Source organism: Azospirillum oryzae (assembly GCF_008364795.1).
Classification (GTDB): Bacteria; Pseudomonadota; Alphaproteobacteria; order Azospirillales; family Azospirillaceae; genus Azospirillum; species Azospirillum oryzae.
In genome coordinates, this window is the sequence record NZ_VTTM01000002.1 from 276,042 (window position 1) to 501,840 (window position 225,799).

Annotated in this window: 204 protein-coding genes, 4 tRNA genes and 1 pseudogene (1 of these 209 running past the window's edge); 116 read left to right on the forward strand and 93 right to left on the reverse strand. The window is 68.3% G+C overall.

Annotated elements, in window-relative coordinates:
- Window positions 1–137: 137 nt before the first annotated feature.
- From FZ938_RS07295 to FZ938_RS07305, 3 genes are all read left to right on the forward strand, one after another.
- Window positions 138–1,262, forward strand: a complete 1,125-nt coding sequence (locus FZ938_RS07295) for a homogentisate 1,2-dioxygenase (RefSeq protein WP_149197924.1) — start codon at window positions 138–140, stop codon at window positions 1,260–1,262.
- Window positions 1,263–1,326: 64 nt separating this feature from the next.
- Window positions 1,327–2,343 (forward strand): fumarylacetoacetate hydrolase family protein, encoded by a 1,017-nt coding sequence (locus FZ938_RS07300; protein ID WP_149197925.1) that lies wholly within the window; start codon window positions 1,327–1,329, stop codon window positions 2,341–2,343.
- A 282-nt stretch (window positions 2,344–2,625) separates the two neighbouring features.
- Complete coding sequence (locus tag FZ938_RS07305; RefSeq protein WP_149197926.1) at window positions 2,626–4,707, forward strand: methyl-accepting chemotaxis protein; 2,082 nt, start codon at window positions 2,626–2,628, stop codon at window positions 4,705–4,707.
- A gap of 16 nt (window positions 4,708–4,723) precedes the next feature.
- On the opposite strand, the gene FZ938_RS07310 is transcribed toward FZ938_RS07305, so the two are convergent.
- The 4 genes from FZ938_RS07310 to paaX form a co-directional block, all read right to left on the reverse strand.
- Window positions 4,724–5,776, reverse strand: a complete 1,053-nt coding sequence (locus tag FZ938_RS07310; protein WP_149197927.1) for a 2Fe-2S iron-sulfur cluster-binding protein — start codon at window positions 5,774–5,776, stop codon at window positions 4,724–4,726.
- A 163-nt stretch (window positions 5,777–5,939) separates the two neighbouring features.
- Complete coding sequence (locus FZ938_RS07315) at window positions 5,940–6,968, reverse strand: hypothetical protein (protein ID WP_149197928.1); 1,029 nt, start codon at window positions 6,966–6,968, stop codon at window positions 5,940–5,942.
- Between the two features lie 249 nt (window positions 6,969–7,217).
- A complete protein-coding gene (locus tag FZ938_RS07320) occupies window positions 7,218–7,703 on the reverse strand; it encodes a BLUF domain-containing protein (RefSeq protein WP_149197929.1) in 486 nt (161 codons plus the stop codon).
- Window positions 7,704–7,828: 125 nt separating this feature from the next.
- The gene (paaX, locus tag FZ938_RS07325) at window positions 7,829–8,773 is read right to left on the reverse strand and encodes a phenylacetic acid degradation operon negative regulatory protein PaaX (RefSeq protein WP_149197930.1); all 945 of its coding nucleotides are present in this window, start codon (window positions 8,771–8,773) and stop codon (window positions 7,829–7,831) included.
- A 447-nt stretch (window positions 8,774–9,220) separates the two neighbouring features.
- Here paaX and FZ938_RS07330 point away from each other — a divergent pair, with 447 nt between their 5' ends.
- From FZ938_RS07330 to FZ938_RS07365, 7 genes are all read left to right on the forward strand, one after another.
- Window positions 9,221–10,387: an ABC transporter substrate-binding protein gene (locus FZ938_RS07330; RefSeq protein WP_149197931.1), complete on the forward strand. Its 1,167-nt coding sequence runs from the start codon at window positions 9,221–9,223 to the stop codon at window positions 10,385–10,387.
- Window positions 10,388–10,640: 253 nt separating this feature from the next.
- Window positions 10,641–11,516, forward strand: coding sequence for a branched-chain amino acid ABC transporter permease (locus FZ938_RS07340; protein WP_109156963.1), 876 nt, complete (start codon window positions 10,641–10,643; stop codon window positions 11,514–11,516).
- Between the two features lie 13 nt (window positions 11,517–11,529).
- The gene (locus FZ938_RS07345; RefSeq protein ID WP_149197932.1) at window positions 11,530–12,477 is read left to right on the forward strand and encodes a branched-chain amino acid ABC transporter permease; all 948 of its coding nucleotides are present in this window, start codon (window positions 11,530–11,532) and stop codon (window positions 12,475–12,477) included.
- Window positions 12,474–13,298, forward strand: a complete 825-nt coding sequence (locus FZ938_RS07350) for an ABC transporter ATP-binding protein (protein WP_149197933.1) — start codon at window positions 12,474–12,476, stop codon at window positions 13,296–13,298. Before FZ938_RS07345 ends, FZ938_RS07350 begins: the two co-directional genes overlap by 4 nt.
- A gap of 14 nt (window positions 13,299–13,312) precedes the next feature.
- The gene (locus FZ938_RS07355) at window positions 13,313–14,017 is read left to right on the forward strand and encodes an ABC transporter ATP-binding protein (RefSeq protein ID WP_149197934.1); all 705 of its coding nucleotides are present in this window, start codon (window positions 13,313–13,315) and stop codon (window positions 14,015–14,017) included.
- Between the two features lie 50 nt (window positions 14,018–14,067).
- Window positions 14,068–14,718 carry a maleylacetoacetate isomerase gene (gene maiA / locus FZ938_RS07360; protein WP_149197935.1) on the forward strand — a complete coding sequence of 217 codons (651 nt, stop codon included), beginning with the start codon at window positions 14,068–14,070 and terminating at the stop codon, window positions 14,716–14,718.
- A 160-nt stretch (window positions 14,719–14,878) separates the two neighbouring features.
- Complete coding sequence (locus FZ938_RS07365; protein WP_149197936.1) at window positions 14,879–17,410, forward strand: hybrid sensor histidine kinase/response regulator; 2,532 nt, start codon at window positions 14,879–14,881, stop codon at window positions 17,408–17,410.
- 23 nt (window positions 17,411–17,433) lie between these two features.
- Here FZ938_RS07365 and FZ938_RS07370 read toward each other — a convergent pair whose 3' ends face one another.
- Complete coding sequence (locus tag FZ938_RS07370) at window positions 17,434–18,384, reverse strand: DMT family transporter (RefSeq protein ID WP_149197937.1); 951 nt, start codon at window positions 18,382–18,384, stop codon at window positions 17,434–17,436.
- A gap of 193 nt (window positions 18,385–18,577) precedes the next feature.
- On the opposite strand from FZ938_RS07370, the gene FZ938_RS07375 reads away from it, so the two are divergent.
- From FZ938_RS07375 to FZ938_RS07385, 3 genes are all read left to right on the forward strand, one after another.
- Complete coding sequence (locus FZ938_RS07375; protein WP_149197938.1) at window positions 18,578–19,159, forward strand: hypothetical protein; 582 nt, start codon at window positions 18,578–18,580, stop codon at window positions 19,157–19,159.
- A gap of 70 nt (window positions 19,160–19,229) precedes the next feature.
- Window positions 19,230–19,415 carry a hypothetical protein gene (locus FZ938_RS07380; RefSeq protein WP_149197939.1) on the forward strand — a complete coding sequence of 62 codons (186 nt, stop codon included), beginning with the start codon at window positions 19,230–19,232 and terminating at the stop codon, window positions 19,413–19,415.
- Window positions 19,416–19,588: 173 nt separating this feature from the next.
- The gene (locus FZ938_RS07385; protein WP_149197940.1) at window positions 19,589–20,425 is read left to right on the forward strand and encodes a cold-shock protein; all 837 of its coding nucleotides are present in this window, start codon (window positions 19,589–19,591) and stop codon (window positions 20,423–20,425) included.
- 27 nt (window positions 20,426–20,452) lie between these two features.
- Here the strand turns inward: FZ938_RS07385 and FZ938_RS07390 are convergent, their stop codons facing one another.
- The 3 genes from FZ938_RS07390 to FZ938_RS07400 all read right to left on the reverse strand — a co-directional run bounded on the left by FZ938_RS07390 (window position 20,453) and on the right by FZ938_RS07400 (window position 21,968).
- The gene (locus tag FZ938_RS07390; RefSeq protein ID WP_149197941.1) at window positions 20,453–20,719 is read right to left on the reverse strand and encodes a DUF2934 domain-containing protein; all 267 of its coding nucleotides are present in this window, start codon (window positions 20,717–20,719) and stop codon (window positions 20,453–20,455) included.
- A 31-nt stretch (window positions 20,720–20,750) separates the two neighbouring features.
- A complete protein-coding gene (locus FZ938_RS07395) occupies window positions 20,751–21,185 on the reverse strand; it encodes a CBS domain-containing protein (RefSeq protein WP_149197942.1) in 435 nt (144 codons plus the stop codon).
- Between the two features lie 111 nt (window positions 21,186–21,296).
- Window positions 21,297–21,968: an NnrU family protein gene (locus FZ938_RS07400; RefSeq protein WP_149197943.1), complete on the reverse strand. Its 672-nt coding sequence runs from the start codon at window positions 21,966–21,968 to the stop codon at window positions 21,297–21,299.
- A 151-nt stretch (window positions 21,969–22,119) separates the two neighbouring features.
- On the opposite strand from FZ938_RS07400, the gene FZ938_RS07405 reads away from it, so the two are divergent.
- The 3 genes from FZ938_RS07405 (at window position 22,120) to FZ938_RS07415 (ending at window position 24,277) form a co-directional block, all read left to right on the forward strand.
- Window positions 22,120–22,767: a DedA family protein gene (locus FZ938_RS07405; RefSeq protein ID WP_149197944.1), complete on the forward strand. Its 648-nt coding sequence runs from the start codon at window positions 22,120–22,122 to the stop codon at window positions 22,765–22,767.
- Between the two features lie 152 nt (window positions 22,768–22,919).
- On the forward strand, window positions 22,920–23,510 hold the full coding sequence (locus FZ938_RS07410) for a DUF4398 domain-containing protein (RefSeq protein ID WP_149197945.1): 591 nt from the start codon (window positions 22,920–22,922) through the stop codon (window positions 23,508–23,510).
- Window positions 23,507–24,277, forward strand: coding sequence for an OmpA family protein (locus FZ938_RS07415; RefSeq protein WP_149197946.1), 771 nt, complete (start codon window positions 23,507–23,509; stop codon window positions 24,275–24,277). Before FZ938_RS07410 ends, FZ938_RS07415 begins: the two co-directional genes overlap by 4 nt.
- Before the next feature lie 45 nt (window positions 24,278–24,322).
- Here FZ938_RS07415 and FZ938_RS07420 read toward each other — a convergent pair whose 3' ends face one another.
- Complete coding sequence (locus tag FZ938_RS07420) at window positions 24,323–25,954, reverse strand: phospholipase D-like domain-containing protein (RefSeq protein WP_149197947.1); 1,632 nt, start codon at window positions 25,952–25,954, stop codon at window positions 24,323–24,325.
- A gap of 379 nt (window positions 25,955–26,333) precedes the next feature.
- Here FZ938_RS07420 and FZ938_RS07425 point away from each other — a divergent pair, with 379 nt between their 5' ends.
- Window positions 26,334–26,753, forward strand: coding sequence for a hypothetical protein (locus FZ938_RS07425; protein ID WP_149197948.1), 420 nt, complete (start codon window positions 26,334–26,336; stop codon window positions 26,751–26,753).
- 141 nt (window positions 26,754–26,894) lie between these two features.
- On the opposite strand, the gene FZ938_RS07430 is transcribed toward FZ938_RS07425, so the two are convergent.
- Complete coding sequence (locus FZ938_RS07430) at window positions 26,895–27,638, reverse strand: gamma-glutamyl-gamma-aminobutyrate hydrolase family protein (RefSeq protein ID WP_149197949.1); 744 nt, start codon at window positions 27,636–27,638, stop codon at window positions 26,895–26,897.
- A 10-nt stretch (window positions 27,639–27,648) separates the two neighbouring features.
- Window positions 27,649–28,698, reverse strand: a complete 1,050-nt coding sequence (locus FZ938_RS07435; RefSeq protein ID WP_149197950.1) for an amidoligase family protein — start codon at window positions 28,696–28,698, stop codon at window positions 27,649–27,651.
- A 362-nt stretch (window positions 28,699–29,060) separates the two neighbouring features.
- Between FZ938_RS07435 and FZ938_RS07440 the strand changes: the two genes are divergently transcribed.
- Complete coding sequence (locus FZ938_RS07440; protein ID WP_149197951.1) at window positions 29,061–32,225, forward strand: PAS domain-containing protein; 3,165 nt, start codon at window positions 29,061–29,063, stop codon at window positions 32,223–32,225.
- Between the two features lie 24 nt (window positions 32,226–32,249).
- Here FZ938_RS07440 and FZ938_RS07445 read toward each other — a convergent pair whose 3' ends face one another.
- The 3 genes from FZ938_RS07445 to acnA all read right to left on the reverse strand — a co-directional run bounded on the left by FZ938_RS07445 (window position 32,250) and on the right by acnA (window position 35,869).
- Window positions 32,250–32,732, reverse strand: coding sequence for a hypothetical protein (locus FZ938_RS07445; RefSeq protein ID WP_149197952.1), 483 nt, complete (start codon window positions 32,730–32,732; stop codon window positions 32,250–32,252).
- Window positions 32,729–32,941, reverse strand: coding sequence for a hypothetical protein (locus tag FZ938_RS07450; protein WP_109156982.1), 213 nt, complete (start codon window positions 32,939–32,941; stop codon window positions 32,729–32,731). Before FZ938_RS07450 ends, FZ938_RS07445 begins: the two co-directional genes overlap by 4 nt.
- Window positions 32,942–33,181: 240 nt before the next feature.
- Window positions 33,182–35,869 carry an aconitate hydratase AcnA gene (gene acnA, locus FZ938_RS07455; protein WP_149197953.1) on the reverse strand — a complete coding sequence of 896 codons (2,688 nt, stop codon included), beginning with the start codon at window positions 35,867–35,869 and terminating at the stop codon, window positions 33,182–33,184.
- A 387-nt stretch (window positions 35,870–36,256) separates the two neighbouring features.
- Between acnA and lepB the strand changes: the two genes are divergently transcribed.
- The gene (lepB, locus tag FZ938_RS07460; RefSeq protein ID WP_149197954.1) at window positions 36,257–36,994 is read left to right on the forward strand and encodes a signal peptidase I; all 738 of its coding nucleotides are present in this window, start codon (window positions 36,257–36,259) and stop codon (window positions 36,992–36,994) included.
- Window positions 36,995–37,007: 13 nt separating this feature from the next.
- Here lepB and FZ938_RS07465 read toward each other — a convergent pair whose 3' ends face one another.
- Entirely contained in the window at window positions 37,008–38,048 is a 1,041-nt protein-coding gene (locus FZ938_RS07465) for an SAM-dependent methyltransferase (RefSeq protein ID WP_149197955.1), read from the reverse strand.
- 260 nt (window positions 38,049–38,308) lie between these two features.
- Between FZ938_RS07465 and FZ938_RS07470 the strand changes: the two genes are divergently transcribed.
- The 4 genes from FZ938_RS07470 to FZ938_RS07485 all read left to right on the forward strand — a co-directional run bounded on the left by FZ938_RS07470 (window position 38,309) and on the right by FZ938_RS07485 (window position 40,359).
- Window positions 38,309–38,911 carry an NUDIX domain-containing protein gene (locus FZ938_RS07470; protein ID WP_149197956.1) on the forward strand — a complete coding sequence of 201 codons (603 nt, stop codon included), beginning with the start codon at window positions 38,309–38,311 and terminating at the stop codon, window positions 38,909–38,911.
- 22 nt (window positions 38,912–38,933) lie between these two features.
- Window positions 38,934–39,563, forward strand: coding sequence for a 3'-5' exonuclease (locus tag FZ938_RS07475; protein ID WP_149197957.1), 630 nt, complete (start codon window positions 38,934–38,936; stop codon window positions 39,561–39,563).
- 74 nt (window positions 39,564–39,637) lie between these two features.
- Window positions 39,638–39,922, forward strand: a complete 285-nt coding sequence (locus FZ938_RS07480) for a YciI family protein (RefSeq protein WP_149197958.1) — start codon at window positions 39,638–39,640, stop codon at window positions 39,920–39,922.
- 17 nt (window positions 39,923–39,939) lie between these two features.
- Window positions 39,940–40,359, forward strand: a complete 420-nt coding sequence (locus tag FZ938_RS07485; RefSeq protein ID WP_149197959.1) for an EVE domain-containing protein — start codon at window positions 39,940–39,942, stop codon at window positions 40,357–40,359.
- 77 nt (window positions 40,360–40,436) lie between these two features.
- On the opposite strand, the gene FZ938_RS07490 is transcribed toward FZ938_RS07485, so the two are convergent.
- On the reverse strand, window positions 40,437–40,661 hold the full coding sequence (locus FZ938_RS07490; RefSeq protein WP_149197960.1) for a hypothetical protein: 225 nt from the start codon (window positions 40,659–40,661) through the stop codon (window positions 40,437–40,439).
- Window positions 40,662–41,049: 388 nt separating this feature from the next.
- Here FZ938_RS07490 and acs point away from each other — a divergent pair, with 388 nt between their 5' ends.
- Window positions 41,050–42,990 carry an acetate--CoA ligase gene (acs, locus tag FZ938_RS07495; RefSeq protein ID WP_149197961.1) on the forward strand — a complete coding sequence of 647 codons (1,941 nt, stop codon included), beginning with the start codon at window positions 41,050–41,052 and terminating at the stop codon, window positions 42,988–42,990.
- Between the two features lie 94 nt (window positions 42,991–43,084).
- Here the strand turns inward: acs and FZ938_RS07500 are convergent, their stop codons facing one another.
- From FZ938_RS07500 to FZ938_RS07510, 3 genes are all read right to left on the reverse strand, one after another.
- Complete coding sequence (locus tag FZ938_RS07500) at window positions 43,085–43,579, reverse strand: hypothetical protein (protein WP_149197962.1); 495 nt, start codon at window positions 43,577–43,579, stop codon at window positions 43,085–43,087.
- Window positions 43,576–44,115 (reverse strand): hypothetical protein, encoded by a 540-nt coding sequence (locus FZ938_RS07505; protein ID WP_149197963.1) that lies wholly within the window; start codon window positions 44,113–44,115, stop codon window positions 43,576–43,578. Before FZ938_RS07505 ends, FZ938_RS07500 begins: the two co-directional genes overlap by 4 nt.
- Before the next feature lie 145 nt (window positions 44,116–44,260).
- A complete protein-coding gene (locus FZ938_RS07510) occupies window positions 44,261–45,298 on the reverse strand; it encodes a DctP family TRAP transporter solute-binding subunit (protein WP_149197964.1) in 1,038 nt (345 codons plus the stop codon).
- Between the two features lie 53 nt (window positions 45,299–45,351).
- Here FZ938_RS07510 and FZ938_RS07515 point away from each other — a divergent pair, with 53 nt between their 5' ends.
- The 6 genes from FZ938_RS07515 (at window position 45,352) to cowN (ending at window position 49,983) form a co-directional block, all read left to right on the forward strand.
- Entirely contained in the window at window positions 45,352–46,035 is a 684-nt protein-coding gene (locus FZ938_RS07515) for an OmpA family protein (RefSeq protein WP_149197965.1), read from the forward strand.
- A gap of 123 nt (window positions 46,036–46,158) precedes the next feature.
- Window positions 46,159–46,623, forward strand: coding sequence for a cupin domain-containing protein (locus tag FZ938_RS07520; protein ID WP_149197966.1), 465 nt, complete (start codon window positions 46,159–46,161; stop codon window positions 46,621–46,623).
- 90 nt (window positions 46,624–46,713) lie between these two features.
- Complete coding sequence (gene lpxD / locus FZ938_RS07525; RefSeq protein WP_149197967.1) at window positions 46,714–47,844, forward strand: UDP-3-O-(3-hydroxymyristoyl)glucosamine N-acyltransferase; 1,131 nt, start codon at window positions 46,714–46,716, stop codon at window positions 47,842–47,844.
- A 176-nt stretch (window positions 47,845–48,020) separates the two neighbouring features.
- Complete coding sequence (locus FZ938_RS07530; RefSeq protein ID WP_149197968.1) at window positions 48,021–48,797, forward strand: RNA methyltransferase; 777 nt, start codon at window positions 48,021–48,023, stop codon at window positions 48,795–48,797.
- A gap of 28 nt (window positions 48,798–48,825) precedes the next feature.
- A complete protein-coding gene (locus FZ938_RS07535; protein ID WP_149197969.1) occupies window positions 48,826–49,542 on the forward strand; it encodes a LytTR family DNA-binding domain-containing protein in 717 nt (238 codons plus the stop codon).
- A 144-nt stretch (window positions 49,543–49,686) separates the two neighbouring features.
- Complete coding sequence (cowN, locus tag FZ938_RS07540) at window positions 49,687–49,983, forward strand: N(2)-fixation sustaining protein CowN (RefSeq protein ID WP_149197970.1); 297 nt, start codon at window positions 49,687–49,689, stop codon at window positions 49,981–49,983.
- 18 nt (window positions 49,984–50,001) lie between these two features.
- Here cowN and FZ938_RS07545 read toward each other — a convergent pair whose 3' ends face one another.
- Window positions 50,002–51,396: a PQQ-dependent sugar dehydrogenase gene (locus tag FZ938_RS07545; protein ID WP_149197971.1), complete on the reverse strand. Its 1,395-nt coding sequence runs from the start codon at window positions 51,394–51,396 to the stop codon at window positions 50,002–50,004.
- Between the two features lie 274 nt (window positions 51,397–51,670).
- Here FZ938_RS07545 and FZ938_RS07550 point away from each other — a divergent pair, with 274 nt between their 5' ends.
- The 6 genes from FZ938_RS07550 (at window position 51,671) to FZ938_RS07575 (ending at window position 61,213) form a co-directional block, all read left to right on the forward strand.
- The gene (locus tag FZ938_RS07550; protein WP_149197972.1) at window positions 51,671–55,600 is read left to right on the forward strand and encodes a response regulator; all 3,930 of its coding nucleotides are present in this window, start codon (window positions 51,671–51,673) and stop codon (window positions 55,598–55,600) included.
- Between the two features lie 35 nt (window positions 55,601–55,635).
- Window positions 55,636–56,526, forward strand: coding sequence for a diguanylate cyclase domain-containing protein (locus FZ938_RS07555; protein ID WP_246457697.1), 891 nt, complete (start codon window positions 55,636–55,638; stop codon window positions 56,524–56,526).
- Entirely contained in the window at window positions 56,523–57,707 is a 1,185-nt protein-coding gene (locus FZ938_RS07560; protein ID WP_149197974.1) for a molybdopterin-binding protein, read from the forward strand. The genes FZ938_RS07555 and FZ938_RS07560 overlap by 4 nt, the downstream gene beginning before the upstream one ends.
- Window positions 57,708–57,729: 22 nt before the next feature.
- On the forward strand, window positions 57,730–59,718 hold the full coding sequence (locus tag FZ938_RS07565; protein ID WP_149197975.1) for a molybdopterin biosynthesis protein: 1,989 nt from the start codon (window positions 57,730–57,732) through the stop codon (window positions 59,716–59,718).
- A gap of 237 nt (window positions 59,719–59,955) precedes the next feature.
- Window positions 59,956–60,531 carry a sigma-70 family RNA polymerase sigma factor gene (locus tag FZ938_RS07570; protein ID WP_149197976.1) on the forward strand — a complete coding sequence of 192 codons (576 nt, stop codon included), beginning with the start codon at window positions 59,956–59,958 and terminating at the stop codon, window positions 60,529–60,531.
- A 10-nt stretch (window positions 60,532–60,541) separates the two neighbouring features.
- A complete protein-coding gene (locus FZ938_RS07575) occupies window positions 60,542–61,213 on the forward strand; it encodes a ChrR family anti-sigma-E factor (protein WP_174757222.1) in 672 nt (223 codons plus the stop codon).
- Window positions 61,214–61,247: 34 nt separating this feature from the next.
- Here FZ938_RS07575 and FZ938_RS07580 read toward each other — a convergent pair whose 3' ends face one another.
- The 3 genes from FZ938_RS07580 to cobS are packed head-to-tail and all read right to left on the reverse strand — an operon-like array spanning window position 61,248 to window position 63,266.
- Window positions 61,248–61,772, reverse strand: a complete 525-nt coding sequence (locus tag FZ938_RS07580; RefSeq protein ID WP_149197978.1) for a pyridoxamine 5'-phosphate oxidase family protein — start codon at window positions 61,770–61,772, stop codon at window positions 61,248–61,250.
- Between the two features lie 52 nt (window positions 61,773–61,824).
- Window positions 61,825–62,469, reverse strand: a complete 645-nt coding sequence (locus tag FZ938_RS07585) for a histidine phosphatase family protein (protein ID WP_149197979.1) — start codon at window positions 62,467–62,469, stop codon at window positions 61,825–61,827.
- The gene (cobS, locus tag FZ938_RS07590; RefSeq protein ID WP_343075091.1) at window positions 62,466–63,266 is read right to left on the reverse strand and encodes an adenosylcobinamide-GDP ribazoletransferase; all 801 of its coding nucleotides are present in this window, start codon (window positions 63,264–63,266) and stop codon (window positions 62,466–62,468) included. Before cobS ends, FZ938_RS07585 begins: the two co-directional genes overlap by 4 nt.
- A gap of 149 nt (window positions 63,267–63,415) precedes the next feature.
- On the opposite strand from cobS, the gene def reads away from it, so the two are divergent.
- From def to FZ938_RS07610, 4 genes are all read left to right on the forward strand, one after another.
- Window positions 63,416–63,928 carry a peptide deformylase gene (gene def / locus FZ938_RS07595; protein WP_149197981.1) on the forward strand — a complete coding sequence of 171 codons (513 nt, stop codon included), beginning with the start codon at window positions 63,416–63,418 and terminating at the stop codon, window positions 63,926–63,928.
- Between the two features lie 20 nt (window positions 63,929–63,948).
- Window positions 63,949–64,893, forward strand: coding sequence for a methionyl-tRNA formyltransferase (gene fmt / locus FZ938_RS07600; protein WP_149197982.1), 945 nt, complete (start codon window positions 63,949–63,951; stop codon window positions 64,891–64,893).
- Between the two features lie 5 nt (window positions 64,894–64,898).
- Entirely contained in the window at window positions 64,899–65,636 is a 738-nt protein-coding gene (truA, locus tag FZ938_RS07605) for a tRNA pseudouridine(38-40) synthase TruA (RefSeq protein ID WP_149197983.1), read from the forward strand.
- Between the two features lie 451 nt (window positions 65,637–66,087).
- Window positions 66,088–68,700 (forward strand): PAS domain S-box protein, encoded by a 2,613-nt coding sequence (locus tag FZ938_RS07610; protein ID WP_246798998.1) that lies wholly within the window; start codon window positions 66,088–66,090, stop codon window positions 68,698–68,700.
- Here FZ938_RS07610 and FZ938_RS07615 read toward each other — a convergent pair.
- The gene (locus FZ938_RS07615) at window positions 68,673–69,578 is read right to left on the reverse strand and encodes a LysR family transcriptional regulator (protein WP_149197984.1); all 906 of its coding nucleotides are present in this window, start codon (window positions 69,576–69,578) and stop codon (window positions 68,673–68,675) included. The two genes, FZ938_RS07610 and FZ938_RS07615, sit on opposite strands and share 28 nt — an antisense overlap.
- Before the next feature lie 86 nt (window positions 69,579–69,664).
- Between FZ938_RS07615 and FZ938_RS07620 the strand changes: the two genes are divergently transcribed.
- Window positions 69,665–70,270: a cysteine hydrolase family protein gene (locus FZ938_RS07620; RefSeq protein ID WP_149197985.1), complete on the forward strand. Its 606-nt coding sequence runs from the start codon at window positions 69,665–69,667 to the stop codon at window positions 70,268–70,270.
- 37 nt (window positions 70,271–70,307) lie between these two features.
- Here FZ938_RS07620 and FZ938_RS07625 read toward each other — a convergent pair whose 3' ends face one another.
- Window positions 70,308–71,918 (reverse strand): ABC transporter substrate-binding protein, encoded by a 1,611-nt coding sequence (locus FZ938_RS07625; protein WP_149197986.1) that lies wholly within the window; start codon window positions 71,916–71,918, stop codon window positions 70,308–70,310.
- 227 nt (window positions 71,919–72,145) lie between these two features.
- Here FZ938_RS07625 and FZ938_RS07630 point away from each other — a divergent pair, with 227 nt between their 5' ends.
- Together FZ938_RS07630 and FZ938_RS07635 are read left to right on the forward strand one after the other, a co-directional pair.
- The gene (locus FZ938_RS07630; RefSeq protein ID WP_149197987.1) at window positions 72,146–73,165 is read left to right on the forward strand and encodes an aspartate-semialdehyde dehydrogenase; all 1,020 of its coding nucleotides are present in this window, start codon (window positions 72,146–72,148) and stop codon (window positions 73,163–73,165) included.
- An 86-nt stretch (window positions 73,166–73,251) separates the two neighbouring features.
- On the forward strand, window positions 73,252–74,562 hold the full coding sequence (locus FZ938_RS07635; protein ID WP_149197988.1) for a branched-chain amino acid ABC transporter permease: 1,311 nt from the start codon (window positions 73,252–73,254) through the stop codon (window positions 74,560–74,562).
- 44 nt (window positions 74,563–74,606) lie between these two features.
- Here the strand turns inward: FZ938_RS07635 and tyrS are convergent, their stop codons facing one another.
- On the reverse strand, window positions 74,607–75,875 hold the full coding sequence (gene tyrS, locus FZ938_RS07640) for a tyrosine--tRNA ligase (RefSeq protein ID WP_149197989.1): 1,269 nt from the start codon (window positions 75,873–75,875) through the stop codon (window positions 74,607–74,609).
- A gap of 410 nt (window positions 75,876–76,285) precedes the next feature.
- Between tyrS and bfr (FZ938_RS07645) the strand changes: the two genes are divergently transcribed.
- The gene (gene bfr, locus FZ938_RS07645; RefSeq protein WP_149197990.1) at window positions 76,286–76,768 is read left to right on the forward strand and encodes a bacterioferritin; all 483 of its coding nucleotides are present in this window, start codon (window positions 76,286–76,288) and stop codon (window positions 76,766–76,768) included.
- Window positions 76,769–76,782: 14 nt separating this feature from the next.
- Window positions 76,783–77,262 carry a bacterioferritin gene (gene bfr, locus FZ938_RS07650; protein ID WP_149197991.1) on the forward strand — a complete coding sequence of 160 codons (480 nt, stop codon included), beginning with the start codon at window positions 76,783–76,785 and terminating at the stop codon, window positions 77,260–77,262.
- A gap of 32 nt (window positions 77,263–77,294) precedes the next feature.
- Here the strand turns inward: bfr (FZ938_RS07650) and parA are convergent, their stop codons facing one another.
- A complete protein-coding gene (gene parA / locus FZ938_RS07655) occupies window positions 77,295–77,939 on the reverse strand; it encodes a ParA family partition ATPase (protein ID WP_149197992.1) in 645 nt (214 codons plus the stop codon).
- Window positions 77,940–78,053: 114 nt separating this feature from the next.
- On the opposite strand from parA, the gene FZ938_RS07660 reads away from it, so the two are divergent.
- Window positions 78,054–79,049 carry an L-threonylcarbamoyladenylate synthase gene (locus tag FZ938_RS07660; protein ID WP_149197993.1) on the forward strand — a complete coding sequence of 332 codons (996 nt, stop codon included), beginning with the start codon at window positions 78,054–78,056 and terminating at the stop codon, window positions 79,047–79,049.
- Here the strand turns inward: FZ938_RS07660 and gcvA are convergent.
- A complete protein-coding gene (gcvA, locus tag FZ938_RS07665) occupies window positions 79,009–79,959 on the reverse strand; it encodes a transcriptional regulator GcvA (RefSeq protein WP_149197994.1) in 951 nt (316 codons plus the stop codon). The genes FZ938_RS07660 and gcvA overlap by 41 nt on opposite strands.
- A 231-nt stretch (window positions 79,960–80,190) precedes the next feature.
- On the opposite strand from gcvA, the gene FZ938_RS07670 reads away from it, so the two are divergent.
- From FZ938_RS07670 to leuC, 3 genes are all read left to right on the forward strand, one after another.
- Entirely contained in the window at window positions 80,191–81,150 is a 960-nt protein-coding gene (locus FZ938_RS07670; RefSeq protein WP_174757224.1) for a DMT family transporter, read from the forward strand.
- A 68-nt stretch (window positions 81,151–81,218) separates the two neighbouring features.
- Window positions 81,219–82,634, forward strand: coding sequence for an FAD-binding oxidoreductase (locus FZ938_RS07675; protein ID WP_149197995.1), 1,416 nt, complete (start codon window positions 81,219–81,221; stop codon window positions 82,632–82,634).
- Window positions 82,635–82,787: 153 nt separating this feature from the next.
- Window positions 82,788–84,191 (forward strand): 3-isopropylmalate dehydratase large subunit, encoded by a 1,404-nt coding sequence (leuC, locus tag FZ938_RS07680; protein ID WP_109150871.1) that lies wholly within the window; start codon window positions 82,788–82,790, stop codon window positions 84,189–84,191.
- Between the two features lie 103 nt (window positions 84,192–84,294).
- On the opposite strand, the gene FZ938_RS07685 is transcribed toward leuC, so the two are convergent.
- On the reverse strand, window positions 84,295–88,023 hold the full coding sequence (locus FZ938_RS07685; RefSeq protein WP_149197996.1) for a YhdP family protein: 3,729 nt from the start codon (window positions 88,021–88,023) through the stop codon (window positions 84,295–84,297).
- 99 nt (window positions 88,024–88,122) lie between these two features.
- Here FZ938_RS07685 and FZ938_RS07690 point away from each other — a divergent pair, with 99 nt between their 5' ends.
- The 4 genes from FZ938_RS07690 to FZ938_RS07705 all read left to right on the forward strand — a co-directional run bounded on the left by FZ938_RS07690 (window position 88,123) and on the right by FZ938_RS07705 (window position 93,880).
- Window positions 88,123–91,140, forward strand: coding sequence for a bifunctional [glutamine synthetase] adenylyltransferase/[glutamine synthetase]-adenylyl-L-tyrosine phosphorylase (locus FZ938_RS07690; protein ID WP_149197997.1), 3,018 nt, complete (start codon window positions 88,123–88,125; stop codon window positions 91,138–91,140).
- Between the two features lie 45 nt (window positions 91,141–91,185).
- Window positions 91,186–91,650 carry a thioredoxin-dependent thiol peroxidase gene (bcp, locus tag FZ938_RS07695; RefSeq protein WP_149197998.1) on the forward strand — a complete coding sequence of 155 codons (465 nt, stop codon included), beginning with the start codon at window positions 91,186–91,188 and terminating at the stop codon, window positions 91,648–91,650.
- Window positions 91,651–91,866: 216 nt separating this feature from the next.
- Complete coding sequence (locus FZ938_RS07700; protein ID WP_149197999.1) at window positions 91,867–92,730, forward strand: phytanoyl-CoA dioxygenase family protein; 864 nt, start codon at window positions 91,867–91,869, stop codon at window positions 92,728–92,730.
- Window positions 92,731–92,770: 40 nt separating this feature from the next.
- Window positions 92,771–93,880 carry an anhydro-N-acetylmuramic acid kinase gene (locus tag FZ938_RS07705; RefSeq protein WP_149198000.1) on the forward strand — a complete coding sequence of 370 codons (1,110 nt, stop codon included), beginning with the start codon at window positions 92,771–92,773 and terminating at the stop codon, window positions 93,878–93,880.
- Here FZ938_RS07705 and aat read toward each other — a convergent pair.
- Complete coding sequence (gene aat / locus FZ938_RS07710; RefSeq protein ID WP_149198001.1) at window positions 93,877–94,521, reverse strand: leucyl/phenylalanyl-tRNA--protein transferase; 645 nt, start codon at window positions 94,519–94,521, stop codon at window positions 93,877–93,879. The two genes, FZ938_RS07705 and aat, sit on opposite strands and share 4 nt — an antisense overlap.
- 145 nt (window positions 94,522–94,666) lie before the next feature.
- Here aat and FZ938_RS07715 point away from each other — a divergent pair, with 145 nt between their 5' ends.
- A complete protein-coding gene (locus FZ938_RS07715) occupies window positions 94,667–95,413 on the forward strand; it encodes a ribonuclease T2 family protein (RefSeq protein WP_149198002.1) in 747 nt (248 codons plus the stop codon).
- Window positions 95,414–95,416: 3 nt separating this feature from the next.
- Here the strand turns inward: FZ938_RS07715 and FZ938_RS07720 are convergent, their stop codons facing one another.
- Together FZ938_RS07720 and FZ938_RS07725 are read right to left on the reverse strand one after the other, a co-directional pair.
- The gene (locus FZ938_RS07720; protein WP_246457701.1) at window positions 95,417–96,328 is read right to left on the reverse strand and encodes an NAD(P)H-hydrate dehydratase; all 912 of its coding nucleotides are present in this window, start codon (window positions 96,326–96,328) and stop codon (window positions 95,417–95,419) included.
- Window positions 96,329–96,367: 39 nt separating this feature from the next.
- On the reverse strand, window positions 96,368–97,132 hold the full coding sequence (locus tag FZ938_RS07725; protein WP_149198003.1) for a histidine phosphatase family protein: 765 nt from the start codon (window positions 97,130–97,132) through the stop codon (window positions 96,368–96,370).
- 214 nt (window positions 97,133–97,346) lie between these two features.
- On the opposite strand from FZ938_RS07725, the gene FZ938_RS07730 reads away from it, so the two are divergent.
- The 5 genes from FZ938_RS07730 (at window position 97,347) to FZ938_RS07750 (ending at window position 101,800) form a co-directional block, all read left to right on the forward strand.
- Window positions 97,347–98,453: an alkene reductase gene (locus tag FZ938_RS07730; RefSeq protein WP_149198004.1), complete on the forward strand. Its 1,107-nt coding sequence runs from the start codon at window positions 97,347–97,349 to the stop codon at window positions 98,451–98,453.
- 256 nt (window positions 98,454–98,709) lie between these two features.
- Window positions 98,710–99,270, forward strand: a complete 561-nt coding sequence (locus FZ938_RS31330; RefSeq protein ID WP_149198005.1) for a cold-shock protein — start codon at window positions 98,710–98,712, stop codon at window positions 99,268–99,270.
- Between the two features lie 394 nt (window positions 99,271–99,664).
- Window positions 99,665–100,297, forward strand: coding sequence for a YgjV family protein (locus tag FZ938_RS07740; protein WP_149198006.1), 633 nt, complete (start codon window positions 99,665–99,667; stop codon window positions 100,295–100,297).
- Window positions 100,294–101,001: a Crp/Fnr family transcriptional regulator gene (locus FZ938_RS07745; RefSeq protein ID WP_246457702.1), complete on the forward strand. Its 708-nt coding sequence runs from the start codon at window positions 100,294–100,296 to the stop codon at window positions 100,999–101,001. Before FZ938_RS07740 ends, FZ938_RS07745 begins: the two co-directional genes overlap by 4 nt.
- A 130-nt stretch (window positions 101,002–101,131) precedes the next feature.
- Window positions 101,132–101,800, forward strand: coding sequence for an MT-A70 family methyltransferase (locus FZ938_RS07750; protein WP_109150884.1), 669 nt, complete (start codon window positions 101,132–101,134; stop codon window positions 101,798–101,800).
- Between the two features lie 9 nt (window positions 101,801–101,809).
- On the opposite strand, the gene FZ938_RS07755 is transcribed toward FZ938_RS07750, so the two are convergent.
- From FZ938_RS07755 to FZ938_RS07770, 4 genes are all read right to left on the reverse strand, one after another.
- On the reverse strand, window positions 101,810–102,439 hold the full coding sequence (locus FZ938_RS07755) for an HAD family hydrolase (protein ID WP_246457704.1): 630 nt from the start codon (window positions 102,437–102,439) through the stop codon (window positions 101,810–101,812).
- A 13-nt stretch (window positions 102,440–102,452) separates the two neighbouring features.
- Complete coding sequence (locus FZ938_RS07760) at window positions 102,453–103,220, reverse strand: DsbA family protein (protein ID WP_149198007.1); 768 nt, start codon at window positions 103,218–103,220, stop codon at window positions 102,453–102,455.
- 127 nt (window positions 103,221–103,347) lie between these two features.
- Window positions 103,348–104,763, reverse strand: coding sequence for an esterase-like activity of phytase family protein (locus tag FZ938_RS07765; RefSeq protein WP_149198008.1), 1,416 nt, complete (start codon window positions 104,761–104,763; stop codon window positions 103,348–103,350).
- A 165-nt stretch (window positions 104,764–104,928) separates the two neighbouring features.
- A complete protein-coding gene (locus FZ938_RS07770) occupies window positions 104,929–106,293 on the reverse strand; it encodes a M48 family metalloprotease (RefSeq protein WP_149198009.1) in 1,365 nt (454 codons plus the stop codon).
- Between FZ938_RS07770 and FZ938_RS07775 the strand changes: the two genes are divergently transcribed.
- The gene (locus FZ938_RS07775) at window positions 106,256–107,686 is read left to right on the forward strand and encodes a gamma-glutamyltransferase (protein ID WP_246798999.1); all 1,431 of its coding nucleotides are present in this window, start codon (window positions 106,256–106,258) and stop codon (window positions 107,684–107,686) included. The genes FZ938_RS07770 and FZ938_RS07775 overlap by 38 nt on opposite strands.
- Window positions 107,687–107,953: 267 nt before the next feature.
- Here FZ938_RS07775 and FZ938_RS07780 read toward each other — a convergent pair whose 3' ends face one another.
- Window positions 107,954–110,476 (reverse strand): hybrid sensor histidine kinase/response regulator, encoded by a 2,523-nt coding sequence (locus FZ938_RS07780; RefSeq protein ID WP_246457708.1) that lies wholly within the window; start codon window positions 110,474–110,476, stop codon window positions 107,954–107,956.
- Between the two features lie 819 nt (window positions 110,477–111,295).
- On the opposite strand from FZ938_RS07780, the gene FZ938_RS07785 reads away from it, so the two are divergent.
- The gene (locus tag FZ938_RS07785) at window positions 111,296–112,396 is read left to right on the forward strand and encodes a pyridoxal phosphate-dependent aminotransferase (protein WP_246457710.1); all 1,101 of its coding nucleotides are present in this window, start codon (window positions 111,296–111,298) and stop codon (window positions 112,394–112,396) included.
- A gap of 41 nt (window positions 112,397–112,437) precedes the next feature.
- On the opposite strand, the gene FZ938_RS07790 is transcribed toward FZ938_RS07785, so the two are convergent.
- On the reverse strand, window positions 112,438–113,175 hold the full coding sequence (locus FZ938_RS07790; protein ID WP_149198012.1) for an SDR family NAD(P)-dependent oxidoreductase: 738 nt from the start codon (window positions 113,173–113,175) through the stop codon (window positions 112,438–112,440).
- 295 nt (window positions 113,176–113,470) lie between these two features.
- On the opposite strand from FZ938_RS07790, the gene FZ938_RS07795 reads away from it, so the two are divergent.
- Window positions 113,471–114,703 (forward strand): ChaN family lipoprotein, encoded by a 1,233-nt coding sequence (locus tag FZ938_RS07795; protein WP_246457712.1) that lies wholly within the window; start codon window positions 113,471–113,473, stop codon window positions 114,701–114,703.
- Between the two features lie 18 nt (window positions 114,704–114,721).
- On the opposite strand, the gene FZ938_RS07800 is transcribed toward FZ938_RS07795, so the two are convergent.
- Window positions 114,722–115,315 (reverse strand): NUDIX hydrolase, encoded by a 594-nt coding sequence (locus FZ938_RS07800; RefSeq protein ID WP_149198013.1) that lies wholly within the window; start codon window positions 115,313–115,315, stop codon window positions 114,722–114,724.
- 159 nt (window positions 115,316–115,474) lie between these two features.
- On the opposite strand from FZ938_RS07800, the gene FZ938_RS07805 reads away from it, so the two are divergent.
- From FZ938_RS07805 to FZ938_RS07820, 4 genes are all read left to right on the forward strand, one after another.
- A complete protein-coding gene (locus tag FZ938_RS07805; RefSeq protein ID WP_246457714.1) occupies window positions 115,475–116,932 on the forward strand; it encodes a DNA recombination protein RmuC in 1,458 nt (485 codons plus the stop codon).
- Between the two features lie 136 nt (window positions 116,933–117,068).
- Window positions 117,069–117,257, forward strand: a complete 189-nt coding sequence (locus FZ938_RS07810; RefSeq protein WP_149198014.1) for a hypothetical protein — start codon at window positions 117,069–117,071, stop codon at window positions 117,255–117,257.
- Between the two features lie 176 nt (window positions 117,258–117,433).
- The gene (locus FZ938_RS07815) at window positions 117,434–119,473 is read left to right on the forward strand and encodes a methyl-accepting chemotaxis protein (protein WP_149198015.1); all 2,040 of its coding nucleotides are present in this window, start codon (window positions 117,434–117,436) and stop codon (window positions 119,471–119,473) included.
- A gap of 128 nt (window positions 119,474–119,601) precedes the next feature.
- On the forward strand, window positions 119,602–119,802 hold the full coding sequence (locus FZ938_RS07820) for a hypothetical protein (RefSeq protein WP_244560865.1): 201 nt from the start codon (window positions 119,602–119,604) through the stop codon (window positions 119,800–119,802).
- Window positions 119,803–119,837: 35 nt separating this feature from the next.
- Here the strand turns inward: FZ938_RS07820 and FZ938_RS07825 are convergent, their stop codons facing one another.
- The 4 genes from FZ938_RS07825 to FZ938_RS07840 form a co-directional block, all read right to left on the reverse strand.
- A complete protein-coding gene (locus tag FZ938_RS07825) occupies window positions 119,838–120,914 on the reverse strand; it encodes a hypothetical protein (RefSeq protein ID WP_149198016.1) in 1,077 nt (358 codons plus the stop codon).
- Between the two features lie 173 nt (window positions 120,915–121,087).
- On the reverse strand, window positions 121,088–121,309 hold the full coding sequence (locus FZ938_RS07830; RefSeq protein ID WP_085090731.1) for a DUF1150 family protein: 222 nt from the start codon (window positions 121,307–121,309) through the stop codon (window positions 121,088–121,090).
- A 130-nt stretch (window positions 121,310–121,439) separates the two neighbouring features.
- Window positions 121,440–121,916: an Hsp20 family protein gene (locus tag FZ938_RS07835; protein ID WP_149198017.1), complete on the reverse strand. Its 477-nt coding sequence runs from the start codon at window positions 121,914–121,916 to the stop codon at window positions 121,440–121,442.
- A gap of 143 nt (window positions 121,917–122,059) precedes the next feature.
- Window positions 122,060–123,202, reverse strand: coding sequence for an NAD(P)/FAD-dependent oxidoreductase (locus FZ938_RS07840; RefSeq protein ID WP_149198018.1), 1,143 nt, complete (start codon window positions 123,200–123,202; stop codon window positions 122,060–122,062).
- 240 nt (window positions 123,203–123,442) lie between these two features.
- Here FZ938_RS07840 and rpsD point away from each other — a divergent pair, with 240 nt between their 5' ends.
- Window positions 123,443–124,057 carry a 30S ribosomal protein S4 gene (rpsD, locus tag FZ938_RS07845; RefSeq protein WP_014248629.1) on the forward strand — a complete coding sequence of 205 codons (615 nt, stop codon included), beginning with the start codon at window positions 123,443–123,445 and terminating at the stop codon, window positions 124,055–124,057.
- 100 nt (window positions 124,058–124,157) lie between these two features.
- Here the strand turns inward: rpsD and FZ938_RS07850 are convergent, their stop codons facing one another.
- The 15 genes and pseudogenes from FZ938_RS07850 to FZ938_RS07920 form a co-directional block, all read right to left on the reverse strand.
- Window positions 124,158–125,375 (reverse strand): PP2C family protein-serine/threonine phosphatase, encoded by a 1,218-nt coding sequence (locus FZ938_RS07850; RefSeq protein ID WP_149198019.1) that lies wholly within the window; start codon window positions 125,373–125,375, stop codon window positions 124,158–124,160.
- A complete protein-coding gene (locus FZ938_RS31335) occupies window positions 125,372–126,634 on the reverse strand; it encodes a fused response regulator/phosphatase (RefSeq protein WP_281399666.1) in 1,263 nt (420 codons plus the stop codon). Before FZ938_RS31335 ends, FZ938_RS07850 begins: the two co-directional genes overlap by 4 nt.
- Window positions 126,631–127,452 carry an ATP-binding protein gene (locus FZ938_RS07860; RefSeq protein ID WP_246457716.1) on the reverse strand — a complete coding sequence of 274 codons (822 nt, stop codon included), beginning with the start codon at window positions 127,450–127,452 and terminating at the stop codon, window positions 126,631–126,633. Before FZ938_RS07860 ends, FZ938_RS31335 begins: the two co-directional genes overlap by 4 nt.
- A gap of 5 nt (window positions 127,453–127,457) precedes the next feature.
- Window positions 127,458–127,763 (reverse strand): STAS domain-containing protein, encoded by a 306-nt coding sequence (locus FZ938_RS07865; protein ID WP_085090120.1) that lies wholly within the window; start codon window positions 127,761–127,763, stop codon window positions 127,458–127,460.
- Window positions 127,764–127,816: 53 nt separating this feature from the next.
- Window positions 127,817–128,497: pseudogene (locus FZ938_RS31505) on the reverse strand (methyl-accepting chemotaxis protein); the annotation flags it as partial.
- A 500-nt stretch (window positions 128,498–128,997) separates the two neighbouring features.
- Entirely contained in the window at window positions 128,998–130,059 is a 1,062-nt protein-coding gene (locus tag FZ938_RS07875) for a protein-glutamate methylesterase/protein-glutamine glutaminase (RefSeq protein ID WP_149198020.1), read from the reverse strand.
- Between the two features lie 3 nt (window positions 130,060–130,062).
- Window positions 130,063–130,725, reverse strand: a complete 663-nt coding sequence (locus FZ938_RS07880) for a chemotaxis protein (RefSeq protein WP_149198021.1) — start codon at window positions 130,723–130,725, stop codon at window positions 130,063–130,065.
- 3 nt (window positions 130,726–130,728) lie between these two features.
- The gene (locus FZ938_RS07885; RefSeq protein ID WP_149198022.1) at window positions 130,729–131,664 is read right to left on the reverse strand and encodes a CheR family methyltransferase; all 936 of its coding nucleotides are present in this window, start codon (window positions 131,662–131,664) and stop codon (window positions 130,729–130,731) included.
- A gap of 19 nt (window positions 131,665–131,683) precedes the next feature.
- Window positions 131,684–134,263, reverse strand: a complete 2,580-nt coding sequence (locus FZ938_RS07890) for a methyl-accepting chemotaxis protein (RefSeq protein WP_149198023.1) — start codon at window positions 134,261–134,263, stop codon at window positions 131,684–131,686.
- Window positions 134,264–134,333: 70 nt separating this feature from the next.
- Window positions 134,334–134,879: a chemotaxis protein CheW gene (locus FZ938_RS07895; RefSeq protein ID WP_149198024.1), complete on the reverse strand. Its 546-nt coding sequence runs from the start codon at window positions 134,877–134,879 to the stop codon at window positions 134,334–134,336.
- 9 nt (window positions 134,880–134,888) lie between these two features.
- Window positions 134,889–137,189: a chemotaxis protein CheA gene (locus FZ938_RS07900; RefSeq protein WP_149198025.1), complete on the reverse strand. Its 2,301-nt coding sequence runs from the start codon at window positions 137,187–137,189 to the stop codon at window positions 134,889–134,891.
- Between the two features lie 33 nt (window positions 137,190–137,222).
- Window positions 137,223–137,588: a response regulator gene (locus FZ938_RS07905; RefSeq protein ID WP_174757226.1), complete on the reverse strand. Its 366-nt coding sequence runs from the start codon at window positions 137,586–137,588 to the stop codon at window positions 137,223–137,225.
- On the reverse strand, window positions 137,585–137,899 hold the full coding sequence (locus FZ938_RS07910; RefSeq protein ID WP_149198027.1) for an STAS domain-containing protein: 315 nt from the start codon (window positions 137,897–137,899) through the stop codon (window positions 137,585–137,587). The genes FZ938_RS07905 and FZ938_RS07910 overlap by 4 nt, the downstream gene beginning before the upstream one ends.
- Window positions 137,900–138,083: 184 nt before the next feature.
- Window positions 138,084–138,575 carry an RNA pyrophosphohydrolase gene (locus FZ938_RS07915; RefSeq protein ID WP_149198028.1) on the reverse strand — a complete coding sequence of 164 codons (492 nt, stop codon included), beginning with the start codon at window positions 138,573–138,575 and terminating at the stop codon, window positions 138,084–138,086.
- Between the two features lie 21 nt (window positions 138,576–138,596).
- Window positions 138,597–139,340, reverse strand: a complete 744-nt coding sequence (locus tag FZ938_RS07920; protein ID WP_149198029.1) for a sulfite exporter TauE/SafE family protein — start codon at window positions 139,338–139,340, stop codon at window positions 138,597–138,599.
- A gap of 165 nt (window positions 139,341–139,505) precedes the next feature.
- Here FZ938_RS07920 and FZ938_RS07925 point away from each other — a divergent pair, with 165 nt between their 5' ends.
- The 9 genes from FZ938_RS07925 (at window position 139,506) to FZ938_RS07965 (ending at window position 148,924) form a co-directional block, all read left to right on the forward strand.
- The gene (locus FZ938_RS07925; RefSeq protein WP_149198030.1) at window positions 139,506–140,780 is read left to right on the forward strand and encodes a glutamate-5-semialdehyde dehydrogenase; all 1,275 of its coding nucleotides are present in this window, start codon (window positions 139,506–139,508) and stop codon (window positions 140,778–140,780) included.
- On the forward strand, window positions 140,761–141,396 hold the full coding sequence (locus FZ938_RS07930) for a nicotinate-nucleotide adenylyltransferase (protein ID WP_149198031.1): 636 nt from the start codon (window positions 140,761–140,763) through the stop codon (window positions 141,394–141,396). Before FZ938_RS07925 ends, FZ938_RS07930 begins: the two co-directional genes overlap by 20 nt.
- Window positions 141,393–141,839, forward strand: coding sequence for a ribosome silencing factor (rsfS, locus tag FZ938_RS07935; RefSeq protein ID WP_014248611.1), 447 nt, complete (start codon window positions 141,393–141,395; stop codon window positions 141,837–141,839). The genes FZ938_RS07930 and rsfS overlap by 4 nt, the downstream gene beginning before the upstream one ends.
- 48 nt (window positions 141,840–141,887) lie before the next feature.
- Window positions 141,888–142,346, forward strand: a complete 459-nt coding sequence (gene rlmH / locus FZ938_RS07940) for a 23S rRNA (pseudouridine(1915)-N(3))-methyltransferase RlmH (protein WP_149198032.1) — start codon at window positions 141,888–141,890, stop codon at window positions 142,344–142,346.
- A gap of 103 nt (window positions 142,347–142,449) precedes the next feature.
- Entirely contained in the window at window positions 142,450–144,012 is a 1,563-nt protein-coding gene (gene gpmI, locus FZ938_RS07945; protein WP_149198033.1) for a 2,3-bisphosphoglycerate-independent phosphoglycerate mutase, read from the forward strand.
- Between the two features lie 186 nt (window positions 144,013–144,198).
- On the forward strand, window positions 144,199–145,593 hold the full coding sequence (locus FZ938_RS07950; RefSeq protein WP_149198034.1) for a murein hydrolase activator EnvC family protein: 1,395 nt from the start codon (window positions 144,199–144,201) through the stop codon (window positions 145,591–145,593).
- Window positions 145,594–147,009 carry a S41 family peptidase gene (locus tag FZ938_RS07955; RefSeq protein WP_149198035.1) on the forward strand — a complete coding sequence of 472 codons (1,416 nt, stop codon included), beginning with the start codon at window positions 145,594–145,596 and terminating at the stop codon, window positions 147,007–147,009. It abuts the gene before it with no gap.
- A gap of 15 nt (window positions 147,010–147,024) precedes the next feature.
- Window positions 147,025–148,194: a divergent polysaccharide deacetylase family protein gene (locus FZ938_RS07960; RefSeq protein ID WP_149198036.1), complete on the forward strand. Its 1,170-nt coding sequence runs from the start codon at window positions 147,025–147,027 to the stop codon at window positions 148,192–148,194.
- A gap of 151 nt (window positions 148,195–148,345) precedes the next feature.
- Complete coding sequence (locus FZ938_RS07965) at window positions 148,346–148,924, forward strand: hypothetical protein (protein WP_149198037.1); 579 nt, start codon at window positions 148,346–148,348, stop codon at window positions 148,922–148,924.
- A 22-nt stretch (window positions 148,925–148,946) separates the two neighbouring features.
- On the opposite strand, the gene FZ938_RS07970 is transcribed toward FZ938_RS07965, so the two are convergent.
- The 5 genes from FZ938_RS07970 to rplU all read right to left on the reverse strand — a co-directional run bounded on the left by FZ938_RS07970 (window position 148,947) and on the right by rplU (window position 152,827).
- Window positions 148,947–149,591, reverse strand: coding sequence for an HAD family hydrolase (locus FZ938_RS07970; RefSeq protein WP_149198038.1), 645 nt, complete (start codon window positions 149,589–149,591; stop codon window positions 148,947–148,949).
- A gap of 5 nt (window positions 149,592–149,596) precedes the next feature.
- Window positions 149,597–150,736, reverse strand: a complete 1,140-nt coding sequence (gene proB, locus FZ938_RS07975) for a glutamate 5-kinase (RefSeq protein ID WP_149198039.1) — start codon at window positions 150,734–150,736, stop codon at window positions 149,597–149,599.
- Entirely contained in the window at window positions 150,726–152,018 is a 1,293-nt protein-coding gene (obgE, locus tag FZ938_RS07980) for a GTPase ObgE (RefSeq protein WP_149198040.1), read from the reverse strand. The genes proB and obgE overlap by 11 nt, the downstream gene beginning before the upstream one ends.
- A gap of 148 nt (window positions 152,019–152,166) precedes the next feature.
- The gene (gene rpmA / locus FZ938_RS07985; RefSeq protein ID WP_063635180.1) at window positions 152,167–152,454 is read right to left on the reverse strand and encodes a 50S ribosomal protein L27; all 288 of its coding nucleotides are present in this window, start codon (window positions 152,452–152,454) and stop codon (window positions 152,167–152,169) included.
- A 55-nt stretch (window positions 152,455–152,509) separates the two neighbouring features.
- Window positions 152,510–152,827 (reverse strand): 50S ribosomal protein L21, encoded by a 318-nt coding sequence (gene rplU / locus FZ938_RS07990; RefSeq protein ID WP_012974890.1) that lies wholly within the window; start codon window positions 152,825–152,827, stop codon window positions 152,510–152,512.
- Between the two features lie 208 nt (window positions 152,828–153,035).
- Here rplU and FZ938_RS07995 point away from each other — a divergent pair.
- From FZ938_RS07995 to FZ938_RS08005, 3 genes are all read left to right on the forward strand, one after another.
- A tRNA-Ser gene (locus FZ938_RS07995) sits at window positions 153,036–153,125 on the forward strand.
- 235 nt (window positions 153,126–153,360) lie between these two features.
- Complete coding sequence (locus FZ938_RS08000; RefSeq protein ID WP_149198041.1) at window positions 153,361–154,023, forward strand: hypothetical protein; 663 nt, start codon at window positions 153,361–153,363, stop codon at window positions 154,021–154,023.
- Between the two features lie 154 nt (window positions 154,024–154,177).
- Window positions 154,178–154,777: a PDC sensor domain-containing protein gene (locus tag FZ938_RS08005; protein ID WP_149198042.1), complete on the forward strand. Its 600-nt coding sequence runs from the start codon at window positions 154,178–154,180 to the stop codon at window positions 154,775–154,777.
- 103 nt (window positions 154,778–154,880) lie between these two features.
- Here FZ938_RS08005 and FZ938_RS08010 read toward each other — a convergent pair whose 3' ends face one another.
- Complete coding sequence (locus FZ938_RS08010) at window positions 154,881–155,357, reverse strand: Hsp20 family protein (protein WP_149198043.1); 477 nt, start codon at window positions 155,355–155,357, stop codon at window positions 154,881–154,883.
- Window positions 155,358–155,635: 278 nt separating this feature from the next.
- Here FZ938_RS08010 and FZ938_RS08015 point away from each other — a divergent pair, with 278 nt between their 5' ends.
- The gene (locus tag FZ938_RS08015; RefSeq protein ID WP_149198044.1) at window positions 155,636–156,061 is read left to right on the forward strand and encodes a DUF1465 family protein; all 426 of its coding nucleotides are present in this window, start codon (window positions 155,636–155,638) and stop codon (window positions 156,059–156,061) included.
- Window positions 156,062–156,151: 90 nt separating this feature from the next.
- Here the strand turns inward: FZ938_RS08015 and rpmE are convergent, their stop codons facing one another.
- Window positions 156,152–156,376, reverse strand: a complete 225-nt coding sequence (gene rpmE, locus FZ938_RS08020) for a 50S ribosomal protein L31 (protein WP_012974887.1) — start codon at window positions 156,374–156,376, stop codon at window positions 156,152–156,154.
- A gap of 233 nt (window positions 156,377–156,609) precedes the next feature.
- On the opposite strand from rpmE, the gene FZ938_RS08025 reads away from it, so the two are divergent.
- Both FZ938_RS08025 and FZ938_RS08030 read left to right on the forward strand, forming a co-directional pair.
- Window positions 156,610–158,403 carry an ABC transporter transmembrane domain-containing protein gene (locus tag FZ938_RS08025; protein WP_174757370.1) on the forward strand — a complete coding sequence of 598 codons (1,794 nt, stop codon included), beginning with the start codon at window positions 156,610–156,612 and terminating at the stop codon, window positions 158,401–158,403.
- Between the two features lie 79 nt (window positions 158,404–158,482).
- Window positions 158,483–159,616 carry an ABC transporter permease gene (locus tag FZ938_RS08030; protein ID WP_149198046.1) on the forward strand — a complete coding sequence of 378 codons (1,134 nt, stop codon included), beginning with the start codon at window positions 158,483–158,485 and terminating at the stop codon, window positions 159,614–159,616.
- Between the two features lie 33 nt (window positions 159,617–159,649).
- Here the strand turns inward: FZ938_RS08030 and FZ938_RS08035 are convergent, their stop codons facing one another.
- A complete protein-coding gene (locus FZ938_RS08035; RefSeq protein WP_149198047.1) occupies window positions 159,650–160,156 on the reverse strand; it encodes a hypothetical protein in 507 nt (168 codons plus the stop codon).
- A 391-nt stretch (window positions 160,157–160,547) separates the two neighbouring features.
- On the opposite strand from FZ938_RS08035, the gene mepA reads away from it, so the two are divergent.
- The 6 genes from mepA (at window position 160,548) to FZ938_RS08065 (ending at window position 165,128) form a co-directional block, all read left to right on the forward strand.
- Window positions 160,548–161,516, forward strand: a complete 969-nt coding sequence (mepA, locus tag FZ938_RS08040; protein WP_149198048.1) for a penicillin-insensitive murein endopeptidase — start codon at window positions 160,548–160,550, stop codon at window positions 161,514–161,516.
- Window positions 161,517–161,700: 184 nt separating this feature from the next.
- Window positions 161,701–162,642, forward strand: coding sequence for a methyltransferase domain-containing protein (locus FZ938_RS08045; RefSeq protein ID WP_149198049.1), 942 nt, complete (start codon window positions 161,701–161,703; stop codon window positions 162,640–162,642).
- A 113-nt stretch (window positions 162,643–162,755) separates the two neighbouring features.
- Window positions 162,756–162,842: transfer RNA gene (locus tag FZ938_RS08050), tRNA-Leu, on the forward strand.
- Window positions 162,843–162,880: 38 nt separating this feature from the next.
- Window positions 162,881–162,956: transfer RNA gene (locus FZ938_RS08055), tRNA-Ala, on the forward strand.
- Between the two features lie 238 nt (window positions 162,957–163,194).
- The gene (locus tag FZ938_RS08060; protein ID WP_149198050.1) at window positions 163,195–163,566 is read left to right on the forward strand and encodes a hypothetical protein; all 372 of its coding nucleotides are present in this window, start codon (window positions 163,195–163,197) and stop codon (window positions 163,564–163,566) included.
- A gap of 371 nt (window positions 163,567–163,937) precedes the next feature.
- Complete coding sequence (locus FZ938_RS08065) at window positions 163,938–165,128, forward strand: glutathionylspermidine synthase family protein (protein ID WP_149198051.1); 1,191 nt, start codon at window positions 163,938–163,940, stop codon at window positions 165,126–165,128.
- Between the two features lie 83 nt (window positions 165,129–165,211).
- Here FZ938_RS08065 and FZ938_RS08070 read toward each other — a convergent pair whose 3' ends face one another.
- Both FZ938_RS08070 and phaR read right to left on the reverse strand, forming a co-directional pair.
- Window positions 165,212–165,430, reverse strand: coding sequence for a hypothetical protein (locus FZ938_RS08070; RefSeq protein WP_109075592.1), 219 nt, complete (start codon window positions 165,428–165,430; stop codon window positions 165,212–165,214).
- A 208-nt stretch (window positions 165,431–165,638) separates the two neighbouring features.
- A complete protein-coding gene (gene phaR / locus FZ938_RS08075; protein WP_149198052.1) occupies window positions 165,639–166,286 on the reverse strand; it encodes a polyhydroxyalkanoate synthesis repressor PhaR in 648 nt (215 codons plus the stop codon).
- Between the two features lie 569 nt (window positions 166,287–166,855).
- On the opposite strand from phaR, the gene FZ938_RS08080 reads away from it, so the two are divergent.
- The 4 genes from FZ938_RS08080 (at window position 166,856) to FZ938_RS08095 (ending at window position 172,090) form a co-directional block, all read left to right on the forward strand.
- Window positions 166,856–168,196, forward strand: coding sequence for an alpha/beta fold hydrolase (locus tag FZ938_RS08080; protein ID WP_149198053.1), 1,341 nt, complete (start codon window positions 166,856–166,858; stop codon window positions 168,194–168,196).
- 113 nt (window positions 168,197–168,309) lie between these two features.
- Window positions 168,310–169,485: an acetyl-CoA C-acetyltransferase gene (locus tag FZ938_RS08085; protein WP_149198054.1), complete on the forward strand. Its 1,176-nt coding sequence runs from the start codon at window positions 168,310–168,312 to the stop codon at window positions 169,483–169,485.
- A gap of 148 nt (window positions 169,486–169,633) precedes the next feature.
- The gene (phbB, locus tag FZ938_RS08090) at window positions 169,634–170,356 is read left to right on the forward strand and encodes an acetoacetyl-CoA reductase (protein WP_063635164.1); all 723 of its coding nucleotides are present in this window, start codon (window positions 169,634–169,636) and stop codon (window positions 170,354–170,356) included.
- Window positions 170,357–170,563: 207 nt separating this feature from the next.
- Entirely contained in the window at window positions 170,564–172,090 is a 1,527-nt protein-coding gene (locus tag FZ938_RS08095) for a UbiD family decarboxylase (RefSeq protein WP_149198055.1), read from the forward strand.
- Window positions 172,091–172,132: 42 nt separating this feature from the next.
- Here the strand turns inward: FZ938_RS08095 and FZ938_RS08100 are convergent, their stop codons facing one another.
- From FZ938_RS08100 to FZ938_RS08120, 5 genes are all read right to left on the reverse strand, one after another.
- Window positions 172,133–172,531: a gamma-butyrobetaine hydroxylase family protein gene (locus tag FZ938_RS08100; protein WP_149198056.1), complete on the reverse strand. Its 399-nt coding sequence runs from the start codon at window positions 172,529–172,531 to the stop codon at window positions 172,133–172,135.
- Window positions 172,528–172,758, reverse strand: coding sequence for a Trm112 family protein (locus FZ938_RS08105; protein WP_085090082.1), 231 nt, complete (start codon window positions 172,756–172,758; stop codon window positions 172,528–172,530). Before FZ938_RS08105 ends, FZ938_RS08100 begins: the two co-directional genes overlap by 4 nt.
- Window positions 172,759–172,804: 46 nt before the next feature.
- Window positions 172,805–173,485: an LON peptidase substrate-binding domain-containing protein gene (locus FZ938_RS08110; RefSeq protein WP_149198057.1), complete on the reverse strand. Its 681-nt coding sequence runs from the start codon at window positions 173,483–173,485 to the stop codon at window positions 172,805–172,807.
- A gap of 57 nt (window positions 173,486–173,542) precedes the next feature.
- The gene (locus FZ938_RS08115; RefSeq protein WP_149198058.1) at window positions 173,543–174,499 is read right to left on the reverse strand and encodes a thioredoxin family protein; all 957 of its coding nucleotides are present in this window, start codon (window positions 174,497–174,499) and stop codon (window positions 173,543–173,545) included.
- 164 nt (window positions 174,500–174,663) lie between these two features.
- Window positions 174,664–175,236, reverse strand: a complete 573-nt coding sequence (locus FZ938_RS08120) for a prolyl-tRNA synthetase associated domain-containing protein (RefSeq protein ID WP_149198059.1) — start codon at window positions 175,234–175,236, stop codon at window positions 174,664–174,666.
- Between the two features lie 161 nt (window positions 175,237–175,397).
- Here FZ938_RS08120 and FZ938_RS08125 point away from each other — a divergent pair.
- Window positions 175,398–175,472 (forward strand) — tRNA-Gly (locus tag FZ938_RS08125).
- A 168-nt stretch (window positions 175,473–175,640) separates the two neighbouring features.
- Here the strand turns inward: FZ938_RS08125 and FZ938_RS08130 are convergent.
- Window positions 175,641–176,315, reverse strand: coding sequence for an elongation factor P hydroxylase (locus FZ938_RS08130; protein WP_149198060.1), 675 nt, complete (start codon window positions 176,313–176,315; stop codon window positions 175,641–175,643).
- Between the two features lie 160 nt (window positions 176,316–176,475).
- Window positions 176,476–178,485, reverse strand: coding sequence for a methyl-accepting chemotaxis protein (locus tag FZ938_RS08135; protein ID WP_149198061.1), 2,010 nt, complete (start codon window positions 178,483–178,485; stop codon window positions 176,476–176,478).
- Window positions 178,486–178,898: 413 nt separating this feature from the next.
- Between FZ938_RS08135 and FZ938_RS08140 the strand changes: the two genes are divergently transcribed.
- The 3 genes from FZ938_RS08140 to FZ938_RS08150 all read left to right on the forward strand — a co-directional run bounded on the left by FZ938_RS08140 (window position 178,899) and on the right by FZ938_RS08150 (window position 183,178).
- On the forward strand, window positions 178,899–180,023 hold the full coding sequence (locus FZ938_RS08140; RefSeq protein ID WP_149198062.1) for a glycosyltransferase family 2 protein: 1,125 nt from the start codon (window positions 178,899–178,901) through the stop codon (window positions 180,021–180,023).
- On the forward strand, window positions 180,020–181,771 hold the full coding sequence (locus FZ938_RS08145) for a glycosyltransferase family 39 protein (RefSeq protein ID WP_149198063.1): 1,752 nt from the start codon (window positions 180,020–180,022) through the stop codon (window positions 181,769–181,771). The genes FZ938_RS08140 and FZ938_RS08145 overlap by 4 nt, the downstream gene beginning before the upstream one ends.
- A gap of 183 nt (window positions 181,772–181,954) precedes the next feature.
- The gene (locus FZ938_RS08150) at window positions 181,955–183,178 is read left to right on the forward strand and encodes a serine hydrolase domain-containing protein (RefSeq protein WP_149198064.1); all 1,224 of its coding nucleotides are present in this window, start codon (window positions 181,955–181,957) and stop codon (window positions 183,176–183,178) included.
- A 9-nt stretch (window positions 183,179–183,187) separates the two neighbouring features.
- On the opposite strand, the gene FZ938_RS08155 is transcribed toward FZ938_RS08150, so the two are convergent.
- Both FZ938_RS08155 and FZ938_RS08160 read right to left on the reverse strand, forming a co-directional pair.
- Complete coding sequence (locus tag FZ938_RS08155; protein ID WP_246457718.1) at window positions 183,188–183,598, reverse strand: nuclear transport factor 2 family protein; 411 nt, start codon at window positions 183,596–183,598, stop codon at window positions 183,188–183,190.
- A 153-nt stretch (window positions 183,599–183,751) separates the two neighbouring features.
- Entirely contained in the window at window positions 183,752–184,735 is a 984-nt protein-coding gene (locus FZ938_RS08160) for a hypothetical protein (RefSeq protein ID WP_149198066.1), read from the reverse strand.
- Window positions 184,736–184,999: 264 nt separating this feature from the next.
- Between FZ938_RS08160 and nadE the strand changes: the two genes are divergently transcribed.
- Window positions 185,000–186,679, forward strand: coding sequence for an NAD(+) synthase (gene nadE / locus FZ938_RS08165; protein WP_149198067.1), 1,680 nt, complete (start codon window positions 185,000–185,002; stop codon window positions 186,677–186,679).
- Between the two features lie 53 nt (window positions 186,680–186,732).
- Here the strand turns inward: nadE and FZ938_RS08170 are convergent, their stop codons facing one another.
- From FZ938_RS08170 to elbB, 3 genes are all read right to left on the reverse strand, one after another.
- The gene (locus FZ938_RS08170; protein ID WP_149198068.1) at window positions 186,733–186,957 is read right to left on the reverse strand and encodes a hypothetical protein; all 225 of its coding nucleotides are present in this window, start codon (window positions 186,955–186,957) and stop codon (window positions 186,733–186,735) included.
- Window positions 186,958–187,115: 158 nt separating this feature from the next.
- On the reverse strand, window positions 187,116–187,685 hold the full coding sequence (locus FZ938_RS08175) for a hypothetical protein (protein ID WP_149198069.1): 570 nt from the start codon (window positions 187,683–187,685) through the stop codon (window positions 187,116–187,118).
- A 137-nt stretch (window positions 187,686–187,822) separates the two neighbouring features.
- Window positions 187,823–188,491 carry an isoprenoid biosynthesis glyoxalase ElbB gene (gene elbB, locus FZ938_RS08180; RefSeq protein WP_149198070.1) on the reverse strand — a complete coding sequence of 223 codons (669 nt, stop codon included), beginning with the start codon at window positions 188,489–188,491 and terminating at the stop codon, window positions 187,823–187,825.
- 179 nt (window positions 188,492–188,670) lie between these two features.
- On the opposite strand from elbB, the gene gltX reads away from it, so the two are divergent.
- The 10 genes from gltX to FZ938_RS08230 all read left to right on the forward strand — a co-directional run bounded on the left by gltX (window position 188,671) and on the right by FZ938_RS08230 (window position 201,606).
- Window positions 188,671–190,014: a glutamate--tRNA ligase gene (gene gltX, locus FZ938_RS08185; RefSeq protein WP_149198071.1), complete on the forward strand. Its 1,344-nt coding sequence runs from the start codon at window positions 188,671–188,673 to the stop codon at window positions 190,012–190,014.
- 28 nt (window positions 190,015–190,042) lie between these two features.
- The gene (cysS, locus tag FZ938_RS08190; RefSeq protein ID WP_149198072.1) at window positions 190,043–191,419 is read left to right on the forward strand and encodes a cysteine--tRNA ligase; all 1,377 of its coding nucleotides are present in this window, start codon (window positions 190,043–190,045) and stop codon (window positions 191,417–191,419) included.
- A gap of 191 nt (window positions 191,420–191,610) precedes the next feature.
- Window positions 191,611–192,042 (forward strand): DoxX family protein, encoded by a 432-nt coding sequence (locus tag FZ938_RS08195; RefSeq protein WP_149198073.1) that lies wholly within the window; start codon window positions 191,611–191,613, stop codon window positions 192,040–192,042.
- Window positions 192,043–192,162: 120 nt separating this feature from the next.
- Complete coding sequence (locus tag FZ938_RS08200) at window positions 192,163–193,533, forward strand: TldD/PmbA family protein (protein ID WP_149198074.1); 1,371 nt, start codon at window positions 192,163–192,165, stop codon at window positions 193,531–193,533.
- 211 nt (window positions 193,534–193,744) lie between these two features.
- Window positions 193,745–194,971 carry an ammonium transporter gene (locus FZ938_RS08205; protein WP_149198075.1) on the forward strand — a complete coding sequence of 409 codons (1,227 nt, stop codon included), beginning with the start codon at window positions 193,745–193,747 and terminating at the stop codon, window positions 194,969–194,971.
- 112 nt (window positions 194,972–195,083) lie between these two features.
- Entirely contained in the window at window positions 195,084–195,773 is a 690-nt protein-coding gene (gene purQ, locus FZ938_RS08210; protein WP_149198076.1) for a phosphoribosylformylglycinamidine synthase subunit PurQ, read from the forward strand.
- Window positions 195,770–197,995, forward strand: a complete 2,226-nt coding sequence (gene purL / locus FZ938_RS08215) for a phosphoribosylformylglycinamidine synthase subunit PurL (protein WP_149198077.1) — start codon at window positions 195,770–195,772, stop codon at window positions 197,993–197,995. Before purQ ends, purL begins: the two co-directional genes overlap by 4 nt.
- 190 nt (window positions 197,996–198,185) lie before the next feature.
- Window positions 198,186–199,010: an MBL fold metallo-hydrolase gene (locus FZ938_RS08220; RefSeq protein WP_149198078.1), complete on the forward strand. Its 825-nt coding sequence runs from the start codon at window positions 198,186–198,188 to the stop codon at window positions 199,008–199,010.
- Between the two features lie 22 nt (window positions 199,011–199,032).
- A complete protein-coding gene (locus FZ938_RS08225; RefSeq protein WP_149198079.1) occupies window positions 199,033–200,262 on the forward strand; it encodes an SLC13 family permease in 1,230 nt (409 codons plus the stop codon).
- Window positions 200,263–200,385: 123 nt separating this feature from the next.
- Window positions 200,386–201,606: an HD-GYP domain-containing protein gene (locus FZ938_RS08230; RefSeq protein WP_281399672.1), complete on the forward strand. Its 1,221-nt coding sequence runs from the start codon at window positions 200,386–200,388 to the stop codon at window positions 201,604–201,606.
- A gap of 28 nt (window positions 201,607–201,634) precedes the next feature.
- Here the strand turns inward: FZ938_RS08230 and FZ938_RS08235 are convergent, their stop codons facing one another.
- From FZ938_RS08235 to FZ938_RS08245, 3 genes are all read right to left on the reverse strand, one after another.
- On the reverse strand, window positions 201,635–202,174 hold the full coding sequence (locus FZ938_RS08235) for a DedA family protein (RefSeq protein ID WP_149198080.1): 540 nt from the start codon (window positions 202,172–202,174) through the stop codon (window positions 201,635–201,637).
- Between the two features lie 224 nt (window positions 202,175–202,398).
- Window positions 202,399–202,857, reverse strand: coding sequence for a hypothetical protein (locus tag FZ938_RS08240; RefSeq protein ID WP_149198081.1), 459 nt, complete (start codon window positions 202,855–202,857; stop codon window positions 202,399–202,401).
- 159 nt (window positions 202,858–203,016) lie between these two features.
- Entirely contained in the window at window positions 203,017–203,517 is a 501-nt protein-coding gene (locus FZ938_RS08245; RefSeq protein WP_149198082.1) for a putative toxin-antitoxin system toxin component, PIN family, read from the reverse strand.
- A 128-nt stretch (window positions 203,518–203,645) separates the two neighbouring features.
- On the opposite strand from FZ938_RS08245, the gene FZ938_RS08250 reads away from it, so the two are divergent.
- Together FZ938_RS08250 and FZ938_RS08255 are read left to right on the forward strand one after the other, a co-directional pair.
- Window positions 203,646–204,005, forward strand: coding sequence for a response regulator (locus tag FZ938_RS08250; RefSeq protein WP_109150077.1), 360 nt, complete (start codon window positions 203,646–203,648; stop codon window positions 204,003–204,005).
- 5 nt (window positions 204,006–204,010) lie between these two features.
- Complete coding sequence (locus FZ938_RS08255) at window positions 204,011–204,652, forward strand: chemotaxis protein (protein WP_149198083.1); 642 nt, start codon at window positions 204,011–204,013, stop codon at window positions 204,650–204,652.
- Between the two features lie 182 nt (window positions 204,653–204,834).
- On the opposite strand, the gene glyS is transcribed toward FZ938_RS08255, so the two are convergent.
- The 4 genes from glyS to FZ938_RS08275 form a co-directional block, all read right to left on the reverse strand.
- Window positions 204,835–206,922 carry a glycine--tRNA ligase subunit beta gene (gene glyS, locus FZ938_RS08260; RefSeq protein WP_149198084.1) on the reverse strand — a complete coding sequence of 696 codons (2,088 nt, stop codon included), beginning with the start codon at window positions 206,920–206,922 and terminating at the stop codon, window positions 204,835–204,837.
- A 4-nt stretch (window positions 206,923–206,926) separates the two neighbouring features.
- Window positions 206,927–207,823 carry a glycine--tRNA ligase subunit alpha gene (locus tag FZ938_RS08265; RefSeq protein WP_014248542.1) on the reverse strand — a complete coding sequence of 299 codons (897 nt, stop codon included), beginning with the start codon at window positions 207,821–207,823 and terminating at the stop codon, window positions 206,927–206,929.
- 115 nt (window positions 207,824–207,938) lie between these two features.
- Window positions 207,939–208,232, reverse strand: coding sequence for a hypothetical protein (locus FZ938_RS08270; protein WP_149198085.1), 294 nt, complete (start codon window positions 208,230–208,232; stop codon window positions 207,939–207,941).
- Window positions 208,233–208,355: 123 nt separating this feature from the next.
- Window positions 208,356–208,805: a hypothetical protein gene (locus tag FZ938_RS08275; RefSeq protein ID WP_149198602.1), complete on the reverse strand. Its 450-nt coding sequence runs from the start codon at window positions 208,803–208,805 to the stop codon at window positions 208,356–208,358.
- Window positions 208,806–209,144: 339 nt separating this feature from the next.
- Here FZ938_RS08275 and FZ938_RS08280 point away from each other — a divergent pair, with 339 nt between their 5' ends.
- From FZ938_RS08280 to moeB, 7 genes are all read left to right on the forward strand, one after another.
- Window positions 209,145–209,717, forward strand: coding sequence for a GNAT family N-acetyltransferase (locus FZ938_RS08280; RefSeq protein ID WP_149198086.1), 573 nt, complete (start codon window positions 209,145–209,147; stop codon window positions 209,715–209,717).
- 128 nt (window positions 209,718–209,845) lie between these two features.
- Window positions 209,846–210,610 (forward strand): hypothetical protein, encoded by a 765-nt coding sequence (locus tag FZ938_RS08285; RefSeq protein ID WP_149198087.1) that lies wholly within the window; start codon window positions 209,846–209,848, stop codon window positions 210,608–210,610.
- Window positions 210,611–212,163: 1,553 nt separating this feature from the next.
- Window positions 212,164–212,460 carry a hypothetical protein gene (locus FZ938_RS08295; protein WP_149198088.1) on the forward strand — a complete coding sequence of 99 codons (297 nt, stop codon included), beginning with the start codon at window positions 212,164–212,166 and terminating at the stop codon, window positions 212,458–212,460.
- A 156-nt stretch (window positions 212,461–212,616) separates the two neighbouring features.
- On the forward strand, window positions 212,617–213,981 hold the full coding sequence (locus tag FZ938_RS08300; RefSeq protein WP_149198089.1) for a YcaO-like family protein: 1,365 nt from the start codon (window positions 212,617–212,619) through the stop codon (window positions 213,979–213,981).
- A 14-nt stretch (window positions 213,982–213,995) separates the two neighbouring features.
- The gene (locus tag FZ938_RS08305; RefSeq protein WP_149198090.1) at window positions 213,996–215,399 is read left to right on the forward strand and encodes a TfuA-like protein; all 1,404 of its coding nucleotides are present in this window, start codon (window positions 213,996–213,998) and stop codon (window positions 215,397–215,399) included.
- Window positions 215,396–215,674, forward strand: coding sequence for a MoaD/ThiS family protein (locus FZ938_RS08310; RefSeq protein WP_246457728.1), 279 nt, complete (start codon window positions 215,396–215,398; stop codon window positions 215,672–215,674). Before FZ938_RS08305 ends, FZ938_RS08310 begins: the two co-directional genes overlap by 4 nt.
- A 9-nt stretch (window positions 215,675–215,683) precedes the next feature.
- On the forward strand, window positions 215,684–216,856 hold the full coding sequence (gene moeB, locus FZ938_RS08315) for a molybdopterin-synthase adenylyltransferase MoeB (protein ID WP_149198091.1): 1,173 nt from the start codon (window positions 215,684–215,686) through the stop codon (window positions 216,854–216,856).
- A gap of 23 nt (window positions 216,857–216,879) precedes the next feature.
- Here moeB and FZ938_RS08320 read toward each other — a convergent pair whose 3' ends face one another.
- The 6 genes from FZ938_RS08320 to FZ938_RS08345 form a co-directional block, all read right to left on the reverse strand.
- A complete protein-coding gene (locus FZ938_RS08320; protein ID WP_149198092.1) occupies window positions 216,880–217,275 on the reverse strand; it encodes a response regulator in 396 nt (131 codons plus the stop codon).
- Window positions 217,272–218,966 carry a PAS domain-containing sensor histidine kinase gene (locus FZ938_RS08325; protein WP_149198093.1) on the reverse strand — a complete coding sequence of 565 codons (1,695 nt, stop codon included), beginning with the start codon at window positions 218,964–218,966 and terminating at the stop codon, window positions 217,272–217,274. Before FZ938_RS08325 ends, FZ938_RS08320 begins: the two co-directional genes overlap by 4 nt.
- 118 nt (window positions 218,967–219,084) lie before the next feature.
- Window positions 219,085–220,782 (reverse strand): hybrid sensor histidine kinase/response regulator, encoded by a 1,698-nt coding sequence (locus tag FZ938_RS08330; protein WP_149198094.1) that lies wholly within the window; start codon window positions 220,780–220,782, stop codon window positions 219,085–219,087.
- A 293-nt stretch (window positions 220,783–221,075) separates the two neighbouring features.
- Window positions 221,076–223,883, reverse strand: a complete 2,808-nt coding sequence (locus FZ938_RS08335) for a sensor histidine kinase (protein ID WP_149198095.1) — start codon at window positions 223,881–223,883, stop codon at window positions 221,076–221,078.
- Between the two features lie 9 nt (window positions 223,884–223,892).
- Complete coding sequence (locus FZ938_RS08340) at window positions 223,893–224,129, reverse strand: hypothetical protein (RefSeq protein ID WP_149198096.1); 237 nt, start codon at window positions 224,127–224,129, stop codon at window positions 223,893–223,895.
- On the reverse strand, window positions 224,126–225,799 hold the 3' portion of the coding sequence (locus FZ938_RS08345; RefSeq protein WP_149198097.1) for a 3'-5' exonuclease. 540 nt of this gene lie beyond the right edge of the window; 1,674 of the gene's 2,214 nt are visible here — the last part of the coding sequence; the start codon falls outside the window, past its right edge; the stop codon is at window positions 224,126–224,128. The genes FZ938_RS08340 and FZ938_RS08345 overlap by 4 nt, the downstream gene beginning before the upstream one ends.

The following is a 225,799-nucleotide window of genomic DNA, read 5'->3' on the forward strand; positions in this document are numbered from 1 at the left end:
GGCCCCATCCTGCGCTGTAATTTGGCTCTTGCAACAGTTTCAAACGAAACTAAAATGGCGGCAACGGAACAAGCCTGCCGGTGCCCGTCGCGGATGGGGCCGGCGGCATCCCAACGGTATTGAGTGGGGAAGCGCCAATGAAGAACTGGATTTCGTTTCCGAAGGTCGAGGGCACCGCGTCGCGTCAGGCCCATGTCCGGCTCCCCGCCGGCACTTACGAGCGCGAGATGGGGCGCGAGGGCTTCTTCGGCCCGGCGACCCAGATGCACCACGCCCACCCGCCGACCGGCTGGACCAGCTTCGACGGACCGCTGCGCCCGCGCGCCTTCGACCTGAACCATGTGGACCATATGCCCGGCTGCCCGTTGGAGGCGCCGGCCCTGATGGGCAACGGGGCGACCCAGGTGCGGCTGTGGCGCTTCAAGGGCAAGATGGACCATCTGGTCCGCAACGCCGACGGCGACGATCTGCTGTTCTTCCACCAGGGCGGCGGCCATCTCTATTGCGACTACGGCCATCTGGAGGTGCGCGAGGGCGACTATGTCGTGCTGCCGCGCAACACCTGCTGGCGGCTGGAGACGGACGAGGCGGTGATGGTGCTGATGGTGGAGGCCACCAACGACGCCTACAAGCTGCCGCACAAGGGGCTGGTCGGCACCCACGCCATCTTCGATCCTGCGGTGCTGGACGTCCCGGCGCTGGACGACGCCTTCCAGGCGCAGAAGAACGAGCGCGAGACCCTGGTCCGGGTCAAGAAGCGCGGGCAGCTCTGCGCCATGACCTATCCGTTCAACCCGCTGGACGCGGTGGGCTGGCACGGCGATCTGGCGCCGGTGCGGCTGAACTGGCGCGACATCCGGCCGCTGATGAGCCACCGCTACCACCTGCCGCCCTCGGCGCACAGCACCTGGATCGCAGGGCGCTTCATCATCTGCACCTTCGTGCCGCGGCCGATCGAGTCGGACCCGGAGGCGCTGAAGCTGCCCTATTATCACTCCAACGAGGATTTCGACGAGGTGCTGTTCTATCACCGCGGCCAGTTCTTCTCGCGCGACAACATCCATCCGGGCATGGTGACCTACCACCCCTCGGGCTTCCCGCACGGGCCGCACCCGAAGGCCTACGAGGTGGCGCAGAAGTTCGAGCGCAAGGAGACCGACGAGGTCGCGGTGATGATCGACACCCGCGATCCGCTGGACGTCTATCAGGCGATGGAAGGCGTCGAGTGGGGCGGCTACGCCGACAGCTGGAAGGCGAAATGAGCGGCCACCCGAAAACAAGGGCCAAGGCTGCCGCACGCTGAAATTTCAGGAAGGGAAGAGACCAATGAAGCTGGCAAGTTTGAAAGCGGGCGGGCGCGACGGCACCCTGGTCGTGGTGTCGCGCGACCTGACCCGCGCCGCTCCGGTGCCGGACATCGCCCGCACGCTGCAGGCGGCGCTGGACGACTGGACGGCGCTGGCGCCGAAGCTGGAGGAGGCCTATCGCGCGCTGAACGCCGATCCGGCGGCCGGTCAGCCCTTCGACCCGGCCGAGGCGGCCTCGCCGCTGCCGCGCGCCTACCAGTGGGCGGACGGGTCGGCCTACGTCAACCATGTGGAGCTGGTCCGCAAGGCGCGGGGGGCGGAGATGCCGCCCAGCTTCTGGACCGATCCGCTGATGTATCAGGGCTGCTCCGACGGCTTCCTGGCGCCGACCGACCCGATTCCGGCGGCGACCGAGGCCTGGGGCATCGATTTCGAGGCGGAGATCGCCGTCATCACCGGCGACGTACCGATGGGCGTTTCGGCCGAGGCGGCGCGCGGTCAGATCCGGCTGCTGATGCTGGTCAACGACGTCAGCTTGCGCAACCTGATCCCGGCGGAACTGGGCAAGGGCTTCGGCTTCTTCCAGTCCAAGCCGGCTTCCAGCTTCTCCCCCGTCGCGGTGACGCCGGACGAGCTGGGCGACGCCTGGGACGGCGGCAAGCTGCACCGGCCGCTGGTGACGACGCTGAACGGCGAAGCCTTCGGCAAGCCGGACGCCGGGGTCGACATGACCTTCGACTTCACGACGCTGATCGCGCATGCCGCCAAGACCCGCAATCTGGCGGCCGGCAGCATCATCGGGTCGGGCACCGTGTCGAACAAGCTGGACGGCGGCCCCGGCAAGCCGGTCGCGGCCGGCGGCGTCGGTTATTCCTGCCTCGCCGAGCTGCGGATGATCGAAACCATCGAGCATGGCGCACCGAAGACCCCCTTCATGCGCTTCGGCGACCGCGTGCGGATCGAGCTGTTCGACAAGGACGGCGCCAGCGTGTTCGGCGCCATCGACCAGCAGGTGGTGCGGTACGAGGGGCCGTAAGGCGGCAGCGGTCCGATCTGCAGCCGGGTCTGCTGGCTGAGATGAGGGCGTCGGCGGGGTGTGCAAGCATTCCGCAGGCGCCCTTTTCGCATTTGCAGCAATTCGTCCGGCCGTTGGTATCACGATCCACAGTTGCTGGGATAATTGAACGACCTGTCCTGGAATCGCAAAAATCGGCATGTCAGACGGTCATTATCGAATATAAGGTGGCCCCCTTTCCCCATTTGGTACCGCCTTTCCGTTCATTCCGGAACTTTGGGCGGACCGGACGACGGTGTCGCGATGAAGGCCAATTTCAGGACGAAGATCATCATCGGCGTGGCCGCCGTGCTGGCGGTGGGGGCGACCGCGGTTACGGCGGTGTCGCTGGTTCTGACGCGCGACGCCGCGCACAATGCGGCCGTGCTGCTCGCCGCCGAGACGGCCGACCGCCACGGCGCCCAGGTCGCTGCCGATCTGTCCACCGCCCTGAACGCCGCCAGCGCCACCGCGGCGCTGGTGGAGGTGGAGCGGTCCACCGGACGTCCGCGGCGCGAGACGGTGAACCGCTATCTGCGCCGGACGGCGGAGGCCAATCCGCTCTATGCCGGTGTATGGGTGGACATGTCCGACGACGGATTCGACGGGCTCGATCGGGATTTCGCCGCCCATGACCGGACGACCGAGATCCTCGGGCTGCCGAAGACCGGGCGGATGAGCCTGCTTTGGCTGCCGGGGGACAAGGGGGTTCAGGCCGACGACAGCGAGGGCTATCCCTTCTCCGACGTGCAGGAGAAGGAGTACTACAAGGCGGCCGCCACCGTGCGCAAGGCGGTGCTGACCGAACCCTATCTCGATGATTTCACCAAGCGGCTGATGACCAGCGCCGCCGCCCCGGTGATGGACGGCGGCAAGGACGGGCGCGTCATCGGCGTGGCCGGCGTCGATATGGCGCTGACCGGCCTGACCGACCTGGTGCGTGCGGTGAAGCCCTATGGCGACGGTTACGCGGCGGTGCTGACCGGCTCCGGCCTCTATGTCGCCCATCCCGACGGCGGTCGGCTGTCCAAGCCCGCCGACGATCTGCCGGAAACCGCCCGCCGCGCCGTGGCCGAGGGGCGGGCCTTCGACGGCATCGTGGCGCTGAACGGCGCGCCGCATTATCTGCGGCTGGCGCCGATCCGCTTCGCCGGCGCCGATGGCGTCTGGTCCTTCATGGTGGCGGCGCCGCAGTCCAGCGTGATGGCCGACGCCAACCGGCTGACCCTGCTGACGATGCTGGTCAGCCTGGGCTGCGTCGCGCTCGGCTGTCTGGTGGCATGGAAGGTTGGTGACGGCATCGCCCGTCCGGTGGCGTCGCTGACCGGGGCGATGACCCGGCTGGCGGCCGGCGATCTGGAGACGGCGGTGCCCGGCGCCGACCGCGACGACGAGGCCGGCGGCATGGCCCGCGCGGTCGAGGTGTTCAAGGAGGGGCTGGTCCGCGCCCGCGAGCTGGACCATCAGCAGAAGGCCGACTGGCAGGCCAAGGAGGTTCGCGCCGCGGCGCTCGCCGATCTGCAGAAAGGGTTCGAGCAGCGGGTCGGCGGACTGACCGGCGCGCTGGCGTCGGCCGCCCAGCAACTGGAATCGACCGCGCGCGGCCTGACCGGCATCGCCGACCAGAGCCTGGGCCGGTCGGAGCAGGTGGCGGCTTCCGCCCGCGCCGCCGCGGAGAATGTGCAGACCGCCGCCGCCGCGACGGAGGAACTGTCGGCGTCCGTTCAGGACATCGGCCGGCAGGTCGGGGAATCCGCCCGCATCGCCGACGCGGCGGTGACCGACGTCAGACGGGCCGACGAGGCCGTCGTCGTGCTGGCGGAAAGCGCCGAGCGGATCGGCGCGGTGGTGGAACTCATCAACTCCATCGCCGGGCAGACGAACCTGCTGGCGCTGAACGCCACCATCGAAGCGGCGCGCGCGGGAGAGGCCGGCAAGGGATTCGCCGTGGTGGCGTCGGAGGTCAAGAATCTCGCCAACCAGACCGCCAAGGCGACCGAGGACATTGTCGGCCAGATCAAGGGCATCCGCGACGCCACGCAGGAGGCGGTCACCGCCGTCCAGGGCATCAGCGAAACCATCGCCCAGGTCAGCCGCATCGCGTCCGGCATCGCCGCGGCGGTGGACCAGCAGGCGGCGGCGACCCAGGAGATCGCCCGCAGCGTGATCCAGGCCGCCGACGGGGCGCAGGAGGTCAGCGGCGGCATGGGTGACATCCGGGCCGGCGCCGGGGAGACCGGGGCGGCGGCCGATCAGCTTCTCGCCGCCGCCGCCGCGCTTGCCGGACAGTCGAAGGACCTGAGCCGCGAGATCGACGGCTTCATCGCCGGCGTCCACAAGGCGTGAGGCTGGTCCGTCCGTCTCAGCCGACCGCCATCAGCCGGTCGGCCGGCAGCGTCTCCGGAATGTGCTGCGAGACGTAGCCTTCGCTGTGGATCTGGTCGTCCCTGGCGCCGAGCGAACGGGCGGCGGTGACGCAGGATTCGACGAAGGCGGGACTGCCGGCGGTGAAGATGGCGTGGCCGGACAGGTCGGGGAACAGGTCGGGCAGGATGGTGGGGATGCGGCCCTTCAAATGGTTGGGCGCATCCTCGCGCGTCAGGGTCACCTTGACCTTGAAGTTGCGGTATTTGGCCTGCCAGTAGCTGAGCAGCCCCAACTCGTACACATCGGCCTGGGTGCAGGCGGAGAACAGCAGGGTCACCGGCGGGCGGTAGCCGCGGCGCAGCGCCGCGTCGGTCAGCGCCAGGATGGGGGCGAGGCCGGAGCCGGCGGCCATGCACAGCACCGGGCTGTCCACCGACGGGTCGCCGATGAAGGTGCCGTAGGGGCCGGACAGCTTGACCATGCTGCCGACGGTGAGCGTGTCGTGGATCCAGCCGCTGGTCGGGCCGCCGTCGACGCGGGTCACCTGCAGCACGATCTCGCCATCGGGGCGGGGCGCGTTGGCGATGGAATAGCAGCGCGGCGGCGCGCCGGCTGCGGCATCGCCCAGCATCACATACTGGCCCGGCCAGTAGCGCAGTGGCTGGCCCAGCGGGCGCAGGCGCAGCTCGACGATGCGGGGCGTGCGCGGGATGCGGTCGGTGACGATGAACAGCACGTTCTCGCGCGGCGGGAACAGTTTGGGCTGGGCGTCGGCGGTGCCGTATTCGATCACCAGCTCGTCGGAAATCGGCTTGGCCATGCACATCAGGCCATAGCCGTCCTTACGCTCGGGCTGGGACAGCGCCATGTCCAGCACCATGCCCTGGTCGAACTGGCCGCTGAGAACCTTGACCTTGCATTCGCCGCAAGCGCCGGCGCGGCAATTGTTGGGCAGGGCGTAGCCGGCCTGTTCCAGCGCCGACAGGACGGTCTCGCCGTCACGGCACTCGACCGTGCGGCCCGAGGGGTGGAGGCGGATGCGGCTCACCGGGGGGATCCTTGGGAATTGATCGATCGGGGAACACTTGCCCCCACCCCGACCCTCCCCCGCTTCGCAGGGGAGGGAGCAAGTGCTTGTTCGGGAGAGTGGCGGCAGTTCCCTCCCCCGCCCAGCGGGGGAGGGTTAGGGTGGGGGCGACTGGGCCGGCGCCTCAGAACACCGGGATGATCTCGTCCATGTCGACGTCCCGGACTTCCTCGCCGGTGATGCCGACTTCCGGGATCGCCGGGAACGGGATGTTGTAGCGGTCCAGCACGCCCTTCAGGTTCAGCATGGCGTTGCGCCAGTTCTCCTTCTTCGCCTCGTAATCCGGGATGTGGAAACCGGCGTTGCGGGCGATGGCCTCGGCCTCGCGCTGGGTGGCGATGAAGTCTTCCGGCAGGTCCCAGAACTGGGGCGGCGGTTCGAACAGCACGGCGGACAGGAACAGGTAGCCGGCGCGGATCTGCTTGGTGATGATCGACCGGTCCTCCACCGCCAGATGGGGATAGTCGCGCTCCATCACCGACATGCAGATCGCCATGTGGCGGCCTTCGTCACGGCCGATGTTGCGGAAGGCTTCCTTGAACACCGGCTCGCTGCAGCCGGCCGCCATCTGGTGGAAGATGGTCGCCGCCGCGATCTCGCCCATCAGGAAGGAGCTGAACAGAACAGCCAGCGAGTATTTCGGAACCGCCTTCTTGTAGCCGTCCCAATAGCGCCCGCCGTTGTAGTACAGCCAGTGCGCGTTCTTCTGCAGCCGGCGGCCGAGGTCGGTCTTCGGCTCGTAGGTCAGCGGGCTGGTGGCCTCCAGCAGCTTGGTGATGGCCAGACCGCACATCTGCTCGTGGTTCTGCTCGTCGCGGGTGACGGAGAAGAAGCAGCGGCGGACCGGGTCCTCCTCATGCACCTCGTAGGTCTTGATCAGGGCATGGGCGAAGACCGGCGGGGCCGACGCGTCGAACACCGACAGGATGGTCCACCAATATGCGATGGCCTCCCGCTCCTCCCAGCTGTAGCGCGACACGTCGAAGCTGTCCCAGGGCAGCTTGGCCGGGTCCCAGTTCTCGCGCTGGGCGGCGGCGTAGACCTCTTCCAGCTTCTTGGTCTGCGACACCCAGGACAGCGGATAGACGTTCGGCTGCGGCGTGGCGGGGGGGAACTCCATCGTGTTGGCGATGGGGGTGTAGTCCTTGGACATAGGGGCGTTTCCTCCGGGGGCATTCCGCGGGCGCTCACATTACCATCGGCGCCCTGTGGTCTTTATATGACACAGAAATTTGAGATCATCAACGGTATCTGTATCACGTTGTGCGGCCCGGAAAATGATGCCAACCTCCTGATTTCAAAGGGGAATGCATGCGAATGCGCCGAATTGATCCAGATCAATTCGTTCGCAAAGCTGATTTTATCCGACGATGAGGTATCGAAAGGCCTGACCCCGCCGGGGTCAGGCGGCTTCGAAACAGGGGATGTTGCCGCGCACCAGATCGCGTGTCGCGGCATCGACGTCGGCGGCGATGCAGGCGTGCATGTAGGCCCGTGCCAGGACGTCCAGCGCGAAATCGGCGTCGTGCGAGCGGCGGCGGAACTCCTCGATCCGAACCGGAGAGCCAAAGACCGCCTGCCAGAAGGTCGGGGTGTCGAGCGGGCCGAAATTCATCGCCCAGAAGCCGAAGTTGGGCTGCCCGACCGTGGTTTCACGCAGCAGCAGCTCGACCTTGGTGTGGCGCGTGTCGGCGGCGATGTGGGCAAAAAGAGTCTCCACCACATCCGGCTCGCCTTCCAGCACCTGCAGGAAGATGCCCTCGAACTCCACCAGGAAACCGGTGACGCCCAGCTCGCGGTTCTTGCGGGCGCTGAACAGGCAGATGTCGGCAAGGGCGCTGTAGGGCAGCCGGTCGGCGGCCTCGCTGCGGTAGACGATGGTCAGCATGGGCGGCGTTCCGGTGATGGTCGGTCGGATGACGAGCCAAGCTTAACGCGATGTCTTGCATTTTATGTATGAACTTTGGTCCTAAGGGGCAGCCCCTACGGGCGCCCATTGTCGCAGATCGCTGGTCAGCCCACCGGTATGGTCTCCAGACCGCCGAACCGGCCGTGGAAGGCGGGCTGGGCATCGGGCAGCGGTCCGTTGGCGGTGGTCGCCGCCTGCATCAGGAAGGATTCCGAGGGGCCGGCGAGGCGGCGGTAGAGGTTGCGGGTCAGCATCCGCGATTCCTGGCCCGGCCAGTCCGCCGGCAGGAGGTCGGGCGGCAGCATCGGGTCGCGCAGCAGGATGCGGCGGAAGTCGTGGATCATCAGCGTGCGCAGGACGAAGCAGGCGGCGGGGTCCGGGGCCTCGGCGGCGTCGATCGCCGCCCAGACCGGACGGAAGTGATCCAGGAACGCCGCATAGTCGTGTTCGAGCTGGTCGATGTCCCAGCAACCGCGCACCAGATCGCGCAACGCGCCGAACCCTTCCGCCCGGTCCAGGCTGGCCTTCATGTGGACGATCTTGTCGGCGACTCCCAACTCGGCCAGCGAGCGGTGCATCGCCGCCTCGTCGCAGTTGGGATGGGCGTAGACGGTGGCCGACGCGGCGCCGAAGCCCTGCCAGGTCAGCTCCCGCCGCAGGGCGTCGCGCGTCTCGGCGTCCAGCGCATTGGGCGGCACCATCAGCAGGTCCCAGCCGCGGTCCCATTCGCGGGCCAGCGGCGCGTAGATCCGCCGTTCCGCCGCGGCGAAGCGCTCCTTCCCGCTGTCGGTGACGCGATAGAAGCTGCGCCGGCCGATCTGGGTGTTGGTCAGCCAGTCGTCCTTGCCCAGCCGGAAGACCGAGGTGCGGACGATCCGCTCGCTCATCCCGAACAGCCCCATCAGCTCGATCAGGCTGCCCAGCCACAGCGACCCGCCATGCGGCAGCACCGCGTCGCCATAGACGGTGATGATCAGCGACTTCGCCCGTGGCGCGATGGCTTCGGTCAGCTGGGCGGCAAGGTCTTCGGGGCGGCGCGGGCGGGCCATGCGGGTGGGGCGTCCTTATGGGTGCGGCTTGTGATGCGGGCGGATCGGAACGAGACGGCACGACGGAGTTGTATACGAAACCCGGTGCCGGTTGGGCCAGTGCCACGACAGCGTGGGCGACCGGGGCGGAAGCCGGGCCGGCGGCCGATAGGAGGCAATCCGGACTTTCCGTTTGACAATCATTAATGTGATACACTAGGTTGGGTTCCCAAAGTAAATTTGTGTCATAAAACGAAATGACGATTCCCGGGGCGCGAGCCGGAGGGATCGCAAAGGGAAGGGGAGGCGGACCGCAACATCCGTACTTCGATTGTGGTCACGCCCGCGAAAATTTTTCTTCCGCAATCATTTCGTTTGAAACATTATGTGAAGCAAATCATCCCGCCGCACCGGGACCGGGCCGCCGCCCGATCCGGTGACAAGGTGGGCAGCACTCGGGAGGACATCATGCGCAAAAGCCTGCTTGCCACCATCGCCTTCACCGCCATGACCGCCATGACGGCGGTGTCCGGCCTGCTGTCCGGGGCGGCACAGGCCGCGGACCCGATCAAGGTCGGCGCCATCATCTCGGCCACCGGCCCGGCCTCCTTCCTCGGCGATCCGGAGAAGAAGGTGCTGGAGCTGTATGCCGACCGCATCAACAAGGCGGGCGGCGTCGATGGCCGTCAGGTGCAGCTGACCGTCTATGACGACGGCGGCGCTGCCGACAAGGCGGCTTCCTTCACCAAGCGCCTGATCGAGAGCGACGGCGTCGACGTGATCGTCGGCGGCACCACGACCGCGGCGACCATGGCGGCGGTGCCGCTGGTGGAGCGCGCCGGCGTGCCCTTCATCTCGCTGGCCGGCGCGGTGGTGATCGTGGAGCCGGTGAAGAAGTGGGTGTTCAAGACCCCCCACACCGACCGCATGGCCGCGGAAAAGGTGATGGAGGACATGAAGAAGCGCGGGCTGACCAAGCTGGCGCTGCTGTCGGAGGATAGCGGATTCGGCAAGTCGGGCCGCGAGCAGACCGTCGCCGTCGCCAAGGAGCGCGGGATCGAACTGGTCGCCGACGAGACCTATGGCGCCAAGGACACCGACGTCACCGCGCAGCTGACCAAGATCAAGAACACCGCGGCCGCCCAGGCGGTTCTGGTGTTCGGCCTGGGCCAGGGTCCGGCGGTGGTCACCAAGAACTACCGCCAGCTCGGCATGTCGCTGCCGCTCTACCAGTCGCACGGCGTCGCGTCGAAGGAATACATCCGTCTGGCCGGCGGTGCCGCCGAGGGTGTCCGTCTGCCGGCCGCCGGTCTGGTCGTCGCCGCCCAGCTGCCCGACAGCGACCCGCAGAAGAAGGTCGTGACCGAGTTCACCAAGGTCTACGAGGACAGCTTCAATTCGGAGGTCTCGACCTTCGCCGGCCATGCCTATGACGGGCTGATGATCGCGCTGGACGCGGTGAAGCGCGCCGGCGGCACCGACAAGGCCAAGCTGCGCGACGCCATCGAGCAGACCAAGGGTTATGTCGGCACCGGCGGCACCGTGACCATGAGCCCGAAGGACCACATGGGCCTGACGCTGGACGCCTTCCACATGGTGGAGGTCCGCCAAGGCGACTGGTCGCTGGTGAAGTAAACCGATCCGCCGCTCGGATCCCCTCTCCCCCCGCTCACGCGCAAACTTTGTTTGCGCTGACGCGACAGGCGGACCCCCGGTCCGCCGAAAGCGGGGAGAGGGTTAGGGTGAGGGGGATGCACAGCGTGGCGATTGTTGATTTGCCACGCTTCGCATCCCCACCAATCCACCCCATGCCTCCCCCTCACCCCGACCCTCTCCCCGGGGGGGAGAGGGGGAATGTGCGCGGGAGAGGAACATCAGGAACCCAACGATGTTCGCGGAACTGCTGCAATACATGCTGTCGGGGCTGACCATCGGCGCGATCTATGCGCTGGCGGGGCTCGGCTTTTCGATCATCTACAACGCCAGCCACGTCATCAACTTCGCCCAGGGCGAGTTCATCATGATCGGCGGCATGGCGTCGGCCACGCTGACGGCCTCGGGCGTGCCGCTGCCGCTGGCGATCCTGATCGGCTGCGGCGGCGCCATGCTGGTCGGCGTGCTGGTGGCGAAATTCGCGGTCGAGCGCGCCCGCAACGCCTCCACCGTTACCCTCATCATCATCACCATCGGCGCCTCGATCTTCCTGCGCGGCGTCGCGGAGCTGGTCTGGGGCAAGGACTTCAAGCGTCTGGACGCCTTTTCCGGCGAGACGCCGATCCAGTTCCTCGGCGCCTCGATGCAGCCGCAGTCGCTGTGGGTGGTGGGCACCGCCGCCGTGCTGATCGTCGCCATCGGCCTGTTCTTCAACCGGACCCTGACCGGCAAGGCGATCCTCGCCACTTCGCACAACCGGCTGGCCGCACAGCTGGTCGGCATCGACGTGAAGCGGGTGGTGCTCGCCTCCTTCGCGCTGTCGGCGGCGCTGGGCGCCATCGGCGGGGCGGTGGTCGCCCCCATCACCTTCTCCTACACCGAGATGGGCATCATGCTGGGGCTGAAGGGCTTCACCGCCGCGGTTCTGGGCGGCCTCGGCCATGGGCCGGGCGCGGTGGCCGGCGGGCTGATCGTCGGTGTCGCGGAGGCGCTGGGCGCCGGCTACATCTCCTCGGCCTACAAGGATGCGGTGGCCTTCGTCATCATCCTGGCCGTCCTTCTCTTCATGCCGAACGGGCTGTTCGGCAAGCGCGGCACCGAACGGGTGTAAGGACTTATCTCCGATGAACGCACTCCTTCACGGGCGGCTGACCGGGCTTCTGGCACTGGGCGCGGTGATCGCGGTCCTGCCGGCCTTCCTGCCCAACAACTTCTATCTCGACATCGCCATCCTGGCCGGCTTCAACGCCGTGGTCTGCGTCGGGCTGAACCTGCTGATCGGCTATGCCGGGCAGATCAGCCTGGGCCATGCCGGCTTCTTCGGCATCGGCGCCTATGCATCGGGCGTGCTGGTCGGCGTCTATGGCTGGCCGCCGATCCTGGCGCTGCTGACCGGCGCCGTGGTGGTCGGGCTGCTGGCCTTCCTGGTGGCCAAGCCGATCCTGCGGCTGAAGGGCCATTATCTCGCCATGGCGACCTTGGGCATCGGCATCATCGTGTCGATCGTGCTGCGCACCGAAAGCGGGCTGACCGGCGGTCCGGACGGCATGATGGTGGAACCGTTCAAGATCTTCGGCTTTGAGCTGTATGGCGAAAAGGTCTGGTACTGGGTGGTCGGCGTGCTGCTGATCGGCGTGGTCTGGCTGTCGCTGAACCTGATCGACAGCCCGATGGGCCGGGCGCTCCGCGCCGTCCACGGGTCGGAGGTGGCGGCCGAGGTGGTCGGCGTCGACACCGCCCGCTTCAAGGTGCTGGTCTTCGTGGTCTCGGCGGTGTTCGCCAGCGTGGCCGGCAGCCTGTTCGCCCATTACGCCGGCCTGATCACCCCGGCCAAGGCCGACTTCTTCAAGTCGATCGAGCTGGTGACCATGGTGGTGTTCGGCGGCATGGCATCGACCTTCGGTGCGGTGGTGGGGGCCGTGGTGCTGACGCTGCTGCCGCAGGCGCTGACCGTCTTCCAGGATTACCAGCAGATCGTGCTGGGCGGCATCCTGATGGCGACGATGGTGTTCATGCCCAAGGGCCTTCTCCCCACCCTGGCGGCGCTGCTCCCGGCGCGGAGGCGGGCATGAAGATGCTGGCGACCACTGATCTTTCCCCCGATACCATGTCCCAGGCCCGCCGCGTCGGCCCGCCGATCCTGAAGGTGGAGCATCTCAGCCGCGAGTTCGGCGGCGTGCTCGCCATCGGCGATCTGAGCTTCACCGTTGCGGCCGGCGACATCCATTCGATCATCGGGCCGAACGGCGCCGGCAAGACCACGCTGTTCAATCTGGTGACCGGCGTCTACAAGCCGTCGGGCGGCCGGGTTCTGTTCGACGGGGCCGACGTGTCGGGCATGGCGCCCTACAGGCTGGCCGCCCGCGGCATGTCGCGCACCTTCCAGAACCTGCAGATCTTCTTCAACATGACGGCGCTGGAGAACGTCATGGTGGGGCGGCACCTGCACCTGAACACGCGGCTTCTGCCGGCGCTGTTCCGCTTTCCGTCGCTGGTGCGCAAGGACCGCGAGGCGAAGGACCGGGCGGCGCAACTGATGGCCGACGTCGGGCTGGAGAAATACATCGACGCCGACGCCGCCTCCATGCCCTACGGCGCGCTGAAACGGCTGGAGATCGCCCGCGCGCTGGCGTCGGAGCCGAAGCTGCTTCTGCTGGACGAGCCGGCGGCCGGCCTGAACGCCACCGAAAGCCGCGAGATCGACGAGGTCATCAAGACCGTCGCCGCGACCGGCGTCACCATCATCCTGGTGGAACACGACATGAAGATGGTGATGGGAATCTCTCACCGGATCACCGCCCTGAACCAGGGCCGCATGCTGGCCGAGGGCACCCCGCAGGAGGTGGCGGCCAACGCGGACGTCATCGCCGCCTATCTCGGCGCGGCACCGTGAGGGAGGCGCGGAGCATGCTTCTGGAGATCGAGGGCCTCAACAGCCATTACGGCCGCATCCACGCGCTGAAATCGGCCAGCCTGACCGTGCGGGAAGGCGAACTGGTGGCGCTGGTCGGCGCCAACGGCGCGGGCAAGACGACACTGCTGCGCACCCTGTCCGGCGTCCACCCGGCCAGCAGCGGGCGCATCACCTTCGACGGCTGCGACATCACCCGGATGAAGGCGTCGCGCCGCGTCGCCGAAGGGGTGGTGCAGGTGCCGGAAGGCCGGCAGCTGTTCGGTCCGCAGAGCGTGGAGGACAATCTCCGCCTCGGCGCCTACCGCCGCGGCAGCGGCAAGCCGGATGACGACATCAACCGGCTGTACGAGATGTTTCCGGTGCTGAAGGTCAAGCGCGACCAGCCCGCCGGCACCCTGTCGGGCGGCCAGCAGCAGATCGTGGCCTTGGGCCGCGCGCTGATGGCGAAGCCGCGCCTGCTTCTGCTCGACGAACCCAGCATGGGGCTGGCGCCGCTGCTGGTGGCGGAGATCTTCGACGCCGTGCAGCGGCTGAAGCGGGAGGGGACGACCATCCTGCTGGTGGAGCAGAACGCCCACGCCGCCCTGGCCATCGCCGATCGCGGATACGTGATCGAGACCGGCGAGATCGTGCTGAGCGACAGCGGCGCGGCGCTGTTGAGCAACGAGCGGGTGCGGCAGGCTTATCTGGGGCTGTGATAGGATCCGACGCAACACCATCGCCGCGACACTTCAACGGACCCAAACCCGTGAAACTCCACACCTACTTCCGATCCTCCGCCGCCTATCGCGTGCGCATCGCCCTGAACCTGAAGGGGCTGGCGCCGGAGCAGGCCTTCGTCCATCTGCGCCGGGGCGAGCAGGCCAAGCCGCCCTATTCAGACCTCAACCCGGAGCATCTGGTGCCGGCGCTGGAGGTCGACGGGCCGGACGGGCACCATGTGCTGACCCAGTCGCTCGCCATCATCGAGTATCTGGACGAGACGCACCCCACCCCGGCGCTGCTGCCGGCCGATGCGCTGGGCCGGGCGCGGGTGCGGGCGCTGGCGCTGGCGGTGGCTTGCGACATCCATCCGCTGAACAACCTGCGGGTGCTGAACCGCCTGAAGACGATGGGCCACAGCCAGGAGGAGGTCGACGGCTGGTACCGGCACTGGATCGCCGTCGGGCTGACTGCGCTGGAGGCGCAGCTGGCCGGCGATCCGCGCACCGGACGCTTCTGCCATGGCGACGAACCCGGACTGGCCGACATCCTGCTGGTGCCGCAGATGGCGAACGCCCGCCGGCTCGACTGCCCGCTGGACGGCTATCCCACCCTGCTGCGCATCGACGAGGCCTGCCGCGCCCTGCCGGCCTTCGCCGCCGCCGCGCCCGACCGCCAGCCCGACGCGGAGGTCTGATCCGGCGCCCGCCACGTCGGCATCACGCCCGCCTTTTGTCCCCGGCAGATCACATCCCCGCCCGTTGGTGTTAGCGGTTTCGCGACACCCTTCCGTGGTATAGAGGTAACCGGAATCGGGTGGGGGCGGCGGCCGGACGATGTTGGGCAACTTTTCTTCGATGGCGTACGACCTTGCCGAGAACATCGCGGCAAGCGCCTTCGTCGTTCTCGCCTACACTTTCCTGATCCGCCGCTCCGACGGCTGGGGGCTGAACACCCGCCAGATCGTCTTCGGCGCGGTGATGGCGCTGACCGCCCTCTTCTCCATGGTCCACCCGATCCATATCGGGCCGGGCATCTTCATCGACGCGCGCACGCCGCTGATCGGGCTCAGCGCCCTGTTCGGCGGCCCGCTGTCCGCCGCCATCACCGCCGCCACGGTCGCCGGCTACCGCCTCTATCTGGGCGGGGTGGGTATGGAGGCCGGCGTCGCCAACGCGCTGCTGTCCTTCCTGACCGGCGTCGGCTTCGCGATGTGGGTGAAGCGGCGTGGATTGACGCTCGGCGTCGTGTCGCTGCTGGGCTTCGGCCTGCTGCTGACGCTGGTGTCGCTGCTGAGCCTGCTGCTGCTGCCGACCCTGGATCTGGCGCTGCAGGTGGGCCAGCGCACCGCACCGCCGCTGCTGGCCATCGTTCCGCTCGGCACCCTGTTCCTGGGCGGCCTGCTGTTGCGCGAACAGCGCCAGCACGATGCCGAACGGCGGCTGGGGGAGAGCGAGGCGCGTTACCGCCTGCTGGCCGACAATGCCACCGACATGATCCTGGAGATGAAGGCGGACGGGGCTGTGCGCTATCTGTCGCCGTCGGTGCGCGACATCCTGGGCCATGATCCGGCGGAGATCGTCGGCCGCGCCCCGGCAACCCTGCTGCACCCCGACGATGTGGAGAGCGCCGCGACGGCCTTCGCCGGCATGAATCCGGGATCGCCGCCTGTCACCTTCACCCATCGGCTGCGCCACCGCGACGGCCATTACCTGTGGGTCGAATCCAGCATGCGCCCGACGGTGGGGGCCGACGGCGAGTTCGTGGTGGTCGGCGTCGTCCGCGACGTGACCGAGCGCAAGCGGTACGAGGAGGAGCTGTCCGCCGCCCGCGCCGAGGCGGAGGCTGCCAACCGCGTGAAGTCCGAGTTCCTGGCTTCGATGAGCCACGAGATCCGCACGCCGCTGAACGGCGTCATCGGCTTCGCCGACCTGCTGCTGGGCACCGACCTGTCGGCCGAACAGCGCCAGTATGTGGCGCTCCAGCGCGAGGCCGGGCGCGGGCTGCTGGCGATCATCGGCGACATCCTGGATTACTCGAAGATCGAGGCCGGCAAGCTGGAACTGGAGGAACGCCCCTTCGACCTGCACCGGCTGCTGCGCGACTGCCGCGACCTGATGAGCAACGCCGCCTCGCAGAAGGGGCTGCTGCTGCAGCTGTCGCTGGGAGGCACGGTGCCGCGCTTCGTGCATGGCGACGAGGCGCGCATCCGCCAGATCCTGCTGAACCTCGTCGGCAACGCGGTGAAGTTCACCGAACGCGGGTCGGTTCTGGTATCGGCCGGGCTGCTGTCGGCGGAGGACGGCGAGGGGGCGCCGGTCCTGCTGCGCTTCTCCGTCAGCGACACCGGCCCCGGCATCGCGTCGGCCGAAAAGGCCAACCTGTTCCAGCGCTTCAGCCAGGGCGACCGCTCCACCACCCGGCGCTATGGCGGCACCGGGCTCGGCCTCATCATTTCGAAACAGCTGTCCGAGCTGATGGGCGGGCGGATCGGCGTGCAGAGCAGTCCGGGCGTCGGCAGCACCTTCTGGTTCGAACTGCCGCTGCCGGTCGCCGCCGCACCGGGGCTGGCCGCCGAACGCCGGGAGGCCGCGGCGACGCGCTGCGCCCGCATCCTGCTGGCCGAGGACGTGCCGATGAACCAGATCGTCACCTCCTCCATCCTCTGCAAGGCCGGCCATACGGTCGAGGTGGTGGAGGACGGCGTGCTGGCGGTCGAGGCGATGCGCAAGGGCGAGTTCGACCTCGTCCTGATGGACATGCAGATGCCACGCATGGACGGCTTGCAGGCGACCGCGGCGATCCGTCAGCTTGGCGGACGGCGGGGTGCCGTGCCCATCATCGCGCTGACCGCCAACGCGCTGACCGATCAGCTGCAGCTTTGCCTGGATGTCGGCATGAACGACCATGTGACCAAACCGATCGAGCGCGACACCCTGCTGTCGGCGGTCGACCGCTGGCTCGACGCCGGGGCGGATGGTGCCCAGGACGACGCGGCCGTGCTGGCCGGAGTGGCTCCGGTCTCCGACAATCCGCCGGTGCTGAACCTCGCGACGCTGGAAACGCTGGCCGAAACGCTGGGCGCCGACGTGCTGCCCCGCTTCGTCAACGGAACGCTGGCCGAGCTGGCCCTGCGCGCCGACCGCATCAGCGAGGCGGCGGCGGGGAAGGCCGCAGCGGCCGACGCCCATGCCATGGTGTCGCTGGCCGGCAATGTCGGCCTGCTGGAACTGTCGCGCATCGCCCGCAAGCTGCAGCACGCTTGCGAGCAGGAGCGGCCGGACGCGCCGATGCTGAAGGCGGACCTGCGCGACGCCGTCAACCGCGCCTCCGCCGCGCTCCAGGCGGTGCTGCCCACGCTGGGCGTGGCGGTGGAGACGGCGCGCTGAAGCTCTCTTCCAACGGTTGACGATCAGCGGTTGACGATCAGGGCTACGCCCGCCACGGCGACCGCGGCGCCGACCCAGGCGCCCAGCGCCGGTCGCTGCCCCGTCAGCAGCCACATCATCGGCAGGATCAGGACGGGGCTCAGGGCCGACAGGGTGGCGACCACCCCGGCATTGCCGTGGGCCAGCCCGACCAGCAGCAGGGTCATCCCCAGCCCGACGCCCAGCAGCCCGTTGCCGGCGATCTGCAGCATCAGCTTCGGCGTCAGCCCGCGCGGCAACAGCATTCCGCCCAGCATCCCGCCGAACCGTCCGCCGGGCATCTCGCCGCCGGCCATCGCCGCGCCGCCGCCGCGGATCGCCGACAGGGCGCCGATCGCCGTGAACATCAGCGCCGCCGTGGTGACCCGCACCGCGGCCGAGGCGATCGGGTCTGCGCCCGCCGCCATCACCGGCTTGGCGATGATCGAGCCGGCGGCCTGTCCGACCGCCGCCAGCAGGCAGACCGACACGCCGGCCAGCAGGCTGCCCTGGATCGCCTCCCAGCTGTGGGTGGAGCCGGAGCGCAGAGCCACCGCCAGCATCACCCCCAGCGTGACCAGCGCCACACCCAGGACGGTCCAGGGCCCCAGCGCCTCTCCCAGCAGGGCATAGGCGAGAAGGGCGGTCAGCGGCGCATTGGCGGCGTAGATCACCACGTTGCGGCGCGGTCCCAGCCGGCTGAGCGACCAGAACAGCGCCATGTCCCCCACCACGATCCCCAGCAGCCCCGACAGCGCCAGCGTCAGCGCAGATCCCGTATCCAGCGTCTGCCAGCCGCCCATCAGCGTCGTGGCGATCAGCAGGGCGGTGGCGACGATGGTCAGCCGCACGCGGTTGAAGGCGATGGAGCCGAGCACCCGCACCGGTCCGATGGCGATCAGGCCGCCCGCGGCCCAGCACAGCGCCGCGCCCAGCGCGGCCATGTTGGCGATCATGATGGAAATACGGACCGATGGTTGAAGAGGGGGACCAGCACTCTACAGCCGCCGCCCGCTGCCTGCGAAATGAGCAAGATGCATGGCCGGGCCGATCTTCCGTCCGTCCGCCGGAACCGCGCCCTATCCCACACCGTTGATTCCGTCGGAACACGCCTCTTGTGGCATTGCCGATACGAGGAGCACGCGACCGATGCGGACAGATTTCATGAGGCTTGGCACCGTCGCCCCCGTTGCCCTGCTCGTGGCGGCCGGGCTTCTCTGCGCCCGGCCGGCGGCGGCCCAGACGGGAGGAGCCGCGCCGGCGGGTTGCGCCGCGATGGTGGAGCAGTTCGTCGCCGACCAGGGCCTTTCGACCGAACCGCCGCCGGTCGCCGTTCCCGGCACCGCCGCGCCCGGCCTGTCCGGCTCCTCGCCGCGCGACGAGCAGGGGTCGGGCGTCAGCAGCGGAGAGTTGGCGCAGTCCGGCGGCATGGTGGCGCCGCCCGCCGTCGGCGATCAGGCGGTGATCCAACCGCCGGCCATCGGCAGCAACATGCCGACCGCCCCTGCGGTCGGTCCCCAGGCCAATTCGCGCGCCAAGCCGGACAGCGGGCCGGGCGGTTCGGGCGGCGTCGACGGGATGATGGGGCAGGCGGCGCGGAACGCCCAACTGGAATCGCTGGTCACCGCCGCCCGCAGCGCTGCCCGCGACGGCGACGAGACCCGCTGCATGAACAGCCTCGACGACGCCCGCCGCCTGTCGCGGACGGCACCCGGCGGCCATGGCGGCTGACCCGAGCCGCCGGTTCTCTGAACCGCGACCAGTTCTCTGAACTAGTTCTCTGAACTTCAAGGAGCGATGCATGACGTCAAGGCTTGGACCCTATCCGCCCTCGCCGCCGCGCGAGCCGCCCGTGCCCGGCGAGCCGATGCCGGTGCCGGGCGATCCGTCGCGCCCGCCGCTGGGGGAGCCGCCGGGACCGATCCCGGTTCCGCCGCGCGAACCGCCGCCGGTGCCTGACCGTCTTATGGACCGCCTGATGGGCTGACGTCCGCCCGCACGGGCGTCAAAGATGCGATTTCCCAGCCCGTCCGGCCTATTCGGAGCGGTCCCGACTTGCCAAGAGCGCCCGGACGGGCGATGTGTCAGGGGTTGGCGTCCGCCGGTCCAGAAGATGGCCGGCATGGGCGCCGCTTCTGTTTGCCGGAGTTCGGGTTTCCCATGCACAATCAGCCGCCCCGCAGCCACGTCTTTCGCCAGCCCAACGTCGTCGCCACCCAGGTGACGGCCACCGTTAAATGGTTCAACCCCGAACGCGGCTACGGCTTCGTCAAGGTCGGAGACAGCGGCAAGGACGCTTTGCTGCCGGCCTCGCTCGTCGTTCCCGCCGGCCACACCACCCTGCCTGACGGCGCCACCGTCGTCGTGGACATCGTCGAGGACCGCAAGGGCCAGCAGGTCAGCGTCCTGCATTCCGTCGATCTCTCCACCGCCGCTCCCGCCCGTCCGCAGGCGCGCGACCGTGGCTTTGGTGATCGGGGTGGCGATCGGGGCGGTGAGCGCAGCTTCGGCGACCGTGGGAATCGCGGGTTTGGCGATCGTGGGCCCAGTGATCGCGGGGCCGGTGATCGCGGATTTGGGGCGCGCCGCGATGCCGGCGGTCCGCGTGAGCGCAACTTCGGCGACCGCAACTTCGGTGATCGGGGCGGCGACCGCGGCGGCTTCCAGGGCCGTGGGCCGGATCGCGGCCAGGATCGGGGCTTCCAAGATCGGGGCTTCCAGGACCGTGGCGGCTTCCAGGGCCGGGGCCAGGATCGCGGCCCGCGCCCGCCGCAGGCCAGCGGCCCGACCAGCGAGGTGGGCGCGACCGTGAAGTGGTTCAACGGCGGCAAGGGCTATGGCTTCGCGCAGCCCGACGACGGCGGGCGCGACGTCTTCATTCCCGCCCGTGCGCTGGAAAGCGCCGGCCTGCGCGGCCTGGACGACGGGCAGCGCGTGCGCATGACCATCCGTCAGGGCGAAAAGGGGATGGAAGCGGTCAGCCTCAAGATCGAGTGACCGCCTCCACCGCTTCATAACCTGCCGTCAGCTGTCCGACGGCACCGAGGACTGGCCCAGATGCGCCGCCGCTTCCCGCTGGTTGCGGGCGGCGACGTCGTCCGGGACCGCCAGTCCGGCTTCCGGGCTGTTGACATGGGGGCCGCCGGAGTTGCGGCGGTCCTCCTCCTCGATCTCGCGCACGGCCTGCGCCCAATGGTCGAGATGGCGGTGGTCGGGCCGCCCTTCCTGTTCCCAAAGCTGATAGGCCCGTTCACGGACCCGCGGGTCGTTGGGACCCAGATTGTGTTCCATGATGGTCGGCTCCAGTTGCTGAAGGGGGCCGTCAGGTCCGGTCCGGCTGGGAGGGGGAGGAAATCCGTTCCAGCGCGTCCTGAACCACGCGGTCGTTCTTGGCATCGGTGGCAAGGTCGCCCAGCGAGACGATGCCGGTCAGCCGGTCGTTGCGGTCCACCACCGGCACCCGCCGGACCTGCTGCCCGGCCATCAGTTCGGCCACGCTGCCGACCGGGTCGTCCTCGTAGCAGTAGCGCGGGTTGGCGGTCATCACCTCCGACACCTTGCAGCGGTCGGGCTGCTTCCCGGCGGAAATCGCCCGGACGGTTATGTCGCGGTCGGTCACCACGCCGACAAGATCCCGCCCGTCGCAGACGGGAAGGATGCCGACGTTCAACTGGTCCATCAATTGCGCGGCCCGGCGGATGCTGTCGTCGGGCCGTACCGTCTGCACATCGCGGGTCATGATCTCGCGGATTTTCATGCGGGAGTTTCCTGGTACAGTGGCGGAGGGCACGGTGGCATCGGGCACGATGGCGGAGGGGTGCGGTACTCCTGTCCCGTCCCCAACAGATGCGCCGGTCCGCCGTCCCGCTCAACCTATCCAGTAGAGTGGATCCACCCCGAAGAGCAGGGGGTGCAGCATCAGCATGCCCCCATACGCGGCAAGCCCGCCGGCCAGCCGCGCCGGTCCCATCTCCGCCAGTCCGCGCAAGGTCCCGCGCCAGCCCTGCGGTCCCGCCAGCGGCAGCAGCGAGGTCTCCGCCTGGAAGGCGCGGCCGCCGGGGCTTCGGCGCAGCACGATCTCGTTCTTCACCAGCGCGAACAGGGCGATGGCCGCCATGGTGCCGAACAGCAGCACGCGGCGCCCGTCGCCGGTGGCGTTCAGATGGGCCAGCGCCCACAGCAGCAGCGCCAGGCTGCCCGGCGCGCGGGTCAGGCGGTAGACGCCGCGCGGCGGGTTCGGCTCGCTCTGGCTGCCGAAGCGGGTGGTGACGCGGGCGACCAGCAGCAGGAAGACGATGGGCATCACCACGGCCACCAGCGGCGCCGCCCAGTCGAAGGGGGTGAACACCACATCCCCGCCGTCGGCGGCGCGGTAGGCCAGCACGAACAGGGCCAGCGTCACCAGGGAGCCGATGGAATGGATCGTCGCGAAGCCGCCGCGGCCGAGCCGGGCGATCAGGGCGGGCCGCACCCCCGGCCAGGACGGCAGGGCATGGCTGAGGAACAGCAGGGCGGCGGCGAGGGTGAGGGATGCGGTCATGATGGAGACACTAAACCGTGGGCGAACGACCCCCGCCTTGATTGGAGTCAAGAAGACGGGAAATGGGGAACGCCCGCATGGCCCGCGCGGTTCACAGGTGGAGACCGGCTCATCCCCCGACCCTTGTGGACCCCCGACCCCTGTGGACACCATGACCGAGTGGATCATCCAGATCGTGCAGCAGTTCGGCTATCTCGGCATCTTCCTGATGCTGATCCTGGCCCGCGTGCTGCCGCCGGTGCCGGCGGAGACGGTGATCCCGCTGGCCGGCATGGGCGCCGCGACGGGGGAGTTCAACCTGCTGCTGGTGGCGCTGGCCGCCGGGGCGGGATCCGCCGTCGGGGAACTGGTGTGGTATCTGCCGGCGCACTGGATGGGGCGCGAGCGGTTCGAGGCCTTCCTGCGCCGCCACGGCCATTGGCTGACGGTGAAGCCGGAGCAGGTCCACCGCGCCACCGAATGGTTCGCCCGGCGCGGCGGCCTCGCCGTGCTGCTGTGCCAGCCGCTGCCGGGGCTGCGCACGCTGATCTCCGTTCCCGCCGGGGCCTGCGGGCTGCCGATGGGGGTGTTCCTGCTCTATGCCGCCGCCGGGGCGGCGCTGTGGTCGCTGGTGCTGGCCTCCACCGGCTATCTGGTGCGGGTGGGCTTCCCCTGGGTCGCCGACTGGATGGTGCCGGCGACGCTGGTGCTGTTCATCGTCCTGCTGGGGACCTATGTGCTGCGGCTGGTGCGCCACCGCCGTGACAGCCGTCGGGAGGAACGCCGGGCGGCGCGCAGCGAGCTTCCAGGCGGCGGTTGAATGCCTGCGGAACCTTCTCCCTGCCTTGCGCGTTTGTGGCGCGAGACATCCCCGAAAGGACATGGCCCGAAAGGACGTTGTCCAGAAGGACATGGCCTTCCGGCCAGACCCCGGTTTCCGGCGTGAAGCCCGATCCGAAAGGAACCGATCCGATGACCCGCAAATCCGCAATGACGATCCGGTGGCGAGCCGCCGCCGTGCTGTCGGCGGCGCTCGGCATGGCCGCCTGCGCTTCCGACGTGCCGCCGCCCACCGCCCAGCTCGGCGCCGCTTCCCAGGCGGTGCAGGAGGCCGAGCGCGCCAACGCCCTGCAATACGCCCCGGTGGCGCTGCAGAGCGCCCGCGACAAGCTGGCCGCCGCCGACAAGGCGATGCGTGCCGACGAACGCACCCGTGCCCGCCGTCTCGCCGAAGAGGCCCGCGTCGATGCCGAACTGGCGGCGGTGACCGCGCAGCGCGCGGTGACGCAACAGGCCGCCACCGCAGTCCGCAAGTCCGCGACTCCCAACGCCCCGCAGTCCGCTGCCGCGCCGAACGCGGCCCCGGTCTACAGCGGGTCGAGCTATGGCACGTCCGGTTACGGCGATTCCAACCTGAGCGGCTCCAGCTACGGGGCTCCGGCCACCGTTCCGAATGCCGTTCCGCCTGCCGCTCCGCCCGCACCGGCCGGCTCCCTCGGCACCATTGGCGGCACGAGCGGCGGCAACAGCTGGGGCTACAGCTATCCGGAGGTGCGTCAATGACCGCGTTCGCTCCCCGCACCATCCTCGTGCTGGCCGGGCTGGGCCTAGGGCTGGCCGGTTGCGCCACCCCGCCGACCGACAGCGCCGCCCTGACCCAGGCGCGCCAGGACTACAGCCTCGCCGCCGCCAATCCGCAGGTCGCCGGCAACGCCCCGCTGCAGCTGCGCGACGCCGAGCAGGCGCTGCGCCGGGCCGAGGCGCTGCGCGACCAGGGTGCCGACGCCGCCGAGGTCGACCATCAGGCCTACATCGCCAGCCGCCGGGTGCAGATCGCCCAGGAGACGGCCGGGGTGAAGGGCGCCCAGACCGTGGTCGCCAACGCCGACACCTACCGTCTCCAGGCCCGCAACACGGAGCTTGAGCAGCAGCTGCGCGACCTGCAGGCGCAGCGGACCGAGCGCGGGCTGGTCATGACGCTGGGCGACATCCTGTTCGCCACCGGCCGGGCGGAGCTTACCCCCGGCGCCTATGACCGCGTCGATCGGCTCGCCCGCTTCCTGCAGGCGCAGCCCGGCCGCACCATCCGGATCGAGGGCCATACCGACAACACCGGCAGCGACGCCACCAACCTGCGCCTGTCGGAGGCACGCGCCAACGCCGTCCGCGACGCGCTGACCGCCCGCGGCGTCTCGCCGTCGCGCATCGTCACCCAGGGCATGGGCGAGGCGCAGCCGGTCGCCAGCAACAGCAACGACGCCGGCCGCCAGCAGAACCGCCGCGTCGAGATCGTCATCTCCGACGACGGCAGGGTCGCGGAGACGCGGTAAGGGCTCCGCGCGTCCCCCTTCAGGTCCCCGCCCCCCGCGCAGGCGTCAGTCGTGCGGGGGGTGTTTTTTTGCCTGCATGGCCCGAAAGACACCCCAGGCCCCGGCAGCCAGCCCGGCCGTCAGCAATGCCGCGGCGCCGGCCCGCAGGGCGGAGCGCGGCGGCGAGGGCAGGCGCTTCCACGGCGCCCAGGCCTCGTCCGGGTCGTCCGGGTCGGCGATGCGCAGGGCGGCGAAGGCCTGTTCGGTCAGGCTGGGATCGCTGGCCGGCAAATCCGCCAGCCGGCGGCCGGACGGCCGGCACAGCCGGTCGATGGCGGCCACCACGCTGCCGGTCTTCCCGATCTCCGCCTCCAGCCGGTCCTGCCCGATGCCCATATGCTCGGCCAGCAGGCGGTTGCGGACGCCCTCTATGGCGACCTCCGCCCGGTCCCGCTCCGATCCTTCCTCCTGCGGAGCCTCGATGGTCAGGTCGCATTCGGTGTCGTAGCCCATCGACCGGTTGTTCAGGTTGGACGAACCGATGCGCAGCAGCCGGCCGTCGACCGCCACCACCTTGGAATGGACGATCACCGGCTGGCCTTTTTCCGTCACCGGGGTCAGGGCACGCAGCCGGCCGAAGCGGTCGGCCTCGCGCAGGCAGCGCAAGGCGACCGAGCGCGGCGTGTCCATCGCCATGCGGTCGAACCAGCTCGGGCTTTCCATCGATACCACCAGCACCACCTCCGGCCCGTCGGGTTCGGCCAGGCGGCGGGCCAGCGCCTCGGCGACGCGGGCGGAGGCGAAATACTGGTTTTCCAGATAGATCGTCCGCTCCGCCGCGGCGATGGCGGCGAAGGTCAGCGCCTCGCTCTCGCGGACCGCCGGTCGCTCGGCGGTCGCCGGCACGGTGCGCGACACGCCGACCTGCGCGTCGGTGAGGATCGGGTGGGTGCAGTCGGGCAGGGGGCAGTCCGGCCAGGGATCTTGATCGGAGGAGTCCAGATCGGGGGGAGGACAGGGCTCCGGCGCCTCGCCGGTGGCGCTGCGCCAGCGCTCCCGCGCCAGTTCGCCGAGCGCGCGGGCGGCATCGCCGTCGACCATCATCATCACGTCGTGGCGCGGGCCATAGGGCTGGCCGTTCGGACAGCGGCGGCGCGGGTCGTCGTCGCGATGCTCGGACGTGTCCCAGCGGTCGAAGGAGAAGTCGATCCCGCCGCAAAAGGCCAGCGCGTCGTCGATCACCAGCAGCTTCTGGTGCTGGGCGGCGCCGATCGGCAACTCGCCGTCCAGCCGGGCGGTCAGCCGGCGGCCGGTGCTGCGGTCCAGCCGTTCCAGCGGTTCGTGCGGGTGGTCCAGCGCGATGGGAAAGGGCATGTCCCATTTCAGCGCCCGCACATGCAGGCCGGCGTTCCTGCGCATCAGCCGGGCGAGGAAGCGGCCCAGCGTCTCCCGGCTGTCGGGATCGAGGAGCATGCGCGGGTCGATGTCCCAGCCGACCAGCAGGATCGACTGCCGTGCCCGCTCCATTGCGGCGCGGGCCGCGACGAAATAGTCGTCGCCGTCGACCAGCACCGCCACCCGCCCGGCCCGCTCAGTCCGCCAGCAGGTAAGGCCGGGGCGGAGCACCGGGCCGGTTGCCGACCGTGGTGGTCCGGGCTCGGCGGTGTCGGCGGGAAGGGCGGAGGAGTTGAGCTTCATCGGGGCACGTCGGGATTGTGGGCGGCGGGATTGTGGGCGGCGGTTTTGCATGCGGTATCGGGTGCCGCGACTGCGCATCGGAAGGAATGCCTGGGACCTTCCGCCTCGCGGCTTGAACCCCGGTGCGGGCGCGTTGTTCCCGCATGGCCGGCTGGGCTTCCGTATCTCGCCGAAGGAGACCGGTGCGGTACGCCTTTGCCGCAGGTTTCCCAAAAAAAGAACAGGCGAAGACCGAAACCAAGTTCGTGCTGTCCTGTTCTAAACCGGTGAAAGACGCGAGGCGCATGCCGGAAGTCGCGAAGCGGCTCAAGGCGCGACGTTAGCCTCATTTCGGAAGACGCCCGAATGCGAGGCGTTGCCACCATGAAGGAGTTCGAGGATGCGTAACCTGATGATCGGCGCCGTTTCTGCGGTTCTCCTGATGGCCGCACCGGCCATGGCCCAGACGGCTCAGTCAGAGAGCCCCGGCACCGTCAAGAGCGGCGGCGCCTACGACACCGCTCCGAGCAGCAGCAGCGGCTATACCGGCCCGGATGGCGTCGTCCGCACCGCGCCGGGCGCCACCACCTCGCCGTCGGCCGGTTCCTCGACCGGCGGTGTGGACATGCCGGGCACGTCCGGTTCGTCCGGCACCTACAGCAACGGCTCGGGTTCTTCGATGCCGGGCGTGACCACCGCTCCCTCGGGCATGGGCAACAACACCGGCAGCACCGTCCCGCGCGACAACCAGACCGCCACCGGCACCCACTGCCCGCCGGGCACCCCGAACTGCGGCCCGGACCAGGGCGGCAGCCAGTAACCTTCCGCATCGCGGCAGTCACCGCGGGCGCCCCGGAGCCATCCCTCCGGCGGCGCCCGCGTCGTTTTGGACGCCGGCGAATGCCCGGGCAGGGCGCCGGGAAGGGTGATGCGACGCAAGCGCGCCGTCAGCCGCGCGCCGTCAGCCGGGGGCGCGAACCGAACGGCGGGGCCCAACCTCCGCGACATCGTCCAGCGGAGCGGTGCCGGCGGCGGTGGCGACCAGATGGCGGAACAGCGCCTGCTGGCGGTTGTCGGCGACCAGATATTCCGGATGCCATTGCACGCCGATCAGGAAGGGCTCGTTCGGCGCCTCGATGCCCTGGACGACGCCGGCCCGCTCGCGGGCGACGACGCGCATCCCGTCGCCGACACGGTCCACCGACTGGTGGTGCAGGGCGTTCACCCGGCATTCGGCGATACCGAGGATGCGGTAGAGCCGGCTGTCCGGCTCGATCCGGATGCGCTTGCGCGGCAGCACGGTGCGCATGTGCGGCGCTTCCTCGTACACCTCGTGGATGTCGACGTGGAGCGAGCCGCCGCGGTGGACGTTGATCATCTGCGAACCGCGGCAGATGCCCAGCACCGGCAGCGCGATCTTCGCGGCGCAGTCCAGCGCCCGCATCTCCAGCCGGTCGCGTTCGGGATCGATGCGGATCTGCGGGCGGGCGGATTCGCCGTAGAGCGAGGCGTCGATGTCGTCGCCGCCGCCGACCACCAGCGCGTCCAGCCGGTCGATGGGAAAGGGTGACTCGGCCGTGATGCGGACCGACGAGGCACCGGCCCGCCACAGGGCCAGCCGGTTGGCCATGGCGGCGATGCGGCTGCCATGGATCGAGGCGGTGATGCCGACCAGCGGCCGGGACCTGCCAACGATGGATGCCATGGCGATCCCCTCAGCCCGCCTGACGGGCGGAGTCGTCCCGGGCGGAGTCGTCCACGACGCCGTCCTGGCCGGCGGCTCCACCCAGGGTCGAATTGCGCAGGGTCGGATCGGCGGCGAGCAGGGCGTCGATGCGCTCGGCCCAGCCGTCCAGCTGCTGCGCCTCGGCCGCCCGGCGGTAGTCGGTGCCGAGACCGTCCAGCAGGGCGCGGTCGGCGGCCAGCCGCTCCACCGTCACCCAGCGGTTCCAGTCGGCGGCGAGCGACCAGCCGGGGTCGCTCAGCCGCGCGTTGGGCAGCCGGTAATGGAAGGTCGGACGCGGGCGGATATGGGGGTCCTGCATCGCCGCGGCCAGCCGGTCGCTGTCGAGATGGGCGAACAGCGGGAACAGGTCCAGCTCGCGGTTGCGGGTCGGGTTGTCGGCCAGATAATCGTCGATCAGCCCGCCGAGATCGGGACGGTAGGCGGGATCCACCACCTTGGCGGCATAGGGCGTCGGGAAGGCGGCGATGAAGCCCGACAGCCGCCGGGTGACGTCGACGCGGATCTCCCGCCGCAGCCAGGGGGCCAGCAGCAGGAAGGACTTCAAGGTGTCCAGCAGGTAATCGGCGTCGGTCCGCGCCACTTCCGGATTGAAATGCAGGCCGAAGGCGAAGAGCGGGCTGGCCTCCGTCCCGGCGGCACCCAGCGCGCGCAGGCAGGCGACCATCTCCTCCAGCTCCGGCATCTGCTCCACCGTCACCGGCGGTGCGGCGATCTCGAAGGGCATCACCAGGCTGCCGATGTTGCCCCATAGCGGACGCAACGGGTCCAGAATCGCCGCTCCCCCCTTGCCGCTGTGGGCGGAGCGCATGTCCAGCTCCACCGTGAAGTCGCCGAGCCGGGTGCCCGTCACCAGACATCGGTGCGGGTTCTCGACGGCGACCGTTCCGCCGAACAGCCTGCGCACGCAGGCCGCGGCCGACGGCGCGTCCAGGTCGGCGAATTCAAGTTCCACCCCCACGCGGCGCGGCGTGCCCTGGGGAGTGGTGCGGAGCGGGGGGAGGAGGAAGGGTGTGGTCATTGCAAGCCATCAACAGCGTATTCCGCACGCTGTTCCCTCACCGGTACCTTGGCGCAAATCCGGCGATGGGGAAAGTTGTTGACCATCGCGCAGGGGGGAATCAAGGCAGAGGAGCGGGCATACCCCTTTCGATGACAACCATCCGATGGTGGTATGTTTGGAGTTTAGATATTAATGCCGCTCGATTACCGGCACTTTAGAGAAAATCTTCCGACTTTCGTTCATGTCCTTCCGTTTATGCTGTGCTGCAGTTCTCTAAATTAACCGGCGCTTAACCATAAGTGCGTTAGCGATAGACACGCGGCACGGTGGCGCATCTGCGTTCCATCCGGTCGGCTTCGCGGAGGAGCCTCGTCTACGCCATGACCCTTCTGGCACGCCTCTTCATCCTGGTCCTGCTTGCGGTGCTTCCGGCGATCGGGATCCAGATCTACAGCGTGCTCGAACAGCGGGCGGAGCGCGAAGCCGATGTCACGCTCCAGGCCGAGCGGCTCCTGCGTCAGGTGGAAAGCGAGCATTTCCGCATCATCGACAGCGCCCGCCTGATGGTCACCGCGGTGACCGAGACGCGGTTCCTGCGCCGGGGCGAGATCGAAAACTGCCAGTCCTATCTGGAACGGCTGGCCGCCCGCTCCGCCGATTACCGGACCCTGTCGATCACCGACGCCGAAGGCCGCATCCTGTGCAGCGCCGACCCGTCGCGCATCGGCGCCTCGCTGGCCGCCCAGCCGCATTTCCGCCGGGCGATAGGCCAGGGGCGCTTTTCCGTCGGCGAATGGACGATCACCCACTCCGGCGACGCCGGCGGTGAATTGCCGGTTGCGGCTCCTTACGCCGATGCCGAAGGCCGGCGGGCCGGGGTGGTCGCGCTGTCGCTGGACGTGTCGCGGCTGGCCGCCATGTTCGCCTCCCGTCCGATGCCGGAGAACACGACCCTGACCGTCGCCGACCGGTCCGGCACCGTCCTGGTGAAGCTGCCGGGCACCCTTGGCCGCGCCGGCGAACGGTTGCCCGACAGCTATCTGACGCTGCTGTCGGAAAGGGAGACCGGCGTGGCCACGCGGCCCGGACTGGACGGCGTGTCGCGCATCCTGGCCTACTCCCCGCCGTCCGCCGGCATCCGCGACCTGTTCATCAGCGTCGGCGTCGACCGTGGCGCCGCCATGGGCGTGGTGGACCGTGCCACCCGCGACGGGCTGCTGATGACCCTGTCCGGCTTCCTGGTCGCCGCCGCCGCCGCCTGGATCGGCGGCACCCTGTTCATCCGCCGCCCGGTCGACGCGCTGGTCTCGGCCGCCCGCGACTGGAGCGAGGGCAAGACCGCCACCCGCGTCAAGCTGTCCGACCGCTCGTCGGAGATCGGTCAGCTCGGCCACGCCTTCGACATGATGGCCGACCGGCTGGAAGCGCGGGAAGCCGCGCTGCGCCAGTCGGAGGGCCATATCCGCGCCGTGCTGGACGCGCTGCCGGCCTTCGTCGGCGTGCTGACGCCGGACGGGGCGGTGGCCCAGGTCAACCGCGTCGCGGCCGATGCCGCCGGGCTGCCGGCCGCGCGCATCGTCGGCCGTCCCTTCGACGAGATCTGCTGGCTGTCCTTCGACGAGGCCGGGCGCGAGCGGCTGCGGCAGGCGCTGGCGCTTGGGGCGGGCGGGCGCTCCTCCCGCTTCGACGCCGGGCTGCGGCTGGCGCCGGGGAGGGAGACGGCATCGCGGGAGACGGCCCAGCGCGAAATGACGGTGGACGTCAACCTGACCCCGATGGTCGACGCCGACGGCCATGTCACCCACCTGATCGCGACGGGCATCGACATCACCGAGCGCAAGCGCACCGAGGAGGCGCTGCGCGTCGCCGAGGAGCGCGTGCGCACCGGCCTGCGCAATTCCGGCGTGGTGGTGTTCAACCAGGACCAGGATTTGCGCTACACCTGGGCACATTCGGAGTGGCTCGGCGTCGCTCCCGACGCGCTGATCGGCCGCACCGACGCCGACCTGTTCGACAATGGCGAGGACGCCGACGGCATGATGGCGCTGAAGCGCCGGGTGATGGAGAGCGGTGTCGGCGCGCGGGAAGAGGTGCGCATCCGCAGCAAGGGCGAGGACCGCTTCTTCGACCTGACCGTCGATCCGCTACGCGACCCGTCCGGCCGGGTGGAGGGCGTCACCTGCGCCGCCGTCGAGGTCACCGACCGCAAGAAGGCCGAGGCCGAGCTGCGCCGCGCGCGGGAGGAGGCCGATCAGGCCAACGAGGGCAAGTCGAAGTTCCTCGCCGCCGCCAGCCACGACCTGCGCCAGCCGGTGCAGTCGCTCTACCTCTTCACCGCGGCGCTGAGCGACCGGCTGCAGGGCAATCCGGCCCTGCCGATCCTCGACAACATCCGCCAGGGGCTGGACACGCTGAAGACCCTGCTGGACGGTCTGCTGGACATGTCGCGGCTGGAATCCGGCAAGATCGTCGCCACCCCGGTCGAGGTGCGGCTGAACCAGTTGCTCGGCCGGCTGGTCGCCGAGTACGGCCCGCGCGCCGCCCAGAAGGGGCTGGAACTGCGCGCCGTGCCGACCCGCGCCTGGGTCCGCACCGATCCGGCCCATCTGGAACGCATCCTGCGCAATCTGGTCGAGAACGCGCTGCGCTACACCACCAAGGGCAAGGTGCTGCTGGGCTGCCGCCGGACGCCGTCCGGCATGCGGGTGGAGGTGTGGGACACCGGCAGCGGCATCCCCGCCGACCGGCTGGAGGACATCTTCGAGGAGTTCACCCAGCTGGGCGAGCGCAGCGAACGCGGCCTCGGCCTCGGTCTGGCGATCGTCAAGCGCCTGTCGCGCCTGCTCGGCCATCCTGTGACGGTGCGCTCGTGGGAGGGCCGGGGCTCGGCCTTCGCGGTCGAGCTGCCGCGGGTGATCCTTGGCGCTCCCAAGGCCAACTCCCGGAGCACGCCGCGTCCGGCCGGCGGCACCGCCGCCGCCGCGGCGACGCTGGCGCGCCACTCCGTCGCCAACGATGCCGCCACCAACGCCGCCGCCAACTCCGCTGCCAACGACCGCGGGCAGGCGATCAGCGCCATCGCCAACGCCTTCGGCGGCGGGCGGAGCGGCGGCGGGGCCGCGAAGGCGGGAGCGGCGACGATTGCCGCCCCGGCGGCCACCGGGGCTACTGCGGCCAAGGGCATGGTGCTGGTGATCGACGACGAGGCGATCATCCTGCTCGGCCTCAAGGCGATCCTGGAAGGCTGGGGCTATGACGTGCTGACCGCGAAGTCGGGCGATCAGGCGCTGGAACGGCTGCGCGCCGACGGCCGCTGCCCGCAGATCGTGCTGGCCGACTACCAGCTCCAGCAGGGGCGCACCGGTCCGGAGGCGGTGAGTGCCGTCCAGACCATGCTGGGCCAGACCATTCCCGGCATCATCCTGACCGGCGACACCAGCACCGAACGCCAGGAGGAGGCCGAGCGCCGCGGTTTCCGCATCCTGCACAAGCCGGTCTTCCCCAACGACCTGCGCCGGATGATGGCGAGCGCCGGGGCGGCGTGAGGGGAGAGCGGAGGTCGGGTCGGGTCAGCCGGCCTCCGCCACGAAGGCGTCGAAGAACAGCCCAGCGGTCTCCTGGTTCGCATGGCGGCGCGACAGCTGGTAGCTGAGTTCGAGGATGTTCGCTTCCGGGACATGGCGCTGTACGAACAGCTTGCGGACCAGCAGCGTCGCAGCCAATTCCTGGATGAGGTGGAAGTGGCTGTTGTCCCAGGCCTCTTCCTTGAAGTGGACGATCTTGAAGCGGCTCAGCCGGAAAGCGAGGCCCCCCGCGATCTTGCCGTGACTGACGCCACGAGACTTGGAACGCCGGGCAAGCATCGCACGGATATCGATTTCCGCTTCCTTCACGGCGAGCGCCAGTTCACGGTCGCTGTATTCGATGTGCTTTTGCGAAAGACCGAAAACGCCGCAGGCCTTCCATAGGAAGCTTACATAATCGGAGAAGATCCTGGACCAGACATCGTTGGAAAAGGAAAACTCCGGTAACGCTGGTTCGCCATCGATCATTCGGTGGGAATCCCCAGCAGCCGCCGATAGGCGTTCACATCCACATCGTCGTCCTTGGGAGCCTTGCTGACCAGCGCGTCAAGCTCTTCGCTCGTCCGGATGCCGTGGTTCAGGCACACTTCGCCGCGGGTTTCGCGATACTTCATCATTCGTTCAATGGATTCCGCAAGCAGTTGCGGGTTGTCCATGACGTCCTGCAGGTTGGGCATAGTGCGATCAACCCATGTTCGACCGCCCAGATGCAGGTCGGAACCGCATCCAGGGCCGGGTTGGTGATGGCCGTTCGGCCGAAATGCGAAGCGACCGGGAATTCCCGATCGCTCTTCACATTTTCTAGTTCGGCACGGCGGCACCCGTCAAGGAAGAAGAGAACAGGCGCCGCCCAACCAAGACTCCGGCCCGCGGGACATTCGCTCACGAATAAAGTGGCGAATGCAGCGCATGCACGATCACTTCGCCAAGTTCCGCAGCACGAAGTTCAGCACGCCGCCGTTCCTGTAATACTCCACCTCGTCCAGCGTATCGATGCGCAGCAGCAGCGGGTAGGTCTCCACCGTGCCGCTGGCGCGGGTCAGGGTCAGGGTGACGTCCTTGCGCGGGCGCAGGTCCTGTTCGATGCCGGCGATGTCGAAGGTCTCCGATCCGTCCAGCTTCAGGTCGGCGCGGGTGACGCCGTCCTTGAACTGCAGGGGAAGGATGCCCATCCCGACGAGATTGGAGCGGTGGATGCGCTCGAAGCTCTCGGCGATCACCGCACGGATGCCCAGCAGGCGGGTGCCCTTCGCCGCCCAGTCGCGGCTCGACCCGGTGCCGTATTCCTTGCCGGCGACCACCACCAGCGGCACGCCTTCGTCGGCGTAGCGCATGGCGGCGGTGTAGATCGGCAGCCGCTCGCCCGACGGGTAATGCTTGGTCTCGCCGCCTTCGACGCCGGGGATCAGTTCGTTGCGGATGCGGATGTTGGCGAAGGTGCCGCGCATCATGACTTCATGGTTGCCGCGGCGGGCGCCGTAGCTGTTGAAGTCCTGCGGACGGACCTGATAGCTCAGCAGATACTCGCCGGCCGGACTGGTCTTCTTGATCGAGCCGGCGGGGGAGATGTGGTCGGTGGTGATCGAATCGCCCAGCACCGCCAGCGCCCGCGCGCCGCGCACGTCCGACACCGGGTCCGGCGTCTTGGTCAGGCCGCTGAAGAAGGGCGGCAGCTTCACATAGGTGGAGCCTTCCTGCCACTGGTAGGTCTGGCCTTCCGCCGTGGCGATGGCCTGCCACTGTTCCGGCCCCTTGAAGACGTCGGAATAGCGGCTGCGGAACATCTCGGCGGTCAGCGAGGCGTCGATGGCGTCCTGCACTTCGCGGTTGCTCGGCCAGATGTCCTTCAGATAGACCGGGCCGTCGGTGCCGGTGCCGATGGGGTCCCTGGTCAGGTCGATGTTCAGGTTGCCGGCCAGCGCATAGGCGACGCACAGCGGCGGCGAGGCCAGATAGTTGGCGCGGGTGTGCGGGTTGACGCGGCCTTCGAAGTTGCGGTTGCCCGACAGCACTGCGCCAACCACGAGGTTGCCCTCTTCCACCGCCGCGGCGATCGGCTCCGGCAGCGGGCCGGAATTGCCGATGCAGGTGGTGCAGCCATAGCCCACGATATTGAAGCCGATGCGGTCCAGATAGGGCTGCAGCCCGGCCTTGGCGAGATAGTCGGTGACCACCTGCGATCCCGGCGCCAGCGAGGTCTTGACCCACGGCTTCTGCTTCAGCCCCTTTTCCACCGCCTTCTTGGCCAGGAGGCCGGCGGCGACCAGCACCGCCGGGTTGGAGGTGTTGGTGCAGGAAGTGATGGCGGCGATGACGACGGCGCCCTGTTCCAGGCTGTAGTCGGTGCCCTTCACCGGAACCGCCTTGTTCGGATCGTCGGCCTTGTAGGCGTCGGTCATGTCCTTGGCGAAGCCCTGGGCGATGCCCGACAGGGCGACGCGGTCCTGCGGGCGCTTTGGCCCGGCCAGCGACGGCTCCACCGTCGCCATGTCCAGTTCGAGCACCTCGGTGAAGACCGGGTCGGGGCTGCCCGGCTCGCGCCACATGCCTTGGGCCTTGGCATAGGCCTCGACCAGCGCCACGCGGTCGGGATCGCGGCCGGTGAAGGTCAGGTAGCGGATGGTCTCGGCATCAATCGGGAAGATGCCGCAGGTCGCGCCATATTCCGGCGCCATGTTGCCGATGGTGGCGCGGTCGGGCAGCGTCATGCTGTCCAACCCCGGCCCGAAGAACTCCACGAACTTGCCGACCACGCCCTTCTTGCGCAGCATCTGGGTGACGGTCAGCACGAGGTCGGTGGCGGTCATGCCCTCCTTCATCCGGCCGGTCAGCTTGAAGCCGACGACCTCGGGGATCAGCATGGAGATCGGCTGGCCCAGCATCGCCGCCTCCGCCTCGATGCCGCCGACGCCCCAGCCCAGCACGGACAGGCCGTTGACCATGGTGGTGTGGCTGTCGGTGCCGACCAGCGTGTCGGGATAGGCCACCGGCTTGCCCGACGGGTCGTTGTCGGTCCACACCACCTGCGACAGGTATTCGGTGTTGACCTGATGGCAGATGCCGGTGCCCGGCGGCACCACGCGGAAATTGTCGAAGGCCTTCTGTCCCCAGCGCAGGAAGGCGTAGCGTTCCAGGTTGCGCTCGAACTCCAGGTCGACGTTCTTCTGGAAAGCGTCGGCGCCGCCGAAATAGTCGACCATCACCGAATGGTCGATGACGAGATCGACTGGCACCAGCGGGTTGATCCTCGTCGGGTCGCCGCCCAGCGACGCCATCGCCTCGCGCATCGCCGCCAGATCGCAGACCGCCGGCACGCCGGTGAAGTCCTGCATCAGCACGCGCGCCGGGCGATAGGCGATTTCACGGTCGGACCGCTTGTCGACCAGCCATTGGGCCACCGCCTTCACGTCGTCGACGGAGACGGTGCGCCCGTCCTCGAACCGCAGCAGGTTTTCCAGCAGCACCTTCATGGAGAACGGCAGCCGCGACAGATCGCCGAGACCCGCCTCCTCGGCGGCCTTCAGGCTGAAATAGTCGTAGCTCTTGCCGCCGGCGGTAAGGGAGCGGCGGGTCTTGAGCGAATCTTGGCCGGTGAAGGTGGTCACGGGAAAGACTCCTTGGCTTCTGTGGCTTTTGGATCCGGCCGTCCGGATCGTGGCTTTTGGTTCGGGCGGGCACCGGGAACGATGCCTGTGAAGATGCTTCTCGTCGGATGGACTGGAAGGCCGCCGGACAGGACGCGCCATACAGCCAAGATGTAGGGCGCAAGGCCGGTCTATCAACGCGCCACATGACCCCCGCCGCAAGACAAAGGAGGCAGTCCTGCCCAGGGGCCGAGACTTGGCGTGCGCTCCGGTATTGGAAACGGTTAGGGCGCGGTGGTCTATACATTACAAAGTTTTAGGCTATCCGGAATTGAATATGCCTTTCAGCGATTTCGTTCCCGGACTAGTCTGCTGCGCGTGAGCTGGTACGGACAGGGGAGGCAGGCGATGCAGGGCAAGGGTGGTCTTTGGGATACGATCCGCACGGTGGCGGTCGCGGGACTGGTCGCCCTCGGCGCCCGTTCGGTGGTGGCGCAGCCCTTCCACGTCCCGTCGGGATCGATGGAGCCGACGCTGGAGGTCGGCGACTTCCTGTTCGCCAGCAAATTCCCCTACGGATACAGCCGCTACTCCTTCCCGCTCGATGCGCTTCCCATCGCCGGGCGGGTGCTGGGCCATGCGCCGGAGCGCGGCGACATCGTGGTGTTCCGCTTGCCGCGCGACCCGGCGCAGACCTATGTGAAGCGGCTGGTCGGGCTGCCGGGCGATGTCGTGCAGATGCGGGGCGGCGTTCTGTATGTGAACGGCCAGCCGGCGGAGCTGGAGCGGGTGGAGGATTTCGTCGAGACGGCGGCCGACGGCGGGCGCCGGACCATCCCGCAATTTGTGGAGCATCTGCCGGGTGGGCCGGCACACCGGGTTCTGCATGCGGCCGGGCGCGATGATCTTGACGACACCCCGCCGCTGCGGGTGCCGGACGGCCATTATTTCATGCTGGGCGACAACCGCAGCAATTCGCTGGACAGCCGGGTGGAGGCGACGGCCGGCGGCGTCGGCTTCGTCCCCGCCGAAAACCTCGTCGGACGGGCCGATCTGCGGCATTTTTCCGTCGATCCTTCGGCATTGGACGAACCGACCCGCTGGCCGGCCGCCCTGCGGCTCGACCGTATCGGGCTGATCCGATGACGGTTGCGGCCTATCACGCCGGCTTCATCGCCACATAGCGGACGAAGCGCAGGCCGCTGCCCAGCACCCGCAGCCGCGCCCACCACAGCGCAAGCTCCCGCTTCAGCGCCGCCAGCACCGGGGCCGGCGGCGGGACGGCGTTCGCCAGCGTATCGGCCAGCCTGCGCACGCGGTCGATGATGTGGCGGCGGTGCAGCTGGGTCAGATCCTCCGAAATGCGGAGGTCGAGGTTGCGCTGGGTCAGCTCGTCGGCCATGCGGGTGGCGGTCCAGGGGTAGACCTCCATCGGCTCCTCCTCCCGCCAGCCGTTCCAGGCGTCCCAGGAACCGGGGGTGCCGTCGATCACGTAATCGAAAAGGGCGATGCCGCCCTTGGGCTTCACGCAGTCGCCGACGCGGTCGAGGAACAGCTCCTTGTCGCGCAGCCGGTGGACGATGCGGTCGGCCATCACGAGGTCAAAGCTGCCGGCCTGGTTGAAATGCTCCGGGTCGTAATGGGCGATCGGCGCCTTCTTCGACAGGCCCAGCGCCTTCGACCGGTCCATCGCCAGCTTCGCCAGCAGCGGCGACGGCTCCAGCCCGGTCACCCAGGTGTCGCAGCTCTCCACCAGCGCGCGGGCGGTGCCGCCGAGGCCGGCCGACAGATCCAGCACGCTCTTGGCCGGGTTCAGCCCGAAGGAGCGGACGGAGTCGACCATCCACGCCGCCTCTTCCGGCCCGGTCATGTCCTGGCCCCACAGAAGCTGCGCCCCTTCGCTGCGCGCCGGCGACCAGACGGGTTCGCCGTGACGGTCGAGCTGCATCAGCGCCAGCCGGTCCAGTTCCGGATTGCCGCCGGCCGTTGCCGGGTCGGACGATGCCGCGGGCAGGGTGGCGGTACCGACCGCATCCACCGGTCCGGGCTGGCGTAGCTCCGCCAAGTTACGCAGGTCAGCCCGGTGCGAGACGCGGGGCAGGCGGGACAGGTCATAACCTTCCCACCAGGCGGCCAAACGGATGCGCCAGTCGGGGTTACGCCACCGCTCCAAATCCTGCGGACTGACCTGCGGAACCACGCATCTGCCCTTTCCAGGTCGTTGGGCGGAACATCAATCCAACCCATTTTGGGTATGACATCGACATTCGAAGCTGTGATTTAGAAGTAGGTGCGACGGATTTGTCTGTCAAGAAACCATTATTTAACGATTTCGACTTTGTTTTTCTCAATTGTTCGAAAATTTTACCGGTTTTTGTCTGTGAGCCTGCTGAGTGCAGGCATTGCGGCAGAGGTGCTGCCTCACTATACTCCGGTCGCAACCGACGAAGGGGGCTTCGCGTGCCGATCGAAACCGGTGAGTCCACCGGCAATCCGTGGACCGTGCTGACCAGCACGACGAAATACGAGAACGCCTGGATGGAGGTGGTCGAACACAAGGTTCTGACCCCGAAAGGCGCCCCGGGCATCTACGGTGTCGTCCACCCCCGCAGCATCGCCACCGGCGTCGTGCCGATCCATGACGACGGGACGGTGACGCTGGTCGGCCAGTACCGCTTCCCGTTGAAGCAATACAGCTGGGAAATCCCCGAAGGCGGCGGGCGCAAGGGGTTGGAGCCGCAGGAATCCGCGGCGCGCGAATTGCGCGAGGAGACCGGCCTGACGGCGCGGCGCTGGATGCCGCTGATGAAGCTGCACCTGTCCAACTGCATCACCGACGAGGTGGCTTATACTTTCGTCGCCTGGAGCCTGGAGCAGGGCGAGTCCGCTCCCGACGAGACCGAGGTTCTGGCGGTGCGCCGCGTGCCTTTCGCCGATGTGATCGACATGGTGCTGGACGGTGCCATCACCGACGCCATGGCGGTCGCCAGCCTGCTGAAGCTGCGGGTTCTGGCGGCGGAAGACGGGCTGCCCGAAGATCTCGCAAGCATTCTGCGCCTGTGACCTGCTTGCTCATCGGACCTCAATGACTGTCGTTTCCGGCCACGCCGTCGCCATCGATTTCGAAACCGCCAACGAGACCCGCACCAGCGCCTGCTCCATCGGCGTCGCCTGGATCGAGGACGGTCGCGTGACCAGGACGGAGGAGCATCTGATCCGCCCGCGCGAACTGCGCTTCAACTCCTTCAACAGTGCGATCCACGGCATCCGGGAAGAGGACGTGGCCGACGCCCCCGAATTCCCGGAGGTGTGGGCGACCTTGCGCGAACGGGTGCAGGGCCGGTTGATCCTGGCCCACAACGCCGCCTTCGACATCAGCGTGCTGCGCCACACCCTGACCGATTACGGTCTGGATTGGCCGGCCTGCGACTATCTCTGCACCGTCGTGATGGCGCGGCGTGCCTGGCCGACGCTGACGGCGCACCGGCTGAACCATCTGGCCGACTTCCTGGGCATCGCGCTGGACCACCACCATGCCGGCAGCGACGCCGAGGCCTGCGGGCGCATCGCGCTGGCCGCCGCGGCGGAAATGGGGCTGCGCGGCTTTGGCGAGATTTCCCGCACCGGGATCAATCCGGGCCGCATCGCCCCCGGCGGCTATTCACCGTGCAAGGGTGGCAAGGCGCCGCCACGGCGTCCGCGCGTCGTGGTGTGACGATTCAGCCGAGGCTTCCCCGCGGCTGGCCCCTGCGCTAGGCTCCCGCTCCACCGTATGAAGGAGCGAACCGCATGCTGTTCATGTTCCATTGCGTCGACAAGGCGGGTGCCGCCGATATCCGCGCCGCCAACCGTGCCGAGCATCTGGCCTATCTGGAGGCCAACGCCGACCGCATCTTCGTCGCCGGCCCGCTGCTGTCGGACGACCAGAGCGGCATGGTCGGCAGCCTGCTGATCGTCGAGTGTGCCGATGCCGCCGCGGCACAGGACTTCGCCTCCGGCGACCCCTATGCCAAGGCCGGCCTGTTCGACAGCGTGACGATCCGGCCCTGGCGCCGCGTCTATCCCAAGGCCTGAGCGGGAGAGCGCCGGCGATGGCCTATTGGCTGGTGAAATCCGAGCCGTTCAAATATTCCTGGGACCGCATGGTCGCCGACGGCCGGACCCATTGGGACGGGGTGCGCAATTACCAGGCGTCCAACAATCTGAAGGCGATGGAGGTGGGCGACCGCGCCTTCTTCTATCACTCCAACGAAGGGCTGGAGATCGTCGGCATCGTCGAGATCGTCCGCACCTATTACCCGGACCCCAGCGACGAGTCCGGCCGCTTCGGCATGGTCGACGTGGCTCCGGTGATGCCGGTGAAGACGCCCGTCACGCTGAAGCAGATCAAGGCCGACCCGCTGCTGCAGTCGATGGCCCTGGTCCGTCAGTCCCGCCTGTCGGTCTGCCCGGTCAGCGATGAGGAATGGGCCCGCGTGTGCGATCTGGCAGGGGTCGGAGTGCCGGCTTGAGGTGACACTTGCCCCCACCCTAACCCTCCCCCGCTGGGCGGGGGAGGGTTAGGGTGGGGGTTAACGGAACCGTCAGATTACTCCGCCGCGTCCTGCATCGCCGCGCGGAAGTCGCTGGTGGCCTGCAGCATGCGCCGGGCGATGTCGGCCATGCCGGCGGCGGAGGTGGCGGTGAGGGGCGCGCCCAGGGCGCGCAGCGTGGCGTCGATGGCCGTCAGGCTGGTGCGGTCGGCCAGACCGGTCAGGCGGCCGGCGGTGTCGCCCGCTTCGGGAAGATCGTCCGCGTTGGTGGTGCTGGCCATTGCGATCCTTGCCGCCGATGATCGTTACCGTGATGCAGCAACTCTATAGCTGTCAGTCGGTTAAGGTCGGGTTAAGCAAGGGATCGTTCGTTAGGGCGCGGACATGGCGCATGCTGCACCGCGGCGCGGCGGATGGTCGCGGCACCCGGTCCCCCCTGTTTCAGGTCCGAACGGCGCCGGAACCTGCGTGCCTTGGTATGCTTGAGGAAGAAACAGTCTCGCGCTGCAAAATCAGCGACACAATCCTCCTTTGGTCGGGGGGCCTGCGGGGGCCGATTTGCTTGTTCGTCCCGCAACTTGTGTGGATAATGCCGCTCAATTCCGGGCGGCGGCCCGCCGCCCTGCAACATCTTCCGGCCAATTCGGAAGCAACGGGGGAATCGCACTCATGACCGACAACAGCTTCTTTCCGGTGAAGCCCGAGATCGCGGCGACCGCCCACGTGAACGCGGAAGCCTATGCCCGCATGTACGAGCAGTCGGTCAAGGACCCCGAGGCGTTCTGGGGCGAGCAGGGCAAGCGGCTCGACTGGATCAAGCCCTACAGCAAGGTGAAGGACGTCAACTTCAACGACGACGTCCACATCCGCTGGTTCCACGACGGCACGCTGAACGTTTCCGCCAACTGCATCGACCGTCACCTGGCGACCCGCGGCGACCAGACCGCGATCCTGTTCGAAGGCGACGACCCCGGCGTTTCCAAGGCCATCACCTATAAGGAACTGCACGAGAAGGTCAGCCGTCTCGCCAACGTCCTGAAGAAGAACGGCGTCAAGAAGGGCGACCGCGTCACCATCTACCTGCCGATGATCCCGGAGGCCGCCTATGCGATGCTGGCCTGCACCCGCATCGGCGCCATCCACTCCATCGTCTTCGGCGGCTTCTCGCCCGACAGCCTGAAGGACCGCATCGTCGACTGCGACAGCCACTTCGTCATCACGTCCGACGAGGGCCTGCGCGGTGGCCGCAAGGTGCCGCTGAAGGCCAACGCCGACAAGGCGGTGGCCGGCGCGCCGATGGTCAAGCATGTGCTGGTCGTCAAGCACACCGGCGGCGACGTCGCCTGGACCGAGGGCCGCGACCTCTGGTACCACGAGGAGATGGACAGCGTCTCCGCCGACTGCCCGCCGGAAGAGATGAGCGCCGAGGATCCGCTGTTCATCCTCTACACCTCCGGGTCGACCGGCAAGCCGAAGGGCGTGCTCCACACCACCGGCGGCTATCTCGTCTATGCGTCGATGACCCACCAGTATGTCTTCGACTACAAGGACGGCGAGGTCTACTGGTGCACGGCCGACGTGGGTTGGGTCACCGGCCACAGCTACATCGTCTATGGTCCGCTCGCCAACGGCGCCACCACGCTGATGTTCGAAGGCGTGCCGACCTATCCGGACGTTTCGCGCTTCTGGCAGGTCATCGACAAGCACAAGGTCAACATCTTCTACACCGCCCCGACCGCCATCCGCTCGCTGATGCGTGAAGGCGAAGGCCCCGTGAAGAAGACCTCGCGCGCCTCGCTCCGCGTCCTGGGTTCGGTCGGCGAGCCGATCAATCCGGAAGCGTGGCTGTGGTACTACAATGTGGTCGGCGACGCCCGCTGCCCGATCGTCGACACCTGGTGGCAGACGGAAACCGGCGGCATCCTGATCACCCCGCTGGTCGGCGCCATCGGCCAGAAGCCTGGTTCGGCGACCAAGCCGTTCTTCGGCGTCCAGCCGGTCGTCGTCGACAACGAAGGCCAGATCCTGGAAGGCGAGACCGAAGGCAACCTCTGCATCGCCGATGCGTGGCCGGGCATGATGCGCACGGTCTACGGCGACCACGAGCGCTTCGTCCAGACCTACTTCTCGACCTTCCCGGGCAAGTACTTCACCGGTGACGGCTGCCGCCGCGACGCCGACGGCTATTACTGGATCACCGGCCGCGTCGACGACGTCATCAACGTGTCCGGCCACCGCATGGGCACCGCCGAGGTCGAAAGCGCCCTGGTCGCCCACCCGAAGGTCGCCGAGGCCGCGGTCGTCGGCTATCCGCACGACCTGAAGGGCCAGGGCATCTATGCCTACGTCACCCTGAACGCCGGCGAGACCCCGACGGAAGAGCTGCGCAAGGAGCTGGTGAACTGGGTCCGCAAGGAGATCGGCCCGATCGCCTCGCCCGACCTGATCCAGTGGGCCCCCGGCCTGCCGAAGACGCGTTCGGGCAAGATCATGCGCCGCATCCTGCGCAAGATCGCCGCGAACGAGTATGACAGCCTGGGCGACACCTCGACGCTGGCCGATCCGGGTGTCGTGACCGACCTGATCGACAACCGCATGAACAACGCCTGAGTGAAAGAGTGGCGCTCCGGATGGGGCGCCTCCCTTTTCCACCGTGACACGCAAGGCCCCGGACCCCATGCCGGGGCCTTCGTCATGTCCGCGCTCAGCCCTCCGGCAGCACCAGCGGGGCGGCGGGGGAGATGGCGAAGGAGGTCGGGGAGGGGTGGCGCTCGGCGATCCGTTTCCGCGCGTCCTCCGCGCTCTCGGCGGCGACGGCATAGGTTCGCACGCCCGTCCAAGGGGCGGTGGCGTCCAGCGCCTCCACCGCGACATACCACAGCGGACCGCCGGAGCGGGCGATGCGGTCGACGCAGTGGAACTCCATCGGCGCCAGTGCGGAATCGGCGGTCACGGCGGACTGCAGGGACAGGATCTCGCCCTCGACCTCCGCCACCTCGCGGCGCAGGCCGGCCAGCATCTCTTCCGCCTCCACCCGGCGGACGGCGGCGAGCTTGGCATAGTTGGCGTAGACGTCCAGCCGTTCCCTCAGGGCGGCCAGCTTCTCCGACTGGCGGCGCGCGCGGATGCCGAGGATCCGTTCGCCCAGCATGCCGACGCCAAGGCTGGTGACCGCCCCCAGCAGCCAGACGATGGTCATGGCGCGACGGCTCCGGCAACTGCCTGTTCGTCCGCACCCTCGCTGGAAACGGTCACGCCCACCCCGTCGTGGAAGATGTTGCGGGTCAGCATCTGGGCGGCGGCGAAATCGCCGGCCCAGACCTGCGCCTCGTTCTCGAAGCGCCAGATGGCGGGATGGACCACCGCCTTGGCATCGGGGCGGGCGGTGAAGCCGGGCGCCATCGCCAGCCGGAACACGAAGCGGTTGCGTCCCGGTTCCGGCCGGCCGATCTCGTGGATGAAGTGGCGCGCGGTGTCGGCGCGCTTGCCGCCGCGGCGGTTGAGGATCAGCTTTTCGGTCGACAGCTCGACAAGCTTCGCCTTCATCGCCCCGATCTCGGCCTGCATGGCCTCAAGCTCGTTGGCCTTGCTTTCCAGTGCATCGCGCTCGGCGGCCAGGGTGGCGCCGCAATGGCGGATCTGCCGGTCGGCCCGCAGGATCAAGGCACGGCGGATGCCCAGGAACAGCAGGGTGGCGCCGATGCAGAACAGCGCCAGCAGCATCTCCGACGTCATAGGCGCCCGCTCCGCAAACCATCCGGCTAGTTGAGGGAGTTGTAGCGCAATCCGCGCGGGTACGCATCACAAGCAAGTGCTTAGCGGCCATGAAAAACGGCGCCCCGAAGGGCGCCGTCATTCCTTGCACCGGCGAAGGTGAGGATCACTTCCGCGCGGCGATGGCGGATTGCGCCGCCTTCACCAGATCGGGGCCGATCTGCTTGGTCCACTTGTCGAAGACCGGCTGGGTGGCGGTCTGGAAGGCCTTCTGCTCCTCCGGCGTCAGGCGCACCACCTCGACGCCCTGGGCGGTGATCTCCTTCAGCAGGCTGTCGTCCTCGGCGGTGATGCCCTTGCGGGAGATCGCGACCTCTTCCGCCGCGGCCTGCACGGCGGCGGCGCGCACCGCCTCCTGGTCTTCCTTCGACCAGCTGGCCCAGACTTCCTTGTTGACGACGAAGATCAGCGGGTCGGCGACATAGCCCCACAGGGTCAGGTTCTTCTGCCCCAGCGTGGCGAGCTTGGCGGCGACGAAGATGGCCAGCGGGTTCTCCTGCCCATCGACGGCGCCGGTGGACAGCGCCGGCTGCGCGTCGGCCCAGCTCATCTGCGTCGGGTTGGCGCCCAGCGCGGTGAAGGTGTCGAGATAGAGCGGCGAGCCGACGACGCGGATCTTCATCCCCTTCAGGTCGGCCGGCGTGCGGATCGGGTGCTTGGAGTTGGAGATCTCGCGGAAGCCGTTCTCGCCCCAGGCCAGCGGCACGACGTCCTTGGTGGCGAGCAGGTCGAACAGCGTCTTGCCCACTTCGCCCTGGGTCAGGGCGTCGAGCGCCTTGTGGTCGGGCATCAGGAAGGGCAGGGAGAAGAGGTTCAGCTCCTTCACCTGCGGCGACCAGTTGATGGTGGAGCCGACCGCCATGTCGATGGTGCCCTGGCGGAGCGCGGTGAATTCCTTGGTCTGGTCGCCGTTCACCAGCGAGGTGCCGGGATACATCTTGATGTTGATGCGGCCGCCGGTCTTTTCCTTGACCAGCTCTGCCCAGCGGTCGCCGCCGACGCCCCAGGGGAAGGGCTTGCCCAGAACGGTGGAAAGCTTGTACTCCGCCTTGTAGTCGGCAGCGTTCGCCGCACCGGCAACCAATGCCGGAACCGTCAGCGCGGCCAGCGCGATGCCGGCGAGCAGAGCCTTCAGCGATTTCATACTTGTTTCCTCCCAAGCGCCCTATACGAAAGATACGGACCGGGATCGTACAGATGCACGCAGGACTGTTCCACGAGCAATTTGACACGACCGTCCGCGGTCCGAACAATGCGGCCATGCGGCTGGGCCTGATGCTCGGCGCTTGCGTCTGGCTGGCCCTGCCGGTCGCGTCAGGTGCCCAGGGGTTGCCGAGTCCGGCGATGCCGATGGGGCCGAACCCCAGCGAATGCGAGATCGAGGCGGCGCTGCTCGGCACCACCGGCCCCAATTGCCCGCCGGTGGCGATGCAGAGGCCGGCCGTGCCGCCCCCGGCCACTCCCCCGGCTTCACCTTCGACCGGGCGGCCGGCGCCGGTGACCGTGCCGCCTCTGCCGGGGCCGACGGCGATGCCTGCACCGGAGCTGCGCGCCGCCTTCCGGGTGGAGTTCGATTTCAATTCCGCCCGCATCCGCCCGGAATCGCGGACGATCCTCGACAAGGTGGCAACGGTGATGGCGGCGGCCGGCAACACCCGCTTCCGCATCGTCGGCCACACCGACGCCGTCGGCGGCGACGCGGCGAACCTTGCCCTGTCCAAGAAGCGGGCGGCGGCGGTGGTCGAGTATCTGGTATCCAAGCACCAGATCCGCCGCGACCGGCTGGAGGCGTCGGGCATGGGCGCGCGGGAGCTGCTCCTGCCCGATCAGCCCAAGGCGGCGGCCAACCGGCGGGTGGAGATCGTCAATCTGGGCGGCTGAAAATTTTCGGATCCGAATTTTCGCACCGGGGGGAACCTTCGGCGCCGTGAGGTGTTGCGCAGGGGCGCCGACGGGCCGTGGCCCTATGCGCACCGACCCTCCATCCTCTGACCGGGAGAGCCGATGCCCGACCACACCCCCATTCCCATCGACAGCCGCCGCATCGCCGACGACGAGGTCGGCAAGCCGGCCGTCTTCGGCGCCATCCTGTCGGGCCAGCCGCAGGAAATTCACCGCAACATCTTCGAAGGCGACTATGGCCGCTTCCGGTCGGGGGTGTGGCAGTGCACGCCGGGCCTCGTCGCGATGAAGGACTGGCCCTATCACGAGTTCTGCCTGCTGCTGTCCGGCCGGGTCATCATCACGCCGGAAGGCGGGTCCCCGCGCGAATACAAGGCCGGCGACGCGCTGGTGCTGCCGATGGGATTCACCGGCACCTGGGAGATCCTGGAGACGGTGCGCAAATATTATGCGGTGCAGGCGCGCCAGCCGCTGATGCGCCGGGTGAAGGAGCGGGTGAAGGGCTGGCTGCGGCCGGGCGCCAAGGGCGGGCGGACCACCGATGCGCAGGCCGGGGCCGCGTTCTGACGCCTCGCCATCCGCCGGACGCCCGTGTTAGGGTCCGCCGCGCCGTCCGCAGGGACGGTCCGTGAAGACCCTGACACCGGTGTTCCGACCATGACCAAGCACCCGATGACCCTCACCGAGATCGCTGAAGCGCTGGGCGCCGCGGTCGAAGGCGACGGTTCCCTCACCATCCGCCGCGCCGTCCACCCGTCGGAAGCGGAGGGGCCGGAGGATCTGGCGCTGGCGATGGACAAGGATCTGCTGGCCCTGCTGCCCGGCAGCAAGGCGGTCGCCGCCGTGGTCGCCGAAGGGGTCGAGGTGCCGGACACGATCAAGGGCCGCATCGTGGTGAAGCGTCCGCGCTATGCCATGGCCGGGATGCTCGACATCTTCGAAAAGCCGGTCCATGCCGAACCGGGCGTGTCGCCGCAGGCCTATGTGGCGCCCGACGCCGTGGTGGCGCCCGATGCCTCCATCGCCCCCTTCGCCTATGTCGGCCCGCGCGCCCGCATCGGTGCCGGGGTCGTCATCCTGCCGCACGTCACCGTCGGCGCCGACGCGGTGATCGGCGAGGGCTGCCTGCTGCATCCCGGTGCCCGCATCGGCGAGCGGGTGGAGATGGGCGCGCGCTGCATCATCCATCCCAACGCCGCGGTCGGAAACGACGGCTTCAGCTTCGTAACGCCGGAACCGGGCAGCGTCGAATCGGCCAAGACCACCGGCCGCGTCGTCGGCACCAACGTGCTGATCCGCCGGGTGAACTCCATCGGCACGGTGATCCTGGGCGACGATGTCGAAATCGGCGCCGGCGCCACCATCGACCGCGGCACGGTGACCGCCACCCGCATCGGCAACGGCACCAAGATCGACAACCTCGTCCAGATCGGCCACAACGTCCAGGTCGGCACCAACTGCATGCTGTGCGGCCATGTCGGCATCGCCGGCAGCACGATCATCGGCGACCGCGTGGTGCTGGCCGGCAAGGTCGGCGTGGCCGACCATGTGAAGATCGGCAGCGACGCGGTGGTGGCCGCCAATTCCGGCGTCGGCATGGACATCCCGCCGAAGTCGGTGTGGATGGGCTATCCCGCCGTGCCGCGCGCCCGCGCCTTCGAACAATACAAGGGCCTCGCCCGTCTGAAGCGCCTGTATGCCGACGTCTCCGACCTGAAGAAGCGCCTGACCGCCATCGACGGCGGCCCGGTGAAGGTCGAGGCGCCGGAGACGGAGCAGCAGGAATAGGCGGGGCGCGTGTCCGGATTGCCCCCTCCCTCCCACGGCTTCGCCGCGGGTCCCTCCCTCCCCCGCTTCGCGGGAGAGGGAAGAGCTTGCGAGGCGGCGGCAGTTCCCTCTCCCTCGAAGAGGGGGAGGGTTAGGGAGGGGGCCTCAGCACTTTACCTCAAACGAACTTACGTCCAATGACCTCCGGCCAGAACCCCACCCGTGAGTCCATCCTTGGCGGCCCCGCCGTCATCTTGGTGCAGCCGCAGCTCGGCGAGAACATCGGCGCCTGCGCGCGCGCGATGCTGAATTGCGGGCTGACCGACCTGCGCCTCGTCAAGCCGCGCGACGGCTGGCCGAACGCGAAGGCCAGTGCGGCGGCGTCCGGCGCCGACCTCGTCATCGACAACGCGAAGATCTTCGAGACGACGGCCGAGGCGGTCGCCGATCTGGAGGCGGTCTACGCCACCACGGTGCGCACCCGCGACATGATCCAGCGCTTCGTCACCCCGCGCGTCGCGGCCGGCGAGATGCGGGAACGCTATGCCGCCGGGCAGAAGGTCGGCGTCATGTTCGGGCCGGAGCGCACCGGGCTGGTCAACGACGACCTGACCTTTGCCCAGACGCTGGTGACGGTGCCGCTAAACCCGGCCTTCTCCTCGCTCAACCTGGCGCAGGCGGTGCTGCTGATCGGCTACGAGTGGTTCCAGGCCGGCGACCGCACGCCGGACCGCTTCCTGCACACCGGCCAGACCCGCCCGGCGACGATGGCGGAGCGGGTGAACTTCTTCGAACGGCTGGAGGCGGCGCTGGACCGCACCGGATTCTTCACCAGCGAGGAGAAGCGCCCCTCGATGGTCCGCACCCTGCGCAACGCCTTCGAGCGGATGGAGATGACCGAACAGGAGGTGCGCACCTTCCATGGCGTCGTCGCCGCCCTGGTCCAGGGTGACCGGCGGAAAGGCGAGAGTTAAGGGCCAAGCGCGGCTATAGTGGGCATCCATGGACTATGCGTTGCAGAACATGGATGTCGGGCTGGTGCTGCTGGACGGCGCGCGGCGGGTGCTGGCGCTGAACCCGGCGGCGGTGCGGCTGCTGGGGGAACGGGCGGCCGGGCTGGTCGGCGCCTATCTGCACGACTTGCACCCGCCCTCGCACCGCGCCAAGGTGGAGCTTCTGCTGGCCGCGGCGGGCGATCCGTCCGCCCCGGCATCGGCCTGCTCGATGATGGTGGCGCTGCCCGGCCGGGTGCTGGTGGTGAAGGCGACCGCGCTGGCGCCCGCCGTGGCGGTGACGGAGGGAAGCGCCGTCACCGCCCTGATGTTGATGGAAGGCGGGCGGCCGGCGGCGGCCGATGCCCAGGCCGTTCCGGTCCCGCCGCCTGAACCGCTGGTCAAGCTGCCGGTGGAGAAGGGGCAGGGCATCGTGCTGCTCGACCCGGCCGATGCCGTCTATCTGCAGGCCGACGGCCATTACACCACGGTCCACACCGCCGACGGCGCCTTCTTCTGCGGCCTGCCTTTGTCGGAGCTGGAGGCGCGGCTCGACGCCCGGTCCTTCGTGCGCACCCATCGCGGCTACATCGTCAACCTGCGCCATGCCCGCGCGGTGGAACGGCAGGACGGCCGCGCCGCTTTCGTCATGGCCGCCCCCGGCGCCCCCCGCGTGCCGGTCAGCCGCAACCGGGCCGAGGCGCTGAAGAAGCGGCTGGCGCTGTAGGGTCGCGCCATTCGTGCGGCGATCCGGCCATTCGCGCGAGCCGGATGCTGCTGGTGCGGCGCGGCTTGATGGCGGGGTCGCGGGCGGGGGAGCATCGGCGTCATGTTCCCCGCCTTCGGCAACCGGCATGAGGAGACTGCTTCCGTGGACAGCATCGACGCGCCCGACCGCTACGTATCGTTCAAGGGAATCGACTGCGACGGCAACAGCCGCCGCATCATCGACCGGCTGTACATGCACATCGACGATCCCGCCAAGACCAACGCCTTCTGGGAGCGGTTCCGCGCCAAGCTGTCGGTTGCCGAGGACCCGCTGAAGCGGCAGGCCGACGGGCTGTGCCTGCTCTGCGCCAACATCTATTACATCGCCGACCTGTTCGAGGAGCATGACGACGAGGACGGCCTGGCGATGCTACGCCAGCTGGAGGACGAGTGCTGCTGAGCGGTCAGCGCTCAACAGTCAGCGCTTGGGGCCCGCCGCCGGCTCCTTCTCCGTTTCCTTGTCCGCGGCGGCGTAGGCGACGCGCCAGACCGAGCCGGAGGCGTCCTCGGCGATCAGCAGGGCGCCGTCGGCGGTCACCGCCAGACCGCTCGGCCGGCCCCAGACCTTCGGTGTCTCGTCGCCCTCGGCGGCGCTTCCGGTGGCTGTGCCGGCGGGGCTGGTCACGCGGAAGCCGGTGACGAAGGTCTCGTAGGTGCCGGTCGGCTTGCTCTTGTCGAAAGGCGCGGTGTCGAAGGGCACGAAGGCGACGGCATAGCCGGTGGGGCGGGACCGGTTCCAGGAGCCGTGCAGCGAGACGAAGGCGCCCATGCGGTAGCGTTCCGGGAAATGGGTGGCGTCGCCGAAGGCCAGTCCGATCGGCGCCGAATGCGCCTGGAACAGCAGACCCGGCACCAGCGCCGCCTTCACCAGATCGGGCCGCCGATCGGCGAAGTCCGGCTGCGGGTTGTCGCCGATGTAGGAATAGGGCCAGCCATAGAAGCCGCCCGGCTTCACCATCGTCAGGAAATCGGGCACCAGCTGGTCACCCAGCCCGTCGCGCTCGTTCACCACGGTATAAAGGTCGCCGGTGCCCGGCTTGAAGGCGAGGCCGACCGGGTTGCGCAGGCCTGCGGCGTAGGTACGCTGGCCGCTGCCGTCCATGCGGAATTCCTGGATGGTGGCACGCGGTTCGGCCTCCATCCCGATGTTCGATTCCGATCCGATCCCGACATAGAAATGCCGTCCGTCGGGCGCCACCGCGATGGAGCGCGTGTTGTGGCCGCCGCGCCGGCCGAAGGCGCCCTCGGCCGTCAGCCGCCGCCGTTCCCCCGCCTGGACGGTCCCGGCGGTCCAGGGCAGGCGCCACACCCCCGCCAGATCGCCGACCAGCACCGCCCCGTCATGGAAGGCGAGACCGAAGGGATGGTCGAATCCGTCGGCCCAGACCTGGGCCATCTCCGCCCGGCCGTCGCCGTCGGCATCGCGCAGCAGGGTCAGGCTGCCCGGCCGCTGCTGTGCCACCAGCACGTCGCCGTTGGGTAGGACCAGCAGGTTGCGGGCATTCTCCACATGGTCGCGGAAAAGGGTGACGGTGAAACCGCGCGGGGCGCGCAACGGCTGGTCCTCGGGACGCGGCACCTGCACCGCCTGGTTGGCGACGGCGGGGGTGGCGTAGGGCTTCGGCAGCGTTTCGATCCGCACATGGACCTCGGCGCCGACCGTCTGCATCGGATCGGAACGCACCGGGCCGGTCATCGCCGCCTGGGCCAGGGCGGTGGCCGGCAGCATGGACTGGGCGAGGGCGGAGCCGGCGGCCAGCGCAAGCAGGCCGACCAGAAGATGCTTGAGCGACGGGGTAGGGCGGTCGGCCATCGGACGGGCGCTTTCACGGCGAAACGGAGGATCGGACGACGGAGGAGGAGACGGAGGATGAGACAAATATCGGACTTAATTATGGGGACGATGCCGCAGGCCGCACGGAAAGGCAGGCGGTGCAAGGGGGGCTGTACCGGAGGGGTCCCCCACAAGCGCCGGGTGTCGCCAACGTCATCGTTGCACCCATCAACTTGCTTGCGGTCGCAGCCGGCGCAAGACCATACTCCGACCGATCTAGGCGGAAGGGCCGGCGGGCGGCGATGATTCGGCAATGATGGACAGACACGGGATCGACGCTGCGGTTCTCACGCTATCGCCCACGCGGACCCGCCTGCTGCTGGCCGCCGCCTTCGCCCTGATCGCGCTGATGGGCGCCGGCTTCTGGGGCTATGTCGTCTGGGCCGACCGGGAAGAGACTCTGCGCCACAGCCGGGAGCAGGCCCAAGCCACCGCCCGCCTGCTGCAGGAGCATGTGCGGCGAACGGTCGCAACCGCCGACCTCGCCATCGGCCGCGCGCAGGACCTGATCCATCACCACGGCATGGTCGGCCTCGACACCAACCGCGAGGCCTGGATCACCATCCGCGACATGGTGGAGAACCTGCCGGAGATTGCGGCGCTGTGGGTGCATGGTCCGACCGGCGACAATATCCTGTCCAGCCGCCAGTTCCCGGCGCCGACCGGCAACGCGTCCAACCGCGCCTATTTCCAGGCCCACAGGGACGGCGCCGATTTCCATGTCGGCGAGCGGATCACCGGCCGGCTGACCGGCGCCCAGTCCTTCACCGTCAGCCGGTCCATCCTGCAGGACGGCCGATTCCTGGGCGTCATCCACGCCAACATCGAGATCGATTACTATCGGATGCTGTTCGAGGGGCTGGATCTCGGCCACGGATCGGCGATCGCGCTCTACCGCACCGACGGCAAGCCGGTGCTGCGTTTCCCCTCCACCGAACCGCTGGATGGGCCGGAAGGGCCGACGGTGCTGCGCCACGCGGCGGAGGCCGCGACCGAGGTCTTCGAGGTGGACGGGCCGGCGGGCCGGCGCATCCTGTCCTACCAGCGGGTGCCGACCCTGCCGTTGGTCGTCTTCGTCGCCTTGTCGGAGCGGACGGAGCTGGCGCCCTGGCGGGAGCGGACGTTCCGCGGCAGCATCCTGGTCGGGCTGGCGGTACTGGCCTGCGCCGGGCTGGCCTATGCCGCGCTGCGCAGCCTGGAACGCGAGGTCGCCGGCCGCCGGGAACTGGCCGACACCAATGCCGAGCTGGACGCCAAGAAGCGCGAGCTGGAGACCGCCAACGAAGCTTTCGCCAGCGCCAACCGCCGGCTGAACCTGATCCTGCATTCGGCGTCCGACAGCATCTGCGGCGTCGACCGCGACGGGCTGATCACCTTCGCCAACCCCGCCACCTCCGCGCTGACCGGCTATGACAACGAGGAGTTGCTGGGCGGCAATCTGCATCTGCTGATCCACTCCCGCCGCGCCGACGGCAGCCATTTCCCGGCGCTGGAATGCCCGGTGACCGAGGTGCTGCTGAGCGGGGAGAGCCGCCGCGGGCTGGAGGACACATACTGGAGCAAGGACGGCAAGCCGTTCCTGGTCGAATACACGGCCTCGCCCATGCTGGCCGACGGCAAGGTGGAAGGCGCCGTGGTGGTCTTCCACGAGATCGCCGAGCGCAAGCGGGCGGAGGCGGCGATGCAGCGCGCCCGTCTGGCGGCGGAGGCGGCGAGCCGCGCCAAGAGCGAATTCCTGGCCAACATGAGCCACGAGATCCGCACGCCGATGAACGCGATCCTCGGGCTGATCCACCTGCTGCAGCAGACGGAGCTGACCGGCCGGCAGGCGGACTATGTGCAGAAGGTGCGGGTTTCGGCGCAATCGCTGCTGGGCATTCTGAACGACATCCTCGACTTCTCCAAGGTGGAGGCCGGCAAGCTGGAGCTGGAGCGGGTCGATTTCCGCCTGGACGACCTGCTGCAGACGCTGGCGGTGATCGTCGGGTCTGCCGCGCAGGAGAAGGACATCGACGTCCTGTTCTCCGTCGCGCCGGATGTGCCGCTGGATTTGATCGGCGATCCGCTGCGCCTTCAGCAAATCCTGATCAACCTGACCGGCAACGCCATCAAGTTCACCGAGGCCGGCGAGGTCGTGGTGTCGGTCCGGGTGCGGTCGCTGAGCAACGAGCGCGCCGTTCTGGACTTCGCCGTGCGCGACACCGGCATCGGCATCGCGCCGGAGCAGCGCGAGCGGCTGTTCCAGGCCTTCAGCCAGGGCGACAGCTCCACCACGCGGCGCTTCGGCGGTACCGGTCTGGGGCTGGCGATCTGCGCGCGGCTGGTCCGGCTGATGAACGGCGCCATGGATGTGGAGAGCGAACCCGGCAAGGGCAGCGTCTTCCGCTTCCAGGCGGAATTCGGCCTCCAGCGCGGCGCGGCGGGACGGCCCGCCCTGCCGTTGCGGCCGGTGCCGCGCGACTTGGCGGTGCTGGTGGTCGACGACAACCCCACCGCGCGCGAAGTGCTGGGCGAGATCGCCACCGCCTTCGGCTGGACCGTCAGCGCCTGCTGCGACGGGCAGTCCGCCATCGCCGAGCTGGAGCGCGCCGCCGGCGCCGGCCATGCCTACGACGTGGTGCTGATGGACTGGAAGATGCCGGGAATGGACGGCATCGAGGCGGCGCGCCGCATCCGCGCCGATGCCGAGTCCGGCACGCCGATGATCATCGTCATCAGCGGCTATGGCCGCGAGCGGCTGGGCAGCCGGTTCGAGGAGGCCGGGATCTCCGGTTTCCTGGTGAAGCCGGTCACCGCCTCCACCCTGCTCGACGCCGTCACCGTCGCCTATGCGCAAGGTGGCCATGCCCAGGGTGGTCAGGTCCCGGCCGGCCCGGACGACGCCGGCTCGAACGGCGGCGGTCTCCGCCTGCCGGTCCCGGTCCCGGCGCCTGCCGGGGAGCCGGGGGGCGGATCGCCCGGCGGCCTGTGGGGGCCGGTCTGGGATGCCAGCCGGGGGCTGCAGGGCCGTCGCCTGCTGCTGGCCGACGACAACGCCATCAACCGTCAGGTGGCGCGGGAGATCCTCGAACGCGCCGGGGCGAGCGTCACCACGGTCGGCACCGGACGGCAGGCGGTGGAGTGCGTGCGGATCGCGGAGCAGCCCTTCGACGCCGTGCTGCTGGACGTGCAGATGCCGGACATGGACGGCTTCGCGGCCACGGCGGCCATCCGTGCGCTGCCGGGCGGACGGCAACTGCCGATCATCGCCATGACCGCGAGCGCCCTGCCGGCCGATCGGCAGCGCTGCCTCGACAATGGAATGGACGCCCATGTGCCGAAGCCGCTCGACCTGCCGCAGCTGTTCGCCACGCTGGCCCGCTGGATCGGCCCGCCGCTGGTGGCTGTCCGGCCCTCCACGCCCTGCGGTGCCGGGCCGATCCCGCCCCGGGGGGAAGCCATGCTGACGGCCGCCGGCGCTTCCGCATCGGGCATCGCCGCCGCTTCGCCCGCGCCGGCCGGCCGCCGGGCCGGCCAAGGGACCGGCCAAGGGACAGGTTTGCCCGACGAGCTGCCGGGCATCGACCTTGCCGACGCGCTCAACCGGTTGGACGGCGACGCCGGCCTGTTCCGCCGCTTCATCGGCCAGTTCGCCGGGAGCTATGGCGATGTCGTCGAACGGATCGCCGGAGCGCTGGAGGTCGGCGACCTGTCGGCGGCGAAATCCATCGCGCATGAGCTGAAAAGCGTCGCCGGCAACGTCGGTGCCCGCCGGCTGTCGGAGTCCGCCGATGCGGTGCAGATCGCGGCCCAGCGCGGGGATGCCGCGGCGGCGGCGGCCGAGGTGCCGGTGCTGCGCGCCGAGCTGGCGCTGGTGCTGGACAGCGCACGCCGCCTCGCGGCGGAGGGCGCCGGCGGAGGAGCGGCGGACGGAGGGGCGGCAGAACCGGCCATGCCCGCCCGGTCGGCGGAAAGCCGGCGGCTGCTGGCCGGGCAACTCCCGCAATTCGCAACTTTGTTGCAGGACAGCAACTTCGCAGCGGCGGAAGAGTTCGCTATGCTGGCGCCGTTGCTGACGGATTGGATCGAGCCTTCGACGATGAAGGGGCTGTCCGCCGCCATCGACGCTCTGGATTTCACCAAGGCGCTTGGGATTGTGCAGCGGATCGCACGCGACCTCGGCCTTTCGTTACCGACGGTCTGAACGCGCCCATGGCCGATCCCCGCCCTAAGATACTGGTGGTTGACGATATCCCGTCCAACGTCCATGTGCTCAGCCGCATCCTGAAGGACGATTACGACATCTATTTCGCCACCGACGGCGAAAAGGCGTTGGATCTGGTCCTGTCGCGGATGCCCGACCTCGTCCTGCTCGACATCATGATGCCGGGGATGGACGGGTTCGAGGTGTGCCGCCGCATCAAGGACGATCCCACCACCCACGACATCCCCGTCATCTTCATCTCCGCCAAGAGCGAAGTGGAGGACGAAACCCGCGGGCTGGAGGTGGGAGCCATCGACTTCATCACCAAGCCGATCAGCCCGCCCATCGTGAAGGCGCGGGTGCGCAACCATCTGCTGCTGAAACGGCAGACCGACCTGCTGCGCAGCCTGTCCTTCCTGGACGGGCTGACCGGCATCGCCAACCGCCGCCGCTTCGACGAGACGATGGCGCGCGAATGGCGGCGCTGCGCCCGGTCGCATCTGCCGCTGTCGCTCGTCATCCTCGATGTCGACCATTTCAAGGCCTACAACGACCAGTACGGCCATCAGGCCGGCGACGAATGCCTGCGCATCGTGGCCGAGGTGCTGGCGGAGCGGGCAAGGCGGCCGAGCGACCTCGTCGCCCGCTATGGCGGCGAGGAGTTCGTCTGCCTGCTGCCGGAGACGGACGGTCCCGGCGCCGCCCGCGTGGCCGAGGGGTTCCGGGCCGCCGTCGCCGAGCGCCGCATCCCGCACGCCCAGTCGCCGGTCGCCCCCTATGTCACCATCAGCCTGGGCGTCGCCACCGTGATCCCGTCCCTGGACAGCAGCCCTGAAAAGCTGGCGGAGATGGCCGACCAACTGCTCTACCGCGCCAAGCGCACCGGTCGGAACCGCGTGCAGGACGCCACGGTGCCGGCGCTGTGACCGCCCGGCCGCCTCCGCCGCCCGTCCATGACGTCCGCGGGCGCGGATTCGCCCGCCGCGCCCCGCTGACGGATGCCTGGGACTGGGTCGATGCCTGGGTTGCCCCTCCGCCTGCAAGGATTCTGCCCCTGGCGGCGTGTTCCGGGTTGCGGCTGGCCGACGCGGTCGCGGCGGTGGGCGACTGGCCGCCGGCCGACCGGGCGGCGGTGGACGGCTATGGCGTGGCGGCGGCGGACACGCTGGGGGCCGGCTCCTACAACCCGGTGCCGCTGACGGCGGCGGTGGCGGTGAGCGCCGGCGATCCGCTGCCGCCGGGCTGCGACGCGGTGATCCCATACGAGGCGGCGCAGGCCGTCGGCCCTTTCATCGAGGCGATCGACGCGGTGGCGCCCGGCAGCGGGGTGGAGCGCCGCGGCGCCTGGACCGTCGCCGGAAGCCCGCTGCTGCCGGCCGGGAGGCGCCTGCGCCCCGGCGACCTCGGCCTGCTCGCCGCCGCCGGTCACAGCGCCGTGCCGGCCCTGCCGGCGCCGCGGGTGCGCATCCTGATTGCCGGCGGACCCAAGGCCGGCGCGCCGGAGCAACTCGGCGCGATGCTGGCTGCGCTGGTCGGGCGCGACGGCGGTGTGGTCGAGGCGGTCGAGGAGCTGCCTGCCGACCTCGCCGCCCTGGCCGACGCGTTCGCCCGGCCGGGCGCCGACCTGATCCTGTCGGCCGGGCGCACCGGAACCGGTCCCGACGACGTGGCGCCGCCCGCCCTGGCGCAGGCCGGCAGCCTCGACCTGCACGGCATCGCCATGCGGCCGGGCGGCAGCGCCGGGCTCGGGCTTGCGGGCGGGCTTGCCGGCGGCGTTCCGGTCCTGCTGCTGCCGGGCGAGCCGATGGCGGCGCTGGCGGCCTATGAGCTGCTGGCCGGGCGCGCGGTGCGTCATGCCGCCGGCTTGCCGGCCGCACTGCCCCATGCGACGGTCGAGGCGGTGACCGCGCGCAAGCTGGTGTCGGAGATCGGCTGCCTCGACCTTCACCGGGTCCGGCTGGACGAGGATGGCAGGGTGGAGCCGGTGGCCTCGCCCAACTGGCCGGGACTGGCGGCGGCGGCGCGGGCCGACGGCTTCGTCCTGATCGGGGCGGACAGCGAAGGAGTGCCGGACGGCGCTGCAGTCATTATGTATCGTTTCGACTGATTTTTGCTCAAGGGTTTGCCGCGTGCACAGCTCCGACCGCAGCCGTGAGGACATCCGCCGTTTCGTCGCCCAGGCCGCCCGCCAGGACCAGTTCCTGGAGGTGGTCAGCGGGGAGGAGGCGCGCGCCCGTTTCCACCGCCATCTCGACCTGTCGCCGCGGGGGGAGGAGCGGGTGCCGCTGGCAGCATCCCTCGGCCGCGTGCTGTCCGCCGACGTGGTGGCTGAGGTGGACGTTCCCGGCTTCGACCGCTCGGTGGTCGACGGCTTCGCCGTGCGCGCCGCCGATACGGTGGGGGCGGCGGAGGACCGTCCGGTCGCCCTGCGCCTGAACGACGAGGTTCTGGCCGCCGGCCATGCCCCCGAACTGACGGTGGAACCCGGCACCGCCACCGTGATCGCCACCGGCGGCATGCTGCCGCGCGGGGCCGACGCCGTGGTGATGGTGGAGACGACCGAGGCGGTGGAACGGCCCGACGGGCTCTTCGTCACCCTGACCCGCCCGGCGACGCCCGGCGCCTTCGTCGCCGCCGCCGGCTCCGACATCGGCCGGGGCGAGGTGGTGCTGCGCAAGGGCCAAGCCCTGACCTCGCGCGAGATCGGCGTGCTCGCCGCCATCGGGCTGGCCGAGGTGCCGGTGGTGCGCCGGCCGCGCGTCGCCATCCTGTCGACCGGCGACGAGATCGTGGCGCCGGGCCAGCCGATCCGAACCGGGGCGGTCTATGACAGCAACGGCGCCATCCTGGCCGCCGCGGTTTCCGAACTGGGCGGCGAGCCGGTGCCGCTGGGCATCGCACCGGACGAGGACGCGGCGCTGGAACGGCTGGTCGCCCAGGGGCTTGAGTGCGACGCGCTGCTGCTGTCGGGCGGCACGTCGAAGGGAGCCGGCGACCGCTCCCACCGCATCGTGGCGCAGCTGTCCGATCCCGGCATCGTCGCCCATGGCGTGGCGCTGAAGCCGGGCAAGCCGCTGTGCCTCGCGGTGACCGGCGGCAAGCCGGTGGTGATCCTGCCGGGCTTCCCGACCTCGGCAATGTTTACCTTCCACAGCTTCGTGGCGCCGGTGATCCGCGCGCTGGCCGGCCTGCCGCCGGCGCTGGCGGAGGAGGTGCCGGCCACCCTGCCGGTGCGGCTGGGGTCGGAACGCGGGCGCACCGAATATGTGATGGTCTCGCTGGTCCATGGAGCCGGTGGGGGCGCCAACGAAGACGAGCTGGTCGCCTATCCGCTGTCCAAGGGGTCGGGCGCGGTCACCGCCTTCAGCCATGCCGATGGCTTCCTGGCCATCGATGCCCAGGCGGAGGCGATGGAAGCCGGCACGCCGGTGTCGGTCCAGCTTCTCGGCCGCGCGCTGGCTCCCGCCGACCTGATCGTGGTCGGCAGCCAGTGCATCGGCCTCAACGCCGTGCTCGGCCGCCTGATCGGCGAGGGGATGAGTGTCAAGGCGCTGAATGTCGGCTCGATGGGCGGGTTGGCGGCGGCGCGGCGGGGGGAGTGCGACATCGCCCCCGTCCATCTGATGGACCCCGCCACCGGCGCCTACAACACGCCCTTCCTGGGGCCGGGTCTGGACCTCGTCACCGGCTACCGCCGCATGCAGGGCATCGTCTTCCGCCGCGGCGATCCCCGGTTCGAGGGCAGGACGGCGCAAGAGGCGGCCGCGGCGGTTGCCGGTCTGGCCGACTGCATCCTCATCAACCGCAATGCCGGCAGCGGCACCCGCATCCTGACCGACCGTCTGCTGGGCACGGCGCGGCCGACCGGCTACTGGACGCAGGCCAAGTCGCACAACGCGGTGGCCGTCGCGGTGGCGCAGAACCGCGCCGACTGGGGCGTCGCCATCGAAACCGCGGCGAACCTCTACGGGCTGGGTTTCCTGCCGCTGCAGGAGGAGCATTACGACTTCGTCATCCCCACTGCCCGCCGCGACCGCCCGGCCGTCCGCCGCTTCGTCGAGGCGCTGGAGACGCCTGAGGTGGCGGAGGCCCTGCGCGCCATGGGCTTCATCAGATAGAGTCTGACCAAGTCGTCAGGCAAAACCGAACAAAATGCCGCGGGTCGGGTTTTTTCGTGATCCAACGGCCGGGCGGTTGCGTACCGAAGGTCACGATGCGACATACAGCCCGGCGTGTTCGGCGGTGATGTGCAGGATTGACGCAGAGTCCTTGAAAATGGGGGCGCTGCCGCGATTTCCGGGAATGGGTGCCATCCCCGGCTTGTGCGGCGGCCGATGTTCCCCTTGAATGGGACCATGCAGGACCAGCACACCCCCGCGGCCGACACGGCCCCCAGTCTGGAAACCCTGCTCGTCGCCGTCGGGCGCGAGCGGGACAAACAGGCGTTCGGGGTGCTGTTCGGCCACTTCGCGCCGCGGCTGAAGACGTATCTGCGCCGGTTGGGATGCGATTCCGGTGCGGCGGAAGAGCTTGTTCAGGAGGTCATGCTGTTGGTCTGGCGTCGTGCCGAAACCTACGATCCGAGGCACGCCTCGGCCGGCACCTGGGTGTTCACCATCGCCCGCAACAAGCGAATCGATGTGCTGCGCCGCGAACAGCGGCCGGAAATCGACCCCGACGATCCGGCTCTGGTGCCCGAACCCGACGAGTCCGCCGACCGCCGGATCGAGGCGAAGGAAAGCAGCGGGCGCCTGCGCGCCGCGCTGAAGGATCTGCCGCCGGAACAGGCCGAGCTTCTGCGCATGGCGTATTTCGAGGACAAGCCGCACAGCGTCATTTCCGCGGAGCACGGCATCCCGCTCGGCACCGTCAAATCGCGCCTGCGTCTGGCGATGGAACGCCTGCGCCGGTCGCTGAAGGATGTCGGATGAGGCATTTCCGATGAACCGGCCGAGCCACCACCCCGGCGACACCCTGCTGATCGACTATGCCGGCGGCGCCCTGTGCGAAGGCGCGTCGCTGGCCGTCGCCACCCACATGGCCTTCTGTCCCGCCTGCCGTCATGCGGTGACGGAAATGGAGGCGATCGGCGGCGCCCTGCTGGACGATCTGGAGCCGGAACCGCTGTCCGACGGTTGCCTGGAAGCGCTGATGGCCCGCCTGGACCACGAGCGGCCGGCGCCCTGCCGCCCGGCGGTCAAGCCGTCGCCTGAGAAATCGCGCTATCCGGAACCGTTGCGCAGCTATCTGCGCGGGCGGCTCGACGGCGAGGGGCAAATCGGGGAGGGCGGCTGGCGTTTTCTTCAGCCGGGCATGCGCTGCATGGATTTGCTGTCGGGTCCGAACGGGACGACGCGGCTGATCCGCATGAAGGGCGGGGTCGGCGTGCCGCAGCACACCCATGGCGGGATCGAGCTGACCGTGGTGCTGGAGGGCGGCTTCTCCGACGAATTCGGCGCGTTCCTGCCCGGCGATCTCGCCATCGGCGACCCGTCGCTGGTCCACCGGCCGGTGTCGGACCCGGAAGGCTGCCTGTGCCTCGCCACCACCATCGGCGGGCTGAAGCTGACCGGGCCGTTGGGGCGGTGGTTCAACCGGTTCGTGAAGTTCTGAGAGGGATGGGCGCCGCAGCGCCCATCGCCGCGTATTACTGGAACGCGATCTTCGCGTTGTCGCCGGGATCGGGCGACTGGCCGGTCAGCTTCGCCTTCACATAGCCATAGGCGTAGACCATGGTGCTCGACGGGCTGTCCCAGTATTCGGCCTGATCGACCGACACCTTCAGCAGCGCCACCTCCGGATCGTCCGGACCCTGGGGGAACCAGGTGCTCATGATGTCGCGCCACAGGAAGCGGATCTTGTCGCGGTCGCGCACCACTTCGGCGACGCCGGAGACGGACACGTAATCCTGCTTGTCGGGATTGGCGTAGGCGAGGTTGACGCGCCAGTGGCGGTCGATCTCCGCCACCTTTTCGGAATGGGCGCGGGTGAAGAACCACAGGGTGCCGTCTTCGAACCCCGCATGGGACAGCGTCGCCATCGGACGGGAGTTCATCCGGCCGTTGTCGTCCAGCGTCGTCATCATCGCGACCTGGACGCCCTTCATCATCTCCCAGAGCTTCTTGACTTCGCCCTGGTCGGGGCTGTGGCCGGCGGTGGTGCTATGGACCATGGTCTGCCTCTCGTTCGGTAGCCCAACGGAGACTGGGGAACGCCCACCGGGGTCAGAAAGTTCCGACCCGCCAATTCACTCCCCCGACAGACCAGGATCCCGTCCCGGTGTGGTGGTGGTCGATCCGGGTCAGCGACCAGGGGTCGATCCGCAGCCGCAACGCCGCTTCCGGCGTGAGATCCAGCACCAATGCCAGCGCCCCCCGGATGCTGCCGGCATGGATCACCGCAACCACATCGCGCCCGGCATGGAGGTCGGTCAGCCGCCGCAGCGCCGCCGCCGTGCGCTCCATCACCGTGGCGAAGCTCTCGCCGCCGGGCGGGGCGTTACGGGCCGGGTTTCGCCAGAAGCGCGCCGCCGCCTCTGCATCGCGCAGGGCCGCGGTGTCGTGGCTGATGCCCTCCCACTCGCCGAAATCCTGCTCGGCCAGCGCCGGCTCCACCACGGCGGTGTCGGCAAGCCGTGGGTTGCGGCTCCACAGCGCCTGGGCGGTCTGGCGGCTGCGGCGGAGCGGGCTGGTCAGCCACAGGGCGTCGGCGGGGAGGCCCGCCGCGAGCGCCGCCGCCGCGGCGCGGTTGCCGGTGTCGGCCTCGCGGTCGCTCGCCCCGCAGATCAGGTTGTCGGGGTTGTGGACCGGCGCATGGCGGATCAGCCACCAGCGGGTGACGGTCAGGGGGGTGAGGCTCACCACGGTCATGCAACTGCTCCCAAGAAAGCGGAGAGGGTCAGCAGCACCGCGGCCTCCGCCACCTGCTGCGCGGCGCCGAAGACGTCGCCGGTGTGCCCGCCGATCTGCCGCCGGGCCAGCGTCGCCACCGCGACCACCGCCAGAAGCGAGGCCGCCAGCGCCGGCAGGGCCAAGCCGCCAAGGGCGACCGCCGCCTCCGCCGTGCCGGAGACGAGCGCCAGCAGCACCGTCGCCATTGCCGGACGGCCCTGTGCCGCCGCCAGCCCGTCGCGCCGCGCCGGGGACAGGGCGCGCGCCATCGCCGCCAGCCCGCAGCGCGACAGGGCGCCGGCCGCCACCAGCCCTGCCACCGCCGCCGGCACCGGCAGGGCAGCCAGCGCCGCCGCACGGATGCCGATGGAGAAGACCAGCGCCAGCACGCCATAGCTGCCGACCCGGCTGTCGCGCATGATCTCCAGCTTGCGGGTCAGGTCACGTCCGCCGCCGAAGCCGTCGGCGACATCGGCCGCGCCATCCTCGTGCAGCCCGCCGGTCAGCCGCACCGTCGCCGCCAGGGCCAGCAGCGCGCCCGCCAGCGGCGGCAGGTGCAGCGCCGCCGCCGCCGCAAAGACGGCACCGCCCGCCAGCCCGACCAGTGCGCCGACCAGCGGGAACCACCCCATCGCCCGCGCCGACGCGCCCTCGGCCAGCGGGCCGTTGAGCGGACCCAGCGGAGGGAAGGGCAGGCGGGTCAGGAACACCAGCGCCAGGGCGGCATCCTGGGTCCAGCGCGGCGGGGGAGCGGGGGCGGTGGTCGCGTCGGGCATGATCGGCATCGACTACGCCCAAGCGGCGTCCGGCGCAACCCTGCTCGGCGGGTGTTTCCACGCCCTCCGCACAGGTCCGATTCCTTGACCAGAACACTCGGTCCGCCTACTTTGTCCGTTTGAACTCCCCCTACCAGCATCGAGCACCCATGGCCCGTCTTCCAATCCTCGTCGCCCCGCATCCGATCCTGAAGCGCAAGGCGCAACCCGTCGCCGAAGTGGATGCGCGCGTCGTCAAGCTGATGGATGACATGGTGGAGACCATGTACGACGCCAACGGCATCGGTCTGGCCGCCCCGCAGGTCGGCGTGCTTGACCGCGTCATCGTCGTGGACGTCCACGAGAAGGGTGAGCCGGCGAACCCGATGCGCCTCGCCAACCCGGAGATCGTCTGGTCTTCCGACGAGAAGTCGGTGTGCGAGGAAGGCTGCCTGTCGGTGCCGGAGCAGTATGCCGAGGTCACCCGGCCCCAGCGCATCCGCGTCCGCTATCTGGACGAGAAGAACCAGCAGCAGGAGATCGAGGCCGACGGCATGCTCGCCACCTGCATCCAGCATGAGATCGACCATCTGGACGGCGTTCTGTTCGTCGATTACCTGTCGATGCTGAAGCGGAACATCCTGCTGAAGAAGGTCCAGAAGATGCAGAAGGCGACGGCCTGACCCGCCTCGATTGGAAATTGATGACTCCGCTCCGTCTCGTCTTCATGGGCACGCCGGATTTCGCCGTGCCCAGCCTTGCCGCGCTGATCGAGGCGGGGCATCAGGTCGTCTGCGCCTACAGCCAGCCGCCGCGCCCGGCCGGCCGTGGCCAGCAGGTGCAGAAATCGCCCGTCCACCGCTTCGCCGAGGAGCACGGCATCCCCGTCCGCACGCCAAAGAGCCTGCGCAACGCCGAGGCCCAGGCGGAGTTCGCCGACCTTAAGGCCGACGCCGCGGTGGTCGCCGCCTACGGCCTGATCCTGCCGCAGCCGATCCTGGACGCGCCGCGGCTGGGTTGCGTCAACGTGCATGGCTCCCTGTTGCCGCGCTGGCGCGGGGCGGCGCCGATTCAGCGCTCCATCCTGGCCGGCGATGCCGAGACCGGGATCACCATCATGCAGATGGACATCGGGCTCGATACCGGAGCCATGCTGTCGAAAGAGGCGGTGGCGATCACCCCCGCCACCACCGCCAGCAGCCTGCATGACGAGTTGGCTGCGCTCGGCGCCCGCATGATCGTTCCGGCGCTGGACGGTCTGGCCGCCGGGACGCTGGCCGCCGTGCCGCAGCCGGAAGAGGGCGTCACCTACGCCGCCAAGCTGACGCGCGAGGATGGCCGGCTCGACTGGACACAGCCCGCGGATTACGTCGAGCGGCAGGTCCGCGCGCTGACGCCGTGGCCGGGCTGCTGGTTCGATGCGGCCAATGGCGAGCGCATCAAGGTGCTGGCCGCCGAACCCGTGACCGGCACGGGCACGCCCGGCACACTGCTCGACGACCGGCTGACGGTCGCCTGCGCCGACGGCGCGGTGCGGTTGACCAAGGTGCAGCGGCCGGGCAAGGCGCCGGTGGACGGCGCGGCCTTCCTGCGCGGATTCGCGCTGGCGGTCGGGCAGCCGGTCTCCACCGAAACCGTTGCGGACTGACCGCCGTGCAGCGCTGGAAACTGACCGTCGAGTATGACGGCCGTCCCTTCGTCGGCTGGCAGCGCCAGGACAACGGTCCCTCCATCCAGCAGAGCCTGGAGGAGGCGGTGCAGCGCCTGTCCGGCGAGGTGGTGCGGGTCCATGGCTCCGGCCGCACCGACGCCGGGGTGCATGCGCTGGGGCAGGTCTGCCATTTCGACCTGGAAAAGCCCTTCACTGGCCTCAAGCTGCGCGACGCCCTGAACTTCCACCTGAAGCCGGCCCCCATCGCGGTGCTGGAGGTGGAGGCGGTGGGCGATGATTTCCACGCTCGGCTGACCTCGACCGGCCGCGCCTATGTCTACCGCATCGTCAACCGCCGGGCCCCTCTGGCGCTGGACTCCGGCCGGGCGTGGCACGTCACCCGCCCGCTGGATGCGGAGGCGATGCACGCGGCAGCGCAAGTGCTGGTCGGTCAGCATGACTTCACCAGTTTCCGCGCCGCGCTGTGTCAGGCCAAGTCGCCGGTGAAGACGCTCGACCGGCTGGATGTGGAGCGCCAGGGCGAGGAAATCCGCGTCCATGCCGCGGCACGTTCCTTCCTGCACCATCAGGTCCGCAACATGGTCGGCACGCTGGAACTGGTCGGCGCCGGCAAATGGACCCCCGACGACGTGCACCGCGCGCTGGAAGCCCGCGACCGTGCCAAGGCCGGGCCGACCTGCCCATCGGATGGGCTCTATTTCATGGCGGCGCGTTACTAAAGACATAGTGAAGACGGCATAGTTGCGCTGTTTTTGAGAGACTGCCGAGCTTTCTGCAAAACTGTTCCCACTCAGCAGTGAATGTTGTATGTAGTTTTCTCAAGGCGCTTTAAGCTTGAGGTAAAGTCACTTGCTTTCCTTTTCTGACGGCAATCGGAAGGCGATTTTGTGTTTCCGAAAACTTTGCATCTCTGATTGCATATGATTTGCCAAGCTTACGGTGTCGGCAGGCAGATATAGCGGGAAGGTCTGCGTAAATGTCATTTTGCAACCGCCGTATCGGAAATCTACAATCCTTGATTGTCAAATCGGAGGTTTGCAAGTCCAGATTTTCGGGGGGAGGCGCCATGCAAAGCGCTGGCGCCGCCGATGACCGATTGCCGGTCTGGATTGGATGATGCTATCGCCGCCAAGTGTGCGCCATCCTCGGCCGTCACCGCGATCCCGCCGATTGCGGACTTGGCTCATCCTGCTGGTCACCGCCGTGGCCGTGCCGCTCGTCCTTTTTTCCGGTTTCCTGCTTGTCCGGAACGTGAAAGCCCAAGCCAGGGAAACCGAGCGGCTGGTCCGTGACCGGGCGCACCTGCTGGCCGAGGACGTGGACCGGGAAGTGGCGCGACTGATCGCCGCAGCCGAAGTTCTTGCCACGTCCGATAGTCTGGCGGTGGGCGACCTTGCCACCTTCCACCGGCGCGCCGTCGAGGTGAGGGATCTTCTCGGCACCAACGTGGTCCTGCGTAACCTGGCGAACCAGCAGATCGTCAACAGCCGCGTACCCTGGGGAACGCCCTTGCCCGTGAACACCGGATTCACGGCCGACCAGCGGGCGATTGCGACGCGGAAACCGCAGGTATCCGGCCTGATCATGGGAGGCGTAACGCGTGCGCCGCTGCTGATCGTCGTGGTGCCAGTGATCCGCGACGGCGATGTCCGCTTTCTGTTGAGCCTGACCATCACCCAGGAACGGCTCCAAACGATCGTTTCTCCCGAGCGCCTTCCCCGCGGCTGGCGGGCTGGGGTGATCGACGAGGACGGAACCGTCATCGCCCGCTCACATCAGGCCGAACAGTTCGTTGGCAAATCGCTGTCCGCGGATCTGTGGGCCGGGATGCGCAAGTCGCCGGAGGGGATCCACCGCGCGGTCAATCTGGAGGGGGTGTCCGCTTTTCAGGCCTACAGCCGCTCCGAGACGGCCGGCTGGGTGGTTGCCACCAGCGTTCCCAAATCGCTGATGGCGGGGCCTGCGCGTGAGATGCTCCTGCTGTTCGTGGGTGGTGGGCTCGTCCTCATCCTGATCGGTATCACCGCCGCCATCGGACTGGGGCGCCGCCTGATGCGCCCGGTTGCGCAACTGGCACGGGCCGCGGAAGCACTGGGGGCGGGTCGTCTGCCGCCTGCCGACGCCGCCGGCATTCTGGAAATCGATGCGGTTGCCAATGCGATCCGGAATGCAGCCGGCCTGATCCAGCAGCGCGAAGCGGATTTGGCGGAAAGCGAGGCCCGGAATCGCGCGATGGTCCAGACCGCGGCGGACGCCATGGTGGTCATCGACGACGCCGGCATCATCCAGTCGTTCAACCCGGCGGCAGAGCGCATCTTCGGCTATCACGCGGAGGAAGCAATCGGGCGGACCGCCAGAATTCTGATGCCGGAACCGTGCCATTCCGCGGACGATGTCGACGTCGTGACCTGCCTGTCCATGGGTGACCGGCGGGGCAGCGGTGCCGGCCGAGACCTGATGGGGCGGCGCAAGGACGGCACGACATTCCCGATCGAACTGGCCATTGCCGACTGGACCTCCGGCCAGCGGCGCTATTTCAGCGGCATCATCCGCGACATCACCGAACGCAAATCTGCCGAGGACGCCCTGCGCGCATCAAAGGCCGAAGCGGATCGCGCCAATGTCGCCAAGTCGAAGTTCCTCGCCGCCGCCAGCCATGATCTGCGCCAGCCGGTCCAGGCCATGATGCTGTTCCAGAGCGCCTTGGAGGAGCGGCTCGCCGGACATCCGGCCTTCCGCCTGCTGAAGTCGCTGGGCGAGGCGATGGGAGGCTTGCGGATGCTGCTCGACAGCCTGCTCGACGTGTCCAAGCTTGATGCCGGACTGATCGTCCCGACGCCGGTGGATATGCCGGTCGGGCCGCTCCTGGAGCGGCTTGGCGCCGAATACCATGCCCAGGCCGTGGCCAAGGATCTGCGCTTGCGGGTCGTCCCCAGCGGCGCGACCATCCGCAGCGACCCGGCCTTGCTGGAGCGCATCCTGCGCAACCTCATCGAGAACGCGTTGCGCTATACCGAACGGGGCGGTGTGCTGATCGGATGTCGGCGGAAGGGTGGCAACCTGCATATCGACGTGATCGATACCGGCATCGGCATCCAACCCGACAAGCATGAGGAGATCTTCGAGGAGTTCTTCCAAGTCGGCAATCCGGAGCGCGACCGCAGCAAGGGCCTGGGGCTGGGATTGGCGGTGGTGCGACGCCTCGCCCGGTTGCTCGGTCACCGGATCGAACTCCGCTCCTTGCCGGGGCGCGGCTCGATGTTCCGCGTCGAGGTGCCGGTGGTGGTCCTGCGTTCGTCCGGCTCCGGCAAGCCGGACAATGTGCATCCCGTGAACGGGCATCCAGTGAATGGGCATCCCAGCCTGATCCTGGTGATCGATGACGAGCCTCTGGTGCGCACGGGACTGCAGGCGATGCTGGAGAGCTGGGGCTACGGGGTGCTGACCGCCGGTTCCATCCAGGATGCCGTCCTACTTGTCGATAGCGGCAAATGGCCGGACGCCATCCTCGCCGATTACCGGCTGCGGGGCGGCGAAACCGGCCTGAATGCGATCAAGGCAGTGTGCGAACGCCTGAATGTGCCGGTGCCCGCAACGGTCATCACCGGCGATACCGCGCCTGAACGCCTGGTCGAGGTGCGGGCAGGCGGGTACGCGCTGCTCCACAAGCCGGTCGCGGCCAACGATCTGCGAAACGCCGTCGTGGAGATGTTGTCCGTCGCGGAGAGTGACACCCGTCTGTGCGCCGAAGGGGATCATGCGGCCCCTGGCGGCTCTTGTTGATGGTCGGTGCGGCCCGCCAACCGTTCCTTCTCGGCGGTGAACACCGCCACCAGATGCTCGATCACCGCCCGCACCCGCGGCACTTCGCGGCGGTCGCGGTGGACCAGCAGCCACGCCTCGCGAGTCAATGGTGGACCGGGGAGGGCAAGACGTTCCAATCCTGGCACGCCGTCCGCCAGCATGCAGGGCAGGAAGGCGATGCCGAAGCCGGCGACCGCCGCCGCAAGCTGGCCCTGCACGCTGTTGGAACGGAAGGCGACGCGCCGGCCGCCGCCATGGCGGTCCAGCCACAAGGCCTCCGGCAGGTCCGCCATCGACTCGTCGTAGGCGATCAGCGTGTCGGGCGCGTCCGGCGCCGCGTACAGCCCATAGCCCAGCGTCGCCAGCCGCCGTCCGACCAGATCGCCGCGTTGCGGCCGGGCCAGCCGGATCGCCAGATCGGCCTCCCGCCGGGCGAGGCTGAGGGTGCGGTTGTCGACCACGATCTCCAGATCGAGCGCCGGATTGGCCGACCGCAGCGGTCCCAGCCGGGGGATCAGGAAGACGTCGGCCAGCGCCTGGGTCATCGTCAGCCGCACGGTGCCGGTCAACCCGGCGGCGTCGCCCTCGCGGCGGCGGATCGCCTGCGCCCGCTCGTCCATCGCCTCGGCGAGGGCGCGGACGCTCTCGCCCTCCGCAGTCAGGACATAGCCGTCGGGGCGGCGCTCCATCAGGCTGCGGCCGAGCGTCGTCTCCAGCGCGGCCAGCCGGCGGCCGACCGTGGCGTGGCTCAGCCGCAGGCCGCGTGCCGCCGCCGACAGGCTGCCGGCGCGGGCCAGTTCCAGGAAGACGCGCAGATCGTCCCAGTCGAGCGGGCTTGTGAATTTTTGAACAGTCATCGTGCAAGGATAGCGGATAGCCGCGCATCGGTGAACGGGGCAGCATGGCCCCCATCAACGCTCAAACGAATGCGGAGCATCTCCCGATGACGACTCTTCCCGCCCGGACCCTGCGCCAGATCGTCGGCGCGCCGAGCACTCCCGCCCCGCTCGACAAGGCGGTTCTGGTGCTGATCGATCTGCAGCGCGAATACACCGACGGCGCCCTGCGGCTGTCCGGCGTCGATGCGGCGGTGGAGCAGGCGGCGGAGTTGCTGGGCCTTGCCCGCGCCAATGGCGTGCCGGTGATCCACATCGTCCATCACACTGCGGCGGGCGCGCCGGTGTTCGACCCGACCGGGCCGATGGCGGAGATCGTCCTGGCGGTCGCCCCGCGCGAGGACGAACCGGTGATCGTCAAGAAGCTCGCCAACGCCTTCGCCGGGACGGATCTGCAGACGGTGGCGCGCGATACCGGACGGACGGAGATGATCGTCGCCGGCTTCATGACCCACAACTGCGTCAGCAGCACCGCGCGGTCGGCGGTGGATCATGGCTGGCGGGTGACGGTCGTGGCGTCAGCCACCGCCACCCGCGACCTGCCGGACGGCAAGGGCGGCATGGTGCCGGCGGCCGACATCCAGCGCGGCGTGCTGACCGGGCTGTCCGACAGCCTCGCCACCGTGGTCGAGGACGCGCGGGCCTGGGGATGAGACGGGAGGGGGCGCGGTCGGCGCCCCCGCCGCATTCTTACTTCTTCTCGGCCTTCCAGTAGTAGTTGGTGTCGAAGCTCGGCCCCCAGACGAGGCCGGTGACGTCCTTGCGCTCCGCCACCATCTCGGTCTGCTGGAACATGATGACGAAGGGCGAATCGGCCAGGACCGAGCGCTGCAGCTCCTCGTACATCTTGGCGCGCTTGGCGCTGTCGCGTTCCTCGACCGCGGCGGCGGTCTTCTTGGTCAGCTCCGGAATGTCCCAGGCGTTGCGCCAGGCCAGCGGCTTGGACTTGGCGTCGTCGCTGTTGTCGGGGTTGGAGGCGAAGGTATCGGCGTTGGAGTTCGGATCCTGGTAATCCGCGCCCCACTGCTGGATCATCAGTTCATGGTTGCGGGCGCGGAACTTGGTCAGCACCTGCTTGCCGTCGCCGGGGATGATCTCGATCTTCACGCCGGCCTTGGCGGCACTGGCCTGGATCGCCTGGGCCATGTCCTGGGTCGGGTTGGTGTTGCGCACGTCCATGCTGACGGTGAAGCCGTCGGGATAGCCGGCCTTCGCCAGCAGCTCCTTCGCTTTGGCCGGATCGTACTTGTAGGGGTTGTCGTTGACGGCGCCCAGGAAGCCCTTGGGCAGGAAGGCCTGATGGACGGCGCCGATGCCGTTCATGATGGAGCCGGCCATGCCGTCGTAATCGACCAGATACTTGAAGGCCTCGCGCACCTCGGGCTTGGCCAGGGCGGGGACCTTCTGGTTCAGGCTGAGATACCACAGCGTGCCCTTCGGCGCCTGGACCAGACGGATGGCATCGCTGGACTTCAGCGGTTCGAACTGCTCCGGCTTCAGGTTGCGCGCGACGTCGACGTCGCCCTTCTCCAGCAGCAGGCGCTGGGTCGCCGGTTCCGCGATGTGACGGATCAGCACGCGCTTCAGCTTCGGCGCGCCGCGCCAGTATTTCGTGTTGGCGTCGAAGGTCAGCAGTTCGCTCGGCTTCCACTGCTTCAGGATGAAGGGGCCGGAGCCGGCGGAGTTGGTCTTCAGCCAGCCGGCACCGAAATCGCCGTCCTTTTCCTTGCTCTTCACCAGCTTGGAATCGACGACCGACGCGACGTCGGCGGTCAGGCAGTAGAGCACGAAGGTCGGGGCATAGGCCTTGTCGGTGGTGAAGACCAGCGTCTTCGGATCGGTGGCGCGCACCATCTGGTCGACATTGTCCGGGGTCAGGCCGAACTGGGTCAGGATGAAGGCCGGACCCTTGTTCATCTTCACCGCGCGGGCGAAGGACCACGCCACGTCGTTGGCGGTCAGCGGGTTGCCGGAATGGAAATTGATGCCGTCGCGGATCTTGAAGGTGAAGGTCTTGCCGTCGGGCGACACGGTCCAGCTTTCGGCGACCTCGCCCTCGATCTTGCTGACGTCGTTGACGTCGAAATGGATCAGGCGGTCATAGACCTGGGCGCTGTATTCCGCGCCCGACAGCTCGAAGATCTCACCGGGGTCGAGGCTGACGATGTCGTCGAACTGCCACGCCATCACCAGCGAGTCCTTGGGCGTGGCGGCGATGGCCGGGGCGGCGAGGCTGACGAGGGCGAGAGCGGCGGCGCCGAGAACGGTCTGGGCAATAAGGCCGCGCTTGAAGCTGGTCATCCGTGAAGTCTCCCTGGAGGCCCGTTCGGGCACTGTTGAAGAGTGAATCTTCCTGCTGCCTTCCCCGGTATGTCAACCCGGCAGGTTGGCCGGTTCCGCCCCGCCTGTTTCCAGCCCGCCGTTTCCAGCCGGGACGGGTTGCAATTCGTGGGGAAAGCGCCTAGCTCCTATCGCCCCCCGGCACCATTCTTGTATTCGCGGACATTCGGCAGAAGGAAACCACCGTCATGGGCTATACCGTCGCGGTCATCGGCGCCACCGGCAATGTCGGGCGCGAGATCCTGCAAACGCTGGCCGAGCGGAAGTTCCCGGCCGACAAGGTCATCGCGCTCGCCTCCGAAAAGTCGATCGGGCAGGAGGTGTCCTATGGCGAGGACGACATCCTCAAGGTCCAGGACCTCAACAAGTTCGACTTCCATGGCGTGGACATCGTGCTGTCGTCGCCCGGCGCCAAGGTGTCGGCGATCCATGTGCCGCGCGCTGCCGCCGCCGGTGCCATGGTGATCGACAACACCTCGCACTTCCGGATGGACCCCGACGTGCCGCTGGTGGTGCCGGAGGTGAACCCGGAGGCGCTGGCCGGCTATCGCAAGCGCGGCATCATCGCCAACCCCAACTGCTCCACCATCCAGATGGTGGTGGCGCTGAAGCCGCTGCACGACCGCTACAAGATCCGCCGCGTCGTGGTATCGACCTACCAGTCGGTGTCGGGCGCCGGCAAGGAGGCGATGGACGAACTGTTCACCCAGACCCGCGCCATCTTCGTCAACGATCCCATCGCCAAGAGCGTCTTCCCCAAGCAGATCGCCTTCAACGTCATCCCCCAAATCGACGCCTTCATGGAGGACGGTTCCACCAAGGAAGAGTGGAAGATGATGGTGGAGACCAAGAAGATCCTCGATCCCAAGATCAAGGTCGCCGCCACCTGCGTCCGCGTTCCCACCTTCATCGGTCATGCCCTGTCGATCAACATCGAGACGGAGGAGCCGATCAGCGCGGAGGAGGCCCGCGTCGTGCTGCGCGCCGCTCCCGGCGTGTCGGTGGTCGACCAGCAGACCACCGACGGCTATGTCACGCCGGTCGAGGTCGCCGGCGACAATCCGGTCTTCGTCAGCCGCATCCGCGACGACTTCACGGTGGAGAACGGCCTGTCCTTCTGGTGCGTCGCCGACAACCTGCGCAAGGGCGCAGCGCTGAACGCCGTGCAGATCGCCGAGTTGCTGGTGCGGGATTACATGGTGGAGTGAGGGGACGGGTGGGGGCAAACCGCGGACGCTTCCCACCCTTCCAAATTGTCGGTAGGCTGAACCATCCCACCTGACCGGGCGGTTCCGTGCCTCGCATCCTGCCGCTGTTGTGCCTCGTCCTGCTGTTGCTCACCGGGTGCGGCGTCGATGCCGACCAGGACGCGCTGTGCCGGAAGCTGATCCCGGCCTTCGACGATGGACCCGTCACCGACCTGTCCACCCGCTCATACGCCGAGGACAAGCGGGTGCTGCGTGTCGATTACCGCAGCGGCGGGCAGGCGCATTGGATCGCCTGCCGCTTCGCCGGCACGTCGATGGAGGAGGGGCGGCGCACCCTGGCGGCGGTCGCCACCGACCGCAGCGGCTGGCTGACCGGGATCCGTTTCGCCATGCTGCAGCAATGGCTGCGCATCAGGCCGCCGCGCGATGCCGTCGGCGGCGTGGTGGAGGTGGAACGGGCGCCGCCGACGCGCTGGACGCCCGTCCTGTTCCTGCTCCAGCAAATCATCAATGCCGCCACCGTCGCCTGCGTCTATGGGCTGCTGGCGCTGGGCTACACCCTGGTCTACGCCATCCTCGGCCAGATCAATCTGGCGATGGGCGAACTGACGATGCTGGGCGCCATGCTGACGGCGATGGCGGCGGCCGGTCTGGGCATGGCCGGCTGGGCGACCTGGCCGCCGGCCCTGCTGGGCGTTCTGGTGCTGGTGATGGGCTTTACCGCGGTGCAGGGCTGGACGATGGACCGGCTTGTCTTTCGCCGCCTGCGCGGGGTGCGCAGCCACACGCCGCTGATCGTCGCGGTGGGGCTGTCCATCGCCTATCAGGAGGGAGTGCGACTGCTGCATGGCGCGCGCGACTGGTGGCCGGCGCCGGTGCTGACCGGGCGTTTCGACCTGCTGAGCGACGGGGCCTTCACCGTCACCGCGCTGACCGCGCAGCTGGCGATCCTGGCGCTGACCGGCGGTCTCTATGCCTTGCTATGGGGAATCATGCAGCGCACCGCCTATGGGCGGGCGCATCGCGCCTGCACCGACGACATCGCGGCGGCGGAGCTGGTGGGGGTGGACGTCAACCGCACGGTGGCGGCGACCTTCGCCATCGGCGGCGGACTGGCCGCGGCGGCGGGGGCGGTGATCGCGCTGTATTATGGCGGGGTGAACTTCTTCACCGGCTACCTGATCGGCTTCAAGGCGCTGGCCGCGGCGGTGGTCGGCGGCATCGGTTCGGTGCCGGGGGCGATGCTGGGCGGCGCCCTGCTGGGGCTGGTGGAGACCTTCTGGTCGGCCTATTTCGCGCTCGCCTACAAGGACATCGTCGCGTTCGGGCTGCTGACGCTGTTCCTGATCTACCGGCCGCAGGGATTGATGGGGCAGGCGCGGGGAAGGGGCGATTAGGCTGGCGGTGCCGGCCGGCGACGCAGCCGGCACCGCCAGCCTGTTCACCCCACCTTCACCAGCGCATGACGCTTCTTGCCGGCGCTGAGCTTGACCACGCCGTCGGCGTTCAGGTCCGCCGCAGTCGCCTTCGCCGTCTCGTCGGCGATCGGCCCGTCGTTCAGCTTGGCCCCGCCGCCCTTGATGAGGCGACGCGCCTCGCCCTTCGACGCCGCCAGACCGGCCGACACCAGAAGGTCAACCACCGGCAGGCCGGCCTCCAGATCGGCGCGGGAGACCTCGATGCTGGGCAGCCCCTCGGCCGCGGCGCCCTCCTCGAAGGCGCGGCGCGCGGTCTCGGCGGCCTCCAACGCGGCCTCCTCGCCATGGGCGAGCCTGGTCACCTCGTTGGCGAGGATCTTCTTGGCCTCGTTGATCTCGGCGCCCTGCAGGCTTTCCAGCCGGGCGACCTCGTCCAGCGGCAGTTCGGTGTAGAGGCGCAGGAAGCGGCCGACGTCGGCATCCTCGGTGTTGCGCCAGTACTGCCAGAAATCATAGCTGCTGAGCTTGTCGGCGGTCAGCCACACCGCGCCGGCGGCCGTCTTGCCCATCTTGGCGCCGGAGGACGTGGTCAGCAGCGGCGTGGTCAGGCCGAACAGCTCCGCCCCATCGGTGCGGCGGCCGAGTTCGACGCCGTTGACGATGTTGCCCCACTGGTCCGACCCGCCCATCTGCAGCGTGCAGCCATAGCGCCGCTTCAGTTCCACGAAATCATAGGCCTGGAGGATCATGTAGTTGAATTCGAGGAAAGTCAGCGGCTGCTCGCGGTCCAGACGCAGCTTGACCGACTCGAAGCTCATCATCCGGTTGATGGTGAAATGCCGGCCGATGTCGCGCAGCAGCGGGATGTATTTCAGCTCGTCCAGCCAGTCGGCGTTGTTCGCCATCACCGCGTCGGTCGGCCCGTCCCCGAAGGTCAGGTAACGGCCGAAGATGCGCTTGATGCCAGCCATGTTGTTGCCGATGACCTCGTCGGTCAGCAGCTGGCGCGCCTCGTCCTTGCCCGACGGGTCGCCGATCTTGGTGGTGCCGCCACCCATCAGGACGATCGGCTTGTGGCCGGTCTTCTGCAGCCAGCGCAGCATCATGATCGGCAGCAGGCTGCCGACATGCAAGCTGTCGGCGGTGCAGTCGAAGCCGATATAGGCGACGATCGGCCCCTTCTGCGCCCGCTCGTCCAGCGTGGCGAGGTCGGTGCACTGATGGATGAACCCGCGCTCCTGAAGGGTGCGCAGGAACTCCGAGGCGGGGGCCGAGGGGGTGGTCGTCGTCATGGCCGCAATCCGGCTGTCGTTGAAATGAAGGGCGGGGCAGGGTCGCAGAATTCCCGCGGTCTGTTACCACGGAACGGCCCCTGCCTCAATGCGGCGGCCGGATCGGCGCCGGATCGGCGGGGCGGGAACCGACGCGGCTGCCCGCCTGTTCTCCGGCTCAAGCATCGCTGCACCGCCGCAAGTCAAATCCCACAAGTTATGCTGGGGAATTCCCCGGATTCCGTCCTTATCGCAATTGATATTGATTCGCAAAACAGACATCACGCCCTGGCTGTATTTTGTGCATCCCGCGACCGACCCAAATGATAGTGACTATCAACTACATTTATGTTTCTGCGGGAGATTTTTATTGTGCGAGTCCTTCATCTGTGACAAGGTGCGTCAAATTGTCCATTTCGGAGCATTCCATCATGCAAGGCGATCAAGGGGTCCTGGACCGTTTGAACAAGCTGCTCACCGGCGAGCTGAGCGCGGCCGACCAGTATCTGTCCCACGCGCGCAGCATGGAGGACATGGGCCTCAAGGCGCTGAGCGAGCGCATCTCGCACGAGCGGATGGAAGAGCTGGAGCATGCCGACAAGCTGATCCGCCGCATCCTGTTCCTGGAAGGCACGCCCGACGTCGCCAGCCGCGACCCGATTCACATCGGCAAGACCGTTCCGGAGATGATGCGGAACGACCTGAACCTGGAATATGAGGTGGTGGCCGCCCTGAAGGAGGCAATCGCCTATTGCGAGCAGGTGAAGGATTACGACACCCGCCGTATCCTGCTGGAACTGCTGGTCGACACGGAAGAAGACCATGCGCATTGGCTGGAACAGCAGCTTGGCTTGATCGACATGCTCGGCGTGCAGAATTACCTGCAGTCGGCCATGGGCGGCTTCCCCACCTGAGCGGAGGACGGATCATGAAAGGCAACAGCGACGTCATCGCCCAGCTTCAGATCGTCCTGAAGGACCAGCTGACGCAGATCAACCAGTATTTCCTGCACGCCCGCATGCTGAAGAACTGGGGCGTCAAGGCCCTGGGCAAGTGGGAGTATCACGCCTCCATCGAGGTGATGAAGAGCGCGGACGAGATCATCGAACGCATCCTGTTCATCGAGGCGATCCCCAACCTCCAGGATCTCGGCAAGCTGCACATCGGCGAGGATGTGCCGGAGATCCTCTCCAGCGACCTCGCCGCCGAGCGCGAGGCCCGCGACCGCATCGCCAACGCCATCGCCGTGTGCGAGGAAAAGGCCGACTACGTGTCGCGCGACGAGCTGTCCGAACTGCTGGAAGAGTCGGAAGAGCGCATCGACTATCTGGAAACCCAGCTGAGCCTGATCGACGACATCGGCCTGCCGAACTACATCCAGTCGGCGATGGGCGAGTTCAAGGACTGAGTGGGATTGGGGGGCGAGAGCAGCTTGCCCCCTCAAACCCGCCCCAGAATCTCCTCCGCCAGCGCCTGCATCTCCGCCGCCGCCTGGGTCTTGCGTGCGGACTCCGTCACCGACAGGCCGGTCATCAGCGTGCCGGCATAGGCGGTGCGGTTGCCGACCTGAGCCGTCGCCAGATCCACCGCCGGCGGATCGACCAGTTCATGCACCTTGGCGATCAGTTCGTCGGCGATGCGGGCGCGCGGCGGCACGCGGTTCAGCACCAGCAGCAGCCGGCGCTTCTCCTGCGCCGCCAGATCGATGGTCGGATGCACCGCCCACAGGTCCATCGGGCTCGGCTGCACCGGGGCGATCACCAGCGTGGCGGCACGGACTGCGATGCGCGCCTCCGTCTGGGCGTGCGGCGGGCTGTCGATCACCACGATGTCGTGGGCACGCGCAAGCTTCTCCACCTCGGCCTGGGTGCGCCAGCCGGTGATCTGCACATGGGTGAAGCCGGGCTGCCCGCCGGTCGCCTCCGACCGCACGGCGTGCCAGCGGGTCAGGCTGCCCTGCGGGTCGATGTCGACGGTGGCGACGCGGTATCCAAGCTGCGCCCAGGCGATGGCGAGGTGGGCCGCCAGCGTGGTCTTGCCGGCGCCGCCTTTCTGCTGCGCCACGGTGAAGACCTTGCCCGTCATGCCCGTACCCATCATGTTGTGTTCGGTGATTGCGCACTCCCCTCATAACCTTGGGCATGGCACCGGTGCAACCGCGCGAATTGACACCAGCGCCGCTCGGGCTAGAAAGACGCCGTGACCGACCATTCCGCACCCGATACCGGTGAGAAGCGCCCGGCGCTGATCCCGGCCACCCCCGCCGGCATCGCCCGCGCGGCCGAACTGCTGCGCGCCGGCCGTCTGGTCGCCTTCCCGACCGAGACGGTCTATGGCCTGGGCGCCGACGCCACCGACGACCGCGCCGTGGCGGCCATCTTCGCCGCCAAGGGCCGGCCGCAGTTCAATCCGCTGATCGTCCATGTGCCCGATCTTGTCGCCGCCCATTCCTGGGGCCTGTTCGACGACCGCGCCCATGATCTGGCGACGCAGTTCTGGCCCGGTCCGCTGACCATGGTCGTGCCGCGCCCGGCCAACTCCGCCCTGTCGCTGCTGGTCAGCGCCGGGCTGGACAGCATCGCCATCCGCGTGCCCAACCACCCGGTGGCCCAGGCCATCCTGCGCGCCACCGGCAAGCCGATCGCCGCCCCCAGCGCCAACCGCTCCGGCGCCGTCAGCCCGACCACGCCGCACCATGTGCTGGAAAGCCTGGGCGACCGGGTCGACGCCATCGTCACCGGCGGCAAATGCATGGTCGGCCTCGAGTCCACCGTCATCGACCTGACCGGGCCGGAGGCGGTGCTGCTGCGCCCCGGCGCCGTGCTGCCCGACGAGATGGAACGGCTGATCGGCCCGGTCCGCCTGTCGGCCGGCGACCCGACCGCGCCGAAATCGCCTGGCCAGCTGGAAAGCCACTACGCCCCGAATGCGGCGGTGCGCCTCAACGCCTCTTCGGCGGAAGAGGACGAGGCGTTCCTAACCTTCGGCCCCGACCGCTTCGTCTTCGGCGGCGCCACCCGCCTGAACCTGAGCCTGGAAGGCGACCTGAACGAGGCGGCGGCCAACCTGTTCTCGCACCTGCGCAGCCTGGACCAGAGCGGGGCGAAGCGCATCGCCGTGATGCCGATCCCGGAGGTGGGGCTGGGCATGGCGATCAACGACCGCCTGCGCCGGGCGGCGGCACCGCGGGGATAAGGGCGCCGCCGGCCTCCGCCCTGATCCAGCGGAGAAAGGCGGCCACCGCTGGCTTTTCCTCCGCCCCGCCCGGATAGACGAGGTGATAGGCGAGGCCGTTCGACAGACGTTGGTCGAACAGGACGATAAGCCGCCCCGCCGCGAGATCGTCCGCGGCAAAACGGTCCCGGACCAGCGCTATTCCCAATCCAGCCTTGGCAGCATCCATCACCCCGTTGCCATCGGCAAAGACCGGCCCGCGATCCGCGCCCGCATCCGGCACGCCCGCGGCTCGGAACCAGAGCGCCCAGTCCCCGCGGTGCTCATCATGCAGAAGCCGGTGAGCCGCTGGCCCTCCTGCCGGATCGGCTGCCAGATCGGCCGGATGCCGAATCGGTGGTGCGGCACGCAGATAGTCGGGGCTGCACACCGGAACCAGTTCGTCGTCGATCAACCGCTCGGCACATAGGCCTTCGTAGGCGCCCAGCCCGTGACGTATTGCGACGTCGACGCGGTCCTGCGCGAAATCGACGAGCCGGTTGGTGACCCCGATCCGTACGTCGATCCCTGGCGTGGCCGCCTCGAAACGCGGCAGACGCGGAACCAGCCATTGAACGGCGAAGGCCGGGGTGCAGGACAGTGTCAGTTCCGGCCTGCGAAGCCCCGCCGTGAGTTCCGCGGTCGCGTCCCGGATCAGGCGGAAGGCGGTCCGGATGGCCGCATGATAGGCCGCCCCCTCGACGGTCAAGGCGAGGCTGCGCTGCTTGCGTTCGAACAGCCGCAAGCCGAGCGCCGTTTCCAACTCCTTGACCTGGAGGCTGACCGCGCCCGGCGTGACGTTCAGCTCTCGTGCGGCAAGCGTCATGCTGAGGTGACGCGCGGTCGCTTCGAAGGCGCGCAGGCCGGAAAGCGGGGGCAAAGAAAGCGTCATGATTTAGAAAATCTCAATAGCATGCGGAGAAATGCTCGTTTGTCCAATATCAGGTCTGAACATTAATTTTAGCCCAGCTCGATTGAGCAGGAAAGGCCGGCCATGGCAATTCCACCGCAAGAAACGGATCGCCGCCGGCAGACACCGCCGTGCAGGATGCCGGAACCGGCATGTCCAGGCCCGGACACACATACACACGAACATTCATAAGCCATCAATGGAGGCCGCCCGATGACCGCACCAAACCAGAAGCGGATGGACCTGACCGACTGGAGCCTGCTGGTCGCGCTTTCGATCCTGTGGGGTGGGTCCTTCTTTTTCGTCGGCATCGCCGTGCGGGAATTGCCGCCGCTCACCATCGTCGCCATGCGGGTCGCGCTGGCGGCCCTGGCACTCGGCGGGCTGTTGCAGATCCTGGGACTGCCGATGCCGCGCGACCGCCGGACATGGATCGCTTTCTTCGGCATGGGGGCGTTGAACAACCTCGTTCCCTTCTGCCTGATCGTCTGGGGACAGACCCAGATCGCCAGCGGCGTCGCCTCGGTCCTCAACGCCACCACGCCGCTGTTCGGCGTGATGGTCGCGCATGTCCTGACCCGGGACGAGAAGATGACCGGCAACCGGCTGGCGGGAGTCCTCGTCGGCTTCGCCGGTGTGGCGGTGATGATCGGACCGTCGGCATTGGACGGGCTTGTCGGAGCCGGGCCGGGAAACGGGTTGCTGCCACAGCTCGCGGTGCTGGGCGCCGCCCTCTCCTATTCCTTCGCCGGCATCTTCGGCCGGCGATTCAAGAACATGGGCGTGTCGCCCCTGGTCACCGCGACGGGGCAGGTCACCGCCTCCACCCTGATGCTGGTGCCGGTGGCCCTGCTGGCCGATCGACCCTGGATCCTGCCCATGCCCAGCGCGACCGCTTGGGGAGCCATCATCGGCATCGCCCTGCTGTCCACCGCCCTGGCCTACGTCATCTTCTTCCGTGTCCTGGCTTCGGCCGGCGCGACCAACCTGATGCTGGTCACGTTCCTGATCCCGGTCAGTGCCATCCTGCTGGGCGGCCTGTTTCTCGGCGAACGGCTGGCGGTCAGGCATGGGGTCGGGATGGCGCTGATCGCCTGCGGCCTCGCCGCCATCGATGGAAGGTTGTTCGCACGCCTGGGACAACACAGATCCGCATCGGCCGCCAAGGGATAGAAAATGCTCGGCGAAGACGTTAGAAGGGAACGATTGTAAGCCCCTTAACCTGCTTCGGACGCCTTGCCATGACCGTCGCCGCCGCTCTCGACCAGATCCGCGCCATCGTCGGCCCGTCCGGCATCCTCACCGATGCCGCCGACATGGCCCCCTACCTGTCGGAGTGGCGCGGGCGCTTCAAGGGCAACAGCCCGGCGGTGGTCCGCCCGGCCAGCACCGAGGAAGTCGCGGCGGTCGTCAAAATCTGCGCCGAGGCCGGCATCCCCATCGTGCCCCAGGGCGGCAACACCAGCCTCGTCGGCGGCTCCATCCCCTACGAGGAGGGGCGCGAGATCGTGCTCAGCCTGTCGCGCATGAACCGCATCCGCGACATCGACACGCTGAACTATACCATGACGGTGGAGGCCGGCGTGGTTCTGACCAGCATCCAGGAGGCCGCGGCCGACGCCGACCGCCTGTTCCCGCTGAGCCTGGGTGCGGAGGGCACGGCGCAGATCGGCGGCCTGATCTCCACCAACGCCGGCGGCATCAACGTCCTGCGCTATGGCAACACCCGCGACCTCGTGTTGGGACTGGAGGTGGTTCTGGCCGATGGGCGCGTCTGGGACGGCATGCGCCGCCTGCGCAAGAACAACACCGGCTACGACCTGAAGAACCTGTTCGTCGGCGCCGAAGGCACGCTGGGCATCGTCACCGCCGCCGTGCTGAAGCTGTTCCCGCGCCCGCGCCAGTCGATCACCGCCTTCGTCGCCGTGCCCAGCCCGGCCGCCGCCATCGAGCTGCTGGCCCGCCTGCGCGCCGCCTCCGGCGATGCCGTGTCGGCTTTCGAGCTGATGTCGCGCCGCTGCCTGGATTTCGCCATGAAACACGTCGCCGGCACCATCGACCCGCTGTCGGAGCCGTCGCCCTGGTATGTCCTGACCGAGCTGACCGCCGGCACCCGGTCCGACGCCTTCCAGGAGACGGTGGAGACGGCGCTGGGCGAGGCATTCGAGGCCGAGCTGGCGACCGACGCCACGCTGGCCCAGTCGGACGCCCAGGCCAAGCAGCTGTGGTTCATCCGCGAGGCCATCGTCGAGGCGCAGAAGTTCGAGGGCGGCTCGATCAAGAACGACGTGTCGATCCCGGTGTCCCGCGTCGCCGAGTTCATTGAACTGGCGGAAGCGGCGGTGGCAGTGGCCTGCCCCGGCATCCGTCCGACCCCCTTCGGCCATGTCGGCGACGGCAACATCCACTTCAACCTGAGCCAGCCCGAGGGTGCCGACACCAAGGCCTATCTCGACCGCTGGGACGAGATCTGCCACGTCGTGAACGAGGTGATCTTCAAGCTCGACGGCTCGATCTCCGCCGAACATGGCGTCGGCCGCTTCAAGAAGGACGAGATGCCGGTCATCAAGGGTCCAGTGGAGTTCGACATGCTGCGCGCCATCAAGGCGACGCTCGACCCCAAGGGCCTGCTGAATCCGGGGAAGATGCTGCCCTGAACACCTCTTCAACGGCCGCCCGCGTCATAATATTGCGGGGGACAGGCTTGCGGCGAAAGACGTATGGCCGCGCTTGTCCCCGGCGCGACACAAGGCTATGGTGCGGCCTCCGATTGTTCTGCGCCTGTCGTACCGCGAGAGAGAGTTTTTCCGATGTCCAAGCCGCGCACTCTGTTCGACAAGATTTGGGACAGCCACGTCGTGCATCGCCAGGACGACGGCACCTGCATCCTCTACATCGACCGCCATCTGGTCCATGAAGTGACCAGCCCGCAGGCGTTCGAAGGACTGCGCGTCGCCGGCCGCAAGGTGCGGCGTCCGGAAGCCACTCTCGCCGTGCCCGACCACAACGTCCCCACCACCGACCGCTCCAAGGGCATCGTCGAGGAGGAGAGCCGGATCCAGGTGGAGACGCTGGACAAGAACGCCCGCGACTTCGGCGTCCGCTATTTCCCGATGGACGACGTCCGCCAGGGCATCGTCCACATCGTCGGCCCGGAACAGGGCTTCACCCTGCCCGGCGCCACCATCGTTTGCGGCGACAGCCATACCGCCACCCACGGTGCGTTCGGTGCGCTGGCCTTCGGCATCGGCACGTCGGAGGTGGAGCATGTGCTGGCCACCCAGACCCTGCTGCAGAAGCCGGCCAAGAACATGCTGATCCGCGTGGACGGCAAGGTGAACCCGGGCGTCACCGCCAAGGACATCGTGCTGGCCATCATCGGCAAGATCGGCACCGCCGGCGGCACCGGCTACGTCATCGAATTCGCGGGCGAAGCCATCCGCGACCTGTCGATGGAAGGCCGCATGACCGTCTGCAACATGGCGATCGAAGGCGGCGCCCGCGCCGGCCTGATCGCCCCGGACGAGAAGACCTTCGCCTACGTCCAGGGCCGCGCCCTGGCTCCCAAGGCCGGCGCCTGGGAACAGGCCGTCCAGTATTGGAAGACGCTGCCGTCGGACGAGGGTGCGGTCTATGACGCCACCGTCGTGCTGAACGCCGCCGACATCGTCCCGCAGGTCACCTGGGGCACCAGCCCGGAAGACGTGCTGCCGATCACCGCGACCGTGCCGAACCCGGCCGAGATCGCCGACGCCGGCAAGCGCGCCGCCGTCGAGCGCTCGCTCGCCTACATGGGCCTGACCCCCGGCCAGCCGCTGACCGAGGTGAAGGTCGACACCGTCTTCATCGGCTCCTGCACCAACGGCCGCATCGAAGACCTGCGCGCCGCCGCCGAGGTTGCCAAGGGCCGCAAGGTCGCCGAGGGCGTGCGCGCCCTGGTGGTTCCGGGCTCGGGGCTGGTCAAGGAGCAGGCCGAGGAAGAGGGTCTGGACAAGATCTTCACCGAGGCCGGCTTCGAGTGGCGCGAGCCCGGCTGCTCCATGTGCCTGGCGATGAACGCCGACCGTCTGGCTCCCGGCGAGCGCAGCGCCTCGACCTCCAACCGCAACTTCGAAGGCCGTCAGGGCCGCGGCGGCCGCACCCACCTCGTCAGCCCGGCGATGGCCGTGGCGGCGGCGGTGACCGGCCATCTGGCCGACGTCCGCGCGCTGTAAGACTGTAAGGTTTGGTCGCTGGAGGGGCAGGGTCGGGGGTTTCCCTCGTTCCTGCCCCTTTTGCTTGGAACGTCGCTTCGCGCCTGTAAGACGGCCTGCCGCCTCACCGGGTATGCGCCTCCGGCGGCGCCTTGGTGTCGGGCATCGGCGTGCCGTCGCCGCCCAGGAAGAACAGGTTGCGCAGGAAACCCGGCGCCAGCACCGCCAGCGGGTTGACCGACACGTCCGGGTCGGACAGCGGTCCCTGCACGTGCCAGGTGGCGGAGAAGATGCCCTGGCCCTCGCCGCCGCTCAGGATGTCGCCCAGCAGCGGGATCTGGCCGATCAGCCGGTTCAGGCCATAGACCGGAACGATGGTGCCCTGCAGGTTGGCGGTTTCCGTCTCCAGGTCGATCTGCCCCTCCAGCGTCAGGCCGAGCGCCGAGCCCGAGGTGCGCAGATCCTTCAGCGTCAGCAGCCGGCCCTCCTTGCGGAAATCCGCCACCATCCGGCCGAAATTGACGCCTTTGCCGCCGCCCAGCAGCTCGGCGAAGCCCGACGGCGAGATCGCGTTCAGGATGCGGGCCAGCGCCGGAACGTCGATCAGCGTGTAATCGCGGATCTCGGCCTTGCCGACGATGGCGGCATCGGCCCGCGGCTCGGCAGAGCGGCCGGTCAGGGTCAGCCGGCCGCCGCGCATGCGGTCGTTCAGATCCATCGCCTGCAGGGCGGAGCCCAAATCGTCGGCGTTGATGGCGAGATCGTAGACGCCCTGCGGACCCGGCCGCCATTTCAGCGACACGCCGCCGCCTTCGCTGCGGCCGGTGAGGTCGAGCAGGGTCCAGGCGGCGGCGTTCCGCCGCATGGTTCCCGAGACCTGCCGCAGCCGCCGTCCCTCGCCGAACACCACCGAATCGAACTTGATGGTGACGTCCAGCGGCGTCTTGCGGCCATCGTCGGTGGGGGAGGGCGGCTTCTTGGGCGGCGGTGTGACGGCGCCCTCGCCGGACGGCGTCTTGCCGGTCAGGCCGCGGGCGTCCAGGCTGGCGCCGGTGATGGTGCCGGCGTAGCCGCCGGCCGGCCCGCCCGGCTTGGCGGGAGGCAGCACGGTCAGGTCGGCGCGCAGGTCGGTCTGGCCCAGCTTGAAGCTGGGGGTCTGCACCCGCGCCACCCGTTTGCCGCCGTCGGCCAGCTCCAGGTTGGTGACGCTCTTCAGCCCGCCGGCGTCGATGGTCAGGTTGCTGATGCGGGTGGGGCGGTCCTTGTCGAACTCCAGCGTCAGCTTGCCTGTGCCGGGCTTTCCGGGCGGCTTGGCCCAGCCCAGCTCCTCGATCGACAGCCGGGTCTTCTCCAGGTTCAGATTGCCGGTCAGCAGCAGCTTGTGCTTGCGGTCCACCGTGAACAGGATGTCGGCGCCGAAGGGACCCTGCACCCGGTCTTCCAGATCGATGCCGTGGGCGCGCAGATCGTCGGCGGTGGCGTCGCCCTTCACCGCGATGCGGGTGCGCGGCCCCTTGGCGGCGCTGTCGAAGGACTCGTTCCAGTCGACGGTGACGGGAATGCCGTCCAGCTTGGCGGCGCCCTTGATCTGCATCGCCTTGAGGTCGAGCGCCAGCGACAGCTCGCCGTCGGTGGCGTTCAGCCCGGCCGCGACCTTCTCCACCGCCACCTTGTGCAGCTTGCCGGTCACGTCCAGCTCCAGCTGCTCCACCTTCAGGTCGGCCAGTAGGGGGAAGGCGAAATGCAGCTGCGCCTCGGCGGTGCCCTGGGTGCGCTTCGGGTCCATCTCCAGCTTGGTGGGATAGCCCAGCGGCGGCATGTCGATCAGGGTCAGGATGGAACGCACCGGTCCTTGGACCGGCAGGCGGATGTCCATCGTCTCCTTGCCGATGTCCAGCCCGCCGATCACCACCTTGCCGTCGCCGATCTCGATGTCGCCCGATTTGGGGTCGGCGATCCGGCCGCCCTTGGTCAGGACGGTGAAGGTCTTGCCGTCGGTCGTCGCCTCCAGTCCCGCGCCGGTGACCGGCGTCAGGTCGTGGAAATAGCGGACGCTGATGTCCTGCCCGGCCATGGTGGCGAGGAAGCGCGTCTGCTCGGGCGGTCCCGACCCGTCGAGTGGTACCGAGAGGTCCACCTCCGCCCGCGCCTCCGTCACCGTCCCGTGCGACAGGTTCCGGGTCACCCATTCCCGCGCGTTGCGACCGGCGACGGTCGGCCAGTAGCGGTGCAACTCGTCCAGCGCGACGCCGCGGGCCGCCGCCTGCACCTCCACCGCCATGCGGTCGCCCTGGCGGAGCGCGGTGCCGCTGGCCTCGACCTTCGGCTGCGGCCCGCCGGTCTCGCCCAGCACGGCGCTCAGCCCATCCAGTTCGATGCGGTCGCGGTCGCCATGCAGGCGCAGCCGGGCCGATTCGATCGGCAGCGGCCCTTCGAACAGGTCGGGGCGGAGCAGATGCCCGCGTCCGGCGGTGATGTCGGCCTTGCCGCCGGTCGGCTGCAGCGACGGGTCGAAGGTGACCTCCACCGTTCCCGACAGCGGCAGGTCGGCAGCCTTCAGCGGTTCCAGCGGCGGGGCGAGACCGGCGACGGCGGCGGGGGTGAAGCCGGTCAGCCGCGCGGTGGCCCGGCCATCCTTGTCCGGCCCCTGCCGTCCCGACAGCTCCAGCCCGGCGGTCCGGCCGCCGGCGGTCAGCGACAGGCTGGCCTGGAGGGCACGCTCGCCATCGGTTTCCACCAGCTCGCCCCGGCCACTCAGGCCCAGCGGTTCGCCGCCATCCGCCGCCGCCAGCGATAGATCGTCGATCCGCAGCCGCCGGCCCGGCACGTCCAGGCTGCCGCGCAGCTCCAGGCTCCGCACCGCGAGCGGCTCCGGCCGCAGGGCGGCGGGCAGGGCGACGCTGCCGCTGCCGCCGCGCAGGTTCAGATCGACCGTCGAGGGTTCGAAGCGCGGGTCCAGCCGCGCCGAGACCGTGCCGGACAGCGGCAGCTTCACCGCCGACAGCGGCTCCATTGCCGGCCCGACCTCCGCCAGCGCCGCCGGCTCCAGCCCGTCGACCGACAGGGTCAGGTCGGTGGTGGCGTCGGCGATGTTGTAATGGCCGGCGGCGGCGACGGTCACCGCTTGCGTCGTCGCCCTACCACCGGAGTTGCCCCCGGCATTGCCCAAATCCAGCGTGACGCGGGCGCGGCCCTGGGCGCCCTGGGAGTCGCGGGTCAGCACGACGTCGGCGCGCGTGGCGTGCCAGGACAGATCGAGCATGCGGTTCTCGACCCGCAGGTCGGCACCCACCACCGACAGCCGGCGCAGCAGACCCAGCGGCCGGTCGATGTCGGGCGGGCGGCGCAGGCTGTCCAGCGCCTCGTCCATCAGGTCGGGGCCGGCATTCTCGGAACTGCCGGCGGACTCGGCGTCGGCACGCACGTCGAAGGCGAGGCTGCCATCGGCGCGGCGCAGCACGGTCAGGCGCGGCCGGACCAGATCCAGGCGCGTCGGCGACAATGTGCCGCGGAACAGGGCCGGAATGGAGAAGCCGATGCCCATCTCCGGCACCGCCGCCAGTTCCGCTCCTCCGGCATTCAGGGCCTGCACCCGGCGGGCGCGCAGGTCGAGACGCCGTCCGTCGGTGTTCTCAATCCCGTCCTCGTCCTCCAGCGACAGCACCAGTTCGCCGATGTCGATGTGGAAGCGGCCGTCACGGTCGCTCAGCGCCTGCTCGACATAGGGGATCAGCGGATCGAGTGCGATCGGCCCCTGCGACAGCCGCCACGCGAACAATCCGCCGGCGGCAAGCGCCACGGCGCCGACCCCGGTCAGCGTCAGGCCGAGGATCTTCGCGGTACGGCGGATCATCGGGCACCGTCGGAAAAAGAAGGAGAATCGGTCCGATTGACCTTCACGCCCGACACGTGCAGCTTTCTGCCCATGATTTGAGCAGGAAAGACGGTTGCCATGCCCAGCCCCATCGCGTTCTCAAGCCCCTTGCCGAAGCCCTTCGATGCCGCGCAGGCGTCGTTGGGGATGGAGCGCTGGCGCCAGCAGGCCGCCGCGGCGGAGCCGGAGACCCGCGCCTGGGCGGAGGCCTTCGCCGATTCGGAGCACGGCCGGGCGCTGATCGAGGCGGTGTGCGGCAACAGCCCGTATCTCGGCCACAGCCTGACGCGGGAACTGCCCTTCGTCGCCCGGACGGTGCAGGACGGCTTCGACGACACCTTCGCCGCCCTGATCGCCTCGCTCCATGCCGAGCATGGCGAGGAAAAGTCGATGGACCGGCTGATGGCGGGCTTGCGGGTGGCAAAAAGGCGCGCGGCGCTGCTGATCGCGCTGGCCGACATCGCAGGGGCGTGGCCGCTGTTCCGCGTCACCGGCGCCCTGTCGGAGCTGGCGGAGACGGGGGTCCAGTTGGCCGCGAATTTCCTGCTGCGCCGCGCCGGGGAGGCGGGGACGCTGACGCTGCCGGATCCGCAGCGACCGTGGGTCGGTTCGGGCCTGATCGTTTTGGGCATGGGTAAGCTTGGCGGGCGCGAACTCAACTATTCCAGCGACATCGACCTGATCGTCCTGTACGACGACGCTGTTGTGCAGACGCCCCAGCCGGACAACCTCGCGCGAACCTTCATCAGGCTCGCACGCGATCTTGTCCGCATTATGGATGAACGGACCAAGGACGGCTACGTCTTCCGCACCGACCTTCGGCTTAGGCCGGATCCGGGCGCGACGCCGCTGGCGGTTTCCGTCTCCGCGGCCGAAATTTATTACGGCAGCGTCGGCCAGAACTGGGAACGCGCGGCGATGATCAAGGCCCGCCCCATCGCCGGCGATCCGGAGGCGGGGGCCGCCTTCCTCCGCTTCCTGGAGCCCTTCGTCTGGCGCCGCAACCTGGATTTCGCCGCCATCCAGGACATCCATTCGATCAAGCGCCAGATCAACGCCCACAAGGGCCACCGCGAGGTGACGGTCAACGGCCACGACATCAAGGTCGGCCGCGGCGGCATCCGCGAGATCGAGTTCTTCGCCCAGACCCAGCAACTGATCTTCGGCGGGCGCGACCCGCGCGTGCGCATCGCCCCGACCCTGATGGCGAACGAGGCGTTGCGCGACGTCGGCCGCGTGCCGCCGCAGACGGTGGAGGAGCTTGCCGGGGCCTATCATTTCCTGCGCCGTGTCGAACACCGCGTCCAGATGATCGACGACCAGCAGACCCACCGTATTCCCGCCGACGATGCCGGGGTGGCGCATCTGGCGACCTTCCTCGGCTACGGCGACCCCGCCGCCTTCCGGGCGGAGCTGCTGGCGACGCTGGGGCAGGTCGAGGACCGCTATGCCGAGCTGTTCGAGGAGGCGCCGTCGCTCTCCGGCCCCGGCAATCTGGTCTTCACCGGCACCGACCCCGATCCCGGCACGGTGGAGACGCTGAGCGGCATGGGCTTCGCCGATCCGGCGCGCGTCATCAGCGTGGTGTCGGCCTGGCACCGCGGCCGTTACCGCGCCACCCGGTCGGGACGCGCGCGGGAGCTGCTGACCGAGATGACGCCGGCCCTGCTGAGCGCGCTGGCCAAGACGCCGGCCCCCGATTCGGCGTTGATGAACTTCGACGATTTCCTTGGGAAGCTGCCCGCTGGCGTCGGGCTGTTCTCCCTGTTCGTCGCCAATCCCTGGCTGCTGGAACTGGTGGCGGAGATCATGGGCATCGCGCCGCAGATGGCGCAGACCCTGTCGCGCAACCCGTCGCTGCTGGACGCCGTGCTGTCGCCGGACTTCTTCGATCCGCTGCCGGGCAAGGCGGACGGGCTGGCCGACGACCATGCCCGGGTGATGGCGCCGGCCCGCGACTTCGAGGATGCGCTGACGCTGGCCCGGCGCTGGACCAACGACCAGCGCTTCCGTGCCGGGGTGCATATCCTGCGCGGCATCACCGACGGCGACCGCTGCGGCGCCTTCCTGGCCGATCTGGCCGACATCGTCGTTCCCGACCTCGCCCGCCGGGTGGAGGAGGAGTTCGCCCAGCGCCATGGCCGCATCCCCGGCGGCGCCTGGGTGGTGGTGGCGATGGGCAAGCTGGGCAGCCGGCAGCTGACGATCACGTCGGACATCGACCTGATCGTCATCTATGACGTGGCGCCGGGCCAAGGGAGCGGTGGGGGGCCGCGCCTGTCCGACGGCACAAAGCCGCTGTCGCCCAACGAATATTACATCAAGCTGACCCAGCGCCTGACCAACGCCATCACCGCACCGATGGGCGACGGGCGGCTCTACGAGGTCGACATGCGGCTGCGCCCGTCGGGCAATGCCGGGCCGCTCGCCACCTCGCTGGACGCCTTCGTCAAGTATCAGGCCGCCGACGCCTGGACCTGGGAGCATATGGCCCTGACCCGCGCCCGCGTGATCGGCGGCGATCCGGAACTGGGGGGCCGCGTCCAGGCGGCGATCCGGTCGGTGCTGACCGCGCCGCGCGATGCCGACCGGCTGCTGTGGGATGTCGCCGACATGCGGCGGCGAATCGAGAAGGAGTTCGGGACGACCAATGTCTGGAACGTCAAATACGCCCGCGGCGGCCTGATCGACATCGAGTTCATCGCCCAGTACCTGCAACTGCGCCATGGGCACGAGCGGCCGGACATCCTGCACATCGGCACCGCCAAGGCGCTGCGATGCGCCGCCCGGACCGGCGCGCTGGACCCGGAGGTGGCGGAGGATCTGGAAACGACTCTGCGGCTGTGGCGGCGCGTGCAGGGCTTCCTGCGGCTGACCACCGCCGGGGTGCTCGACCCCAATCAGGTGTCGCCCAGCCTGCTGGCCGGGCTGGTCCGCACGGCCTTTCCTGACGAGCGTGAGCCTGACGGTGTTGACTTCCCTGAACTGGACCACAGAATCCGTGCCGTCGCCGCCCGCGCCCACGGCCATTTCAAGGCCCTGGTCGAGGAACCGGCGGGCCGTCTGGCCCCACCCACCACCACGGCCCCGGCCTGAGGGTTTCCGATCCCCGCCGGCAGGAAGAAGGATAGTCGAGCAGCCATGACCGTAGACGTCGGATCGCCCGCCCCGGATTTCACCATGCCGACCGACGGCGGGGGCAGCGTCACGCTGTCGGCCCTGCGCGGCAAGCCGGTGGTGCTGTATTTCTACCCGAAGGACGACACGTCGGGCTGCACGTCGGAGGCCTGCGGCTTCCGCGACCAGCTGCCCGACTTCTCCGCCGTCGATGCGGAGGTGATCGGCGTCTCCAAGGACAGCGTCGCCAGCCACGACAAGTTCAAGGCCAAGCACGAACTGACCTTCACGCTGGCCTCGGACACCGACGGCACCGTGTGCGAAGCCTATGGCACCTGGGTTGAAAAGAGCATGTACGGGCGCAAGTACATGGGTATCGACCGCGCCACCTTCCTGATCGACAAGGACGGCATCGTCCGCAACGTCTGGCGCAAGGTGAAGGTCACCGGTCATGTCGCCGCGGTTCTGAAGGCCGTGCAGGCGCTGTAACCTTCAACGGGAAGGTGGGGCGCCTTTTTCTCCCGGCATGGACCGGACGGGAAGGGCGCCCTGCCGGCCCGGCTATTCCCCCGGCGTGTGGGCGTACGCCCGAAGGGTATTTTTAGAATCGCCCCAAACAAGCCTACACTTCGTGCATTCCCGCACCAGAGGCCGCGCAACCCACCGCGGTTTTGGTCCTTCGGCTGCCCCAGGGATGCACATGCCATGAACGTTGCGAACATTGCCCGGCGCCTCGTCGCCGGAGAGCTTCACTATGCGCTGGGCCGGTTCGAATCGGTGCGGCGCGGCTACAGTGCCCTGCGTCGCCTGTCTCCCCGGTCGCGCCAGCGGGCGCCGGCCGGCCCGCCCATATCGCTGCCTCCGCTTCCGGTCAGCCTGTTCCCCGGCCAGACCATCGACCGCGCGTTGGCCGACCTGCGGCGCGACTCGATCGCGCTCGGTTTCGATCTGCCCTGGCCGATGGTGGAGGAGATGGTGGAGTTCGCCACCCACTCCCCCCTGCAGCGGCGGCTGCGCGACGACCGCGTGTTCTATCGCCACAATGTCCGCAAGGGCCGGCTGGAGGATGGGTCGCCCGCGGTGATGGGCATCGTCCCCGATCCGCTGGATTGCCCGGCGGTGCGCCGGGTCTGCCGCGATCCGCTGCTGATGCAATGTGCCGGGGCGTTCCTGGGCTTCCCGGCCACCAAGATCATCCCGCGCCTGTTCTGGAGCTTCGTCACCGACGCCACCGACGACGAGCGGCGGCAGCTGGGTCAGACCATCGACTGGCATTACGACGTCCACGACTTCCATTTCTGCTCGGCTCAGTTCTATTTGACCGATGTCGGGCCGGGGTCGGGGGAGCATGCGCTGGTCCGCGGCAGCCATCACGGCAAGTCGCTGCGCATGCTGCTGGGCTCCGCCAACGCCCGCGACGAGGAGCTGTTCACCCGCTTCGCCCGCGACCGCATCCTGGTGGTGGAGGGACCGGCCGGCACCGGCTTCCTGGAGGACACCTCCTGCTACCACCGCGCCACCCCGCCGGCCAGCCGCGAGCGGCTGATGCTGCAGCTGTGGATCAGCTGAGCTAGACTGGTCCGCATCGTCACTGGGGAATGCGGATCGGATGATGGAAGCGAAGGACGGGCTGCGCACGGTCGTCGGCCTGATGAGCGGCACCTCGATGGACGGCATCGACGCCGCCCTGCTGCGCACCGACGGCCGCGACCGGGTGGAGGCGCTGAGCTTCCTGACGATCCCCTATGACGACGGCTTCCGTGCCCGTCTGCGCGGCTGTCTGGGACGGACGGACAGCGGCGAGACGGTTGCGGAGGTCGAGCGCGACCTGACCGACGTCCATGCCGACGCGGTGCGCCGCCTGCTCGACAAGGCGGGCGTCGCGGCGGCGGCGGTCGATCTGATCGGCTTCCACGGCCACACCATCCACCACGATCCGGACCGGCGCATCACCCGCCAGATCGGCGACGGCGCCCGGCTGGCGGCGGCGACCGGCATCGCCGTCGTCAACGACTTCCGCAGCGCCGACGTCGCCGCGGGCGGGCAGGGGGCGCCGCTGGTCCCGCTGTTCCACCGGGCGCTGGCGCATGGGCTGCCGCGTCCGCTGGCCGTCCTCAACATCGGCGGCGTCGCCAATGTCAGCTGGATCGGCCCCGAATCTGCGGACGGGGAAGCCGATGTCGTCGCCTGCGATACCGGTCCCGGAAACGCCCTGATCGACGACTGGGTGCTGCGCCACGGGCTCGGCCGGTACGATGCCGGCGGCGCACTGGCGGCGTCGGGGCGGGTGGATGACGCGGCGCTGGCCCAACTGATGGCCCACCCCTATTTCGGCCGTCCGGCGCCCAAGTCGCTGGACCGCGACGCCTTCGATCCGGCGCCGGTGGCGGCATTGTCGCCCGAGGACGGCGCCGCCACCCTGACCGCCTTCACCGCCCTGTCGGTCGCCCGGGTCGTGCCCCACCTGCCGGCCGCGCCGGTGCGCTGGCTGGTCTGCGGCGGCGGGCGGCACAACGCCACGCTGATGGCGATGCTGGCCGACCGGCTGGGCGTGCCCGTCGAGTCGGCCGATCTCGTCGGCTGGGACGGCGACGCGCTGGAGGCGCAGGCCTTCGGCTATCTGGCGGTGCGCAGCCGGCTGGGACTGCCTCTCAGCCTGCCGGCGACCACCGGCGTGCCGGCGCCCATGCCGGGCGGGGTGTTCCACCCGAAACCCTAATCCGCGGTCGACTCCAGCAGGTCCGCCAGCGCCGACTGCTGGTCGACGCCGCGGAAGTCGGTCTTGCGCTCCATCGCGGCGGCGAGGCGGCGGCGGTAGTCGGTGCGTGGGATCTCGATGGCGCCGAATCGGCTCAGATGCTCGGTCACGAACTGGGTGTCGAGCAGGGCGAAGCCGGCGGCGCGCAGCCGGGCGACCAGATGGACCAGCGCCACCTTGCTGGCCCCGGTCTCGCGGCTGAACATGCTCTCGCCGAAATAGGCGCCGCCGATCGACACCCCGTACAGCCCGCCGACCAGCCGGCCGTCGCGCCAGCATTCCACGCTGTGGGCGAATCCGCTGTCGAACAGGTCGCCGTAGAGGCGGACGATGTCGTCGTTGATCCAGGTCTTCGGCCTGTCCTCCGTCGCCGCGGCGCAGCCCTCGATCACCGCGCGGAAGGCGCTGTCGAAGCGCAGTTCGAACGGGCAGCGCCGCAGCGTCTTGCGCAGGCTGCGCGGCACATGGAAGCCGTCCAGCGGCAGGATGCCGCGGAGTTCGGGGTCGAACCAGTGAAGCTCCCGCGATTCGGCGCTTTCGGCCATCGGGAAGATGCCGGCGGCGTAGGCACGCAGCAAGATCGGTGCGGACAGGGTGAACATGCCGGTCACTATACCCGCTGATGGGGCGGAACGCGCAAACGTTCGGCCGAAGTTTGGCTGAGTGATACTGGTGTCGAGACCCCGCGACAGCAATCTCCTTCCATGGTATGCAACGCAGGGAAGCACATCCGTGGGGAAGACTGTCATGCGAAGCGCCGTCGCCGCCATTCTGTCCGTCATGGTTGCCGAACTGCTCGCCGCAAGCCCCTCCTGGGCGCAGAGACGGGCGGAGCCGGGCAACTTCGACTATTACCTTCTGTCGCTGTCCTGGACGCCGACCTATTGCGCCCGCGACAAGAACGGCCCCGATCCCGACCAGTGCGGCGACCGCAAGTACGGCTTCGTCGTGCATGGCCTGTGGCCGCAATACAATGACGGCAGCTATCCCGCCACCTGCACCCGCGACCGCAACCTGCCCAAGGCGGTGGTGGACCAGACCATGCCGGTGATGCCCAGCGTCGGACTGATGATGCATGAATGGCGCAAGCACGGGACCTGCTCCGGCCTGAACGCCACCGACTATTTCGCCAAGCTGCGCGCCGCGGCGTCCAAGGTGGCGATCCCGGAGCAGCTGAAGGTTCCCGGCCCGACCGTGCCGGCGACGCAGGTGGAGCGCCTGTTCCTGGAGGCCAATCCCGGCCTGACGGCGGAGGGGGTGGCGGTCGTCTGCTCCCGCCGCGACGTGGCCGAGGTGCGGGTCTGCCTGAACAAGGATCTGGGTTTCGTCGCCTGCGGCCAGAAGGTGGTCGACCGCTGCCGCGACCGCGACGCCGCCCTGTCGCCCGACGTGGTCCCGGCCCAGCCGCGCCGCAGCACGACTCCGCCCGCCACCCCGCCCGCCGCCCCGGCCCTGCCGCCGGCGCCTGCTGCGGCACCCGCCCCGGCGCAGTGAGGATCAGCCGCCCGTCCCCTCCGCCAGCGACGCCATCACCGCCGGGATTTCCGCCAGCAATTCGCGGGCGAGGAATCCCAGCGGGCCGATCCGGCTGCTCAGCCGGTTGCCGGCCTCGCCATGCAGGTAGACCCCCCAGATGGCGGCCTGTTCCGGACTGGCGCCGCGGGCCAGCAGGCCGGTGACGATCCCGGCCAGCGTGTCGCCCGAACCGGAGGTCGCCAGCCCGACCGTGCCGTCGCGATAGGCCCAGGCGCGGCCGTCCGGCGCGACGATGCGGGTGCAGCCTCCCTTCAGCGCCACCACCGCCTTCAGCCGGGCCGCCGCCCGCCTTGCGCTGCCGAGCGGGTCGGCATCCACTTGTTCGCGCGGGCAGCCCAGCAGGCCGGCCATTTCGCCGGCATGGGGAGTGACGACCACGCGGCCTGCATGCCGGTGCAGCGGCGCCGGGTCCTGCGCCAGCCCGGCCAGCGCCCCGGCATCCAATACGAATCGTGGGCCGTCCCCACCCGGATCCAGCCGCCTCAGCAGGTCGGCGGTCAGGGCCGCCGTTGCCGGTTCGTCCATCATGCCGGGGCCGATCAGCACCGTGTCGCAGTGCGAGGCCCGCTCGGCCAGCGCCTGGGCCGACTCGGCGGCAATCCCGCCCTCCGGCGTCTCATGCAGGCCGGCGACCAGGGCTTCCGGGAGTGCGAGGCCCAGATGCGCAGCGACGCTGGCCACGGTGGCGATCTGCAGCTTGCCGGCCCCCGCCCGCAGCACGCCGATCCCGGCCAGCAGGGCGCCGCCCGGCACCGGCACGCTGCCGGCCACCACCAGCGCCCGGCCGCGGGTTTCCTTGTCGCCGTCACCATCCGGCTGGGGTAGGGGCATGCCGCGCAGAAGCCCGGCGGTGATGGGGATCTCGGCGTCCAATCGGCTCTCCTCGGCGGGCGGCCCTCAGCGGGCGGTGATTTATCGGGCGGCAACGGCAGCATCCGGTTCGGCGGTGACCGGGGCGCCGGCCTCCTCCAGCGGGGCGACGAAGTTGTAGCGGTGCAGCAGCAGTCCGCCGCGCGGCCCGACCTGGGCATCGAAGCGGTATTCGGTGACGGAGCAGTTGGCGACGTCGCCGGCCGCGTCGATGGCCAGGATTTCCTCCTCCGTCATGTTTTCCAGCAGATAGCGCAGGCACAGCACCACCACCTGGTGCCCGACGATCAGCACCCGCCGGCCGCCGTGATGCAGGCTGACGGTGTCGAGCGCGCTGCGCAGCCGCAGGATCACATCACACCAGCTCTCACCCCCGGGCGGGCGGTGATAGAACTTGCCGAGCAGGCGGCGGAATTCGGCCTGTTCCGGGAATTCCTGGCGGATGCCGGCGCTGGTCAGCCGGTCGAGCACGCCGAACTCCTTCTCGCGCAGCCGCTCGTCGATCACGAAATCGGCCGGGTCGATCGGCAGCCCGCCCGATTGGTGCAGCCGTTCCGCCGTGCGCAGCGCCCGGCGATAGGGCGAGGTCAGCACCACGTCCGGCCGCTCCACCGCCGGCATGGCGGCGAACCATCGGCCGAGCGCATCCGACTGCCGCTCGCCCAGCGGGCTGAGCGGTACGTCGACGTCGCGTTCGTCGATGTTGATCCGGACATGTCCGGCGGCGTGGGCGGCGTCGCGCGCGACGTTCCCGGCGCTCTCGCCATGGCGGACGATCCACAATCGGTCGGGCCAGCGCTGTTGCATCGGCGATCCCATTCCCTGGCAGGCGAAACTGTCGGAAATAACCGCCGGGCGGGTCGAAAGGTCCCTCTGCGGTGCAGGTCACGGTATGGCAGCCATGCTGCCCGTTCCGCAGCTGTGGCGACGCGGCACCTTGCCGGTGGCGCCGGCCGGGCCACACTTTCCTGTCCAGTTTCCAACCAGCAGCCAGTCTTCAATCATACAGGATGGATCGGACATGACGGACAGCCAGGACGCGGCCTCCTTGTTCCAGCCGGTGACGGTCGGGCGTTATACCCTGCCCAACCGCATCGCCATGGCGCCGCTGACCCGCAGCCGCACCGACAACGCCACCGGCGTGCCGACCGCGATGAACGCCGAATATTACGCCCAGCGCGCCAGCGCCGGTCTGATCATCGCCGAGGCGACGCAGATCTCGCCGCAGGGCAAGGGTTACGCCTACACCCCCGGCATCCACAGCGCCGAACAGGTGGCGGGCTGGAAGCTGGTGACCGACGCGGTCCACGCCAAGGGCGGGCATATGTGCCTGCAGCTCTGGCATGTCGGCCGCATCTCCCACCCCGATCTGCAGCCGGGCGGAGCCCTGCCGGTGGCGCCGTCCGCCGTCAAGCCGGAGATGAAGGCCTTCACCGTCGACGGCTTCAAGGACATTCCGACCCCGCGCGCGCTGGAACTGTCGGAACTGCCGGGCATCGTCGAGGATTACCGCCGTGCCACCCGCAACGCGCTGGCCGCCGGGTTCGACATGGTGGAGGTGCATGCCGCCAACGGTTATCTGATCGACCAGTTCCTGCGCGACGGCACCAACAGGCGCACCGACGCCTATGGCGGTTCGGTCGAGAACCGCGCCCGCTTCCTGTTCGAAGTGCTGGACGCCGTGGTGGCGGAGGCCGGGGCCGACCGCGTCGGCATCCGCCTGTCGCCGTTGAGCCCGGCCAACGACGCCCAGGAAAGCGACCCGGTCGGCACCTTCAGCCCGGTGATCCGCCGCCTGAACGACTACGGCCTTGCCTATCTGCACATGATCGAGGGGGTGACCCGCGGCCCGCATCCCGGATTCGGCGGCGATCTCGCCGAGCTGCGCGCGCTCTACAAGGGCCGCTACATGGCCAACAACGTCTATGACCGCGCCATGGCGATCCAGGCGACCGCGAGCGGCCATGCCGACATGATCGCCTTCGGCCGGCCCTTCATCGCCAACCCGGACCTAGTGGAGCGGCTGCGCATCGACGCCCCGCTGGCGGAGCCGGACCAGAAGACCTTCTATGGCGGCGACCGCCACGGCTACACCGACTATCCGACGATGAGCCGGTCGGTCGCCTGACCCGCCGCCGCACGGCCTGCGTGCAAAAGCCCTTCCGAGTCGCGCCGGGACCGGCAGGCGGAGGGTGCCGGACAGGGGTGGCGAAGCGGCACTTCGGTGCCGCTTCGGGCGGTCGCAAGCACCGGGGATGCCGCAAGCGTGAGCCTGGGGTGAGGCATTTAAAGGCGATTTGGTCATCTTTCCTTTGGAAGGCTTGACCTGGGACCGGATCCCTGTGACAAAAGACATTCGGCACACTCTATGAGCTTGAAGACACATGTTCGACCGCCCGCCCCGCCAGGGCTTCCGCGCTCCCGAGATCACCAAGTCCAACGTCACCGCCACCGTGAAGTGGTTCAACCCCACCAAGGGGTTCGGCTTCGTGTCGCCTGAGGACGGTTCGCCCGATGCCTTCCTGCACGTCTCTGCGGTTCAGGCCGCCGGCTACGACGCGCTGGACGAAGGCACCACCATCACCTGTGACCTGGCCCGTGGGCCGAAGGGTCCGCAGGTGGCCTCCATCCACTCGGTCGATGCGTCGACCGCTCAGCGTTCGGCCCGTCCGCGGACCGGCGGCTTCGACCGTGGCGGTTTCGACCGCGGCGGCTACGATGCCGGCGGCGCCGGTGGCGAAGAAGTCGACGGCACCGTGAAGTGGTTCAATGCCGACAAGGGCTTTGGCTTCATCACGCCCAGCACCGGTGGCAAGGACGTCTTCGTCCACGTCAACGTGCTGCGCCGTTCGGGCATGCAGACCCTTCAGGAAGGCGATCAGGTGCGCGTCACCGTTCGCCAGGGCCAGAAGGGTCCGGAAGCGGGCAAGGTCGAGTACCTGTAAGGCTCCGGGAACTCCGGGCCTCGGCCGCGCGGCGTTCGTCCTTTCCGGACGCGCGCCACACCGGCCGGCTCCGCTTGGCTGAATAGCCTCTTGAGGTCCTGAGCCGTACCGGCTGCCGACCTCCCGGTGAGAATCCGGACTTTCAGCGCACGGCGCCTCCCTTCGGGGGCGCGCCGTGCGTTCCTGTCTTTTATGCTGCTGCTTTTGCGGTCCTGGCTCGTGAGTGATCCGGCCGTGGCTCTGTTCGGCCCGGCTGTTCGTTGCGTGTGTCTTCCGCTCTTTCTTTTGTTCCTGCTTTTTTCGTGACGCCTGTTCTCCTGCGCCGCCCTCCGGGGCGGCCGGCGCCACGTCTCCCTGTTGTTGCCCCCCCTTGCTGCCAAAGGTCCGATCCGGCATGAGCGAGGTGCTGACCGACTTAGTCGCCGTCCTGGCAGGCGGGGGAGGGGTGTCGGGCGGTGATTGGTCCGCGGCTCAGCTGATCGGCTTCTGCGGCACCGTCGGCGGCATGCTCTGGCCATTCTTCCGCAGCCGGACCGGCATGCTGCTGGTGCAGCTGGTGCCCTGCCTGTGCTTCGCCGTACATTACGCCCAGATGGGCGCCCCGACAGCATCGGCGCTGAACGGGCTTGCGGCGCTGCAGGTGGTGGTGGCGCTGGCGATCGGCGCGCGGCCGGCCTTTCGACTCGTCTATCTGGCAATCCTTCCGGTGATCGCCGCGGTAATGGGCTTCACCTGGACCGGGTTGCCGTCCGTCTTCGCGGCGGGGGGCATGGCGCTGATCAGCCTTGCCCGATACCAGACGCGGGTCGCACCCTTCCGCGGCATCATGCTGGTGGCATTGCCCTGTTGGTTCGTGCACAACAGTCTGGTGGGGTCGGTGCCGGCTATGATCTCGGACGTGACCGGAATCGCCGTCAATGCCTGGATGCTGCTGCGTGGCACCGGGCTGACGCCGCCCTCACCAACACCAATGCCACCGGCTGCTGCAGCAATGCCGCCGGCGGCCGGGGAGGCGAAGCTGTCATGACCGTCAACCATTCCAATCTGTCGGCGGAAGACGCCGCCGCACTGCGCGCGATCCCGCTGTTCGCCAAGCTGACCGACCGGGCTGTGTCGCTGCTGGGCGGGGTCGCCATCGTGCGCCCGGTCTCGCGCGGTACCACCCTGTTCCTGCAGGACGAGACGGCCGACCGCTTCTTCGTCCTGCTCGACGGCTGGGTGAAGCTCTACCGCCTGACCCGCGACGGGACGGAGGCGGTGGTGCATGTCATCGGTCCGGCCGAAAGCTTCGCCGAAGCCGCCATGTTCGCCGACGGCAAATTTCCGGTCTGCGCCGAGGCGGTGACCGACGCCCGCGTCATGACGCTGACCGCCGACGGATTCGCCCGCTGCCTGCGCGAGGATGACCGCATCGCCTTCGGCATGCTGGGTTCGCTGTCTGTCCGCCTGCGCCATCTGGTGACGCAGATCGAACAGCTCCAGGTCCAGCCGGCGCCGCAGCGGGTCGCCGCCTTCCTGATGCGCGTCTGCCCACCGGGCGACGGACCGGCGCAGTTCCAGCTTCCCTTCGACAAGGCGCTGATCGCGCGGCGCCTGGGCATGCAGCCGGAGACCCTGTCGCGGGCTCTGGCCAAGCTGCGCGCCGTCGGGGTGGAAACCCAGGGGCTGACCGTCAGCGTCGCCGAACGTGCTTCCCTGCGCGCCATGGCCGAGGCCGGCGAGGAGGAGTGACGGGGAAGGTGCGCCGCCGATGCTTGTGACAGCGTCGGCGGGGCAGTTCAGACCCGATTGACGGCGCTGTCCCCCCGTGCGAGTTTGCACCCCTCCCGGTACCGCATTTGTTCAGGATTTCGAGGCAGCGATGGGCGACAGCAAGACGGTGGCGACGGCATCGGATCCGGCGCAGGATCTGGTGGCCTTCGCCGGTGACCGACGCTTCGCCACCGTGATGGCGGACCCGCCCTGGCGCTTCGTCAACCGCACCGGCAAGATGGCGCCGGAGCATCGCCGCCTGTCGCGCTACGGCACCATGACGGTGGAGGACATCTGCGCCCTGCCGGTCGCCGACATCGCCGCCCCCACCGCGCACCTCTATCTCTGGGTTCCCAACGCCCTGCTGCCGGAAGGGCTGCAGGTCATGCGCAGCTGGGGGTTCGAGTACAAGACCAACCTGATCTGGCACAAGGTGCGCAAGGATGGCGGGTCCGATGGTCGTGGCGTCGGCTTCTACTTCCGCAACGTCACCGAACTGATCCTGTTCGGCGTACGCGGCAAGAAGGCCCGCACGCTGCCGCCCGGCCGCACCCAGGTCAACCTGATCGAGAGCCGCAAGCGCGAGCATAGCCGCAAGCCGGATGAACAGTATGAACTGATCGAGTCCTGCAGCCCCGGCCCCTATCTGGAGATGTTTGCCCGCGGCGCCCGGCCCAACTGGTCGGTCTGGGGCAATCAGGCCGACGACGGTTACGAGCCGACCTGGAAGACCTACGCGTTCAATTCCGCCACCGACCGCGAGGCTGCGGCGGAGTAGGGGGCCGCGTCAAAGCAGCCCCGCCGCCTCCAGATCGCGCCGCAGCGCCTCGGCGCCCAGGAACAGGTGCGCCGACATGCCCACCGACCGCGCCGTCTCGACATTGTCGGGATTGTCGTCGATGAAGTAGCAGTCTTTCGGTTCAAGACCGTAACGATCCATCAGCAGCCGATAGATCGCCGGGTCCGGCTTCACCAGTCGTTCCTGACCCGAAACGATGATCCCGTCGAAGCCGTTCAGAAAGTCGAAGCGCTTGCGCGTCAACTCGAACTTGTCGGCCGAGAAGTTGGTGATGGCATAGACCGGAACGCCGCGGGCCTTCAGCTCCGCCAGGATTTCCGGGGTGCCGGGGATCGGGCCGGGCACCATGCGTTCCCACATGTCGTCATAGGCGCGGATCAGCTCGGCGCAGTCCGGATGCTCCTCTGTCAGCAGGGCGACCGCGTCCGCCCAGGGACGGCCGCGGTCCTGCTCCAGGTTCCAGGCCGGGGTGCAGACCCGGTCGAGGAAATCCTCCATCAGGTCTTCATAGCCGTCGAACAGTTCGCGGTAGAGATGCCGCGGATCCCATTCGATCAGCACCTGTCCGACGTCGAAGACGACGACGGAGGGCTTCGCCTGCTCGGTCATTCCGGTCATGGAACGGTCCGCCTCAGCCCTTGGCACGGGCGGCTTCGGTCAGCCGCTTCATGTCGTCCAGCCGGATGGCGCCGGGCACCAGCTCGTCGCCGAAGATGAAGGCGGGGGTGCCGCGGATGTTCAGCTTCTCGGCCAGCGCCTGGTTGGCGGCGATCACCTTCAGCACGTCCGGCGACTCCATGTCCTTCTTCAGCCGGTCGGTGTCGAGCCCCACCGACTTGGCGAGGCGCATGATGACGGCCTCGTCCAGCTGGCCGCGCTGCGCCATCAGGGCATTGTGGAACTCCATGTACTTGCCCTGCGCGCGCGACGCGAGCGCCGCCTTGGAGGCGACCACGGAGGCCGGCCCCAGGATCGGGAATTCCTTCAGGACGAAGCGCAGCTTGGGATCGCCCTTGATCAGCGACTGGGTGTCGGCCTGCACCGCCTTGCAGTAGCCGCACTGGTAATCGAAGAACTCCACAACCGTGACGTCGCCCTGTGGATTGCCGGCGACCGGATCGGCGGGGTTGCGGGTCAGCTCCTGCTTGTTCTCCACCAGGGCCTTGCGGGCCTGTTCGGCCTCCGCCGTCTTCTGGCGTTCCTGCATGGCGTCGACGGCCTGCAGGATCACCTCCGGATGCTCCATCAGATAGTCGCGGACGATCTTCTCGATGGCGGTCTTCTGGGTGCTGTCGAAGCTTGCCGATTGCGCACGGGCCGGGGCGGCGGCGGACAGCGCCAGCGCCGCGACGGGCAGGGCCAGCAGGGCGGAACGCAGGAACGGCAGGGCGGGGCGCATGAGCGGGCGGTCTCCGAAACACGAAGGGAATTGGGCCGAAGGCCGTCCACACTGGACCGACAATCCGGTCCGGACAAGCGCAAAACGCCTGCCCGGACATCACCTTTGCGCGATCAGCAATTGGCCATCAGCGGGCGCGCAGCAGTTCGCCCACCGACAGCAGCGCCATCTCGTCGCCGTCGGCCTTGCCGATGGTCCGGCCGGTGGAATAGGGCAGGTTGTTGTCGTTGACGACGACGATGTGGTCGCCATCGACGATGTTCACCCCCTCCGGCCCCAGATGGGGCATGACGAAGCGGCCTTCCGGCGCCTGCCCGGCACGGGCCTTGTGGTCGGGATCGGCGATGTCGGTCAGGTCGATGTAGCCGACCTTGCGGACGAAACCGTCGGCATCGGCCCCGGCGATGTCGATCTTGTAGATGCGCTTGAAGGCGGCGGGCGCGTTGAAGCAGTCCGGCTTCGGCTCGCCCTGGCAGGCCTGGGTCCTAGCCCCTTCCGTGCTGTCGTCGCGTTCGATCAACAGGGCGCTGCCGGCGTCGATCATCGCCATGTCGGCGACGACGTTGGCATTGTCCTCCAGCCTGTACTTCCAGGAGCGGCCGGTGTACGTGCGGCCGGCGACGTCGAATTCGAGGATGCGGGTGTACGCGTGGCCGTCCTTGTTCTCGAAACTGTTGCCGGCGGCGTTCCACAGCGGGCCTTCGAGCGACGGGTACAGCGTCTTGCCGTCCGGCGACACGCCCATCGGCTCGAATCCGCGCGACCGGCGGACCTCGAAGGTGACGGCGCCGGGGACCGCCGGCAGGCCGTTGTTGCGGTAATGGTCGGGCGAGCGGGCCGGCTTGCCGTCGATCACCGTCTCATGCACCGCGATCACCACGCCGTCCCGGCTCAGCTCCAGGATATAGGGACCGAACTCTTCGCCAATGAACAGGCGGTCGCCCTGGACCACCAGCGATTCGGGGTCGAAGTCGGCGCCGGTCAGGTAGCGGCTGGTGCTGTTCTCGTTGACGATGGCGAAGGGGACCTTGCGATCCGGATCGCGCAGGAAGATGGTCTCCAGCCGCTGCATGGCGCCGCTCTGCCAGTCCGGCTTGACGCGATGGACCATCAGCAGGGCGTCGACGGAGTTCACCTTGCTGCCGAAGCCGTTGTCGGTCAGCGCCAGGAACTCGCCGTTGCCCTGCGGCACGATGGCGGAGAAGCCCTGCACCGCCTGCCCCGCGACCGGCAGCATGATTTCCGTCCCGCGCGGGGCCTTGGGATCGGCGGCGAAGGAGGTGGCGCGGATGCTGCCCACGGCGTCCACGCGCTTGCGGTCGGCATTGGTGAACTTGCCGGCGCTGGCGAACAGCGGCCCGGCATCGGCCGGCGGCTGCACCAGCGTGTCGGCCGGCAGCACCGCATGACCGGCGAGTGTGGCGGGATAGCGCTTGGCCTGTTGCTCCTGGGCCAGCGCCGGGATGGCGGCGAGGCTGGCGGACAGAAGGGCCGCGGTGGCGAGCAGGGGGCCGCGCCAGGATTTCGGACGGACGGACGGCATGCGGTGTACTCCGTGGACGGAACCGCGCGCCCGGCTGGGGGCGCGCTCGATGTCCGCGGAATAGCAAGTGGCGATGACTTGGCCGGGACGGTTCGATGACCGTTGCGTTACCGGAAGAACGCTTTCGTCATATGACCCGCAGGCTGGCGTTTCGGTCGGCTGGCGTTACTGCCCGCCGCCGGTTTGGCCGCGGATGTCCTGGGCGCGCAGCCAGCCGGGTGAACCGGCGGGCAGCAGCTTCTCCGCCCGCTCCGCCTGTGCCTTGGCCATCGGCATGTCCCCGCGCGCCAGCGCCTCCTCCGCCGTGGCGTAGGCGACCATGCCGTCGTTCTTCTTCATGCTCCAGGCCTGTGCGGTCAGGCGCCACAGGAAGGCGGACTGCGCCTTGCCCTTGGAGGCGATCTGCAGATTCTTCAGCGCCTCGTCCGCCAGACGGGGATCATGCTGTTCCAAGAGGGCGTGGGCGAGGGAGACGCGGATCGTTCCGGCTTCGGAACCAGCCAACTCCACCGCCTTTCGATACGGGGCCGCCGCATCCGGCGCCCGGCCGGTCTGCAGCATCAGGTCGCCCTTCATCTCGTAGAGGTAGGGATTCTTCGGCTCGTCGGCGATCAGCCCGTCGATCAGCGGCGTCGCCTGCTTGATGTCGCCCTGGCGGAAATAGGCATAGGCGCGGCCATAGCGGGCGGCCGGGGACGGGTCGTTCGCCTTGTAGCGCTGCAGGGCGCCGCGCGGGTCGAGATAGCCGTACAGCTTGGCCTGGATGCGCCGCAGATCGGCCTCCGTCGCCGCCGGCAGATTGGCGTTGGCATAGCGGGAGCGGGCGACGAAGGTCTTCACCGCGTCGATGCGCTCGCGCGTCAGCGGGTGGGTCAGGCGATAGCCGGCGTCGCGGTCGTTCATCAGCGGATCGCCGACGCCCAGCTTCTCCAGGAAGGTTTCCATCCCCTTGGCGGAGATGCCCGACTGTTCCAAAAAGGACAGGCCGGCCTGATCGGCCGATGCCTCCTGCGTGCGGGAGAAGGACAGGTAGTTCCGCTCCGCCAGATGCTGGCCCAGCATGACGCCGGCGGCACCCGCCCCGGCATTGCGCGAGGCCAGGCCGCCGATGACGCCCAGCCCCATGCCGAGCAGCGAGGAGAGGAAGGCGTTGTCCATCGCCTCCGCCCCGCGCACCAGATGGCCGCCGGCGATGTGTCCCGTCTCGTGGGCGATCACGCCCAGCAACTGGTCGGCGTTGTCGACGTCCAGCAGCAGCCCGGTGTGGATGAAGATGTTCTGCCCGCCGGCGACGAAGGCGTTCACCGTCGGGTCGTTGATCAGCAGGATCTGCACCGAATCCGGGTCGACGCCTGCCGCCTGGAAGATTGGCCGGGCCATCTTGCGGATGATATGGTCCGTCTCGGCGTCGCTGAGGATTTGCATCTCCGAGCGGCGCTGCGCGCTCGCCGGTGGCGCTCCCCACACCAGCGACATCAGACAAACGGACATGATGGCGACGACCGAAACCAGCCTGCTGGGCTTGCGCACCGTGACGACCTCCGGCTTGGAACAGCGGATTCCCGCGCGCGACCGGCGGAACTCCGGACCGCGACACACTCGCTTGCAAATCTGGCGACGGTTGGGCGCGGTTGCCATAGCTGCATCACTGCTGCCGGGCTGCGTCAACACCAAGTTCAAGACCGACGCCACGGTGCAGAGCTTCGTCGTCGCCGACGAACCCTATGCCGCCGGTGTGGGGCGCGACATCATCGCCCAGGGCGGCAAGGCCGGCGACGCGGTCGCGGCGATGGCGCTGGCGATGACCGCCAGCCTGCCTTCCCGGGTCGGTCTGACCGGCGGCGGCGTCTGCGTTCTGTTCGACGCCGCCGCGAAAAAGGCACGCACCATCGATTTCATGCCGCGCCCGGCCGGTGCCGGCGGCGTCGCCATGCCCGCCATGGCGCGCGGCCTGTTCGCCGTCCAGGCCTCCGCCGGCGTGATGCGGTGGGAGCAGGTCGTCTCCCCGGCCGAACAGCTGGCCCAGTTCTCCCCCGGCCTCAGCCGCGCGCTGGTGCAGGATCTGACCGCCTTCGGCGGGCGGCTGGCGCCCGATTCGGAGACGCGGCGCCGCTTCCTCGGCAGCGGCGCCCCCGCCGTCGGTGCGGTGGTCGGCCAGCCGGAGCTGGCCGCGACCCTGTCGGTCCTGCGCCGGCAGGGGGTGGGCGCCTTCTATTCCGGGCCACTCGCCGCGACGGTCGCCCAGGGCACCGGCATCGACCCGGCGCAACTGCGCGCCTATCAGCCGCGCGTCGCCGGAACGCTGACCGTGACCTTCGACATCAGCGACCTGCATGTGCCCGACCTGAACGAACCGGAAGCCGGCGCCGCCCTGGTCCAGGCTTGGAAGGCGGTGGCATCGCTGCCGCCGGCCGAGCGCGCTACCCGCGCCGCCCAATTGCTGGGCGCCACCGGCAGGGGCGCAACCGCCGCCGGCGCCGGGGTGATGGTGATCGATCCGGACGAGAACGGTGCGGCCTGTTCCTTCACCCAGGGGGCGCCCTTCGGGGCCGGCCGCGGCATCCCCGGCACGGGCATGCTGGTGGCCCAGGGGGTTGACCGCGGAGGCTTCGGCGCGCCGGCGCTGATCGCCAACTCCATCATCGGCCGCACCCTGTTCGCCGGGGTCGGCACCGCCAACGGCGACGACGGCCCGGCCGCCGGCCCGGCGGCACTGCTGTCGGCCGCCCTTCCGGCCGGTCTGGAGGACAAGTCCACCGCCCCGCAGATCCAGGCGGCCCGTCCGCAATCCATCCCCGGACGGGTCAGCTTCGTCGGTTGCCGGGTTTCGATCGAGGATGGGGTCCGCTATTGCCAGACGGCGATCGACCCGCGCGCCGGCAGCCTGGGGCTGACGGTCGAAAGCGAACGCAAGCGGGAATGACACGGCCGGAAAACGGCCCGCCCAAAGAGAGCCCGGCCAAAGAAAGTTAGAGACGGACGATCATGAGCAAGCAGCCCAAGGTTTCCAAGCTGGGCGCGATTCCGCCCTTCTTCGTGATGGAAGTGATCTGAAACAAACTGAAACCAGCGCGAACCATAAGTGGTGAGAAATCAATACGTTACGTGGAGTGCTGGTTTCAACCTGTTCGCCGAAGTTCGGTGCTGTTCAAGTATCCGACAGCTAGTGCGGGTGCTGGCGGTGCGCTAATCAATCCGGACGCATCATCTCCACAACCCTGTTGCGCAATTCGTTGGCAGCAATGGGCTTGTGGAGCAGAGCGAAGCCGCCCGCCCGGACCTCCACCAGCCGCTCGGGCGCGGTATCTCCGGTGATGACGGTTGCTGGTACCGGTTTGTCGAGGCGGTCGTGCACGGCGCGGATCGCATCCAGCCCCGTTTCCCCACCGCGCAACCGGTAGTCTGCGAGGATGGCATGCGGCCACTCCCCACTTTCCACCTGACTGACCGCCTCATCGACGGACCCAGCAGTCAGCACCCGATAGCCCCAGCCTTCTAGTATGGCCTGCAAGCCCATGCGTACCAACGCCTCGTCGTCGATCACGAGTATGATGCCGCGCTTGTCTTCGTTGGCCGGTTCGGCTTTCCGCCAACCCTGATGGACAGGTTGAGCGACCAACGGCAAGACGACGCAGAAGGCTGAGCCACGCCCCAGTGTGGAGCGGATCACCACCTCGTGGCCGAGCAGCCGGGCAAGGCGTCTGACAACAGCCAAGCCAAGTCCAAGTCCCTTGGTGCGGTCCCGCTCCGGGTTCCCGACTTGCACGAACTCCTCGAAGATGTCGGCTTGATGCGCGGGTTCGATGCCGATGCCCGTATCGATAACCTCGATCCGAAGCCGGTCGCCATGACGGCGACAACCGATCAGCAGGCTGCCTCGCTCGGTGTAGCGCAAGGCGTTTTCGATCAAGTTACGCAGCATGCGTTCCAGCAGGATGGGATCACTTCGGACCACCGCGTTCGATCCAACAACGCGCAGGCGTAACCCCTGGCCGATAGCCTGGGCATGGTATTCCGCGCCAAGTCGCTCAAGGAGCGCCTTGATCGGCGTGTCCATCGGCTTCGGGGTGATCAGCCCGGCGTCCAACTTGGACACATCGAGCAGACTGTCGAGCAGCATGCGCATACCCCCCAACGCTTGCCCCATGGATTCCATCATGCGAGACGCCGGATGACCGGCGAGTTGCCCTTCAAGTGCGCTCTGGAACAGCAAGAGAGCCTGCATGGGCTGACGCAAGTCGTGGCTGGCCGCAGCAAGGAACTTGGATTTGGCAAGGTTCGCCCGATCAGCCTCGGTCTTGGAGGCCCGCAGGGCATTCTCGGCACGCTGGCGCTCGGTAATGTCGCGCATAATCCCAGTGAAGAAGCGGCGCCCACCGGAAGCCCATTCCGCAACCGCCAGTTCGGCCGGGAAGGTCGAGCCGTCCTTGCGCTGTCCTGCGACCTCCCGGCCAATGCCGATGATCTTTCGCTCGCCGGTTCGCCGATAGTTCGCCAAGTAGTCATCGTGCTCCGAGCGATACGGCTCCGGCATCAAGATGCGGACGTTCTGCCCGATCACTTCATCGGATTGATAACCGAAAAGGCGCTCGCCGGCCGGATTGATGCCCTGGATGATGCCCGCTCCATCGATCACCACCATGGCGTCAACCGCGGTTTCCACGATGGCGCGGTAGCGGCTTTCGCTCTCGCCCAAGGCCGTTGCTCGGCTCTCGATGAGGGTCGCGGCATTCTGAAGCGCGTCTCCGACAGTCGCGATCTCGACAACTCCTCGACCTTGGACAGGAAGCGTTTGCCCGCGCCCTATCGCCTCCGCGGCGTGGACGAGTTGCAGGACTGGGCGCGTCAGACGGCGCCCCAGCATTGCGGCGCCACCGAGGGCGGCGAGAAGTAGGACAAGCCCACCAGCCACGAAGAGCAGGAGGGTCTGCCGCGACGGCGCAGCGACCAGTTCCTCTCTGACGCTCACACCGACCAGCCACCCAGAGGCTTGCGAGCGGGTGTAAGCCTGCAACGCCGCTTTCCCTTCGAGATCAAAGGTGCGGTGAACACCTCCAGGAACACTCCTGATCCGGTCCCAGACCTCGCCTGGGAGGCGTGTGCCAGTGAATTGCTCCGGTTTGGCGGATCGAGCAATCAAGACACCATCCCCGTCAAGGATGCCGGCCACCCACCCCGTCGGAAGCCGTTCAGGTGCGACAATCGCCTGGAGGCGTTCCAATGCGACAGTAAGGCTGAGTAGGTAATGAACCTCCCCACTGTGGACCACTGGCACAACGACGATCAGCAAAGGGGTTCGCGCCACCGCCCCAATGAGCAGCCCTGAAACCTGTGGCCGCCGAGTTTCGATGGCTCGCTTATCAATCTCGAACGCAGGATTGCGGGGAAGGGGCGTTCCCCAAGGAACACGGGTGTTGAGGAGTTGTTGGCTCGTCAGATCACGGATCAGGATATTTGTACCGAGCAGGTCGCGAACCTGAATCGCACGCCGGTAGAAAGTGGCAAGGTCACCTCGGGCCAGGGTCTCGGCGGTGGCCAGAACCTCCCCAGCAGCGATCAAGCGCGCTACCTCGCGGTCGATGTCTTCGGCCAACTGGTCTGCTCTATCGCGAACCAACTGCTCCGTCTGTACCGTTTCAATTGCAGTATTACGGAGAAGAAGCGCAGTCGAGAACAGAACGAGCGGCATAACGCATGCAAGCACCAGCAGCACCAACCACGTCCGTACCCGATAGGGTCCAGAAAATTGGCCGGCTTTCCGCTCAGTAGGCAAAGCATGCGCCATGAGATTTACAGTCCTTCGAGATCACACCTGAAGACGTGTCTTTTTCAGGCGCTGTATTAGAGACTCTTCACGGGCGCGGGCAGCTACCATCAAAGTTGGCTGTCTTTGCCTTATTTCAACTGGAGGTGGACGGAATAGTCGAACCCGCCAATGGTGCGTCGGTGGATGGAGGTGTCGTCAGGCCGGTTCGTGGGTGCGGAAATGCCGTGTAGAAGGGCGGCCTTTTCGCCCTGTCAGCACAACAGGCAAAAGCCATAATCGTCATCACCGCCCGCAACCGCATGTTAAACGCAGGACGCCCCGCGTCGGTGCGCAAGACGTAACCGGCTAAAGAAAGTACGAACTGGTTAACCGCCCTTCGCTGTGTACCAACGCTCTCCCGCGATCAAACCCCGGCACATCAAACAGACACTTCCCCGCTGAACGGCTTCTCCACCCCCGCCTGTGGATGCGTCCCTATCCGGCTTTCTTGGTCCGCATTCCCGCGAGCCTGGAGAGTCGCAGGAATGACAAGTGCCGCTGGACATAGGCACCCGCTCCATGCGTTACCGCCGGGCAGATATCGAGTCGTGGGTTGCTGGCGGTGCAATGGCCTTTGAGGAGGCCGCATGATAGGAAGGGTGGCAACTGCCGCCCCTTTTTATGCGTGGCGTGTTTCCCAGAAGTTTCCCGGACGTTCAACGGAGACGCTAAGTGCTTGGTCCGTCTAAGAGAGGTCAGATTCCTCCGTTCTTCGTGATGGAAGTGATGCGCGCCGCGGCAGAGCGCGAGGCCGCCGGTCTGGAGGTCCTGCACATGGAGGTGGGGCAGCCCTCCACCGGCGCGCCGAAGGGTGTGGTCCAGGCGGCAGCCACCGCGGTGGTGGGCGCCGACCCGCTGGGCTACACCGGCGCGCTCGGCATCCCGCCGCTGCGTGCGGCCATCGCCAGTTGGTACAAGGACCGTTACGGCGTCGATGTGCCGGAGCGTCGCGTGGTCGTCACCACCGGGTCGTCGGGCGCCTTTCAACTGGGCTTCCTCGCCGCCTTCGACCCGGGCGACCGGGTGGCGATGGCATCGCCCAGCTACCCGGCCTATCGCCACACCCTGACCGCAGCGGGCGTCGTCCCGGTGGAACTGCCGACCGGGCCCGAGCATCGCTTCCAGCCGACCATCGAGCTGCTGGAAGCCCTGGACGAGCCGGTGCAGGGCCTGATCGTCGCCAGCCCGGCCAACCCGACCGGCACGATGCTGAGCCGCGAGGAGCTGACCGCCTTGTCGGACTGGTGCCGCGCCAATGGCGTGCGCATGGTGTCGGATGAGATCTACCACGGCCTGACCTATGGCACCGACGCGGTGACGGCCGCCGAGGTGAACGATCAGGCGCTGGTGGTCAACAGCTTCTCCAAGTATTTCTCGATGACCGGCTGGCGTCTCGGTTGGATGATCGTGCCGGATGACCTGCTGCGCTCGGTCGAATGTCTGGCGCAGAACCTGTTCATTTCCGCGCCGACTCTCAGTCAGGTGTCGGCGGTCGCGGCGTTCGACTGCACGGAGGAGCTGGACGGTCACGTCGCCCGCTATGCCCGCAACCGTGCGCTGCTGCTGGAGGAGTTGCCGAAGGCGGGGTTCACCAAGATGGCTCCGGCCGACGGCGCCTTCTACATCTATGCCGACGTGTCGGACATGACCGACGACAGCGAGGCGCTGGCGAAGCAGATCCTGGAGGAGACGGGCATCGCCTGCACCCCCGGCATCGATTTCGACACCGCCCGCGGCCGCCGCTTCCTGCGTTTTAGCTTCGCCGGGGCGGAGGAGACCATCGCCGAGGCGGCGCGGCGGCTGATCGCCTGGCGGGCGGGGAAGTAAAGGTCCGGTTGGGCGGGGGCGAGGCAGCCCCCGCCCAACATTCAAAACAGATGCTGCCCGCCGGTGATGAAGGTCTCCGTTCCCGTCACATAGGCGGCATCCGGCCCACAGAGATAGAAGATCACCGCGGCGACATCCTCCGGCCGGCCCATGCGCTTCAGCGGGATGCGCGGGATCAGCACGTCGTATTCCGGGCCGGTCATCGCGGTTTCGATCTCGCCGGGGGCGACGGCGTTGACGCGGACGCCGATCTCGGCGAACTCCACCGCCATTTCGCGGGTCAGGCCGGACAGCGCCGCCTTCGAGGTGGAATAGGCCGAGCCGGCGAAGGGATGCACCGAATGGCCGGCGATGGAGGTGACGTTGACGATCGCTCCCTTCGCCCGCGACAGCGGGGCGGCAAAGCCGCGCGCCAGCACCAGGGCGGCGAAGAAGTTCAGCTCGAACACCCGGTGCCAGCCCTCGATCGAGCCGTTCAGGCAGCCGAGCCGCTCCTTGATCGGGGTCTTGGGCGAGATGCCGGCGTTGTTGATCAGGGCGTGCAGCGGCGCGCCGTCCAGCGCCTTGTTAGCCTCCTCCACGAAGGCGGCGCGGCTGGCCGGGTCCGACAAATCGGCCGGGATGTGGTGGGTCCAGTTGGGATCGCGCCGGCAATGGTCCGGCACCTCCTCGCGCGAGCAGGAGATCACGCGCCAGCCTTCGTTGCTGAACCGGGTGACGGTGGCGTGTCCGATACCCCGGCTGGCGCCGGTGAGAATGACGACTTTGCGGTGCGGCATGGGGGCTGCGCTTCACGAATGATTGCGGTCGGCGGGGAAAGCGGACGCCCTGGGATCGACCTTGGGGTTACGGATGCGGGAGCCGGGTGCTCCCCCTCCTCCGGTGGTCCACCGCCTGCGGCGATCCTAACTGGCGCCGCCCCGCCTGTCATCCGCCAGCATGCCGGGCGCCTGCTCGCCGTCCGACGAGCCTGAACCCGGCGCGACTGAACGACGCAATCGCCGGCTTTGTCCATTGACGTTGCGCCCGGCAGCGCCAACCTTGGCGCAATCCCCGCACCGACGGAGCCAGCCCTTGCCGCGCCAGCCCTTCCGTCCCGTCACCACCGTTCCGCGCCGCCGCTTCGCCCTGCTGACGATCGCGGCGCTGCTCCTGAGCGCTCCCACCGCTTGGGCCACGGAGGCCAAGGCCGAGGACGCCGCGCGCATCGGCTGCGTGCCCCCCGGCGTCTGGGCGGACGGCACCGGAACGGCGGTGGAGCCGGTGCCGCTGCTGCGCCGGATCGCCGAGGCGCCCGTGGTCCTGCTGGGGGAACAGCATGACAAGCCGGACCATCACCGCTGGCAGCTCCACACCCTGGCAGGGCTCCATGCGCTGAACCCCGATCTGGCGATCGGGATGGAGATGGTGCCGCGCCGGCTGCAGCCGGTGCTCGACCGCTGGGTGGCGGGAGAGCTGACGGAAAGCGAGTTGCTGAAGGAGACGGACTGGCGCGCGGTCTGGGGCTTCGACCCGCAATTCTATCTGCCGATCCTGCAGTTCGCCCGTCTGCACCGGCTGCCGGTGGTGGCGCTGAATGTCGAACGCTCGCTGGTCAGCCGCACCGCCCGCAACGGCTGGGCCGCCATCCCGGAGACGGACCGCGAGGGCGTCGGCACGCCCGCCCCTCCGACGGAGGAATACCGCAAGCGCCTGAACGAGACGCTGGCGGCGCACGACCGCTCGGAAGCCCGCGCCGCCGCGCCCGACGATGCCTCCAACAAGGCGGCCCAGCGCTTCATCGAGGCGCAGGGCGTCTGGGACCGCGCGATGGCGGAGAAGATCGCCGAGACCCGCCGCGCGACAGGCCGCAGCGTGATCGGCATCCTGGGGGAGGGGCATGTCGCCCGGCGGGATGGCGTGCCGCACCAGCTGGCCGATCTCGGCGTCGGCGACGCCGCCGTGCTGTTGCCCTGGGATGTCGACCGCGATTGCGATGAACTGGACGGCCGCATCGCCGATGCAGTCTTCGGCCTGGGGCCGGAGCGGGAGGATGCCGAACCGCAACGGCCGAAGCTGGGTGTGCAACTCGATCCCGCGCCGGAAGGCATCACGGTTGGGGCAGTCAGCAGCGGCAGCGTGGCGGCGGCGGCGGGACTGCGCACCGGCGACCGCATCCTGGTCGCCGCGGGAATGCCGGTGCGTGCACCAGCCGATCTCGTCGCGGTGATCCGCCGTCAGGCGCCGGGCACCTGGCTGCCGCTCACCATCCGGCGCGACGGGGCGGAGCAGGAACTGGTGGCGAAGTTCCCGATGGAGGGGAGGTAAGGGCGAGATTGTCGCCTGCTACAGCATCTTCTCCCACCGCGCCAGCGCATCGGGCGTGGGATTGACCGCCGGCGCGCAGTCGGAGCGGCCGAGCCGCTCATGATGCTCGCGCAGGGCCCAGACGACGGTGGGGAAGGCAAGCTCGCTCCAGGGAATGTCCTTCCAGGCGAACAGGCCGACCTCCAGGCTCTCCGGGCCGGGCTCCACGTCGGGGGACAGCAGGCGGGCGCGGAAGATCATCTGGACCTGGCTGATGCGCGGGATGTCGTATATCGCCAGCAGATGGTCGATGTCGATGCGCGCCCGCGCCTCTTCCCAGGCTTCGCGGGCGGCGCCCTCGCGGGTGCTTTCGCGCTCTTCCATATAGCCGGCGGGCAGGGTCCAGAAGCCCTTGCGCGGTTCGATGGCGCGGCGGCAGAGCAGGATGCGGCCATCCTCCCAGGTCGCCACCGCCCCCACCACGATCAGCGGGTTCTGATAGGCGATATAGCCGCAGTCCGGGCACATCAGCCGCTCGCGATCCTCGCCGGGCGGGATGCCGCGGACGCGCGGGCCGCCGCAGTTCGGGCCGCAGTCGGAGGAATTGTCGTCGGGAATCGTATCGTCTGGCATGGCCACCGATATGGCGCCGCACCCTTCGCCGGGCAAGCGGAGAAAGCGCCAGCCGGGCCGCTGCGGCGCTGCGCCCGTTCGCGGCCTGTTCCAATTCGCGATTCGTTCCGATAGGCTGTGCCCGTCTCAGTGGTGGGGCCTGTGGTGAAGGAATTCGGGGTGACGCAGTTCCTGGTGAACGGGATGGTGATTGACGGCCCGTCGCTGGCCGCCGGGCTGGTGGCCGGGCTGCTGCTGGGCGCCGCCGTCGCCTGGGCCGTGATGCGCGCTGCCGCCGGCCGGGCGGAAGCCGCCGCCGCCGCCCTGCATGCGGAGTTCGCCACCCGTCTCGACCTCGCTGAACGGACCGAGGACGATCTGCGCGAGGAGATCGAGGCGCGCGACCACCAGATCGCCCGCCTGCATGGCGAGGTCGCCGATGCCCGCGAACGCCACGCCCAGCTGTCCACCCGGCTGGAGGCGGAGCGGACCGCCGCGGCGGAGAAGATGGCGCTGCTGGAGCGCGCCCAGGCGGCGCTGGCCGACAGCTTCAAGGCCCTGTCGGCGGAGGCGCTGCACCAGAACAACCGCAGCTTCCTCGATCTGGCGCGGGAGACGCTGACCGGCTTCCAGGAGCAGGCGAAGGGCGACCTGGACAAGCGCCAGACCGCCATCGCCGCCATCGTCGACCCGGTGCGCCAGTCGCTGGAAGCGATGGACCGCCAGATCCGCGAACTGGAAAGCACGCGGGCCGGCGCCTATGAAGGGTTGAAACAGCAGGTGCTGTCGCTGGTCGAAACCCAGACCCAGCTGCGGGCGGAGACCGGCAACCTCGTCCGTGCGCTGCGCACCCCGGCGGCGCGTGGACGCTGGGGCGAAATCCAGCTGCGCCGGGTCTGCGAGATGGCGGGGATGCTCGACCATTGCGACTTCGTCGAGCAGGTGTCGGTCGACAGCGGCCGGCTGCGCCCCGACCTGATCGTCACGCTGCCCGGCGGCAAGACCATCGTGGTCGATGCCAAGACGCCGCTGGAAGGCTATCTGGACGGCATCCAGGCGGTGGAGGAGGCGGGGCGGCGCGACGGCATGGTCCGCCATGCCCGCCATGTGCGCGAGCATATGAAGCAGCTCGGTACCAAGGGCTATTGGGACCAGTTCGACGACAGCCCGGAATTCGTCGTGCTGTTCCTGCCCGGCGAGAACTTCTTCTCCGCGGCGCTGGAGCAGGATCCGGCGCTGATCGAGGCCGGCATCGACCACCGCGTCATCCTGGCCACCCCGACCACCCTGATCGCGCTTCTGCGCGCCGTCGCCTATGGCTGGCGGCAGGAGCGGCTGGCCGACAATGCCCGCGAAATCAGCGCGCTGGGTGCCGAGCTGTACAAACGGCTGTCCGACCTGGGCGGCCATATGGAAAAGCTGGGCGGGCAGTTGGACAAGGCCGTCGGCTGCTACAACAGCGCGGTCGGCACGCTGGAATCGAGGGTGCTGGTCAGCGCCCGCCGCTTCCGCGACCTGCACGCCGCGCCAGAGGGGGCGGAGATGCCGTTGCTGGAACCGCTGGACCACAGCCCGCGCCGTCTGCAGTCGGTCGAACTGCGCGCCGTGCCGCCGGTGGAAACCACCGCCGCCGATTGAGGCGCGTACGGCCGGGTGATGCGGCATTTCGCCCCAGTGGTGACGGCGCCCGGCGGCAGCTCATCGACGCTGCGGTGCGGCAGCGGGCGTGCTATCCATGCGGCGTTACCGCCCTTCGACCTCATGGAACCCACCGATGTCGGACCAGACCGCGACCGACCAGACCGTCCGCTGCGACCGCTGCGCCCACCGCTATCCCGCCGCCGAGGATGGGTGCCCGCGCTGTCGTTCGATTCGCCGCACCAATGCCGTGATCGTGGCCCTGCTGGTGATGCTGGTGATTCTTGCCCTGGCCGGTTGGGTCGGCACCTTGGTCTTGGCGTGAGCCGATATCCGGCACCTTGGTTTGTCCTTGCGCAGACTCTGCACAATCCGCGTGCAGAGCGCTCAATGAAACATCATTTCCGTTTTACCCGATAATCGAGCAAGTTTTTTGCTTGTCACATTAGGTTTATTTTGAGAAGCAACCCTGTGCCGTCGTCTTTGCGCAGGGGTTGCAACATGCTGAAGAACCTCCGGATTGCCGCGCTTACCAATCTGTTCGGGGTGGTGGTCACGCTCGGTTTCCTGGCGGTGGTCGTCACCAGCGCGCTGGCGATCCGCGAGTTGAAGGTGGGTGGGCCGATCTACCAGCGCATCGTGCTGGGCAAGGACCTGATCGCCGACATCCTGCCGCCGCCGGAATATGTGATCGAAGCCTATCTGGAGGCGACGCTGGCGATGAATGACCCGGCGTCGGTCGAACAGCGCCGCGCGCGGCTGGCGCAGCTGCGCAAGGATTACGACGAACGGCACGCATATTGGCTGAAGGAAAGCTTCGAGCCGGCGCTGCTCGACCAGCTGACCCGGACGTCCCACGCCCCGGTGATGCGCTTCTGGAGCGAGATCGAGTTGAAGTTCCTGCCGGCGCTGGCCCGCAAGGACGAGGCGGCGGCGCGCGCGTCCTACGCCGCGATCGCCGAGGCCTATGCCGCTCACCGCGCCGTCGTCGACCGGATCGTCGAGGACACCACCCGCTACAACAGCGAGACGGAGGTCTATGCCGCCGGCCGCGAGAGCCTGTTCATGACGGCGGTGTGGGGCGTGTCGGCCGTGGTGCTGGCGGTCGTGGTGCTGGGTGTGCTTGGCATCCGGCGGCGGGTGGTGCGGCCGGTGGGCGAACTGACGGTGGCGATGCGGACCCTGGCCCAGGGCAACCTCGCCGTTGCCATTCCCGGCGCCGACCGCGGCGACGAGGTGGGGGCGATGGCCCAGGCGCTCAACGTCTTCAAGGAGAATGCCGAGGAGGCCGAACGCCTGCGCCGCCTGCGCGACGAGGAGCGCGAACGGTCGGAGCGCGAGAAGCAGGCGGCCCTGCTGCGCATGGCCGAAACGGTGGAGACCGAGGCGTCGAACGCCGTCGATGTGGTCGCCAACCAGACCAGCCAGATGGCCGGCAACGCCACCCGCATGGCCGAATCGGCCCGTGCGGTCAGCGACAACAGCCAGAATGTCGCCGCCGCCGCCACCCAGGCGCTGTCGAACGCCCAGACCGTGGCCGCGGCATCGGAGCAGCTCAGCGCCTCCATCCGCGAGATCGCGACCCAGATCGGCACCGCCACCACGATGACCGGCGATGCCGTCGGCGCGTCGGTCCGGGCGGAGGAGACCATCCAGCGTCTGGCCGAGGCCGTGACCCGCATCGGCGAGGTGACCGACCTCATCAACGACGTCGCCGGCCAGACCAACCTGCTGGCGCTGAACGCCACCATCGAAGCGGCGCGGGCCGGCGAGGCGGGCAAGGGCTTCGCCGTGGTGGCGAGCGAGGTGAAGCAGTTGGCCGGCCAGACCGCGCGGGCGACCGAGGAGATCGAAAGCCAGATCGCCGCCATCCAGGCGACCACGGCGGAGGCGGTGAACGCCGTGCGCGCCATCGCCGAGCGGGTGCGCGGCGTCGAAACGGTGTCGGCCACCGTCGCCGCCGCCATCGAGGAGCAGGAGGCGGCGACCGGCGAGATCGCCCGCAATGTCGTCCAGACCTCCAACGCCGCGCAGGAGGTGGCGACCCGCATCGCCGCCGTGTCGGAGGAGGCGACGGCCACCGGCGAGCGGGCCAGCGAGGTCAATGCGCTGTCCACCCGCGTCGCCACCAGCATCGACCAGCTCCGCCGCGTCCTGATCGAGGCGATCCGCACGGCGACGCCGGAGGTGAACCGTCGCGTCGCCCCGCGCTACCCGCTGAACCGCCCCGGCCGGCTGACGGTTGGCGGGCGCGATTTGCCGGTGACGGTCGACAACGCCTCGGAAGGAGGCGCCCAGCTGAGCGGGCTGCCGCAGGAGGCCTGGAGCGGATTGGTGGGGAGCGCATTGGCCGAAGGAACCGCGTTGCGTGTCGCGCTGCCGGGGCTGGAGCCCGTGCCTGCCGTCGTGCGCGCGCTGGAGCGCGGCGGTGCCGGACGCCTGCATGTCACCTTCACCCTGGTCGGGGCCGAGCGCGACCGGTTCGCGGCGCAGTTCGGCCGCAGTGTCGCCGGGCTGGTGCCGATGGAGCGCGCGGCCTGAGCGGCTGGTCCGCCACAGGACAAGAAAAGCCTTAAGTATGACAGGGATTTCATGACGACGGGCGGGGGCGCGGGTCCAGAATGGCCTTGGTTCCAGGGCCCCCCGCCCATGCTGAAAGCCCGTCTGCCATGGTCGACACCACAGCCTGTCCCTATTGCGGGTCCGATTACGGGCATGGTCCCGACGACTGCCCGCTGTGCCGCTCCGCCCGACGCAAGGACCTGATCGTGCGATGCGTCATCGGGCTGATGTTCCTGATCCCGATCCTGACGCTGTTCGCCACCATCCTGCTGGACAACGGCATGGGGAAGATGCTGTCGATGGATTGAAGGCGTGTGGGGATCGAGTGGAGAGCGGCGGGCGCCTACAGGTGGCCGGTCCGCGCCGACTGTTCCAGCGCCTTGATGTGCGACAGGCCGGGCAGGATCTCCGACTTCACGAACTCCATGCGGCGGTTGGGGCCGCCGCCGCCGCGGGCGAAACGGTGCTTCCACAGGTTCATCTTCACCGCCAGGCCGCACAGCACCCCGCCGATAGTGACGTGGTGGGACGAGATCAATTCGCGGATCGACCGGAAGGTGTCGGCGTTGATGTCGCTCCAAAAATCCTTGGAGCGGTTGTCGAAGCTCTCGAACCGGCCGGTGATGGAGGTCGAGATGTCGGTCAGGTCGCGGGCGATGTCGTCGAGCATCCTGATCTGGCGCGGGTCGCGCTTGACCTCGGCGGAGCTGCGGATTTCGCCCATCCAGCCGACGAAGCGCTGCACCTCCGGCACGATCTCGTCCAGGCATTTGCGGAAATAGGCCAGCGACAGGAAGACGTCGCCGTATTCCTCCAGGAACTGCGGGATCTCGCCCAGGCCGATGTCCAGCCGGTCGGCCATCATGCGCAGGTTGCGCAGGGCCTCGTCCCGGTTGGGATTGGCGAACAGCTGGATGATGTCGGTCACATCGGCGACCTGCAACTCCTCCGTGCCATAGACATATTCCATCAGCGGCCGGGTGAAGACCCGCATGTAGCTGGTCAGCTCGGCCTTCTTGCGGTCGGACAGGGTCAGCGATTCGACGTTGTTGACGTCGATGTTCAGCCTCCGCAGCTCGATCCGCGAGGAATAGACGTCGAAGCTGGAAGCGGCGCCGATCTTCTCCAGCTTCACCAGATCGCGTTCGATCTCGTCCTTGTAGGATTCGAAATAGGCGGGGATGTGGCGGGGGGAGACTTGCCCGCTGCCGGTCTGGGCATCGCGGAACATCTCCACCACCGTCTGCAGGCGGACATTCTTGATCAGGCGCGCATGCTGCAGGCCGGGCGTTTCCAATGGGATCGCCGACAAGGGCAGGATGTGAAGGGAATCGCGCGCCTCGTCATCCCAGGCCCTGCGCTTTTCCGTGTCGGGAGCGGATTTCGCGTCCGCCGCCGTTTCGCTTGCCCCGCCGTCCAACCGACCGTCCCCCACTGCCTCTTCGCGTCTCGTCTCGGCGATTATCGCAGAGCGCACCTTACAACAGGAGTTAGGGCTGACAAGGATCGAGATGTGGCGATCGAGATGTGGCCGATTGCAGAGCAACCGGCCGGGGGCGCCCGCCGATGGCGGCGGCGCCCCGGCCAGACGGGTCAATGGACGCTGACCGGTTCCATGTCGTTCTGCACGATGGCGGCGAAGGCCAGATCGCGGTCGGCCACCACGCTCAGCGGCGTGCCGTCGGCGGCGTGGATGGCGAAGGCGGCGGTTCCGTCCATCTCGACCGGACGGACATAGGCGACGTCGCCCAGGCCGAAGCTGGCGAAATCCTGCGGCGACAGCTGGCGCAGCTGGGTGTGGGTATCGTTCATCATGATCGTGGTCTCCCGGCGGCTCCCCGTCATGGGCGGCCGCGCGTGCAGAGTGTCGGGGGTAGAGTGTCGGAGAACAGGGGTGAAGGCCGTGACCTGGATCAGACTTTCTGGCGATCAGACTTTCCGGCGATCAGTCGTCCCGGCCATCGGCGGACACGTCGATGGTGCGGGGCATCGCGCCGCCGGGGGCCTTCTTCGGCTGCTCGATCTTGATGGTGCGGACCTTCGGCTCCGGCATTGGGCGGGTCAGGTCGATGTTGAGCAGCCCGTTGTCGAGCGAGCAGCCCACCACCTCGATCCCCTCGGCCAGGACGAAGCTGCGCTGGAACTGCCGCGCGGCGATGCCGCGGTGCAGGTAGACGCGCGACTTGTCGTCGGTCTGGCGGCCGCGGATGACCAGCTGGTTGTCCTCGATCTGGACCGACAGGTCATCGGAGGTGAAGCCGGCCACGGCGAGCGTGATGCGCAGGCCGTCGTCGCCGATCTGCTCGATGTTGTAGGGGGGATAGCCTTCGGCCGAATTCTTGGCGATCCGGTCGAGCGTCCGCTCGAACTGGTCGAAGCCAAGCAGCAGCGGGCTGTTGAAGAGCGAAAGGCGAGTCGTCACGACGCATCCTCCTCACGACGGGAGCGAGTTGCGAAAGATGGGCCCGTTTCCGGCGCCCGGCGGGTCGGCGGCCCAGCATCGGCCGGCACCGCCATGCCTATAGATTGGGAGAGCCGAGGTCGCGGTCAAGAACCCTGTGAGCCTCAGGAATGGTTAAGAATTTCAGGCGCCTCGCCGAGCGCCACCGCCACCGCGTCGGCGATGGCCAGACAGGAGGTCAGACCGGGCGATTCGATGCCGAACAGGTTGACCAGACCGTCCACCCCATGGGTGTCCGGCCCCTGGATCAGGAAGTCGGCCTGCGGTTGCCCCGGCCCGCTCAGCTTCGGCCGCACGCCGGAATAGGCCGGCACCAGCGCGCCGTCCGGCAGACCCGGCCAATAGGCGCGCACCGCGCCGTAGAAGGAGTCGGCACGGGCGGGATCGACGGCGTAATCAACGCTGCCCTCCATATCGCCCAGCCATTCCACGTCGGGACCGAACCGGGCCTGTCCGGCGAGGTCCAGCGTCAGGTGCACGCCCAGCCCGCCCTCCACCGGCACCGGATAGACCAGCCGCGAGAAGGGGGAGCGGCCGGCGGCCAGCGCATAGTAGTTGCCCTTCGCCAGCACGCGCGGCGGCACATGGACGGCGTCCAGACCCTCCAGCCCGCGCGCCACGCCCCAGGCGCCCAAGCCCCCGGCGTTGACCAGGGTGGAGCAGGCGATGCGCATCGGCTCCGCCCCGCCGACCTCCAGTTCGAAGCCGGTGGCGGTGCGGTGCGAGCGCGTCAGCGGGCTCAGCAGCGCCAGCATCGCCCCGGCCTCCTCCGCGTCGCCCAGCAGGGCCAGCATCAGCCCGTGGCTGTCGATGATGCCGGTGGAGGGCGACAGCAGGGCGCCGACGGTGCGCAGGTTGGGCTCCCATGCCCGTGCGGTGGCGGCGTCGATCTCGGTCAGGTCGGTGACGCCGTTGGCGGCGGCCTGGGCGCGGATCGCCGCCAGCTTGGGCAACTGGTTCTCCTCCGTCGCGACGATCAGCTTGCCGACGCGGCGATGCTCGACCCCATGGGCGGCGCAATAGTCATAGAGCGCGTCGCGGCCGGGCACGCACAGCCGGGCGCGCAGGCTGCCGGTGGGGTAATAGATTCCGGCATGGATGACCTCGGAGTTGCGCGAGCTGGTGCCGGTGCCGATGGCGTCCGCCGCCTCCAGCACGATCACCTCGCGCCCGGCCCGTGCCAGCCGCCGCGCCACCGCCAGCCCGACCACGCCCGCCCCGACGACCACGCACTCCACCCGTTCCATCGCGCCATTCCTGCCTGCAGCTTGCGGTGCCGGGAAAGGGAGCGCAAAAGGATGGGAGGGCGCAAGAAGTTCCGGATATGCCGTCGGGCTTGACTCGGCGGCGCCAATGGGTATTGTGCGCGCCTTCACCTCCTGGGAAAGCGGGCGCGCGCAATCTTTGACGCCCCGTCCGCCGCCTGTAACAGGGCGGATGGAACTACCGGGACAACATCAACTCGTGTCCAACGAGGCCTGAGAGTTATGAGCAAGCGTCAAGAGTCCAAGTACAAGATCGACCGCCGCCTTGGCGTCAACCTGTGGGGCCGTGCCAAGAGCCCGCTGAACAAGCGCGAGTATGGCCCGGGCCAGCATGGCCAGCGCCGCAAGAAGCCGTCGGACTACGGTCTGCAGCTGATGGCCAAGCAGAAGCTGAAGGGCTATTACGGCAACATCGGCGAGAAGCAGTTCCGCCGTATCTATGCCGAGGCCGTCCGCCGCAAGGGCGACACCGGCGAGAACCTGGTCGGCCTGCTGGAGCGCCGTCTGGACGCGGTGGTCTACCGCATGAAGTTCGCGCCGACCCCGTTCGCCGCGCGTCAGCTGATCAACCACGGCCACATCCTGGTCAACGGCCGCCGCCTGAACATCGCGTCGGCCCGCATCAAGGACAACGACACCGTCGAGGTGCGCGCCAAGTCCAAGCAGATGGCGCTGATCCTGGAAGCCTCCGCTTCCGGCGAGCGTGACATCCCCGATTACCTGGAAGTCGACAGCAGCGCGCTGAAGGGCCGCTTCGTCCGCGCCCCGCTGCTGGCCGACGTTCCGTACCCGGTCCAGATGGAACCGAACCTGGTCATCGAGTTCTACTCGCGCTGATCGGTCGGCTCCCGCCGAACGCGAAAGGCCGCTCCCTCGGGAGCGGCCTTTTTGCTTTTCAGCTGGTCGCCTGCCAATGCGGTTCCTCCCGCATGCAGTGCTATTTCCGCCGCGTCAGCAGCAGCGCCGTCAGGTCGTCGTCGATGGGGCCGGTCGCGTTCAGGTCGCCGAGCAGGCCGGACAGCAGGGCGGCGTCGTCCGGCTCCTGCAGTCGGCGGGCGAACAGGGTGGCGAGGCCGTATTCGTCCAGAACCTCGTGGCTGTCCTCGCCGCCGATCGGGATCTCGATGGCGGCGTCGGAGTAGAGGAACAGGCGGGCGCCGGGCGGCATCGGCATCAGGCGGCTGTCGTAGCTGGCCGACGCCAGCAGGCCGAGCGGCAGGCCGCTGCCGTCGCCCAACCGCGGCGCCTCGTCGCCGGGATGCCACATCATTGGCGCCGTCGATCCGGCCGAGGCATAGTGGAACAGGCCGGCCGCCGGGTCGATCACGCCGGTCAGCATCGTCGCGAACTGGCCGCAGGGCAGCAGCCCGCACAGCCGGCGGTTCACGGCGGCCAGGAACTCCGCCGGGCTCAACTCCGTGCTGCCGATCTGGCGGCAGATGGCGTCCAGCCGGAAGGTGTTCAGCGCCGCACCGACGCCATGGCCGGAGAAATCAACCAGATAGATTGCCACCCGGCCATCCGGCAGCCGATTGATTCCCCAGAAATCGCCGCCCAGCTCTGACGAGGGGGCGAAATGGGTATGGATGGCGATGCCGGTCGCCGCCTCCAGCTCCGCCAGCCGGTCGGGGCCGGGCAGCATCCGGGCCTGCATGGCACGGGCCAGCTCCAGCTCGGCTTCCGTGCGGCCGTGATACTGCTGCAGGTCGCGCAGCATGGTGCGCTTGCGCAGATGGATGCGGACGCGGGCCAGCAGTTCCACCGCGTTGATCGGCTTGGTGACATAGTCGGTCGCCCCGGCGGCGAAGGCGCGGGCGCGATCCTCCGCCCGGTTCAGGCTTGACTGCACCAGGACCGGCAGCGATTTCCAGCGCGGATCGGCGCGCAGGCGCCGGCACATCTCGAACCCGTCCATCTGCGGCATCATCAGGTCGAGCAGCACGAGGTCGGGCTTGAACCGCTCGATCCGGACCAGGGCGTCGTGCCCGTCCTCCGCCTGTTCGATCAGGGTGATGCCGCCGCGTTCCAGCAATGCCAGCAGCAGATGGCGGTTGATGCGGTTGTCGTCGACGACCAGCACACGGGCGCCGGCCAGCCCGTCGAAGGCATCGCGCGTCTCTATCGGCAGCAGTCCGGGTGGCGGGGAACCGGTCATGGCGCCGTCTCCCGCTCGATCCACAGCAAGGTGTGGTCGTCGCCGCTGGCCTGGCCCAGGGCAAAGCCCAGCGAGCGGACCACCGCGTCGAAACCCTCGCCTTCCGCCACCGCGCGGGCGATCATCCAGCCAAGCCCGATTCCGGTCCCGCCGGCGTCCAGCGCTTCCAGCACCGCGACGGAGTAAAGCGCCAGCACGCCGCCGCGCGGCAGCTCCATCATTTCGCTGCGATAGCGGGTGCCGGGGGCGATGCCGATCGGCAGGCCGGTGGCCAGGCCGAAATGCGGCCCGCCGTCATCATCCAGGATCATCGGCGGGGCGCCGTCGGCCGAGGCGTGGATGAAGCGGCCGGCCCCGCCGTCCACCACCCCATAGGTCATGGTCGCCTTTTCCCCCGCTGCCAGAAGCCCGGCGGCGCGGTCGTTCAGCGCGGTCAGCAGGCCGGCGGCATCATGGCCGTGGATGGGCCCCAGCTCCTGCAGAAGGGTATGCAGGCGGAAGGCGTTCAGCGCCGCCGAAACCCCGCGGCCGGCGACATTCAGCAGATAGACGCCGAAGCGCCCTCCGCCGAGCGGCAGGAGCCCCCACAGGTCGCCGCCGAGATGGGGGGAGATCGCGCTGTGGGCCCGCAGGCGGCAGCCGGCGGCGGCGGCCACCGCGTCGCATTGCGCCGGGGTCGGCAGCAGGTGCTCATGCATCGACCGGGCGATGGACAGTTCCGCCTCCACCCGCGCCCGATAGGCCTGCAGGCGGCGGATCAGCACCCGGTCTTCCAGATGGATGCGCACGCGGGCCAGCAGTTCGGTGCGCTCCAGCGGCTTCGACACCAGATCCGTGGTGCCGGCGGCGAAGGCGCGGTTGCGGTCCTCGCCGGACGACAGCGCGGTCTGCACCAGGATCGGCAGGTCGGCGGTCTCCGGCATGGCGCGCAGGCGGCGGCAGACCTCGAACCCGTCCATTCCCGGCATCATGATGTCGAGGATCAGCAGGTCGGGGAGAGCGGCCTCGATCATCGCCAGAGCCTCCAGCCCGCTTGCGGCGAAGGAGACCCTGCGGAAGCCGGCTTCGGCCAGGAAGGCGCCGATCAGGGTGCGGTTGAAGGCGGTGTCGTCCACCACCAGGATCGGGCAATCGAGAATGGTGCAGTCGGGTTCCTGGCAGTCGCAGGCACGGCCGTCCGGTCGCTGCGGATCGGCAAACCCGTCCGGCGCCGCCGACACGGCCGCGCAGCCGGGGCTATGCCATCCCGCCGCGGTCACAGCCGGAACCTCAGGCGGATGCTGCGGCCGCCATTTCCGATCTCCAGCTCTTCGGCGATGTTGCCGATCAGGTCGAGGCCGCGGCCGGAGGCGCCGGAACTGATGCGCGGGCCGGGGGTGAAGCCGGCGCCTTCGTCGGTGACCTCCACCGTCGCCAGCGCGCGGTCATTCTGCGTCGGTCCATTCTGCGTCGGGCCATCTTCCGCAGGATCGATCCGCAACGCGATGATGATGCGCCGGGCGGCCAGGGTCGGGTCGGCCAGACGATCGCCCAGGTCGCGGGAAAAGCGTTCCAGTTCCTGCGCGCTCAGCTCCTTCATGCCGGCGACGCCCAGGTTGCCATGGACCAGCGCGTTGCTGACCGCCTCGTGCAGGGCCAGCTCCAGATCGTCGCGGCGGTCCCCGTCCAGCCGATGGCGCGCGTTCAGCGCGGCCAGCAGCCGCCCGCCGAGTTGGAGATCATGGGCGGTCGCGGTGGTCAGGTTGAGGTAGAGGTCGTTGCCCGTCGCTTCGGCGAGCAGCGGGACCAGCCCGGCGGCATCGCTGCCGTCCGGCGGCTCGATCCAGGCGGCGACCGGGGGAAGCCACAGCTCGTCGGCATCGCTGCCGGGGTCCGCTCCGGTCAGCAGGACAGCCAGCGCCGCCGGCCCGGCGGGCTCTGCAACCGGGGCCAGACCCAGAGCCTGAGCCAGCCGCCCAAGCCGTTCGGCCGGCATCCCCGGAGCCGCGAGGCCGGCGAAGCGGGTGCGGCATCCGACCGTCCCGGCCGCGCCCCGGGCCGCGCTGTCGGCCGCGCTCTGGGTCGTCCCGTCGCTCACCGGGATCAGTCCTCCATCGGAACGATCTTGGCGATCTGCGCCACGGTCAGCACCCGCTTCACCTGACCGGCGGCGCCCCGCAGAACGAATTGCTTGGCAGCGCGGTCCATCTCCTCCCGCGCGATCAGCAGCATGCCGATGCCGGCGGAATCGACGAACTCCAGCGACGACAGGTCGAGCACCTGGCGCTTGAGCTTGTTCTGCCCCATCTCGCCGATCAGGGTCCGCAACTTTGCATGGTCGTTGAATGTCAGGCGGCCGCGCAGGCGGACGACCGCCTCCTGATCGCGCACTTCTATGCCGTAATCCATGGCCCCGTCTTTCCGGAAAAGTGGTTCACTGTACAGGCGGCGGGCGCACCGCGCTAGAAGAGTTCAATATCACCGCCGGGGCCGCCTCCCCCTGCGGCATTGAGGTCGAGCACGCCGTTCTCGTCCAGCGCGGTGCCTTCCAGCAGCAATTTGCGGACGAAGCGCTCGCGCATCTCGCTGAGCGTGAATCGGCCCATCAGCTGGTTCAGCCATTCCTCCGGCTCCCGCGCGCCGATGCCGGCGGGCACCTGGGCGCGGATTTGGGTTTCCAGCTCTCCCAGCCCGGCGCCCATGATGGCGAGGCTGTCGTTGATCGCCTCGATCCGCTGCTTGGTCAGGTCCTGGAACTGCATGCCGGTGATGACATGGGCGATGGTGGCGGACATGTCGGACGACACCGATGCAGCCGTTTCCAGCACCGACTGGAAATGGTTGGTCTGCGCCACCAGGCTGTCCATCGTCTTGTCGACGCGCTCCTTGGCCAGCATCTGCGGCGACATGTCGGTGTTGGCGATCTGGCGCAGGATGTCATGGCCGTTGCGGACGCCCTTCACCACGGCGGTGACCTTGCTGCGCATGCGCTCGGCCAACTCGCCGGTGGAGCGGGAGAGGTGCCGCACCTCCTGCGCCACCACGGCGAAGGTGCGCCCGGCCTCGCCGGCGCGGCTGGCTTCGATGGTGGCGTTCAGCGCCAGGAAGTTGGTCTGGCGGTTGATGCCGTCGATGTCGCCGATCGACTTCTCCAGCTCGGCCACATCCTTCTGCACGTCGTCCAGCAGATAGACCATGCTCATGGCGTGGCGGGACAGGGTGACGATGTTGGTCACCATGTCGGTGATGACGTCCTGCATGCCGACGACCAGCGTGTCGAGCGGCACCCGTTCGCCGTCGATGTCGACCGACCCGGCCATGGCGACTATCTGGGCCACCCGCTCCGACTGTTCCAGCGCCTTCTGGGCCAGCTCGCGGAAACGGTCCGACAGGTCGAGGGTGGAAGCCTCCACATGGTTCGAGGTGCGCGTCAGTTCGCCCTGCACGACGTCAAGCGTGCGGCGCTGCACATCGGCGAAGCCGAGCCATGTCGACAGAAGCTCCGCAGTGACCGCGACCTTGGCGTTTCCGCCCTGGGAGTTGTCCGGCGTCGCGGGCACGGCATCGGTGGAAGCGGGGGTAAACATACTGGTGCTCCTTGGAAACTCTGCCCGGGGAAAACTTGCCCGGATGCCCGGTCGGATCAGGCGGTGCGGGGGCGCTCGCCGACGGCGTCGAAGGCGCGCAGCATTTCGGCGGGGATTTGGCCGAGCGGCAGTTCGACCGCGACCGCGCCGGCCTCCTTGGCGGCCCGCGGCATGCCATAGACGACGCAGCTCGATTCCTGCTCGCCGATGGTGAAGGCGCCGGCATCGAACATGGCTTTCATGCCGATGGCGCCGTCGCGGCCCATGCCGGACAGGATGACGCCGACCGCATTGCCGCCTGCCGCCTTGGCGACGGAGGCGAACAGCACGTCGACCGACGGCCGGTGGCCGCTGACCGCGGGGGTGTCCTGGATGTGGCAGACGAAGCCGGCGGTGTCGCGGACGATGGCGAGATGGCGGTCTCCGGGGGCGATCAGCACCTGCCCCTGGGCCGGCCGGTCGCCATGGGCGGCCACCCGGACGGTGGGCGCCGACAGCCGGTCCAGCCGCGCCGCGAAGCTGGGCACGTAGCTCGGCCCCATATGCTGGGTGATGACGATGGGCGGGCAATCGGCCGGCATGGCGGCCAGCACGTCGCGGATGCGCTCCACCCCGCCGGTCGAGGCGCCGATGGCGATCAGCCGCTTCCCCGACCCGGCGCGGCGCGGCGTCGGCAGGACGCCGTGCGCGGCGGCCGGACGGCGCATGGTCAGGCGCGCGGTGGCGGCGACGCGGATCTTGGAGACCAGTTCCATCGCCGTCGCCTCGAACCCGTGCCCGTCGGAGCCGCCGGGCTTGGCGACGCAGTCCACCGCCCCCAGTTCCAGCGCGCGGATGGCGGCGTCGGAGCCCTCGCGGGTCAGGGAGGAGACCATGATGACCGGCGTCGGCCGCAAGGTCATGATCTTCTCCAGGAAGGACAGCCCGTCCATCTTCGGCATCTCGACGTCCAGGGTGATGACGTCGGGGTTGGTGGCCTTGATGACCTCGCGCGCCTCGAAGGGGTCGCGGGCGACGCCGGCGACCTCCATCCCCGCCTCCCGGCTCAGGATGTCCTTCAGCATTTCGCGCATCAGGGCGCTGTCGTCGACGATGACGACACGGATCGGTCTGGGCATCGGTCAGCTCCCTCCCGGATCGGCGGGCGCGAACAGTTCGACCTCGCCTTCCTCGGGGGTCTGGCTCAGGTGGGTGATGAAGCGACGTTCGCGGGTGACGGTATCGGCCGCCGCCTCCGGCCGCAGCAGGCGCCGCAGCGCCCGGCCGCTGTGGGGGAAGTAATGCAGCCGCCGGGCGGAGCCGCCGCCCAGATCCTGGCCCGCCAGCATCAGCCCTTCCGTCCGCACGTAATCCAGGGCGAAACGGCCGTTCAGCCCGCCGATGTCGTAGCTCGACTCGATGACCCGGCCGCCGCCGAACAGCTTGACCTGCAGGCGCCGGCGTTCGGCCCCCGCCGCCAGCAGCGCGTTGATCAGCCGCTCCATCGCCACCGAGCCGTAGCGCGCGGCGACGCCGGCCCCCTCCAGTTCGCTCGCCGGCAGGTCGGGCAGCATGAAATGGTTCATGCCGCCGACGCCGCGCACCGGGTCGTGGATGCAGGCCGCCACGCAGGACCCCAGCGTCGTCGCGATCATCAGGTCGGGCCGGTTGCTGACCGCCTGCTGGCCCAGTGCGATCTTGACGGTGTCGACCTTGAATTCCTGGTTGAAGTAGCGCCCGCTGCCCAGACGGCGGGGGGATACGGCATGTGTGGAGTCGTGTCGGGGGAGGGGGGCGGCGTTCATCGCTCAGTCCCTCCGGTAGATCGTCGGACCGGCCTGCCGGAACAGGTTCGACACGCCATACAGGCTCTCCGAATGGCCAAGGAACAGATATCCGCCGGGGCGGAGCATCCGGGCGAAGTTTTCTATCACCTGCATCCGGCCGCGGCGGTCGAAATAGATCAGCACGTTGCGGCAAAAGATCGCGTCGAAGGGGCCGGACATCGGCCAATGTTCCAGCAGGTTCAGCGGCTTGACGGTGACGAGGCGCTTCAGTTCCTCGCCCATCGCCACCGCCGGTTCGCCGTCCAGCCTCGTGTCCTGGGTGAAGCGCTGGCGGATCTGTGGCGGGATGCCGGTGGCGCCCGACAGCGGATAGATGCCGCGCCGGGCGGTGTCCACCATGTGGGTGTCGATGTCGGTGGCGAGGATGCGGGCGTCCCAGCGGCGCAGATCGGCGCCCATGGTGGAGACCAGAACCATCGCCATGGTGTAGGGCTCCGGCCCCGACGAACAGCCGGCCGACCACAGCCGCAGGCGCGGCTTCGATTGATGGGCGTTCAGGTCCCGCACCTCCGGCAGGACGGTGGAGGCGAGGAAGTCGAAATGGTGCGATTCGCGGTAGAAGCTGGTCAGGTTGGTGGTCAGCGCATTGACCAGGAAGCCGATCTCGTCCGCCACCTCGTCGCTCTGCAGCAGGGCGCAGTAAACGTCGAAATCGGGCAGGCGCAACTCGCGCAGGCGCCGCGCCAGCCGGGCATAGACCATCTCGGCCTTGTGCGGGGCCAGCGCGATGCCGGCCAGCTGATAGAGCAGCCCGGCGATCAGGTCGAAATGGTGCCGCTCGAACCGGAACTCGCGCGCACCGCCGAAGACCGCGGCCGGTGGGGCGGCCGGTGTGGCGGCGGGGGAGCGCCGCAGCGTCGCGGGTTCGGTCGACAAGGCGGGCGAGCGGTCGGTCATCGCGGCACCGGTGGCGTCCTCAGGCGGACTTCAGGGAGGCGGACTGGCGGGAGGCGGACTGGCGGTCCAGGGTGAAGAAGGTCATCTGGCGGCGCAACTGGTCGGCCTGCTCCTCCAGCGAGCGGGCGGCGGCGGTGCTTTCCTCCACCAGGGCGGCGTTCTTCTGGGTCATCTCGTCCATCTGGGCGATGGCGATGTTGACCTCGTCCAGGCCGGACGCCTGCTCGGCGGTCGCCCGCGCGATCTCCGACACCAGATCTGCGACGCGGCCGATGCCCGACACGATCTCGGTCAGGGAGCTGCCGGCGGAGCGCACGAGGTCGACGCCGTCGCGCACCTGCCCGCCGCTGTCCATGATCAGCGCCTTGATCTCCTTCGACGCCTGGGCGGAACGCTGGGCGAGCTGCCGCACCTCCTGCGCCACCACGGCGAAGCCGCGCCCGGCGTCGCCGGCCCGCGCCGCCTCCACCGCCGCGTTCAAGGCCAGCAGGTTGGTCTGGAAGGCGATCTCGTCGATCACCCCGATGATGTCGGAGATCTTCTGCGACGACTGTTCGATCCGGCGCATCGCCTCCACCGCGCTGGTCGCCACGTCGCCGCCGCGCGAGGCCGCGCTGCGCGCCTCGGTGGCATAGCCGTTGACCTGCTGGGCGTTGTCGGCATTGGAGCGCACGGTGGCGGCGAGCTGTTCCATGCTGGCCGCGGTCTCCTCCAGCGAGGAGGCCTGCTGTTCGGTCCGTTCCGACAGATCCAGGCTGCCTTCCGCCACCTCGCGGCTGGCGACGGCGATGGAGCCGGCGGCCTGGTCGATGCGCTGGACGATCTCCGACAGGCGGGCGACCGTGCCGTTGAAATCGTCCTTCAGCCGCTGGAACACGCCTTCGTACTGCTTGTCGATGCGGCGGGTCAGGTCGCCCTGCGACAGCGCCTCCAGCACCGAGGCGAGTTCCTCGGTGACGGCGGCGATGTTCTCGGACAGCCGGTTGATGCCCTCGCTGACCAGCCGGAAGAAGCCGCTCTTGCCGTCCAGCGCGATGCGGTGGGTGAAGTCGCCGCGCACGGCATTCTCCACCATGGAACCGATCTCCGCCTCGATCGCCAGCTCCTCGGTCAGGTCGCGCCATTCGATGACGGTGCCCAGCCTCTCGCCCTGGCGGCTGACCACCGGGTTGGCGATGACCTGGAAGGTGCGGCCGCCGGTCTTGGCCCAGCCGCGGTGGGTCTGGGTCAGGTCGGCCAGCAGGCGGCGCTGGTGGCTGGGGTCGCGGTGGAAGACGTCGAAGTTGCGGCCGACCAGCGCGTTCGGGTCGAAGCCGGGCAGCGAGACGCGCAGATCCGCCTCGGCATGGCGGAACATCGCCATGATCGAATCGTTGGCGTAGAGGATGCGGCCGTCGACGTCCGCCATCATGATGTTGGCCGACACCCGTTCCAGCGCGATGCGGGAGCGCAGGGCCTCCACCGCCTCGTCCTTGAAGGCCGCGACGGCGCGGGCCATGTCGCCCAGCTCGTCCTGCTGGCCGGTGTGGGGGACGCTGACCGACAGCTTGCCTTCGGTCAGGTCGGCCATCACCCGGCGGATGCCGGTGACCGGCCCGATGATCGAGGCGGCGATGCGGTTGGCGGCGACGATGCCGATCACCAGCGACAGCAGCCCAAGACCCAGCGTCAGACGGATGGTGAAGGTGGCCTCGGTCTCGGCCTCGGCCTCCGTCACCTTGGCGCTGGCGGCGATGGACGCGACGATGGCGTCGATGGCGCGGTTGATCGCGGCGGCGGCGGCGGCGAGGTCGTCGGTCAGCCGCTTCGCCTCGTCGTTGGCGGCCATCGCGTCGCGGAAGGCGGCACGGTAATCGGCGGCGCGGGCGTCGATCTCGCGCAGGGCCGCCAGCAGGCCGCCATTGCTGCGGACCATGGACGACAGCCGGGCGATGCTTTCGCTCATCGCCTTGCCCACCGCCTCGACCTGCGCCGCGGCGGCGGCGTCGCGCAGGCCGATGGCGCGGTTGGCCTGGAAGCGGGTCATCAGCCAGCGGTTCTCCACCTCCTGCACACCGAAGGCGAAGTCCTTGTCGCCCGACGTCTCGGCGGCGGACACGATGTCCTCCAGCCGCTTGGTCACCTGGGCGCCCAGCGGGTCCATGCGCTCGTGCAGCAGGCTGTCGGCCCGTTCGCGCACGGCGCGCACCGCCTCGAACCGCTCATGGTAGGCGGTGTGCAGGCTGCCCAGTTCGGCGAAGGCGGCGGCCTGGGGCGAGCCCTTCAACTTGGCCTGCCGGGCCGCCATCGCCTGGTCGAACTCGCCGCGCAGGACGCGCAGCCGGTCCAGCGCCTCGGTCGAGCCGATGTTGATGTACTCGCGGGTCTGCAGCCGTTCGGCGGCCAGACGGCTTTCCAGGTCCTTGGCGAAGACGGCGAGGTCGCCCGACGCGATGACGCCGTCGACGCGGCGGTTCAGCCCGTCCAGCCCGTAGATGCCGGTGCCGGACTGGGCGGCGATCAGCACCAGCAGCAGGCCGAAGGCCAGCCACAGCCGCTTGGCGATGCGCATGTTGCTGAGGAAGGTGCCGGCCTTGGCGATCGTACCGTCGGTGGCCATCGGTGACGTTCCCTCTTTTTATTGTTTCTCGTTGCGGCTGGCCTACCGGAGGCTCGGCAGCCTGCCGCGGTCAGGTCGATTCCAGGGCGGCGCGAGGCATGGCGTCCTGATCGACATGCTCGCCCGCGAACAGCTTGCCCACATTCAGCAGGGTCACCATGCGGTTCTCGGCGGTGTAGAGGCCGCTGAGATACTCGGCGTCGATCAGCCCGCTGTCGACGTCGGGCGGCGGCTTGATCGCGTCATGGCCGATGGCCAGGATGTCGGAAATCGCGTCGACCAGGATGCCGCGCGTGCGCTCGCCCACCTGCATCACCACCACGACATGGCGCTTCGTCACCTGGGTCAGGCCGCCGCCGAAGCGGGCGCGCAGGTCGAAGATCGGGATGATGATGCCGCGCAGGTTGATGACGCCACGGACATAGTCGGGGAGATTCGGCAGGCGGCTTTCCGGCGTCCAGCCGCGGATTTCGCGCACGGCCAGGATGTTGACGCCATATTCCTCGCTGCCGACCGTGAAGGTCACATATTGCTCCTCCGTCCCGTTGGCGGCGGAGCCTGCGGCCGAAAGGTCGGTGCGGGAGCTGACGGGGGCGATTGCGGTGGAACTGCTCATCGCTGGGCCTCAAACCGTTTGGCGTTGACGCTGGGCGGACCTGTCCGCGGGGGCGGGCAGGGACGGGGGAGGGGTGGTGGCGGACGGGCCGGCGGGATCGCTGCCGGGGCCGTGGCGGCTCATTTCGCGCAGGCCCGCCACGTCCAGGATCAGGGCGACCCGGCCGTCGCCCAGGATGGTGGCGGCGGCGACGCCGTCCAGCCGGCGGAAGTTGGCTTCCAGGCTCTTGATGACGACCTGCTGCTGTCCCAGCACCTCGTCCACCACCAGGCCGAGGCGGGAGCCGTCCTCCGTCTCCACCAGCACGACCAGCCCCCTGGTGGCGTCGTCGATGGCCTTGGGGATGCCGAACAGCCGGTGCAGGTGGACCAGCCGCACATATTCGCCGCGCGCCATCATGACGTCGCATTTGTTGACCAGCCCATGCAGGTCGGCGGGCTTTGGCCGCAGGCTTTCCACGATGTTGGTCAGCGGCAGGACGAAACGCTCCTCCCCCACCGAGATCACCATGCCGTCCAGCACCGCCAGCGTCAGCGGCAGCGACAGGACGAAGCGCGAGCCCTCGCCCGGCGTCGAATAGACGCCGATGCGCCCGCCCAGGCTGGTGATGTTCCGCCGCACCACATCCATGCCGACACCGCGGCCGGACAGGTTCGACACCTGATCGGCGGTGGAGAAGCCGGGCAGGAAGATCAGGTTGTCGATCTCCTCGTCCGACAGGCTGGCTCCCGGCTGGACCAGCCCCTTCTCGATCGCCTTGGACAGCACCTTGGCGCGGTTGATGCCGCGGCCGTCGTCGGTCACCTCGATCACGATGCGGCCGGACCGGTGGGCGGCCGACAGATGCACGGTGCCGGCGCGCGGCTTGCCGATGCGCTCCCGCTCGTCGGGGCCTTCCAGCCCATGGTCGATGGAGTTGCGGATCATGTGGGTCAGCGGATCGACGAGGTTCTCCACCACCGTCTTGTCGACCTCCGTCGTCTCGCCCGAGGTGACCAGCATCACCTCCTTGCCGGTCATGGCGGCGCATTCACGCACCAGCCGCGGCATTCGCGAGAAGACGCTGGAGACGGGCTGGGCGCGGATCGACATCACGCTTTCGCGCAGTTCGCGGGTGTGCTGGGCGAGGCCTTCCAGACCTTCCAGCAGTTCCTGGAACTGGCCGGGCGGCAGGTCGCGCAGATGCTCTGCGATCATCGCCTGGGTGATGACCATCTCGCCGACCATGTTGACCAGCCGGTCGATCTTGTCGAGGTCGACGCGGATGGTGTGGGTGGTCGGCCCGGTATGGTCGCCGCCGCCGGTGCCGCCATTTGCCCGCTTGGCGCCGTCGCCGGGCTTCGCCGAGCCCGAAGTGGTGGCGGCCGGGGTCGCCGGCGGGGGTGGGGGAACGGCCGGTTCCGGCAGGTTGGCGGCGGTCGGGACGGGAGCCGCTTGAGGTGCCGGGGCGGGTTCCGCCGGCGCAATGATCGCGGGTGGCGGGGCTTCGGCGCTGATGCGGATGTCGCAGTCGTCGGCGACGAATTCGAACACGTCGTCGATCCGGGCGCGGTCGACCTGCGGGTCGGCCAGCAGCGTCACCGTCCAGGACAGGTGCAGCAGTTCGGCGTCGAGGTCGCGCAGCGACGGCAACTGGTCCAGATGGCAGACCACCTCCGCCTCGCCCAGCCGACGCAGGGCGCGCAGCATGTAGGTCGGTTCGTTGCCCGACAGCAGCAGTTCGGCCTTCGGGCGGAAGACGATGGTCCAGCGGACCTTGCCCTCCGGGACCGGGCCGGATGGCGCGGCGGTCGGGGGATCGTCGCGGGCGGCCTGGATGGCGGCCAGGGCGTCGCCGAAGATGCCGGCCTCGTCATCCTCGTCGTCGGGATAGAGCGTGGCGGGGGGCGGCGCTGCGGGCCCTTTCTCCGCCGCCGGCGCTTCGGCCTTGCCCAGGAAGCGGCGGAGCGCGGCGACGGTGTCGTCGGTGGTGCCGGCCGGCGCCTCCGTCTCGTCGGAGGCATGGGACAGCAGGCGCGCCAGCAGGTCGTTGGCGCGGATCAGCGTGTCGACCAGTTCGGTGGTGACCGGAATCTCGGCGTTGCGCACGCCGTCCATCACCGTTTCGAATTCATGGGCGAAGGCAACGAGATCGTTGAATCCGAAGGCGCCGCCGCCGCCCTTGATCGAATGGACGGCGCGGAAGATCGCGTTCACCTCGTCCATGTCGACCTCGCCGGGGGCGAGGCGCAGCAGCCCGGCCTCGGCGATGGCCAGCAATTCGGCGCTCTCGTCGAAGTAGGTCTGCTTGAAGCGGCTGAGATCGTCCACGGCTGTACCCCTTCCTTCGCTGACGGCTCGCGGTCAGCCGCAGACCTTCTGCACCACCGACACCAGCTTGTCGGGGTTGAAGGGCTTCACGATCCAGCCGGTGGCGCCGGCGGCGCGGCCCTCGGCCTTCTTGCTTTCGTCCGCTTCGGTGGTCAGCATCAGGATCGGCAGGGTGCGGTGGGCCGGAATGGCGCGCAGCCTGCGGATCAGGGTCAGCCCATCCATCACCGGCATGTTCAGGTCGGTGATGACCAGATCGACCTTGGTGGTGGCGATGGCGCTCATCGCCTGCTGGCCGTCGGCGGCCTCCACCACCTCATAGCCGGCACCGCGCAGGGTGAAGGACACCATGTCGCGCATGGTCCGCGAGTCATCCACCGTCATCACTTTCTTCTTCACGCACGCCTCCACTGCTTCAGCCAGCCGGCCAGCCCCAGATCCTCGCAGGCATCGGCGAGGACCTCCGACGGGCGCAGAATGGCGAAGGAATTTCCCTGTTCCGCCGCATCGCGGGCGGCGACGACCAGCGCCTGGACGCAGGCGACGCTGATGCGTTCCACCGCGTCCGCCTGGACGCCGACGTCCGCCGACGCCTTGAAGGCGGCGCGCAGGCTGTCGAGCAGAGGTTGCGCCATGGGCAAATCGAGGTCGCTCGGCAGGCCCAGGCGAATGCGCCCGTCATCCTCCTCCGTCCACTTGATCAGCGACACGCCACCCCTCCGTCCAATGCCGGCCCGCTCCTGCGCACTCCGGTTGCAGGAGCGACGTTGCCAGAAGGCGTCTCAAGGATTCGTTAAGCGGAAGTGGTGGACGGACCGGGCGTCGGGGGGAAGTTGGGGATAACCGCAGTCAAAATTGGGACATGCTGACGGAACCGGTGCAGGGGTATGCGGATCAGCCCTTTGCCCGCGCGATCAGTGGACGGAATTCCGCCAGCACCGATTCGTAGACCGGCCGTTTGAAGGCGACGATCAGGTCCGGCAATTCCTCGGCATCGATCCATTTCCAGGCGTCGAATTCCGGATGATCGGTGTCGAGCCGGATGTCGGTCTCGGTTCCCGTGAAGCGGGCCAGCATCCACATCTGCTCCTGCCCGCGCCAGCGGCCCTTCCACACCTTGCCCAGCAGGTCGTCGGGAAGGTCGTAACGGTGAGGGGCGGCGGTCATGGCGATGAACTCCGCCTTGGCGGTGCCGATCTCCTCCTCCAACTCGCGGAAGGCGGCGCTGCGGGCGTCCTCGCCGTCGTCGACGCCGCCCTGGGGCATCTGCCAGTCGGCCTCCGACCCGCAGCGCCGGGCGACGAACACCTCGCCGCGGTCGTTCAGCAGCATGATGCCGACGCAGGGGCGGTAGGGCAGGGCGTCACGGTCGATGGAGGCGGTCATGCCGGGAGAACTCCGTTGGGGTCAGGTCTTGGTGATGAAGAAATAGACGGTCATGCCCGCCCCAACCAGGATCACCATCTTGCGCAGGACCGGCGGCGGGATGTGGCGGGCGACCGACGCGCCGGCATAGCCGCCGGCCATGGCGGCGACCAGCATGACCAGCGCCTCCGGCCAATAGACCGCTCCGCCGGCGACGAAGGCCGCCACGGCGACGGCATTCAGGCAGCCGGAGACCAGCGACTTCAGCCCGTTCATGGCGTGCAGGTCGGTCAGGCCGAAGACGCCGAGCGTTGCCAGGATCAGGATGCCGATGCCGCCGCCGAAATAGCCGCCATAGACGGCGATCAGGAACTGCACCGCCAGCACCGTGCCGTGGCCGATGGTGACGTTGCGGCGGATCCAGGCCGACGCGGTCGGGCCGATGGCGAACAGCAGCGTCGCGAACAGCAGAAGCCAGGGAACGATGATCTCGAAGGTCTTTTGCGGCGTCCACAGCAGCAGCAGGGCGCCCAGCAGCCCGCCCACCAGGCTGATGCCGAGGAAGGAGGGCAGGTGGATGTCGCGGATGCGGCCCAGTTCCCGCCGATAGCCGAAGGCGCTGGCCAGCGCGCCGGGCGACACCGCGACGGTGCTGGTGGCGTTGGCGTTCAGCGGCGGCACCCCGGCCATGATCAGCGCCGGAAAGGTCAGGAAGCTGCCGCCCCCGGCCACGGCGTTCAGCACGCCCGCGAAAAAGGCGGAGACGATCAGCAGGAGCGTCAGCATGTCACCTTACCCGAAACCCAGCCCGGCCATGGAACGGCGCGTTGCGTTTTGCACACGCCCGCCCATACCGCAACGCCGAAGTCCCACAACCGCGCGGCTTTCGCAACCCCGAACAATTCGTTAAGGTCGTCGTCCCTTCAACGGATAGAGTGTCTGGAGACCTCCATGTCCGCCCTGCTCGACACCACCGACGCCCTGCACGACCAGATGATCGCCCTCGGCCGCGCCGCCCGCGCCGCCGCGGCCGCGCTGGCGACCGTGCCAGGACCGTCGAAGGACCGGGCGCTGAGGGCGGCGGCGGCGGCCATCCGCGCCCGCGCGTCCGAGATCAAGGCCGCGAATGCCGAGGACATGGCGAACGCCCGCGACCTGTCCGGCCCGATGCGCGAACGGCTGATGCTGGACGACACGCGCATCGAGGCGATGGCCAAGGGGCTGGAGGACATCGCCGACTTCCCCGATCCCATCGGCGGCGTGCTGGCGGAATGGACGCGGCCCAACGGCCTGCGCATCCAGCGTGTCCGCGTGCCGCTGGGCGTCGTCGGCATCATCTATGAAAGCCGGCCCAACGTGACGGCAGATGCCGGCGGCATCTGCCTGAAGTCGGGCAACGCCGCCATCCTGCGCGGCGGGTCGGAGAGCATCCGCTCGTCCCGCGCCATCGCCGACTGCCTGGTGCAGGGACTGCGCGAAGCGGGGCTGCCGGAGGCGGCGATCCAGCTGGTGCCGACCACCGACCGCGCCGCCGTCGGCCACATGCTGACGATGCGCGACCACATCGACGTCATCATCCCGCGAGGCGGCAAGTCGCTGATCCAGCGCATCGCCGACGAGAGCCGGGTGCCGGTCATCAAGCATCTCGACGGCAACTGCCATGTCTATGTCGATGCCGGCGCCGATCTGGAGAAGGCGCGCAAGGTGGTGCTGAACGCCAAGATGCGCCGCACCTCCATCTGCGGCGCCGCCGAGACGCTGCTGGTCGACCGCGCCATCGCCGACAAGGCGCTGCCGGTGCTGGTGAAGGACCTGCTGGATGCCGGCTGCGCCGTGCGCGGCGACGCGGCGGCCCAGGCCGTCGACCCGCGGGTGACGGCGGTGGCGCCGGAGGATTGGGACACCGAGTATCTCGACGCCATCATCGCCTGCGGCGTGGTGGACGGGGTGGATGCGGCAATCGACCACATCAACGCCCACAGCTCCCACCACACCGAATCGATCCTGACCGAGGATCCGGCGGCGGCGGAGCGGTTCCTGTCGCGGGTGGACAGCGGCATCGTGCTGTGGAACGCCTCGACCCAGTTCGCCGACGGCGGCGAGTTCGGCATGGGGGCGGAGATCGGCATTTCCACCGACAAGTTCCACGCCCGCGGCCCGGTGGGCGCCGAGCAGCTGACCAGCTACAAGTATGTCGTGCGCGGCGATGGCCAGACGCGACCGTAAGGATAAGGCCCCCCACCTCTATTCCGGCCCGCTCTATGCCGGCCTCGCCGTCGGCATTCTCGGCGGGTCGTTCAATCCGGCCCATGCCGGGCACCGGCACATCAGCGTGTTCGCGCTGAAGGCGTTGGGGCTCGACCGCGTCTGGTGGATGGTCAGCCCGCAGAACCCGCTGAAGTCGGCGTCCGGCATGGCTTCGCTGTCCGACCGGATGGCGGAGGCGCGGGCGGTCGCCGCCCATCCGCGGATCGAGGTGACGGCGATCGAGACCGCGCTCGGCACCCGCTTCACCGCCGACACGCTGGTCAAGCTTCAGCGCCGCTTTCCCCGAACACGCTTCGTTTGGTTGATGGGGGCGGACAATTTGCGACAAATTCCGCGCTGGAAGCATTGGAATCGAATCTTCGACTCGGTGGCCGTTGCGGTTTTCGCCCGTCCAACCTATTCTCTTGGTGCGTTGAGCGGCAAGGCCGCCCAACGCTACACCCGTCGACGGGTGTCGGTGTCGGGGGTCAAAGGGCTGGCACGCCGCAGGCGGCCGGCCTGGGCGTTCTTACGCAACCCCTTGCACCCGGCCTCGGCGACGGCGATCCGGCAGGCACGGGCCGCCGGGTCGTGAAACCGTTGCAAGAGGTTGGAGCCATCACCACGCACACCGAAACGGCCGCGACCGCTCCGCGGCCAGCCGCCGTTCCCCAGATCCTGGAACCGCAGGACCTGAAGGCGCTCATTCAGGCGTCGCTCGACGCCGATCAGGCGGATGACGTCACCGTCATCGATCTCGCCGGGAAAACCACCTTCGCCGATTACATGATCGTGGCGTCGGGCCGCAACACGCGGCACATCGCCGCCATGGCGATGAAGCTGGCCGAAAAGCTGAAGCAGGCCGGCGTCCGCGGCGTCGAGATGGAAGGCATGGCCCAGTGCGACTGGGTGCTGGTCGATGCCGGCGACGTGATCGTCCACCTGTTCAAGCCGGAAGTCCGGACCTTCTACAACATCGAGAAGATGTGGGGTCTGGAACTGCCGACGCCGTCGGGCACGGCGCGGCTGAGCGCCTGACGGGCCAAGGGCGGAAACGAGAGCGGAACGAGGGCGGAGGGCCGCATCATGCGTCTGTGGCTCGCCGCCGTCGGGCGGTCGCGGGGTGGACCCACTCGTGACCTGTTCGACGAGTATGTCGGACGGCTCGGGTGGCCCTTCACCCTGAAGGAGGTCGAGGTGAAGAAGCGCCTCTCCTCCGAAGAATTGAAACGGCAGGAGGCGGAGCTGCTGCTCGCCGCCGTGCCGGCCGGCGCCATCGTGGTGGCGCTCGACGAACGCGGCAAGGCGCTGCCCAGCGAAACCTTCGCCGCCAAGATCGGTGACTGGCGCGACCGCGGCGCCGGCGACCTCGCCTTCCTGATCGGCGGTGCCGACGGCCATGGCGACGCGGTGCGGGCGCGGGCCGACTTCCTGCTCGCCTTCGGGCCGATGACCTGGCCCCACATGCTGGTGCGCGGCATGCTTGCGGAGCAACTCTATCGCGCCCAACAAATTCTTGCCGGTCACCCCTATCACAGATCCTGATTCCCAGCGTCGCATCCGGCGCGCGGAAAAGCGCCGGAGCCCAGAGCCTAAAAAGCCAAACACAAAACTCCGAGACCACAACCTTTCGAGAAAGGTAAGCGCGATGACCGAGACCAACCGACCCCGCCCTGTCGTCCTCTGCATTCTGGACGGCTGGGGCTATCGCGAGGAGCGGTCCGACAACGCGATTGCGCTGGGCGACACCCCGAACTGGGACCGCCTGTGGTCGGCCGAGCCGATGGCCTTCCTCGACGCCAGCGAGGAGGAGGTCGGCCTGCCCAAGGGCCAGATGGGCAACTCCGAGGTCGGGCACATGAATCTCGGCGCCGGACGGGTCGTCATGCAGGACCTCGTGATGATCGACCACGCCATCGTCGAGGGCGAGCTTGAGCGCAACGCCGCGCTGAACGATCTGGTCAAGGCGATGCACAAGACCGGCGGGCGCGTCCATCTGATGGGTCTGCTGTCGCCGGGCGGCGTCCATTCGCACCAGGACCACATCGCGGCGCTGGCCGGCGTGCTGTCGCGCGAGGGCGTGCCGGTGGCGGTCCATGCCTTCACCGACGGCCGCGACGTGCCGCCGCAGAGCGCCAAGGATCAGGTGGCCGAGTTCATGGCCGACGTCTTCGAGCTGCCGGGCGTCGAGGTGGCGACCGTCATCGGCCGCTACTACGCCATGGACCGCGACAAGCGCTGGGACCGCGTCGCCAAGGCCTATGCCGCGATGACCAGGGCGGAGGGCGAGCGCGCCGCCGACCCGATCCAGGCGATCGAGCAGAGCTATGCCGCCGACAAGCATGACGAGTTCATCCTGCCGACGGTGATTGGCGACTATGCCGGCATGAAGGACGGCGACGCCATCCTGATGGCGAATTTCCGCGCCGACCGCGCCCGCGAGATTCTGGCCGCCTATGTCGATCCGGCTTTCGACGGCTTCCCGGTGGATGGCGCGCCGAAGCTGGCCGCCGCCGTCGGCATGGTCGAATATTCGTCGGCGCTGGCCAAGCTGATGACAACCATCTTTCCGCCGAAATCTCTCACCAAGGTGCTGGGCGAGGTGGTTTCCGAGGCCGGAATGAAGCAGCTGCGCATCGCCGAGACGGAGAAGTACCCGCACGTCACCTTCTTCTTCAACGGCGGCGAGGAGCGGGTCTATGAGGGCGAGGACCGCATCCTGGTGCCGTCGCCGAAGGTCGCCACCTACGACCTGCAGCCGGAGATGTCCGCCGCCGAGGTGACCGGCAAGCTGGTCGGCGCCATCGATTCGGGCAAGTACGACCTGATCGTCGTCAACTTCGCCAACCCCGACATGGTCGGCCATAGCGGCATGCTCGACGCCGCCATCAAGGCGGTGCAGGCGGTCGACGGCAGCCTGGGTCAGGTGGAGGCGGCGGTGCGCCGCGCCGGCGGTACCATGCTGGTCACCGCCGATCACGGCAACTGCGAGCTTATGAAGGATCCGGAGACCGGCGGCCCGCACACCGCCCACACGCTGGACAAGGTGCCGCTGATCCTGATCAACGGCCCGGCCGGTGCGCGCATCGAAAGCGGGCGTCTGGCCGACATCGCGCCGACGCTGCTCGACCTGCTGGGCTTGCCGAAGCCGGCCGAGATGACCGGCCGCAACCTGCTGGTCCGCACCGCCGCCCGCGCGGCGGCGGAGTAACGGATGGCGCCGCGTGGTTCTTTCATGCCGTATTCCCCCTCTCCTCCCCGGGGAGAGGGTCGGGGTGAGGGGGACGCGTGGCGTGGAGTTGCGAGTGGATTTAGGCGTAGCTCGGCTTTTAGATTTACATCCCGCACCGCATCCCCCTCACCCAACCCTCTCCCCGGGGGGGAGAGGGTATCCGGGATGGGGGAGGGGTTGGTTAAAGGCTTCGTCGTCATCGCCGGCCTGATTCTCGCCCAGCCGGCGAATGCGCAATCGGAAGCGCCCAAGGACACGCTGAAGCGCGTCGAGCAGCAGCTTCAGACCGGCAAGCAGCGCCAGCAACAGCTGGAACGCCAGTCCCAGGCGCTTCAGACCGAACTCGACGACCTGCGCGGCCGGCTGATCTCATTGGCCGATCAGGCGCGCGGGCAGGAACAGGCACTCGATCAGCTGGAGGACTCGCTCGCCGCGCTGGAGGCGGAGGAGCGCGAACGTTCCGCCGGTCTCGACGCCGAACGGCAGCAGATCGCCACCCTGCTGGCCGCCCTGCAGCGGCTGGCGCGCATCCCGCCGGAAGCGGCGCTGGCCCGGCCGGAAAGCCCGGTCGACACGCTGCGCTCCGCCCTGCTGCTGCGCGATGCGGTGCCGGCGCTGAAGGCGCGGGCCGATGCCTTGGCCCGGGCGCTGACCGCACTGGCCGACACCCGCGGCAAGCTGGTGGACCAGCGGGCGAAGGCGCTGGCGGCGCGGGTGGCGCTGTCGGAAAAGCAGGACGAGATGAACCGCCTGATCGCCCGGCGCGAGGAGCTGTCGCGCCAGACGGAGGAGGAGCGCGTCCAGGTCGGCCAGCGCATGGCGGACCTGTCCGGTCAGGCCACCGACCTGCGCCAGCTGATGGAGCGGGTCGAGGCCGAACGCCGCGCCGCGATCGAGGCCGCCGCCCGCCGCGAAGCCGAACGGCGCGAGGCGGAACGCAAGGAAGCCGCCCGCCGGGAGGCGGAAAAGCGCGAGGCCGAACGCCGCCTTGCCGCGCAGAAGGAAGCGGAGCGCAAGGCGGCCGAACGCAAGCTGGCCGAACTGCGCGCCGCGGAGCAGAAGGTGGCGGAAGAGAAGGCCGCCGAGGAAAAGCGGGCGAAGGACGCAGCTGCCAGGGAAGCAGCGCGCGAGCGGGAGCTGGCCGCCCGCGCTCCCGACGGCCCGCCGGCGGTCGCCGGCATGGTGCTGCCCGCCGCCGGCAAGCTGACCACCCGCTTCGGCGAGGCCGACCGCTTCGGCGCCACCAGCCGCGGCGTGACGGTGCAGACCCGTCCCGGCGCGGCCGTGGTGGCGCCGCGCGGCGGCACGATCGTGTTCGCCGGCCCGTTCAAGGGCTATGGCCTTATCTTGATCGTGGAACACGGCAACGGATATCATAGTTTGATTGCGGGTTTGGGCCGGATCGACACGGCCGTCGGGCGTAAGGTGGCCAGCGGGGAACCGCTGGCGGTCATGCCGTCGGACGGCAATCCGGATCTCTATTTCGAGCTGCGACGAAACGGCCAGCCGATCAACCCGCAACGCGGGTTCGGCGCCCCGGAGGGGAAAGGACAAGGGTAGATGAGGATGATCAAGCGCGCCGCCACGGCGGCTGCTCTGGTGTTTCTGGGCGCCGGCGTCGCCACCGTCACCGCGCAGTCCAGCAATTCGTCGGACACCTACCGGCAGCTGAACCTGTTCGGCGACGTCTTCGAGCGTGTCCGCGCCGAATATGTCGAGCCGGTGACCGATGAACAGCTGATCGAATCGGCGATCAACGGGATGCTGACTTCGCTCGACCCGCATTCCAGCTATCTGAACAAGAAGAGCTTCCAGGACATGCAGGTCCAGACCCGCGGCGAGTTCGGCGGGCTGGGCATCGAGGTGACGATGGAGAACGGTCTGGTGAAGGTCGTTTCGCCCATCGACGACACCCCGGCCTTCCGCGCCGGCCTGCAGCCGGGCGACCTAATCGTCCAGCTGAACGGCGAGGCGGTGATGGGCCTCAGCCTGAACGAGGCGGTGGAGAAGATGCGCGGGCCGGTGGGCAGCGAACTGAAGGTCACCGTCCGCCGCGGCGAGGCGGGGGAACCCTTCACCGTGTCGCTGACCCGCGCCGTCATCAAGGTGCAGTCGGTCCGCTTCCGCACGGAAGGCGACATCGGCTATATCCGCATCACCAGCTTCAACGAGCAGACGCAGAGCGGGCTGGAGAAGGCGATCTCGTCCATCCAGCAGCAGTTGGGCGACAAGCTGAAGGGCTTCGTGCTCGACCTGCGCAACAATCCGGGCGGTCTGCTCGATCAGGCGGTGTCGGTGTCCGATACCTTCCTGGAAAAGGGCGAGATCGTGTCGACCCGCGGCCGCCGGGCGGAGGAGGGCACCCGCTTCAACGCCAAGCCGGGCGATTTGATCAAGGGCCTGCCGATGGTGGTGCTGGTCAACGGCGGTTCGGCCTCGGCCTCGGAAATCGTCGCCGGCGCCCTGCAGGACCACAAGCGCGCGATCATCATGGGCACGCAGAGCTTCGGCAAGGGATCGGTGCAGACCATCATCCCGCTGCCCGGCCATGGCGCCATGCGTCTGACCACGGCGCGCTACTACACGCCGTCGGGCCGTTCGATCCAGCAGCTGGGCATCACCCCGGACATCGAGGTGCATGTCGCCAAGGTGGAGGATCTGGACAAGAACGTCATCCGCCGCCGCGAGGCCGACCTGAAGGGCGCGCTGGTCAACCCCGACGCCTCCAACAAGGCGCCGCGTCCGGCCACCACCAACCCGGCCGCTCCCGGCACGCCGGCTGCTCCCAATCCGGGGGCGCCCGCTCCGGGTCCGGGCGCCGGCGCTGCTCCGGGGGCTGCTCCTGCACCGGGTGCCGCTCCGACCGAGGGGGCGGCGGCGGAAGGGGCCGAGCCGCCCTTCGACTTCCAGCTCGCCCGCGCGCTGGATCTGCTGCGTGGCGTCGCCCTGTTCCAGCAGCGCGCCGCGGCGCGCTGACCGGAGCAACTGACGGTGAAGGCTCCCGCCCTGCTGGGTCGTCTGCGGTTCGATGTCCGGGGTCTGCGCCCCGGACTCGGCTGGCTGCGCCGCTTCCGCCGCAATGGAGGCGATTCGGCGGGACGGCCGCGCAAACCGCTGTCCAAGCCTTTGCTGGCTGCCGTCGCCCTGGTGGCGGTCGCCGGTGGGGGGCTGGCCGGCTGGCTGGCCTTGAACGGCGAGGCGACGCGGGAGGCCTGGCAAGCATCGATTCCGGCGGCGACGGTCGCGGTCTCTCCGCTGCCGCCGCCACCGGTGCCGGAACCCAAGGCCGCCGCACCGGCGGCACCTTTGCCCACCGACGCCGCTCCGCTGCCCCTGCCGGGCGTTCCGGCGGCGGCGGTGACGCTGACCCCGGCGCCAGTGCCGGGGCTGGTGGAGGACAGCCGCAACGGTCCCTTGCCGCGCATCGCCCAGGATGGCCGCAAGCCCTGGCAGGTCTATGCCCGGCCCTTCCCGGCGACGGACAAGCGGCCGCGCATCGCCATCGTCATGTCCGATCTTGGGCTCAGCGGCGTCACCACCGGCAACGCGCTGGCGAAGCTGCCGCCCGGCATCACCCTGGCCTTCCTGCCCTATGCCGAGCGGCTGGACGATTGGGTCGAGCGGGCCCGCTCCAAGGGTCACGAGGTGATGCTGTCGGTGCCGATGGAGCCGCTGAACTACCCGCGTGACGATCCCGGTCCGAATGCGCTGCTGACCATGCTCGGACCCGACCGCAATGTCGAACGGCTGGAATGGTCGCTGGGCAAGGCGGTCGGCTATGTCGGCATCACCAGCACCACCGGCAGCAAATTCACCGCCAACCCGGCGGCGATGCAGCCGGTGATCGACGTGCTGAAGGCGCGCGGTCTGCTGCTGGTCGATTCGCGGGTCAATCCGAAGAGCGTGGCCGGGCCGCTCGCCAATCTGGCCGGCGTGCCGCGGGCGCTGGGCGACCGCGTCATCGATCGCGACCTGTCGCGCGGCGCCATCGATGACCAGCTGCGCGAGTTGGAGGAGCTGGCCAAGACCAACGGCGCCGCCGTCGGTTTCGCCTCTCCCTATCCAACGACGATCGAGCGTCTCAATCTGTGGCTGACCTCGTTGGCCGACCGCGGCATCGCGCTGGCCCCGGCGTCGGCGGTGGTCAACATCCAGAAATAGCGGCCCCAGAAATAGAGGCCCCAGAAATCGAGATTGCGACGGAACCGCCCGATGCGACAACGCGCGTCGGGCGACTTTCCGTGTGCGGCTTGCCTGATTGCGTCCGTTGCGCGAATATCTCGACCGAATTTCGAATTGGTGGAGAGGGCGGATGTATCACCCCGAAGCGCTGGAACCCATCGTCGCCTTCCTGCGCGGGATCGGCATGCAGGTGGAATATGGCGAGGGCGGGCGCGACGGCTTCCTGCCCGGCGTGAACATCCATGCCGGCGCGCTCCATGTCGATCCGGAGACCCTGAAGGGACCGGGCGACCTGCTGCACGAGGCCGGCCACATCATGGTCATGCCGCGCCGGTACTGGCCGTTGCTGAACCGCGACGTGCAGACGGACATCGACGCCATCCTCGCCGACCAGACCGCGCGCGACGGCACCCCCGATCCGATCCTGACCCGTGCCGCCCGCCAGGGCGAGTTCATGTCGCAGGCCTGGTCCTATGCCGTGGTCCAGTATCTGGGCCTGCCGCAGGAATGCCTGTTTTTCCCCGGATCCTACCAATACCACGACTATCAGGGCACCCACCCGATGCATGCTTGGATCGAGCAGGGGACCCATTTCGGCCTGATCAATCTGGCGCAGGCCGGCTTCACCGGCTATGCGGGAATGTTCGCCTGTATGGGCGACAACGGTCTGGCGCCGTTTCCGCAGATGGCAAAGTGGACGTTGGATTGAGGGGGAATCCGGCGAAAACCCCTCACCCGCAAAGCGCATCCCAATCCAGCGCCCCCGGATCCTCCACCAGATGGTCGACGGTGTCGAAGACCACGGCGGGGTGCTGGGGCCAGGCGATGGTCAGCATGCCGGCGGCCTTGGCGCTGCGGGCGCCGGTGGGGCTGTCCTCGATCACCGCGCAGGCTTCCGGGGGCAGGCCCAGCATCTTCGCGGCCAGCAGGTAGGGCTCCGGATGGGGCTTGCCGTTGGCGACGTCCTCGCGGGCGATGCTGAAGCGGAAATGCGGGATCGACATCGCGCGCATGTTGGCGTCGACGATCATGCGCCCGCCGTTCGACACGCAGGCCTGCGCCAGACCGCGGGCGGCAAAGGCCTCCACCAGGGCGAAAGCACCCTCGCGCGGGCGGACCTGATGGACGCTGGCGACATACTGCGCGTTGATCTCGTCGGCCCAGGCGTGCAGGTCGATGGGGAAGGGGCGGCGGGCGTGAAGTGCCGCATAGATCTCGCGGAACGCCACCCCATGCATCGACCGGCAATCCTCGTCGCTCAGCTCATGGCCATAGCCGCGGCAGACCTCGACGGTGATCTGCTGGTGCCAGGGTTCGCTGTCCATCAGCGTGCCGTCGATGTCCCACAGGACGGCACGGATCGGGGTGCGCGACATCACGGTCACCGCACCACCAGATCGTCGCGGTGGATCATCTCGTCGCGCCCCTGATAGCCCAGGATCTCCGGGATCTCGGTGCTCTTGTGGCGCAGGATCCGGCGGGCGTCGTCGGCGCTGTAGGCGACGAGGCCGCGGGCGACCTCGCGCCCCTCCTGGGTGCGGACGATCACCACGTCGCCGCGGTCGAAATCGCCCTGAACGGCGATGACGCCGGCCGGCAGCAGGCTGGCGCCGTGTGACAGGGCGCGCATGGCGCCGTCATCGACCACCAGCACGCCGGTGGCGTTCACATGGCCGGCGATCCAGGCCTTGCGGGCGCTGGTCGGCTCGGCGGAGGGCAGGAACCAGGTGCAGAGCGCGCCGCCATCCTCCGGCCGCTGTTCCAGCGCCGCCAGCGGGTTCATGCGCTTGCCCTTGGCGATGACCATGCGGCAGCCGGCCGACAGGGCGACTCGAGCCGCGGCGATCTTGGTCACCATGCCGCCGCTGCTGTAGCCGGGGGGCGGCTCGCCGGCCATGCCCTCGATCTCCGGCGTCAACTCGCGCACGGTGGGGATATGGCGGGCGTCCGGGTCCTTGCGCGGGTCGGCGGTGTAGAGGCCGTCGATGTCCGACAGCAGAACCAGCGTGTCGGCGCTGACCATCTGCGCCACGCGGGCGGCCAGCCGGTCGTTGTCGCCGAAGCGGATTTCCGCGGTGGCGACCGTGTCGTTCTCGTTGATGACGGGCACGGCGCCCAGCTTCAGCAGCGTGTCGATGGTGTTGCGGGCGTTCAGGTGGCGCCGCCGCTCCTCCGTGTCTTCCAGCGTCACCAGGACCTGGGCGACGGTGACGTCGTGGCGGGCCAGCGTTTCCTGATAGGCGTGGGCGAGGCGAATCTGGCCGGTGGCGGCGGCGGCCTGCTTTTCCTCCAGCTTCAGCGCCCGGCCGACGAGGCCGAGATGCTCGCGCCCGCAGGCGACGGCGCCGGAGGTGACGATCACCACCTCCTGCCCGCGCTTGCGGCAGGCGGCGACGTCGTCGGCCAGCGCGTCGAGCCAAGCCCGGCGGATTTGCCGGGTTTCCCCATCGACCAGAAGGGCCGAGCCGATCTTCACGACCAGCCGGCGGGATTCGAGAAGGGTAGGGGCGTCAAGCGCCATGGCGGGAGGTTCCGTCCGTATCGTCGTCCGAGCCGTCCTCTTCGCCCTCCGGCTCCTCTCCGTCAAGGACTTCGTCCGAGTCGCCGTCCAGCTCTTCGCCGTCCAGCTCCTCACCCTCTTCGAGTTCGCCCTCTTCGAGATCCTCCTCCTCGAAGTCCTCGTCCTCGCCGCCGACCCATTCGCCGGTTTCATCGTCCCACTGCATCCCGCTGTCGTCGGGCAGCTTCTGGCCGACCGGCGGGCGCGGGATGGAACGGGTCGCGGGGGCGTGGATGACCTCGGGTTCTTCCGACTTGGACTCCTTGATGACCGTCAGCAGCCGGTACAGCACCTGCTTCACGCCCTGGCCGGTGGCGCCGGACAGCACCATGACCTCGGCGCCCGATGCCTCCTCCAATGCCGCCTTCTTCTCCTCGATCTCCTCGTCCAGCAGGGCGTCGGCCTTGTTCAGCCCGATGACCTCCGGCTTGTCGGCGAGGTTGCCGCCATAGGCCTCCAGCTCGTTCCGGATCGTGCGGTAGGAGGCGACGACGTCGTCGGCCGTGCCGTCGATCAGGTGCAGCAGGATGCGCGAGCGTTCGACATGGCCGAGGAAACGGTCGCCCAGCCCATGGCCCTCGTGCGCGCCCTCGATCAGGCCGGGGATGTCGGCGATGACGAATTCTTCGTCACCGGCGCGGACGACGCCCAGGTTGGGGGCCAGCGTGGTGAAGGGGTAATCGGCGATCTTCGGCTTGGCCGCCGTGGTGGCGGCCAGGAAGGTCGACTTGCCGGCGTTGGGCAGGCCCAGCAGGCCGGCGTCGGCGATCAGCTTCAGCCGCAGCCACACCCATTGCTCCTGCCCCGGCCAGCCGGGATGGAACTTGCGCGGCGCCCGGTTGGTCGGCGTCTTGAAGTGCGCGTTGCCGTGCCCGCCGTCGCCGCCGCGCAGGAAGACGCGGCGTTGACCGGCCTCGGTCAGGTCGCACAGCACGGTTTCCTGATTCTCGTCGAGGATCTGGGTTCCGACCGGCACGCGCAGGACGACATCCTCGCCGCGCGCGCCGTTGCGGTTGCTGCCCATGCCGTGATGGCCGCGCTGCGCCTTGAAGTGCTGCTTGTAACGGTAGTCGATCAGCGTGTTCAGGCCGTCCGCCGCCTCGATGATCACGTCCCCGCCCCGACCGCCGTCGCCGCCGTCCGGGCCGCCGAACTCGATGAACTTCTCGCGCCGGAACGCGACGGCACCGGGGCCGCCGTCACCGCTCTTCAAGAACACCTTGGCCTGATCGAGAAACTTCATCGGGGAACCTGCCCGTAAACGGAAGGGAAACCGGCGGCGGGACGGCACCGGACTGAAAACGAAAATCGGGGAGCCGGTCGCCCGGTCCCCCGATTTTATCCCACAAGCGTGCAGGCCTGCGACACAGGCCGCGCAACGACCTTAGAGGTTACTCGGCAGCGACGGCCGGAACTTCCTGGTCGTTGGCCGGAACGACGTTCACGAAGGTACGGCCGTTCGAGCTGTGCTTGAAGTAAACCTGGCCATTGGCCATCGCGAACAGGGTATGGTCGCGGCCGATGCCGACGTTCTCGCCCGGGTGGAACTTCGTGCCACGCTGACGGACGATGATGTTGCCGGAGACGACGTTCTCGCCACCGAAACGCTTCACGCCGAGACGGCGACCGGCGGAGTCACGGCCGTTGCGGGACGAGCCGCCTGCCTTTTTGTGTGCCATGGGGTGTTGCTCCTAAACTGAAGATGCGCCTGGAAGCCCGACCGGAGAACCCGGATCAGGCCGCGCCGTTGATGCCGGTGATGCGCAGGACGGTCAGGTCCTGGCGGTGGCCGTTCTTGCGGCGGTAGTTCTGGCGGCGCTTCTTCTTGAAGACGATGATCTTCGGGCCGCGGTCCTGGGCGACGACCTCGGCGACGACCGAGGCGCCGGCCACGGTCGGGGTGCCGATGGTGGTGTTGCCTGCGTCGCCGACCATCAGCACGTCATCGAGCGTGATGGAGGCGCCAGCATCGGCCTCGAGCTTCTCAACACGGATCACGTCGCCATTGGCGACCTTGTACTGCTTGCCGCCGGTGCGGATCACTGCAAACATTGTCGTCACTGCCTATGTCAAAACAAACGGCGGGCTTCTCGCCCACCGTTCGATGCGCAAGCCCGTTCATGGGAGCGACGATCTATACTCAGGAGGGGCCGAGAGTCAACAGGGTTGCGGGCAAAGGCCTTCGCATTTTTCTGCAAAAAAGGCTTGCACGCCCGAAGGCGTTTATATAGGTTCCGCCCACCCCGCCAGACGGGGCAGCGGATGGGTGGCAGAGCGGTTGAATGCACCGCACTCGAAATGCGGCATACCCTCACGGGTATCGGGAGTTCGAATCTCCCCCCATCCGCCATTCTCTCTCTTCTGAGAGAGAGAAGATAGCGGAAAGCGCCAGCCGGACCGGCTAGGCGCTTTTTTCATGGCCGGATGCCGCATCGGCCGGTCGGGTTTCCCCTTTTTCGCCGCGCCGTCGCGTTGGCCGTTCCCCCAGCTGGTTTGTTGGTCATGTCGACGCCAACGCCCAGATAACCAACGCTCAAGATCCCTTTGGTGCGATCCGCCAGGGGTGCGACCGGAGGGGTGCCGCCATGAACACGCTCAGCCGCCGTGATGGATGCCTGCGATTCTCCTACGTCGTCGAGGGCGGCCTGCGCGTCGAAGGCACTCATGATCCGGCGGAGCAGGTGCTGATCCTGAAGGTGACGGCGCCGCGGGGGCGGGTGATCCATATGGATGCGATTCCCTGTGACGATCCCCGGGTCATCCTGGAGGCCTTGCGCGAGTGGGGCGAGCCGCCGGAGGAGGTGCGCGATGCGTTGCCGGCACTGGGCGGCAACGCGATCCTGCTGGAAACGCGGCTTGGCGACTCGGTGCGGGCCTCGGTCCGCCGTCATGGCATGAAGGTGGAGGTCGTCTTCATCGATGCCGACGGGCGGCGTTTGGCGGAGCTGCGTGCCGGCAGCCTCGAAGCGCTCGACGCCAAGGCCGGGGGGCTGCTGCGCCTGTCGCAACGGACCCGCGCGGTGCTCGGCGCCTGGCTGTCGGCCGAACCGCTGTGGCTGGCGGCATTTCTGCTTGGCGGACCATTCCTGGGGGCTTTGCTGATCGGATTCGGGGCGCAGGTGTCGCCGGAGCAGGTGTTGGTCACCGCCTATGCCGGCGCGGCCGGGCTGGTCGCCGCCTACGAACTGATGCGGGCCGGTTACGCGGAGTGGGTGCTGGCGCCCCCGGACAGTTTTCCGCGGCGGTGATGCGGTTCCGTCCGGCCGGTCGATAAAAGGCATTTTATCAGCATTACGGATCTTCCGTTTTGCGGAAAAACAAGAGCCGACGCTGTGGCGACGGCATCGCTGGTCCGACCATCGCCCCGCCCATCCATGGGCCAAACGACTGGGAGGACACCACATGACGCAGGCTCGATTCTGGATTGCCGGCTGTGCGATTTCCCTGCTGTGCGCGGGCACGATTTCCATGGCGTCGGCCGCGGACCCGGCATTGGAAGGGTCCGTGCGCAAGGCGGTCAGTCCTCAGGCCCAGACCTGGCTGACCGATCCGGCGGTGGTCGGGGCGGTGAAGTCGCAGAATGCCAAGCATGCCGGCATCGCCCAGTCCAAGATCGACGAGATGGACGACCAGTGGAAGGCGGCGGCGAAGGCCGGCGGCGCCAACCCGGCCTTCGATGCGGTCTCGTCGAATGCGGTGTCCAAACAGCTGAAGCAGGTCGTGGCGGGAAGCAACGGCCGGATCGTCGAAATCCTGCTGATGGACGACCACGGCCTGAATGTCGGCCAGACCGCCGGAACCTCCGACTTCTGGCAGGGCGACGAGCCCAAATGGCAGAAGGTCTTCACCGGCAACGCCGATCTCTACATGACCGATCCGGAGAAGGACGACAAAAGCGGCGCCATGCTGACCGAAGCCAGCGTTCCGCTGCTGGACCCGGCGGGACAGCAGAAGATCGGCGTGGCGATGATCGTGCTGGATACCGCGAAGCTGGGGCAATAGACGCCGCGAACATCGACTGATCGGCAAAGGAAACGGCGCCCCGGATGGTCCGGGGCGCCGTTCTCATGTCCGCGTCATGCGCGGACGGATCGTGTCAGGCGTGTCAGGCCGCCTGCTGGGTCAGGGCGGGAGTCTCGACCTCCACCGCGCCGCTGCCGGTGGCGGTGACGATCGGAATGCTCCGCGGCTTCATCGCTTCGGGTACCTCGCGCGCCAGCTCGATGTGCAGAAGGCCATTCTGAAGAGACGCGCTGGTCACCTTGATGAAATCGGCCAGCTGAAAGCGGCGCTCGAACGCGCGCCCGGCGATACCCCGGTAGAGGAATTGGCCGGTCGGCTCGTCCTTCTTAGCTTTACCCGTGACGGTCAACGAGTTCTGGTGAGCGATGATGCTGAGGTCGTCGTTCCCAAAGCCGGCGACGGCCATGGTGATCCGATACGAATCCTCGCTCAGCTTTTCGATGTTGTAAGGCGGATAGGATGCAGACTCGTCACCGGTGGTCGCGGTCTCCAGCAGACGCGACAGGCGGTCGAAACCGACGGTGGAACGGAACAGCGGCGAAAGGTCGTAGCTACGCATGACATATCCTCCGAAAGAGCGATACGGCCGTCGAGGACCACGGCATTGGTCGGTCCTCCGAGGGCTGGCCCAAGGGCCGGTTTGATGGCGGACCCCGTATGGGCATCCGCCGGACGAGCGAGAGATAATCGACGCTTTTGCCTGTTCAAGAGGGCGGATCCACAATGACCGGTCAATCCCCGCCTGGGGTTGCCGGGTGCCGCCCGGTCACCAATTGTTAATCAGTTGCGGCAAGGCTCACGCTAGGGCCGTAAGTCCGCAGGAGGGGGCCGACGACCATGACTTCGCACACCTTCTTCTTCAACGGTCCCTATGACGAGACGATGGCCCTCTTGATCGAGGCGCGGAATTACATCGCCTATCATGATGCGGCCGAACACCGGAAGCTGCCGCCGCAGGTGCGTCTTCAGATCTCGTACGAATCCATGCGGGTGACCAGCCGCCTGACCCAGGTGATGGCCTGGCTTCTGGCGCAGAAGGCCGTGCATGCCGGCGAGATGTCGAAGGAGCAGGCGGCGAGCGAGGATTTCGCGCTGTCCGGCGGCGAGATCTGTTCCGATCCCAGCGGCCCCGACAACGAGGAACTGCCGTCCGGCCTGCGCAGCCTGCTGGAGCGCAGCCACAGCCTGTATATGCGCGTCCACCGGCTCGACGCCATGGTCCGCGCCGATGTGGAGCGCGAGGCCGCGGCGGCGGTGGGGTAGCGGTTTCCTGCGGATCATGCGCAAACGAAAAGGGCGTCCGAACCGGTCGGACGCCCTTTTCGCATCGGCAGGATAGAAGTGCGGTAACGCTTACTTCTTGAGGCCGAAGTTCGCGAAGCGCTTGTTGAACTTGGCGATCTGCCCGCCGGTGTCCAGCAGCTTCTGCACACCGGTCCAGGCCGGGTGCGACTTCGGGTCGATGTCGAGGCGCAGCGTGTCGCCCGGCTTGCCCATGGTGGAGCGGGTCGTGAACGAGCTGCCGTCGGTCATGACCACGGTGATCTCGTGATAGTCGGGATGGATGTCAGTCTTCATGGCCGGGGTTCCTGCAAAGCGAGCGGCGTCTATACCAAAACCCCCTCCCCGGCGCAACCCCGGAATCTCGCCTCATTCGGGATGGTCGCGACGCGCTCCACGGCTCTTTTCCGGGCGGTTTCGCCTGTCCGTCGCCTTGTTGGCGTCCCTTTACCGCGCTATATGCCAGCGATCCGCATCAATAACCCCAACAGACAAGCGGGAACCGCGTGGCTCGCCAACCCTCCCCCGACATGATCGCCGCCTCCGCCCGTGGCGAGGCGGATACCCGCCGCCGCGACCTTGGACCGCTACGCCGTCTGGTGCCGTTCCTGCTTCCTTACAAATGGCGGATCCTGGGCGCCATGATGGCGCTGACCGTGGCCGCCGGCACCGTGCTGGGGCTGGGGCAGGGGATGCGGGTGCTGATCGACCAGGGCTTCGCCGGCGGCGACACCTCGCTGCTCGACCGGGCGCTGCTGGTGCTGCTGGGGGTGATCGCGCTGATGGCGGCCTCCACCTATGGCCGCTTCTATCTGGTCAGCTGGATCGGCGAGCGGGTGGTCGCCGACATCCGGCGCGCCGTCTACGACCATGTGCTGACCCTGTCGCCGGGATTCTTCGAGACGACCAAGACCGGCGAGATCCTGTCGCGCCTGACCACCGACACCACGCTGTTGCAGGTGGTGGTCGGCTCGTCGGCTTCCATCGCGCTGCGCAACACGCTGCTGTTCCTGGGCGGCACCGGCATGCTGCTGATCACCTCGCCGAAGCTGACCGGGCTGGTGGCGCTGGTGGTTCCGCTGGTGGTGGCGCCGATCATCTTCTTCGGCCGGCGGGTGCGCAAGCTGTCGCGCGACAGCCAGGACCGCATCGCCGACATCGGATCCTTCGTGGAGGAGACGCTCGCCGCCATCCGCACGGTCCAGGCCTTCACCCACGAGGCCATCGACCGCACCCTGTTCGGCAAGCGGGTGGAGGAGGCATTCGACGTCGCCATCCGCCGCGTGCGGGTGCGGGCGGTGATGACGGTGATCGTCATCGTGCTGGTGTTCGGCGCCGTCGGCATCATTCTGTGGATCGGCGGCCATGACGTGGTGGCCGGGCGGATCACGCCGGGCGAATTGTCGGCCTTCGTCATCTATTCCGTGGTGGTCGCCGGATCGGTCGGCGCCATCAGCGAGGTGATCGGCGACCTGCAGCGCGCCGCCGGCGCGACCGAGCGGCTGTTCAGCCTGCTGTCCGTCGAGTCGGAAATCCGCGCCCCCGCCGTGCCGAAGCCGCTGCCGATTCCGGCGGCGGGTGCGCTGACCTTCGATGCCGTCCGCTTCCATTACCCCTCGCGGCCCGATTGGGCGGCGCTGGAGGGCTTCTCGCTGGCCGTGAAGCCGGGCGAGCGGGTGGCGCTGGTCGGCCCGTCGGGCGCCGGCAAGTCGACGGTGTTCCAGCTTCTGCTGCGCTATTACGACCCGCAGGCCGGTTCGGTGCGGCTCGATGGGGTCGAACTGCGCGATGCCGATCCGGTGGAGGTGCGCCGCCGTCTGGGACTGGTGGCGCAGGACCCGGTGGTCTTCTCGGCCAACGCCTGGGAGAACATCCGCTACGGCCGGCCCGACGCATCGGATACCGAGGTGCGCGCAGCCGCCGAGGCCGCCCACGCCCTGGACTTCCTCGATGCGCTGCCGGAGGGGTTCGACACCTTCCTGGGTGAGAAGGGCGTGCGGCTGTCGGGCGGCCAGCGTCAGCGCCTCGCCATCGCCCGCGCCATCCTGCGCGACCCGCCGGTGCTGCTGCTGGACGAGGCGACCAGCGCGCTCGACGCCGAGAGCGAGCGGATGGTTCAGGACGCGCTCGACCGGCTGATGCATGGCCGCACGACGCTGATCGTCGCCCACCGGCTGGCGACGGTGCTGAACGCCGACCGCATCGTGGTGATGGACCAGGGCCGCGTGGTGGAGACCGGCACCCATGGCGAACTGGTGGCGCAGGGCGGCCTCTATGCGAGGCTGGCGGCGCTGCAGTTCGACCGCGCGGACGGGGTGGCCTAGGGGAAACACTAGGGGGCGTCGACGCTTCCATCGATCCGCGCTACCCTTCTCCCCATCCCCAGCCCTGTGAGGCAGTGCGATGGCGCGGATATCGGCGGGCCGCCTGATGGCGGTGATGGTGAAGGAATTCATCCAGATGCGGCGCGACCGGCTGACCTTCGCCATGATGGTGGGGGTGCCGATCCTGCAGCTGATCCTGTTCGGCTTCGCCATCAACTCCGACCCCAAGGCCCTGCCGACCGCGTTGCTGGTCGCCGATTCCAGCCCCTTCGCCCGCACGCTGGTCGCGGCGATGGAGAATTCCCGTTACTTCGCCATCACCCGAACCGCGGGGTCCGAGGCCGAGATCGACCGGCTGCTGGCGGAGGGGGAGGTGCAGTTCGCCGTCACCATCCCCACCGGCTTCGCCCGCGATCTCCAGCGCGGCGCCCGCCCGGTCCTGCTGGTGGAGGCCGACGCAACCGACCCGGCGGCTACCAGCAACGCCCTGTCGGCGCTGTCCACCATCGCCCGGCAGGCGCTGAACCCCGACCTGACCGGGCCGCTGGCGGGCCTGCGTGCCGGGCCGGACCCGGTGGAACTGCGCGTTCACCGCCGCTACAACCCGGAGGGCATCACCCAATACAATGTCGTGCCGGGGCTGATGGGCGTGGTGCTGACCATGACCATGGTGATGATGACGGCGCTGGCCGTCACCCGCGAGCGAGAGCGCGGGACCATGGAGAACCTGCTGGCCATGCCGGTGCGGCCGTTCGAGGTGATGCTGGGCAAGATCGTGCCCTTCGTCGTCGTCGGCTATGTCCAGGTGCTGCTGATCGTGGTGGCGGCGCGGCTGCTGTTCGACGTGCCGATCGTCGGCAGCCTGGGACTGCTGTCCGCCGTGCTGATCCTGTTCATCGCCGCCAATCTGGCCGTCGGCTTCACTTTTTCGACGCTGGCGCGCAACCAGCTGCAGGCGATGCAGATGTCCTTCTTCTTCTTCCTGCCGTCGATGCTGCTGTCGGGATTCATGTTTCCCTTCCGCGGCATGCCGGGCTGGGCGCAGGCGGTGGGCGAGATACTGCCGCTGACCCACTTTCTGCGCATCGTCCGCGGCATCCTGCTGAAAGGAAACGGGTTCGCCGAGATCGCGGCGGAGGTGCTGGCGCTGGCGCTGTTCCTGACGGTGGTCACGGTGGTGGCGTTGAAGCGCTACCGCCAGACGCTTGACTGACAGCCGGGGACTGCCCCCGTGCACCGATGGCCCTCAGGCGGCCGACAGATACTGGAACACCGCCCGCCGGCTGTCATAGGCCGCTCCCTTGTCGATGACGAGGTCGAGGCCGCCGCCCTGGAACCGCCGGTTGGGATCGACGAAGGCGGAAACCAGGAATTTCTTCGGCACCGTCAGGTTGAACTGCGCGATGCCGTGCTTGGACGCCGGATACTGGTCGGCCGGCCCCATCGCCTGGTCGTGGCCGATCACCGGGACGATCTTGGCAAGGCGGCGTTCCCCCGTTGCCGGGATGTCGCCGGCGATCTTGCGGGCAAGGCCGTTCACCCCGGCGACCCCGAATTTCTGCTCCAGCGAGCCTTGGACCGTCTGCCGGGCCGTCTCCACCGCGGGATCGTTGCTGGGCAGGCCGTATTTGCCGCCGGACAGATGGGTGTAGCCCAGGAACTGGAACTCCCCGGCAGCCATCGGTTCCTTCAGAAGCAGCAGGTAATAGCCGCGGCTGAGGCGCCCACGGTGGAAACCGATCAGGTCCTCCAAATGAATAGGATCACGGTTGATAATATCGATCAGCCGGGTCAAGCAACCGCGGACACTGACGATATCGCCAATACGGAAGCTCATTGTCGGTGGCATTTTATCGAATTCCTTGTTGGTGATGATTCGACGTTTCCATTGCTAATAACGGGCTGTCAATATTCGCTGCGGCTAGTCCGGTCGGCCAGGGTGGGGTGCCCCTGTGCGGCGATGGAGCCCAGGTCGGGACCGTCGGACGCACCCCGGACGGATTGCCCGGACGGATTGCCCGGATGGACCCGGCCGGTGCCGGACGGTCCGGTTGTGCGGTCCGGATGCATCCTCCATCATTCCTTAACCACGGATCCGCTATAGCGGTATCGGCCGCGGTGCCGGGGACGGCGGGGGGACGGACATGGGGATTCGTGCTTTCGGGGGGCGCGCCTTCAAGGCGATCGCATGCGTTGGACTGGTGGCCGCTCTGCTGGCGGCCGGCGATGCCGACGCCAAGTCACGGAAGAAGAAGCCGGTTCCGATCCCGGCCTATGCCACCAGCGTCGCCTGGGGGGCGGTGGCCGGTCCCTCGCTGGGGGCGCCGAGATCCATCGGCGGTTACGCGGCCGGCTGCATCGCCGGTGCCCGCGCCCTGACGCCGGAAGGCGTCGGCTATCAGGTGATCCGCCTGTCGCGCCAGCGCAACTACGGCCATCCGGTGCTGGTCGACATGCTCCGCGACTTCGGTCAGCGGGTGGCGCAGGCCGGGCTGGGCACGGCGCTGATCGGCGACATGGGGCAGGCGCGCGGCGGACCGATGCCGTCGGGCCATGCCAGCCACCAGATCGGCCTGGATGCCGATGTCTGGCTGCGGCTGGACCTGCCGCCGATGGGCCGCGCCGGACGCGAGCGGCTGGACGAGGTCAAGTATGTCGATTACGACCGCATGCGCGTCACCGCCGACTGGTCGGACCGGCAGGCCCGGATGATCCAGATCGCCGCCAGCGACCCCCGCGTCGCCCGCATCTTCGTCAATCCGGCGATCAAGCTGGCGATGTGCCAGCGCAGTTGGTCCGACCGCGGCTTCCTGAACAAGCTGCGGCCCTGGCACGGCCATGACGGCCACATGCACATCCGGCTGAACTGCCCGGCCGGCAGCCCGCTGTGCGAACAGCAGACGGCCCAGCCCGACGGCGACGGCTGTGACGACGAACTGATGTCCTGGCTGGACAGCGCCTCCCCCGCGATCGAGCATCCGCCGGGTTACAAGCCCGAGCCGCGGGTGGTCCGCAAGATGCCGGCAGCCTGCGCCCCGGTGCTGAATGCGTCGGGCACGCGCATGGCGTCCCTGCCCGAACCGGGCGCGACCCATGCCAAAACCGCGCGCTGAAGGCCGTGTTTCCGCGGAGAAATTTTTCCACTTGCATGCAATTAGCGTCCGTCTAACCTGAAGCCGGACGGATTCTTGCGGGCGGTGTGTTTGAATCGCGCAGAACAACCGCAAGCATGCTGCGCCCTGCGGATTCGGACGGGCGGCGTCGGATGGGGAAGTCGGCGATGACGGACAAAGGGCGATGACGGACAAGGACGGATCGTCCGGGCATGGACCGAGCCTGAAGACGCGCCTCTATGCGTGGTGGGAAGGCTATGACCTCTCCGGACTGAAGGCGAAGAAGGGCGAGGAGCAGCCGCACCAGCCCGAACAACCGCAGCCTGCCGCACCCGGCCCCGGCATGAACCGCTGGGGAAAGCCGCTGTGGACCGCCACCCGCATCGAGGTGGCGGAGAAGATGTGGGGCGAGGGCTTCAACACCCCCGGCGGCGCCGATCACATTCCCTATCTGGTCAAGCCGCTGGGCCTGAACCCGGCGATGAGCGTGCTCGACCTCGCCGCCGGGCTGGGCGGAACCAGCCGCACCATGGCCGGCAAGTACGGCTGCTGGGTCACCGGTCTGGAGGCGTCGGAACTGCTGGCGAAGGAGGGGATGGTCCGCTCCTTCAAGCTGGGGCTGGAGAAGAAGGCGCCGATCGAGACCTTCAATCCCGAACATTTCGGCTATCCCAAGCGCGTCGACGCCATCGTCTACAAGGAAGGCCTGTTCTTCGTCCGCGACAAGGAACAGATGTTCGACGGCATGGAACTGGCGCTGAAGCCGCGCGGCCACCTGTTGATCACCGACTATATCGCCGAAGCGGATGTGATGGGCGCCAAGGCGATCCAGAGCTGGTGCGACAAGGAGCCGTTGACGCCGAACCTGTGGCCGAAGGACCGTATGGCGAACGCGTTCGCCCAGCGCAACCTCGACCTCCGCATCGCCGAGGACATCTCCGACACCCATCGCGGCCTGATCCTGTCCGCCATCCAGGGGCTGGTCGAACATCTGGAGAAATTCCAACTCGACACCCCCACCAAGCTGGCGGTGATGGAGGAGGTCGAGTTGTGGGCCCGCCGCGTCGCCGCCATCGAGGCCGGCGTGCGGGTGTACCGCTTCTACGCGATCAAGCCGGCGGAGTAGGGGGCGTTATGCCCACGCCCCAAAAAACTTTTGCGCGATTGCATTTTCCCCCTTGAGTGCGACGCCCGGTCTGGGTACATAGAGCGCCCCGCGTGACCCCAAGTAACGCGGATGCGCTTGTGGCGGAACTGGTAGACGCGCTAGGTTCAGGTCCTAGTGGCTGAAAGGCCGTGGGGGTTCGACTCCCTCCAAGCGCACCAACATCTCCAGTGTTGGTGAAGAGTAGAAGAAATATAGTGGGGCCATAGCTCAGCTGGGAGAGCGCTACAATGGCATTGTAGAGGTCAGGAGTTCGATCCTCCTTGGCTCCACCATTTCTTCCCGCCTGTCGGGGCGGTTCATTCCCGACCAACCCGGAAATTTATCGGTACAGCCACTGTGGCTATCCTGCATCAGCAAGATGCAGACAGGGTGTTACCACCTTGGGGCGCATGGCCGAACGGGTGCCGCGCACGGATAATTGCGCCTGTCGAACCGCGAGCTTTCATCTGTTCGCTTCGATTCACACGCACCAGAACCGCATGCCATTCCGATTTTTCCGGAGCCCCCGCCATGTCCACACGGATGGAACACGGGCTGAGGACGCTTGTCCTCGCCCTTTATGATGAAGCCGCATTGACGGCGGCTGCCAAGGGCCTGACCGGGCTGTTGGCCGAACGGGCGGCTTTGTGCGAGGCGGCAAGCCTCGCCTCCGTCACGGCCCGTCGTGCGGTGTCCGAGGAGGAGGTGTTGCGCCTCGTGCTGTCGGCACGCCGGCTCCAGCGGCTCGGCGGCACGCGCGACGACCGGCCGGTGCTTGTCCCCGGTCTGGCGTCGATCCCGCCCGTGCATCGGGCGGCCGAGGCGATGAAGCCGCGTCGCGGCCGTCTGGCGCTGTGGGCGATGCGGTCGCTCGCCCGGAATCCCTCGGCGCCGCTGATCTGACGCGCGCCGCATTCCGGAACGGGCCGCTGCCGCTTTTCGCCGCAGCGGCCCGTCGCCACTCCGGTCGATTGGGGGCGGTCAATTGGGGGCGACCGCGTTCGGCGCGGTTCCGACGCTCTCCCGCGAGGGGGAGCTATCGCGGATGCGCGCTGGTGCGCTGCAGCGGGACGGGTTACATACGCAAGGCTGTGCTTGCGTCGCAGCGATTGCGTCGCGAGCATCCGCGCCTGCGTCGGATTGGCCTCCCCCGGAGTTGACCGTTGACCAGTGGACCGTTGACCAGCTTGCTGCCCGTCTCCCTTTCCACGCGCCCGTCCGCCGCCGCGCGCCGTCCGGCTCGCCGGCACTGACATCCGGGGATCGGAACCGGCATGCGCAGGACGACGATGAAGCCGCGGGCCGATTGGCGCCCGGGTCTCCGCAAATATCCCTATGGTGTGCGCGCCATGTCGGCCGGAGCCGCCTGGCGGGAGGACACCGTCTATGAGTTCTCCGCTTCGCAGATCGACCTGATCGAAAGCGTTGCTGACGAACTGCACAGCATGATCGCGGTCGCCGTGCGCCATGTGATGGAGCACAAGCTGTTCGCCTCGCTCGGCATCCGCGGCGACCTCGCGCGCCTGCTGGAGGCGTCGTGGCTCGATTACTGGGCCGGCGGGCGGCGCAACGAGCGGGCGGGCGGGCTCGCCGGACGATTGACGCTGGCCTATGACGGGCGCGACAGCGTCAAGCTGCTGGGCTGCAATTACGACACCTGCGAGGGGCTGTTCGCCGCCTCGCTGATCCAGCGCAACTGGCGCGAGGCGATGGCCCCCGACGCCAACCAGTTCAACGGCCTGCACGAGGCGCTGGTGGAGCGGTGGGAGGAACTGGCGACGGGCGTACAGGGGCGCGGCCGCATGCATGCGACCTGCGCCACCCCCGATCCGGTGCGCGAGGGCGAACTGGTCTATCTCGCCGCCACCGCGGCGGAGGCCGGCATCGACACCCGCCTGCTGCCGCTGCAGTCCATCGCCTGGGATGGCCGCCGCTTCCTGGATGACGAGGGGCAGCCGATCTCCTGGCTGGCGAAGCTCTACCCCTGGGACGGGCTGGCCGACGACGGGTTCCTTCAGCGGCTGCGCAGCAGCGGCATGAGCGTGCTGTCCCCGCTGTGGTGCTGGCTGTGGTCGAACCACGGGCTGCTGGCGGTGCTGTCCTATCTCTATCCACGCCACCCGAACCTGTGCCGTGCGGCGCTGGACCCCAGCGGCGTGGCCGGGGCCGACATGGTGACCGTGCGCGCGCTGCATGGGCTGGACGGCGCACCGAGCCGCATCCTGGAGCAGGGGGCGGTGATCGCCGACGACGGGCCGGACATCGGCGAGGATGTCGCGGCCCATGGCGCGGTCTGGCTGGAAACACCGCCCTGCTTCCGCGAGGAGGACACGCGCGCTGTCCTGCACGCCTGGATCGTCGGCGACAAATGCCTGGGCATGGGGGTGCGGGAATCGGCCGATCCGCGCCTGGGCTCCGGCGTCGGCCCGGATTCAGCGATGATCCCGCACCTGTTCAGGGGCTGATCGCTCCGGTTAGATCGGATCGCGTAAAATCGGAATCGATTTGGAGCGTGAATCCGATCGCCAAACATAAAGCTACAGCGCCGTTAGGGAGCGAAGGGGTTCTTGAGCGCCGGGCCGAAGGTCGCCTTGCGGGCGGCGCGCCAGATATTTTCGGCCGCCACATCGTTGCCGCGGTCGGCGATTGCCATGCCGGCCACGCCCGGCTGATGGCTGAGCCAGTCGCGCAACAGGTTTTCAAAACGCGTGACCTCGCGCGGGTCGTCGCTGGTCATGGTGATCGAAACGGTCAATTCGGTGGTCACGGTCGGTTCCCTCCTGACGGTTGGACGGGCCGGCAAATCCGGCAACTCCGCCGGACCGGCACCGTGGACGCGAAGGTGCCCCCTATGCACAGTTGCAAGCCTGCGCGCCCGTCCCGGCCCGCGCAATGAAAAAGGCGGGGTATGACCCCGCCTTCCGTGCCGCCGGTTTGTCGGAAAAATCTTCCGCCGGATCCGTCCGACCGTCCCGTTACTTTGTGTCCGACTTGCTGCCCGGGCTGGCGATGCTGGCGATCTGCTTCTGCAGCTCGTCGATCTGCTTCTGCAATTCGTCGAACGTCACGCCGCCCGGTCCGGCGGGCGGGTTTGCGGACGACGGGCCGGTCTGGCCGGCCGGGCGCTGGCCGCCGAGCGTCTCGTCCGGGCCGCCGGCGGCGCCGAAGGGCGTGAACATGCGCATGGCGCGCTCGAACATCGCCATGTTCTGCTTGCTGACCTCGTCCAGCCGGCCGAACGGGAAGATGCCGCCCAGCGTGTTCTGGAAATAGTCGCGCATCTGCTCCTGATTGCGGGAGAAGGCCTGCATCGAATATTCCAGATAGCGCGGCACCACCGACTGCATGTTGTCGCCGTAGAAGCCGATCAGCTGGCGCAGGAAGCTGATGGGCAGCAGGTTCTGCCCCTTGCTTTCCTCTTCCACGATGATCTGGGTCAGGACGGACCGGGTGATGTCTTCACCGGTCTTCGCGTCATAGACCACGAAATCCAAGCCGTCCTTCACCATCTGGCACAGATGGTCCAGCGTGACGTAGCTGCTGGTGGCGGTATTGTAGAGCCGCCGGTTGGCGTACTTCTTGATCGTGATCGGAGCGGACTTCTGGTCTTCCTTGTCGGCCATCGCGGACTCTTTCAAGAAGGGACGTGTTCCAGGGCTGGTGTTCCGGAACACGCGGGACAGGCGGCGGAAATTGTTCCGTCATTAGGACTACTCGAAGGGATAGCAATTTGTCCAGCGTTGCGCCGCGGCATAGCGCCGCGGTTGCGTTGGTTCAGCCGGTGCAGACGGAGAAATGGAACGCGCCCGGGCCACTCCCGCCGATACCCGAAAGGTCAGGTGGGGAGCCATGCCGGACTGGTCAATCCGGCCCCGCCGCCCCTATAATCCGGCCATGGCCGACCCGTCGAACCCAGACCGTCCTTCCGATCAATCGTCCGGCGATCCGCCTTCCTACGAATCGCTGGCGCGCCGCTATCTGGACCTGTGGCAGGACCAATGGACGGCCAGCGCCGCCGATCCGGAAACGGCGGACATGATGACCCGCCTGTTCCAGATGATGGGGCAGGGCGCCGGGGCTTTTGGTTTCGGAATGGGCGGGTTCGGCACCGGCTCCATGGCCGGCACCGGCTGGGATCCCCGCCCGTGGCCATTCCCGAACACCGGCTACCCCCAACACGGACAGCCTTCCGATGAGCGATCGTCTGGCGGACGACAGGCAGGCGGGGGGGACTCCGCCCGGCACAGGGACAAGGCCGGGGAGGCGGCAGGGGCCGCGCCCGCTGGCCCTGCATCTGACGGCGGCTCTGGGCAGCTTGCTCAGCTCCTCGGCCGCATTGCCGCTCTTGAGGAACGGCTTGCTGCCCTGGAGTCCGGGCCTGCGGGACCGGGCGGCGGCGCTCAGGGACGAAATGTCGCAGGCCGACCGGATGACCCCGGACAGAAGGCCGGACGGAGCCCTGGCCGGGGTGGCGGGCGGCGCCGACCGCCTGACCGTTGAGGTCGACCGCGAGATTCGCCGCCGCATCGACGCCGTCCTGACCGGGATCGAGCGGTATCGCCACCACCCCTACCGCCGCGACCTGCCCGACCCGCCGGTGGTCTGGACGGAGGGCGGATCGCGCCTGCTGGATTATGGCGAGGGGGCCGGCGGCGATGGGGCGGGTGGCCGGCCGGTGCTGTTCGTGCCGTCGCTGGTCAATCGCGGCTATATCCTGGACCTGTCGCGGGACAAGAGCCTGATGCGCTGGCTGGCGGCGCACGGCTTCCGGCCGCTCCTGCTGGACTGGGGCAGGCCGGGGCTGCTGGAGCGCCGCTTCACCCTGACCGATTACATCGCCGGCCGGCTGGAGCGGGCGCTGGACTTCGTCGTCGAGACGGTGGGGGCGCCGGTGCCGGTCGCCGGCTATTGCATGGGCGGGCTGCTGGCCGCGGCGCTGGCGCAGCGCCGGCCGCGCGCCGTCGCCGGGCTGGTGCTGATGGCCACGCCGTGGGATTTCCACGCGGAGGATGCGGCCACCGCGCGTCGGGTGGCGACCTTCATCCAGCCCTGGGGTCCGGTTCTGGACCGCTGGGGCGAGTTGCCGACCGATGCGCTGCAGGCGCTGTTCGCCCAGCTCGACCCGCTGCTGGCGCTGAAGAAATTCACCAGCTTCGCCCGCATGGCGCCGGACTCCCGCGCCGCGGCGGCCTTCGTCGCGCTGGAGGATTGGCTGAACGACGGGGTGCCGCTGGTGGCCGGGGTGGCGCGCGACGCGCTGGCCGGCTGGTACGGGCGCAACGACACCATGGCCGGCGCCTGGATGATCGCCGGCCTGCCGGTCGATCCGGGCGCCATCCGCGTCCCCACCCTGGCCCTGATCCCGGAGCGCGACCGCATCGTCCCGCCGGCCTCCGCCCTGGCGCTGGGCGCCGCGATCCCAGGCGCCCGGATTCTGCGCCCTCCCCTCGGCCATATCGGAATGGTTGTGAGTGCGGGCGCCGAGACCGGAGTGTGGAAGCCGCTGGCCGAATGGCTTGCTGCGACAGGTTAGCGCCGCGACCTTCGGCCAGCTTGCACCTGTCATGTTGCCCGACTTAAGGTAACAATCACTCCGAGCGTCCCACCAGCGCTATAATAAAACTGTCCTATTTCGAGGAGCGTTCAATGACCGAAGTCGTCATCGCCGGTGCCGCCCGTACGCCCATCGGCAGCTTCAACGGTGCCCTCAGCGCCGTTCCCGCCCACGTCCTGGGCGAGGTCGCGATCCGCGAAGCGCTGGCCCGCGCCAAGACCGACGCGGCGGAAGTGAACGAGGTCATCTTTGGCCAGATCCTGACCGCCGGCCAGGGCCAGAACCCGGCCCGCCAGGCCGCCGTCAACGCCGGCATCCCGGTGGAGGCCACCGCCATCGGCGTCAACCAGCTCTGCGGTTCCGGCCTGCGCACCGTGGCGCTCGGCTATCAGGCGATCAAGAACGGCGACGCCGATATCCTGGTCGTCGGCGGCCAGGAGAGCATGAGCATGGCGCCGCACGTCATGCACCTGCGCAACGGCACCAAGATGGGTTCCGCCGAGATGCTCGATACCATGCTGCGCGACGGCCTGACCGACGCCTTCCATGGCTATCACATGGGCAACACCGCGGAAAACGTCGCCCAGAAGTGGCAGCTGACCCGTCAGGAGCAGGACGCCTTCGCCGCCGCCAGCCAGCAGAAGGCAGAGGCCGCCCAGAAGGCCGGCCGCTTCAAGGACGAGATCGTCCCGGTCACCATCAAGGGCCGCAAGGGCGACGTCGTCGTGTCGGACGACGAGTATCCGAAGCACGGCACCACGGTGGAATCGCTGGCCAAGCTGCGCCCGGCCTTCTCGAAGGACGGCACGGTGACCGCCGGCAACGCCTCGGGCATCAATGACGGCGCCGCCGCTCTGGTGCTGATGACGGCGGAGAACGCGGCCAAGCGCGGCGTCACCCCGCTGGCCCGCATCGTCTCCTGGGCGACCGCCGGCGTCGATCCGTCGATCATGGGCACCGGCCCGATCCCGGCCTCGCGCAAGGCGCTGGAAAAGGCCGGCTGGACCGTCGACGACCTCGACCTGATCGAGGCGAACGAGGCCTTCGCCGCCCAGGCGCTGGCCGTCAACAAGGACCTGGGCTGGGACACCAGCAAGGTCAACGTCAATGGCGGCGCCATCGCGCTCGGCCACCCGGTCGGTGCTTCGGGCGCCCGCGTGCTGACCACGCTGCTGTTCGAAATGCAGAAGCGTGACGCGAAGAAGGGCCTCGCCACCCTGTGCATCGGCGGCGGCATGGGCATCGCCCTCTGCGTCCAGCGCGACTGATGACCGGACGGGCCGCTTTCCAATAGGGCAAGCGGCCCGCTTCGATTATGGCTCGGGACATCCGCCGGACCTGCGGAGGGAGCCCCGTACCCAATAATAAAAAGTCAAAGAAACCAACCAATCATCACTAAATCTGGGGAGAAGAACTATGGCTCGTGTTGCAGTCGTCACTGGTGGCACCCGCGGCATCGGCGAGGCGGTTGCCGTCGCCCTGAAGAACGCCGGTTACAAGGTCGCCGCCAACTATGCCGGCAACGATCAGGCGGCCGAGGAGTTCACCGCCCGCACCGGCATCCCGACCTACAAGTTCGACGTCGCGGATTTCGACGCCTGCAAGAAGGGGATCGCCGCGATCGAGTCCGACCTGGGCCCGGTCGACGTGCTCATCAACAACGCCGGCATCACCCGTGACGGCGTGATGCACCGCATGACCTACGATCAGTGGGAGAAGGTGATCCACACCAACCTGTCCTCCTGCTTCAATATGTGCCGCAACGTCATCGACGGCATGCGCGAGCGTGGTTTCGGCCGCATCGTCAACATCGGCTCGGTCAACGGCCAGGCCGGCCAGTACGGTCAGGTCAACTACGCCGCGGCGAAGTCCGGCATCCACGGCTTCACCAAGGCGCTGGCGCAGGAGAGTGCGGCCAAGGGCATCACCGTCAACGCCATCGCCCCCGGCTACATCGACACCGACATGGTGCGCGCGGTGCCGGCCAACGTGCTGGAGAAGATCGTCGCCCGCATCCCGGTCGGCCGCCTGGGCCGCGCGTCTGAGATTGCCAAGGCCGTGCTGTACCTCGTCGACGACGACAACGGCTTCATGACCGGCTCGACCCTGTCGGTCAACGGCGGCCAGCACATGTATTGATCCCAGGCCCTGATCCCTGGCCGGGTCTCGCACCCCGGTTCATAAGTTGTGACGAAGCCCCTTTCCTGCGCCCGGCCGGACCCTTGGTCCGCCGGGGGTGGGGGAGGGGTTTTGTTTTGGAATCAGCCCCGCCGCACTTGACGGACCGGCCGCCGAGTTGAAGGTTATCGTCCGTTTCGGATGCACCACCACATTGGACACCCCGCGATGCCCTACACCTCGTTGCGTGACTTCATCGACCGGCTGGAGAAGGCGGGGCGGCTGGTGGTGGTGAAGGAACCGGTGTCCACCGTGCTTGAGATGACCGAGATCCAGACCCGCCTGCTGGCCGAGAACGGCCCGGCGGTGCTGTTCGAGAATGTCGTCAAGGCCGACGGCACGCGCTCCGAGATGCCGGTGCTGGTCAACCTGTTCGGCACGGTGGAGCGGGTCGCCTGGGGGATGGACCGCGAGCCGCACCAGCTGCGCGCGGTCGGCGAAACGCTGGCCTTCCTCAAGCAGCCGGAGCCGCCGGGCGGCTTCCGCGAGGCGCTGGAACTGATCCCGCTCGCCAAGACCGTGCTGTCGATGAAGCCGAAGACCGTCGGCTCGGCGCCGTGCCAGGAGGTGGTGCTGACCGGCGACGACATCGACCTCGGCCGCCTGCCGGTGCAGAGCTGCTGGCCGGGCGAGCCGGCGCCGCTCATCACCTGGCCGCTGGTGGTGACCAAGGGCCCGACGGGCAAGCGCGAGGACGACTTCAACCTCGGCATCTACCGCATGCAGGTGCTGGGGAAGAATAAGACCATCATGCGCTGGCTGAAGCATCGCGGCGGCGCCCAGCACCATCACCGCTGGGCCGCCCATCAAGAGAAAAAGGGCGGCAAGCGCGAGCCGCTGCCCTGCGCCGTCGTGCTGGGGGCCGATCCCGGCACCATCCTGGCGGCGGTGACGCCGGTGCCCGACACCCTGTCCGAATACCAGTTCGCCGGCCTGCTGCGCGGCAAGAAGGTCGAGCTGGTGGAGTGCAAGACGGTGCCGCTGAAGGTGCCGGCCCAAGCGGAAATCGTCCTGGAGGGCCATGTCAGCCTGGACGAGTATGCCGACGAGGGGCCCTACGGCGACCACACCGGCTATTACAACTCGGTCGAGCCCTTCCCGGTCTTCACCGTCACCGCCATGACGATGCGGCGCAAGCCGATTTATCTCTCCACCTTCACCGGCCGGCCGCCCGACGAACCGTCGGTGCTGGGCGAGGCGCTGAACGAGGTGTTCATCCCGCTGCTGGTCCAGCAATTCCCGGAAATCGTCGATTTCTGGCTGCCGCCGGAAGGCTGCTCCTACCGCATCGCGGTGGTCAGCATGAAGAAGGCCTATCCCGGCCACGCCAAGCGGGTGATGATGGGCGTCTGGTCCTTCCTGCGCCAGTTCATGTACACGAAGTGGGTGATCGTCGTGGACGACGACATCGACGCGCGGAACTGGAAGGACGTGATGTGGGCGATCTCCACCCGCATGGACCCGGCCCGCGACATCACGGTGATCGAGGGCACGCCGATCGACTATCTCGACTTCGCCAGCCCGGAGTCGGGGCTTGGCGGCAAGGTCGGTCTGGACGCCACCAACAAATGGCCGCCGGAGACCAAGCGCGAATGGGGCGAGAAGCTCCACATGACCGATGAGGTCGTGGAGAAGGTCAGCCGCAAATGGGACCTGTACGGCCTGCCCGGCAGCGGGAAGCCGATCTGGAAGTGAGGTGAGCGCCCTCTCCCGGCTTGGGTCGGGAGAGGGACACGATCACCGCCGCGGGTCGCGGCTCAGGCCCTTGGCCTGCAACTCCTCAAGATATTCGGCCCACAGGGTCTCCTGTTCGGTGCCGATCTCGTAGAGGTATTTCCAGCTGTAGATGCCGCTGTCGTGCAAATCGTCGAAGACGATGCGGATGGCGTAATTGCCGACCGGCTCCAGCCGCATGATGCCGACATGGCGGCGGCCGGCGACGGTCTGCTTCTGGCTGGGGTTGTGGCCCTGCACCTCGGCGGACGGGCTGACCACGCGCAGGAACTCCGCCGGGTAGGAGAAGGTCCGGCCGTCGTCGAAATCGACCTCCAGCCGCTTCTCCTCCTTCTTCAGGCGGATTTCGGTCGGCCAGTGGACCGTGCCGAATCCATCGCCTGTCTCGGCGCCTGCACTCATCGCTGCGACCCCGCCTTGTCCAGGCTGCGGGCCTCGTCGATCAGCATGATCGGGATGCCGTCGCGAATCGGATAGGCCAGCCCGGCACGCTCGCTGACCAGTTCGGCGCGCTCGGCATCATAGCGCAGCGGACCCTTGGTCAGCGGGCAGACCAGAATCTCCAGCAGCTTGGGGTCGACGCGGGCGTTGGTTTTCGCGTCGCTGCTCTTGTCCTCGGGCGTCGCCATCTCGTGTCTCATAATGATTGGAAGAAGGGCGGTGATTGGAAGACCGTCAATGCTTGGGCGGCGGACCGTCCCCGTCATGGCTGTCGAGAATGGCCATCTCGACCAGTCCGATCAAGAGCTTCCCGCGTTCCGCCAGGGTCGGCGCCTCCAGCAGCGCCTGTTTCTCGCCGGGCGTGAAGGGGCAGATCATCGCCAGCGAGTTGACCAGCCGCTCGTCCAGCGTCGATTCGATGGATTTCCAGTCGACCGACAGGCCCTGGACGCGGAAATAGGTCTTCAGCGCGCCGAGCAGCCGGTTGCGGTCGATATCGCCGCAGGCCTCGGGCTCCAGATCGGTGCGGAAGGGGCGCCAGTCGGGAACCACCCGCCGATAGCCGCGCGCACCCTCCACCTCGCGTCCGATCTCGAACCGGGCGACTCCGGTCAGGGTGATCAGAAGGCGGCCGTCGTCGGTCTCGGCGAAGCTGGTGATGCGGCCGGCACAGCCGCAGGGATAGACGGCCGGCTCGCGCTCGCGTCCGGCCGGGTCGAGGGGCTGGACCATGCCGATCATGCGGCCGCTGCCCAGCGCGTCCTCGACCATGGCGAGATAGCGCGGCTCGAAGATGTTCAGCGGCAACCGCGCCCGCGGCAGCAGCAGAACGCCGGCCAGCGGGAAGATCGGCATCATCGCCGGCAACTGGCTGAACTCAGGGTCGAAGGGGTATCTGGTGGGGTTTCTGGTCATGCCAATCAGATAGAACCCCTTCGCCGATGGAACAGCCGTCCTGTTTTCGGAAAAGCGTCAGCTGAACATCATGGTCGACAGACGGCGGCGGGTCTTCACCGTCAGCGGGTCGGTCTGGCCGAACGCCTCGAAGAACTTCACCAACTGCTTGCGGGCGCCGTCGTCGTTCCAGGTCCGGTCGCGCTTGAAGATTTCCAGAAGCTCGTCCACCGCCGCTTCACGCTTGCCGGCGGCGAACAGCGCCATGGCGAGGTCGAAGCGCGAGGCATGGTCGTTCGGGTCGTGGGCGACCTTTTCCATCAGCTCCGGGATCGGGCCGGCATTGGCGGCCTGCTCCGCCACGTCGAGAGCGGCGCGGACGTTGGCCAGCTCCTTGTCCTTGGCGATGGCTTCCGGGGCCTGGGCCAGCATCTGCTTGGCATTCTCCAGGTCGCCGGCGGCGATCAGGCAGCGGATGATGCCGGCATAGGCCTGGGCGTTCTCCGGCTCGGCCTGCATGATCTGGCTGTAGAGGTCGAGCGCGCCCTGCAGGTCGCCGGCTTCCATCATTTCTTTGGCCTGGGCGAAGGCCTCTTCCAGCAGCTCGCCGGCACCACCGCCGGCCCCGGCCTGCTTGGCCAGCGCCACCAGCTTGTCGACGAAGGCCTTCACCTGCGATTCGGGCAGGGCGCCCATGAAGCCGTCGACCGGACGGCCCTGGAAGAAGGCATAGACCGCCGGGATCGACTGCACGCGCAGCTGCGAGGCGATCATCGGGTTGGCGTCGGTGTCGATCTTCACCAGGCGCACCGCGCCCTTGGCGGCGCGCACCACCTTTTCGATGATCGGACCCAGCTGCTTGCAGGGGCCGCACCAGGGTGCCCAGAAATCGACGATCACCGGGACGTCGGCCGAGGCCTCGATCACGTCCGCCATGAAGGCGCGGTCGGTGCTGTCCTTGACGATGTCGGCGGCACCGGGGGCGGCACCGGGAGCGGCGGGCTTGGACCCGTTGGCGGGGGGCATGGAGAACATGGCGTGTTTCGGTCCCGTTGGTGATGCCTGGCCCATTAGGACATCCCGGTGGGCCATGGAGTTGCCGGTCAGGCCGCTGGCGGTCCGGACCCTGTCGTTGGCGACATATGTGAGCGCGCAAGGCGGCTCAGGCAAGCATTGCGTGGAAACGGCCGCCCTGCCGGTCAGTCCGCCCTGTCGCTCTCTGCGCGGCCGAACTCGACGATCGCCGGTTCGTGACCGCAGGCCCGGATGAAGCGCAGCAGGTCGTCGCGCCGGATCGCCGTGGTGCGGTCGTTCAGCAGCGGATGATAGTTCAGCAGCTCATGCTCCATCATCGCCTGCTGCAGGACCACGCGAACCTTGCGCTCGGTGTCGTTGACCAGGGCGAAGGGCGTGACCGATCCCGGCCGGATGCCGAGGAAGCGCCAGAGCCGCTCCGCCGAGGCGAAGGACAGCCGCGCCGACCCGATGACCTTGTCCAGCCGGTTCAGGTCGACCTGCGCATCCTCCAGCGCCACCACCAGCCAATGCTGGTCCTTCTTGTCCTTCAGGAACAGGTTCTTGCAATGGCCGCCGGGCAGAGCGCCGCGCAGGGCCTTGCTCTCCTCCACCGTGTGCAGCGGGGGGTGGCTGTGCGTGGTCGCCTGGATGCCCAGCGCGTCGAGCCGCGCCAGCAACTGGTCCGGAGAGGTCGGAAGCGGCGCGTCGCCATCTGGCAGGGAGACGCCCGGAAGGGAGGTCGATGCGGTGTCCATGACAGCCCTTTTACCGACTGCGCGGAAAATCGTCCAGACGGTGAAAAAAACTGAAACAAGGCCCTTGCATTGCGTCGGCCGATGAGTATAGTCCGCCGCACACCGCCGGACGGCACCGACAAGTTGCTGAAGCAAAAGTTGGTTGGAAGGCGGTACGGAGCGCGGGCGTAGCTCAGGGGTAGAGCACAACCTTGCCAAGGTTGGGGTCGAGGGTTCGAATCCCTTCGCCCGCTCCAGTTTCCTCCGGTCTTTACGCCGGAGCATGCGATCTCAAAAGGCCGGACCATCGGGTGCCGGCCTTTCGCATTTTGGCTGCGTGACAGCTTGCGCATCTTGCCCGTCGTGACGGTGCCGTCCGTGAGCCGGAGGCCCGGTCGGACGGCACACGGTCACTGCATAGCGTTTTAAAACTGCGGGGAAAGCACCCGGACGCCCTGTCGGGCATCCGCCCAGTCGCGCGCGGTCGTCGGGCGGCCGTCGGCGTCGATCAGGCCACGGGTGAACAACTCCTCGGCGTGGCGGATGAAGAAGGCGGCGGTGCTCGGCCGCTCCCAATGCTCCATCCAGTTCTGCTCCAGGAAGGCCAGGATCCCCGGCTGGCCCAGTTCCACTTCCCACAGCACGCCGAGCAGGGAGGTCTGCTGCTCCTCGTGCATGCAGTCCTCGAAGCACAGGCGCTTGTCGGCACGGGCTTCCTTGCGGGCGGTGGTCTCCGGACCGGGGCCGAGGCCGTAGTCGATCAGGGTCCGCCGCTCCGGCGTCGCGCACAGCCAGTGCGCCACCTCATGCACGATCACCGTCGCCTCGACATCGGTGCGGATCACCTTGCCGTCCCACATGAAGGAGCGGCTGGGCGGCTCGTCCAGCGTGTCGATGCCGTGGGCATGGGCCAGCCGCACCGCGTCCGCCCGGTGGGCTGACGTGTCGACGCCGCCGCCGGGCTCGTCCGCCGGCCGCACCGGCCAGGTGGAGGCGATCCGGCGGAAGGCGGCCCGCGCTTGGGCATGGCCGTCCAGATGGGCGTCGAAGGCGGCGATGGCCTTCGGCATGTCGTCGATGGCGATGGGGGTCAGGATCATCGCGCCTATGTGCCCAAGGGGGCGGCGTGGCGCAAGGAGAAAGTAACCGGACAAAGGAGCAGGGCTGCCCGCCAGAAGAAGGGCGCCGGCAAGCCCCGGTCCATTCGGGTCCCGCCGGCGCCATAACTGTCACCGCAGTGCTGAAGATCGGCGCTGTTTCTTACGCGGCGCGCATTTCGGCCAGGAACCGCGACACGAAGCCGCGCAGGTCGGTCGCCTCGTGGTTCAGCCCGTCGGCGGCGGTCAGCACCTCGCGCGAGGCGTCGCCGGTGGAGGCCGCGGCTTCCGACACGCCGGCGATGTTGCCGGACACCTGCTGCGTGCCGCGCGCCGCCTGCTGGACGTTGCGGCTGATCTCCTTGGTGGCCGCGCCCTGTTCCTCCACCGCGGCGGCGATGGTGGTGGAGATGTGGTTGATCTCGGCGATCACCCGGCCGATCTCGGCGATGGCGCCGGCGGCCTGCCGGCTGATCTCCTGAATGCCGGCGATCTGGCTGCCGATCTCCTCCGTCGCCTTCGCGGTCTGGCTGGCGAGGTTCTTGACCTCCGACGCCACCACGGCGAAGCCCTTGCCCGCCTCGCCGGCGCGTGCCGCCTCGATGGTGGCGTTCAGCGCGAGAAGGTTGGTCTGGCTGGCGATGTCGGTGATCAGCTGCACCACCTCGCCGATGCGCTGGGCGGCGTCGACCAGACCGCGGACGGTGCCGTCGGTCTTCTCGGCGGTGGCGACCGCCTGACCGGCGATGCGGGTGCTCTCCGCCACCTGCCGGCCGATCTCGGCGATGGAGGCCGTCAGTTCCTCCGTCGCGGCGGCCACTGTCTCCACGTTGCCGGTCGCTTCATTGGATGCGCTGGCGACCGCATCGGCCTGCCGGGTGGTCTGCTCCGCGGTGGCCGACATGGTCTGGGCGGTCGCCTGCAACTGGGTCGCCGCCGCCGATACCCGGCCCAGCGCCTGCAGCACCAGCCGGTCGAACTCCTGGGTCAGCCGGTCGATGCGTTCGCCGCGGCCACGCTGCGCCGCATGGTCGGCGCGTTGGGCTTCGGCCAGCCGGTCGCTCTCGATCAGGCTGTCCTTGAACACCTGCAGGGCCTTGGCCATTCCGCCGATCTCGTCGGCGCGATCCAGGCCGGGGATGTCGACGCTGCGGTCGCCGCCGGCCAGCCGGGTCATGCGGTCGGTCATCGCGACCACCGGCCGCGACAGGCCGCGGCCGATCAGCAGCGCCGTCGCCAGACCCAGGACCACGGCGACCAGCGAAGCAAGCACCATCCCGCCGCGCGCCTTGGCGAGGAAGGCGCCGGTCGCCATGCCCAACTCCTTCTGGTGGCCGACGCTGGCTTCCGTCAGCTGTTCCGCCTCCTTGGCGATGGAATCGCCGACGGGGATCAGCACCTCGTTGACCAGCCGGTCGCGCTCGGTGGTGGCCTTGACCACGGCATTGAAGCCGCTGACGTAGACGCGCAGCATGGCGGTGTAGGACATCGCCATCTTGCGGCGGTCCATGTCGGTCAGCTTCGCCATCATCGCGCCGCCGCGGCCGGCGGCGTCGGTGAACTGAGACCGGGTCTGGGCGGCAAGCGCCGGGGAGCCGTCGACATTGTAGCGCGTCGCCGAGATGCGGGCCGACAGCATGTGGCGTAGCGCCATGCCCGCCAGATAGGCGGCGTCGGTGTCGCCCGCCGCGCCGGCGCTGTCCATGATGCCGTCCAGCGCGGTTTCCAGCCGCGGCCCGATCTCGTCCAGGTCAGCGATGGCCTTGCTGCGCTGGTCCTGGAAATCCATCATGGCAGCGAAGGCCTCCCGATACTGGGCGATCTCCTGCGCCATGTGGTCGGCCGTCTGCAGCAGGGCGGGGTCGGTGAACAGGGCGCGGGCCTTGTCGATGGTCTGCGCCGCGTCCTCCGCGGTGCGCCGGACGGTGGCGCCGACCTCCGCATCGCCGGTCAGCAGGAAACGGGTGGCCTGCTGGCGCATCTCCAGCATCAGGGCCTGGATGCGTCCCAGCTCGTTGGTCTGCTGGCCGAGCCGCCGGTAGGTGTCCACGGCGCCGCCGGCTTCCGACAGCGCCGCAATGCCGATACCGCCGATCAGCACCAGGAACACCAGGATGCCGGCGCTGGCCGCCGTGATCTTGCTTCCTACGGAAAAGCGATTGAAAAGGCTCATGGCCGGGGCCTCCATCGGCACAGGGACGTTGCCCAACCTTCGTTCGGGGACGATCCGAAAAGGTCAGGCATTGCGACCTGTTTCAGAAAGCGTGCCACATGCCCCGGTATGGTGCGGTTGTGTGTGCCGGCAACCGGAGTGACCTGTCGATGACGTAGGGGAATGCGGCCGTTCCGCCGCAATGGAATAAACGGCAACGGAGGATGTTTGCCTGTTTCGGCAGATCGCAGGTAACCGGGGTCCGGACGCATTCATGGGCGGACAGGCCATTTTTTGTGCCGTGGCGGTCACAGGAGAGGCATTTTGAACATCCCCCCGTATCGTGATATATGCCGAAGGGCGCAGCGGCCGACCGGGGTCGTCGCCGATCCCTTCATCTCCCGGTCCCTGACGCTTTGACCCGACGGCTGGCCATGTCCATTCCCGACGCGCCCCTTTCCGCGGCTTCTCCGGAGGTCCGGACCACTCCCGTCCGCCATGAGGGCGAGGTCCTTCCATCGGCGAACCGGCCTCCGGCGAACAGGTCGGGTCGCCCGCGACGCGGCTGCCTGTCGGTCGTCATTCCCTTCTACAACGAGGGGCCGAACATCGAGGCCCTGTTCGCCCGGCTGGTCCCGGTGCTGGACCGGTTGGACATGGATTGGGAAGTGGTCTGCGTCAACGACGGCAGCCGCGACGACACCATCGACCGGCTGCTGGACGTCCATGACCGCGAAGCGCGGGTGAAGGTGGTCGATCTGTCGCGCAATTTCGGCAAGGAGTTGGCGCTGTCCGCCGGATTGAGCCACACCACCGGCGACGCCGTGGTGCCGATGGACGCCGACCTGCAGCATCCGCCGGAACTGCTGCCGGCCTTCATCGCCAAATGGCGCGAGGGCTTCGACGTGGTGGTCGCCGTGCGCCACGCCCGCGTCGGCCAGAGCCTGAAGCACCGCCTGTTCGCCCGCCTGTTCTACTGGGTCTTCGACCATCTGTCGGAGATCAAGCTGCCGCGCGAGGTCGGCGATTTCCGCCTGATGGACCGCCGCGTCGTCGAGGTCATCAACCGGATGCCGGAGCGCACGCGCTTCATGAAGGGCATCTTCGCCTGGGTCGGCTTCCGTCAGGCCGCGATCCCCTACGAACAGGGGGAGCGCGCCGGCGGCGACACCAAATGGGGCTTCGTCAAGCTGCTGCGCCTGTCCTTCGACGGTCTGACCGCCTTCTCCACCTTCCCCCTGCGGGTGTGGAGCCTGGTCGGGATGGCGGTTTCGGGCGTCGCCTTCGTCTATATCCTGATCCGCCTGGTCCGCACGCTGGTCCACGGCATCGACGTGCCGGGCTATGAATCGCTGCTGGTCGCAGTGCTGTTCCTGGGCGGCATCCAGCTGATCACGCTGGGCATCATCGGCGACTATCTGGGCCGTGTCTTCGCGGAGGTGAAGGGGCGGCCGCTGTTCATCGTGCGATCGGCCCATGGCTTCGGCCCGGCGGATGGCCGGGATGAGCATGAGTTCGATCCTGTCGGCGGATCAGTGGGGCGGGAGCCGCGCCGATGAGCATCGAGACCGGCCTGCGCGACGACGGAAATGCCGTCGGCGGCCCCACTTCCTCCTCTGCCCGCCGCCCCGCCGTGGCGACGGCCGCGCCGTCCACCGCCGGCGCCGGCGGCGTCGTGCTGCCGCGCGGCGAGGCGGCTTTGTGGGACGGGCTGTCGCGCGCGCTTCTGCTGGGCCTGCTGATCCTCGCGGCGCTGACCTTCCTCAGCTACGGCATCAGCACGGACGAGGAGGTGCAGCACATCTACGGCAAGAAGTTGCTGTCCTACTACCTCAGCGGCTTCCAGGACCGGTCTGCCTTCCATTTCAAGGATCTGGCCTATTACGGCGGGCTTTTCGACCTCGTCACCGCCGTGATCGTGCCCTTCTCTCCCTTCGAGGAGTATGAGACGCGGCACCTGCTCTGCGCGCTGGTCGGCGTGCTGGGCATCGCCGGCACCTGGCGCTATACCCGGCTGCTGGCCGGTCCGCGCGCCGGCTTCATCGCCGCGGCGCTGCTGTCGCTGAGCGGCGTCTATTACGGCGCCATGTTCAACAACACCAAGGACGTGCCTTTCGCGGCCGGCATGGTGTGGACGCTCTATTTCGCCACCCGCATCCTGAAGCAGATGCCGCGGCCGAGCCGCAGCGCGGTGCTGAAGTTCGGGCTGGTGCTGGGCCTGACGCTGGCGATCCGCGTCGGCGCGGTGCTGGCCGGCTTCTATCTGGCGGTCGCCATGGCGATGCATTTCGCGCTGGTGACGCGCCAGGAGGGCCGGCGCTGGGCGCTGGTCGATGCGCGGCGCGCCTTCCTCAGCCTGTGGCCGGCGATCCCCGTCGCCTATGTCATCATGGCGGTGTTCTGGCCCTGGGTGGTGCAGCGGCCGTTCCGCAACCCGTTGGAGGCCCTGCGCGTCGTCTCCCATTTCCCCATCGACATCCAGACGCTGTTCATGGGCGAGCTGGTCCATTCCAACGCGCCGCCCGCGTTGTACCTGCCGGTCTATCTGGCGGTGAAGCTGCCGGAGGCGGTGGTGATCGGCGTCGGGGTGGCGGTGGTGATGGCGGCGGTCTGGCTGGCGCGCGGCGGCTGGCGGCGGACCGGGGCCTTCACGGTCGTCCGCTACACGCCGCTGGTTCTGGCGGGCTTCCTGCCGATCCTGCTGTTCGTGCTGATGCGGCCGTCGGTCTACAACGGCATCCGCCATTTCCTGTTCCTGGCCCCGCCCATGGTGGTGATGGCGGCCATCGCCGCCGACCGGCTGTGGACCCTGTGCCAGCGGGGCGGCCGGGCGCTGGGGCAGACCTTCGCCGCGGCGATGACCGTGGTCGGCGTGGTGTACGCGTGGCAGTTGGGCGCCATGCACCCGAACCAGTACGTGTACTACAACCAGTTCGTCGGAGGCGTACGCGGCGCCGACGGCAAGTTCGAGCTGGATTACTGGGGCAACTCGCTGCACGAGGCGCTGCAGGAACTGGTCGAGTATGTCGAGCGCGAAAATGACGGCCATGCCCCGCCGCGCCAGTACACGCTGACTGTCTGCGGCAACACGCTGGCGGTGCGGTTCGAACTGCCGCCCTGGCTGCGTCTGGTGAACGGGATCGAGCCGGATTGGCGCAAGGCCGATTTCTTCCTGGCCTTCACCCAGGTGAAGCGGTGTCCGTCGCTGCTGGACGGCCATCCGATCCTGGAGATTGCGGCCGACGACGTTCCGCTGTCCATCGTCAAGGACCGCCGCCCGCCCAGGGCCGACATCCCCACCGAATAACGGCCCACCGAATAGCCATCCCCGCTCTGCCAAGCCCGACCGGTTGGGCGGTGGCGGGGCGGTGGCGGAGTACCCCGGCGGCTCCCGCGCCGTCTTTCGCCGCATCGCCCTTCGCGGCCCTGTCCGCCCGCCGTACGTCCGCCCACTCTCCGTACTCGCGATTGGGGCCGGGCGGAGGCGGGGATGCGGCGCGGGCTGCTCTGGGGCGTTTTGTGTCTGCTGCTGTGGAGCGTTCCGCTCGGCCCGACCGGGGCCATCGGCCTGGATCGTATTCCCGACCGGCTGGTGGATGACGTGACCCGCGCGGTGGAGGACCGGCAGCCGCCGGCCGGTGCCGGCAGTCTGGTGGTCGGCGTGATCCGCGACGGCCGGACGCTGGTGGTCGGGCGCGGCGATGCCGGGCGCCCCGACGGCGGGCCGCCCGATGGGCGCACCCTGTTCCAGATCGCCTCGCTGACCAAGCCCTTCACCGGCACCATCATGGCGGAGCTGATGCGGGAGGGTCGGGTCGATCCCGCCGACCCGCTGCAGCGCCATCTGCGCCGCGTCGGCCCGGTGCCGGTCGCCCATGTGCCGGAGTATGAGGGCCGACCGATCCGGCTGCGCGACCTCGCCACCCACACGGCCGGCCTGCCCAACGTGCCCGAAACCCCACGTTTCTCGTGGAACCGGCTGGAGGACCCCCGCAACCCCTACAAGCCGCTGTCACGCGGCGAACTGGCGCTGTGGCTGTCCGGCTATCGGCTGCCGGTGTCGCCGGGCGTGCGCTTCAGCTATTCCAATGCCGGCATGTCGGTTCTGGGGGAGGCGCTGTCGGCGGCGGCCGGCCAGTCATACGAAACGCTGCTGAAGCGGGTGGTGACCGACCGCTTCGGGATGCGCGACACCACCCTGCATCCGACCTCCGAGCAGCGGGTGCGCAAGGCGGCAGGCCATGCCCGCGGCCGGGTCGTTCCGGATTGGGAGGCTCCGGCGATGCTGCCCGCCTTCGGCCTCTATTCCTCGGCCGACGATCTGCTGCGCTGGCTGTCCGCCAATCTCGGCGACTGTCCGGCGGGTGCGGCTGCCGGGCCGGGCGGCCATGGCTGTGCCCCGCCGGTGGCGGCGACGCTGGCGCTGGCGCAGTCGGTGCAGGTGGATGGGCGGTCGCTGGCCGATCCGGGCAGCCTGGGAAGCGGGGCGATGGCGCTCGGCTGGTTCGTCGCCTGGGCCACGGACGGCACGCCGATCCATTGGCATTCCGGCTCCACCGGCGGCTTCAACGCCTATATCGCCTTCTCGAAGGCGCACCGCTGGGGCGTGGTGGCGCTGACCAACAGCGACCCCGATCGGGTCACCGCCGACCATGTGGTCATCGATCTCGTCCGCCGCCTGGAAGCGCGGCCGGAGGTGGCCAGTCTGCCGTGAGAGCAAGGATCAGTGCAGGCGGCGAGGCGGCTTGGCCGGGATCTCGACATCCGCGCGGGCATGGGCGATGGGGCCGGCCTGATGATGGGCGAGGCGCCAGCTGCCCTTTTCGCGGGCGAACAGGTTGGTGGCGGCCAGCACGGCGTCGCCCAGCGTTTCCTCGCAGACCACCAGGGCGGTGTCGCCATGCAGGGTCACGCGCTCGTTCCGCGCCTCGACGACGATGCCGCTGGGCGTGCGCAGCACGTCCCGCCAGCTGGTCAGCACCGCGTCGCGCCCGAACAGGGCGGTCCAGCCGGGATGGATGCAGGAGACGGGCAGCGTTTCCGCCCACAGGGCTTCCATCGCGGCGGCGTCGCGATTTGTGAAGGCCCGGTAGAAGGCTTGGTTCAGGGCCAGCAGCGTGTCGCGGTCGGTCATGGCGTTCATCCGGGCGATGGTTCCGGGAGGACGGACGGTGCACGGCCCTGGGGCCGCCACCGCGACCGCTTGTAAAGAAGCCATCCCGCATGGGCAAGCGCCGGTCCGGACGGATCCGGGCCGGTGCTGTGACAATGAACGTAGAAAACCGGATCAGGCGGTCAGGTTGACGCCCTGCGGCTTCGCTGACGTGCCGGCGGTTGCAGCGGTCGCCGCACCGTCCGCCGCCGCTGCGGCCTTCCCGGTCGACAGCCCCGCAATCGGCGTGGACAGGTCGAGCGTCAGGTGGGTGACGCCGTCCTTCGACGTGGTCGGCTTCAGCACCGCCAGCCCCTTCATCCCATCGCCGCCGCCGCTCTTGGCGGCCATGTCGTTCAGCTTGCCGAGGATATCCTTGATCTCATCCTCGCTGAAACCTTCGGAACGGACGATCATGCCGGTGGACTTGCCGGTGGCGGTGGTGGTCATGCCGGTTGCGCTGAGCGCCATGTCGCCGCCCTTGCCCAGCGACGCCTGCAGACGTTGATCGTCGCGCCGGAAGTCCAGGGTTGATTTCGCGAAGGAAATCTTGACGCTGCGGTCGCCGTCCTGGATTTCCAGGTCGATTCCGTGTGACTCGATCGACCATTGCGACTGGGTGGCCTGCATGTCCACCGACAGATCGCTGAGGTTCATGCCGTCGAGCTTGGACTTCAGGCCGTCGCCGAAACCCTTCACGGCATCGTCGATGCGGTTCTGCGGAACGCCCAGTGCGCTCAGCGTATCGCCCAGCCCCTGCTTCAGCGCGTCGATGCCCTTGCCGAACATGCCGGCCAGATCCTTGCCGTGGTCCAGCGCCGACTGCATCAGCGATTGCGCCTGCTTGGCGCGGTCCACGCCGCTGTTGGCGGTGGCCGGCCCGCCGCCGCCCGCCGCCTGGGCGCCGCCCTTGCCGGTCATGCTGTCCAGCAGCGATTCCATCGACTGGCTGATGGTGTAGGCCGGCGACTGTGTCTTCTTGTCGCCGTCCACCGGTTTCGCGTCCGATTTGGCCAGCCCGTCCTTTGCCGTGCCGGCCGTCTTTGACGAACCGTTCTGCACAGCCGTGGACAGCACCGACGGTTTGCCGTTCGGGCCGCTGAGCTCCGCGTAGTACATGGATGCCCCCGCATCGCGTTGTTTGTGCGCAAGCGGAAGCATGGCGCCGACAACCTTTACCATTTCTTAATTTCGCGGTCTTCTTTCAATAATTGAAATAAATTCGTTACCTTACTAATTGTCCGCGACTGTGGAACTTCATCCAATCTCTTGCCGCCACTTGTTCCGCCTGCGTGATGACCTGCGACGAGCGGCGGCTTTCACCGCGGGTGAGGCGCTGCTACCCTTGTCGGAAAAGGACCCGCCAGAAGGAAGCCGACCATCATGACCGATCGCCTGTCCATCGCGCTTGCCCAGATCAACCCGACCGTGGGCGACCTCACTGCGAACGCCGGCCTGATCCGTGCGGCGCGGGCGGAGGCCGCGGCCCGCGGCGCCGACCTCGTCATCTGTCCCGCGGGCTCGTTGTCCGGTGCCCCGCTTCTGGATCTGGCGGCGCTTCCCGCTTTCCTCGACGCGGTTGAGGAGACAGTGCGGGCGCTGGCGGACGTCACCGCCGACGGCGGTCCGGCCCTGCTGGTCGGCGCGCCCTGGCGGGAGGGCAAGGGGCGTCACAACGCCGCTCTGCTGCTGGACGGCGGCAAGATCGCCGCTGTTCGTTTCCAGGCCGTAACGGATGCGGGTGAGATCGGTGCGCCGGAGGAGGACCGTTTCGATAGCGGTCCGATGCCCGGCCCGGTCAATGTCCGCGGGGTGCGGATCGGCCTGCTGATCGGCGGTGATCTGGCGACCGGCGACGTGGCGGAGACCCTGGCGGAGAGTGGGGCCGAGCTTCTGGTCGCGATGCTGGCCGGCCCCTTCGCCCCCGGCCGCGCCGATGAGCGGGTGCAGGCCGCCGTCGCGCGGGTGGTGGAATGCGGATTGCCGCTGGTTGCGGTGAACCTTGTCGGCGGGCAGGACGAGCGGGTGTTCGACGGCGGCAGCTTCGCGCTCGCCCCAGGTGGCCGGCTGGTCGCCCAGGCTCCGCTGTTCGCCCAACATCTGCTGCTGACCCGGTGGGAGCGCGGACCCGACGACAGCTGGGACAGCTCCGAGGCCGAAACAATTGCTCCGGCCGAGGGGACGGAGGCGCTTTACACGGCGCTGATGCTGGGCCTGCACGATGCCGTAACGAAAAGCGGCGCGCCGGGCGTGGTGGTCGGGCTGACAGGCGGGCTGGACTCGGCGCTGGTCGCGGCACTGGCGGCCGACGCGCTGGGACCGGAGCGGGTGCTGGCCGTTCGCGCTCCGCTGCCGGCCGGCGAGGCGGGGGCCTCGGCCGGCAGCTTTACCGACAGTCTGGCCGATAGCTTGGCCGATGCGGCGGAGATCGTCGAGTTGCTGGGCTGCCGCCTGGACAATGTCGCGCTCACGCCGGTGCTCAAGGCCGCCGACTCGCTGCTGGCCCCCGCCTTTGCCGGGCGCGACTCGGCCGCGGCGGCCGACCGCCTGCATGCCCGCCTGCGGGCCGCGACCCTGGCGGCCCTGGCGGAGCGGATGGGCGCCGTGCTGCTGTCCACGGCGGACCGGACCGACCGGCTGCTCGGCCTTGCGGCGGAGGAGACGGGCTGCGGCTATGCCGTGCTGTCCGACGTGCCGAAGACGGCGGTTCTGGAACTGACGCGCTGGCGCAACGCCAACCAGCCGGCGGGATCGCGCGGGCCGGCGGGGCGGGTGGTTCCGGAACGGGTGCTGGCGCGCCGGCTGAAGGCCGAGACTCCGGCCGGACTGCCGCCGGTGGACGCGCTGGACGATCTGCTGGCCGGCTTGCTCGACGGTGGGCTGTCGCCGGCCGACCTTGCCGGGCGCGGCCATGCTGCCGAGACGGTGGAGATGGTCTGGCGGCTGGTGGTCCAGGCGGAAGCGGGCCGCCGCAGGGCTCCGCCGGGGCCGCGGATTTCCCGCCGGACGGTCGCGCGGCTGCGTCGCTTTCCGATTGCCGGCGGCTTCAACGACTTGATGTAGAGCGGGCGGGGAGGGGGAGCGGTCCCCCTTCCCCCTTCGCCTCCGCGCCGGCTTCAGCCGCGCGTCAGCTTGATGATGGTGGCGATCATGCCGAAGGTCCACAGTACGGCCGGCAGCACCACCCAGGTCGGGTGGAAGATGATCGCCAGCGGCATGATGAAAATCAGCAGCATGGCCGGGAAGACGAAGAATGGCGAATTTCCCCAGTTGCTCAGCAACCCGGAGGGGTTCTCGTCTGCACCCAGATAAACATCGGCGGTAACCGCTTGGTCCGTCATCTCTATCACCCAAGTTTCTTGTGGTTATTCCCTGTCCCGCACTGCAGCAGGACAGGGGTTCATACGCCACGATGCTTTGGATGACCAGAGCGCGGCCTTGGCCGGCCCTTTCGACTTTGGTCGAAGGTTGGGGTCGAAGGTTGGGGTCGAAGGGGAGATTACGCGGCTTCGGTCAGCGCCAGCTGCGGACGGCGCAGGCTGGACTGGATGGTGAAGGGGGCGCGGACGCCGCCGTTGAACAGCTCGGCGCATTCCAGAGCCTTCAGCACGCGCTCTTCCGGCGGCTGACCGACGGTGGAGGCGAGCGAGCCCAGCGCGTAGTCCGACCCGCAGCCGATGGCATGGTAACCACGCACCGCCTCGCCGACCTGATAGTCCGACTGCACGGTGAAGAGCCGGCCTTCCAGCCCGACCATGAAGGTGCCGCCGGTCTCCACATCGTTGGAGCGGTGGGCGTAGCCGCCGTCCTTCAGGCAGTTGCGGACGGCATCGACAAAGTCCACGACCATGTAGCGGAACAGGTCGACGTCATGTTCACGCGGCGGGACCTCCAGCCGGTAATGCAGCAGCTGGCCCATACGGAAGGAGCTGGTGAAGCCGATCAGGCTGTCGCCATTGCGGAACACCTTGGTGTCGGCCCGCACCGTGATGTCCAGGCCGTTCACTCCGGCGCTGTCGCCGCCCATCCACACCCGGTCGCCGTCCACCAATCCCACAATGCAGGTCATCGCCAACCCTCGCCTGATAGAAAAGAAGCTGAGGCAAAGGGTGTGGGAAGGCGGTTAATGAATTATTGCTCAGCTTTGTGACATTGCCGGTGACAAAGGAGGTATCGCTACCTCCTTCGTCGGAGGTTTTCACTTGGTCACTTCACCAGATCGACCAGAGCCTTGACAGTATTCTCCGCACCCTCGGCGATCTGGACCAGATTGGCGTCCAGCATGTAGCAGGGCGAGGTGACGACCTTCAGGCCGCGGTCGATGACGATCTCGCCGTGGGTGGTGGTGCGGTGGACGGCGCCCATCGACTCCAGCGCGGCGGCGGTGCCGGAATCGTTGCCGATGGTCAGCTCGACGCTCTGCTGGCCCAGGATCTTGGCGAGGATGGCCGGGGCGATGCACAGCGCGCCGATCGGCTTGCCGGCCGCGCGCATGGCGGCGACCGCGGCCACCACCTGCGGGTTGACCGAGCAGTCGGCGCCCTTGAAGGCGAAATCGCTGAGGTTCTTGGCGGCGCCGAAGCCACCGGGGAAGATCAGCGCATCGACGTCACCGGCCGAGAATTCGCTGAGCGCGGTGATCTTGCCGCGGGCGATGCGGGCCGATTCGACCAGCACGTTGCGGCTCTCGCCGGTCTCCTGGCCGGTCACGTGGTTGACGACATGGGCCTGCGGGATGTCGGGGGCGTAGCACACCGCGACCGCGCCCACCTTGGCGATCGCCAGCAGGGTGCAGACCGCCTCGTGGATTTCCGCACCGTCATACACGCCGCAGCCCGACAGCACGACGCCGATGCGCAAGCTCTTGTCCGCCATAGGATGTCTCCGAGATTGGATTTGCCGCCAAGCTAACGCAGCCGGACGGCCGCGCCTACCGCGCGGACGGACGCAGGGCACCACCTGTTGCCGGGATGCATCGGTTGCGGACCGCTTTCGGAAGGCGCGCCGGCCGTGCTAGGACTGCCCGCCTGTTCCGTCTGCAATCGAGTCCAGCCATGTCCACCGCCGTCCGTTTCGCTCCCAGCCCGACCGGCCGCATCCATGTCGGCAATGTGCGCCTCGCGCTCGTCAACTGGCTGTTCGCGCGCAAGACCGGCGGCAGCTTCATGTTCCGGCTGGACGACACCGACGAGGAACGCTCGACCCAGGAATTCGCCGACGCCATTGCCGCCGACCTGACCTGGCTCGGCCTGAGCTGGGATCGCTTCGCCCGCGAAAGCGACCGTTATCCGCGCTATGACGAGGCGGCAGCCGCGCTGAAGGCCGCCGGCCGGCTCTATCCCTGCTACGAGACGCCGGAGGAACTGAACCTCAAGCGCGCCAGTCTGGTGTCGCAGGGCCGCCCGCCGATCTACGACCGCGCCGCCCTGCGCCTGACCGACGAGGACCGTGCCCGGCTGGAAGGGGAGGGGCGCAAGGCCCATTGGCGCTTCAAGCTGAACCCGACTCCGGTGGAATGGACCGATCTGGTCCGCGGGCCGGTGCGGTTCGAAGGTACGGCGCTGAGCGATCCGGTGCTTATCCGCGAGGATGGCCGGCCGCTCTACACCCTGACCAGCGTGGTCGACGACGCCGATTTCGCCATCACCCACATCATCCGCGGCGAGGACCATGTCGCCAACACCGCGGTTCAGATTCAGATCTTCGAAGCCCTTGATGCAGCGGTGCCTGTTTTCGCCCATCTGCCGCTGCTGACCGATGCCGGCGGGCAGGGGCTGTCGAAGCGGCTGGGCAGCCTGTCGGTCGGCAGCCTGCGCGACGAGGACGGCATCGAGCCGATGGCGGTCAACAGCCTGCTGGCAAAGCTCGGCACCTCCGACCCCATCGAGGCGCGGCTGACGCTTGACGAACTGGTGGCGGAGTTCGATCTGTCGAAGATCGCCCGCGGCACGCCGAAGTTCGATCCGGAGGAACTGGGCCGGCTGAACGCCCGCATCCTGCATTTGACGCCGTTCGAGGCGGCGGCATCCCGTCTGGAGGCGCTTGGCCTGACCGATGTCGACGCCGCCTTCTGGGACGCGGTGCGGCCCAATCTGGCGCGGCTGAGCGACGCGCGCGATTGGTGGGCGGTGACCCATGCGCCGGTGACGCCGGTGGTGGAGGATGCCGGATTCCTGGCCCAGGCGGCGGCGTTGCTGCCCGACGAGCCGTGGGACCTCGGCACCTGGGGCGCCTGGACCAATGCGGTGAAGGGTGCCACGGGCCGCAAGGGAAAGGAGCTGTTCCTTCCTCTGCGCCGCGCCCTGACCGGGCGCGACCATGGACCGGAATTGAAGAACCTGCTACCCCTGATCGGACGGGCGCGCAGCCTCCGGCGACTGGCCGGCGAAACCGCCTGAAACCTCTCTTCATTCAGGAGTTCGGACCGTGCCGTTGGACCTCTACAACACGCTGACCCGCCGTAAGGAGCGCTTCGAGCCGCTTCGCCCGGACCATGTCGGCATGTATGTCTGTGGTCCGACCGTCTACGACACCGCCCATATCGGCAACGCCCGGCCGGTTGTGGTGTTCGACCTGCTGTTCCGGCTGCTGTCGCGGCTCTATCCGGCGGTGACCTATGTCCGCAACATCACCGATGTGGACGACAAGATCATCGACCGGGCGCGCGACAGCGGCGAGCCGATCGACGCGCTGACCGCGCGCACCACCGACCTGTTCCATGCAGACATGGACGCGCTGAACGCGCTGCGCCCGACCATCGAGCCGCGGGCGACCCAGCATATCGGCCAGATGATCGCGCTGATCGCCACGCTGATCGAACGCGGCAACGCCTATGCGGCGGAAGGGCACGTGCTGTTCTCGGTGCCGTCGATGCCCAGCTATGGCCAGCTGTCGCGCCGCTCGTTGGACGACATGATCGCCGGCGCGCGGGTGGAGGTGGCTCCTTATAAGCACGATGCCTCCGACTTCGTGCTGTGGAAGCCCAGCACGCCGGACCAGCCCGGTTGGGACAGCCCGTGGGGCCGCGGCCGTCCGGGCTGGCATATCGAGTGCTCCGCCATGGCGAAGGAGCATCTCGGTGTCACCTTCGACATCCATGGCGGCGGGCTGGACCTGATCTTCCCGCACCACGAGAACGAGATCGCGCAGAGCTGCTGCGCCAACGGCACCGACCGGCTGGCCCGCACCTGGGTCCACAACGGCTTCGTCACGGTCGAAGGCGAGAAGATGTCGAAGTCGCTCGGCAACTTCTTCACCGTGCACGACCTGCTGGACGAGTTCCCCGGCGAGGCGATCCGCCTGACCCTGCTGAGCGCGCATTATCGCCAGCCGCTGGACTTCACCCGCGAGGGCATCCGGCAGGCCAAGGGCGCGCTCGACCGCTGGTATCAGGCGTTGCGCGGCGAACCGGTGCCGGCGGCGGGCGAACTGCCCTTCGATGTGCTGGCGGCGCTGGAGGACGACCTCAACAGCCCGCTCGCCATCGCGCATCTGCACGAGCTGGCGACCGCGGTGAACAAGGCGAAGAGCGATGCCGAGAAGGCCGCTGCCAAGGGGGCGCTCCTGGCGGCCGGGCAGCAGCTCGGCCTGTTGCAGCAGGACCCGGAGGCATGGTTCCGCTGGGCGCCGACAGGCGGGGCTGAAGGCCTGAGCGACGCCGAGGTCGAGCAGCTGATCGTCGACCGCAAGTCCGCCCGTGCTGCCAAGAACTTCGCCGAGGCCGACCGCATCCGCAAGGAGCTGGCCGACAAGGGCATCGTCCTGGAAGACGGCCCGCAGGGCACGACCTGGAAGCGGGGATGAGTTAGCGAAAGTCCCCTCTCCCTCCGGGAGAGGGGCACCGAGCCGGGAGAGTGTGCTTCCTCCTTATTGTCCCTCCGTCTGCAACAAACATTCATCGATTCTGCGGATTATCCCGCACCTCGATCCGGCCTAATCTCCTCTTCAGACAAAACGCGGCCCCTCTGGCCCACCTGATCGAGGAGACCCTGACCATGATCGACAATCGCACCGCTCCCTATGCCGCCTTCCTGCTGCGCGTCGGCCTCGGCCTGCTGTTCCTGGCCCACGGCCTTGTGCTGAAGGTGCTGACCTTCACCATTCCCGGCACCGTCGGCTACTTCGAGAGCATCGGTTACCCTGGCGTCTTCGCCTATCTGGTGATCCTGGGCGAGATCGGCGGCGGGCTGCTGCTGATCGCCGGTGTCTACACCCGCTGGATCGCGCTGGCCCTGCTGCCGATCATGATCGGCGCCACGCTGCAGCATGTCGGCAATGGCTGGGTGTTCAATTCGCAGGGCGGCGGTTGGGAGTTCCCGGCCTTCTGGACGGTCCTGCTGGTGGTGCAGTCGCTGCTGGGCGACGGGGCCTTCGCGCTGAAGGTTCCCGCGCTGGGTGCCCCGGCTGCCCGTCGCGAACTGGCCTGATCCGCAACCGTAAACGGCATTCCATGGCGACGTGGAGCGGGGAGGGGGCAATTTGCCTCTTCCCCGTTCCGCGTCGCCGTCCCATTTGGTAGACAGGACGGAGACCAACCGGAGAGCCTGATGACCGTTTCGCCGAACGACCAGCACAAGACGGATTCGTCCGGGGTCCTGAATCTGCTGGACGACCTGATCGCCAAGGCGCGCGCCGCCGGTGCGGATGCCGCCGATGCCGTGCTGTTCGACAGCGCGTCCGTGTCCCTTTCCCACCGGCTGGGCAAGACCGAGAAGCTGGAGCGCTCCGAATCCGGCGATCTCGGCCTGCGGGTGTTCGTCGGCAAGCGGCAGGCGATCGTCTCCTCGACCGACCGCAGCGGCAAGGCGCTGGACGAGTTGGTCGAACGCGCCATCGCCATGGCCCGCGTGGTGCCGGAGGACGGTTTCGCCGGCATCGCCGATCCGGAGCAGCTGGCCCGCAGCTGGCCCGACCTCGACATCTGCGACAGCGAAGAGCCGTCGTCGGAAACGCTGATCGAGCGGGCGCGAATCGCCGAAGAGGCGGCGCTGGCGGTCGAGGGCGTCACCAACTCCGAAGGGGGCGACGCCGGCTGGAGCCGCTCGACCATCGCGATCGCCGCGTCCAACGGCTTCGCCGGCAGCTATGGCGTGTCGCGCCAGTCCTTGTCGGCCTCCGTCCTGGCCGGGACCGGCACGGGGATGGAGCGCGACTATGATTATGACAGCAAGGTCTATGGCGCCGACCTGCGCGATCCGGCGGAGATCGGCCGCGAGGCCGGCGAGCGCGCCGTCCGCCGCCTGAACCCGCGCCGGGTCAAGAGCTGCAAGGTGCCGGTGTTCTTCGACCCGCGGGTGTCGCGCGGCCTGCTCGGCCATCTGACCGGCGCCATCAGCGGCCCCAGCATCGCCCGCGGCACCAGCTTCCTGAAGGACAAGATGGGGCAGCGCATCTTCGCCCCCTCCATCACCATCGTCGACGACCCGCATGTGAAGCGCGGCCTGCGCTCCCGTCCCTTCGATGCCGAGGGCGTCGAAGTGTCGCGGCGCACGCTGATCGAGGACGGCGTGCTGACGACGTGGCTGCTCGACCTGCGCTCCGCCCGGCAGCTTGGCCTGCAGACCACCGGCCACGCCGCCCGCGGCACCTCCGGCCCGCCCGGCCCGGCCCCGGCCAACGTCTATATGGCCGCCGGCAAGCGCAGCCGCGCCGACATGCTGGCGGAGGTCAAGGACGGCTTCTACGTCACCGACCTGATGGGCATGGGTGTCAACGGCGTCACCGGCGACTACAGCCGCGGTGCCGGCGGCTTCTGGATCGAGAACGGCCAGCTCGCCTATCCGGTCAACGAGATCACCATCGCCGGCAACCTCAAGGACATGTTCCTGAACATGGAAGCCGCCGACGATCTGGAACTGCGCTTCGGCATGGATGCGCCGACCGTGCGCATCGACGGCATGACCATAGCCGGTATGTAGGCGTTAAGGGCGGAGGCATCTCCGCCCGTCTCTTCATCACTTGGCATCGTTCTTGCGCAGACAGCGGGCAACCCAAAGCGGGTTCGCCCGCTTTTTGTGCTGCATTTCCGCCACTCTGCCTGTCCAAACGTCAGCTAGGCCCTTGCGCATATTTGCCTGATCTGTTAGCAATCTGCCGCTTTTTTGGGCGAAATGCTGAAGGTTTGTGCAAATGGATGCGGCAAAGACGGGTGGCGACGTCCTTTTCGTGCTGATGGGCGCGGTGATGGTGCTGGCGATGCATTGCGGCTTCGCCCTGCTGGAGGTCGGGACGGTCCGGCGCAAGAATCAGGTCAACGCGCTGGTGAAGATCCTGTCGGACTTCGCCATGTCGACCATCGCCTATTTCTTCGTCGGCTATGCGGTGGCCTATGGCGTCGATTTCTTCGCCGACGCCCACACGCTGGTCGGCAAGGGCGCCGGCGGCTTCGCGGCCTATGGCTACGACCTCGTGAAGTTCTTCTTCCTGGCGACCTTCGCCGCAGCGGTGCCGGCCATCGTGTCGGGCGGCATCGCCGAGCGCGCCAAGTTCTGGCCGCAGGCCGGCGCCACCCTGGCGCTGATCGCGCTGTTCTATCCGCTGCTGGAAGGGACGGTGTGGGGCACCCGCTTCGGCCTGCAAGGTTGGATGGCGACGACCTTCGGCCAACCCTTCCACGACTTCGCAGGATCGGTGGTGGTCCATGCCTTCGGCGGCTGGGTGGCGCTGGGTGCGGTGCTGAATCTTGGCAACCGCCGCGGCCGCTACCGTCCCAACGGCTCGCTGATCGCCATTCCGCCGTCGAACATTCCCTTCCTGGCGCTGGGCGCCTGGGTGCTGTGCGTGGGCTGGTTCGGCTTCAACGTGATGAGCGCCCAGGTGCTGGACGGCGTGACCGGGCTGGTCGCGCTGAACTCGCTGATGGCGATGGTCGGCGGCATCGTCACCTCGCTGGTCATCAGCCGCACCGACCCCGGCTTCGTCCACAACGGCGCGCTGGCCGGTCTGGTGGCGGTCTGCGCCGGCTCCGACGTGATGCACCCGCTGGGCGCGCTGATCACCGGCGGCGTCGCCGGACTGCTGTTCGTCTGGGCCTTCAACAAGTGCCAGATCGACTGGAAGATCGACGACGTGCTGGGCGTGTGGCCGCTGCACGGGCTGTGCGGCCTGACCGGCGGTCTGCTGGCCGGCGTCTTCGGGCAGGAGGCGCTGGGCGGCCTGGGCGGCGTGTCGATCCTCAGCCAGATCGTCGGCACGTTGGGCGGCGCCGGCTTCGGATTCGCCGCCGGTCTGGCGGTCTACGGCCTGCTGCGCGTCACCGTGGGCATCCGGCTCGACCCCGAACAGGAGTACAAGGGCGCCGACCTGTCGTTGCACCACATCACCGCGTACCCGGAAGAGGACGCGCCAACCCTGTAATGCGCCCCGCACAAGTCCGCCGTCCCTTGGCCACCCCTTGCTTTGCCGGGGCGGCGGCTTTAGTGTCCGGCGCGAACTCCTCCCCCTCACGACGCCGGATTTTGACCGCCCCATGAAGGCCGCCATCGTCGTTTTCCCCGGCTCCAACCGCGAACGCGACGCCGTCGCCGCGCTGGAGGCCGTCAGCGGGACCAAGCCGCATCTGGTCTGGCACCGCGACACCGAACTGCCCAAGGTCGACCTGATCGTCGTGCCCGGCGGCTTCTCCTATGGCGATTACCTGCGCTCCGGCGCCATGGCGGCGCATTCGCCGATCATGCGCGAGGTGAAGGCGCGGGCCGATCAGGGCGTCCGGGTGCTCGGCGTCTGCAACGGCTTCCAGATCATCACCGAGGCCGGGCTGCTGCCCGGCGCGCTGATGCGCAACGGTGCCTTGAAGTTCGTCTGCCGTGTCCAGCATCTGCGGGTGGAGAACACCGACAGCCCCTTCACCAAGAAATACGCGAAGGGCCAGATCGTCCGGTTCCCGGTCGCCCACGGCGACGGCAACTACTGGACCGACGCGGAGACGGTGAAGCGGCTGGACGGCGAAGGCCAGGTCGCCTTCCGCTATGTCAGTGACGAGGCGCGCAGCGACCCGCGCGGCAACCCCAACGGCTCGGTGTCCGACATCGCCGGCATCTTCAACGCCAAGCGCACCGTGCTGGGCCTGATGCCGCACCCCGAGGACGCGGTGGAGGCCCTGCACGGCAACACCGACGGCAAGCCCATGTTCGAAGGTCTGGTGGAGGCCCTGTCGTGAGCGCTGAAGCTACCAAGGCGCAGGAGCGTCCGGTCTCCGCCGAACTCGCCAAGGAGTTCGGCCTGTCCGCCGAGGAATACCAGAACGCCCTGGACATCCTGGGCCGCACCCCGACCTTCACCGAGCTGGGCATCATCTCGGTCATGTGGTCGGAGCACTGCTCCTACAAGTCGTCCAAGGTGTGGCTGAAGACGCTGCCGACCACCGGCCCGCAGGTGATCTGCGGCCCCGGCGAAAATGCCGGCGTCGTCGACATCGGTGACGGCGACGCCGTCATCTTCAAGATGGAGAGCCACAACCACCCGTCCTACATCGAACCCTACCAGGGGGCGGCGACGGGCGTCGGCGGCATCCTGCGCGACGTGTTCACCATGGGCGCGCGTCCCATCGCCAACATGAACGCGCTGCGCTTCGGCTCGCCCGACCATCCCAAGACCCGCCATCTGGTCTCGGGCGTCGTCGCCGGCATCGGCGGCTACGGCAACTGCGTCGGCGTGCCGACCGTGGGCGGCGAGACCAACTTCCATCCGGCCTACAACGGCAACATCCTGGTCAACGCCATGACCGTGGGTGTCGCCAAGACCGACAAGATCTTCTATTCGGCCGCCGCCGGCATCGGCAATCCGGTCGTTTATGTCGGGTCGAAGACCGGCCGCGACGGCATCCACGGCGCCACCATGGCGTCGGCCGAATTCACCGAGGATTCGGAGGAGAAGCGTCCGACCGTGCAGGTCGGCGACCCCTTCACCGAGAAGCTGCTGATCGAAGCCTGCCTGGAACTGATGGAGACGGACGCCATCGTCGCCATCCAGGACATGGGTGCGGCCGGCCTGACGTCCTCCTCGGTCGAAATGGCCGGCAAGGGTGGCCTGGGCATCGAGCTGACGCTCGACACCCTGCCGATGCGCGAACAGGCGATGACGCCCTATGAGATCATGCTCTCCGAAAGCCAGGAGCGCATGCTGATCATCCTGAAGCCCGGCCGCGAGGAGGTGGCGAAGGCCATCTTCGACAAGTGGGAACTGGACTTCGCCGTCATCGGCCACCTGACCGACACCGGCAACCTCGTCATCAAGATGTATGGCGAGACCTGGTGCGACATGCCGATCGCCCCGGTGTCCAACGCCGCGCCGGAATACAACCGTCCGTGGGAACCGACGCCGAAGGCGTCCGACCTCGACGAAAGTGTGTTCGACGGTTATTCCGAAAGCCTGGGCGACACGCTGACCAAGCTGTTCGGCTGCCCCGATCTGGCCTCCAAGCGCTGGATTTGGGAGCAGTATGACAGCCTCGTCGGCGGCGACACCCGTTTCATGTCGGGTCAGGCCGACGCCGCGGTCGTCCGCGTGCCGGGCCAGACCAAGGCGGTCGCCATCACCACCGACTGCACCCCGCGCTACTGCCTGGCCGACCCGGTCGAGGGCGGCAAGCAGGCGGTGGCCGAGGCGTGGCGCAACCTGTCGGCGGTGGGCGCCCTGCCGCTCGCCATCACCGACAACATGAACTTCGGCAACCCTGAAAAGCCGCGCATCATGGGCCAGTTCGTCGGCGCCGTCCAAGGCATCGGCGAGGCCTGCAAGGCGCTGGACTTCCCGGTCGTGTCGGGCAACGTCTCGCTCTACAACGAGACGAACGGCGAGGCGATCCTGCCGACTCCGGCCATCGGCGGCGTCGGCATCATGCCGGACGCCATGATCGCCGTCGGCATCGCCTTCCGAGGTGAGGGCGACGTGATCCTCGCCGTCGGCGAGACCAAGGGCCACATCGGCCAGTCGATCTTCCTGCGCGAGATCCTCGGTCGCGAAGAGGGGGCCCCCCCGCCGGTCGATCTGGCGGCGGAGCGCCGCAACGGCGACTTCGTCCGCGGCCTGATCCGCGATGGTCTGGTGGTATCGAGCCACGACGTGGCCGATGGCGGCCTGATCGTCACCATCGCCGAGATGGCGATGGCCGGCGGCATCGGTGCCTACCTGACCGGCTTCGACGGCCAGCATGTCCGCGTGCTGTTCGGCGAGGACCAGGGCCGCTACGTCCTGGCCGTCCGCCCGGACGTTGCCGCGACGGTGCAGGAGAAGGCCAAGGCGGTCGGCGTTCCGGTCAGCGTGTTGGGCGAGACCCGCGGCACCGCGCTGTCGGGCCGTGGCGGCGACATCGTCTCGCTGAAGCGCCTGCGCGAGGCCAACGAAGGCTGGCTGCCGACCTACATGGCGGCCGAGCTGTAAGACGGCCGAACGGTTTGGCGGCCGAGCAGTAGGATGTTTGGCGGGGTCGCTTCCAGTGAAGCGGCCCCGTCCATTTTTCGGCGATCATTTCTTGCCGAACGTCCACCATCGTGTACATACCGAAGGAACGCGCTAAACTCGCCGTCCAAAGGGGTTGGAACGGTGCATCGTTGCGCCTGGAGGCGGGGGAATGGGGTTTTCAGTCACCTTCTGGGGGGTGCGCGGCACGATTCCCTGCCCGATGGCCTCGCATCTGGGGTTCGGCGGCAACACGTCCTGCGTCGAAGTGCAGGCGGGAAAACAGCGGATCATCATCGACGCCGGCACCGGACTGCGGATGCTGGGCCGCAAGCTGCTGGCCGAGGGGGTGACCAGCGCGACGCTGCTGCTGAGCCATACCCATCTGGACCATATCAGCGGCTTTCCCTTCTTCGCGCCGGCCTACACCAAGGGGTTCGACCTGCGGGTGGTCTCCGGCCATCTGGCCGGCAGTCCCGACATCGAATCGGTGATGGCGCGCCAGATGGAACGGCCGCTGTTCCCGGTGCCGCTGCGCACCATGGGCGGCAACCTGAGCTTCCTTGAGGTGCCGCCCGGCCACAGCTTCAAGCTGGAGGGAGGGGTGCGAATCCATACCGGGGCGCTCAACCATCCCGACGGCGCCACCGGTTATCGGATCGAGTATCAGGGGCGGTCGGTCGCCTATGTTACCGACACCGAGCATGTGCCGGATCAGCCCGACCGCAACATCCTGAACCTTGTCGATGGCGTCGATCTGCTGCTCTACGACTCGACCTACACGGACGAGGAATGGGCGCAGCGCGTCGGCTGGGGCCATTCCACCTGGATGGAGGCGGTGCGGATCGCCCGCGCGGCCCATGTGAAGACGTTGGGTCTGTTCCATCACGATCCCGACCACGACGATGCCACCATGGAGCGGATCGAGGCGGCGGCGAAGGCGGAGTTCCCGAACTGCTTTGCCGCGCGCGAGGGAACCACCATCTCCCTCGACTGACTTTCCCTGCGCATCGGGCATTATGACCGCCACCATCCTGATTCTGTTCACCGCCACCTATCTGGGCATGGCTCTGGGGCGTTTTCCCGGTCTCAGCATCGACCGCACCGGGATCGCGCTGGTCGCGGCGATCCTGCTGCTGGCGGCCGGAGCGCTCGACACCACGCAATTGGTCGCGGCGGTCGATTTCCCGACGATCTTCATCCTGCTCGGGCTGATGATCCTGTCGGCGCAATATGCCGGCAGCGGCTTCTACGACTGGTGCGCGCTGAGGGTGGCGCAAGCGGCGCGTTCGCCGGCGCGGCTGCTGGCGGTGATCGTGCTGGTCGCCGGCGGATTGTCGGCGGTGCTGGCGAACGACGTGGTGGTCTTCGCGATGACGCCGATGCTGTGCCTGGGCTTGCAGGCCCGCAAGCTGGACCCGCGGCCCTACCTGATCGCGCTCGCGGGGGCGGCCAATGCCGGATCGGCGGCCACGCTGATCGGCAACCCGCAGAACATTCTGATCGGGCAGATCGGGCATCTCGATTTCTGGCGTTTCCTTGCGGTCTGCGGCGGTCCGGCGCTGGCGGCCATGGCCATCGTCTACGGCACCGTCTGGCTCGTCTGGCGCGGGCGCTTCGGCATGCCGCAGGAGGGCGGGGGACAGGTGGCGCCGGTGACGCTCGACCGCTGGCAGCTGGGCAAGGCAGTGGTGGCGACGCTGGTGCTGCTGGTGCTGTTCACCCGCGACATTCCGCAGGAACATGCGGTGCTGCTGGTCGCCGGTGTGATGATGATCAGCCGGCGCATGGCCAGCCGCGACATGCTGGGGATGGTCGACTGGCATCTGCTGGTGCTGTTCGCGGCACTCTTCGCCATCAACCACGCGTTGGGGCTGACCGGCATCCCGGCGGCCCTGGTCGGCGACCTGCAGGCGGCGGGATGGCTGCCCGACCGGCTGGCGGTGATGCTGCCGCTGGCGCTGGCCGGCAGCAACAGCATCGGCAATGTCCCGGCGGTGATCCTGTTGCTGGCCGCCTGGCCATCCCCGCCGGAGGGGGCGCTCTATGGTCTGGCGCTGCTGTCGACCCTGGCGGGCAACCTGCTGCTACCGGGCAGCCTCGCCAACATCATCGTGGCGGAGCGGGCGGCGGCGTCCGGGGTCCGGCTGGGCTTCGTCGAGCATGCCCGCTGCGGCGTGCCGATGGCGCTGCTGTCGATGGCGCTGGCGGCGGTCTGGCTGTGGGCCGGCGGCTGGATGGGGCTGTGACTCGTCATCTGTGACCTGTGACCAGCCCGTGACTTTCAGGACCGCAAGGCCCTTCTTCCGGATGCGACAAATGGGGTACTCTGTTCGTGCACCGTTGTATGTGCGCCGGGGTGGGGGAGCGCTGTGGGTCTGGTCGGCCAATTCCTTGAATTTATCGAAAGTGCGCCGAACCGGTCGCTGCGATCGCTCAGCGATCGGGTGCTGCGCAAATGCCGCGACCTGACGGGAGCGGAGGCCGGCACGATCTTCATGCTGCGTGGGCAGGGGCGACACCGGCATCTGGAGGCGGTCAGCGCCCAGAACGACGTGATCCGCGCGAAACCGACGCTGTTCTCCGTGCCGGTCAGCCAAGCCTCCATCGTCGGGTATGTCGCGGCGACCGGAGAGACGCTGCTGCTGGAGGATGCCTACGCCATCGCGGAGGATCGGCCTTACAGCTTCAACCCCGCCTTCGACCAGCGCACCGGCTTCCGCACCCGTTCCATCATGGCCTTTGCTTTGAAAGGCTTCCGCGACCGGCCGATCGGGGTGGTGCAGTTGATCAACCGCCGCCCGGAGGAGGGACCACCCGCCTTTCTGCCGGAACATGAGCAGATGATCGCCCCGGTCAACCACATCGTCGGCCGGGCGTTGGAGCGGGCCGCGACGCTGGAGCGGCTGACCGAGCGCAACCGCGCCCTGACCCGCGAGCGCCGCCGCGTCGCCGAGCTTCAGGCGGAGACGGAGCGCGCCTTCATGGTGTCGGTCAATCTGCTGGCCCGCGCCGCCGAGGTGCATGACGAGGACACCGGCAACCACATCCTGCGCGTCAACGAATACTCCCACGCGCTGGCCACCTGGGCCGGCTGCAGCCGCGCCTTCTGCGACGAGATCCGCTTTTCCGCCGCCCTGCACGATGTCGGCAAGATGAGCGTCGATCAGGCGGTTCTGCACAAGAAGGGCCGGCTCGACGATCGCGAACTGGCGGAGATGCGGCGCCATCCGGTCTACGGCCACGATATTCTGGTCGCGTCGGATCGGCTGAAGATGGCCGCCGAGATCGCGCTGTACCATCACGAGCAATGGGCCGGCACCGGCTACCCCCATGGCCTGAAGGGGGAGGAAATCCCGCTGGCCGCCCGCATCGTCGCCATCGCCGACTGCTACGACGCCCTGCGCAGCGCCCGACCCTACAAGCCGTCATTCAGCCACGAGAAGGCGGTCGACATCCTGCTGAACGGTGACGACCGTCTGGAGCCGAGGGTCCATTTCGACCCGCGCCTGCTCTCGCTGTTCGCCGGTCGCCATGCGGAATTCGATGCGATCTGGGAGCGGCTGAAGGATCAGGAGACTCTTGCGGTCTGAGACTGGTGCGGTCTGAGAAGCCGGCGGATCACTCCGCCGGGTTGGTCGCGGCAAGCGCACGGCGGCGGACCCAGCGGAAGCTCTTGACCCCGATCCACAGACCGCCGATGGCAAGGCCGCTCAGCAGAAGGATCTTCGGGCCGTCCTCGCCGATGGCGGCGGCGGCTTCACCGAACAGGTAACCGGCCCCGGCGAAAGTCCAGGCCCAGATGCCGGCGGCGATGAAGTTCCAGAACAGGAAGCGGGACCACCGCATGCCGGAGGTGCCAATGGCGACGGACGCGATGTTGCGCACGCCGTAGAGGAAACGGAAGACCAGAATGAAGGCGACGCCGTATCTCTCCAGCCAGCTCAGGACCCGGCAGGCATGGGCATCGGCGGACGGAAAGCGGGCGAGTGCCCTTTTGCCCCAGCGGCGGCCCAGCCAGAACCACACCTGATCGCCCATGAAGCTGCCGATCCACACCGAACCGACCAGCCAATACAGATTGATGATGCCAAGTTTGGCGCCCATCCCGCCGAAGATTACAAATGTTTCACCTTCAAAAAAGGCCCAGATAAAGGCCATCGGGTAAAAGGCGTTCCCCCATTCCTGCAACCAATTGATCCAGTCCAAAGACCCCTCCGGGAGACGTCGCTTGTGGGTTCCGCGGGCCCGGTGGCGCTTTGTAACCGCTATATTGTGCGATGCGGTATGTAGAGCGTGGGCTGGGACAGATCATGACATAAAGCCGCGCTGTTTGTCTCGGAAACTTTATTGACTAAGGGGCCGCCCCAACGGTGAGACGTGGCTCAGAAGTCATCCCCGGACAATTCGCCGACAGCCTGCCGCGCGGCGCGCAAAAGGGCGGGGTTGGGCTCCATCGCGACATCCCCATCCTCACCATCGGCATCGCTGCGGTCGGGCGCGGCGCGGCGTTTCAGTTCGCGTGCCGCCTCGATCAGCAGATGGGCCAGCCGCTGATCGGGCAGCGCCTGTACCAGCGCCCGAAGCTCGGGATTGGACAGCGCGGCGGGATCGAAGGCCGGGGGAGGGGGCGGTGGGGCCGGCGGGGCGAGCGGCAGGGTCGCGACAGTCGCCGCCATCACCGCCGCCCTGGGCAGGGGCGCGGCCTCCCGCACCACATCGACCGCGACCTGGGCGGCCATCGTCGACAGTGTGGCACCCGTCGCGGCAGCCCGCGCCCGGCGCGGCTTGCGCGCCGGTTCGGTCTCCGGCAGATCGTCGAACAGAAGCCGTTGGACGCTCATCGCTGCGGTTGCCCCCTGCGCTCCACCAATACCCACCCACACCGCCGGCACCGTGGCACCGACCATTCCCTGTTCACCCGCAGTTTGCGGTGTGTTCTCTTTTCATTCTAGAAAGCGCGTCGGGTTTGTCGAGTGGATTCTGGCGGCTATGTCCGCAGGCTAATGTTGGGGACCATGCTGGAGAGCCGTCGCCTCCAGGAAGCGTTCGGGCCGCAGCACCCGCGTTTCGCCGGCCCGGCGCACCGACAGGAGCTGGCGGTCGACCGTCACCAGCCAGGGCACCGATCCGCCGACGGCCGCCGCCAGGAACATGTCGTCTTCCGGATCGCGGCACAGGCGCCCGACCGCGGCGGGAGCGACCAGCGTCGTCTCGTTCCTGATGCGATCCAGGAAGGCGCGGCGATCTGCCGCGGGGGTATAGCGGTCGAAGGTCGGGCGCATCAGCACCTCCTCGAGTTCCGCCAGCGTTTCGGTGCTGCCGACGAGGCCCTGGTCAGTGCGCACGCGTTCCACGCAGCGGCGGATCGCGTCGTGCCGGCGTGCCGCGGCATCGCCCAGCAGCGCATAGGCAACCAGGATGTTGGTGTCGAGAACGGCCCGGACCGGCGCCGGAGCCGAAGGGCGAGTCGCGTCGGGGGCGGCAGGGTCGCGGCTGAGCATTGATATATTGCAGGACCGTCGCGGTTGAAGTTGTCGGGACCGATGCGAAGCGTCTGTTGTGGGCAGGAACGCTTTGCGGTAAGAAGCCCGCAAGGTGTGAACGGAACCTTTAGGACGGAAATATCGGCATGACCAGCATCCTCGTCGTCGACGACAGCCGACTGGCGCGCAACATGGTCTCCAGCGTCATCGCCTCTCTGCGGCCCGACTGGACCATCGTCACCGCGGCCAGCGGCGAAGAGGGGCTGGAGATCGTCGGCGATGTGCCGCCGGTCGCCGCCATCGTCGATTACAACATGCCGGGCATGGACGGGCTGCAGCTTGCCGAGCGGCTGAAAGAGCGCTTCGTCGGCCTGCCGATCGGCCTGCTGACCGCCAACGTGCAGGACACCCTGAAGCGCAAGGCGGAGGCGCTGGGCGTCCGCTTCATCGCCAAGCCGATCACCTCGGACAAGATCCGCGACTTCCTCGCCGCGGCCGGGCAGTGACGCCGATGGCCGACTCCACATCCGCCGGCCCGGCATCGGAAGACCCGCTCCGCCTCGACGCCGACGAGGCCGACGCCATCGCCGAGCTGTTCAACATCGGGATGGGCGAACCGGCCGCCGCGCTCAGCTCCATGCTGGGCGAGGAGGTGCATCTGTCGGTGCCGTCCTTCGCGGTGTCGACCCGCGCCCGCATCACCAGCGAGGTGGGCGACGAGTTGGACGGCGATCAGCCGGTCTGCGCCGTGCGCGGCGCCTTCACCGGCCCCTTCACCGGCGAAGCGTTGCTGATCTTCCCGGAACGCGGCACGCTGGCCCTGGTAGGCCGCCTCGTCCCCGTCGATCCCGCCGCCGAGGCGCCGGGCGAGATGGAGCAGGACGCGCTGACCGAGATCGGCAACATCATCCTGAACGGCTGCCTCGCCAGCCTGTCCAACCTGATCGGCGGCGAGCTGTCGGGCGCGGTTCCGGGCTATGGCACCGGCGCGCCGTCGGCGGTCATCGGGTCGGCCACCGACCCGGTGCTGTTCGTGCGCATCGACATGGCGCTTGCGGCCGGCGATGCCAGCGGGCATGCGCTGTTCCTGCTGGACATCGCCTCGCTGGATGCATTCCGCGAAGCGATCCGGCGGGCCTTGGCGGGGTTGTGATAAGGAGGGTTGAGGCTTTTGCCCCCTCCCTAACCCTCCCCCACCTTCGGTGGGAGAGGGGACTGCCGCTGCTTCGGCATTGAAGTACCGCTGCCAAGCGTCCTACTCCCTCCACCGCCAAAGGCGGGAGAGGGATGGGGAGGGGGCAGAGAACGGAAGGGAGGCGCGAATGCCCCCCAGCCTCACCCCTCGATCTTCGAGAAGTCGGCCACCGTGTTCAGGGTCGTGCGGATCTGCGTCAGCAGGCGCAGGCGGTTGGCGCGCAGGTCCTTGTCCTCCGCGTTCACCGTCACCTTGTCGAAGAAGGCGTCCACCGGACCGCGCAGCTTCGCCAGCGCCGCCATGGTGCCGGTGAAGTCCTCCGCGTCCAGCAGCGGCTTGGCGGTGTCCGAGGCTTCGTTCAGCGCAGCGAACAACGCCTTTTCCTCGTCCTGGGCCAGACGGTCGGCGTCGACCGGCTGGTCGAAGCTGGCGCCGTCCTTCTTCTCCTCGATGCGGACGATGTTGGAGGCGCGCTTGTAGGCCGCTGCCAAGTTGGCGCCCTCGTCGGAGCCGACGAAGGCCTGCAGAGCCTTCACGCGGGCCAGCAGCCGCACCAGATCGTCCTCGCCGCCGAGCGCGAACACCGCATCGACCAGATCGTGGCGGACGCCCTGCTCGCGCAGCACCACCTTCAGGCGGTCGGCGAAGAAGGACATCAGATCGCCGCCGACACTGCCGGCCGGAGCGAAGCCGCTGACCGTGTAGGCACCGTGGGCCGCCGCGAACACCTCGGACAGCTTCACCCGCAGCCCGTTCTCCAGCACCAGCCGGATCACGCCCAGCGCGGCGCGGCGCAGTGCATAGGGGTCTTTCGAGCCCGTCGGCTTCTCGTCGATGGCGAAGAAGCCGACCAGCGTGTCGATCTTGTCGGCCAGCGCCACCGAAACCGAAACCGGCGCGGTCGGGCAGCTGTCCGACGGACCCAGCGGCTTGTAATGGTCGGCGATGGCGTTGGCGACGTCGGCGCTCTCGCCCTGGCCCAGCGCGTAGTAGCGGCCCATGATCCCCTGGACCTCGGGGAACTCGCCGACCACCTCGGTCACCAGATCGGCCTTGCAGAGCAGGGCGGCGCGGCTGGCGGCGTCGCTGTCGGCACCAATGGCACGGGCGATCTCGGCGGCCAGCAGCTGCACGCGGGTGACCTTCTCGGCCACCGTGCCCAGCTTGGCGTGGAAGGTGATCTTCTCCAGCGCCGGGACGCGGGCTTCCAGCTTGGTCTTGCGGTCCTGGTCCCAGAAGAACTTGGCGTCGGACAGGCGGGCGCGCAGCACGCGCTCGTTGCCGGCGACCACGGCCTTGCCGCCGTCCAGCGTCTCGGTGTTCGCCACGACGATGAAGCGCGGGGCCATCTTGCCCTCGGCGTCCAGCACGGCGAAATACTTCTGGTGGGTGCGCATGGAGGTGATGAGCACCTCCGACGGCACGTCCATGAAGCTCTCGTCGATGCCGCCCATCAGCACGACCGGCCATTCGACGAGGCCGGCGACCTCCTCCAGCAGGGCGTCGTCGGGCGACAGGGTCAGGCCCTGGGCCTTGGCCAGCGCCTCGGCGTCGGCCTTGATCTTGGCCTTGCGCTCCTCGCGGTCGAGCACGACCTTGGCGGCGCGCAGTTTCTCCTTGTAGTCGGCGAAGCTCTCGACCGTGAAGGCGTCGGGGGCCAGGAAGCGGTGGCCGCGGGTGACATTGCCGAAGGCGATGCGGCCCTGGGTGCCGCCGATGTCATAGCCGCCGTCGAGCACGCGCCCGCCGAACAGGGCGATGATCGAGTGCAGCGGACGGACCCAGCGCACGGTGCCGGTGCCCCAGCGCATCGACTTCGGCCAGGGCAGCTCGGCCATGGCGGCGGGAATGATCTCCGCCAGCACCTCGGCGGTCTCGCGGCCCTTCTTCTCGGTCACCGCGAAATAGAAGACGCCCTTGCCGGTGTCGCGCTGCTCGCACTGGTCGAGGCTGTCGAGGCCGGCCGACTTCAGGAAGCCGGCGACCGCCTGCTCCGGCGAGCCGACGCGCGGACCCTTCTTCTCCTCGCGCACGTCGGCGGTGCGCTCCGGCAGCCCGTCGACCACCAGGGCCAGACGGCGCGGGGTGGAGTGCGCTTCGGCCTTGGCGAAGGTCAGGCCGTTCGCCGCCAGCTTGTCGGTGACGAGGCGCTTCAGGTCGTCTGCGGCCCGCGCCTGCATGCGGGCGGGGATTTCCTCGGAGAAGAATTCGATCAGGAGTTCGGTCATGTTATTACTTCGCCCCCGTCCAGACTTCGCAGCAGGCCTTCGCCAGCGTGCGCACGCGGCCGATATAGGCGGCGCGCTCGACAACGCTGATCACGCCGCGGGCGTCCAGCAGGTTGAACAGATGCGACGCCTTGATGCACTGGTCATAGGCGGGCAGCGCAAGGTTCTGCGCCACCAGTGCCTGGCATTCGGCCTCGGCGTCCTTGAAATGCTGGAGCAGCATGTCGGTGTTGGCGAACTCGAAATTGTGCTTCGAATATTCGACCTCGGCCCGCTTGAACACGTCGCCGTACTTTACGCCCTGGCCGTTGAAGTCCAGGTCGTAGACATTCTCGACGCCCTGCACATACATGGCGAGGCGTTCCAGCCCATAGGTCAGTTCGACTGCGACCGGATCGCATTCGATGCCGCCGACCTGCTGGAAATAGGTGTACTGCGTCACTTCCATGCCGTCGCACCACACTTCCCAGCCCAGGCCCCAGGCGCCCAGCGTCGGGCTTTCCCAGTCGTCCTCGACGAAGCGGATGTCGTGCAGCGCCGGGTCGATGCCGATGGCGCGCAGGCTGTCCAGGTAAAGCTCCTGCGCGTTGGCCGGCGAGGGCTTCATGATGACCTGGTACTGGTAGTAATGCTGAAGCCGGTTCGGGTTCTCGCCATAGCGGCCGTCCTTCGGCCGGCGGGACGGCTGGACATAGGCCGCCTTCCAGGCATCGGGCCCCAGCGCGCGCAGCGTGGTCGCCGGATGGAAGGTGCCGGCGCCGACCTCCATGTCGTAGGGCTGCAGGATGACGCAACCCTGCTCCGACCAGAACTGGTGGAGCTTGAGGATCAGGGCCTGGAACGACAGGCCGCGGCGGTCGGCGGAGTTTCCGCCGTCGGAAGTCCCGATCTGGGAGGCCATGGACGGTCCACAATGGAAATGTTGAAAACGCGCGGCACGATAGGCGGGTGCCACCGCCAAATCAAGCCGCAGCGCAGAGCGCGATCAAGCCGTAGCGCGGCGGCTGCCGTTGCGGTCAGCGACCGTAGGGGCAGGCCGGGCGGCCGCAGGACACGGCGGAGCGGGGGGCGACATAGGCGCCGCATTCCGGACATTTCTCCATGTCCTCCGCCTCCACGGCATAGGCACCCGCGTCGCGCGACGAGGCGCCGGGTGCGGCATCGCGCCGTCCGGGCTGGTTGGGTCCGTCCTGGCGGCGGGCGGCGGTGCGGGCGCGGCCGATCTCCTGAACGCGGTTGATCCAGCGCCAGCCGAACCACACCGCGCCGATCACCAGCGCAAGGAGAAGAATCTTGGACAAGGACATCATCGCCGGCAACCCGTCTGATCTCCCGGGCATTCAGCCCGCAGGCGACGGGAAGTCAAGAGAATAGGGTGGAGACGGAATGGGCGGGACCGCGGCACGGGCGGCGGCGGTCCCGCCCATCCTGCATTACTTGGCGGCGACCGCCGGGCGCCAGCTGTAGACCGGGACGACACCATAGGTGCGGGTCATGTCGGCCTGCCGCACGCTGCGCACCAGCACCTCCGCACCGGTCGCGACGCGGATGTCGGTGCCGAGCAGGCCGCAATCCTCCGGCACGATGTTGACGCACTGGGTGGCGTCGACCCGGCTCAGCACGATGTCGAAGGGCAGGCCATTGCGGGCGTAGACGCCGAGCAGGCCGGGGGCGGAGGTCGCCGTGCGAAGCGTCACCACCCCGGCCGCCAGCGCGCGGTCGCTGGGCGCGGTCGGACGCTGGTTGTGGCTTTCGTCCCACACGGGCTGGCCCGAGGAATCCAGCTTGGACTGGGCCGCGGCGCCGCCGCTGAAGCCGGCGAGGGCCAGGGTTGCGCCGCTCATTGCCGTCAGGGCCAGAACCGCCATCCGAAACCGCGACATCATCGTACTCCGTTCTTGTGTCCGTTCTTCTTGTCCCCCACGGTCGCGGGACCGGGAGGCGCGCTACTATATGGGATGCCGGACACGCCGCCACCCTAGCCCAGAACGCCTAGGGTGTTCCGCTTAGATGAGGGGGTAGTACCGACAGTTCGCTCTGGACGGACAGCTGATGCCTGTGAATGATGATTCGTCCATGCGTTGTTTGAAGCGGTGCTGTCATGTGTCTTCGGTTGTCGATTATCCCCGATCTGCGCGCAATGCCGCGGTTTCCCGCGAAGGATATTCGCGGCTTGGATTTGCCGTCTTCACGGTGCTTTCCGGTTGGCGATGGTGGCATCCATGGGTGAACCGGTGCTGGAAACCGCGCGTCTGATCCTGCGGCCAACGCATGCCGAGGACTTCGATGCCTGGTCTGCGATGATGACCGATCCCCAGGCGACCGTCTTCATCGGCGGCCTGCAATCGCGTTCCGTGGCGTGGCGGGGATTCGTCGGCATGGCCGGTGCCTGGGCGATCCAGGGCTTCGGCATGTTTTCGGTGATCGAGAAGGACAGCGGCCGGTGGGTGGGGCGGGTCGGTCCCTGGGTGCCCGAAGGCTGGCCGGTGACGGAGGTCGGCTGGGTGCTTCCACGCGAGTGCTGGGGGCGCGGCTATGCGATGGAGAGCGCCGTCGCTGCCATCGACTGGGTGTTCGACCATCTCGGCTGGACCGAAGTCGTCCATTCGATCCACCCGGACAATGCGGCCTCGCAGGCCGTGGCGCGCCGCCTTGGGTCCCAAATCCGCGGATCGGGACTTCTGCCTGAACCGATGGTCCCGGCCGAGGCCGATTTCTGGCGCCAGACCCGGGAGGAGTGGTTCGGTGGCGGCCGTGCTCAAGCGGTCCGGTCGCTGCAGAGTCGGGCCTGCTGATCGGATGGCCAGACGGTAGAAATATTCCCCCAAAGCGCAACTTTTTTAGCTTGTTCGAGACTGAGGCTTCACAGTACCGTCGTCATGTCCGCTGGAACTGGCCGGCATGAATGATGGAGGCGATGAACATGGCCGACTCGACGGCTTTCGATCTTTTGAAGTCCCTCGCTACCGACCATGGCTTTCGCAGCCAGTTGCAATCCCTCGACGCATGGGGGAAGCGCGATCTTCTCCAACGTTGCGGTTTCGGAACGCTGACGGCGTCCGACATGCGCACGGCTGCTGCAAACGTCTTCGGCACGCAAGCCGAGGCCGTTCTGCCCGTCGCTTCCAACCTTGCTCCGAGCATCGGCGTGGTGACCGCCGTTGGCGCCAGCGCGTCCGCGATCGAGACGGTCGACGGTCGTGCGCTGGCTCCGACGCATGTCGCGATGAGCGCGTCTGCAATCGAGACGGCTGACGGTCGTGCGCTGGCTCCGATGCATGTCGCGATGAGCGCGTCTGCAATCGAGACGGCCGACGGTCGTGCGCTGGCTCCGACGCATGTCGCGATGAGCGCGTCTGCGATCGAGACGGCGGATGGTCGTGCGATGGCACCGACGCATGTCGCGATGAGCGCGTCTGCGATCGAGACGGCGGATGGTCGTGCGATGGCACCGACGCATGTGGCGATGAGCGCGTCGGCGATCGAGACGGCTGACGGTCGTGCGATGGCACCGACGCATGTGGCGATGAGCGCGTCGGCGATCGAGACGGCCGACGGTCGTGCGATGGCTCCGCTGCATGTCGCGGCAAGCGCGTCGGCGATTGAAACGGTCGATGTCCATGTGATGGCGTCGTTCACCGCGAATTTCAGCCGTGCGTCCGCCTCTGCTTATCAGAAGGCAGCCTGAATTCAGGACCGGTAGTGGGTGGGCTGACTGGAGAGATCCCGAGTCGCTCCAGTCGGCCTGCCGTTTTTGACCCTGTTTATCACGGCAACCGGTTTTTCTTTGCGCGTTGTGCTCAATATTTTGCGCATTGGATCGACGCGCGGTGATTTCTTGGCGAATCGGTGCCGTTTCCATCGCCTGACAGGTCGGCGGCCCAATATTAAATTTACGCGCGATTCATCGGAAGCCGCCGGATTTTGGTGGAAACTGACTCGATTGCCTATGCTATTGGTTTAGCTGTTGCTCAACGATAGTAACAATCAAATTGGCAGTCCCGTTGCAGGAGGGGCCAAATGGCCAGCGAACAGGCTCTTGACCTTATTAAGCGTCTCGCCACCGATGGCGGTTTTAGGGATCAGCTGAACACGTCGGATATTGCCGGCAAGCAGGCGCTTCTTGCGCAGGGCGGGTTCGCCGGAATAACGGCGGAAGATGTGCGCTCTGCCGCGGCCGAGGCATTCGGCAGCCTGTCAAAAGAGACCGGTGTCGCAACGGTCGCCGAATCGATTGCAAATGCGGCGTCGGCTGTATCGCTGGCAGGCGTAGCACTTCCGTCCTTTGCTGGCGCCGGCATGGCCGGACACGCCGCGGCGGGTGCTCCGTCGCCTGCGGCCAGTGCTGCGGGTATGGCCGGGTTTGCTGCGGCGGGTGCTGCTGGCACGGCTGGGTTCGCTGCGGCGGGTGCTCCGTCTCCTGCGGCCAGCGCTGCCGGTATGGCTGGGTTCGCCGCAGCTGGCGCTCCGTCTCCCGCGGCCAGCGCTGCTGGCACGGCTGGGTTCGCTGCGGCTGGCGCTCCGTCGCCTGCGGCCAGCGCTGCTGGTACTGCCGGCTTCGCCGCGGCTGGCGCTCCGTCTCCTGCGGCTAGCGCTGCCGGTATGGCTGGGTTCGCCGCAGCGGGTGCTCCGTCGCCTGCGGCCAGCGCTGCTGGTACTGCCGGCTTCGCCGCGGCGGGTGCTGCCGGCACGGCCGGGTTCGCCGCGGCTGGCGCTCCGTCTCCTGCGGCCAGCGCTGCTGGTACTGCCGGCTTCGCCGCGGCGGGTGCTGCCGGCACGGCCGGGTTCGCTGCGGCTGGCGCTCCGTCTCCTGCGTTCAGCGGTGCGGGTATGGCTGGGTTCGCTGCGGCGGGTGCTGCCGGCACGGCCGGGTTCGCTGCGGCTGGCGCTCCGTCTCCTGCGGCCAGTGCCGCTGGCATGGCCGGGTTTGCTGCGGCTGGCGCTCCGTCTCCCGCGGCCAGCGCTGCTGGCACGGCTGGGTTTGCTGCGGCTGGTGCTCCGTCTCCTGCGGCCAGTGCCGCTGGCACGGCCGGGTTCGCTGCGGCTGGCGCTCCGTCTCCTGCGGCCAGTGCCGCTGGCATGGCCGGGTTCGCCGCGGCTGGCGCTCCATCTCCTGCGGCCAGCGCTGCTGGCATGGCCGGCTTCGCTGCGGCTGGCGCTCCATCTCCTGCGGCCAGCGCTGCTGGCATGGCCGGCTTCGCTGCGGCTGGCGCTCCGTCGCCTGCGTTCAGCGGTGCGGGCATGGCCGGCTTCGCTGCGGCTGGCGCTCCGTCGCCTGCGTTCAGCGGTGCGGGCATGGCCGGCTTCGCTGCGGCTGGCGCTCCGTCGCCTGCGTTCAGCGGTGCGGGCATGGCCGGCTTCGCTGCGGCTGGCGCTCCGTCGCCTGCGTTCAGCGGTGCGGGCATGGCCGGCTTCGCTGCGGCGGGTGCTGCCGGCACCGCCGGGTTTGCTGCGGCGGGTGCCCCGTCGCCAGCGGCCGGCGCTGCCGGCACGGCCAATCCGGCGGCGACCGAAGACGACACGCCGATCAAGTCGTGATGTCGAGGGGGCCGGCGTCCTCGCGACGTCCGGCCCTCGCGTCACGACGGTTCCGCCGAGTGGTTCCGCTGAGTTGGCTCTTGCCGATGGCGGCGGGACAATGAATGCTGATGTCCCTATCCGAACCGGCCGCAGCCGAGGGCCCAGACCGCACCCATGCCAGTCAACGCTTCGTTCGATCAAAGCCGTCCGCCGGCTCCGGCTCCGGCCGCGCCGCAGTTCGGTGTCTCTCCCGTTCCGAATGGGGCGGCGCCGTTCGGTATCCGGCTGGGCGATACCGTCCACCATGCGGCCAAGCGCTTCTTCCTGGGCACCCATCGCACGGCGACGCCTGAAGAGACGCTGGTGCGCATCGCTCCCCATTTCGCGCGCTGCGGCATCACCCGGCTGGCCGACGTCACCGGGCTCGACCGGCTGGGCATCCACACGGTGCTGGGCCACCGGCCCAACAGCCCCACCTTGTCGGGCAGTGCCGGCAAGGGGTTCAGCCTTGCCGCCGCCACCGTGTCGGCCGCGATGGAAGCGATCGAGTTCTACCACGCCGAGACGTTGCAGCTTCCTTATCTGGAGGTCAGCTGGAACCAGCTGCCCGCCGACGGGCGCATTCCGCTCGACCGGATCCCCGGCACAAAGGGCGGAGCGTTCCGTCCCGACAATCCGGAATTCTGGACCTGGGGCTGGGATCTGATGAGCGGACGCCCGGTCGCCGCGCCTTGGACATCCGTCGGCCTTTACAGCAACCCAGTCGCACGCCCCGGCCTGCGCAGCTTCTATGCGATGGGGACCAACGGACTGGCCAGCGGCAACCACATCCTCGAGGCGGTCGCCGCCGGCCTCTACGAGGTGATCGAACGCGACTCGGTGGCCTGCTGGCGCTATGCCAGCGACGTGCTGCGCGTTCCGATGCCGCGGGTGGACCTGTCGACCATCGACGCGCCCTCCGTTCTCGATCTGCTGCGCCGTTTCGACGAGGCCGGTATCTGTCCATTGCTGTTCGACGTCACCACCGACATGGGTGTGCCGAGCTATATGGCGATGGTCTATGACCGGGACGTCCGCAAGACGGGCATGCATCGCGGCTACGGCAGCCATCTGGAGCCGGCGGTCGCCATGTGCCGGGCCCTGACCGAGGCGGTGCAGTCGCGTCTGGTGCTGATCGCGGGATCGCGGGACGACTTCTTCCGCCGCGACCTGATCCGCAACCAGAACGCCGACGGCACGGCGGAAATCGCGGCGCTGGAAAGCACGCCGTGCAACGTGGACGGCCGGCGCCACGCGAATCTCTCGGCACCGACCTTCGAGGGCGATATCGCGCTGCTGCTGGAGGTTCTGCGCCGGTCCGGCATCGAGCAGGCCCTGGTCTTCGACCTGACCCAGCCGGAGATCGGCATTCCGGTCGTGCGGGTGGTGGTGCCCGGTCTGGAAGGGTATCTTTTCGATTTCTACACCCCGGGCGCACGTCCCCTGGCCTTCGCCAAGGCACTGCAGGCGCAGGCCGGTCTGGTGGGAGCAGTCGCATGAACAGGAAGGGGCGCATGAAGATCTGCGTGTTCCTCGGCCCGACGATGCCGTTGGACGACGCCCGGGCGCTGCTGCCCGACGCGATCTATCTGCCGCCGGCGGCGCAGGCGGACGTCCTCAGCGCGATGACCATTCATCGCCCGGACGTGATCGCTCTGATCGATGGCGTGTTCGGCCAGTCCCTGTCGGTCTGGCACAAGGAGATCCTGTTCGCCCTGCATCAGGGGATCGCCGTCTATGGCGCCTCCAGCATGGGCGCCCTGCGGGCGGCGGAATGCCATCCCTTCGGCATGGTGCCGGTGGGCGAGGTGGCGCGGCAGTTCATCGACGGCCGCCTGACCGGCGACGACGAGGTCGCGCTTGCCCACGCGGGACCGGAGGACGGCTATTTCCCGTTGTCGGAGCCGCTGGTGAATCTGCGCGCCAGCATGGCGGCAGCGCTGGCGGCGGGGGTGGTCGACGTCGAACTGCACGATCGGGTGATCGCTGCGGCGAAGCGGCTCTACTTCACCGACCGCAAGCGCGACCGCATCTGGGCGGACGCCAGGCTGACCGACGCCGAGGCGGAGCGGATCGATGCCTTCCTGGCGGCCGGTGCGGTCGACCAGAAGCGCCGCGACGCCGAGGCGCTGCTGGGCCATCTTGCCAGCCTGATCACCCCGCCGCGTCCGGCCCCCTTCACCTTCAATGCCTCGCATGCGTTCAACGTTCTGTATGAACGTGACCGGCGCGTCGCCCATGGCGGCTACAGCGTGCCGCTGTCGGAAATTGCCAGCCATGCGGCGCTGCACCGTCCGGATTTCGCCCAGATCAACAAGGCGGCGCTCGGCCGGCTGTTGATCATTCAACTGGCGGAAGTGGTCGGTGTGACCGTCGACCAGGCGGCGGTCGATGCCGAGGTTTGGCGTTTTTGCAGCGCAAGGAAGCTCGGCAGCCCGGAGGCGCTGGCCGACTGGTGTCGCCGCAACGACCTGGCCGACGCCGAATTCGCCGAACTGATGCATGAACTGGCGGTCGAGCGGGCGATGATCCGCTGGCTGATCCCCCGCCGCATGATGGCGCGCACGACCAAGCCGGTGCTGAACGAACTGCGCCTGCGCGGGCTGTACGAGGCGACGGCGGAGGAGGCGGCGCTGATCGAACAGGTGATGGCGCTGCATTTCGGCGACAACAGCCAGCAGCCGACCGACTCGATCGATGAGCTGATCGCCGACCATCTCGCCCATACCAACTGCCGCATGGATGCGCCGGCCGACGTCTGGGCCAACGAGAACGGCTTCAAGGACGTGCTCGACCTGCGTATCGACCTGATGCGGGCCAAGCAGGTGCGCGATCTGTTCCGCCGCTTGGCCGCCGAGGCGGAGGCGGCGCTTGGCAAGGCCGCCGAGGCCCTTCCCGAAGAGGAGATGCAGGCGTGACCGAGGTGACGATTCGCATACCGACCCCGCTGCGTGGCTTCGTCGGCGGGAAGGATCAGGTGGCGGTACCGGGTGCCACCGTGCGCGAGGCGCTGGCGGCGCTGACCGCCGGGCAGGAGACGTTCCGCGACCGGCTGTTCACCGCGGAGGGCGAACTGCGCCGGTTCGTGAACGTTTATCTCGGTCGTGACGATGTCCGGCGTCTGGGTGGGTTGGAGGCGGCAGTGCCGGCCGGCGCCACCCTGACGCTGATGGTCGCCCTGGCGGGTGGTTGAGGAGCAGTCATGAGCTTGAAGGACCGGCGCCTGTCCGACCTGCGCGCCCGTATTCCGGAGATCGTCGCCGCCGAGGCGCTGTCCCTGCAGGCCGAAGGTGCCCTGCTCGTCGATGTCCGCGAGGACGAGGAGACGGCGGCCGGCACTCCGGCCGGGGCGCTGCGCCTGCCGCGCGGTTTCCTGGAATTGCGCATCGAAGAGGCGGCGCCCGATCCGGCGCGCCCGATCCTGCTGATGTGCGCCGGCGGCACCCGGTCGCTGTTCGCGGCCGAGGATCTGCTGCGGCTGGGCTATGGGGATGTGCGTTCGGTCGCCGGCGGTTTCTCCGCCTGGAAGGCCGCGGGCCTCCCGGTGGAGGTGCCGCCGCGGCTCGACGCCGCCCAGCGCGAGCGCTACCGCCGTCATCTGACCATGCCCGAGGTCGGCGAGGCCGGTCAGCACAAGCTGCTGCGCAGCCGCGTCGCCCTGATCGGCGCCGGCGGTCTGGGGTCGCCGATCGCGCTGTATCTGGCTGCCGCCGGCGTCGGCCGGCTGACCTTGATCGACGACGACCGGGTCGAGCGCAGCAACCTGCAACGCCAGATTCTGCATGCCGAAAGCCGGCTGGGGCAGCGCAAGGTGGAGAGTGGACGCACCGCGCTGCTCGACCTGAACCCGACCATCGAGGTGGTGGCCAAGGAAACCCGGCTGGAAGCCGCCAATGTGCTGGATTTGCTTGCCGGCCATGACGTCGTGGTCGACGGATCCGACAATCTGCCGACGCGCTACCTCGTCAACGATGCCTGCCTGCGGCTTGGCGTGCCGAACGTCTACGGCGCCATCTTCCGGTTCGAAGGGCAGGTCTCGGTGTTCGGTGGCGCCGCGCCGGGCGTGCGCCCGTGCTACCGGTGCCTGTTCCCGGAACCGCCGCCGGCCGAATACGCGCCGTCCTGCGCCGAGGCCGGTGTGCTGGGCGTGTTGCCCGGCGTGATCGGCACCATCATGGCGGCCGAGACGATCAAGCTTCTGCTGGGGCTGGGAGAGCCGATGGCTGGCCGCCTGCTGCTCTATGACGGCCTGCGGGGCGAGTTCAGCGAGATCGCGGTTCCGGTCGACCCGCACTGCCCGTCCTGCGCGGCCGGCGCATCATCCGAATTGACCGATCTTGCAGCGGTGTGCGGGACGGCCGTGTGCGGGGCATGAACGGAATGGGCCGGTATGCCCAGTCAGGCGGCGTTTTTCTGCTCGATGACGCTGTGGACCAGCTTTTTCAGCGCGACGAAATCGACGGGCTTGGTCACCAGATCCGTGGCACCGATGTCGAGCGCCCGGCGGCGGTTCTCGTTGTCGCCATAGGCGGTGACCATGATGACCGGCACGTCCGGCGAGTCGACCCGCAGGCGCTCCAGCAGGTCCAACCCGCTCATGCCCGGCATGTTGATGTCGCTGAGGACGAGTACTGCCTCCGGTTGCAGTCCGGAGTTCAGGCTTTGCAACGCCTCCTCGGCCGAAGCGGCGAAGTGAAAGACCAATTCACCCCGGCGGAGTTCGGCACGAAAGCGCTGGCGGAACAGATCCTCGATGTCGGGTTCGTCGTCGACGACAAGAATTCCCAGGGTCATGTCTTTCGGCGCTCCCCTAACGACACCGCGGTCGCTGCACGCGGCAGCGTGATTGTGAATTCGGCGTGGTCGTTCTCGACGCTGGACACGTCGAATCGCCCCCTGTGCTGATGTACCACGATGTCATAGCTCAGCGAAAGACCTAACCCGGTCCCCTCCCCGGTCGGCTTGGTGGTGAAGAAGGGTGTGAACAGCTTGTCGATGACGGCCGGCGGCATGCCGATGCCATTGTCCCGGATCCGGATCGACACGTCTGCGGCGCTTGCAAAGGTTGTAACGTCGACCCGCGGCGCGAATGTCGGGTCGCCGCAGATCAGTTGGCGTTTCCGGATGGCGTAGAAGCTGTTGGTGAACAGGTTGACCAGGACACGCGAAACGTCCTGCGGCACCAGTTTCACCTCGCCGACCACAAGGTCGAAATGCTTCGCCAATATGGCGTTGAAGGCACGGTCCTGAGCGCGGAAGGCGTGGTAGGACAGGGTCAGCGCCTCTTCGACCAGCGCATTCAGGTCCGTCGCCTGCCACTCGCCACCGCCGCCGCGCGAATGGGCCAGCATGCTTTTGACGATGCCGTCGGCGCGCCGGCCATGATCGGCAATCTTGCGCAAATTGCCTTGCAGGCTGCCGGCCAGGTCGTTGACATCGACCCGTGTGGCATCATCCAGATGGCCGTTCAACGGCTCCAGCAGCTCCAGCAACTCGTCCAGCAATTCGCCCGAAAGCTCGGCGAAATTATTGACGAAGTTCAGTGGGTTCTTCAACTCATGGGCAATTCCGGCGGTCAGCTGGCCCAGTGCGGCCATCTTCTCCTGCACGATCAACTGCCGCTGGGTTTCCCGTAGTTCCTTCAGGATTGCTTCGGCACGCTCCTTGGCCTGCCGAAGCTCGTCCTCGATGCGTTTGCGGTCGGTAATGTCATGGTGGGTGATGACATAGCCGCCATCGGCACGTGGCGCAGTCCGAATATCGAGGGTGCGGCCGTTCGGAACGCGGCGCTCGGAGTTGAAGACTCCCTTGACCAAATAACGGGAACACAATTCCGCGACGGTCTCTTCACAGGGAACGTCGCCATAATCGCCGCGTGCGTGGTTATAGGTCAGAATCAAGGCCACGGCCGTTCCGGGGGGAAACATGCCTATGGGATAATCCCACAGCCGGTAGAATTCGCTGTTGGCGCCTTCGACGTTCAGGTCGCGATCCAGCATCAGAACACCGTTCGGCATGGCGTCGATCGCCGCCTGCAACAACTGTTCCTGGTGCGGCAGCTCGGCATTGGCGGCCAGCGGGCGCATCAGGGTCAGCATTTCCATCACCGCCGGCCGGCCGCCCCAGTCCACCGACTCCATGAGCTGGTCGAACCACTGGACGCTGCCGTCCGCGCGGTGGCGCTTGATCCGGCGCACCTGCGACCGGATCAGTCCCTTCAGGCAGCGCGTGTAGACATCCTGTTCAGTGTGCCGGTCGTCCTCGGGCACCAGCGTCATGGCGCCGGGCAGTGCCTGGATGCTTTCGGCCGATTCATATCCAAGCAGGCGGGCGAGGGTGGCGCTGCAATGCAGGATGGTGTCGTTGCAGTGGACGAGCAGGCCGGGCATCGCGGCGACGAGTTGGTCATGGTAGACGCGCCCCAGGTCCAGGGCTTCCTGCACGGACCGGGGCGGCAAAACCTTGCGGTTGGTGAAATCGTCCATATCCGTGTCCGTTTCCGTCGTCCGTATCGGTCTTGCGTGTCGATCATCCGAATCGGCCGCTACGCGGGGGCAGGGGCTTGTGCCGTCGGCCCGCCGGGGGTTTCGGTCCGGCGCCGTTTCAGGGGGCATCCAGCGGCAGGCGCAGGATCACGGTCGTTCCGCGGCCGACCGCGCTGTCGATGTCGATCTCCCCGCCCAGCTTGCCGGTAACGAGGTTGAACGCCGCATAAAGCCCCAGCCCCATGCTTCCCGATCCACGCCGGGTGGTGGCGAAGGGCTGGAACAGCCGCGGCTGGATGTCGGCCGGGATGCCACGGCCGTTGTCCGACACGCCAAGTTCGATCCGCTCGTTGTCGAGCAGCCGGACCGAAACCGTGACCCGGCCCCGGCGGTTCCGGCTGCCGTCAGGCTCCTCTTCCAGACCATCGGCTCCGCCGCCGGCCATGGCCCCGACGCCTTCCACGAAGGCCGCCGGGGCCGGTTCCGTTTCGAAGGCGTGGGCGAAGGCATTGGTCAGCAGGGCCAGAAGCACCTCTGTCAGCGCGCCGGGATAGGTGTCGAGGGCAATGCCGTCGGGGCAGTCCAGCACAAGCTGGTGCCTGGACGCGGCCGGCTGCACCTGCACCGCCAGAACGATGTCGGACAGGTAGTCGCGAAGGTCGAAGCGGCTGCGCGGGGAATTGGCCTTGCCCTCCGTCACCAGCTTCAGGCTCTGGATCAGGGCGGCGGCACGTTCGATGTTGGCGACCAGAAGCGTCGAAACCTCGCTGGCCGTGCCGATATATTCCTGAAAATCGCTTTTGCGCAGTTGTCCGCCGTTGAAGGTCAGGATGATCTCTTCCGATGCGGTCTGCAGATGGGTGGCGGCGGTCAGCGCGATGCCGACGGGCGTGTTGATCTCGTGCGCGACCGCGGCGATCAGCTGTCCGATCACCGCCATCTTCTCCGCCCGGATCAGGTCCGACTGCATGCGTTCCAGGTCGGCCAGCGCCTGTTCGGCCGAATCCTTGGCGCGGCGCAACGCCTCCGCCTGCACCTTGCGTTCGGTGATGTCATAGAGCCAGACGATGAAGACCGGCTTGCTTTCATAGTTGGTGCGGTCGACGGACATCGCCATCCACACCGTGCGCCCGTCCTCGCGCACGTAATGGATCTCTTCCGAAGCCGACAGTGCCTCGGTTTCCGATGGCCGTCCCGTCAGCCGATCCTGGACATGGCGGAACAGGGTGGGGGCGCAGTGATGCTGCAGCGTCTCCGCTGGCACGCCGAACAGGTCGGTGCAGCGCTGGTTGCAGTAGAGCAGTTCCCCGGTTTCGGTGATGATCGCCACGCCGATCGGGCTGCCGTCCAGGACCCGGCGCAGGCGGGCGGCCTGGGCGCGCGACGCCGCCTCCGCCGTCCGGGTTTCCTGCAGCGCGTCGCGCAGCCGGCGCACGGAACGGCAGGCCTCCAGCGTCTTGTGGATGGTGGCTTCCAGGTCGGCGAAGTCGATGGGTTTGATGATGAAGTCGAAGGCGCCGCGGTTCATCGCCGCGCGGACATTGCCGAGATCGCCGTAGGCCGACACCATCACCGCCCGGATGTCGGCATTCACCTGCGGCAGATGGTCCAGCAGGGTCAGCCCGTCCATGCCCGGCATGTTGATGTCGCTCAGCACCATGTCGATATCGGGACGGGCGCGCAGGGTCTCCAGCGCCTCCTTCCCGTCATGGGCGAACAGGAATTCCAGTTCGCCGGCACGTACGGCGCGGCGGAAACGCTGCATGATCAGCGTCTGGACGTCCCGCTCGTCGTCGACAACCAGTATCTTGCCCATCCCGCCTTCCTACCGCCAACCCGCCCGACAGGCGGGCCGCTCCGCCGGACCCGCATGGCGCCCCGCGGCGCGCCCGGTTCCGCGCAGCCTACCATAAGCGCGCATCGTCCGAACGGGAAGGGCTGTGGCGTATGGCACCCCATCGGTTGTATGCCGCTCGGGGCAAGAGCTTGGGCCGGACCGCAAGCGAAATTCCCTTCTTCAAGGTGGGGCTTTGATATGGGGCGCGGATATCCTGCAGGATAACACGGGATCGCGGCGCCGCCAGACCATTGTAACGGATCGGCGCCCGATCACTCCCGCCGCACTCCGAACTCCGGGACATCGGCCGTGTTCGCGGCGAGCGGCAGCGTGAACCAGAATGCGGCGCCCTTGCCCGACTCGGGGTCCGGCCCGGCCGGCGCGTCCGCCACCCCGATCCGTCCGCCGAGATGCTCGACGATTCGCTTGGCGATGGCCAGCCCCAGGCCGGTGCCGGCCGGCTTGCCGGTCAGCGTGTCGCCGGACTGGCGGAAGCGGTCGAACACGAGTTCGCGGTCCTTCGCCGCAACGCCGGGGCCGCTGTCGGTCACCGTCACCTTCAGGAAGCCGCTCTCCAACCGGGTTTCCAGCCGGGTCCGGCCGCCGGGCGGCGTGAATTTGGCGGCGTTGGACAGCAGGTTGACCACGACCTGGATCAACCGGTCGACATCGCCGCGCACCGGCGGCAGGCGGTCGGGAATATCGACCGACAGGGTGATGCCGCGCTCCAGGAACAGCGCCTCAGTCGCGGCGACCGCTTCGGTCAGCGCCGGTCCGGCGTCGATGGTCTCGATCCGCCAGTCCAGCGCCCCGGCCTCGATCTTCGCCATGTCCAGCACCTGGTTGATCAGGCGGGTCAACCGCTCGCTCTCCTTGATGATGACGGCCAGGAACTCCTGCCGCTGGTCGGTATCGAGGTCGGGGTCGTCGTGCAGGATCTCGCTCAGCGCCCGGATCGAGGTCAGCGGCGTGCGCAGCTCGTGGGTGACGGTCGACAGGAAATCGTCCTTCAGCCGGTCCAGCTCGGTCAGCCGTTCGTTGGCGGCGCGCAGGGCGTCGGTGGCGCGCTCCAACTCCGCAGTCTTGCGTTCCAGTTCGCGGCTGTGGGCGATGACGTCGCTGGTCTCGTCCAGCATGCGCAGAAGCTCCGCCGCCTCCACCGCCCCGGCCGAGACGGAGGAGGCGAGGGCGACGCGGGCGGACGCCCCGCCGATCGCGCCGGCAAGCAGCCGTTCGGCCAGCCGCAGCCGCTCCGGCCCTGCCGGCTCGTCCGGATCGGCACCGGCAAAGGCCCGCTCGGCGCGCTGCGGGCCGAGGAAGCGGGCGACCACGCGAGTGAGGTCGCCGACGCTGGCGGCGCTGCGCCAGTCCGGCGGTGCTTCCCGCAGCGGCACGGCACCGTTCGGCGCGGTACCGTTCGGCGTGGACTGGAAGACGTCGACGAAGGCGGCGGCCTGCGCCCGCTCCGCCGCGCCGGGCCGATCGAACAGCGACAGGCCGACATAAGCACCGATGTTGGCGAGCGCGGTCCAGAACAGGGAATGGGCCAGCGAATCCCAACCTTCCAACCCGAACAGCGCATAGGGCCGCAGTGCGGCGATGCCCCATGGCCCGTCGGCGATGAAGCTGGCCGGCAGCCAGCCCGACCGCGCGAAGCTGGGCAGCAGCAGGGTATAGGCCCAGACCAGCGTCCCGGCCGTTACCCCGCCGATGGCGCCGCGCCGGGTCGCTCCGCGCCAATAAAGGCCGCCGATCAGCGCCGGGGCGAACTGCGCCACCGCGGTGAAGGAGATCAGTCCGATCGACACCAGCGCGTAGGCCGATCCGGCCAGCCGGAAATAGCCATATCCGAACAGCAGGATCGTCACGATGGCGATACGCCGGACCGCCAGCAGCAGCGGCGCCAGATCTGCCGAGCGCGCCAGCGCCCGCGACCGGGTGCGCAGCAGGATCGGCATCACGAGGTCGTTGCACAGCATGGTGGACAGCGCCACCGACTCCACGACGATCATCCCCGCCGCCGCCGACAGCCCGCCCAGGAAGGCCAGCAGCGCCAGCCAGTCCGCTCCACCGCCGAGCGGTAGGGCGACCATGAACAGGTCCGGATCGATCCGTCCGCCGAAGCTCAGCAGCCCCGACAGGGCAACCGGCAGGACGAACAGGTTGATGAGCAGGAGATAGAGCGGGAACAGCCAGACCGCCCGGTCCAGATGGCGTTCGTCCACCGATTCGATCACCATCACCTGGAACTGGCGCGGCAGGCACAGCATCGCCGCGGCCGACAGGATCGTGGTGGTGACCCAGGCGCCCCACGGCCCATTTCCCCCTGGCGCATGGCCGAGTGCCGGATCGCTGCCCATCAGGTGGGCAAGGTCGGGACGGGCGGCTGCCGCATCGAACAGGCTTTCCAGCCCGTCATGCAGGCCCCAGACGACGAACAGCCCGACCGCCAGGAAGGCGATCAGCTTCACCAGAGATTCCAGGGCGATGGCGGCGACCATGCCGGGATGGTGCTCCGCCGCGTCGATCTGGCGGGCGCCGAAGACGATGGCGAACAGCGCCATCACCGCGGCGATCAGGAAGCCATGGTCGAGAAACGGACCTTCCGCCGGACCCATCCCGCCGCCGCCGGTCAGCGCATCGAAGCTGACGGCGACCGCCTTGAGCTGAAGGGCGATGTAGGGCGTCACCCCCACCGTCGCGGTCAGTGCCACCAGCCCGCCCAAGAGCGGACTGTGGCCGTAGCGACTGGCGAGGAAGTCGGCGATGGAGGTGATGCGCTGCGTTTTGGCAATCCGCAGGATCTTGCGCAGAATCAGCGGCGCCAGCAGCATCAGCAGAGTCGGACCGAGATAGACCGGCAGGAAACCGATGCCCAGCGTCGCCGCCCGCCCGACCGATCCGTAGAAGGTCCAGGTCGTGCAATAGACGCCCAGCGACAGGGCGAAGATCGTGGGAGAGGCGATGACGCTGCGCCCCGCCGCCTCCCGCCGGTCGGCCCAATGGGCGATGGCGAACAGGGCGGAAAGGTAGGCGAGGGCGGCGATCAGGACGGTGGTCCAGTCCAGTCCGACCTCCATGCCGCGCCCCTATCGCGTCCGGCCGGCCAGCGCGGCCAGCGCGATCACCGCCGCCCACAGGCCGAACACCCAGACATAGAGCGTCGGCACGCCCAGGACTCTCCCTTCCACCCCGAAAATGCCGAGAAGCGGCGGGTTGAACGCCGCCGCCGCCAGCAGGAACAGGCCGATCATCCGGTCGCGGTGGCGGCCGGAACCCGCATCCTGGCCCGCTTCCCGGCCCGCCTCCCGGTCAGGCGCGCTCAAAAGGCGCGCTCCCGGGCGGCGAGTTCGACCAGGATGTTGGCGCCGCGGATGGCGTCGTCCAGCGTCCGCACGTCGCGCTCGCGCAGCATCTCGACCATCCGCAGGAACACCGCGGCGGTGACCAGGCTGTCGCCCAGCGCGGTGTGGCGGTCGACCACCGCAATGCCCAGCCGTTCGGCGATGCCGTCCAGCGTGTGGTCGCCGTCATTGCCCAGCAGCATGCGGGACAGCAGCATGGTGTCCAGCACCGGGCAGTCGAAGGAAACCCCCGCCGCCCGTTCCTTCATCTTCAGGAATTTCAGGTCGAAGGCGGCGTTGTGCGCCACCATCACCGCGCCGGAGACGAAGCTGCGGAACTGCGGCAGCACGGCGTCGATGGTCGGCTTGCCCGCCACCATGCCGTCGGTGATGCCGTGGAAGGGGACCGACTCCGGCGGGATCGGCCGCCGGGGATCGACCAGCGTGTTGAAGGTCTCGCCCGTCAGGATGCGCCCGCCGACCACGCGGACCGCGGCGATCTGGATGATCTCGTCGCCGGTGCTGGGCGACAGGCCGGTGGTCTCGGTATCGAACACCACGTAATGCAGCCGGTCCAGCGGCGTGCGGCCAAGCTCGCTGGTCGCCAGCGGCTGGTGCAGCAGCCCGAAATCGAAGAATTCCGGGCGGGCGCCGGCCCGTGGGCGCGGCTGGGCGGTGCGTGGCGACTGCGCCGGCGGCAACGGTACGCGCAGCCGGGCGCGGCCGGTGCCGCCGGGAAGGTCGTTCGGCAGCGGTTCGCTCCAGGCGGTGCTGCGGTGGTGCTGCAGCACGTCGCCGGCGCTGAGGCCGCCCAGGCCGTCGGGCAGCGTCTGGTCCAGCCAGCCGTCCAGCGTGGCGCTGGGCACCGCGGGCCCTTCCCACACGAGGTCGAGATAGACCCAGCGGTCTCCATCCTGCGGCCCGGCGGCCTCCAGATCGAAGGCGGTGGCGCCGGTCAGCGCCTGCACCCGCCCGATCAGATAGGCGAACAGCAGGACGAGGCTGTGGCTGTCGCCATGCACCCATTGCGGCAAACCGGTCAGCGTCACCGTGGTGGCGGTCTCCGTCCCGACCCGGTGGGCCACGAGGTTGATCAGGTTGTTGGAGTGGATGTCGCTCATCGGCCAGCTGCCGGTGACGACGTTGCGGTAGGCAGTTGTCACCCGCTCCAGCCTTTGCGACAGGCTGTCGCAGGATTCCAGCATCGCGCTTTCGAAGGCGGCGCGGTCGCCGGGGCCGAGATCGGGGGCGTCGTACAGCGTCTCCACCGCCGCCCGCAGGTTGGCGATGGGGGCGCGGAACCCCTCCGTCGCCTCGCGCAGCAGGGCGTCGCGCTGGCCGAGCGCGGCCATTTCGCTGGTGGCGTCGGACAGGGTCAGCACATAGCCGGTGATGACGGGCGGCTCGTCCGACGCAGGATCGGGATCCTGCAGGATGGCGCTCATCCGGCCTTCCAGCAGGATGCGGCCGTCGGTGGTGGCGCCGACGAACTGTGCGGTGGTGCCGTGCTCGTGGTTGAGGTGCCGGCCTTCGCGGACACGCAAGCTCAGCCGTTCCAGCGTGTGGGTCACCGGCTCCGCCACCACGAAATGCAGAAGCGAGCGGCCCAGCCCGAGGTCGCCGGCCAGGTGGAGGATGTCGAGGGCGGTCTG

What these genes read in the sequence shown, in the direction of transcription:
- gpmI (WP_149198033.1), top strand. Translation starts at nt 142,450, where the DNA reads ATGACCGAGACCAACCGACCCCGCCCTGTCGTCCTCTGCATTCTGGAC.
- FZ938_RS07450 (WP_109156982.1), bottom strand. Translation starts at nt 32,941, where the DNA reads ATGCCCAACCTGCAGGACGTCATGGACAACCCGCAACTGCTTGCGGAA.
- FZ938_RS07440 (WP_149197951.1), top strand. Translation starts at nt 29,061, where the DNA reads ATGACCCTTCTGGCACGCCTCTTCATCCTGGTCCTGCTTGCGGTGCTT.
- FZ938_RS08130 (WP_149198060.1), bottom strand. Translation starts at nt 176,315, where the DNA reads ATGATCCTGACCCCCATCGCCATCGACGACATGCCGAAGGCCATCGCC.
- FZ938_RS07760 (WP_149198007.1), bottom strand. Translation starts at nt 103,220, where the DNA reads ATGCGCCCCGCCCTGCCGTTCCTGCGTTCCGCCCTGCTGGCCCTGCCC.
- lepB (WP_149197954.1), top strand. Translation starts at nt 36,257, where the DNA reads ATGCAGGGCAAGGGTGGTCTTTGGGATACGATCCGCACGGTGGCGGTC.
- FZ938_RS07575 (WP_174757222.1), top strand. Translation starts at nt 60,542, where the DNA reads ATGAACCGGCCGAGCCACCACCCCGGCGACACCCTGCTGATCGACTAT.
- FZ938_RS07885 (WP_149198022.1), bottom strand. Translation starts at nt 131,664, where the DNA reads ATGACCGACCGCTCGCCCGCCTTGTCGACCGAACCCGCGACGCTGCGG.
- elbB (WP_149198070.1), bottom strand. Translation starts at nt 188,491, where the DNA reads ATGGCGGACAAGAGCTTGCGCATCGGCGTCGTGCTGTCGGGCTGCGGC.
- FZ938_RS07915 (WP_149198028.1), bottom strand. Translation starts at nt 138,575, where the DNA reads ATGACCGCCTCCATCGACCGTGACGCCCTGCCCTACCGCCCCTGCGTC.
- lpxD (WP_149197967.1), top strand. Translation starts at nt 46,714, where the DNA reads ATGACCAAGCACCCGATGACCCTCACCGAGATCGCTGAAGCGCTGGGC.
- FZ938_RS08250 (WP_109150077.1), top strand. Translation starts at nt 203,646, where the DNA reads ATGACCAGCATCCTCGTCGTCGACGACAGCCGACTGGCGCGCAACATG.
- FZ938_RS07815 (WP_149198015.1), top strand. Translation starts at nt 117,434, where the DNA reads ATGCTGAAGAACCTCCGGATTGCCGCGCTTACCAATCTGTTCGGGGTG.
- acs (WP_149197961.1), top strand. Translation starts at nt 41,050, where the DNA reads ATGACCGACAACAGCTTCTTTCCGGTGAAGCCCGAGATCGCGGCGACC.
- FZ938_RS07730 (WP_149198004.1), top strand. Translation starts at nt 97,347, where the DNA reads ATGACGGACAGCCAGGACGCGGCCTCCTTGTTCCAGCCGGTGACGGTC.
- FZ938_RS07515 (WP_149197965.1), top strand. Translation starts at nt 45,352, where the DNA reads ATGCACGCAGGACTGTTCCACGAGCAATTTGACACGACCGTCCGCGGT.
- FZ938_RS07365 (WP_149197936.1), top strand. Translation starts at nt 14,879, where the DNA reads ATGGCGTACGACCTTGCCGAGAACATCGCGGCAAGCGCCTTCGTCGTT.
- FZ938_RS07320 (WP_149197929.1), bottom strand. Translation starts at nt 7,703, where the DNA reads ATGCTGACCATCGTCTACCGCAGCGAGGCCGCCGACCGGCTGCCCTAC.
- FZ938_RS07950 (WP_149198034.1), top strand. Translation starts at nt 144,199, where the DNA reads ATGGGGGAGGGGTTGGTTAAAGGCTTCGTCGTCATCGCCGGCCTGATT.
- rlmH (WP_149198032.1), top strand. Translation starts at nt 141,888, where the DNA reads ATGCGTCTGTGGCTCGCCGCCGTCGGGCGGTCGCGGGGTGGACCCACT.
- rpsD (WP_014248629.1), top strand. Translation starts at nt 123,443, where the DNA reads ATGAGCAAGCGTCAAGAGTCCAAGTACAAGATCGACCGCCGCCTTGGC.
- FZ938_RS08115 (WP_149198058.1), bottom strand. Translation starts at nt 174,499, where the DNA reads ATGTTCTCCATGCCCCCCGCCAACGGGTCCAAGCCCGCCGCTCCCGGT.
- obgE (WP_149198040.1), bottom strand. Translation starts at nt 152,018, where the DNA reads ATGAAGTTTCTCGATCAGGCCAAGGTGTTCTTGAAGAGCGGTGACGGC.
- FZ938_RS07300 (WP_149197925.1), top strand. Translation starts at nt 1,327, where the DNA reads ATGAAGCTGGCAAGTTTGAAAGCGGGCGGGCGCGACGGCACCCTGGTC.
- FZ938_RS07420 (WP_149197947.1), bottom strand. Translation starts at nt 25,954, where the DNA reads ATGAAGCTCAACTCCTCCGCCCTTCCCGCCGACACCGCCGAGCCCGGA.
- bcp (WP_149197998.1), top strand. Translation starts at nt 91,186, where the DNA reads ATGACCGTAGACGTCGGATCGCCCGCCCCGGATTTCACCATGCCGACC.
- FZ938_RS08225 (WP_149198079.1), top strand. Translation starts at nt 199,033, where the DNA reads ATGACCGCCACCATCCTGATTCTGTTCACCGCCACCTATCTGGGCATG.
- FZ938_RS08205 (WP_149198075.1), top strand. Translation starts at nt 193,745, where the DNA reads ATGGATGCGGCAAAGACGGGTGGCGACGTCCTTTTCGTGCTGATGGGC.
- FZ938_RS08015 (WP_149198044.1), top strand. Translation starts at nt 155,636, where the DNA reads ATGACTTCGCACACCTTCTTCTTCAACGGTCCCTATGACGAGACGATG.
- FZ938_RS07545 (WP_149197971.1), bottom strand. Translation starts at nt 51,396, where the DNA reads ATGGCCGACCGCCCTACCCCGTCGCTCAAGCATCTTCTGGTCGGCCTG.
- FZ938_RS08295 (WP_149198088.1), top strand. Translation starts at nt 212,164, where the DNA reads ATGGCCGGCTTCGCTGCGGCTGGCGCTCCGTCGCCTGCGTTCAGCGGT.
- FZ938_RS07880 (WP_149198021.1), bottom strand. Translation starts at nt 130,725, where the DNA reads ATGAACGCCGCCCCCCTCCCCCGACACGACTCCACACATGCCGTATCC.
- mepA (WP_149198048.1), top strand. Translation starts at nt 160,548, where the DNA reads ATGGGGATTCGTGCTTTCGGGGGGCGCGCCTTCAAGGCGATCGCATGC.
- FZ938_RS07340 (WP_109156963.1), top strand. Translation starts at nt 10,641, where the DNA reads ATGTTCGCGGAACTGCTGCAATACATGCTGTCGGGGCTGACCATCGGC.
- FZ938_RS07405 (WP_149197944.1), top strand. Translation starts at nt 22,120, where the DNA reads ATGACCGAGTGGATCATCCAGATCGTGCAGCAGTTCGGCTATCTCGGC.
- FZ938_RS07500 (WP_149197962.1), bottom strand. Translation starts at nt 43,579, where the DNA reads ATGACCATCGTCTGGCTGCTGGGGGCGGTCACCAGCCTTGGCGTCGGC.
- nadE (WP_149198067.1), top strand. Translation starts at nt 185,000, where the DNA reads ATGACCGATCGCCTGTCCATCGCGCTTGCCCAGATCAACCCGACCGTG.
- FZ938_RS07830 (WP_085090731.1), bottom strand. Translation starts at nt 121,309, where the DNA reads ATGATGAACGATACCCACACCCAGCTGCGCCAGCTGTCGCCGCAGGAT.
- FZ938_RS08160 (WP_149198066.1), bottom strand. Translation starts at nt 184,735, where the DNA reads ATGTACTACGCGGAGCTCAGCGGCCCGAACGGCAAACCGTCGGTGCTG.
- FZ938_RS08065 (WP_149198051.1), top strand. Translation starts at nt 163,938, where the DNA reads ATGCGCAGGACGACGATGAAGCCGCGGGCCGATTGGCGCCCGGGTCTC.
- FZ938_RS07675 (WP_149197995.1), top strand. Translation starts at nt 81,219, where the DNA reads ATGACCGTCGCCGCCGCTCTCGACCAGATCCGCGCCATCGTCGGCCCG.
- cobS (WP_343075091.1), bottom strand. Translation starts at nt 63,266, where the DNA reads ATGCCCGACGCGACCACCGCCCCCGCTCCCCCGCCGCGCTGGACCCAG.
- FZ938_RS07620 (WP_149197985.1), top strand. Translation starts at nt 69,665, where the DNA reads ATGACGACTCTTCCCGCCCGGACCCTGCGCCAGATCGTCGGCGCGCCG.
- FZ938_RS07970 (WP_149198038.1), bottom strand. Translation starts at nt 149,591, where the DNA reads ATGTCGCGCACCCCGATCCGTGCCGTCCTGTGGGACATCGACGGCACG.
- FZ938_RS08080 (WP_149198053.1), top strand. Translation starts at nt 166,856, where the DNA reads ATGAGCGATCGTCTGGCGGACGACAGGCAGGCGGGGGGGACTCCGCCC.
- def (WP_149197981.1), top strand. Translation starts at nt 63,416, where the DNA reads ATGGCCCGTCTTCCAATCCTCGTCGCCCCGCATCCGATCCTGAAGCGC.
- FZ938_RS08150 (WP_149198064.1), top strand. Translation starts at nt 181,955, where the DNA reads ATGCGGCGCGGGCTGCTCTGGGGCGTTTTGTGTCTGCTGCTGTGGAGC.
- FZ938_RS07700 (WP_149197999.1), top strand. Translation starts at nt 91,867, where the DNA reads ATGAACGTTGCGAACATTGCCCGGCGCCTCGTCGCCGGAGAGCTTCAC.
- FZ938_RS07480 (WP_149197958.1), top strand. Translation starts at nt 39,638, where the DNA reads ATGCTGTTCATGTTCCATTGCGTCGACAAGGCGGGTGCCGCCGATATC.
- glyS (WP_149198084.1), bottom strand. Translation starts at nt 206,922, where the DNA reads ATGACCGAACTCCTGATCGAATTCTTCTCCGAGGAAATCCCCGCCCGC.
- FZ938_RS07505 (WP_149197963.1), bottom strand. Translation starts at nt 44,115, where the DNA reads ATGACGTCGGAGATGCTGCTGGCGCTGTTCTGCATCGGCGCCACCCTG.
- FZ938_RS07295 (WP_149197924.1), top strand. Translation starts at nt 138, where the DNA reads ATGAAGAACTGGATTTCGTTTCCGAAGGTCGAGGGCACCGCGTCGCGT.
- FZ938_RS08265 (WP_014248542.1), bottom strand. Translation starts at nt 207,823, where the DNA reads ATGGCCTCCCAGATCGGGACTTCCGACGGCGGAAACTCCGCCGACCGC.
- FZ938_RS08325 (WP_149198093.1), bottom strand. Translation starts at nt 218,966, where the DNA reads ATGGACGATTTCACCAACCGCAAGGTTTTGCCGCCCCGGTCCGTGCAG.
- parA (WP_149197992.1), bottom strand. Translation starts at nt 77,939, where the DNA reads ATGACGGGCAAGGTCTTCACCGTGGCGCAGCAGAAAGGCGGCGCCGGC.
- FZ938_RS08110 (WP_149198057.1), bottom strand. Translation starts at nt 173,485, where the DNA reads ATGACCAGAAACCCCACCAGATACCCCTTCGACCCTGAGTTCAGCCAG.
- FZ938_RS07740 (WP_149198006.1), top strand. Translation starts at nt 99,665, where the DNA reads ATGAGCGAGGTGCTGACCGACTTAGTCGCCGTCCTGGCAGGCGGGGGA.
- FZ938_RS07580 (WP_149197978.1), bottom strand. Translation starts at nt 61,772, where the DNA reads ATGGTCCATAGCACCACCGCCGGCCACAGCCCCGACCAGGGCGAAGTC.
- leuC (WP_109150871.1), top strand. Translation starts at nt 82,788, where the DNA reads ATGTCCAAGCCGCGCACTCTGTTCGACAAGATTTGGGACAGCCACGTC.
- FZ938_RS07345 (WP_149197932.1), top strand. Translation starts at nt 11,530, where the DNA reads ATGAACGCACTCCTTCACGGGCGGCTGACCGGGCTTCTGGCACTGGGC.
- FZ938_RS08060 (WP_149198050.1), top strand. Translation starts at nt 163,195, where the DNA reads ATGTCCACACGGATGGAACACGGGCTGAGGACGCTTGTCCTCGCCCTT.
- FZ938_RS07745 (WP_246457702.1), top strand. Translation starts at nt 100,294, where the DNA reads ATGACCGTCAACCATTCCAATCTGTCGGCGGAAGACGCCGCCGCACTG.
- purQ (WP_149198076.1), top strand. Translation starts at nt 195,084, where the DNA reads ATGAAGGCCGCCATCGTCGTTTTCCCCGGCTCCAACCGCGAACGCGAC.
- FZ938_RS07330 (WP_149197931.1), top strand. Translation starts at nt 9,221, where the DNA reads ATGCGCAAAAGCCTGCTTGCCACCATCGCCTTCACCGCCATGACCGCC.
- FZ938_RS08245 (WP_149198082.1), bottom strand. Translation starts at nt 203,517, where the DNA reads ATGCTCAGCCGCGACCCTGCCGCCCCCGACGCGACTCGCCCTTCGGCT.
- FZ938_RS08005 (WP_149198042.1), top strand. Translation starts at nt 154,178, where the DNA reads ATGACGCAGGCTCGATTCTGGATTGCCGGCTGTGCGATTTCCCTGCTG.
- FZ938_RS08135 (WP_149198061.1), bottom strand. Translation starts at nt 178,485, where the DNA reads ATGAGCCTTTTCAATCGCTTTTCCGTAGGAAGCAAGATCACGGCGGCC.
- FZ938_RS08000 (WP_149198041.1), top strand. Translation starts at nt 153,361, where the DNA reads ATGAACACGCTCAGCCGCCGTGATGGATGCCTGCGATTCTCCTACGTC.
- FZ938_RS08335 (WP_149198095.1), bottom strand. Translation starts at nt 223,883, where the DNA reads ATGGAGGTCGGACTGGACTGGACCACCGTCCTGATCGCCGCCCTCGCC.
- FZ938_RS07820 (WP_244560865.1), top strand. Translation starts at nt 119,602, where the DNA reads ATGGTCGACACCACAGCCTGTCCCTATTGCGGGTCCGATTACGGGCAT.
- FZ938_RS07520 (WP_149197966.1), top strand. Translation starts at nt 46,159, where the DNA reads ATGCCCGACCACACCCCCATTCCCATCGACAGCCGCCGCATCGCCGAC.
- FZ938_RS07810 (WP_149198014.1), top strand. Translation starts at nt 117,069, where the DNA reads ATGTCGGACCAGACCGCGACCGACCAGACCGTCCGCTGCGACCGCTGC.
- FZ938_RS07570 (WP_149197976.1), top strand. Translation starts at nt 59,956, where the DNA reads ATGCAGGACCAGCACACCCCCGCGGCCGACACGGCCCCCAGTCTGGAA.
- FZ938_RS07790 (WP_149198012.1), bottom strand. Translation starts at nt 113,175, where the DNA reads ATGCCGCACCGCAAAGTCGTCATTCTCACCGGCGCCAGCCGGGGTATC.
- FZ938_RS08120 (WP_149198059.1), bottom strand. Translation starts at nt 175,236, where the DNA reads ATGGACACCGCATCGACCTCCCTTCCGGGCGTCTCCCTGCCAGATGGC.
- FZ938_RS08305 (WP_149198090.1), top strand. Translation starts at nt 213,996, where the DNA reads ATGAAGATCTGCGTGTTCCTCGGCCCGACGATGCCGTTGGACGACGCC.
- FZ938_RS08300 (WP_149198089.1), top strand. Translation starts at nt 212,617, where the DNA reads ATGCCAGTCAACGCTTCGTTCGATCAAAGCCGTCCGCCGGCTCCGGCT.
- FZ938_RS07395 (WP_149197942.1), bottom strand. Translation starts at nt 21,185, where the DNA reads ATGAAAATCCGCGAGATCATGACCCGCGATGTGCAGACGGTACGGCCC.
- FZ938_RS08105 (WP_085090082.1), bottom strand. Translation starts at nt 172,758, where the DNA reads ATGGCGACGCCCGAGGACAAGAGCAGCGACGCGAAAACCAACGCCCGC.
- FZ938_RS07585 (WP_149197979.1), bottom strand. Translation starts at nt 62,469, where the DNA reads ATGACCGTGGTGAGCCTCACCCCCCTGACCGTCACCCGCTGGTGGCTG.
- FZ938_RS08030 (WP_149198046.1), top strand. Translation starts at nt 158,483, where the DNA reads ATGGCGCGGATATCGGCGGGCCGCCTGATGGCGGTGATGGTGAAGGAA.
- FZ938_RS07875 (WP_149198020.1), bottom strand. Translation starts at nt 130,059, where the DNA reads ATGCCCAGACCGATCCGTGTCGTCATCGTCGACGACAGCGCCCTGATG.
- FZ938_RS07410 (WP_149197945.1), top strand. Translation starts at nt 22,920, where the DNA reads ATGACCCGCAAATCCGCAATGACGATCCGGTGGCGAGCCGCCGCCGTG.
- FZ938_RS08275 (WP_149198602.1), bottom strand. Translation starts at nt 208,805, where the DNA reads ATGTCGCGGTTTCGGATGGCGGTTCTGGCCCTGACGGCAATGAGCGGC.
- FZ938_RS07785 (WP_246457710.1), top strand. Translation starts at nt 111,296, where the DNA reads ATGCGCGCCGCGGCAGAGCGCGAGGCCGCCGGTCTGGAGGTCCTGCAC.
- FZ938_RS07615 (WP_149197984.1), bottom strand. Translation starts at nt 69,578, where the DNA reads ATGACTGTTCAAAAATTCACAAGCCCGCTCGACTGGGACGATCTGCGC.
- FZ938_RS07535 (WP_149197969.1), top strand. Translation starts at nt 48,826, where the DNA reads ATGGACTATGCGTTGCAGAACATGGATGTCGGGCTGGTGCTGCTGGAC.
- bfr (WP_149197990.1), top strand. Translation starts at nt 76,286, where the DNA reads ATGCAAGGCGATCAAGGGGTCCTGGACCGTTTGAACAAGCTGCTCACC.
- FZ938_RS07350 (WP_149197933.1), top strand. Translation starts at nt 12,474, where the DNA reads ATGAAGATGCTGGCGACCACTGATCTTTCCCCCGATACCATGTCCCAG.
- FZ938_RS07925 (WP_149198030.1), top strand. Translation starts at nt 139,506, where the DNA reads ATGTCCGCCCTGCTCGACACCACCGACGCCCTGCACGACCAGATGATC.
- FZ938_RS07475 (WP_149197957.1), top strand. Translation starts at nt 38,934, where the DNA reads ATGACTGTCGTTTCCGGCCACGCCGTCGCCATCGATTTCGAAACCGCC.
- FZ938_RS07385 (WP_149197940.1), top strand. Translation starts at nt 19,589, where the DNA reads ATGCACAATCAGCCGCCCCGCAGCCACGTCTTTCGCCAGCCCAACGTC.
- FZ938_RS07530 (WP_149197968.1), top strand. Translation starts at nt 48,021, where the DNA reads ATGACCTCCGGCCAGAACCCCACCCGTGAGTCCATCCTTGGCGGCCCC.
- FZ938_RS07305 (WP_149197926.1), top strand. Translation starts at nt 2,626, where the DNA reads ATGAAGGCCAATTTCAGGACGAAGATCATCATCGGCGTGGCCGCCGTG.
- FZ938_RS08330 (WP_149198094.1), bottom strand. Translation starts at nt 220,782, where the DNA reads ATGGGCAAGATACTGGTTGTCGACGACGAGCGGGACGTCCAGACGCTG.
- FZ938_RS07775 (WP_246798999.1), top strand. Translation starts at nt 106,256, where the DNA reads ATGGCGACGACCGAAACCAGCCTGCTGGGCTTGCGCACCGTGACGACC.
- FZ938_RS07690 (WP_149197997.1), top strand. Translation starts at nt 88,123, where the DNA reads ATGCCCAGCCCCATCGCGTTCTCAAGCCCCTTGCCGAAGCCCTTCGAT.
- phbB (WP_063635164.1), top strand. Translation starts at nt 169,634, where the DNA reads ATGGCTCGTGTTGCAGTCGTCACTGGTGGCACCCGCGGCATCGGCGAG.
- FZ938_RS08195 (WP_149198073.1), top strand. Translation starts at nt 191,611, where the DNA reads ATGATCGACAATCGCACCGCTCCCTATGCCGCCTTCCTGCTGCGCGTC.
- FZ938_RS08235 (WP_149198080.1), bottom strand. Translation starts at nt 202,174, where the DNA reads ATGGCCTTTATCTGGGCCTTTTTTGAAGGTGAAACATTTGTAATCTTC.
- FZ938_RS08270 (WP_149198085.1), bottom strand. Translation starts at nt 208,232, where the DNA reads ATGATGTCCTTGTCCAAGATTCTTCTCCTTGCGCTGGTGATCGGCGCG.
- FZ938_RS07490 (WP_149197960.1), bottom strand. Translation starts at nt 40,661, where the DNA reads ATGGCCAGCACCACCAACGCGGACGATCTTCCCGAAGCGGGCGACACC.
- FZ938_RS07920 (WP_149198029.1), bottom strand. Translation starts at nt 139,340, where the DNA reads ATGCTGACGCTCCTGCTGATCGTCTCCGCCTTTTTCGCGGGCGTGCTG.
- FZ938_RS08220 (WP_149198078.1), top strand. Translation starts at nt 198,186, where the DNA reads ATGGGGTTTTCAGTCACCTTCTGGGGGGTGCGCGGCACGATTCCCTGC.
- tyrS (WP_149197989.1), bottom strand. Translation starts at nt 75,875, where the DNA reads ATGACGACGACCACCCCCTCGGCCCCCGCCTCGGAGTTCCTGCGCACC.
- FZ938_RS08095 (WP_149198055.1), top strand. Translation starts at nt 170,564, where the DNA reads ATGCCCTACACCTCGTTGCGTGACTTCATCGACCGGCTGGAGAAGGCG.
- FZ938_RS07670 (WP_174757224.1), top strand. Translation starts at nt 80,191, where the DNA reads ATGACCGCACCAAACCAGAAGCGGATGGACCTGACCGACTGGAGCCTG.
- FZ938_RS07630 (WP_149197987.1), top strand. Translation starts at nt 72,146, where the DNA reads ATGGGCTATACCGTCGCGGTCATCGGCGCCACCGGCAATGTCGGGCGC.
- FZ938_RS07315 (WP_149197928.1), bottom strand. Translation starts at nt 6,968, where the DNA reads ATGTCCAAGGACTACACCCCCATCGCCAACACGATGGAGTTCCCCCCC.
- proB (WP_149198039.1), bottom strand. Translation starts at nt 150,736, where the DNA reads ATGGCGCTTGACGCCCCTACCCTTCTCGAATCCCGCCGGCTGGTCGTG.
- rpmE (WP_012974887.1), bottom strand. Translation starts at nt 156,376, where the DNA reads ATGAAGACTGACATCCATCCCGACTATCACGAGATCACCGTGGTCATG.
- FZ938_RS08100 (WP_149198056.1), bottom strand. Translation starts at nt 172,531, where the DNA reads ATGAGTGCAGGCGCCGAGACAGGCGATGGATTCGGCACGGTCCACTGG.
- FZ938_RS08170 (WP_149198068.1), bottom strand. Translation starts at nt 186,957, where the DNA reads ATGACGGACCAAGCGGTTACCGCCGATGTTTATCTGGGTGCAGACGAG.
- gcvA (WP_149197994.1), bottom strand. Translation starts at nt 79,959, where the DNA reads ATGACGCTTTCTTTGCCCCCGCTTTCCGGCCTGCGCGCCTTCGAAGCG.
- FZ938_RS07750 (WP_109150884.1), top strand. Translation starts at nt 101,132, where the DNA reads ATGGGCGACAGCAAGACGGTGGCGACGGCATCGGATCCGGCGCAGGAT.
- FZ938_RS08285 (WP_149198087.1), top strand. Translation starts at nt 209,846, where the DNA reads ATGGCCGACTCGACGGCTTTCGATCTTTTGAAGTCCCTCGCTACCGAC.
- FZ938_RS07895 (WP_149198024.1), bottom strand. Translation starts at nt 134,879, where the DNA reads ATGAGCAGTTCCACCGCAATCGCCCCCGTCAGCTCCCGCACCGACCTT.
- FZ938_RS07685 (WP_149197996.1), bottom strand. Translation starts at nt 88,023, where the DNA reads ATGATCCGCCGTACCGCGAAGATCCTCGGCCTGACGCTGACCGGGGTC.
- FZ938_RS07930 (WP_149198031.1), top strand. Translation starts at nt 140,761, where the DNA reads ATGGCCAGACGCGACCGTAAGGATAAGGCCCCCCACCTCTATTCCGGC.
- FZ938_RS07435 (WP_149197950.1), bottom strand. Translation starts at nt 28,698, where the DNA reads ATGACCACACCCTTCCTCCTCCCCCCGCTCCGCACCACTCCCCAGGGC.
- FZ938_RS07755 (WP_246457704.1), bottom strand. Translation starts at nt 102,439, where the DNA reads ATGACCGGAATGACCGAGCAGGCGAAGCCCTCCGTCGTCGTCTTCGAC.
- FZ938_RS07890 (WP_149198023.1), bottom strand. Translation starts at nt 134,263, where the DNA reads ATGGCCACCGACGGTACGATCGCCAAGGCCGGCACCTTCCTCAGCAAC.
- rplU (WP_012974890.1), bottom strand. Translation starts at nt 152,827, where the DNA reads ATGTTTGCAGTGATCCGCACCGGCGGCAAGCAGTACAAGGTCGCCAAT.
- aat (WP_149198001.1), bottom strand. Translation starts at nt 94,521, where the DNA reads ATGTTCACCCTGTCCGCACCGATCTTGCTGCGTGCCTACGCCGCCGGC.
- FZ938_RS07865 (WP_085090120.1), bottom strand. Translation starts at nt 127,763, where the DNA reads ATGGATTACGGCATAGAAGTGCGCGATCAGGAGGCGGTCGTCCGCCTG.
- FZ938_RS08280 (WP_149198086.1), top strand. Translation starts at nt 209,145, where the DNA reads ATGGGTGAACCGGTGCTGGAAACCGCGCGTCTGATCCTGCGGCCAACG.
- gltX (WP_149198071.1), top strand. Translation starts at nt 188,671, where the DNA reads ATGTCCACCGCCGTCCGTTTCGCTCCCAGCCCGACCGGCCGCATCCAT.
- FZ938_RS08320 (WP_149198092.1), bottom strand. Translation starts at nt 217,275, where the DNA reads ATGACCCTGGGAATTCTTGTCGTCGACGACGAACCCGACATCGAGGAT.
- paaX (WP_149197930.1), bottom strand. Translation starts at nt 8,773, where the DNA reads ATGGCCCGCCCGCGCCGCCCCGAAGACCTTGCCGCCCAGCTGACCGAA.
- FZ938_RS07800 (WP_149198013.1), bottom strand. Translation starts at nt 115,315, where the DNA reads ATGCCAGACGATACGATTCCCGACGACAATTCCTCCGACTGCGGCCCG.
- FZ938_RS08140 (WP_149198062.1), top strand. Translation starts at nt 178,899, where the DNA reads ATGTCCATTCCCGACGCGCCCCTTTCCGCGGCTTCTCCGGAGGTCCGG.
- FZ938_RS08200 (WP_149198074.1), top strand. Translation starts at nt 192,163, where the DNA reads ATGACCGTTTCGCCGAACGACCAGCACAAGACGGATTCGTCCGGGGTC.
- FZ938_RS07380 (WP_149197939.1), top strand. Translation starts at nt 19,230, where the DNA reads ATGACGTCAAGGCTTGGACCCTATCCGCCCTCGCCGCCGCGCGAGCCG.
- FZ938_RS07765 (WP_149198008.1), bottom strand. Translation starts at nt 104,763, where the DNA reads ATGCCGTCCGTCCGTCCGAAATCCTGGCGCGGCCCCCTGCTCGCCACC.
- phaR (WP_149198052.1), bottom strand. Translation starts at nt 166,286, where the DNA reads ATGGCCGACAAGGAAGACCAGAAGTCCGCTCCGATCACGATCAAGAAG.
- FZ938_RS07355 (WP_149197934.1), top strand. Translation starts at nt 13,313, where the DNA reads ATGCTTCTGGAGATCGAGGGCCTCAACAGCCATTACGGCCGCATCCAC.
- FZ938_RS08155 (WP_246457718.1), bottom strand. Translation starts at nt 183,598, where the DNA reads ATGACCGACCGCGACACGCTGCTGGCCCTGAACCAAGCCTTCTACCGG.
- FZ938_RS07425 (WP_149197948.1), top strand. Translation starts at nt 26,334, where the DNA reads ATGCGTAACCTGATGATCGGCGCCGTTTCTGCGGTTCTCCTGATGGCC.
- FZ938_RS07445 (WP_149197952.1), bottom strand. Translation starts at nt 32,732, where the DNA reads ATGATCGATGGCGAACCAGCGTTACCGGAGTTTTCCTTTTCCAACGAT.
- FZ938_RS07400 (WP_149197943.1), bottom strand. Translation starts at nt 21,968, where the DNA reads ATGACCGCATCCCTCACCCTCGCCGCCGCCCTGCTGTTCCTCAGCCAT.
- FZ938_RS08085 (WP_149198054.1), top strand. Translation starts at nt 168,310, where the DNA reads ATGACCGAAGTCGTCATCGCCGGTGCCGCCCGTACGCCCATCGGCAGC.
- bfr (WP_149197991.1), top strand. Translation starts at nt 76,783, where the DNA reads ATGAAAGGCAACAGCGACGTCATCGCCCAGCTTCAGATCGTCCTGAAG.
- FZ938_RS07965 (WP_149198037.1), top strand. Translation starts at nt 148,346, where the DNA reads ATGTATCACCCCGAAGCGCTGGAACCCATCGTCGCCTTCCTGCGCGGG.
- FZ938_RS07390 (WP_149197941.1), bottom strand. Translation starts at nt 20,719, where the DNA reads ATGGAACACAATCTGGGTCCCAACGACCCGCGGGTCCGTGAACGGGCC.
- FZ938_RS08025 (WP_174757370.1), top strand. Translation starts at nt 156,610, where the DNA reads ATGATCGCCGCCTCCGCCCGTGGCGAGGCGGATACCCGCCGCCGCGAC.
- FZ938_RS07370 (WP_149197937.1), bottom strand. Translation starts at nt 18,384, where the DNA reads ATGATCGCCAACATGGCCGCGCTGGGCGCGGCGCTGTGCTGGGCCGCG.
- FZ938_RS08240 (WP_149198081.1), bottom strand. Translation starts at nt 202,857, where the DNA reads ATGAGCGTCCAACGGCTTCTGTTCGACGATCTGCCGGAGACCGAACCG.
- FZ938_RS08045 (WP_149198049.1), top strand. Translation starts at nt 161,701, where the DNA reads ATGACGGACAAGGACGGATCGTCCGGGCATGGACCGAGCCTGAAGACG.
- FZ938_RS31330 (WP_149198005.1), top strand. Translation starts at nt 98,710, where the DNA reads ATGTTCGACCGCCCGCCCCGCCAGGGCTTCCGCGCTCCCGAGATCACC.
- FZ938_RS07850 (WP_149198019.1), bottom strand. Translation starts at nt 125,375, where the DNA reads ATGACCGGTTCCCCGCCACCCGGACTGCTGCCGATAGAGACGCGCGAT.
- FZ938_RS07375 (WP_149197938.1), top strand. Translation starts at nt 18,578, where the DNA reads ATGCGGACAGATTTCATGAGGCTTGGCACCGTCGCCCCCGTTGCCCTG.
- FZ938_RS07485 (WP_149197959.1), top strand. Translation starts at nt 39,940, where the DNA reads ATGGCCTATTGGCTGGTGAAATCCGAGCCGTTCAAATATTCCTGGGAC.
- moeB (WP_149198091.1), top strand. Translation starts at nt 215,684, where the DNA reads ATGAGCTTGAAGGACCGGCGCCTGTCCGACCTGCGCGCCCGTATTCCG.
- fmt (WP_149197982.1), top strand. Translation starts at nt 63,949, where the DNA reads ATGACTCCGCTCCGTCTCGTCTTCATGGGCACGCCGGATTTCGCCGTG.
- FZ938_RS08175 (WP_149198069.1), bottom strand. Translation starts at nt 187,685, where the DNA reads ATGACCTGCATTGTGGGATTGGTGGACGGCGACCGGGTGTGGATGGGC.
- FZ938_RS07705 (WP_149198000.1), top strand. Translation starts at nt 92,771, where the DNA reads ATGATGGAAGCGAAGGACGGGCTGCGCACGGTCGTCGGCCTGATGAGC.
- FZ938_RS07415 (WP_149197946.1), top strand. Translation starts at nt 23,507, where the DNA reads ATGACCGCGTTCGCTCCCCGCACCATCCTCGTGCTGGCCGGGCTGGGC.
- FZ938_RS07840 (WP_149198018.1), bottom strand. Translation starts at nt 123,202, where the DNA reads ATGGAACGGGTGGAGTGCGTGGTCGTCGGGGCGGGCGTGGTCGGGCTG.
- FZ938_RS08255 (WP_149198083.1), top strand. Translation starts at nt 204,011, where the DNA reads ATGGCCGACTCCACATCCGCCGGCCCGGCATCGGAAGACCCGCTCCGC.
- FZ938_RS07510 (WP_149197964.1), bottom strand. Translation starts at nt 45,298, where the DNA reads ATGAAATCGCTGAAGGCTCTGCTCGCCGGCATCGCGCTGGCCGCGCTG.
- FZ938_RS07955 (WP_149198035.1), top strand. Translation starts at nt 145,594, where the DNA reads ATGAGGATGATCAAGCGCGCCGCCACGGCGGCTGCTCTGGTGTTTCTG.
- FZ938_RS07430 (WP_149197949.1), bottom strand. Translation starts at nt 27,638, where the DNA reads ATGGCATCCATCGTTGGCAGGTCCCGGCCGCTGGTCGGCATCACCGCC.
- FZ938_RS08010 (WP_149198043.1), bottom strand. Translation starts at nt 155,357, where the DNA reads ATGCGTAGCTACGACCTTTCGCCGCTGTTCCGTTCCACCGTCGGTTTC.
- rpmA (WP_063635180.1), bottom strand. Translation starts at nt 152,454, where the DNA reads ATGGCACACAAAAAGGCAGGCGGCTCGTCCCGCAACGGCCGTGACTCC.
- FZ938_RS08145 (WP_149198063.1), top strand. Translation starts at nt 180,020, where the DNA reads ATGAGCATCGAGACCGGCCTGCGCGACGACGGAAATGCCGTCGGCGGC.
- FZ938_RS07715 (WP_149198002.1), top strand. Translation starts at nt 94,667, where the DNA reads ATGCGAAGCGCCGTCGCCGCCATTCTGTCCGTCATGGTTGCCGAACTG.
- FZ938_RS07625 (WP_149197986.1), bottom strand. Translation starts at nt 71,918, where the DNA reads ATGACCAGCTTCAAGCGCGGCCTTATTGCCCAGACCGTTCTCGGCGCC.
- FZ938_RS07725 (WP_149198003.1), bottom strand. Translation starts at nt 97,132, where the DNA reads ATGCAACAGCGCTGGCCCGACCGATTGTGGATCGTCCGCCATGGCGAG.
- FZ938_RS07550 (WP_149197972.1), top strand. Translation starts at nt 51,671, where the DNA reads ATGATGGACAGACACGGGATCGACGCTGCGGTTCTCACGCTATCGCCC.